We start from the raw sequence: 202,369 nt of genomic DNA on the forward strand, positions 1-202,369 counted from the left end.
AAAGGGCGTGCATGTGTTCTGTGAAAAGCCGCCGGGCCGAACGGTCGCCGACATCCGCCGCGTGATCGAGGCCGAGGCAAAAAATCCGAAGCAGGTTCTGAAATACGGGTTCAATCACCGCTATCATGAATCCGTCCGCGAGGCCCTCGCCATCGCGCGCAGCGGCGACCTGGGCCGCATCATCAACCTGCGCGGCGTATACGGAAAATCACAGTTCATCAGTTACGGCCAGCATTCCGACTGGCGCACGGAGCGTGCCATCGCCGGCGGCGGCATCCTCCTTGACCAGGGCATACACATGGTCGATCTGATGCGTCTGTTCGCCGGTGAATTCACCCAGGTCCACAGTTTCGTCTCCAACGACTACTGGCGCCACGATGTGGAAGACAACGCCTATGCCCTGATGCGCACCGACGCCGGCGTTGTCGGCATGCTACATTCCAGCGCCACGCAATGGCGCCACCGGTTCTCGCTCGACATCACGTTGGAGAAGGGGGCGCTGATCCTCAGCGGCATCCTGTCCGGATCGAAAAGCTACGGCGCCGAGACCCTGACCGTGGTTCGTGCCGGCGATGACGACCTCGGCGATCCCATGGAACAGGTGACCCGCTACAATACGGATCCTTCCTGGGCTGACGAGATCGCCGACTTTGTCGATGCGATCACGACAGGCCGCGAAATTACCGACGGGTCGTCCGACGATGCCCTGCGCACCATGGATCTCGTCTACCGCATCTATGCCGCCGATCCCGAATGGCGGGAACGCTGGAACCTGGACTGACGCCGTTGACCAACATCCATTATCAAACGCCCCACTTGGCCGCGTACTTTGCGGCCCACCGGCGCTGCTGGGATGAATTTTATCCGTCCGAGCGCTGGGTGTTCGAACGCATCGGCGCCGCGCCCGGCGGGTTCGGCCGCCTGCTCGACGTCGGTTGCGCGGTCGGCGGCCTGGGCCGCGCCCTTGAAGAGAAATTTCCGCTCACCTCTTATGCCGGGCTCGACATCAACGCCGCCGCCATTGATGCGGCGAAAGAGTTACCGGCGCTGACCGCGCCAGCGCGCTTTGAGTGCGGCGACATCGTCACCGCCGAAGAGATCGCCGACAACGCATTCGACACCGTTGCCTCTCTGTCCGTCGCCGACTGGAACGTGGAGACCGACGCCATCATCGCCGCCTGCTGGCGCAAGGTCGCACCGGGCGGACGGTTGGTGATCTCCTTGCGCCTGACCGACCGTGCCGGCACCCGTGACCCAAACGTCAGTTTTCAGCCGATCGTCCCATCCGAAGATTTCGATCTTCCGGACGGGGGCGCGGTCGAAACCGCGCCTTATGTCGTGCTCAACGGATCGGAAGCCCTCGGCATGTTTCTCAGCCTGGATCCCGCGCCGGCCGACATCCTGGCCTACGGTTATTGGGGGGTGCCGTCAAAAACGGCAACAACCCCCTACGACCGTCTGGCCTTTGCCGTGCTGTCCGTCAGCCGTGGCAAGCATGACGGTGCCCAGCGAGACACGCGGCTGGAGTGCCATCTGCCCGCGGCCGTGTTCGCCGGGCTGTCGATGAAAGGTGACGTGACCAGATGACCGCCTCTTTCCCCACCCCCCGCGTCGGCGTACGCGATGACGCTTTGGTGCGCCCCGATTGGTCGACCCAGACCACCCGGCCCGATGGCACGCTATGGCTTGATCGCAACGAAAACATCGACCCAGTATTAGCCGAGGTCACGAAGAGCGTGTTGCGCGATCTCGACGCGACCGCGCTTTATACTTACCCGGACCTGGGTGGGCTTTATGCCAAGCTTGCCCGCACGCTCGACACCGGCGGCGCCGACCAGCACGTTCTTGCCGCGGGCTCCGATGGTGCCATCCGCGCAACCTTCGAAGCCTTCGTGTCACCCGGCGACGTCGTCATTCACACGGCCCCGACCTTCGCCATGTATTCCGTTTATGCGCGCATGTACGCCGCCGATGCGCACCCCGCATTGTATGAAACCTCATCCACCGGACCGGTGCTCGACACGGAACGCCTGATCCACACGATCGAAACCACATCGCCGCGTCTCGTCTGCCTGCCCAACCCGGATAGCCCGACGGGCACCGTGCTGGACGCCGCCACCCTAAAGCGCGTGATTAATGCCGCCGGCGCAGCCGGCGCGGTGATGCTGATCGACGAAGCCTATTTTCCGTTCCACCCGGAAACGGCCGTGCCCTGGGTGACCGAGCACCCGCATCTGATCGTTACCCGCTCCTTCGGCAAGGCCTGGGGCCTGGCCGGCTGCCGGGTCGGTCTGGCGATCGCCCATCCGGACATGGCGCGCATCCTGCACAAGGTCCGCCCCATGTATGAAATCGGCGCACTGTCGGCCAACGTGCTGGAGAATATGCTCGACCACGCGGACGCCGTGCAGGCGAGCGTCGCCCGGATCCTTGGTGGGAAGGATTGGTTCATTGGCGAACTGCGCGCCATGGGCTATGAGGTTCTGGCTGGACACGGCAATTTCATGCATGTCGCCTTCGGTGAGGACGGTCCGGCGATCCATGCCGCGTTGGCCGACCGGGTGCTCTACCGGCAGGACTTTCCCAATTCGGTGCTGGCCGGTTACAGCCGGTTTTCCACGGCACCCAAGGAGATCATGGAACAGGTGGCGGGACCGATCCGTGCCGCCATCGAACAACGGGAACATAAATAACGATGAGCGATCAGACCTACACTATCGCCCTGGTCGGATGCGGCCGTATCGCCGGACACCACTGCCGGGCCATCCGGGCAACACCGGGTCTGCGCCTGGCCGCCCTCTGCGACCTCAAGCCCGAAGCCGCCGAACAGTGGATCGAAGGCGACGACATTCCCGTGTTCACCAATTATCATGAGATGCTGACCACCCTGCCGGAGATCGACATCGTCGCAGTGATCACGCCTTCGGGCATGCACGCGGAACACGGTGCGGAGATTATCGAGGGATATGGCAAGCATCTGATTCTGGAAAAACCGACGGTCCTGCGCTTTTCCGACCTGCGCCGCCTGGACGAGATGGCGCGCGCAAAGGGACGCCGTGTGTTTCCGGTCTATCAGAACCGCTACAACAAGGCCGTCGTCCGCACCCGCCAGGCGATCGAGGCGGGCGAGCTGGGTGATCCACGGGTCATTACCGTGCGCGTGCGCTGGTGCCGCCCGCAACGTTATTACGATCTGGCGCCGTGGCGGGGCACTTATGCGCTCGACGGCGGGGCGCTGACCAATCAGGGCATCCACCATATGGATTTGCTGCGCCACCTGGGCGGTGAAGTGAAAAGGGTCAATGCGCAGATGCGCACATTGGGCGCCGACATCGAGGTCGAGGACACCGTGACCGCCGTCATCGAATTTGAATCCGGCGCCGTCGGCACGGTCGAGGTCACGACCGCGGCTCGGCCCATTGATTACGAGGCGTCGATTTCCGTCCTGGGCAGCGAGGGCTGCGCCCAGATCGGCGGCATCGCGGTCAACGAACTGCAAATCTTCACGCCGGCCCCCGACGCCTGCACCGAACACAGCGAGGATTTCTCCGACTGTGTCTATGGCAACGGGCACTACCGGCTTTACGAAGACATGGTGACCGACCTGAACGGCGGCGCGCCGTATCCCATGGGCGCGGAAGAGACCGCGAAGACACTAGCACTACTGCACGCTTTCTACGTGTCGGATGAAAAGGGTGACTGGGTGGCGCCGGGTGAGGAATCCGTCCGCCTGGGCCGCACCGGCGATCCGGTGGCGGACCTGTACCGCACCCCTGCACCCGACGCAGAATAAAGAAACGCATCGACGTAAACGGAGACATTCATGCCAAAGATCATCGGCATCGTACCCGCGCGCATGAAGGCGTCGCGGTTTCCCGGAAAACCCTTGTTCAAGATTCTGGGCCGCCCCCTGGTAGAGCACGTTTATCAGCGCGCCAAGAAATTCGACAAGTTCGACGGCCTGTTCCTGGCCACCTGCGATCAGGAAATCGCCGATGCCGCCAAGGATTTTGACGCGCCCGTCATCATGACCGCCGACACCCATACCCGCGCGCTCGACCGCGTGGCAGAGGCGGCCGCGAACTGTGGCATCGACCTGGCGCCCGACGACATCGTCATCAACGTTCAGGGCGATGAGCCGATGATGCAGCCTGACATGATCGAAGCATCCTACCGGCCGCTGCTGGACGACCCCAAGGCTGATTGCACCCTGCTGGCGATGGCGATCCGGGACGAAGAAACCTATCGCGATCCGAACGCGCTGAAGGTCGTGTGGAACCTGCGTGGCGATGTGCTCTACACCTCACGCACGCCGATCCCCTATTGCAAGGAATTCTCGCCGGAACTGGGGGCCGTGCGCATCTACGGCATCTTCGCCTTCCGCTGGCACTTCCTGCAGACCTTCACGAACCTGCCGGAATCTCCGCTCGAACTGGTCGAGGCCTGTGACAGCAACCGCATCATGGACAACGGCTACATCCAGAAGGTCGCCCATTATCCGTGGCGCAAATCCTATTCCGTCGACTCGCGCGAAGACGCCGCCCGCGTCGAAGCGGCGATGAAGGAAGACCCGTTGTGGGGCACCTATTGATCCGCATGGAAGGAGCCTGAACGTGGCCCAACCCCTTGCCGGCCGCAAGGCCCTGGTCACCGGCGGCACGCGCGGCATCGGCCGTGCCATCGCCGAACGCCTTGCCGCCGACGGCGCGGATGTGACCGTGACCGGAACCAAACCCGGCGGCACGCCGCCGCCGGGCACGGCCTATCTGGCTTGCGATTTCCTGGACGCCGCGGCGACGGCGGCTTTCGCGGACACGGCCGGGGCGCTGGGCATCGACATCCTGGTCAACAACGCCGGTATCAACAAGATCGCCCCCTTCGCCGAGATCGACCCCGCCGACTTCGCCGCCATCCAGCAGGTCAACGTGACAGCGCCGATGATGCTGTGCCGGGCCGTCATCCCCGGCATGCGCACACGGGGCGGCGGCCGCATCGTCAATATCGCCTCGATCTGGGGCGCGATTTCGAAGGCACAGCGTGCATCCTATTCGGCAAGCAAATTCGCGATCGACGGCATGACCAAGGCGCTGGCGGCGGAAGTCGCGGCCGACGGCATCCTCGCCAACTGCGTCGCGCCCGGCTTCATCGACACGGAGATGACGCGCACCGTTCTGGGTGAACAGGGGATGGCGGATCTTGCCGCCCAGGTGCCCATGAAGCGCGTCGGAAAGCCTGAGGAAATCGCCGCCCTGGTCGCCTGGCTGGCCGGACCGGACAACACCTATATAAGTGGTCAATCCATCATCATCGACGGCGGCTTCACCAATGTCTGACACCCTTACGATCCAATCCCACAAGGGCCCTTACGACGTTCTGTTGGGGGATGATGCCCGCAGCGGGCTGGCCGCCCTTGCGGCGGGCGACCGGCCGCTGCATGTGATCGTCGACGAACGGGTCGCGGCGCTGCACACAGGCCGGCTGGCGCCGCTTCTGGCCGGGCCGTCGGTCCTGCGCCTGGAAGCCACCGAAACCAACAAGTCGCTGGAAAAGTTTCCTGCCTACGTCGACCACCTGGTCGGCAAGGGCATCCGGCGCGACCATCTGCTGGTCGCCATCGGCGGCGGGATCATTCAGGACACGACCTGCTTTCTCGCCGCGACCATGCTGCGCGGTGTCGACTGGGCGTTCTGCCCGACGACGCTGCTGGCCCAGGCCGACAGCTGCATCGGGTCGAAAAGCTCGATCAATTCGGCATCGGCCAAGAACATCCTCGGCACCTTCACCCCGCCCCGAACGATCTATCTCGACGTGGCGTTTCAGGACACGCTCGACCCGCGCGACGTGCGCTCCGGCGTCGGCGAGATATTGAAGGTGCACGCCATCGACGGGCCCGACAGTTTCGCCGCCCTGGCCGCCGATTACGACCGCCTGTTCAATGAACCGGACCTGATGTTGCGCTACGTCCGCCGGGCGTTGGAAATCAAGAAAGCCTACATCGAAGACGACGAATTCGATCGCGGTCCCCGCAACATCTTCAATTACGGCCATACCTTCGGTCACGCCATCGAGGCAGCGACGGATTTCGCCATCCCCCACGGCATCGCCGTGACCATCGGCATGGACATGGCGAATTTCGTGTCATTGCGCATCGGCGACGGCACGGAGGATCACTTCCGCCGCCTGCACCCGACCCTGGTTTCGAACTATGACGGATTCGAATCCCATCCGGTGCCGTTCGATCGCTTCCTGGCGGCGATCCTGAAGGACAAGAAAAATACCGGAACCGGATCGGTGACCATGATCCTGCCCGGCGCCGACGGCCGCCTGGCCAAGGTGACGCATACCGCCGACGACGGTTTCACGTCCGCCTGCAACACGTTCCTGGACGAAGTCCGCTCCCAGTGACCACCAAGACAATAACGCCAAAGACCACGGCCGTCGCGGTCACCTCGCGGTCGTTCTCCAAGCATCCCGCGTTGCGGCGGGAGCTGTTGGCGCGCTATCCGAACACGACCTTCAACGACGCGGGCGAGAGTCTGCGCGGCGAGACCCTGATCGACTTTCTGAAGGGCCATGAGAAGGCGATCACGGCGTTGGAGCCGCTCGACGCCGCCCTGTTCGACGCCGTGCCCGAGCTGCGCATCATCGGCAAATACGGGGTCGGGCTCGACATGATCGACCTTACCGCCATGCAGACCCGCGGGGTAAAGCTGGGATGGACCGCGGGCGTCAACCGCCGTGCCGTCGCCGAACTGGCGCTCGGCTTCGCGCTCAGCCTGATTCGCCGCGTACCGGAATCCCTCAGCCTCGTCACCGATGGCGGGTGGCGGCAGGTGTCCGGTCGGCAGCTCAGCGGGCGCATGGTGGGCATCATCGGACTCGGCCATGTCGGCAAGGATCTTGCGACGTTGCTTCGCGCCTTCGACTGCCCGGTCCTGGCGCACGACATCGTCACCGACAAGGATTTCTGCGCACGGGTCGGTGTCGAGATGACGAGCCTCGAAGACCTTTTGGACAGAAGCGCCGTCGTTTCCATCCACCTGCCGCTCGACGACAGCACACGCGGCCTGATCGGCGCCGCCCAATTGGCCCGCATGCCGGCGGGCGCGATCCTGATCAACACCGCACGCGGGTCGATCGTCGACGAAGCGGCGCTGGCGTCGGAGCTTCGGACCGGTCGTCTCGGCGCCGGCGCTTTCGACGTGTTCGCCGCCGAACCGCCGACGGACAATCCGCTGATCGGCCTCGGCAACTTCCTCGCCACACCGCACATCGGTGGCAGCACGGAAGAAGCCATCCTGGCCATGGGCATGGCCGCCATCGACGGGCTGGACAACGCGGGCGACCCGGTCGCGGTCGCGCGGGGGCAGAAGCCATAAGCGCGCAGATCATCATTGCCGACGCCCGGCGGCTTGCCGATAACCCGTCCGCAGTCGGCGATATTTCGACGGCAACCGCATGGTATTTCGGCGACGATCACGCGTGCTACTGCGCGCTGCGTGACCGCCTGCCCGCGACAGTCGTCTGGGGAAACACCGGGCAGCGCCTGAACGAAATCGCCGAGCGCAACACCGATACCTTCGTGAATCTTGCCGACCAGTTCCGCATCGAAGACTGGGACTGGTGGGAGAACCGAAACCTGGCGGAACGAGGTCCCCTGTCATCAACCTTCACCGCCGAGTGCTGCCGCATGGTGCTGTTCGGCGAATGCCTGGAAGACGGCGGCACCCATCTTTTCGTGGTCGAGGCACGCGACCTCGCCCGTCTGCTGGTTGACGAAAGCACGCGCCGGGGTGCGGCCGTTTCCTGGATCGGACCGGGGGTCCTGTCGCGAGGCATCGGGCGTATCTGCCGCCAAGGCATCGCTGCCCTTCGGTTTGCCCGGACCGCTTTGCGTCGGGCCGGGCGGCTGCGCCGGCTGCAGGCCCTCAGGCGACGTCATCCGCTCGACCTGCAAAAACTTGCCGGCTGCGACGTGCTGTTGGCCGCATGGACCGCGCCCGGCGATTTTCCGCCACAGGGTACGCGGGACACCGCCCATTACATGGGCGCACTCCCCCGCCTGCTTCGTGACGCAGGGCTGAAAGTTGGTTACGTGGCGCTGCCGCTCGATTGGATTTATGACGGGGATGCCATTCAAATTGACGTCGCCGCCTGCAACGAGGCCGCGATGCTGGCCGACGATGCCGTGTCCTTGGGCGCGCTTTGGCGTGCCGCTGCTGCGGGAATGCGATTGCGCGCCCGCGCCAAACCGGACATGGCCATCACCGGACAGAGGCTTGCCGCGGTCGCCGACATGGTGCTGGACCGCGAACGATTCGATTGGCGTGCCGTGAATGCGCGGCTGTTGGCCGAGGTCGGCCCGTTCCTCGCGCGGCACGGTTGTCATCCGCAAGCGATCTGCCATGTGTATGAGAACCAGACCTGGGAAAAGGGGCTTCGCACCGGGTTGCGCCGCGCCCTGCCCCGGACGCGGATCGCCGGTTTCCACCAATCGCCGTTTTCCAAGATGTATCTCAACATGCTGCCATCACGGGCAGAGATTGCGAACGACCGTTGGCCCGACATCGTTTTCACCCACGGTGCGCGCAGCCGTCGGCAACTGACATCGACGGGCGCGCCGCAAACGCGTGTCCTTAATGCGGGCCTGTTCCGTGAGGGCTCGTTCATTCTTCAGCGCGTGGCGGGGGCGGGATCGCACGGAAAACTGATCGCCGCGACCGGCGCGGATTTTCAGGAATGCTGCGAACTAGTCGCCAAGGCGGCCGCAGCGACAGCCGGCGGTTCATGGTCATTGCAGGTCAATTTTCATCCGGCGACCCCGCCGTCGTTCCGTGAAGGCATACGGCGGTTTATCGACATGCGCGGCCTGGCCGGCGCGCATGTGGTCTTTACGGAACAGTCCATCGCAGAACTGCTCAAGAATGGCGCCGACGCGATCCTCTACGCTGATACCAATGCGGCATTCGAAGCGGTATCCAGCGGGGCACGGGCAATCAATGTTGAGCGCGACCACGCCTTGTCCTTCGACAAGCTACCCGATGGATTGTCGCGGCAGCTCTATACGGTTACGGAAATCCGCGCCGCGCTGGACGACCTCGCGGACGAAACCGGGTGGCCGGCCGCGAATGTGGTCGACGCCGCATTGGCGGACGGCTTTAGTTCGCCCGATATTTCCGAGGTTCTTTCAGCTCTGCAACTGGGCGCCGCGCGCGGCCCTCTTGCACCTTCCGCAACAGACAAGGTGATGGAACGATGAAAGTCGTAGTTCTCTGCGGCGGCAAGGGCACCCGCATCCGCGGCGTGGCCGACGACCTGCCCAAACCCATGATCCCCATCGGCCCTTACCCGATCCTGTGGCACATCATGCGGGGATACGCCGCCGCCGGACACAAGGACTTCGTGCTCTGCCTCGGTCATAAAAGCGGTGCGATCAAGGATTTCTTCCTCAATTACCGGACCCGCGTCGCTGACTTCACCATCGACTTCGCGCGCGAACGGGCCTTGGAATTTCACGGCGCCGAGAACGCCATCGACTGGCGTGTGACCATGGCGGAGACCGGTGAGGAAACCCTGACCGGATCACGGGTCAAGCGCATCGAACGCTATATCGGCGACGACGAGACCTTCATGTTGACCTACGGCGACGGGGTCTCGGATGTCGACATCTCCGAACTGGCGGCCTTTCACAAATCCCATGGCAAGGTAATGACCGTATGCGGCGTGCGCCCGCCGGGCCGCTTCGGCGAGATGGAACACGACGACACGGGCGCCGTCGTCGAATTCAACGAAAAGCCGCAAGCCACCGGCGGGCGGATTTCCGGCGGGTTTTTCGTGTGCGACCGCCGCCTGTTCGATTATCTCGACGGCGGCCGTGACGACGTAGTTTTGGAAACCGAACCCATGCGGCGGCTCGCCGCCGAGGGCGAGATGATGATGTACCGCCACGACGGTTTCTGGCAATGCATGGACACCTTCCGCGACTACGCGCTGCTCAATGACCTGTATGAAACAGGAAAAGCGCCGTGGCTGAACGGCGCCTGATCCGATGACAGATTTCTCCGTTTTCAAGAACCGCCGGATCCTGATCACCGGCTCGACCGGGTTCAAGGGCAGCTGGCTTTCCGCCTGGCTGGCCGACCTTGGAGCCTGCGTCACGGGCCTCGCCTTGCCACCGGCATCGGATGCGCCGCTGTTCGAGCAGCTCCGTCTGGCTGAGCGCATTGATCAGCATTTCATCGACATCCGGAATTTTGATCCCGTCGCCGAACTGTTGGATCAATCCAAGCCTGAGATCATCATCCACCTTGCCGCCCAGGCACTGGTGCGACGGAGCTATGCGGAACCGCTCGAGACGTTCCAGACCAACGTTACGGGCGGCATCAATCTGCTGGAGGCCGTGCGCCACACACCTTCCGTGCGCGCCCTCGTCTTCATCACTTCCGACAAATGTTACCGCAACATGGAATGGGAGCGCGGCTATCACGAAGACGACCTTCTGGGCGGACCCGATCCCTATTCCGCTTCCAAGGGGGCCGTCGAATTGGTCTTCACCGGTTATCAGGAATCCTTTTTCCGCGCACGGCCCGATCTGATCGCCGCAACGGCACGCGCCGGCAACGTGATCGGCGGTGGCGACATGTCGATGGACCGCATTGTTCCCGACTGCATTCGTGCCCTTCGTGCCGGTGATCCGGTGGTCCTGCGCAATCCCATGGCGACGCGGCCGTGGCAGCATGTTCTGGAACCCCTGTCCGGATATCTCGCCCTTGCCGCGCGGCAGTTCAGCGGCGACGACGCAGCCGCGGGGGCCTGGAACTTCGGCCCCGACGCCGAGAACGTACGCCCTGTCCAGGACTTGGCCGAAACCGCCGTCGGTGTCTGGGGGTCGGGCGAGGTCCGCGTCGAACAGGACCCGAACGCGCCGCACGAGGCGACCCTGCTGATGCTCGACAGCACCAAGGCAAAGGACGGGCTCAACTGGCATCCGCGCTGGGATTTTGCAACCGGCATCACACGCACGGTGGAATGGTACAAGGCCGTGGACGACGGCGCCGACCCGATCGAGATCACCCGGGCACAGACAGCCGAATACGAAAAGATCAGCGGATGAGTGGCGCTTCTATCGACGACGTCATGGTGACGCCACTGAAGATCATCGCCGATGCGCGGGGGGCGGTGATGCACATGCTGCGCGCCGACGCACCGCACTTTGCCGGTTTCGGCGAGATCTATTTTTCCATCGTCAATCCGGGGGCCGTGAAAGCCTGGAAACGGCACCGGGACATGACCCTGAATCTGTGCTGCGTTTCCGGAGCCATCCGCTTGGTCGTCGCGGACACGGACGCCGGTACCGTCCATGAAATAAATATCAGCCCTGACAACCCCGAAACCTATGCCCTGGTCACCGTGCCGCCGGGCTTATGGACCGGGTTCACCTGCACGGGCGCGGCACCGGCAACCCTGGCCAACTGCGCCAGCATCCCCCACGACCCGGCCGAGGCGGACACCCTGCCCACCGACACGGACCGCATCCCCTATTCCTGGCCCTGACCCCGTAATGACCCAAACCGCCATCGTCACCGGCACGTCCAGCTTCGTCGGCGCGCATTTGGCGCGCGCCTTCGCCGACGCGGGTTATGCGGTGACGGCAACTCACAGTAGACCGCGCGATGGCTATGACGGTATCCGCGCTCAACGCCTGGATTTCGCGGCCCAGAGCGCGCACTTGGCGCAACTTGACGTGACCGATGAAACCGCCGTCAAGGCGCTCGCACGCCAGGTGCGTCCGACAGTCTGGATCCACCACGCGGGGCACGCCGCCGATTATGCCTCGCCCGATTATGATGCCGCGATGGGCCGGGCCGTGAACGTTCAGCCGCTGGATGCCATCTTCGCCGCCTTGTCGGACAGCGGCGGCGGCGTGATCATTACCGGATCATCGGCCGAATACCCGTCAAGCGACGACGCCAACCACGAGGACGACACCGGCCAACCGGAAACACCTTATGGCCTTTCCAAACGGGCCGAGACGGAACGGGCCCGCACCCTTGCCGCACGGACCGGCGTGCCCACACGGGTCGGTCGGCTCTACATCCCGTTCGGCATTCTCGATCATCCGGCCAAGCTGCTGGCCCAGGTGATCAGCGGGCTTCGGGCCGGCACGTCGGTCGACCTTTCGTCCTGTACCCAGCGGCGTGATTTCATCGGTGTCGGCGACGTTACGGATGCCTGGCTGAAGATGGCGCGTGACCTTACACGCGGCGGCTTTGACATCTTCAACATTTGTTCGGGCGAAGCGACCGAACTGCGCGCCTTGCTGCTGGCCGTCGCCGATGCCTTGGGGGCGGATGATCGCTTGCTCCGGTTCGGGGCGCGGCCCATGCGGCCGGGCGAACCGCCGGTGTCGTTCGGCGCCAACGCGAAGGCTGGACGCATGCTCGATTGGACGCCGCGCGCCTTAGACGTGGCGCTCCGCGAAGACTTGATCCAACCCTTGATGGCCGGCGCCCTGTCATGACCCAGCCGAAAGTGACGGTCCTGATGTCGGTTCTCAACGGTGAGGACTATCTACGCGAAGCGATCGACAGCATCCTCGAACAGACATTCACGGACTTTGAATTCCTGATCATCGACAATGCTTCGACCGACGGCACCACAGCCATCATTGCGTCCTATGATGACGCCCGGATCCGCTGCATCCGAAACGACGAAGTCCTGACACTGACCCAATCCCTGAACAAAGGGTTGGAGGCCGCACGCGGTGAGTACATTGCGCGCCTGGATGCTGATGACATCGCTTTTGCCAACCGCCTGGACAAACAGGTACGGCACCTCGACGACCATCCTGATGTCGCCTTGGTCGCCTCTGTCGCCACCGATTTCGGCAACGGCACACCGCTGCCGGGCATCCCCGGCCCGACACCGCCGGATAACCATGATGACCTGTTGGTCGCCCTTGCGCGTGATAGCATCATCGCGCATTCGTCGATCATGTTCCGCCATCAAGATGTGATGAAGATAGGCGGCTACCCTGGGGAATATGCCTATTGCATGGACTATCTGCTTTATTTCCGTCTGGCCCGGCATCATCGGCTGGGATGCTTGCCCGAGCCGCTTGTGGCGATCCGGAGTCATCCCTCTCAGATCACGTCTTTACCGGCCTGGGGACTGCGCCGGGAGACGGAGGCCGCTGCTGCTTTTCAGGAAATTCTGACCTATCCTGACCTGCCTGCCGCCGTGCGCCGGGGATTGCTCCGCTACAGGGCATTGACATCGTTGCGCTTGGCCGCTCTGTACGCGCGCGCGCATGCGCCAATGAAAGCCTTCGCCTGGATCATCCGCGCCTTCGTCCAGGCCCCCTGCACGTTCTCCCGCCTTGTCTGGACCATCGCGGCGAAGCGGGCGGGACAGTCGTGACTGCTTGCCGGAAAACACAAGGACGACACCGACCGTGCATCCACAACACCTAAGCCTGTTACGCTGCCCCGCCACGGGCGCGCCGCTTGAATTATCGGATGCCGTTTTGGAAGACGGTCGTATCCGCTCCGGGCGGCTTGTGCCCGCGGGCGGCGACGAAAGCCTTTCATACCCCATCGTGAATTTTATTCCGCGCTTCGTTTCGTCAGACAACTACGCGCAAAATTTCGGCTTCGAATGGAACCTGCACGCGCGCACTCAATACGATTCCGAATCCGGACATAACGTGTCAGAGGAACGCCTCTCCCGCTTCACCGGATGGCCAGATGAACTGCAAGGGGAGCTGGTGCTGGAGGCAGGATCGGGATCGGGCCGCTTCACGGAACCGCTTCTGCGTGCGGGCGCGACGGTGATCTCGTTCGATTATTCAGATGCGGTCGAGGCAAACGAGAAATCGAACGGCAAGAACCCGAACCTGCTACTGGTGCAGGCAGACATCTACACAATGCCGTTCCCCGAGCAGCTGTTCGACAGAGTGCTCTGTTACGGCGTGCTACAGCATACGCCGGACCCGGAAAGAGCGTTTAAGGCTCTCGTCCCCATGCTGAAGCCGGGCGGCCATCTGGCGACAGACATCTACTTGAAATCTTTGACTTATTATTGGCTTAACACGCGCTACTGGGTGCGCCCCCTGACCCGCGGCATGGATTCCGAACGCCTGTACCGCTGGTGCAAGGGTTATGTTTCCTTGATGTGGCCGCTGGTTCGCCTGCTGCGTCGTCTGCCTTATGGGCAGGCCATCATCTGGCGCCTGCTGGTCGCCGACCCGATCGACGACATGCCTTCTGCCGACGACGCGACCTTGCGTGAATGGGCGATCCTCGACACCTTCGACATGCTGTCGCCCAGTTTCGACCTGCCGCAAACCCCGGCCATCTTCGAACGCTGGCATCGGGAGTGCGATCTGGATCATATTGACGTTCGCCTCGGCTCCAACGGCGTCGCCGGCACGGCACGGCGCCGAGCGATCGACCAGAACGTCATCGGGAAGGAAGCCGTGAACACATGATCGCCATCGTAGACATCGGCATCGGCAACCTGGGCGCCATCAAGAACATGCTGCGCAAGGTCGGCGCCCAGGCGGAAATCACCGACAGCGCGGATGCGATTAAAGCCGCTGACAAGATCGTTCTGCCCGGCGTCGGCGCGTTTGACCACGGCATGGGTGCTCTGGCGGCAAGCGGCCTGATGGATACCTTGAACGAACAGGCACTCGACGCGGGGAAACCCATCCTGGGAATCTGCCTCGGCGCGCAAATGCTGGGCCGGCGCAGTGAGGAGGGATCCCTGCCCGGGCTGGGGTGGATCGACATGGACATCGTGCGCTTTCCCCGTGACGCCGGCCTCAAGATTCCGCACATGGGCTGGAACACGGTTGCGCCGACGATGCCGGGCGGAAGGACACACCCGCTGTTTGCCGGCGGTGAAGACGCGCCCCGATTCTATTTCGTACATTCCTTCCATTTCGAATGTGACCGGCCCGAAGACGTCACGGCAACCTGCGTATACGGCAAGCCGTTCGCCGCTGCGGTGGCACGTGGAAACATCTGGGGGGTACAGTTCCATCCGGAAAAAAGCCATCGCTTCGGCGCGGCGCTGCTGCGTAATTTCGCGGAACATCCCTGATGAATTTTCCCCGGGTCATTCCGATTTTACTTCTGCGGGGGCGCGGCCTGTACAAGACCGTCAAGTTCAAAGACCCCGTCTATGTCGGGGATCCGATGAACACGGTTCGGCTGTTCAATGAAAAGGAAGCCAACGAAATCGTGGTCCTGGACATCGGTGCTACCGCCGAGAACCGCGGCCCCAATTTCGATTTTTTGGAAGACCTGGCATCTGAATGCTTCATGCCTTTTGCCTATGGCGGCGGCATCACGACCGTGGACCAGATCAAGAAGTTGTTTTTTCTCGGCGCGGAAAAGGCCGTGATCAACGCCGCGGCCTTCGACCAGCCTGGCCTGATCGAGGACGCCGCCCGACAATTCGGCGCCCAAAGCATCGTCGCGTCCATCGACGTCAAGAAGAAGATGCTCGGCGGATACGATGTTTTCACCCACAACGGCACCAAAGGCCGAGGGCGGAAGCCGGTAGAACTTGCACGGGAATTGGAAAGTCGAGGCGTCGGCGAAATCCTTATCAACGCCATCGACCGTGACGGCACGATGAGCGGTTACGACCTGGACCTCATCGGCGACGTTGCCGCTGCCGTTTCCGTGCCGGTCGTCGCCTGCGGCGGCGCGAGCGGACCGACTGATTTTCGCGCAGCCATCAACACCGGCGCCGCCGCCGTTTCAGCCGGCGCATACTTCGTTTTTCAAGGGAAGCACCGTGCGGTGCTGATCAGCTATCCCAGCGAAGATGAGCTGAACACCATCTTCACACCGGAAGAATAAATGAACGATATCGAATACCAAGTCTGCACGCGTTGTGTGATGGACACCACGGACCCGGACATCACTTTCGACGATCAGGGCGTATGCAACCATTGTCGCTCGTTCGACCAAATCGCCGGTACGGACTGGCTTCCGGGTCAGGCGGGAAAACCGCATCTGGATGCCTTGCTCGCGGAGATCAAGGCTTGGGGTAAGGGTCGCGAATACGATTGCACGATCGGGCTGTCGGGCGGGGCGGATTCATCCTATCTGGCCTATCTCGCCGCAAAAGAGTGGGGCCTGCGGCCGCTCGCCGTCCATGTCGATACCGGTTGGAATTCGCCCTTCGCCGTACGTAACATCGAAAATCTGGTCAAGAAACTGAACATTGACCTCTATACCTTCGTTATCGATTGGGAAGAAATGCGCGATCTTCAGGTCGCGTTCCTGAAATCGGGCGTCGCCAACCAGGATACGCCGCAGGATCATGCCATCTTCGCCAAACTTTTCAGCTTCACCGCCGAGAACAAGATTCGCTACGTCCTGTCGGGCCACAACATCGCGACCGAAAGCGTCCTTCCCGAATCCTGGGAGTACACCGCCCGCGATGACAAGCACATTCGCGCCATCCATCGCCGGTTCGGGACCCGCCCCCTGAAGACGCTGCCGATCATGTCCGTCTTCCGCAGTTTTCTGTATGCCCGGCTGGCACCGATCAAATTCCTGCCCGGCATGAAAATCGTCAACCCGCTGGACTTCGTCGACTACACGAAAGATCAAGCCAAGGAAAACCTGTCCAAAGAAGTCGGCTGGCAGGAGTACGGCGCCAAGCACTTCGAATCCCGCTTCACAAAGTTCTTTCAGGCTTACTGGCTACCCAAACGGTTCGGATACGACAAACGCCGCGCGCATCTGTCCTCACTTGTTCTCTCCGGCCAAATCAGCCGGGACCATGCGCTGGCCGAACTGGATAAACCCATGTACCCGCTCGAAGAGTTGGCGGAAGACATGGAGTTCGTCCGCAAGAAGCTGGAGTTGAGCGAAAGCGAATTCGAGGAGATTTTATCCGCGCCAACCCGTCATCATTCGGAGTATCCCTCCTATGCGCCGCTGGGACGCATTTGGCGGCGGGTGCAAAAAAGCCTGCAAGCGCTGCGCCGCAGTCTGACGCCCAAGGCCCGTGCCTTGGCTCCCTTGGGGAAGCTGAACATCTGCATTCTCGGCTCCGCCAGCGACACCCATGTCGTAACCCGTGCCCGCGCCATCGCGCGCCAAGGCCATATGGTGACGATGATTTCGCGCGTTCCCGGATCGACGAACGAGATTCCCATCCTGGTCCCGAAAGGCTTCAATACGCCCTTCAATGTCGTCAACAAGGCACTGATCGTGTTTCCCCTCGCCTGGATGATCTGGCGGCAGCGCGCGGACGTGTTTTATGCCCATTATGCGGCCGAGTACGAATGTTGGCTTGCGGCCCTGCTGCGCCGTCGGCCCTTTGCCATTAATGCCATGGGGTCGGATATCCTGATCGAAGCAACAGGACGTCGTGGCCCCTTGCGCGCCTGGTTGACCCGTTTCGCGTTGAAAACGGCCAAAGCCGTCACGGTGAAATCTCCGTATCTGGCACAGACGGTTCTCGACCTTGGGATCGATCCTGGGCGCGTTTCAGAAGTGATCTGGGGGATTGATCCAAAAAATTATCACCGCGATATGGATAAGCGGCGCGAATGGCGGGCCCGCTGGGGAGTTGATGAGGATACCCTGGTCATCCTCAGCCCGCGCCCTTTTGAAAAGCTCTATCGTCAGCATCTGGCAATCCAGGCGCTCCCCAAGGTCCTGGAGAAACACCCGAACGCGATTCTCGCATTATCCGAATTCAAACAGGACCTAAGCTACCGCCGTGAACTGGAAACGCTGGCCCGCAACCTCGGCATCAGCGCCCATGTCGTCTATGTCGCCCCGCAAACCGAGGAGCACATGCCGGGCCTTTTATCGGCTGCCGATGTCATCGTTAGTCTCGCCTACACAGACGGAACTCCGCAAACGGTCTTGGAAGCCCAAGCCTGCGACACACCGGTGTTGATTGCCGACATTCCCGATATCCGGCACGTTTTCACGGATCGAAAGAATTGTCTTTTTTCGACCGATGACCCCAAGTCGATTGCCGATGGCTTGGACCTTATTGCGTCGGACGAAACGCTGCGCAATTCGATCATTGCCGGCGGCAGGCAATTGGTCTCGGAAAAGGCCAACCTTCCCCGGGAACTGGAACGCGTCGAAGCAATCCTGCGTGACGTCGTTTCCGGTTGATCCTGACATTTGTACAAAAACCGATCTTGATCTGATGCCATGTGCGGCCTGACCGGCATTTTCGATCCGCGCGGCCGTGCACCGTTGGCAACGGCGGTGCGCGGCATGACGGACCGTCTTGTCCATCGCGGCCCCGATGCAGACGGCGTGTGGACCGATGATGCCGCCGGGGTCGCGCTGGGTCATCGACGCTTGTCGATCATCGACTTGAGCCCGGCCGGCGCACAGCCCATGACCTCAGCCTGCGGGCGTTACACCATCGTCTACAACGGTGAAGTCTATAACGCCGAGGATCTGCGACGCGACCTGGCGACGGCCGGTGCGACGCCGGAGTACCGCGGGCATTCGGACACGGAAGTGATTCTTGCCGCTTTCACCTGCTGGGGCGTGCGCGCGGCCGTCGAAAAGCTGATCGGCATGTTCGCCTTCGCGCTTTGGGACCGCGAGGAACGCTGCCTGGTATTGGCCCGCGACCGCCTGGGCATCAAGCCGCTGTATTGGGGCGACGCGAACGGTTTGTTCCTGTTCGCGTCGGAACTGAAATCGTTCCATGCCCATCCTGCCTTTCGGCCCGAGGTCGACCCGGCGGCCCTCGCCGCCTACATGCGCTACAACTACGTGCCGGCCCCTGCATCCATATATAAAGACGTCTTCAAGTTGGAGCCGGGTTGCCTGCTGTTCAAGCACGCCGATCAGCCCGCCCGCGTTGAACGCTATTGGGACCTGCGGCGCATCGCCCATGATGGGCAGTCCGCGCCGCGTGGCCTGAGCGATCAGGATGCCGTCGACCAAGCCGACGCCCTGATCGGCGACGCGGTCAAACGGCGCATGGTGGCGGATGTGCCGCTCGGGGCGTTCCTGTCGGGCGGCATCGATTCCTCGACCGTCGCGGCTCTGATGCAGGCGCAAAGCAACGTGCCCGTGAAAACCTTTTCCATCGGCTTTGACGCAGACGGATATGATGAAGCCCCCCATGCCGCCGCCGTCGCCCGGCACCTGGGCACCGACCACACGGAACTTTACGTCGACCCGGGCCAAGCGCTCGACGTCATTCCCCGCCTGCCCGACTTCTATGACGAGCCCTTCGCCGACTCATCCCAGATCCCGACCTATCTGGTGTCCGCCCTCACCCGCCAACACGTCACCGTGGCACTTTCCGGTGACGGCGGCGACGAAGTCTTCGCCGGTTACACCCGCTATACCTGGGGTGATCTGCTGCGCCGACGCACGGGCCGCATTCCTCGCCCGCTGCGCGCCGGCACGGCGCGGATGCTTCATTGCCTCAGCGAAGACAGCTGGGACCGGCTGCTGAAGCATCTGCCCCTGGCCAAACGCCTCAGCCACCCCGGCCAGAAAGTTCACAAGCTGGCCGATGTTCTGGCGCAGCCCGATGACATGGCGCTTTTCCGGCGTCTGATTACGGCCTGGCGCGATCCGGCCGCCGTGGTCCCCGGGGCGGTGGAAACACCGACCGTCGCCTGGGACGACAGCGTGCGGGGAGACGTGCCCCAGTTCATGGAACGCATGCAGTTGCTGGACAGCCTGATGTACCTGCCCGACGACATCCTGACCAAGGTCGACCGCGCCTCCATGGCCGTCAGCCTGGAAGCCCGCGTGCCACTGCTCGATCACCGTGTCGTAGAATTCGCCTGGTCCCTGCCGCGCCACATGCGCGTGCGCGACGGCCAGGGAAAATGGATATTGCGTCAGGTGCTCGACCGCTATGTTCCGCGCCAGCTTACCGAGCGCCCGAAGATGGGGTTCGGCATTCCCGTCGACCGTTGGATCAAGGGCCCGCTGCGCGACTGGGCAGAAGATCTGTTGTCGCCGACGGCGCTGACCGAGGGCGGCCTGCTTGACCCGGTGCCGATCCGCCATGCCTGGGACGAACACCTGTCCGGCACCCGCAACCGCACGACCGAATTGTGGAGCGTGCTGATGTTTCAGGCCTGGCGCCGCCGTTGGGGAGGTGCCTGAGCATGTGCGGGATCGCGGGCATCCTCGCCGGACCGAATCGCACCGTGGACGTGGGAGAATTGGCGCGCCTGTCCGCCGCCGTCGCCCATCGCGGCCCCGACGACCAGGGGGCCTGTACCTGGACCGCCGAAGGGGGCATCAACGCCGCACCCGATTGCGCGGCGCTGGCCCCCGGGGCCAGGGTCGGGTTGGCCCACCGCCGCCTGTCGATCATCGACACGGGGCCGGGCGGCCACCAACCGATGATCACGTCCGACGGCCGCCATGTCCTGATCACCAACGGCGAGATCTACAACTACCTTGAGCTGCGGCGGGAACTGGAAGCCGAGGGTGCCACGTTCCGCAGCCAATCGGATACGGAAGTCCTGTTGATCGCCCTGGCCCGCTGGGGCGTGGCGCGGACCCTGCCCCGCCTGACCGGGATGTTTGCCTTCGCCTTCGTCGATACAGCGGCCCGGACGCTGACCTTGGGCCGCGACCCCTTCGGCATCAAGCCGCTGGTCTGGACGCTGCGTGGCGGCGACCTGGCCTTCGCGTCGGAACCGGGGGCGTTGTTGGAACTGACGGGGCTGTCCCGCGCCGTCGATCCGCAGGCGCTGTACGATTACCTGCGGTTCGGGCTGACCGACCAGGGAACGGACAGCCTGTTCCGCGAGATACATCATTTGCCGCCGGCGTCCTTCGCGACGATCGACCTGGACCGTGTCGCGGCCCCCGCGCCCGAAACCTATTGGCGGCCACGCACCGAACAAACATCCGACCTGAGTTTCGATGAGGCGGCGACCGAACTGGGCCGCCTGTTCCGCCGTTCCGTCGGGCTGCATCTGCGGGCCGACGTGCCGGTCGGCGCGGCCCTGTCGGGCGGGATCGATTCCACCGCCGTGGTCTGCGCCATGCGCGAGATCGAAGGCAACAACCTGGACCTGCACACCTTTTCCTTCGTCGCCCCCGGCAGCCGCCACGACGAAGAGCACTGGGCCGACATTGCCGGTCAAGCCGCGCGGGCGACCATGCATAAGACGACTTCGGATGGGGCGTCCCTGGCTGGCGGGCTGGATGGCCTGATCCGAACCCAGGGCGAACCCTTCGGATCGACCAGCATCTACGCCCAGAACCGGGTTTACGCCCTGGTCCGAAGCCAAGGCATCAAGGTCACTCTCGACGGCCAGGGGGCCGACGAAATCCTGGCCGGATATGTTCCCTTCCTGGCCGCGCGCCTGGTCAGCATGCTGCGGCGTGGAAATGCACTGAGCGCCCTGCGATTGCTGAACGCAAGCCGGGGGCAGGCCGGTCCCGCCGGGATGCTGGCACGGGCGGCGCGGTTCATTCTGCCCGGTGGGATGCAGAGCGCGGCCCGGCGTTTGATCGGCGAAGACCTTGTTCCCGATTGGATGAACGGCGACTGGCTTGCCGCCAACGGCGTCAATACGCGCGCACCGCAACACCCCCGCAAGGGTCGTGTGCTGATGGGAGAATTGGCGGAAAGCCTGTCGAGCCGCGTCCTGCCGGCGCTGCTTCGTTATCAGGACCGCAATTCCATGTCCTACACCGTCGAAAGCCGAGTGCCGTTCCTCAACAAGGAAATCGTCGATTTCGTCTATGGCCTGCCCGAAGAATTTCTCGTCTCCGACCGGGGTGAGACCAAATCCGTGTTCCGCGCCGCCATGCGGGGCTTGGTGCCCGACGCCATTTTGAACCGTCGCGACAAGATCGGCTTCATCACACCACAGGACCAATGGCTGCGCGACGCGGGCGGATGGCTTGAAACCATGATCGACAGCAACGCGGCACGCGCCGTCCCGGCGCTCAACCACCCCGCCCTGGCAAAACGGATCAAGGGGCTGACCCGCAGCGGCGGGCCGCTCCCGCAACAGGTCTGGCTGGTCGCGAACCTGATCCGCTGGGCGGAAATTCACGAGGTCGATTTCGCAGCATGACGACGGCTTCGCGCGACAATCCGTTGAAGATCGCCGATCTGCTGGAGAACGGCGGCACCTTGCGCCTGGATGGCGAGGGCAGCCCCGATTGGCGACAGGTTACGGAAGCCTCTCTTGCGGAATACCGCGCCCACCATCAGGCGGAAGAATACCCGCAGGCGACCCTGGGCGTAATGGCCATGTTCGAAGGCTTCATCGCTAAATGGGCGTCGGTCTGGGGTGCGGAGACGATGATCGACCTAGGGTGCGGCATCGGATCAGCGCGCCCCCCTTATGTGCGCGGGCTTGCCCCGATCCTGAAATACGCCGGCCTGGACCCCCTGGACGAAACCCCAAGCCGGGAATATCCCTTTATCTGCGGGCGACTCGAGGACCTGGCGGCCCACACGCTCGATAAAAAATTCGACTTGGCGTTGTTTGTAACCTCGCTCGATCACTTCGAGGATGCTAGGAACGCCTTGACGCTGGCCGGAAAGATCACCGGCGGAGGCCATGCGGTCATTTGGTGCGGCCTGCACGATGCACCTCTGATCGCGCAAAACGATTTGTCTATCCGGATTTCCGATCTATGCCGAACCAACCGGACTTTGCTGACCCGCATTCTCGCGTTCACCGGCCTCGCGCTGTTTACCTGGCCGCGCGTGGCTTGGGCATTGGCGCGTCGGGAACGCGATCTCGCTGCGGGACGGCCGCTGGACGGACTCCACTTCCACTATTTCACCGAAGCCCGCCTGCGCGCCCTGCTCAACGATGCGGGCACCGTCCACGAACTCACCCATTGCCCCGGCACCAACAGCGTTTTTGCCGCTGTCACGCTTTCCTCCGAAACCGAATGATTGATCCCGCATGACCTCCGCCGCGAATAACCCGCCCAAGGTTGCCGTCATCGGCTGCGGCCATTGGGGCAAGAACCATGTGCGCAATTTCCATGCGCTTGGGGCGCTGGCCGCTGTGGCCGACGCCAACCCGGAATTGGCCGCCTCGATGTCGGAAACCTACGACGTTCCGGTCATGGACTATGCCGCCATCCTGGCCGATCCTGCCATTTCGGGCGTCGTCATCGCCGCCCCGGCCGAGGCCCATGCCGCCCTTGCCATCCAAGCCCTGGAGGCCGGCAAGCATGTGTTCGTGGAAAAGCCCCTGGCGCTGACCGTCGCCGAGGCCGAGGGCGTGCTGGCCGCCGCCGAGACGGCTGGGCGCATTCTCATGGTCGGCCATCTGCTGCAGTACCATCCGGCCTTCATCAAGCTGACCGAAATGGTCCGCGCGGGGGAATTGGGCAAGCTGCAGTACCTCTATTCCAACCGACTGAACCTGGGCAAAATCCGGCGCGAGGAAAACGCCCTGTGGTCCTTCGCGCCGCACGACATTTCCATGATCCTGGCCCTGGTCGGCGATGAGCCGACGACCGTGCGCGCCGAGGGCGGCAGCTATCTGCACGACGTCATCGCCGACGTGACAACCACGCATCTGACCTTTCTCGGCGGGGTGCAGGCCCATGTCTTCGTATCCTGGCTGCATCCCTTCAAGGAACAGAAGCTGGTCGTGGTCGGTGACAAGGCCATGGCCGTGTTCAACGACGGTGAGCCGTGGGAGCGCAAGCTGCTGCTCTATCCTCACCGCATCGACTGGCGCGACGGCGTGCCGACCCCGGAAAAGGCCGAAGCCATGCCCGTCGCCCTGGACGAGGGCGAACCCTTAGCGATGGAGTGCGGCCATTTCCTGGACTGCGTCGCGACGGGCGAAACGCCCCGCACGGACGGTGCCGAGGGCATGCGGGTATTGAGCATATTGGAACGGGCGGAGACGGACATGAGCGCGACACGCGATGCAATCGGCACGGGCCGGTTTCCCGGCGCCAAAGTTCACCAGACGGCAGTCGTCGACGACGGCGTGGCCATCGGCAGCGGCACCAAGATCTGGCATTTCTCACATGTGCTGCCGGGCACGACGATCGGCACCGGCGTGGTGGTCGGACAGAACGCCTCGATCGGGCCGGACGTGACCATCGGCGACAACTGCAAGATTCAGAACAACGTCAGCGTCTACAAGGGCGTGACCTTGGGGCGGGGCGTGTTCTGCGGGCCGAGCTGTGTGTTCACCAACGTGCTGACCCCGCGCGCCGAGGTCGACCGCAAGGACGACTTCCGGGAAACCCCGGTCGGCGAGGGGGCGACCATCGGCGCCAACGCGACCATCGTCTGCGGCCATGCGCTGGGCGATTACTGCATGATCGCGGCGGGTGCGGTGGTGACCTCCGACGTGCCGGCCCATGCCCTGATGGCCGGTGTGCCCGCGCGGCACATCGGCTGGGTCAGTCATGCGGGTGAACGCCTGGGCGACGATCTGGTCTGTCCGCGCGAAGGCCGCAAATATAAAGTCACCGATACCGGCACATTGAAAGAAATCACCTCATGACCGCCTCTCCCATCGCTTTCATCGACCTTCAGGCTCAGCGCGCACGCCTCGGCGACGCGGTGGACCAGGCCATCGCCAAAGTCCTCGACCACGGCCGCTTCATCATGGGGCCCGAGGTCGCCGAGTTGGAAAAACGCCTGGCCGACATGGGCGGCGCCGCCCATTGCGTGAGCTGTTCCAGCGGCACGGACTCGCTTCTGCTGGTGCTCATGGCCTGGGGCATTGGTCCCGGCGACGCGGTCATCGTGCCGGCCATGACCTTCGCCTCGACCGCCGAAGTGGTCGCGTTGACCGGCGCAACGCCGGTGTTCTGCGATGTCCTGCCGGATACCTTCAACATGGACACGGCGTCCCTTGAAAGCGCCGTCGCCACGGCCAAGGACGCGGGCCTGAACCTGAAGGCCGTGATCCCCGTCGACCTGTTCGGGCAGCCCGCCGATTATCCGGCGATCCAGAAAATCGCCGACGCCCACGGCCTGAAGGTGATGGCGGATTCCGCGCAAAGCTACGGCGGGGCGCTCGGCGGCAAGCCGGTCGGGTCCTGGGGCGACGCGACATCCGTCAGCTTTTTTCCCGCCAAGCCGCTCGGTTGTTACGGCGACGGCGGCGCGGTGCTGACCAACGACGCCGACCTGGCGGCCCGCATGCGAAGCCTGCGCGTACACGGCCAGGGCACCAACAAATACGACAACGTGGCGGTCGGGCTGAACGCGCGGTTGGACACCATTCAGGCCGCCGTGCTGCTGGCCAAGCTCGACATTTTCGCGGACGAGATCGAAAAGCGTCAGGCCGTCGCCGCCCGCTATGCCGAGGGGCTCGCCGAGGTCGCGACACCGCCCGCCGTGATCGACGGCGCGGTCAGCGCCTGGGCCCAATACACGATCCGCGTGGCCGACCGCGACGCCGTCGCCGCGGCGCTGAAGGAACAGGGCGTGCCCACGGCGGTTTATTACCCGGTCGCGCTATCGGATCAGCCGGCCTATGCCCATTATCCCCGTGCCGGCAACGGCACGCCGGTATCACAGGCCCTGGCCCATGACGTGTTGAGCCTGCCCATGCACCCCTATCTGGACGCCGCGACCCAGGATCGCATCCTGGCCGCATTGAAAGAAGCGGTCGGCGCGTGACGCGTATTGCAACCGTCGTCGGCGCCCGCCCCCAGTTCATCAAGGCGGGACCCGTGTCGCGCGCCTTCCGGGACGCGGGCATCGATGAGGTGCTGATCCACACGGGCCAGCATTTCGACGACGGCATGTCCGACGTGTTCTTCCGCGAGCTTGGCCTGTCGACGCCCGACCACAACCTGGGCATCAGCGGCGGCGGCCACGGCGACATGACCGGACGCATGCTGATCGCGTTGGAACCGGTGCTGACCGCCGACCGGCCCGACGGTCTTCTTATTTACGGCGACACCAATTCAACCCTGGCGGCCGCATTGGTCGCGGCCAAACTGGACATTCCCGTGTTCCATGTCGAAGCCGGCCTGCGGTCGTTCCGCCGCGCCCAGCCGGAAGAGATCAACCGCCGCGTCGCCGATCATCTGTCGGCACTGCTGTTCTGCCCAACACCGTTGGCGGTCTCCCACCTGGCCAAGGAGGGCATCTCCGCCGGCGTGATGCTGGTCGGCGACGTGATGTTCGACGCGGCCCTGGCCGCCGCCGAACGGCCGGAAGGTTCGGACGTCGTTCAGCGCCTCGGCCTGACCCCCGGTGAATACGAGGTCGCGACCGTGCACCGGGCCGAGAACACGGACGACGACAAGCAGCTGGCCAGGGTTATCGAATTCCTCAAGGCGCGGCCGGGCACGGTCGTCCTGCCCCTGCACCCCCGGACAAAGGCGGCCCTCCAGCGGGCCGGCCTGACCCTCGACGGCATGACCGTGACGGACCCGCTCGGCTACCTCGAGATGACCCATCTGGTGAAGGCGAGTGCGGGCGTGCTGACCGATTCCGGCGGCCTGCAGAAGGAAGCCTATTTCCATCGCGTGCCCTGCATCACGCTGCGCGACGAAACGGAATGGACCGAGACGGTCGACGCCGGGTGGAACCGCCTGTGGCAATCCCCCGACGCGAACATCCCGCGCCGTGACATTGATGCCTACGGCGACGGCAACGCGGCAACGCGCATCGCCCAGGCGATCGCCGCCTATCTGGCCAAGGACGGCGGCACGGCGTGAACGCGCGCAAGCATCTTCTCTATCTCGCCCTGGAAGCCCCCCGCGAGGGGCAGGCCTCCTATGCCCATATCCACGAGATCGTGGGCGGGCTGCAGCGCCGGGGCTGGACCGTCGATCTGTTCGTACCGTCCTATTCCGGTCACTGGAAGCGGCCCGGCCTGGCGCGGCGGATGATGGAATATCTCTGCCTGCAATGGCGGGTGATGCGCGCCTTCGAAGACGGGCAAGCGGTCTACGTACGATCTCACTTCCTGGCCTTTCCGGCATCGCTTTGGGCGCGGCTGCGGGGTGCGCCCATCGTGCACGAAATCAACGGCCCTTATGAAGACGTCGCCATTGCCTATGCCTGGGCACGGCCGCTTGCCGGCATCATCAAATGGATGTGGCGCAAGCAGTTCCAATGGGCCGACCGCCTGATCACGGTAACGCCGCAGCTTGCCGACTGGGTCCGCGACCAAGGTGTGGCGACGCCCGTTGATGTGGTGCCCAACGGCGCCAATACGGACCTGTTTCATCCGGACGCCCCCTGTGACGTCGACCTGCCGGAACGCTACGCCGTGTTCTTCGGCGGGCTCGCCCGCTGGCAGGGCATTCCCACACTGCTTGCCGCCAAACAATCCTCGGCCTGGCCTTCGGGTGTCGATCTGGTGATCGTCGGCGACGGGCCCGAACGCCCGGCGGTCGAAGCCGCGGCGGCGCAGGACCCCGGCATCCGCGATCTCGGCCGCCAGCCCTATCGCGTGTTGCCGGGCATCGTCGCCAAAAGCATCTGCGGCCTGGTGCCGAAGAACAATCTGGGCGACCGCACGGGTACGGGGCTTTATCCGCTCAAGGTGTTCGAAACCCTGTCCTGCGGTGTGCCGGCCGTGGTCTCTGACTTTCCGGGTCAGGCCGATCTGGTGCGTGACAACGATTGCGGCCTGGCCGTGCCGGCCGAAAACCCGGACGCGCTCGCCCGTGCCGTCGCCGATCTGGCTGCGGATCCGGCCCGCGTCAAGGCCATGGGGGCCCGAGGCCGCGCCGCCATCGTCGCCGCCCATTCCTGGGACATCCGCGCGGGCGGGACCCAGGATGTCTTGACCCATCTGGCGAACCGAGACACCGGAAACTGATGCGCCTTGCCCCGGCAGTCCGCGCCCTGACGAGCGACCTTCTGTTCGTCGACGGCGCGAAAATTCTCGTCGTCAATGTGGCGGGGGCCGGCCTGGCCTTTGTTTCACATGTTCTGTTCGCCCGTTGGCTCGGCGTCGCATCCTACGGCACTTACGTCTTCGCCCTGTCCTGGCTGAGCATCCTGTTCATCCTCATCCAGGCGGGTATGAACCTGTCCATGGTCCGCTTCATCGCCGAGTACCGGGCGCAGGGCAACCGCGCGGCCATGACGGCGGTCGTCGGTTTCTCCAACCGGGTCGTTCTGATTTTAGGGGCATGTATCGTGGCCATCGGATGGGCAGCCGTTACCTGGATGCTGCCGCAATCGGCTGAAGAAATGCGCGGCACCCTGTACGGTGCCTTGGCGTTGACGGTGGTGATGGCCTTGATCCAGCAACGGGCGGCCGTCTTGCAAGGCCTTGAGCGCGTGGTTCAATCGACTCTGGTGTTCGAGATTGCCCGCCCTCTCGCTTTACTGGCGGCCGTTTTTGCCCTTGCACAATTCGCGGTCCTCGACGCGGCCCTAGTGATGGTCGTGAACCTGGGCGTTAGTTTGGGTGTGCTGATCCTGCTCATGGCCTATGCGCGGTCCAGTATCCTCGCCGAGCCGGCAACCGATGACCGCCCCGCGCCATCATGGCGGGACTGGTTAAAGGTCAGCCTTCCATATGTCGCGGTCACCGGCCTGACCATCCTGCTGACGCAAATGGATATCCTGATGATCGGCCATATCCTGGGCACGGAACAGGCGGGGTTGTATGCACCCGCCGCCAAGGTCGCGCTGCTGGCGATTTTTCCGGTGGTCGCCGTGCGCGCCCGGTTCGGTCCAATGGCCGCCAAGCTGTTCGCCGAGGGCAAGACCGCCGAGCTTCAGAGCCGCATGAACGTGGCGACGTTGCTGTCAATCGCGGCCTGTACCGCAATGCTGGTGGTGATTCTGCCCGGACGCCCCCTGATCCTTGGGCTGTTCGGTCCGGACTTCCTTCCGGGCGGCGAGGTCGTTGCAATTCTCACCCTGGCGTACTTTGTCTATTCCCTGATGGGCGCCGTTGAAATGTTCTTTCTTGTCGGTCCTTTTGAGCGCATGAACGCCGTGGTGTCCGCGCTGACGTTGGGGGTCAATCTGATCCTCAACCTGATCCTGATCCCGCGTTTCGGGATTGAGGGTGCTGCGATGGCGACCGGGGCCGCGATGGTCATCCGCGCCGGCCTTTCAAGCGCCATTATTTACCGACACACGGGACTGCTGCCCTGGGCCCGCGCCGCCGGCACGCACGGAGCGCAACAATGACACCCGCCCTGATCCTGAGCGGCGGCCTGATGGTCTTGATGGCCGTTGTTGAGGGCCTGAATTTCTGGCGGACGCGACGCATCACCTTCCTGACCGCCGCACATGCGCTGATCGCGGCCGCCTATTGTCTGCCGCCGTTCCTGGTTGCCTTTCTGCCCGGCACCCCTTGGGCGACGGGCCCGCGCGGCGCAGTGGACCCCAACCCATGGGGGATTCGGCTTTATCTCCTCGATCTCGCCGACCACCTTAGATTGCCGGAAGGGGCCTATATCACCACGGGGGTTATTCTGATCGGTGCTTACGTGGCACTTCTTGCCGGTTACGGTGCGGCACGCGCCTTTCCCCTGCGCGCCTTTTCCAGCAACGGCGTATCAACCGGCCTTTTGGCGATCTCCGGCGTCGTATTGGGGGCGATCGCCCTTATGGCCATGACGATTTACACTTCCCAGTACACTGGAATCCGTCAACTCATCGACATGGGCATTCATGTCCGGACGGGCACTTTTCCCGCGAAATGGGGATACCTGCAGGTCCTGTCGCAGATTGCCTTTCCCGCTTTCCTGATTTTGATCGGCGCGGCCATTCGAATGCGGGGCGGCATGCGTATTCTCGTTCTGTTGTTGGCTGCTGCTGTTTGGTATGCGGGCTTTCTCCGCGTATTTCATGTCGGCGGACGGCTTGAACTCTGCGCTTTTCTGATCACACCGTTTCTCGCGGCGATGTTCCTCATGCGCTCGAAGACCGCTGCGATCCTGATCATGCTATGCATCGCGGTGGTCGGTCTTTTCGTCGCCAACCTGCCCCATACTTTCTCGCGCGACCCCTTGGGCATCGGCATGGCGACGATCCATCAGATGGGCACCGATCTCATCAACCATATCCTGTTCATCATCGCGGATTTCGGTTTTCCCCATATTGCCGCCGCCCACACCGTTACCGCCACGCCCGACCCGATCCCGTTTCGCTACTTCATCGACCTTCCCCTGGGCCTGGCCTACATGCTGCCCAACTTCTCAGGCGTCGAAACCCTGCCGCCGATGATCCTGAGCCTGCATGTGAAGATGCTCCCGTGGATCCCGGTCGACCTATTCTCGTTCGGTTATTACAGCCTGGGGACCGCAGGCGTGCTGATTACCTTCGCCGCCTTCGGCGCGGTGCTGGCCCTATTCGATGGATGGCTGACGGAGAGCGCCGATTGGTTGGGCCAGGCCTTGCGCGCGGCTTGGCTGTTCTATCTGCCGTTCCGCCTGCTCTACGCGGACCCTTATGCCGTCCTGCAATCCGGCTTCGGGCTGATCACCGGAACAATCCTTGTCGCAACGCTGGTCTTGTGGACCGCGTGGCGGCGGCGCGGGGCTTAACCTGCCGGCGCGATCAGCGGCGCCGCATCCGGATACTTCAAGCCGGTGGAAATGGTCCCGCCGCCCAATTTGGCGATATCGAACACCCGGTTCTGAACGCCGTCGCCCGCCAGGTGAACGATGCCGAGCGGCTGATGCGGCGCATGCGGTTCGACAAATAGGCGACGCGCGGGATCGAATTTCAACGTGCCATGGCCGCATAGCCAATTGCAGTAGGCAGGCAGGAAGGTCGCCGGCGCCTTGTCGCCGAACACCACATAGTTAAGCGCCGTCTGCTCCGATATCCGGCCATAGAGATCCCGAATGCCGGGCCGAAGGCGCCAGCGGCACAACGCGGCCTTGAGCGCCGCCTGCCACAACTGCCAATGGGGTGCGTCGCCGCGCAACGCGAAGGCGCCGGAATTTAGGATCGGGTTGCGGCCTAGACGGTCCGCCACCTTCCATCCATAGGCCCAGCGGTACATGCGGTGGCTGGGCCGCCGCCAATAGGCCCGGGGACGCTTGTAATGGGCGGTATATCCGCGGTCGATTTCCGGAACAATGGCGAGGGCGCCGCCTGCCGCCGCATCCAGAAATAAGGATATGACCGACGCATCCTGCACCCAGGCGTCGGAATCGATCCACATGTAGGTTTCGTAACCGGGGAAATGGGTCGGCAGATAGGGCCTGGACACCATCGCCTTGAAATATCCCGGCGTGAGGTCGCGGCCGGGAAAGTCCAAATCCCAGCCGGCGGTCACCACCGAAGCCGCCACACCCTTCAGAACCGCAACCTGATCCGCCGTCAGTCCGACGTCGAGAATACAGAGATCGGCATTCAATTCCGGCGCCCGTTCCCGCAGGGAACGCACGGTTCCCATGAGAAGATCGAAATAATTGGCGTCCGAAGAGATGACAATCGCGGTCTTGGAACCATTGGGCATATTCAAGGTCCGGTCGTTCGTGGTCGGGCGGTTGACGGTGCGCGGCGATCTTATGCGCTGATGCGCCAATGCGGAACCTAGTTGTTTCAATGGCGCGAAGAGGTTAAGAGCCTGAATATGACGAAACGCAGCATTTCCGTAATCGGTCTGGGATACGTCGGCCTTCCCGTCGCCGTGGCGTTCGGGCGCGCCGGGTTTTCCGTCGTCGCCTTCGACATCTCGACTGCGCGGCTGGATGAACTCCGCGCCGGCCACGACCGCACCCACGAGGTCGAGGCCGCCGACCTGGCCGCAGCAAACCTGACCTTCACCGACAACCCGGCGGATCTGGCCAAGGCCGATTTTCACATCGTCACCGTGCCGACGCCGATTGACGGCCTGCGGCGGCCGGACCTGGGGCCGCTGACGGCCGCAACGGAAACACTCGGCGCCATCCTCAAGAAGGGCGACATCGTCGTCTATGAATCGACCGTCTATCCCGGGGCGACGGAAGAGGAATGTGTGCCGATCCTGGCGGAACGCTCAGGCCTGGCCTACGGCCGCGATTTCTTCGTGGGCTATTCGCCGGAACGCATCAACCCCGGCGACCGGGAACATCGGTTCGAGACCATCAAGAAGGTCGTGTCGGGCTGCGATGCGGAAACCGCCGGCATCGTCGCCGACACCTACGGCGCCGTCGTCACGGCGGGCGTACACATGGCGCCGACCATCAAGACCGCCGAGGCCGCAAAGGTGATCGAGAACACCCAACGCGACCTGAACATCGCGCTGATGAACGAACTGGCCCTGATCTTTGATCGACTGGACATCGACACCTCCGATGTCCTTGCCGCCGCCGGCACGAAGTGGAATTTCCTGCCGTTCACGCCAGGTCTGGTCGGCGGGCACTGCATCGGGGTTGATCCCTATTATCTGACCCATCGCGCCGAAATGGCCGGCTACCGACCCGAGGTCATTCTGGCCGGGCGCCGCATCAATGACGAGATGGGCCCCTTCATCGCCCGCGAAACCATGCGCCGCCTGTCCAAGAGGGGCGGCATCAAATCGTTTCGCGTGACCATCCTGGGTCTGACGTTCAAAGAGAACGTGCCCGACGTGCGCAATACCAAGGTGATCGACATCGCGCACGAGTTGGAACGCTTCGGCGCCGACGTGACGCTGCACGATCCGATGGCCGACCGGGCGGAAGTCAAACACGAATTCGGCGTGGAATTGGCGGCGGATGACGCCCTTGGCCAAGCGGACGCGGTGATTCTGGCCGTCCCGCATGAGGCCTATCTGGCCCGCGGCTGGGATTGGATCGCCGGGCTTCTCGCCGCCGACGACGGCCTGGTGGTCGACGTCCGCGCACGGCTGGCGCGTGACGGCCGACCGTCCATGGTCGAGCTGTGGCGACTGTGACGGCGGGCGGGGCCGGCTGATCGCCATGCCGGACATGCGGCCCCAGCGCCCGCGGCTACTGTTCATCGTGACCGAGGACTGGGCGTTTCTGCGCCATCGCCTGCCCATGGCACGGGCCGCCTTGGACATGGGATTCGATGTCGCCGTCGCGACACGCGTGTCTGAACATACCGACGCCATCCAGGCCCTCGGTTTCACGGTGTTTCATACGCCGGTCGAGCGCGCGGGCCTGTCGCCCATCGGCGATCTGCGCTACCTGGCCCGGCTGATCTGCACCCTGCGCCGCTTTCGCCCCCAATTGATCCACAACGTCGCCGCCAAGCCGGTACTTTACGGCACCCTGGCGGCACGGCTTTGCGCACGCGGCGCCAGGGTCATCAACGCCTTCACCGGGCTCGGCATTCTGTTCACCGACGATGGAGCAAAGCGATCCCTGAAAAGCCGCCTGTTGGGCGGGCTGTTGATGGGAATGCTCCGCCGCCTGTGCGGAAATAAACAAGTTCACATGCTGGTGCAGAACGATGACGACCTTAGCTTCCTCGCGGCGCGCGGCATCGGCCGGGCCGGCCACCTGCATCTCATTCCCGGCTCGGGGGTCGACCTTGCGGCGTTTCCAGTAACACCTGAGCCCCCCACACCGCCTGTGCGTGCCGTTCTGGTCGGCCGGCTGCTGAAAACCAAGGGGGTCGAGGAATTCGTCCAGGCTGCCGGGATATTGAAGGATCGCGGACGCGACATCCATATGGTCCTGGTCGGCGCCCCGGACCCCGGAAACCCGACGACTATAACCCGGGAGCAGATCGATGCCTGGGTCGCGGAAGGCCTGGTCGAGTGGACCGGCGAACGGAACGACATCGCCGCCATCTGGGCATCGGCCCATATCGCCGTGCTGCCGTCCTACCGCGAGGGCCTGCCGAAAAGCCTGCTGGAGGCCGCCGCCTCGGCCCGGCCTTTGATTGCGACTGATGTGCCCGGCTGCCGTGCCCTGGTCCGCGACGGCGAGAACGGTCTGCTGGTGCCGGCCCGGAACGCGGCGGCGCTGGCCGATGCCATCGACCGCCTGGCCGCCGACGGTGATTTGCGCCGCGCCTACGGGGCGGCCGCACGGGCGGATGTCGAGGCCCGGCTGTCGCAGGCGAAAATCGGGGCCGCCATACAGACCCTCTACAGTCAGGTGCTGGATGCCTCCGCCCTTTCGTCCGCACCGGGCCGAAGCTAAAGTCCGCCATGACCTTGACCATCGATACGATCCTGGCCGCCGCCCTGGTCTTCGGCGGCGTCGCCCTGGGGACGGGGCCGCTGATTTCCTTGCTGCGGCGGTTCCAGGTGCTCGACCATCCCAACGAACGCAGCAGCCATCAGCGCCCGACACCCGTGGGCGGCGGCGTGCTGATCGTCGCGACGCTGGTCCCGGCCTGGCAGTGGCTGGAGGGGACGGCGCTTTGGCCTCTGGCTCTGGCCGCCCTTGGGCTGGCGGGCCTGTCATTGGTCGACGATTTCCGCCGCGTGCCGACGGGGGTTCGATTCATCTGCCATATCATCGCCGTTGCCGCGGTTTTGTCTCTGAACCCGGGGTTGGCCGGCTGGCTGCCGGACGCCATCCCACGGACCGTGGCGCTGATCGGCGTCGGACTGGGCTGGGTCTGGTTCATCAATCTGTTCAATTTCATGGACGGCATCGACGGTATCAGCGGCGTCGAATGCCTGGGCATCGGGCTGGGCGTTGCCGTGATTGCCGCCCTGGGCGCAGTGCCGCCAGCCCATGGCAGTCTGGGCATCTGCCTGGCCGCCGCCGCCGCCGGTTTTCTGATCTGGAACTGGCATCCGGCCAAGGTCTTCATGGGCGATGTCGGCAGCGTGCCGCTCGGCTTTCTCATCGGCTGGCTGTTGCTGGAAATGGCGGCTGCCGGGGCCTGGGCGCCGGCCGTGATCCTGCCGCTCTATTATCTGGCCGATGCGACGATCACGCTGCTGCGGCGGCTGTTGCGGGGGGAAGCGCCCTGGCAGGCCCATCGCGACCATTTCTACCAGCAAGCCACCCGGGCCGGACGCAGTCACGCCCGAGTAGCCTGCCAGATTTTGGCGCTCAATGCCGTGCTGATTGCCCTGGCCGCGCTTGTTCCCTGGCTGGGGACCTGGCCCGCCCTGGCTGCCGCCGCCGTCGCAACGGGCTGTTTATTGGCCCTGTTCCGTCACCGCGACAGCGCGGCGACCCCTTGAGGTTCCGGACAGTGGTGGTAAAAGCAGGGGCGAAACGCTTCACGCCGGACCGCACCACGCCCCGGCGTCACCACAAGCAATGGATTTAGGCTTGTTCAAGTTACCAAACCGCCGCATTCCGCCGAGAGGATGGATCGCCTACGGCCATGACATCTTCATGGCCGGACTGTCTTTCCCATTGGCCCTCTATCTGCGCCTGGGCGATGACATATGGGCACAGCCGGCGGACATTATGCTTATTGCCGGGGTGTTTTTCACGGCCGCCGCGGCGGCGGTTTTCTATGTCGCCGGCCTGTACCGGGGCGTGTGGCGCTATGCGTCCATCAATGATCTGCTGTCGATCACCAAGGCCGTCAGCCTCGCGGTCCTGATCTTCCTGCTGGCCATGTTCATCTGGGTCCGCCTGGAGGATTTTCCCCGTTCGGTATTCGCCATCCAGTGGATTTTGCTGATCGGTTTGCTGGGCGGGCCGCGGTTCGTCTATCGCATTCTCAAGGACCGGTCCGCGTCGTCGCCGTTCCAGGCCGACAACGGCGAACGCATTCCCGTACTGCTGGCCGGGGCCGGGGACGAGGCCGAGCTGTTCATCCGCTCTCTCGCCGCGACGGATCATCCCGAATACCGGGTCGTCGGCCTGCTGTCCGAACGCCCGGGCCGGGTCGGCCAATACATTCGCGGCATCGAGATCGTCGGCACCGTGCATGACTTGGCCACCGCCGCCGCCCGGTTCACCGGCACGCCGGACCAGCCGCGCCGGGTCGTGCTGACCCGCCCGTCCATGGATGGCGAGATCGTGCGCGGCCTGCTATCGGAAGCCGAGCGCCTGGGCCTGAATCTGGCCCGCCTGCCCCAGATGACCGATTTCAAGGACGGCATCACCGACAAGCTGGACCTGCGCCCGGTCGCGGTCGAGGACTTGCTCGGCCGCCCGCAGACGCCGCTCGACCGGGACGCCATGGCAGCGCTGATCGAAGACAAACGCGTCCTGATCACTGGTGCCGGCGGCTCCATCGGCTCCGAACTGGCGCGCCAGGTCTGCCAACTGAAGCCGAAGAGCATTGTGCTGCTGGATCTGTCGGAATTCGCGCTTTACGAAATCGATATGGAGCTTTCGCGCAGCTTCCCCGCCATTCCGCGCCATGCGGTGATGGCCGACGTGCGCAATACCGACCACATGGCCCGTGTCTTCGCTGACCACCAACCTCAGCTGGTGTTCCACGCGGCGGCACGCAAGCATGTGCCGCTGGTCGAAGACAACATGGCCGAAGGCTTGGACACCAACGCCATCGGCACGCTGTGCGTTGCCCGCGCGGCGCGCGACGCCGGGGCCGCCGCCATGGTGATGATCTCCACGGACAAGGCCGTCAATCCGACCAGCGTCATGGGCGTCAGTAAGCGGCTGGCGGAAATCGTCTGTCAGGCCATGGATGTGGAAAGCCGCCGCAACAGCCGGGGAACCCGCTTCGTCACCGTGCGCTTCGGCAACGTACTGGGCTCCACGGGCTCTGTCGTCCCGCTGTTCCAGAAGCAGCTTGCTGCGGGCGGGCCCCTGACCGTGACCGACCCGGAGATGACCCGCTATTTCATGACCATCCGCGAGGCGGTGGAACTGGTCCTGTCCGCCTCGGCGCTGGGCGTGAAAAGCGACGCCGACGGGCGCATCTTCGTGCTCGATATGGGCAAGCCGGTGAAGATTGTCGATCTGGCGCGCCAGATGGTCCGCCTGGCCGGGCTGGTTCCCGACCAGGACGTAAAGATCGAATTCACCGGCATCCGCCCCGGCGAGAAATTGTTCGAGGAAATCTTCCACGGCGACGAAGCGCCGGTGCCGACGGTGCAACCGGGCGTGCTGCTGGCGACGCCCCGCCTGGTCACCCTGGCCGAAGTCGAGACCGCTTTTCGTCGCCTGTCGGACGCCTGCCACAAGGGCGACCTTGCCGCCGCCGCCGCCGTTGTCGATGCGTTGGTTCCCGAATTCAGCGGAACCATTGCCGCCCCCCCCCCCCCCCCCCAGGAAAAGAGAGTCGAACAAGCATGACCGAGCCGATCCGCCGCGCCCTGATATCCGTCTCCGATAAAACCGGCCTGGCCGAGCTGGGCGCCTTCCTGGCCGCCCAAGGGGTCGAGATTCTGTCCACGGGCGGGTCCGCCAAACTGCTGCAGGACGCGGGCGTGCCGGTCATCGAGGTATCCGACTTCACCGGCTTTCCCGAAATCATGGACGGTCGGGTCAAGACCCTGCAACCCATGATCCACGGCGGTCTGTTGGCCGTGCGCGCCAACGCGGAACATCAGCAGGCCATGAAAACCCATGGCATCAAGCCGATCGACCTGTTGGTCGTGAACCTGTATCCGTTCGAGGCGACGGTGGCCAAGGGTGCTGAATTCGACGACTGCATCGAAAACATCGACATCGGCGGACCGGCCCTGATCCGCGCCGCCGCCAAGAATCACGGTGACGTCACCGTGGTGGTCGATGCCGGCGACTACGCCAAGCTGATGGACGAGATGAGCGCCAACAAGGGGGCGACCACGCCGCAATTCCGCAAACAACTGGCGGCCACGGCCTACGCCCGCACGGCGGCCTATGACGCGGCCATTTCCGGCTGGTTCGCGGGTCAATTGGGCGACACCTTCCCGACCCGCCTGACCTTCGCCGGCGAACGGCGCCAGATTTTGCGCTACGGCGAGAACCCCCACCAGACGGCGGCGTTCTATGCCGGCGGCCCGACCCGGCCCGGCATCGCCACGGCGGAGCAGCTGCAGGGCAAGGAGCTCAGCTTCAACAACCTGAACGACACGGACGCGGCCTTCGAATTGGTCGCCGAGTTTGCCGATCAGCCCGCCTGCGTCATCGTCAAGCACGCCAACCCCTGCGGCGTGGCCTTGGGCGATGATCTGTTCGACGCCTATCAACGGGCGCTGGCCTGCGACACGGAAAGCGCCTTCGGCGGCATCATCGCCGTCAACCGGCCGCTCGACGCCAAGACCGCCGAGGCCGTGGCCGACCTGTTCGCCGAGGTCGTCATCGCGCCGGCCATCGACGGCGGCGCCAAGGCCGTGCTGGCCGCCAAGAAGAACCTGCGCGTGCTGGTCACCGGCGCGCTGCCCGACCCCGCCGCATCCGGCATGACCGTGCGCTCCCTGGCCGGGGGCTATCTGCTGCAGGGCCGGGACGCGGGATTGGTCGGCGATCTCAAAGTCGTCACCAAGCGGGCCCCCAGTACCGCGGAAATGGCCGACCTGACCTTCGCCTTCACCGTCGCCAAGCATGTGAAGTCCAACGCCATCGTCTATGCCAAAGGCGGAGCCACCGTGGGTGTGGGTGCCGGGCAGATGAGCCGCGTCAATTCATCGCGCATCGCCGCCTGGAAGGCGCAGGACGCGGCCCGGGTCGCCGGTGACGCCGACAGCTGGGCGATCGGCTCCGTCGTCGCCTCGGATGCCTTCTTCCCCTTTGCCGATGGCCTGATGGCCGCGGCGGACGCGGGGGCCACGGCGATCATCCAGCCCGGCGGCAGCGTGCGCGATGACGAGGTTATCGCCGCCGCCGACGAACGCGGCCTGGCCATGGTGTTCACGGGGATGCGCCACTTCCGGCACTAATCCCCACCATCCCATTCCGAAATGATTAAGGGCCGCGAAAGCGGCCCTTTTCTTTTGCCCCAAGGGCTTGGCGTCAGAACTTGCGGTCTTTGATGAGGTCCGCGGTCATGTGATCCTGGCGGATGAATTGGGCCAGGATATGCATGAGCGCCTGATGGGTGTCCTCGACGATGCCGTAATTGTCGCCGGTCACATGCAGGTTGACGTCCGCAAGCCCTTGCGTGCGCCCGCCCGCGAACCCGGTCATGGCGATCACCGCAAGGTCGTTGGTCTTGGCCCATGCGCAGGCCCGCACGACGTTTTCCGAATCGCCCGAGGATGAGACCGAAATCAACACATCGCCCGGATCGGCCAGGGTCCGCAGTTGATAGACGAAGACCTCGTCGTAGGAGATGTCGTTGGCGACGGCGGTAATGGTTTCGATGGTCGCCGACAAGGAGACAACCCGGGGGCGCAGGTCCGTGTCCGTCTGGATGCATTTCAGATGGTCGCAGACCAGATGGTTGGAGATCGCCGCCGACCCGCCGTTGCCGCAGACATAGATGGTCTTGCGCGCCGCATAAGCCCCGGCCAGCAGGGCCCCGGCCTTGGCCAGCGCGACACGGTCGATAGAGGCCTGGGCAACCTGGGAAGCCTGAAAATAGGCCTCGGCGAAGGCGCCGATATCGGTGAACTTTTCGTCGGGGAAGGTCATGCGGGACTGTCCCCTAATAAGGGCGGAATTTCAACGACGAAAACGCCCGAATATCGCCTCGACATAAGATCAGGCAAGAGAACTTGATTCGTATTACCCCGGTAATTCGCCGCGAATGCTATGCCTGGGCATCCGCCAGGGCACGCAATTGGCGCGAGGCGACGGCGACCATGCTGAGGTCGTTGACCTCGGTCGTCCACAGCTCGTTCAACAGCACCTCGGTCTGATCGACGGCGGCCTGGTTGCGCACGACCCAGGCGGCGATCGCCTTGTCCGTGTCCTTGCCCGCCTTGCCGAGATGGTCGAGGGCGTTGGACGCCAGCGCCAGTTGGTGCGCGTAGACTTCCTCGACCAGGGCGGCGACGGCCAACTGCTGCCAGTGATCTTCCGATTCCAGGTTTGACGCGGCCGCGCGCAGGCGGCCCAGGCGGAACCGGGTGCCGAGCGCGAAATAGACCTTGGCGACCTCGCGCACGTCCATCTTGCGCCGATTGGCCAGGCCCACGATATCCGGCGCCGAATACAAGTTCACCAGATGGGCAACCTTATGCGCCAGGGCCGTCGGCACGCCGTCATCAAGGTACGGCTTGGCACGGTTTTTCATGTCGTCGATGTAGTGCTTGGGCACCACGGCGGAAATGTGATCGGCCAGTTCCGCCATGCCGGCGCCGAATTCAGCAACATGAGCACCGATGTCGAGGCCCTTTTTACCGTTACGCAGGAACCACAGGGTCACCCATTCCAAGAGCCGGTTGAGATCGGCGAGCATGGAGGTCTGGGCGCGGGTCGGCACCTTGTTGTCGAGGGCCTCGATCTCGGCCCAGATCAGGCGCGTGCGCAGGACTTCGCGGGCGATGGTATAGGCGCGGGCGATTTCCGCCGGCTGGCGGCCCGTCTTTTCCATGAATTCGGTGACGAAGGTATCACCGACCCGGTTGACCATGGAATTGGTGACCCGGGTGGCGATGATTTCGCGTTTGAGCCGATGGGTCTTCATCTCGGGCAGATATTTCTGACGCAGATCCGAGGGGAAATACTGCACGATTTCGTCGAGCAGGAAGGGATCGTCCGGCAGATCGCTTTTCAGCAACTCGTCATACAGCCAGTTCTTGGCATAGGCGATCAGCACCGAGAGTTCCGGGCGGGTCAGGCCCTTGTGCTGGGCGGCGCGCTCGGACAGTTGCTCGTCATCGGGCAGGAATTCGACAGCGCGCTCCAACAGGCCGCGCTTTTCCAGAAGCCGCATGAGCCGGATCTGATTGTCGAGGGTGTGGGCCCCCTTGGCCTGGATCGAGGAGATCGCCTGGGTCTGGTTGTAGTTGTGCTTGAGCACCAGTTCGCCGACCTCGTCGGTCATGCGGGCCAAAAGCTTGTTGCGCTGGGCTTCGGTCAGCCCGCCCTTGGCGACGACGGCGCCGAGCAGGACCTTGATGTTGACCTCGTGGTCCGAACAGTCGACGCCGGCGGAATTGTCGATGGAATCCGTGTTCAGCCGGCCGCCCTTCATGGCGTATTCGATGCGGCCCTTTTGCGTGCAACCCAGGTTCGCACCCTCGCCGACGACTTGGGCCTGAACCTCCGTGCCGTTGATGCGGATGGCGTCGTTGGCGCGGTCGCCCACGTCGGCGCTGGATTCCGCCTGACCCTTGATGTAGGTGCCGATGCCGCCGAACCACAGCAGATCGACCGGCGCGCGCAGCATGGCCTGGATCAGTTCGTTGGGCGAAACGGTGTCCTTGGTCAGGCCGAAACACGCGCGCGCTTCCGGCGACAGCTTGATGGCCTTGGCGCTGCGTTCATAAATGCCGCCGCCCTTGGACATTTTCTTGGTGTCGTAATCGGACCAGCTTGAGCGCCCCAGGTTGAACAGACGCACCCGTTCGGCATGGGTCTTGGCCGGGTCCGGATCGGGGTCGACGAAGATGTGCATGTGGTTGAACGCACCCTGCAGCTTGATGTGCTTGGACAGCATCATGCCGTTACCGAACACGTCGCCCGACATGTCGCCGACGCCGACCACGGTGAAGTCTTCGTTCTGGATGTCCGTGCCGATTTCGCGGAAGTGGCGCTTGACCGATTCCCAAGCCCCCTTGGCGGTGCTGCCCATACCTTTGTGGTCGTAGCCGACCGAGCCGCCGGAGGCGAAGGCATCGCCCAACCAATGGCCGTAATCCATCGACACACCGTTGGCGATGTCGGAAAACGTCGCCGTGCCCTTGTCCGCCGCGACCACCAGATAGGGATCGTCGTCGTCCCAGCGATAGACGCTTTTCGGCGGCACCACGCGCGTCCCCTTCAGGTTGTCGGTGACGTCCAGCAACCCGCGGATCAGCGTCTTGTAGCATTCGATGCCTTCGGCCATGAAGGCGTCGCGCCCGCCGTCCGTGGGCGGGCGCTTGACCACGAAACCACCCTTGGAGCCGACCGGCACGATAACCGCGTTCTTGACCTGCTGCGCCTTGACCAATCCCAGGATTTCCGTGCGGAAATCTTCCGGCCGGTCGGACCAGCGCAGACCGCCGCGGGCGACGAAGCCGAACCGCAGGTGCACACCCTCGACCCGCGGGCTGTAGACGAAAATCTCGCGCAGCGGCCGGGGCTTGGGCAGGTCGTCGATCAAGCGCGAATTGAACTTGAACGAGACATAGGGCTTGTAGCCGCCGTCGGCGGCGGGTTGGAAGAAGTTGGTGCGCAGGGTGGCATCGACCAAATTGATGAAGCGGGTCAGGATGCGGTCTTCGTCGGCGCTGGTCACGGCCTCGAGCGCGTCGCGCATCTTGCCGTGCAGGGCGGCCGCCTGCTTGTCCCGTTCCGCCGCCGACTGCTTCGTGACCGCCATGCGCACCATGAACAGCTGCACGATCATGTTGGCCAGGCCCAGGTGCTTGGCCAGGGTCTGTTCCATATAGGTCTGGGAATAGGGGATGCCCATCTGGCGCAGGCAGCGGCAATAGGCGCGCAGGATCAGGACCTCGCGCCAGTCCAGGCCGCCGCGGGCAACCAGGGCGTTGAAGCCGTCGCTTTCGATCTCGCCGCGCCACACGCGGGCGAAAGCGTCTTCGAATTTGTCCTTGATGGCCGGGATGTCGACGTCGCCGTTGTCGCGGGTTTCCAGGCCGAAGTCATGGATCATCAGGGTCTTCACGCCGCCGCCGTTGCCGTCGTCGCAGGAAACCTCGTGCGGGTTCTCATCGATGACCCGGAACCCCATGTGTTCGAACACGGGCAGGGCGTCCGACAGGGGCACTGCCGTGTCCGGATGATAAACCTTGAAGCGCACCTGATTGCCGGGCGCCCCTTCGGGCCGGTACAGGTGCAGGCCGATCCGCTCGGCGGTCAGCGATTCCTCGATCACCTCGATATCGGTGACCGCGTCCTCGGCGCTGTATTGGGCCGTATAGCCCGGGCCGAAGGCATTCTGGAAACGGCGGGTCAGGCGCAGGCCTTCCGTTTCACCGGCGGCCTTGGTGAGCGCCTCCGCCAGGTCATCGGCCCAGGTCCGGGCGGCCCGTGTCAGCTTGTTTTCCAGGCCCTTGGCGTAATAGGCCGGAAGCTTGCCCGGTTCCGTCGCGATGATCAGATAGACCCGCGCCAGCGGCGCGTCGCCCAAGGTGGTCGAGAAGTTGGAGACCCGGCCGTTCAGCGCCTCGCACAGGATGTCCTGCATGCGTTCGCGCATGTTCATGGTGTAGCGGTCGCGCGGCACGTAGATCATGCAAGATACGAAGCGCCCGAAATTATCCTGGCGCATGAACAGGGCCACGCGCTGACGGTCCTGCAGATGCAGGATGCCCATGGCCGTTTCCAATAGCTGTTCCTCGGAAATCTGGAACAGCTCATCCCGTGGATAGGTCTCCAGGATGTTGGTCATGGCCTTGCCGTCGTGGCTGCCGGGCTGCAGGCCGGCACGGTCCAGCACCTGCTGCAGGCGGCGGCGCAGCAGCGGGATGTCGCGCGGGCTGCGGTTGTAGGCGGCGGAGGTGAACAGGCCGACAAAGATGCGCAGCCCCGTGACCTTGCCGTCCTTGTCGAAGCTCTTGATGCCGATGGCGTCCATATGCACGGGCCGGTGCACGGTGGACCGCTGGTTCGATTTGGTAACGACGATCAGGCCCGGGTCGGAGATGAAGGCGCGCACTTCGGGCGGAATCTTGGAACTGTCCGCCGCATAGGTCAGCACCGACATATCGAGGTCGCGCCGGATGCCGAGCGCCGATTTCTTATCAACGGCGACCGAGGTCTTGGGGCCAGAACCGGAAATCTTGTAATCGCGGGAGCCCAGGAAGGTGAAGTTGTTATCGTGGATCCAGCGCAGGAACTCGCGCACCTCGTTGGCTTCCTCAAGCGGCGCCGGGCCCGAGGTATGGCGGAAATCGTCGATGATCCGCGCCATGCGTTCGCGCATGGGCCGCCAGTCCTGAACCGACAGGCGCACGTCGTCGAGAACCTTGAGCACGGATTTTTCGATGTCGCGCTGGCCGTCGGGCGTTTCCTCGTCGACCTCGATATGCATCCAGGATTCCAGGCGCGCGCCGTCCTCGGGCTCGCCGGGATCGAGGATCCGCTGCAGGCGGCCCAAGGCGTCGCGCTTGACCTTGAGGATCGGATGCACCACCAGATGCACGGTCAGGCCGCGGCGGTTCATTTCCGACGACACAGAATCGACCAGGAACGGCATGTCCTCGGTAACGATGTCGACGACCGTGCGGTTGGCGGTCCAGCCGTCCTTCTTGGCATCGGGCTTGTAGGCGCGGACAGAGGGCTTGCCCTGCTTGTGTTGGGCCGCGGTCTTCCAATGGCTTTTGGCGATCCCCGCCAGGGTTTCCGCGTCGCGGGCGTGGATGTCCATGGGCGGCATATGGGCGAAATACTGGTCGGCGTAATGGACCAGGGTCGTCGCCTTGGCACCCTTGGCGCTGCCCCGCATCAGCTTCGACACCTGCTTCAGCAGCGCATCGGTTTTCAAATCCCGTTTGATTGGCATAGACCCCTCCCAGAAAGCGCGGCCCCCGATTTTTTTGAGGGGGCGGCGCGGTGACCTGCCGTGGTCGCCGACCCGCCCGCAGCCGCATGTCCGCCGGGTAAATTGGATCAGCCGATAACAGCCTATAAACAAAGGTTTGTTATGAAAAGCTAAAGTTTCATGGCCGGTTTGGCGGGCATGGGCCGCCACTTGGCCTTTTCGGGTGGCGGAAAATCGCCCATAAGGTCGCTCAGGCCCATGGCGTCCGCGCCACGGCCGACGGACCGGGGGGGGCCAATGACAGCCGCAACACAAACCAGGGCCCTATGGGCGATGCTTGTCATACTGGCCGCCGTGAAGGCGGGCTTCCTCGCCGTCCTGGGCCCGGTTTTTCTGCCAGACAGTGACGACTACGTGCTGTTCGCCAACGCCGTCCTGACCGGGGGTGATTGGCTCCGGTCGCTTGACCTGCATGCCGAGCTGTTTCCCCTGACGGCATTTCGGGTCATCGGGTATCCGGCCTTGATCGCCCTGTTCAAGGTGCTGTTCGGCGGCGCCTGGGATTGGTTTTTGATCGCTCTGCAGATGATCCTGTCGCTCGGCGCGACGGCCATGATCTGGCGCCTGACGCTGCGCCTGACGGGACGCATATGGCCCGCCGCCGTGGCTGCGGCAGCCCAGGGCCTGGGCCTCGCCTTTGTTCTCGACCAATGCGTTCTGACCGACAGCCTGCACGCGGCCTTGCTGACCTTCCTGGCCGCGCATATGGCGCTCGGCCTGCTCGACAGGCGGGCGCCGGGCATGGTTGAGGCATTGGGTCTCGGCCTGATTCTGCTCGCCGCCTTCCTGCTGCGCGAGGCGGGGGCGGTCATGCATCTGGCGCTTTGGCCGCTGATCCTGACCTGGGCCCTGAAGACGGGCGGCGGCCTGCGCCGCACGGTCACCGTGTTCGTCCTCTTTCTGTTGCCGCTTATGCTCGGCATCCAGGCCTACAAGTCATGGAACCAGATGCGCAGCGGCGAACGCTTCGTCACCACCGTCGCGCAGACGGCGATGTACCATCCGGTGCTCGACCTGGCCCGGCGCGGCCAGCCGGTGTTCGCCGAAGACCCCTTGCTGGCCGACGGCCTCGGTCTGCTGCCGCTTCATCCGATTCCCGGAGTCACCTTCACGGCCATCAACCGCCACCTGAAGACGGCACACGGCATGAGCGCCCTGGCCGTCGCACGCCACGCCGAAACCCTGTTCTACGACCATTGGCGGCGCTATCCCCTGGAGCGCGCGTCCATCTACCTGGGACGCATGGACCCTCGTTACGCCTACCTTGCGTTCATGCCGCTGAGCGGACCGGAACGGCTCAGCCTATGGGCGGGCGGAACCACTCCCTTTCCCGGACCGGGTGAAATCCGGCGCAACCTGCTTGAGCACGGCCGCATTGATCAAGCCCTGCTGCTTGCCGCCAGGACCCTGGCACGTCTGATTTCCACCGTGCTGACGGCCGCCTTCCTGATCGGTGTTCCGATCATGGTGATTCGATCTCTTGCCCGTGGTGCCTGGCGGCCATCGGCCCTGGAGACGCGCCCACTGGCGTTCGCGGCCCTTTGGCTGTTCGCATTGGCCTGGCCCGCGGTTTATGCCCTGGTCTATCTCGAAGACCGCTATCTCGCCGTTATGACGCCCTTCGTCGCGGTGATCGGTCTGGCCTTCGTCGCCCCCTGGGCCGAGCGCGCCGTAACATGGCTGCGCACGCGGATATCCCCCCGTACAGGGTAGGTCCCCGACGGCATTGGCCGATATTGTCTTCGGTGGGATGGGAAGAGAAATTGGAGCGGGCGATGAGATTCGAACTCACGACTTCAACCTTGGCAAGGTTGCGCTCTACCCCTGAGCTACGCCCGCGTCGCTATAAGCGAGGGAGGGATATATACGGGAAGGCAGGGCGAATGCAAGGCCCTAAAATAAACTAATGTCCGTTCGGGCCGCCCCTTGGTACTCCCTGGCCGCAGCCGTCCGGCATCGGAAACCACATCAGGCCGCCTAATCCGCCCGCAAGCCTTGCAGCGGGCGGGACAAACAGCCATCTTTGGGACAGATTGCGGTCCCTGCAGGCGGCCGGACACCCTTAACAGAAACACGACGGAACTTCGGCATGGCTTTCATTCTCAATCCCGACGGCACGACCACCCCCAAACCCGACGGCCCGGCCCCCACCGGCGGCGCCACGCCGCCCGCGGGCGCGGACGGGGCATTGATCAAGGATTCGGACATCCGCACCTTCGTGCAGGATGTGATCGAGGCCTCCAAAGACGTGCCCGTCCTGGTCGATTTCTGGGCCTCCTGGTGCGGGCCCTGCAAACAGCTGACCCCTGTGTTGGAAAAATTGGTCCTGCAGGCCGGCGGCCTGATCAAGCTGGTCAAGGTCAACGCCGACGAAAACCAGGATTTGTGCCAGCAGCTGCGCGTGCAGTCCCTGCCCACGGTCTATGCCTTCAAGAACGGCCAGCCGGTTGACGCCTTCATGGGGGCGCTGCCGGAAAGCCAGGTCAAGGCCTTCATCGAAAAGCTGACGGACGGCGCCAAGGCGCCGCTCGACCAGGCATTGGAACAGGGGCAGGCGGCACTCGCCGCCGGCGAGAACGATCTGGCGCTTGAGATCTTCAAGGAAATCCAGGCCCAGGACCCGGCCAACGAGGCCGCCATTTCCGGCATCCTGCGCGCCCAGGTCGCCCTCGGCATGCTGGCCGAGGCAGAGGAAATCCTGACGTCCCTGCCGGCCAATCTGCGCGTAAAGGCCGATATCGAGGCCGCCGCCTCGGCCCTGGAACTGGCCAAGGAGATCGGCCAGACCGGCGACCCGGCGGAACTGCGCGCCCGGCTTGACGCCAATCCCAAGGATAACCAGGCGCGCTTCGACCTGGCGTTGGCGCTGTTCGCGCGCAGCGACGCCGAAGGGGCGATCGATGAACTGCTGGAACTGGTCCGCCGCGACCGGGCATGGAACGACGAGGCCGCGCGCAAGCAATTGGTCAAGGTGTTCGACACCCTGGGCGGCGCCCATGAGCTGACCGTTGCCGGGCGACGGCGCCTGTCGTCGGTTCTGTTCTCTTAAAAAGGAACCGCCATGGCCTACGGCGCCCATTATCCGGACACGGGAAAGCTGCCGGACATGCTGCCCATCTTCCCGCTGCCGGGGGCGTTGCTGTTGCCGGGCGGGCAGTTGCCGCTGAACATTTTCGAACCGCGCTACCTGAACATGATCCTCGACGCCATGGCGGCCGGCCGCGTGATCGGCATGATTCAACCCGCCCCGGTTCAGGGCGAGGCCCCCCGCGACCCGGATCTGCGCGATGACGCCGCGATCTATCCCGTGGGCTGCCTGGGCCGCATCGTCAGCTTTTCCGAAACCGGCGACGGGCGGTTTCTGATCACTCTGCTGGGCCAGACCCGATTCCGCGTTGCCGAGGAACTGACGCCTCGCAATGGCTATCGCCTAGTGCGCCCGGATTTCGGCGAATTCACGGGCGATCTCGATGAAAACGCCGAGCCGGCCTATGACCGGGACCGTTTGGTCGCGGCGGCGGCCGGGTTTTTCGACGCGCGCGGGCTCGATGCCGATTGGTCGTCCATCGAGGATGCGCCCGACACCCTTCTGGTGACGTCGCTGGCCATGGTCTGCCCGTTCGACCTGCGCGAGAAACAGGCGCTTTTGGAATGCGACGGCCCGACGGCGCGGGCCGCGCTGTTGATCGACCTACTGGAGATGTCGGCCCGGGGCATGGCGCCCGACCCGGGCGCCGCATCCCACTGACGGAACGCCCGCCCGGGGGTAAGCACCGGGACAACTCAAGGAGACGGCATTGATGAACAACGCCCAAGTGGACCCGAAACTGCTGGAAATTCTGGTCTGTCCCGTAACCAAGGGGCCGCTGGATTATGATGCGGCCAAGGGCGAATTGATCAGCCGCCAGGCGGGCCTGGCCTATCCCATCCGGGACGGCATCCCCATCATGCTGCCGGACGAGGCGCGCCAGATCAAAGCCGACGGCGGGAGCGCCCAACCATGACGACCGGAAAGACCTTTCAGTCGCAGACCGCAAGCGGCAACCACGGCAGCCGCCACACGCCGGTGGAGTTGCGCATCAAGAAACACGACAAGGTCCTGGAAATCGATTTCGACGACGGCGCCAAGTTCCGCATCCCGGCGGAACTGCTGCGCGTGGAAAGCCCCTCGGCCGAAGTCCAGGGCCACGGCCCCGGGCAGAAGACCGTGATCGCCGGCCGCCGCCATGTGAACATTATCGGTGCCGAGCCCGTGGGCAACTACGCCGTGCGCCTGAAATTCGACGACCTGCACGACACCGGCATCTTTTCGTGGGAATTCCTCTACGACATGGGGACGCGGCAGGACGAACTGTGGTCGCGGTATCTGGAGGCCTTGGAAGCCAAAGGCCTGAAACGCGACCCCTAGGTGCCGGCAGGCGGTTCACGCCTGGAACAAGTGGCGCAGATAATCCCGGTACAGCAGAATCTGGCGGGCCAGGAGCGACGTTTCGCCGACAGCCTTCGACAGAATGATGCCGCCGTCGGCGACCACCAACAGCATGTCTGCCACATCGTCCAAGTCCACATCTGCGCGCAGCGGATAGCGCGCGGCGATCCGGTCGAGCCGGTCCCGGAACCGCCGGCGCCACCCCAAGGTCGCCCGGGTGTTGAGCTCGCGCACCTCCCGGTCGAACAGGCGATCCTGATAGCAATAGGCGGCGATCAGGCAGCCGGGATGCCCCGTGGGCAGGTCCGCCAACAGTTCCGACAGCATCCTGAGGCCGACCAGGAAGCCGTGCAGGGGGTCCTCGTTCAGTTCGTCCGCGCGGCTGAACAGATCGTCAAACAGAGCGTCCTCACGCGCGATGTAGCGTTCAAGCAACGCCTTCGCTAGCGCGCCCTTGTCCTTGAAATGATAAAAAAAGCCGCTTTTGGTGATCCCGACGGCGGCGATCAGCTCGTCAATCGACGTGCCGGCGAAGCCCTTTGCCAGGACCGCCGTTTCCGCGGCGTCGAGAATTTGATCCCGCGTCGTCGCACCTTTGCGTGATGCGGGCGTGTTCATGCCTGAGACCATCCGCCATACCCTTCGAAGCTGTACCGTAGGTACAGTTTTTTCGCGATGATTGACAAGGGCTTCTCACGGCTCGTCAGAAACCGCGTTCACCCCGCTGATATTAAAGACAAAAAGAAAACCCCCCCGGCAGGACCACAGGTCGCCTGTCGCGGGCCGGACCCAGCCGGTATCCATGCCGCCCTTCATTTAATCCGACCGACAATCATTGAAAAGGATACAAACCATGGCGACATACCGCAGCCGACTGCCGCAGCTGGACGGCAGGCTCTTTCTCACCGACGGCGGTCTGGAAACCTATCTCTGCTTTCAGCGGGGCATCGACCTGCCGGAATTCGCATCTTTCCCCTTGCTCGACGACGACACCGGTCGGGCCGAGATCACCAGCTACATGACGCCCTTTATCCTCGCCGCTCTGGCCCAGCAGGCCGGCTTCATCCTGGAAACGCCGACCTGGCGGGCCCATGCGGACTGGGGGGCGAAACTGGGTTATGGACGCACGGACCTGGCCCGCGTCAACGTCGAGGCCGTGGCCCTGATGGCCGACATCCGCGCCCGTCACGAAACCCCGCAAAACCCCATGGTGATCAGCGGCAACATCGGCCCGCGCGGCGACGGCTATAACCCGGCGGAACTGCTGACCCCCAATGCGGCCGAGGCCTATCACACGGCCCAGATCGCAACCTTCGCCGAAACCGATGCCGACCTGGTGACAGCCATGACCATCACTCATGTGGGTGAGGCGACGGGCATTGTCCGCGCCGCCGAAAAGGCCGCCCTGCCCGTGGTTATTTCCTTCACCACGGAAACCGACGGCCGCCTGCCCGAAGGGCGGACCCTGGCCGACGCCGTCAAGGCCGTCGACGACGCGACCGGCGGCGCCGTCGCCTATTACATGATCAACTGCGCCCATCCGACCCATTTCCAGGACGCCCTTGAACCGGGGGCCGATTGGGTCAGGCGCATCCGGGGCATTCGCGCCAATGCCTCCGTCAAAAGCCATGCGGAACTGGACAACTCGGTGGAACTGGACGAAGGCAATCCCCAGGAACTGGGCGGCCAGTACCGCGTCCTGCTGGCGGCGTTTCCGCATATCACGGTGCTGGGCGGCTGCTGCGGCACGGACCACCGCCATATCGCCTGCATCGGCCACGCCTGCCGCGACGCCGCCTGATCCACGCGAGGGGCAGGATGTCAGCTGGCGGAAGCCCCGTCACCGGGCACCCTGTCCCCGGCAGCGGCCAGCAGTTCGCCGACGACCCCACCCTTGAGGTCGATGCCGACGCCGCATTTGCAGCCTTTGCAGCCGACGCAGGCGTCGAGGCCCAGGTCGATCGCCGCATCCAGCGCCGCCTGCCGCCCGTCCTCGCTCACGCAGGGGTCGAGGCGCAGGCGCTGCAGCTTCAACAGCGAAAACGGATTGCCCCAGCGATAGCCCGTCGCCGCGTCGGGCGCGGCCGCATCGGCGGCATCGTCCCCGAAATTTCGGGCATGCATGGGACAGCCGTCCAGGCAGGCATAGCATTCGATGCAGGCAGTCAGGTCGTGATAGGCCTCGGGTGCTTCGGCGTTGACGTCCGGGTCGCGGTGGTCCGGCGTCGTGCGGCCCTGTAACTGGCGGGCGATGCCGTCACGACGCACCACCAGATCGGCCAGCACGGGCAGGGTCGCCATGGGCTCGATGCGGTCGCCCGCGCGCACACGGGCGCGGCAGGCGATGCGCGGGCGACCGTTGACGTCGACCGTACAGACCCCGCAATTGCGCGCCCGGCAGCCGTAGCGGAAGGCGAGATCCGGCAGGGCCGTCGCCTGGGCCTGCAACAGGACGTCGAGGATCATCGGCCGTTCGCCCTCCTGACGGGGGCGGTAATCATAGGCGACGGTTTCGCGGACGCCGTTGCGGGTGGTGACGATATCAATCTTCATGGGCTGGGCTTTCTTATTCGGCGGCATCGGCAACGGCGGCGGCGGGTCCACCGGGTGAAACGGCCGGGGCGGCGTCACCCGGGCCCAGGATGGCCCGGTAACGGCGGTCGAGGATGGGGTCGAGCAGGGCAGGCGGCAGCAGGCAGAGAACCTTCGCCTGGACCTTGCGCCAGGCATCTTTCAAGCGCATCGCAAGCAAACGCATTGCCGGCGTACGCGGTCGGCGGGCGCGGTTCGCGTGAAAGCGCAACACACCATCATTCGCGGCCTGACCGCGCACCACGGTCGAATAGGGCTGCGCCAGGATCGATACCTGGGGCCGGTCCAGGCGCACATGGCCGCCGACGCTGGCGTCCCGTTCGCGGGCGGCCGCGGTCACCGCGCGGGCGACGTCGAGCAGGCTGCGCAATTCCACCCATTCGATGAAAGCCTGATTCCACAGGGCGTAATCGGGCACCGCCGCACGCCCGGCGCGGTCGGCCAGATCGTCGATCACGGCGTCCATGCGGTTCAGGCTGTCGGCCGTGCGCGCCGGGCCGATACAGTCCCAGGCCGCGCGTTGTAATTCGAGCTTGAGGTGCGCCGGGGCCTGGTCGCCACTTTGCCCGAATTGGGCCACGGCGGCGGCGATCAGCGAACGGAAGGCATCGTCGCCGGTGGCGCGGGAGTGGGTCCGGGCGTGATCCGCCGCACCGCGCCCGGCCCGCAGGCCGAACACGACGTTTTCCGTGAGCGCGGTCGAGCCCAGGCGGTTGGCGCCGAACACCCCGCCCATGGCCTGACCGGCGGCGAACAACCCGGACAATCCGGCAGCAGCCGTACCGTCGTCCGCGCCGCCGACCGACGCACCGGTGGCATCGACGCGGATACCGCCCATGGTGTAATGGGCGGCGGGACGGACTTCCCAGGATTCTTCGCAGCGCACTGCCGGCTTGCTGAGGGCTTGGCGGGCCGTGCGGTAGGCCGAGGGCATGGAGGTTTCCAGATAGCGCATGAAGCCCTTGCCGGAACGGGGCAGGCGGGCGTTCGCCGTGAGGTCCAGATAAGCGCCACCATCATCCGTGCCGCGGCCGTCGGCGACGGCGCGCATGATGGCCGCGGAACATTCCGCACGGGTGCGCAGATAAACGCCGTCCAGAATAACCTTGCCGTGACGGTCGCGCAGCACGCCGAGGAAACTGGCCGTCGACGGCTCACCCACCAACAGCCCTTCGTAGGACGCGGGTGCCGTCAGGCAGAATGGCAGGAACTGCACCTGTTCCATATCAACCAAATCGGCCCCGGCGCGGGCGGCGGCGGCATAGCCGTCGCCCGTGTTGCCCCGCATGGTGTCCGTTTTGGGAAAATAGAGAGTATTGAGCCCGCCGGACGCCATAACCACGGCGGGCGCCCGCACGGCGACCAGCGTCCCCGACGCGGCATGATAGACCAGCCCACCTGCGACGCGGCCCGGAGCGCCGTTTTCGGCCCCCTCCACGGCAAGGTCGAGGAACCAGGCATCTTCCAGGTAGTCGATATGCGCACCTTCGACCACGGCGTCCCAGGCGGCATGGCTGAAGGCGACCCCGGCGTTCTTATGCCCGACGGAGCGCGCCACCGTATGCCCGCCCTTGGCCAGGGGCCGGGCAAAGGGGCCCTTGCGATCCTGGTTGATCTTGGGCCGCAGGCCGTGAGCCCGGTACCAGTCATAGGCGGGACGGCTGTCCTTGGCATAGGCGTCGGTCAGGGCCGGCAGCGGCAGGTCCGCACCGGATACGCGCAGGTTGTCGGACAGAACCTGTTCCGTGTCCGCGTCGCTGACCGTGCCGCGCACGGTCGCGTTGCCTTCGGAAATTTTGGTGTCGGAGCAGGCGATGGGATCCTTGGACACAACCAGCACGCGGGCGCCCTCGGCCGCCGCCGCATCCGCCGCGGCACTGCCGGCCCCGCCCGAACCAACCACGATCACATCGTAGTCACGCCATTCAACCTCAATCGTCACCGACCTTGCCTCCCAGCCATGCGTCGCGTCATTCGGGGGTCATTTCAACGCGATCAGGGGCGGTGATGGCAAGGAAATTCACCCCGCCGCACGCAGAAGACTGGCCGCAGGGCGCTGACCTGGGCGCTCAGCCGCAGGTCAGGGCGGCATCGACCGTTTGGCCGCGGAAATACCAGGAGGGGTCGACGAACACGCCGTAGCGCCCGGTTACGCCCGGCCGCCCCTTGACCGTAAAGGATGATACCTGTTTGGCGCCAAGCTGCACACGCCGGGTCTTCACGACCTGATTGTCCGCATCCAAGCGAAACACGGTGATGTTGCCGGGCGCCGGGAAGGGTGCTCCCAAGTTGGCGACCTTGATTTGTGCCTCGGCCCCGGCACAGGACGTCATGATGACCAGATCGTGCGGCGGCCTCGGTGGGCTGGCGACCAGGCTGCGGAGTTGCAGGCGGGCCTGCTGCGGCGCCGGGGGTGTTTCGGGAACCTTGGTTTTGTCGGCGCTGGCGGCCTTCGGCACCACCGCAACCTGGGTCCCGCCGGCCGCCGTCGCGAAATCGTTCAGATTTTCGGCCGAGGCCTCGATAACCGTTTCCGGCCGGCGGCTGAGGCAGCGCAGTACCCGCAGGCGTTTGCGCGCCATGGCGATATAGTGGTTCAGATCGCTTCCCGTGAGGTCGACCCGGCCGCCGTCGTGCCGTACCGGCAGCGCCTTGCCCGCCCGGGCCAGGGCGTCGATCCGGCGGATGCGTTCAGCCTGCAGCTCGATATAGCGCGACCAGTCCCCGGCGAACTTACGGTCGACATAGTCGATGACCCGCTCATGGCTGACGGCGCCGACGTAGGGATCATTGGGGAAGGGGTCGCAGGCGTCCGCAGCAGCCGGCGCGGCGGCGGCCATCATCAGCGCGCCACACGCCGCCGGAGCCAGCCAACGGCGGCACAGGGATAATACAATGATATTCTTCCGAGCAGGCAACAGGCGAACACCCTTAATCCGAGTTCGCCTGTCTTATGGGGAACGAACCTGACATCTGCCTGACGGCGGCGGATTTTATGCCGGGGCGCTGCGCCCGCCGGTCCCTAGACCGGTTGACCCGGAAAGGCCAGTTCGTGGGTATTGTTCCAGTCGTCGCCGACATAATTAACGATCAAGGTCCGGCGCACGCCGGTGATCGGCTTGCGGCGGAAGCCGTGCCAAGTGTCAGCCCCCGGCACGAACACCAGGGCGCGGTTCTGGCGGTGCGGGGTCGGGCCGAAATAGTCTTCTTCCTTGGGCCCCGCATAGATATCGGTGCCCCAGTCTTCGCCGTCCGGCGCCTGAGACAGATAAACCAGCAAGCTCAGTTTCTTGACCGAGATGTCCTTGTGCGGGTGCAGCCAGAATCCATCGCGGTCCTGCGCGTATTCCAGGCGCAGGAAACTGCCCGCGAGGTCGATGCCGCACATCTTTTCGATGCGCTTGACCGTGGCCGGGTCCTGAAACCCCTGGGCGATGTCTTCGCAGACGGTGAATTCGGCGCGGCGGCCCGGATCGAAATAACTGCGGCTGTCGTTGTTGGCGGCACGGGCCCCCTTTGTATATTCGACCCGGGGTGCGTCGAACGGCAGGGCGCGGAGGTCTTCCACCACCTCATCCGTGAACACGTCGTCAAGCAGCCAGTGGGAAAACGGCTCCCGCCGTGTTTCGCAACTGTCCAGGCTGGCCTGAAGCCGCGCCGTATTGGCGGAGGGAGATGTCATGGTGCCGTCCATTTTCGTCTAGCGCAGCCCCGCTGCGGGCCGGGCTCTTCTGTTAAATGCTTCCGCAGGGTCCGTCAAACGTTGCGTCCGGGCCGGCGGGCAGCCCTTTGATAGGCCTTCTGCCGTGCTGGCGCGGTGATCTGAATCAACCGGCGCCTACAGCGTTTCGCCCCGCATCAGGCGCGGCAGGTCACCGACCTCGCCCATGGCATGGCGCATGAACAGCTTTTTCAGCTCGGGCAGGGCATTGACCGTGCCCAGGCCCAAATCCCGGGCCAGGCGCAAGGGCGGCACGGCGTTGGAGAATAGGCGATTGAGGGCGTCGGTCATCCCCAGCATCAGGGAATTGTCGAAACGGCGGCCGCGCTCATAATCTTCAAGCACGGCGGGCGAGCCCAGATCGAGGCCCAGACCCTTGGCGTCGGCCAGGACTTCGGCCAGGACAGCGACATCGCGCAGGCCCATGTTCAAGCCCTGACCGGCGATCGGGTGCATGCCGTGCAGCGCGTCGCCCGCCAGGGCGAAGCGCGGTGCCGTGGCGCGCTCGGCAACCAGCAGGGACAGCGGGTAGCTCCAGCGCGGGCCGACCAGTGCCAGGGAGCCCAGGAAGTCACCAAAGCGGAGCGCCAGTTCGGCCAGGAAATCATCGTCGGGAAGGGCCATGAGGGCCGGGGCCAGGGCGTCCCGTTCCGTCCACACCAGGGACGACTGGTGTTGCTCGCGGCCTGTTTCCCCCTTGATCGGCAGGATGGCGAAGGGCCCGGCGGCCAGGAAATGTTCATGGGCGACGAACCCATGGGGCCGTTCGTGGTCGACCGTGCAGACGATGCCCGTCTGGCCGTAATCCCATCCCGTGGTACGGATGCCGGCCCAGGTCCGGGTCCGCGAGCCGCGGCCGTCGGCGCCGACGATCAGGCGGGCCCCCAGGGTCCGCCCGTCGGCAAGCGTCAACCGGGCCCCGGCGGAATCCAGGTCCATGGCCGCAATCCCGGCGGGGGCCACGACGGTCAGGTTGCGGGCCGTGCGCTGCGCGTCATAAAGGGCGCGCCGCAGATGACGATTTTCGATCATGTAGCCGAAGGGGGCGTCGCCGACCAGGCTGTGGTCGTAATGCAGGAACAGCAGGGAGCCCGCATCGGCGACCCGGATGTCCTGGATCGGCGACGACCGGGGGCCCAGATGGTCCCACAAGCCCGCCGCCACCAGCACCCGGTGGGTCGCCAGCGCGATGGCCGAGGCACGGCCGTCGAAACCGGCGTCGAGCCCGACCGCCGGATCGGCGCGGTCGACCAGGGTGACGGAAAATCCGGCGTTCGCCAGCAACACCGCGAGGGTGCCGCCGACCAGACCGCCACCGACAATCGCCACATCCGCCAAGACGTCGGTCGTTCCGCCGTCCATCGCCCTGTCGGTCGTCACCTGCCCATTGCGGGTCATGAAATCCGCCTTTGCCGCTGCCGTTGGGCGCCGGAAAGTGCCCGCCCGCCTTACGGCCAAGAATCACCCCGTCAGAACGGAATGTCCAGATGCCGAAATTGGCTAATAAATAAGCAAATAAGGTTTTTTGAACAAATAATATGCACGATTAGTCATCATTCCCGCACCCCTGAACTCCTTAAAGGACTGATATAAAACAATAAATCAACTTGTATGGATTCCGGCACGGTTCTTGAAATTGTGCGCTGCGAAATCGGGCCATGGGGTCCGGCACATAACCATCGACGGGCGCTGGAGTTTTCGGTCGCCCGTCCGGGACGTGGCCAAAAAGCGGAAAGGATTACCGAAATGAAGCTGATCATGGCCGTTATCAAGCCGTTTAAGTTGGAGGAGGTTCGAGAGGCCCTGACGCCCTTAGGCGTCGAAGGTATGACCGTCAGCGAGGTCAAGGGCTTCGGACGCCAGAAGGGGCAAGCGGAAATCTACCGCGGCGCCGAATACATGGTGAACTTCCTGCCGAAAGTGAAGCTTGAGATCGCCGTAAAGGACGACCTCGTCGCTTCCATCGTCGAAACCATTCAGAAAACCGCCCAAACCGGCAAGATCGGCGACGGCAAGGTTTTCGTCTACTCGCTTGAACAGGCCGTGCGGATCCGCACGGGCGAATCCGGCGCGGATGCCCTTTAGGAGGTTTTCCAAATGCTTATTGAAAATCTGAAACATACGCTTTCGAAAGGCGTCGCGCGGTTGGCCGGCGTGGTCGGAGCGGCGATGCTGCTGCTGGTTATGTCCGGCGCGGCACATGCCGAGGTTCCCGGTGAATCTCAGTTCGTCTTCAACACCTTCTCGTTCCTCGTGCACGGTTTCCTGGTCATGTGGATGGCCGCGGGATTCTCCATGCTCGAAGCCGGCTTGGTGCGGACCAAGAACACCGCCATGCAGTGCCTGAAGAACGTCGCTTTGTTCTCCATCGCCTCGATCATGTACTACCTGATCGGCTACAACCTGATGTATTCGGGTGTGGACGGCGGCTTCATGGGCTCCTTCGCCCTGTGGGGTCAGGACGACAGCGCGGCCGCCGCCGGCAAATTCGTCGGTGACGGTGCCGTGGGCTATTCCGCGGCGTCCGACTTCTTCTTCCAGTTGGTGTTCGTCGCGACCGCGGCCTCGATCGTTTCCGGGACCGTGGCCGAACGCGTCAAGCTGTGGGCCTTCCTGGCCTTCACCGTCGTCCTGACGGGCATCATCTACCCGATCCAGGGTTCCTGGCAGTGGGGCGGCGGCTGGCTGTCCGAAATGGGCTTCGCCGATTTCGCCGGCTCCACCCTGGTCCACTCCGTGGGCGGCTGGGCAGCCTTGACCGGCGCCATCATCATCGGGGGCCGCAAGGGCAAGTACGGCGCCGACGGCACCGTGCGGCCGATGCCGGGCGCCAATCTGCCGCTCGCCACGCTGGGTACCTTCATCCTGTGGCTCGGCTGGTTCGGGTTCAACGGCGGCTCGCAGCTCGCCATGGGCTCGGCGGCTGATGCCATCGCGATCTCCAACATCTACATCAACACCAACATCGCCGCTGCCGGCGGGGTTCTGGCCGCCATCGTCCTGACCCAGCTGATCTACAAGAAGGTCGATCTGACCATGGCGCTGAACGGCGCCCTGGCCGGTCTGGTGTCGATCACCGCCGGTCCGGACACGCCCTCCCTGGGCCTGGCCGCGATCATCGGTGCCGTTGGTGGCGTGTTGGTGGTGGTCTTCGTGCCGCTGCTCGACAAGCTGAAGATCGACGACGTCGTGGGCGCCATTCCGGTCCACCTGGTGGCCGGCATCTGGGGCACCATGGCGGTGCCGCTGTCCAACGCCGACGCGTCCTTCTACACGCAGGCCGTGGGTGTCGTTTCCATCGGCATCTTCGTGATCATCACCTCCGCCATTCTCTGGTTCGTCCTGAAGATGGTCATGGGTGGGGTCCGGGTGTCGCCGGAAGAAGAGGAACAGGGTCTCGACATGGCCGAATGCGGTCTCGAGGCTTATCCCGAATTCCGCGGATCACAGACCATCTAATCTCTCCTCCACAACTCTCCTACGGGGCCGGAAGACTCATGTCTTCCGGCCCTTCTTTTTTTGTCCATTCCCCCCTCAGCGGCCTTTGCCCGCACGGGGCCGGGATATAGACTCAACGCCATGCTGAACCCACGATACGACATGCTGCCGGTCTATCCCTTCGACCGCCTGCGCAACCTTCTAGACGCCCACGCCCCGGCCCCGAGGCTGGATCCGATTTCTCTCGCCGTCGGCGATCCGACCTTCGATCCACCCCCCGCCATCGCCGAGACCATGGCCGACAAGGCCGCGCTTTGGGGCCGCTATCCGCAGACCGACGGGATCCCGGATTTCCGCAAGGCCGTTGCCGGATTCCTCGGCCGCCGCTATGGCCTGGGCCCCGACGTGTTGGACCCGGAGCGCCACGTGCTGCCCGTGGTCGGGACCCGCGAGGGCCTGGCCCTGGTCGCCAATCTGGTCGTGCCGCCGCAAAAGGCCGGCCAGACCCCCCTGGTGGTCATGCCCAATCCCTGTTTCCACACCTATATGGCCGCCGCCGTGTTTTCCGGCGCGGAACGCCGCCACCTGCCGGCGACCGCCGAAACCGGCTTCATGCCCGACCTGACCCAGATGACCGAGGCTGATTGGGCGCGCACGGCGCTGTTCTATCTGTGCTCGCCAGGCAATCCGCAGGGCGGCGTGGCGTCCATGAGCCTGTTGATGGACGTCATCATCCTGGCCCGGCGTCATGATTTCGTGGTGGTCGTCGACGAATGTTACGCGGAAATCTATGACGCCTTTCCGCCGGCGGGCGCGCTGGAAGCTTCGGCCGGCCTGGACGGCAAATTCACCAACGTGCTGGTGTTTCATTCCCTGTCCAAGCGCTCGTCCGCACCCGGCATGCGGTCGGGCTTCGTCGCCGGGGACCCGGACCTGATCAAGCGCTATCACATGCTGCGCAACTATCTGGGCGCGCAGATGCCGCACCCCGCCCTCTATGCCTCGGCCCGGCTGTGGTCCGACGATTCGGACGCTTTTCGCTATCGCACGGCCTATCAGGGCCTGATCAACACGGCGGCGGAGATCATCGGCGACCGTTTCGAATTCCGCCGCCCGGCCGGCGGTTTTTTCCTTTGGCTGGATGTGGGAAATGGTGAAGAAGCGGCGCTAAAGCTTTGGAAAGACGCGGCAATCCGTGTTTTGCCGGGGGCCTATATGAGCGCGGCCCTGGCCGACGGCAGCAACCCCGGGCAGGCCTTTATTCGGGTTGCTCTGGTCCATCAGCAAAAAACCATAGAGACTGCCTTAAGACGTCTTGTTAAGGTCTTGTAAACCTTAATAACTTAGAAGCCGCTTATGGCAGCGTCACAACATACCTCCGGCTTGGTCAACCTGTTCCCGCAAGGGACCGGGGCGTTCGTGCGCCGCCGCCTGGCCGAGGTCACCGGCATGATCCTGATCGCCGCCGGTGCGGCCGCGGGTGTCGCGCTGTTCACCTTTCATGCGGGCGATCCGTCCCTGAACACGGCCACGGGGGCCGCGGTCCAGAATCTGCTGGGCCGCCCCGGCGCCGTTACCGCCGACCTGGGCTTGCAGGTCTTCGGCGTGGTTGCCGGGCTGCTGCCGCTGGTCGCCCTGGCTTGGGGCTGGACCCTGCTGCGTCAGCGCGCGCTTTCGGGCCTGGCCCTGCGCCTGCTGTTTCTTCTGATCGCCCTGGTCACCCTGACCCTGGCCATGGCGCCCCTCGACCGGCCAGACACCTGGCCGCTTGCCACGGGGTTGGGCGGGATCGTCGGCGGCCTGGCCTTCGACGGCTTGGCCCGGCTGCTGGTCCAGGTGCCCGTCGCCCTGCCCGGCGAATGGCTGGGCAGCGCCGCCGCCGTCATCGGCACCTTGTCCTTCATCTGCGCCCTGGGCTTTTCCCGGCGCGACTGGTTGACCGGGCTGCGCGCCCTGGCCGGCGCCGTTATCGGCACCTTCCTGGGGCTGCGTGCCGGCGTGCTTTGGACCACCGACACATTCCGCCGGGTGCGCAGCGCCGACCCCCTCGACCTGGACGGGCCGATCGCCGCCGACGTCCTGGATGACATTGATCCCATCGCGCCGGCCGAAATGCCCGCCCGGCGCGAACGCGCCTCGGTCGACAGCACCACCAAGGACAGCAAGAAGAGCCTGATCGCCCGCGCCCGCGACCGCAAGGCCGCGAAATCGAAGAAGGCGCTGATCGAACCGCCCGCCGCCAAGCCCAAGGAATCCAAGGCCGCCAACCGCCAGCGTTCCCTCGATCTCGGCGGCGACGGCACCTACCGGACGCCGACCCTGGACCTTTTGGGCGGACCCGACGTGATCCAGGGCCCGGCCCATGATCCGGACAAGCTGGCCCAGAACGCGCAGTATCTGGCCTCGGTCCTCGACGATTTCGGCGTCAAGGGCGAGATCGTCAAGGTCCGCCCCGGCCCCGTGGTCACCCTGTACGAGCTGGAGCCCGCCCCCGGCACCAAAACATCGCGCGTGGTCGGCCTGTCCGACGACATCGCGCGCTCCATGTCGGCGATCAGCGTGCGCATCGCCGTGGTTCCGGGGCGCAGCGTGATCGGCATCGAACTGCCCAACGCCGACCGGGAATCGGTTTACCTGCGCGAACTTCTCGCCTCGCAGACCTTCGAGAGGACCAAGGCCAAACTGCCGCTGACGCTTGGCAAGGACATCGGCGGTGGGCCGATCATCGCCGACCTTGCGACCATGCCGCACCTGTTGATCGCGGGCACCACCGGATCGGGCAAATCCGTCGGCATGAACGCCATGGTCCTGTCGCTGCTATACCGCCTGTCGCCCGAACAATGCCGCTTCATCATGATCGACCCCAAGATGCTGGAACTGTCGGTCTACGAAGGCATTCCGCACCTGTTGACCCCGGTCGTTACGGACCCGAAAAAAGCCGTCGTGGCCCTTAAATGGACCGTGCGCGAGATGGAAGAACGCTATCGCGCCATGTCGCAACTGGGTGTGCGCAACATCGAGGGCTATAATGCGCGGCTTCTGGAGGCCAAGAAAAAGGGAGAAGTGCTGTCGCGCCGGGTGCAGACCGGGTTCGACGCCGAAGGCCGGCCCGTGTTCGAGGACCAGGCGCTGGGCACCGACCCCCTGCCCTTCATCGTCGTCGTGGTCGACGAAATGGCCGACCTGATGCTGGTTGCCGGCAAGGACGTCGAGGCCTCGATCCAGCGCCTGGCGCAGATGGCGCGGGCCGCCGGCATCCACATCATGATGGCGACCCAGCGCCCGTCCGTCGATGTCATCACCGGCACCATCAAGGCCAACTTCCCGACCCGCATTTCCTTCCAGGTCACGTCGAAGATCGACAGCCGCACCATCCTGGGCGAACAGGGGGCTGAACAACTGCTTGGCCGTGGCGATATGCTGTACATGGCCGGCGGCGGGCGCATCACCCGCGTGCACGGACCCTTCGTGTCCGATGAAGAGGTCGAACAGGTCGTCAGCCACCTGAAATCCCAGGGCACGCCCGAATATATCGAGGACGTCACCCGTGACGATGAGAACAGCACCTTCGGCGACAGCGGCGGCGGGAATGATTCCGGCGACGCGCTGTACGATCAGGCCGTCGCCCTCGTGGCCCGCGAAGGCAAGGCGTCGACCAGCTTCGTGCAGCGCCATCTTCAGATCGGCTACAACCGCGCGGCCCGCCTGATCGAACGCATGGAGGAACAGGGCGTCGTCAGCCCCGCCGACCGCGTCGGCCGCCGCGAGGTTCTGGTCGGGAATCATTAAACCGTCGTCATGGCGCTTTACCCCGCCCGTCCCCCAGCCTACATAACCCCCATGATCATCCGTTTCACCCGTGCCGTTGCAGCGGCGGCGTTCGCCCTGGTTCTGTGTCTTGCCCCTGATTCCGCCGGGGCGGTCGAGGGCGATCCCCGCGAAATCACCCTGAACGCCAAGCAGCAAAGCCTGGTGCGCCGGATCGAGAGCTATCTCAACGGCATCACCACCCTGCAATCGACGTTCTTTCAACAGGCTTCGACCAACGAGTTCGCGGAAGGCCAGATCTTCCTGTCCCGGCCGGGCAAGATGCGGATCGAGTACAAGGCGCCCAATCCGATACTCATCGTCGCCACCGGCGAGTTTCTCAGTTACATCGACAAGGAACTGAAGAACGTCACCCATATCCCCGTCGAGGACACCCCGGCGGCCTTCCTGTTGAACGGAAACATCCGCTTCGATCCCAAACGCGTCGCCTTTTACGAAGCCGCGGAAGAAGACGGCGCCGTGTTCCTGACCGTGGGCGAGCGCGCCGACCCCTTCGCCGGGCGCCTGACGCTGATCTTCCGCACCAATCCGATGTCTTTGCGTAAATGGTCCGTGGTCGATACCCAGGGCACGATTACCGACATCGTGTTGACCGACCCTTTCTACGGCGGCCAGATCGACCCCAAGCTGTTCACCGTGCCCGAGTTCGAGCAGACCCGCAGCGGCGATTAGCAAGGGTCCGCGCCAGATATGCGCAAAATGCATATCTGATGGCAAAAAAATGCCCCTGGTACGCAGCGCCATTCCGTCCCATATGGAGTCATACAGCGCGGCCAATGATGCCGCGCCGTCGGGTGGCGCGCCCCCCTCGCCAGCCCGACAGCTCCCTAAGATGGAGTTGAAGCGCCCGGCCCCTCCCCCGCCGGGCGCTTCTCTTTTGCGCAGACCGATGAATGGGGAGGGGCCTTCTTTCATTTGCTAAAGTAAATCCCATGGGATTTGCGGCCCTCCCCCGCCGGGCGCTTCTCTTTTGGGCAGACCGATGAATGGGGAGGGGCCTTCTTTCATTTGCTAAAGCAAATCCCATGGGATTTGCGGCCCCTCCCCCGCCGGGCGCTTCTCTTTTGCGCATAAAGCCCGCGCCCCTTGCCCCTCCGTCTGATCCCCGCTACCAGGGGCCATGCCTTTCACCGTCGCCACCTGGAACGTGAATTCCGTGCGCAAGCGCCTGGACCAGGTCGCGCGCCTGGCCGCCGACACGGCGATCGATGTGCTGTGCCTGCAGGAAACCAAGGTCGTCAACGAGCTGTTTCCCGTGGACGCCATCACCGACATGGGCTTTCCCCATCAGGCCATCGCCGGCATGAAGGGCTATAACGGCGTCGCCATCCTGTCGCGCCGTCCCTTGAGCGACGTGCGCATCGAACCCTGGTTGGGCCGCGACGATTGCCGACATATCCATGCCAAGGTCGAAACCGGCGTCGGGCCGGTCGAGGTCCACAGCCTTTATGTCCCCGCCGGCGGCGACGATCCGGACCCGGAGGCCAACCCCAAATTCGCGCATAAGCTGGCGTTCCTCGACGCGCTCGCCCCTTTTCTTGCGGAGCGCGCGGCAGCCAGCCGGCCCGTGGTGCTGACCGGCGATTTCAACGTGGCACCCTTGGAAACGGACGTGTGGTCGCACGATCAGCTAAAACGGGTGATCACCCACACCCCCATTGAACGCGATAAACTGATGGGCATGTTGGAGGGCGGCGCGAAAAGCGTCGAGGGCTGGACCGACGCCCTGCGCCGTTTCGTGCCCGCGGACGAGAAGGTCTTCACCTGGTGGAGCTACCGTGCCGCCGATTGGCGCGCCGCCGACAAAGGCCGGCGCCTCGACCATATCTGGGTCAACGCGGCCCTGGCCCCGGCGCTCAGCTTCGCCGCCGTGCACGACACGGCCCGCGATTGGCCGGAACCATCGGACCATGCCCCCGTGCGCGTGGTGTTCGAGATCCCCTGAGAGGGCTCCGGATCAGCACGATCCTCACGAGACTATGGACAGAGGTGCCTGTCGTGCCTTTAATAATTCACGGATAAAAACCAACCCGCCACCGGGGGGCAGCGGGGACCAGCCATTGGATCGGGCAGCGTCGCCAGGGATTCAACGGCCAATATCTGGAGACGACGCTGCTGCCCCCCGTCCGCATAACAATCATCTACATCCTGTTCGGATCCTTATGGATCCTGTTTTCGGACGCCACCCTGCACGCCCTGGTCAACGACCCGGAGGTGGCAAGCCGACTGCAGACAGTGAAGGGCTGGTTCTATGTGCTGGTGACGGGGGCACTGGTGTTCTGGCTGACCCGCGTCCTGTCCGCATCGCTTGAGACGGAAAACCGAGAACGACGGCGGGCCGAGGCCGAATTACGGGAAGCCCTGGAAGGGGCGGAGCAGGCAAGCCGGGCGAAAACCGAGTTCCTGGCGACCATGAGCCACGAGTTCCGCACCCCGCTGAACGCCATTCTCGGGTTTTCCGATATCCTGCGGGCCCAGTATATGGGGCCGCTCGGGTCACCCAAGTACACGGAATACGTCAACGACATCTATCAAAGCGGCGCCATCATGCTGGCCCTCGTCAACGACATCCTGGACATCGCCGAGATCGAGGCCGGTAAACGGCCGATTCACCGCATCGAGATCGCCCTGAAGCCGTTGGCCGACATTTGCCTGAAATCCTTCCAGCCGCAGGCGGAAGAGAAAGCCATCACGCTCACCCTCGACATTACCGACGACGCCTTGCGTCTTTATGCCGACCAAATCTGCGCCATTCAGATCATCTCCAATCTGGTGGCCAACGCCATCAAGTACACGGCCAAGGGCGGGACGGTCTCTCTCTTCGCGGCACCGGCACCTGACGGCGGCACGACCTTCACCGTGCGCGACAACGGCATCGGCATTCCTCCGGATAAGCTACCGACAATCGCCGAACCCTTTTCCCAAGTGGTCGCCAATCCCCATCACGCCCGTGACGGCAAGGGGCTGGGCCTGGGCATCGTCAAGTCCCTGGTCGATGCGCATGGCGGTGAACTCGACATCGACAGCGCCGTCGATATCGGCACAACTGTGACGGTGCACTTCCCGCCGCCCTTGGAGTCACTGAAAAACTAGTCCTTGGTCGATTTCCCAATCTCTGGAATGATCGTCAGTGGTGGGGGCCTGTTGACCGGCGAAGGTAGAAACATGGCCCAGGACTTTACAAGTCGCGAAGTGTCGATCCGTGATGTGCTGGAAACCGGCTGCGGCCTGATTTACCGCTACTGGGATGGCCGACGCGGCGGCCGCTTCGCCCCGACCTGGGGTGATTTCCGCCTCATCGACCTGGCCGGCCATATCATTCCCTACATACGCGTCGCCGACGTCATCGACGGCGGCCGCGACTTCAAGTATCGGTTCTGGGGAACGGGCTTGGGCGCCGTGCGCGCCCTCGACCGCACGGGCGTGCACCTATCCGAGGTCGACAGCCCCCGCACGAAGACGGCGCTTGCCGAATTCCGGCGCATCGTTTCGGAAAAAGCCTGCCTTGCCTTCGTTTATCAGGCCCAAGGCGGCATAATAGACCGGCGCAGCCTGCACGCGCCCAGCATCCGCCTGCCCCTGTCGTCCGACGGCCAGGCCGTGGACAAGATCGTCTGCTATACGGATTTCGATATCGATGCCCACGCGTGGCGCCGCTTCTTCGAGAAAAGCGCCGAGAGCCCCCGCGATCGATAAATTGTTGTTTTGTTACGATTACGGAACAAGACGATAGCCGCCTGGTTCGGTGACCAACAGGCGGGCGTTCGACGGATCGCTTTCGATCTTCTGGCGCAGGCGATAAACGTGGGTTTCCAGGGTGTGGGTCGTAACCCCGGCGTTATAGCCCCAGACCTCGCCCAGCAGGATATCGCGGCCCACAACCTTGTCACCGGCCCGGTAGAGATACTTCAGGATCGCCGTTTCCTTATCGGTCAGGCGCACTTTCTTATCCGTGGCCGTTTCCACCAGCATTTTGTTCGCGGGTTGGAACGAATATTGCCCGATGGCGAACACGGCGTCGTCCGACCGTTCGTGCTGGCGGATATGGGCGCGCAGACGGGCCAGCAGGACACCCAACCGGAACGGCTTGGTAACATAATCGTTGGCGCCGGCGTCCAGGCCCAGAATGGTGTCGGCATCCGTGTCGGCACCCGTCAACATGATGATCGGCGAGGTTACGCCGTTGCGCCGCATCAGGCGGCAGACCTCACGGCCATCCATGTCAGGCAGCCCAACGTCCAGAATGATGACGTCAAAGCGGTCTTCCTTGGCCGTTTTCAGGGCCTCGGCCCCGCTGGTGCAGGTCACGCTTTTGAATTCCTCATGAAGCTGCAGCTGTTCGCACAGCGTTTCCAGGAATTCAGCGTCGTCATCGACGATCAGAATTTGCTTGCCGTTGGTCATGGCGATAATCGATCCCCCCTTTGAATTCGGGAATTTCCGGCGATTTTCCTTGCCCGCGTCATCCGGTCAATGACAAGGAACGGAAAATTCACCATATTGGGTCCACAATATTGTGCGCCTGAGTGCCCGGCAACCGCGGCGTAATTATGGCACGAACTCATGTAACGACGGCCGCTTAAGACATGACCGAGCGAAATTCACCCCCCGCGCCTTCGCGCACCCTGGACCTGGACCGCCGCGACGCACCTGCGACGCGGGAGCCGCGCGCCCAGAAAGCGGTCGACCGGGCCGCCGGCGAACTGCGCCGCGGCCGCCCCGTGGTCACCGGCGACGGCGACGGACGCCGGCTGGTGCTGCTGGGCGCGGAACATGTGGATGCCCGCCGCCTTGCCGACATGAAGGCCCTGATCGGCGCCGAGCCCGAGCTGGCGGTGACCGCCAGGCGTGCCGCCGTGCTGGGCCTGCCGGCGCCGCCAAGCAACGTCGTCGTGCTGTCCCGCGCGGGCGGCCTGGACCCGGACTTGGTGACGCGGCTGGCCGACCCCTTGTTCGACGGCGGCACGGGCGGCCCCCTGCCCGATCTCGCCCCCCGCGCGGCGGAACGTTTCGATGCCTGGTCGGCGGCGGTCACCCTGACCAAAATCGCGCGGCTGTTGCCGGCGGCCCTGACCGGGGTCATCTCATTCGACGGCGACCTGGAAAACTGGGCCAAGCGCCACGACCTGATGTTCGTCGACGCCGGCGACGTGTTCCGCCAACGCCTGGACGAAGCCCGCACGTTGACCGAGGTCGGCGCCGCGCGTATCCCCCTTGCCGTCGCCCAGGAACCGGGCGTCGAGGCCAAGGTCCATGCCTTCCGCCCCGCCGACGGGGCGCTGGAGCACCTGGCCATCGTCATCGGCGACCCCAAACCGGGGATGCCCGTGCTGACCCGGGTGCATTCCGAATGCTTCACCGGCGACCTGCTGGGCAGTCTGCGTTGCGATTGCGGCGACCAGCTGAAGGGCGCCATCGCCGAGATCGCCGCCGCCGGCAGCGGTATTCTGTTGTATCTGGCGCAGGAAGGCCGCGGCATCGGTCTCGTCAACAAACTGCGCGCTTACGAGCTGCAGGACCGCGGGTTCGACACCATTGACGCCAACGAGCAGCTCGGTTTCGACGCGGACGAGCGGGTGTATCTGCCGGCGGCGCAGATGTTGCGCCTGCTGGGCTTCGGCGCGGTGCGGCTGTTGACCAACAACCCGGAAAAGGTCGCGGCCCTGGAACGCGGCGGCATCACCGTCGCCGAGCGTGTCCCCCACGCCTTTCCGTCCAATGAACACAACGAAAGCTACCTGCGCACCAAGGCCAGCCGCGCCGGGCATTTGTTTTAAGCCCCCCGTTGCGCCAGGCGCAGCTGCGCCTGTGCTCAGATGGTCCTGTGCTCAAATGGGCCCGTGCTCAGATGGGAACGGCTAACGGCGTTTGTTTTCATGTCCCCGCTGCGCCAGGCGCAGATGCGCCTGTGCTCACATAGGAACGGCTCAAGGCTGCTGTTCTGATCTCTCCCACGCCACCACCCGCCATTAACCATTGAATACCAGGAATGCCGGAGTCCGCCGCCGCCCGGCAGCATTTGCCGCCCCGGGCATTTTGTACCCAGAGCAGACGAGTCAAAATCGTTTAAAATCAACGGCTTGATTCTGGCCCGAGTCTTGCGACACCCGTTCCATAAAATTAACGCCCGAAAACAGGGCGCGAAGAGAACGGGAAAAAATCGATGACACTGCCCTCCGAAGGGATCAATCCCTGGCGCGTGGCCCCTGCCCCTGGCGGGACCGGCGCCCTTCCAGCCAAACACACCCCCGCCAAATTGCCGGACCTCAAGCTTGGCAATGGCGATGCCCTCGACACGCCGGACACGACCGCGAACGCCGGCGCAACCGGCGGCAAGGAATTCAAGGCATTCGGCGACGACGGGCTCACGTTCTGGGACCTGGTCGACGTGGTCAATCCGCTGCAGCACATCCCCGTGGTTTCCACCCTCTACCGCGACCTGACCGACGATACCCTGGACCCGGCCCCGCGGATCATGGGGGGCACCCTGTTCATGGGCCCGATCGGCTTGGTCGCCTCGGCCGCCAACGTGATGATCGAGCACAACACGGGCAAGGACATGGGCGGCCACGTGCTGGCCTATTTCCGCGATGACGCACAGCCGCTGTCAACCACCACCGCTGCGGCATCTCCGGCGGCCGCGGGCACGGACGGCGCCGACCCGGTCACCCAATGGGCCGCCGAGCAAACGGCATTCTACCAAAGCGGCGCGGATGCCGCCGACCCGGTCAGCCGTTGGGCCGCCAACCAGCAGGCCTTCTACCAGGGGCGGGACGGCAAGAATGCTGCCACGACCGCGACGGCCTCTGCTGATCCGGTCGGCCAATGGGCCGCCGAACAGCATGCTTTCTATCGGAATGCCGCGACGGCGGGCGACACCCAGATGGCCGCCGCAACCCCGGAAGCCGCACCCGTGGCCGCCGGTACGGACGGCGTCGACGTCACTGCCTGGGCCGCCCAACAAACCGCTTATTACAAAGGCAACACAGACCCCACCCCAGACACAGCCGGCACCGATGGCCGGGACGTGAGCGCCTGGGCGGCGCAGCAGGTCGCCTATTATCAGGGCGGCGAAGCCCAGCCCGTAACCGGGGCCGATCCCGTCGCCGCCTGGGCCCAACGGCAGACCGCCTATTACCGTGCCGGTGCGGAAACGGGCCCCGCCCGACCGGCCACGCCACGGACACAGGCCATCCAGACCGCGCAGGAAGCACCCGGCGAGATTAATCGTGCAGGTATCAACGGCGACGTTTCGACTTGGGCCCGCGACCAACTGGCCTGGGTCATGGGCGACCGCGCCAAGGAAGTCGCCGCCCTGCCCGGGGCCCAGCCGCGTGACCGCGCCGACCCGCGCCACGAGGACAACCGGCGCGACGATCAGGATGCGTCCGGCGCCATTGCCGAGGGCGGTGGCTGGTTCCGTGACAACATGGTCGACGGCTGGACCCGCTATCAGGCCGCCCAGCGCCTGGCCGAACCCGGTTTTCGCCCGGATCTGACCGTGGCGGCGGGCAATCGTTGATCGCCGCCGGCGCGGAATGATCTCGTTCCGCGAAAAGGGCTAAACTGATGGCCATGGACATTCTGGTTGAACCGACGGATGACCACACCCGCGGGCGACTGACCTGGGGCCGCACTCAGGTTCCCTGCGCGCTTGGCCGCGCGGGCATCGCCCCCGTCAAAAAGGAAGGCGACGGCGCGACACCGGTGGGCCGGTTCGCCCTGCGCCGCCTGTTCTACCGCGCCGACCGGCGGACCCGGCCGGAAACGACCCTACCGACAACCCCCATCACCCCCAACCTGGGCTGGTGCGACGACCCCATAAGCCCCGCCTACAACCGGCTGGTCCGCCTGCCCTGCCCGTGGCGCCACGAGAAACTGGCCCGCACGGACGGTGTCTATGATCTGGTCGTCGTCCTGGGCCATAACGACGCGCCGCCGCAACCGGGCGCCGGCAGCGCCATCTTTCTGCATCTGGCAACACCTGACTTCGCACCGACCGAGGGCTGCGTCGCCCTGGCCGAGGCGGACCTGGTCGCCCTGTTGCGGGCCGCTTCACCCGACGACGTGATAACCGTCAGGGGTTGAGCGGCCACCCTTAGGCAGGTTTTGGACGGGTTCCGAAAATGGCCGAGCCGACGCGCACATGGGTCGCCCCGAAGGCAACCGCAATCTCGTAATCGGCGCTCATTCCCATGCTCAGTTGGGCGAGGCCGTTGCGCTTGGCGATTTCCGCCAACAGTTGGAAATGCAGGGACGGCTCCTCGTCCACGGGCGGGATGCACATCAAGCCCGTGACCGGCAGGGCAAAATCGTCGCGGCATTGAGCGATGAAGGCGTCGGCATCTTGCGGCAAGACACCCGCCTTCTGGTCCTCAGCCCCCGTGTTGACCTGGATGAAGCAGTCGGGACGGCGGCCCGTTTCCGCCATGACGTTGGCAAGCGCACGGGCCAGCTTCGGGCGATCGACGGTTTCGATGACATCGAAGACGTCAACGGCCTTGCGCACCTTGTTCGATTGCAAAGGGCCGATCAGGTGCAGGCGGAGATCGGGAAAGCGGTCGCGCAGGGCGGGCCATTTTTCTTCCGCTTCCTGCACCCGGTTTTCCCCGAAAGCGCGCTGGCCGGCGTTCAGCGCGGGTAACATATGGTTGGCGGGAAAAGTCTTGCCGACGGCGACCAGGGTAACGGCGGCGGGGTCACGGCCGGCGGCCCGGGCGGCCTCGGCAACCTTGGCCTGGACCTCGGCAAGGTTTGCGGCAATATCGGGGGCCGCGCTATGAGGGGCGGTGTTGGATGGAATCATCGGTGGATCGGGACCAGGAATGAGGAAACGAGGGGCCGCAACCCTAACATGGGGCGGGCGCGGGAAAAAGACGCGCCGACGCGGCCTGCCGCTGTTTGCTTTCATGACCGATGCCGAGCGCACGCCCGATCCGGCCCGCGCGCTTCGCCAACTGACACCGGGCACGGTTGTGATCTTTCGCCATTACGAGGCACCTGATCGGGCCGCGTTGGGCCGCCGCTTGGCAACCCTGGCCCGTCGCTTGGGCCTGATCTTCGTGGTCGCCGCCGACCGGCGGCTGGCCCATCGCCTGCGCGCCGACGGCCTGCACCTGCCGGACGGCATGGTACGGCGGCGCGGCCGGTTCGCGCCGCATGGCGACCGCTGGCCCATTTCCGCCGCCGCCCATGACGGGCCCGGCCTCAGGCGGGCGGTGCGGGCCGGCGTCGACCTGGTCCTGCTGTCGCCCGTGTTTCCCACGGCCAGCCATCCTGGGCGCCCGACCCTGGGCGTGCGGCGGTTGGCCGCATTGTGCCATGGCGTCAGCGTACCGGTGTTGGCGCTTGGCGGAGTTACACCGGCGACCCTCAGCCGGGTGCGGGACGCCGGGGCCGCGGGGGTTGCGGGAATCGGCGCCCTGCCCCATCTTTGCCGCGATCCCTTCGGCCTGCGGGCGGCAAGCCTGCGCAGCACGCGGTCACGGCGCTTGGCGCATGGCCGCGATATGGTTTAAGAAGGGGCGTCATTCACCGGCGACGGCGGAAAAAAGGAAGCGGCAGCAATGAGTCTTGGCAGCGGAAAACGGATACTGACGCTGATGGGCACGGTGGTCCTGGTTGCCGGCATGGCGGCCTGCGCCGATTTTTCCCCCGCCGACATCGAAGCCACGACCCACGACCAAACCGATGACGGAACCAAGCGGGACACCATCTGGGGTGCGGGCGGTGTCAGCCTGTGGGGCGACGGGGACAATAACGACAGCGGCGGCGGTGCCCTTGGCGTCAACAGCTTCCTATGGCGCGCAACCTTGGACACGATCGCCTTCATGCCCGTGTCCACGGCGGACCCGTTCGGCGGCGTGATCCTGACCGATTGGCATTCGACTGAAGAAGCCCCCAACGAGCGCTTCAAATTGAACGTCTACATCCTGGGCCGTACGTTGCGCGCCGACGGGATCCGGGTCGCCGTGTTCAGCCAGACCAAGGACCAGGGCGGCCAGTGGCGCGATACGGCGGTGCCGGAACAGACCGGCACCAAGATCGAGGACGCGATCCTGACACGCGCCCGCCAGCTCCGCCGGCAGACGATCAGTACCAAGTAGGCGGCCCGGCGCAACAGAGCGGAGCCCCATAGACCTCTTCGCCCTGCCGGAACCTTCCCGGCTTCGGCATTCCATCCACCCTCGCGCGGGCGCTTCGCCCGGCGACATCTTTCCGCCCAAACCTTCTGGGGACTTGAATGGCGCGCTACAACGTCAAGGAAAACGAACAGAAATGGCAGGCCGCCTGGGACGACAAAGGTTGTTTCCAGGTCCGTGAGGACAATGATCGGCCGAAGTACTACGTGCTCGAGATGTTTCCCTATCCGTCGGGGCGCATCCACATGGGCCACGTCCGCAACTACACCCTGGGCGACGTCGTCGCGCGCTATAAGAAAGCCCGTGGCTTTAACGTCTTGCACCCCATGGGCTGGGACGCCTTCGGCCTGCCGGCGGAAAATGCCGCGATCGAGAACAAGGTGCCGCCGGCCCAATGGACCCGCGAAAACATCGCGACCATGCGCCGCCAATTGAAAACCATGGGCCTGTCCTATGACTGGGACCGGGAACTGGCAACGTGTGAGCCTGACTACTATCGCCACGAACAGAAGATGTTTCTCGACTTCCTGGCCGGCGGCCTGGTCTACCGCAAGGAATCCTGGGTCAATTGGGACCCCGTGGAAAACACGGTACTGGCCAACGAACAGGTCATCGACGGCCGCGGCTGGCGGTCCGGCGCCCTGGTCGAAAAACGACAACTGAGTCAGTGGTTCCTCAAGATCACCGATTATGCGGAAGAGCTTCTCAAGGGGCTCGAAACCTTGGACCGCTGGCCGGACCGGGTCCGCCTGATGCAGGAAAACTGGATCGGCCGGTCCGAAGGCGCGCATGTGCGGTTTGGGTTCGACGGCCGCGACGGCCAACTCGACATCTACACCACCCGCCCCGACACCCTGTTTGGCGCGTCGTTCTGCGCCGTCGCCGCCAATCATCCCCTGGCCCAGGAACTGGCCCAGGGAAACCCGGACTTGGCCGCCTTCATCGCCGAATGCAACCGCCTGGGCACCAGCGAGGCGGCCATCGAAACGGCCGAGAAAATGGGCTTCGACACGGGCGTGAAGGTCCTGCACCCGTTCATCGAAGGCCATACCCTGCCCGTCTATGTCGCCAATTTCGTGCTCATGGATTACGGCACGGGGGCGATCTTCGGTTGCCCCGCCCACGATCAGCGCGATTTGGACTTCGCCCGCAAGTACGGCCTGCCGGTGCTGCCGGTTGTCGCACCCAAGGGCACGGATACGGCGGCCTTTACGGTCGGCGACGAAGCCTTCACGGACGACGGCCTGCTGATCAATTCCGATTTCCTCGACGGCCTTACGGTGCCCGACGCCAAATCCAAGATCATCGACCGTCTGGAAGACATGGGCATCGGCACACGGGCCGTGAACTATCGGCTGCGGGACTGGGGCGTGTCGCGCCAGCGTTATTGGGGCTGCCCGATCCCGATCATCCATTGTGGCGACTGCGGTATCGTGCCGGTGCCGGAGGCGGACCTTCCCGTCGAATTGCCCGCCGACGTGGACTTCTCCGGAACCGGAAACCCCCTGGCCCGCCATCCCAGCTGGAAGCACGTGGCCTGCCCGACCTGTGGCAAGCCGGCGGAGCGCGAGACCGACACCTTCGATACCTTCTTCGAATCCTCCTGGTACTTCGCCCGGTTCTGTAACCCGGCCTCTGACGCCCCGCTTGATCGTGCCGCCGTCGATTACTGGCTGCCCGTGGATCAATACATCGGCGGCATCGAACATGCGGTACTGCACTTGTTGTACAGTCGCTTCTTCACCCGGGCATTGAAGAAATGTGGCTATCTGTCTGTGGGGGAACCCTTTGCCGGGCTTCTGACCCAAGGCATGGTGTGCCATCAAACCTTCAAGGATGCGGCCGGGAAGTGGCTGCTGCCGTCTCAGGTGGTGTTTGACGGCGACGCCACCAAACATGCCGAAACGGGCCAGCCGGTGACCCTCGGGCGGTCCGAAAAGATGAGCAAGTCCAAGAAGAACGTGGTCGATCCCGAAGCCATCATCGGCGCTTACGGGGCGGACACGGCGCGGCTGTTCATGCTGTCCGACAGCCCGCCCGACCGCGACCTGGAATGGACCGACGCCGGTGTCGACGGGGCTTGGCGTTACCTCAACCGGCTGTGGCGCCTGGTCACCGAGAACCCAGCCCCCCTGGCCACCGCCGATGCCGCGCAGCCCGAAACGATGGATGCGACCGCGGAAGAGGTCCTTAAGGCCACGCATAAGACCATCGACGGTGTTTCCACGGATCTGGAGAAGTTCCACTTCAACAAGGCCGTGGCCCGCATCCGCGAACTGACCAATGCCGTCGAAGGCCTGAAAGACACCGCACCGGATGCAAACTGGGTGCGCCGTTTCGCGCTTGAAACCCTGAGTCTTCTCATTGCCCCCATGACACCGCACCTCGCCGAGGCTCTATGGCTTGAGCTGGGCCACGAGGATACGCTGGTTGCCGACACGGCTTGGCCCGTGGCCGACCCCGCCTATCTTGTCGACGACCTGGTGACCATCGCGGTCCAAGTCAACGGCAAGCTGCGCGGCACCATCGAGCTGCCCAAGGATTGCGCCAAGGATGCCGCGGAGGATGCGGCCCTGGCCCTGGATAAGGTACAATCCGTGTTGGAAGGCAAACCGCCCCGAAAGGTCATCGTCGTGCCGAACAGGATCGTCAATGTGGTCGCGTAGAAACCTGCTTACCGGCATCGCTGGTGCCTTGGCCACCGGAGCCCTCGGCGGCTGCGGCTTCCGGCCGCTTTACGGCCGGTCTGGGGTCGGCGCCGATCTAAGCGACACTCTGTCCCAAGTTGAAATCGGGCCGGTCCGCAACACCACCACGGACGGTCGTGATCTTGCCCGCCTCGGCCAGCAACTGCACAATGCCCTGCTGGATGGACTTTCCCCTCGGGGACCGCGCGGCGAACAGATCTATCGCCTGGACGTTACGCTGAACGAAGGCATTGCCTCCCTGGCCGTACAAAAAAGCGCCGACGCCACCCGTGCCGATTTGTCTCTGACCAGTACATTTACCCTGCTGGATCTGCGTACCGGACAGCATCTATACACGGGCAACAGCCGGGCCGTTTCCAGCTTCAACATCCTCAATTCCGAGTTTGCCACCCTGATGGCTGAAAAAGGCGCCCGCGACCGGGCCATCCGCCAATTGGGCGACGACATCCGCCTCAAGGTCGCGATCTTCCTGAAAACCAACCCCGACAAGCGGTGATCCCGGCCCCGGCACGATCGCGGACACCCAAGGTCTCGTCATGAAACTCTCCGGCCGCCAGATCGACAGCTTCCTCGACGATCCCGGGAATGCGGTCGCCGCGGTGTTGATCTATGGTCCCGACCAAGGACTGGTCCGCGAACGCGCCGACCGTATCATGCGCGCCGTCGCCGGATCGACCGACGACCCCTTTCGCACTGCCACCGTCAACGAACAAGACGTAGCCGATGACGCCGAACGGCTGGCCGCCGAACGATCCGCCATGGCCTTCGGCGGCGGTCGGCGCGCGGTCCGCGCCGATGGCGGCGACCGGCTGGCGCCGGCAGTCGAACGCGCCCTCGCGGCCGAAGGCGATGGGCTGGTGATCATCGTTGCCGGCGACCTCACTCCCCGGGCAAAGCTGCGCAAGATCTGTGAAACGGCCCCGAACGCCGCCGCCATCCCCTGCTACGCCGATGACGCCCGCGCCATGGAACAGGTCATCCGCGATACCCTGTCCTCCGCCGGCCTGACCATCGGGCGGGAAGCTCAGGCCCATCTTGCCGCCAATCTGGGGAACGACCGGCTGATTTCCCGACGGGAGCTGGAAAAGCTGGTGCTCTACATGCAAGGCGCCGGACCGGAAGTGACCTTGGCCGACGCCCAGGCCTGCGTCGGGGACAATGCCGGGCGCGGCACTGAAGCGGTAACCCGGGCCTTGGCCAGTGGCGACGTTGCGGGTTTGCTTAGTGCCTATGCCAGCGCCCGTGACCTGGGGGAAACCGCTGTCGGTATGCTGCGCGCGGCCCAGCGCATGTTTCAGCGCCTGCACCTTGCGGCCGGGGACGTGGCACGCGGCACCCGCCCCGAACAGGCTGTCGACAACCTGCGTCCACCGGTTTTCTTCAAGGAAAAGCCATTATTTATAAATGCATTACGTTCGTGGGCGCCAGGCCGACTGGGCACCGCGCTGGATGTCCTGACCGAGGCTGAACGGGCCTGCAAAAGCGGGCTGGGCCCCGATGAGGTGATCTGTGAGCGGGCCTTCATCCGTCTGGCCCGCCTCACCCGCTAGGCCGAAACCTTCGAGCGAATCGCCGGGTTTATCCCCAGCTGATATTTAGCTTCATCAAGCTGACCCAAAATCGGGCCTCTGCCCGGTCCCTATTCGCCTGCGGCTTGGCCGCTTAGACGCTGCAACAGCCCGTCGAGCTGATCGAGGGATTTGTAATAGACGGTGACCGAACCCTCCCGACCCTTGGGCGCGATCGCAACACGCAAGCCGAGCAGATCGGACAAATCCGTTTCCAAGGCGCGGGTATCTGCGTCCTTTTCCTTGGGCCCCCGCCGCGCACCACTGCTTTTCGCCGTCGCCGCCCGCTGCACGAGCTGTTCCGTCTGGCGGACGCTAAGGCCCTGCTCAACGACCTGGCGGGCCAAAACTTCGGGTGCCGTCGCCGACAGCAGGGCCCGGGCATGTCCGGCGCTCAGGTCACCCTTGTCGACCATGGCCTTGACCGCGTCGGGCAGGCCCAGCAGGCGCAGCATGTTCGCGACATGAGGGCGGCTTTTGCCGACGGCCTTGGCCAGGGCATCCTGGGTATGGCCGAATTCGTCCATCAGGCGTTGCAGGCCGACGGCCTCTTCCAGAGGCGACAGATCCTCGCGCTGCAGGTTTTCGACCAGAGCAACCTCGAGGGTTTCCTTGTTCGACAGCACTTTGATCAGGACCGGCACCTCGTGGAGCTGCGCCAATTGCGCGGCCCGCCAACGCCGTTCCCCGGCGATGATCTCATAATCGCCCGGGCGGTCGGGATGTTCGCGCACCAGGATCGGCTGCAACACGCCAAGCTCGCGGATCGACTGAGCAAGGTCCTGCAATTCTTCTTGGTCCATGGTGCGCCGCGGCTGGTAGCGCCCAGGATGAAGCTTTTCGATGGCGATCTGCTGCGCCCCGGCGGCTGGCGCCGGCGACTTGTCCTCACCCAGAAGGGCAGACAGGCCGCGCCCCAGGTTTCTGCGTTTTTCCGCCATCATGATGCCCCCATCGGCTGGCCGCCGCCCTGGCGCGCCAGGGCCTGGCGATGTTGCGTCTGGCGTTCGCGGCTGATGACCTCGCTGGCCAGGTTGAGATAGGCCCGCGACCCAGCGCAGGCAGTGTCATAGATCAGCACCGGGCGGCCGTGGGACGGGGCCTCGGAAATCCGCACGTTGCGGGGGATGACGGTCTCATAGACCTTGTCACCGAAATGGTCTCGAACATCCGTTTCGACCATACCCGACAGGTTGTTGCGTTGATCGAACATGGTCAGGACGATGCCCTGGATTTCCAGATCCGCATTGAAGGCGGCGCGCACGCGCTCGATGGTCTGCATCAACTGGCTGACACCCTCCAGCGCAAAGAATTCGCACTGCAGCGGCACCAGGACCGCCTGCGCGGCGACCAGGGAATTGACGGTCAGCAGGCCGAGCGCCGGCGGACAGTCGATCAACACGAAATCATAGGCCGGACCGGCGGCGGACACGGCCGCCTCCAGGCTCTGCTTCAGGAAATACTCGCGACCGTCCTCGTCGACCAATTCGACCTCAATCCCCGACAGGTCGATGCCCGAGGGCACGATGTCGAGATTGGGAATTTCCGTCGCCAAGGTCGCCGCCGCCAGGGGTTCCGCATGAATCAGCAGGTGATAGGAATTCACCGTCCGCTGCGCCCGGGCGATGCCCAGGCCCGTCGAGGCGTTGCCCTGAGGGTCAAGGTCGATGATCAGGACCCGATTGCCGACGGCGGCCAGCGCCGTACCCAGATTGATGGCGGTCGTCGTCTTACCGACCCCGCCCTTCTGATTGGCAACCGCGATAATGCGCGGCAAGGCCGGGATATCCGGCACCGCGGGGCCGTTCAGGCCGTCGTAAAGGGGATCAGCCATGGCGTCGTTCAAGGTCCTTGATCAGGAGAATAACGCCCTCGGAATCACTCGCGCTGGGCATTTTCGTTGCGCGCATCTTCCAGGCTTTTTCCGATTCGGTCAATTCCGCATCACCGGTCTTTCCTTTTAAAAACAAAAGTTTTCCACCGGTTTTCAACAGGTTGTTCGACATTTCCAACAATTTGGGCAAAGGTGCCAGGGCCCGCGCGGTGATGACGTCATAACCTTCCGCCCCGGTTTCCGCCATTTCCTCGATACGCCGGTTCTCGATCCGTGCATGGATGCCCATCAGTCGGTTAGCCTCGCGCAAGAACGCCGCCTTGCGGCTGTCGCTTTCGACCAGGTCGAGACAACCGCCCTCCCCCGCGCCAATGTCCAGCGCCGCCAGCACCAGGCCCGGCAGGCCCGCCCCCGATCCCAGATCGCAAATCCGCAAGGGTTCCGCCGAAATCAAGGACGCCAACTGGCCGCAATCGAGGATATGCCGGTGCCAGATATCCGCCACCGTGGCCGGGCCGATCAGGTTGATGCGGCGCTGCCATTTGACCAAGGCCGCAACATAGGTCTCAAGACGCGCCCGGCGTCCGGCCCCGTCGGCGCCGTCGAGACCGAGGATGCGGGCGACGTCCTCGGGCATTTGGGACGCGGGGTCGGGGCTCGATTGTTTCACGTGAAACAGTCTCTGTTCGGTTGGGGCCTATTCGGCCGATCGGATGGTTTGGTCAGGCGCTGAGACGGGCGTCCCGGCGTTTTACATGGGCAAGCAGGATGGTCAGGGCTGCCGGAGTCACGCCGGGCAGACGCGCCGCCGCCCCCAGGGTTGCCGGGCGGGCCTGCTTGAGCTTCTCACGGACCTCGTTGGACAGGCCGGAGATGGCATCATAATCCAGGGCGCCCGGCAGGGTCAGGCCCTCATCGCGACGGAAAGCACGGATGTCGGCGTCCTGGCGCATCAAGTACTGGCTGTAGCCCGCCTCGATGGTCAACTGGTCGAGGATTTCCGGGCGAAGTTCGGCAACCTCCGGCCAATGGGCCGCAATGGTCTCCGCCGTTACCCCCGGATAGGACAAAAGCGTCCAGGCGCTGCGCCGGGCGCCGTCCTGGTTGACCGCGAAACCGGCCTTGGCCAGCGTATTGGGGCTGGCCTCCAGGCGCTCCAGCATTCGGCGGCCCAGGGTCAAGGCCGTCTGCTTGCGGGCGAAGGCGCGCGCCCGGCCAGCATCCACGCAACCGATGCCCATGCCGAGCGGGGTCAGCCGCTGATCCGCATTGTCGGCCCGCAACTTCAGGCGGTATTCGGCACGCGAGGTGAACATCCGGTAGGGCTCACGGGTGCCGAGAGTCACCAGATCATCGATCATCACGCCGATATAAGCATCGGCGCGGTCGAGCACGAAATCCCGGACGGGCCCTGCCCCGCCGCCGGCCCCCGCGCGGATCGCCGCGTTGATCCCGGCGATCAGGCCCTGGGCCCCCGCCTCTTCATATCCGGTGGTCCCGTTGATCTGACCGGCCAGGAACAGGCCCGGCACCCGATGGGTTTCCAGGGTCGGCGTCAACTGCCGCGGATCGACGAAATCATACTCGATGGCATAACCCGGGCGGATCATTTCGGCCTTTTCCAGGCCCGGGATGGTTTTCAGCATTGCGAGCTGCACGTCTTTCGGCAGCGAGGTCGAAATGCCGTTCGGGTAGACCGTGGGATCATCCAGGCCCTCGGGCTCGAGGAAAATCTGATGGCGTTCGCGATCGGCAAAGCGCACGACCTTGTCCTCGATGGACGGGCAATAGCGGGGGCCTTTGCTTTCGATCTGTCCCGAATACATGGGCGACCGGTGGATGTTGTCACGGATCAGGGCATGGGTCGCCGGGGTCGTTTCGGTGATGCCGCAGGCGATCTGCGGCGTGGTGATGGCCTCCGTCAGATAGGAAAAGGGCACCGGTGGCGTATCGCCCAACTGTTTGTCCAAACCCGCCCAGTCAATGGTGCGCCCGTCCAAGCGGGCCGGCGTGCCGGTCTTGAGGCGGCCAAGGTCGAAGCCCAGACGCCGGAAGGTATAGCTGAGGCCGATCGCCGGCTTGTCCCCCACCCGCCCGGCGGGAATGCGTGTTTCACCGATGTGGATCAGACCGCGCAGAAAGGTGCCCGTGGTGATGATCACGGCGGCGGCGGCGAATTCCCGCCCGTCCTCGGCCCGCACCCCGGTCAAGTCGCCGTCGGCGCCGAACATCAAGTCGTCGGCCCCGGCCTCGATAATCGTCAGATTCTCGGTTTCCGCCAGGATGTCCTGCACGGCCAGGCGGTACAGTTTACGGTCGGCCTGGGCCCGGGGGCCCCAGACCGCCGGGCCCTTAGACTTGTTGAGCATACGGAACTGAATGCCGCCCCGGTCGATGGCGCGGCCCATGACGCCGTCAAGGGCATCGATCTCGCGCACCAGCTGGCCCTTGGCCAGCCCCCCGATCGCCGGATTGCAGGACATTTCCCCGATGGTCGCGGCCTTATGAGTCAGCAGCAGCGTCGCGGCCCCCTGGCGCGCCGACGCCGCGGCCGCCTCGGTTCCGGCGTGCCCACCGCCCACCACAATGACATCGAAAGTCCGGTCCATGGACCGCCTGCCTGACCTGTTCCGGGAAATCCCACTTCCGCCCCGCCCATGGCGCGGAAACACAGGCCGGAATGTAGGAACCCCGCTGATCCAAGTCAAATACCTTCGCGGGACGCCTAAACGGGGCGCAGCGATGCCTTGACGCCCCGCCCAAGAACCATTTCACCGGCGAAGACCGGCTTACAGGCACTCAAACAAACCCTCGGAGAGCGGAATGTTTCACGTGAAACATTCTGTCTGGGTTGGGGCCTCAGGTGGGCAAACGAGATGCCAAACACGGGAGTCCAGCGAAATAGGAAATTCAATTAATGCATTTTGAAAATATCAAGTCAGCTTCATGGTATAGCTGTGTGATCAATTCACGCAATATATAGTGGGTAATAAGTTAGATATCTTAAGTTGATCATTTACCGATACAGAAGTCGGCGAAGATCACATCGAGCAAATCCTCCACATCAACCCGCCCTGTGATCCGGCCGATCGCCCGCGCGGCAAGCCGCAGGTCCTCGGCCACCAGCTCCGGCCCCCGCGCCGACCAACCGTCCAGGGCTTGGGCCAGGGCAGTCCCCGCTTCTTCCAAGGCATGGCGGTGACGCGCCCGCGTCGGGCCCGGCGAAGACCCCGTTCCGGCCACGGCAAGGCTCCGGACTGCCTCCGTCAAGCGGGCGATGAAGTCGTCCACCCCCGCCCCGGTGCGGGCCGAGAGGACGACCACGGGCGCCCCATCCAGATCCCCCGCATCACCGACCGGCGCCAGATCCGCCTTGTTGACCAGGACCAATGCCCGGCCGTCCGCCGCCAGGGCGCGCAGATCATCCGGTACGTTCGGCCAGTCGGCGCGGTCGAGAACGATCAGTTTAAGGTCCGCCCTGTCGGCCCGCGCCGCCGCCCGGCGCACACCCTCACGCTCGACCGCGTCCGTGCTGTCACGCAGGCCCGCCGTATCGGCAACGATGACCGGCACCCCGCCGAGGTCGAGATGCACCTCGATCACGTCCCGGGTCGTACCCGCGGTTTCCGACACAATGGCCGCGTCCCGCCCGGCCAGCAGGTTCAGCAAGGTCGATTTGCCCGCGTTGGGCCGGCCGAGCAGGGCCAGATGCACCCCGGCGCGGAGCCGCTCCCCCCCCCGTCCATCGTCGAGATGGGCCGCAATCTCGCCCGCCAGCACCACCAGGGCATCCCGGGCGGCGCGGTCGATGTCTTCCGGCAGGTCCTCATCGGCGAAATCGATCCCGGCCTCGACATGCGCGATGGCGGCGATCAGCCGTGTCCGCCAGCCTTCGTAGATCTGTCCAAGCGCCCCCGCCGCCTGATCCAGGGCCTGGCGCCGCTGTTCCGAGGTTTCCGCCGCGACCAGGTCGGCGATGGCTTCCGCCTGGGTCAGGTCCAGCCGACCGTTGAGGAAGGCGCGGCGTGTGAACTCCCCGGCCTCCGCCGGGCGCAGGCCCGGTATGCGGCCAAGCACCGACAACACCCCCTCAACCACAGCCGGCCCCCCATGCAGGTGGAACTCCACGACATCTTCCCCGGTAAAGCTCCCGGGGCCGGGAAAGCTTAGGACCAGAGCCTGGTCGAGGGTTTCGCCGCTGTCCGGATCGTGAAGATCGCGCAGGGATGCCATGCGGGGCGCGGGCATATGCCTGCCCGGCGTCAGCGCCGCCAGGGTGTCTCCCGCCCCGGGACCGGACAGGCGAACGACCGCGACGCCCGCCCGGGCGCCGCCGCTTGCCAATGCAAAAATGGTATGGTCGCTCACCGGCCCCCCTCGGCTGCTCGGCCGGGGTCCCCTACTTGGCTTTTTCCGGATCGTCCCCGGGGCGCAGCATCAAATCCGGCACCCGGCCGCCGTCCCGCACATGGGCCTCCAAAACTCGATCCACGTCTTCCCGCGTGGCGCAGCGGTACCACACACCCTCGGGATAAATCACCAGGGTCGGGCCCAGTTCGCAACGATCGAGACAGCCCGCCGAATTCACCCGCACCCCCTTGATGCCCAACTCCTTGGCGCGCGCTTTCATGTAATCGCGCAGCTTCACCGATCCCTTTGCGGCGCAGCTTCCCCGGGGATGGCCTTCCGGGCGTTCATTGGTGCAGAAGAAAACATGGCGGTCGTAGAACAGAGGCGGATCTCCTACCTCATCGTGTTGGGCGTCGCTCACTTGGTATCGTCCTTCTTGGTGGTCTTGGCCTGGCCCTCGTCTCCGGACATGGCCGACATCTGATTCCAGAACATCTTCTGAAGCTGTTCGAACCCCTGGACCCCGGCGGGGAACCAGGTATTGAACATGGTTTCCGGATCTAGCGCGGACAGGTTCGCCTTCATCCGCTCCTCCAGGTCCTTCATCAAGGCATCCTGCATGGGCTTCACGTCGGGCAGGCCGAGGAACTTGCGGGCCTCTTCCGGGGTGCAGTCGATGTTCACGGTAATCTTCATGGGTCTCGCCTCTTCCTCGCCCGCGGGCCGCCCGGAGGCGATCCTTTGCAATGGCGAATAACAGCTTGTATGCAGGACACGGCACCCCAACCTAGCCAGGAGACGCGCCCGTGGCAATCGGCCATCAAACGCGCGGCCAAAGCGGAGCATTCATGAGCGACAACCTACTCGGCAAAGAGACCAGCCCCTACCTCCTGCAGCACAAGGACAACCCGGTGCATTGGCGGCCCTGGGGTCCGGAAGCCCTGGCCGAAGCCCGCGACGGCAATAAGCCGATCCTGTTGTCCGTGGGTTACGCCGCCTGCCACTGGTGCCATGTCATGGCCCACGAAAGCTTCGAGAACCCGGCCATCGCCAAGGTCATGAACCGCCACTTCGTGAACATCAAGGTCGACCGCGAAGAACGCCCCGACCTGGACAACATCTACCAGAGCGCGCTTGCCATGATGGGCGAGCACGGCGGCTGGCCGCTGACCATGTTCCTGACCCCGGACCTGGAGCCGTTCTGGGGCGGCACCTATTTCCCGCCGGAACCGCGGTATGGCCGTCCCGGGTTCCCGCAGGTTCTGGAAAGCCTGGCCGCCACCTACCGGGACGAGCCCGCCAAGATCGCCGACAACGCAAAGCGCATGCGCGATGCCTTGTCCTCCCTCGCCAGGCCAAAGGGCGGCGGGACCATGACCCTGGCCGCGCTTGACGACGTCGCCCTGCAGATGCTGCGTTTCGTCGACCCCGTCAACGGCGGCACCCATGGCGCGCCCAAGTTTCCCCAGCCCAATTTCTTCCAGGCCCTATGGCGGGCCTTTATCCGCACCCGCGGCCCGATGTACCGCGAGGCCGTGACCGCGACCCTGGCCAACATCTGTCAGGGCGGGATCTATGATCACCTGGGCGGCGGCTTCGCCCGCTATTCCGTGGATGCGGAATGGCTGGTCCCGCATTTCGAGAAGATGCTCTACGATAATGCCCTTTTGGTCGAGCTGATGTCAGAGGTCTGGCCCTTGCTCGACCCCGGCCCCAAGGCCGATCTGTTCCGCCTGCGCACGGCAGAAACCATTGACTGGATGCTGGCCGACATGCGCTCCGCCGATGATCCCGCCGCCCCCTTCGCCTTTGTTTCCGCCTACGACGCGGATTCGGAAGGGGTCGAAGGCAAATACTATGTCTGGACCGAGGCCGAGATCGACGCCCTTCTGGGTCACGACGCGGCGACATTCAAACAAGCCTATGACGTTACCTCCGGAGGAAACTGGGAAGGCAACACCATCCTCAACCGTTCCGCCGATGCCGATTTCGGAAACCCGGAACGGGAAGCCATGCTGGAAAGATGCCGCACGATCCTGCTGCCCGAGCGGTCAAAGCGCGTGCCGCCCATGCGCGACGACAAGGTATTGGTTGATTGGAACGGCCTGGCCGTCGCCTCCTTGACCAAGGCCGCCGCCGTGTTCGGCCGACCCGATTGGCTGGCCACGGCCGCAGGGGTCTTCGCCTTCATCCGGGAAAACCTCATGGACGGCGACCGCCTGTTCCATACCTGGTGCGCCGACAAGGCCGCCCATCCAGGCGTACTGGAAGATTACGCCAATTTGGCCCGCGCGGCCCTGGCCCTGCATCAAGCCACCGGCGACACAACCTACCTAGCCCATGCGAAATCCCTGACCGCCGTGCTCGACCTGCACTTCTGGGATGCGGACAACGGCGGCTACTTCATGGCCGCCGACGACACGGCGGACCTCCTGACCCGATCCAAGCCCGTCCACGACAACGCCGTGCCCTGCGGCAACGGCACCATGGTCGAGGTCCTGGCCCGCCTGTATCACCTGACGGGCGACCCCGCCTATCGTGACCGCGCCGACGCCCTGATCACCGCCCTCGCCCCGGAAGAGGTCAACAACCTCGCCCATCAAACCACCTTCCAGACCGGGTTCGAGATTCTCGAGAACGCCGTGCAGGTCACCGTCGCCGGATCTGGGGACGCCGCGTCCACCCTCGCCACCGCCGCCCTAGCCTCGGGCCACCCGCGCCTGGTGCTGCTGCGCACGGTTGACGGTACTGACCTGCCGTCCGGCCATCCCGCCGCCGGTAAAGGGCCGGTCGACGGCACCGCCGCCGCCTATCTTTGCAAGGGTGCGACCTGTTCCCTGCCGATGACCGATCCAGGGGCCCTGTCCCAGGCCCTCGCCACCAAGACATGAGCGATTTCTACACCTCCATGAACTCCCCGGTCGGGCCCTTGACCCTGTTCGAGGACCAGGGGGCGCTCACGGCTCTTGAATGGGGCCGCGCCCCGGCATCCCGCTCGACCCCCTTGCTGAACGAAGCGACGCGTCAGCTGACGGCCTATTTCGACGGCAGCCTCAAGGATTTCGATCTGCCCCTCGCCCCCGTCGGCGGGACGGCGTTTCAACACCGCGTATGGCAGGCCATGCTGGACATCCCCTATGGCCGGACCGAAACCTACGGCGAGATGGCCGACCGCATCGGCGGCGTGGCCCGGGCGGTCGGTGGCGCCTGCGGCGCAAATCCCCTGCCCATCCTAATTCCCTGCCATCGGGTCACCGGCGCCGGCGGGCGCATGACCGGCTATTCCGCCGGGGAAGGCGTCGAGACCAAACGCGCCTTATTGCAGCTTGAAGGGGCGACCCTGATTTAGCGCCGACAAATCCCGTCAACGGGCTTGCACCGGACCCCGCCCGTAACCAAGATACCGCCACATACCGAAAAAACACCCAGGGCGACCAACCGCCCGGGACCACCATCAAGGAGGAGTTTTCCCATGACCAAGGCCATCCGCATTCATGAAACCGGCGGCCCCGAAGTCCTCAAATACGAGGACGTGGACGTCGGCGATCCCGGTAAGGGCGAGATCCGCATCCGCCAGACCGCCTGCGGCCTCAACTTCATCGACATCTACCTGCGCACGGGCCTGTACCCGCTCGACAACTTCCCGGAAATCATCGGGATGGAAGCCGCCGGCGTGGTCGAATCCGTGGGCGAAGGCGTGACCGACAAGAAGGTCGGTGACCGCGTCGCCTATCCGATGCTGAAGGGCGGCTATACCCAGGCGCGCAACATTCCCTCCTGGAAGGCCGTGCACCTGCCCGACGCGATCGACGACCAGACCGCCGCCGCGATGATGCTGAAAGGCATGACCGCTCATTACCTGCTGCATCGCACCTATCCGGTGAAACCGGGCGACGCCGTCCTGGTTTATGCCGCCGCCGGCGGGGTCGGCCAGATCCTCTGCCAATGGGGCAAGGCGCTGGGCGCCACCGTGATCGGCTGCGTCGGATCCGAAGAAAAGGCCGAAATCGCCAAGGCCGCGGGCGCTGCCCATACCATCAACTATTCGACCGAGAACATCGCCGAGAAGGCCAAGGAATACACCGGCGGCGAAGGCGTCGCCGCGGCCTATGACAGTATCGGCAAGGCGACCTTCATGGCCTCGCTCGATTCCCTGCGCCCGTTCGGCGTGCTGGCGACCTACGGCAATGCGTCCGGTCCGGTCGATCCGATCAGCCCGGCCATCCTCGGGCCCAAGGGATCGCTCTACCTGACCCGCCCGACGCTCGCGACCCATACCCGCAACCCGGAAGTCCTGGCCGAAGGGGCCAATGCCCTGTTCGACGCCGTGACCTCCGGCAAGGTCAAGATCAACATCAACCAGACCTATCCGCTGGCCGACGTGGCCAAGGCGCATACGGACCTGGAAGCCCGCAAGACCACGGGCTCGAGCGTGCTGATCCCCTGATCGGGCTCACCGCCTGAAAACAGAAACGCCGGCGAGGGAAACCCCGCCGGCGTTTTTGATTCGATCTATTGGCCGGGATCAGCTGTTCATGGAATCGAAGAAGTCGCTGTTGACCTTGGATTCCTTCAGCTTGCCCAGCAGGAACTCCATGGCGTCCGTGACGCCCATGGGCATGAGAATCCGGCGCAGCACCCACATCTTCGCCAGGGTGCCCTTTTCGACCAGCAGTTCTTCCTTGCGCGTACCCGACTTGGTGATGTCGATGGTCGGCCACACGCGCTTGTCGGACAGCTTGCGGTCAAGGATGATTTCCGAGTTACCGGTGCCCTTGAATTCTTCGAAGATGACTTCGTCCATGCGCGAGCCGGTGTCGATCAGCGCGGTCGAGATGATGGTCAGCGACCCGCCTTCCTCGATATTCCGCGCGGCGCCAAAGAAACGCTTGGGTCGCTGCAGGGCGTTGGCGTCGACACCGCCGGTCAAAACCTTGCCCGACGACGGCACCACCGTGTTGTAGGCACGGGCCAGGCGGGTGATGGAATCCAGCAGGATGACCACGTCCTTCTTGTGCTCGACCAGACGCTTGGCCTTTTCCAGCACCATTTCCGTAACCTGGACGTGGCGGGTCGCCGGCTCGTCGAAGGTCGAGGAAATCACCTCGCCCTTCACCGAACGGTCCATGTCCGTGACTTCCTCCGGCCGCTCGTCGATCAGCAGCACGATCAGGTAGCACTCGGGATGATTCTCGGCGATGGAATGGGCGATGTTCTGCAGCATCACCGTCTTACCGGTGCGCGGCGGCGCCACGATCAGGGCGCGCTGACCCTTGCCGATCGGGCAGATCAGGTCGAGAACGCGGGACGTCGGGTCCTTGTGCTCGGGATTTTCGATTTCCATGATCAGCCGCTCGTCCGGATACAGCGGCGTCAGGTTGTCGAAGTTGATGCGATGGCGGACCGCCTGCGGATCGGTAAAGTTGATCTGATTAACCTTCAGCAGGGCGAAATAGCGCTCGCCATCCTTAGGTGCGCGGATCTCACCTTCCACCGTGTCACCCGTGCGCAGGCCGAAGCGGCGCACCTGGCTGGGCGATACGTAGATATCGTCCGGGCCCGGAAGATAGTTCGCTTCCGGAGAGCGCAGAAAGCCGAAGCCGTCCTGCAGCACCTCAAGGACCCCGTCGCCGTAAATCGCGACATCGTTGTCCGCAAGCTGCTTCAGGATGGCGAACATCATGTCCTGTTTGCGCAGCGAGCTGGCGTTTTCGATCTCCAACTCTTCGGCATAGGCAAGAAGGTCGGCGGGCGATTTCTGCTTCAGTTCCTTGAGATTCATGTGAGGCCTGATTGATGTGTGGGGGGAAACCGGAAGGAATTAAGGGCCGGAAAAGGCGTCGGTCGGACGATCCGTCTTGGCCGCGGCGATGCGCGGGTCTGCTGGACGGCCTCTCCGCCCCTGCTGGGCCGGTTGAAACCGTTGCGAGACATCGGACGCGCCCGGGCCGGGTTGGTCGATGGAAAAAGGATTGGGCGGGACCTTTGGTAGACCAGGCCCGAAAGAGGCGGGATGCCGTCCGCGTCGGCACATGGGATGATTAACGAATGCGGAAAATCAAGTCAATTGAACTTTTTGTGCCAAAGGCTTCACATCTGCTGCCAACGCAGCAACAACCTAACCCGGCTGCACGATCACCATGATGACGATGATGACCATCAGCACCGCCGGCACCTCGTTCATGAAGCGATAGAACCGTCCTGAATGCTGGTTCTTGTCCTCGGCGAAAGCACGCCGCCATTTGCCGCAGTACACATGCATCACCATCATCACCAGAATGCACCCGGCCTTTACGGGAAACCAGACCGTCTGCCAGATCGCCACCCCCGACGCCGCCATCAGGATCAGGCCAAACACCACGGACGCCATCATTGCCGGGTTCATGATCCCTCGCATCAGACGGCGTTCCATGATCTTGAAGGTTTCCGACTTGTCGGACCCGACTTCGGCATCGACGTGATAGACGTACAGCCGCGGCAGGTACAGCAACCCGGCCATCCACGCAATCACGCTCATCACATGCAGAGCCTTGATCCAGGCGTAAGCGGCGGCACTCAGTTCCATGATCCGTTCTCGCTACGCCACGCAGGGACAGGCGGACCATTCGCCGGGACAGATCCGCGCCCCCGACGGATGACAGGTCCGGCCCCCCGGGCCTGAAGCAGTCTCAACGATTTCCGCCAAGGCCGCGATAAAGCTCTGTGCCGTGCCAACGGTCCGCACCCGGTGATAGGCCGGCACGCCCGCATGATCCGCGACTTCCCTGTACTCGATATCGAGTTCGACCAAAGTTTCCGAATGTTCCGACACGAAAGCGATGGGCACCACGACCAGCGGCACCTTGTCCGCCCCCGCGCGCTTGATTTCGTCCTCCGTCGCCGGGCCGATCCATTCCAGAGGGCCGACCTGACTTTGGTAACAGACGATCGGATCGAAGCCATCAATCCCCCGTGCGCGAAGGTTATCCATCACCGCCGCTGCCGTCTGCTCGACCTGCCATTGATAGGGATCCCCCTTGGCAATGACCTTCTTCGGCAGGCCGTGGGCGGAAAACAGAACGCGCGGCATCCCGGTTTCCTTAGCCGCCGTAATCCCTTCGGCGACCAGATCGGCCTGGGCCGCGATGAACCCTGCCGCCGTGGGGTAACAGCAGGCTGCCCGCGCCGGGCCCGTCACCCCGGCCGCCTTCGCTGCTTGGCGCCAATCCTTCAAGGAGGATCCCGAGGTCGTCGTCGAATACTGCGGATAAAGCGGCAGTTCGATTACCTCATCTGGGCCGAACGCAGCCACCGCCTTGGCCGTCTCCGCACTCATCGGATGCCAATAGCGCATGCAGATGAAAACTTTTGTCTCCGGCTTGCCCGGCCCGTTCAACACACCCTCAAGCGCCCGCGCCTGCGCCTGAGTTTCCTCAAGCAACGGTGATTTGCCACCGATGTTTGCGTAAATCTCCCGCGCGATCGGGGCGCGACGGCGGCTGATCATCTTGGCGATGAACCAACGAAACGGATTGGGCAGGGAAATGATCGCGGGGTCGATGAACAAATTGAACAGGAACGGCTCGACCGCGTCCGGCCCGTTCGGCCCGCCCAGGTTGAACAACACAACCGCGCGTTTTCCCGCCATGACCCCTATCCCTCAGCCTTGCCGCGCAGCACGTCCAGCACCCGGCCGACATGTTCCGGCGGCGTCGGGGGCAAAATACCATGCCCCAGATTGAACACGAAGGGATGACCCTGCATGTCGCCGACGATGCGTTCGACCGCCCGGTCCATCTCCTCCCCGCCGGTGACCAGCAGCTGGTTGTCCAGATTTCCCTGAAGAACGAAATTCCCGGCAACGTTCTTGCGCGCCCAGGAAAGCGGGATCTGGCTGTCCACGGACATCCCGTCAACCCCCGTTTCGGCGGCATAGGTCGCCACCATGGGCCCCGCCCCCCGGGGAAAGCCGATGATCGGCACCGTCGGGTGGGCTTCCTTGATGCGCGCAACGATGCGCGCTGTCGGTTCGATGATCCAACGTTTGAACAAGGTTTCGTCGGCAATGCCGGACCAGCTGTCGAACAACTGCAAGACCTCGGCCCCGGCCTCGATCTGGCGGCACAAATAGGCGACCAGAGCCTCCTCCAGAACCGTCATCAAGGCTTGAAAATCGTCCGGCTGCCCATAGGCCATGCGCTTCAGCTTGCCGCCGTCGACACCGCCCCGCCCCTCGATCATGTAGAACGCCAGGGTCCAGGGGGCGCCGGCAAAGCCGATCAACGCCGTCTCGTCCGGCAGTTCTCGGCGCAATCGGGTCAGGGTTTCGAACACTGGCGCCAGGTGGTCAAGCACACCACCCGTCTTCAGGGCCGAAATTCCCGCCCGGTCAGTGATGGGATCCAGCAACGGGCCGACCCCTTCCTCGAACCGCACGTTCTGACCCAAGGCATCCGGGATCACCAGGATGTCGGAAAACATGATCGCCGCGTCGAAGCCATAACGCCGGATCGGCTGCAATGTCGCTTCCACGGTCAGATCCGGTGAATAACAGAAGCTCAGGAAGTTCGGCGCGGTTTTGCGCAGGTCTCGATATTCCGAGAGATAGCGCCCGGCCTGGCGCATGAACCAGACCGGCGGCCGGGCCGGGATGATACCGTGAAAGGGTTCAAGAAAAGCACGCAAGGGATCGGGTCTCCGACAGTTCGTTCATGGGCCCTCAAGACCCGTCCGGCACCATAGACGGGTGCCCCCCCTATTCAAATAAACAAGTATTTATAAAGATTATTGATGTTGTAGTAGGGGGGTGGAATGACGGGGATCAAATCCGTCAACAGGTTATCCCGATTCCATAACGCAGAGATCGTTTCACCCCCGCAAAGCTGTGTACAGTCATCGGCGAGGTTTTAGCAGTCGATTGAATCACGGACATTTTCTGGTCCTGCGAGAAACGGGAAAAGCCGGGATGAAATCGGATCGATATCTAAGTTGTTACCGCTCCCTCGATGGCTGAATTGTGTTTTACAGCCGCATTTTGCCTGTGTATCCATAAACGGTCAGCGCGTGGGAAACGGGGCTTTGTGAAAACGTCCCAGTTGTCCACAGTCCATCCCGATTTCATACCGCCCTTGTGCCGGAGTTTTCCCGCCCGTGAAGGAATTCCATCTGCATCTTGTTTCGGACAGCACGGGGGAAACCGTGTCCATGGTTGCGCGCGCCTGCCTGGCGCAGTTCGACAGCGTCCAGGCGCAGGAGCATATGTGGAGCATGGTTCGTTCGCCGGAACAAATCGACCAGCTTCTCGGCGTTGTCCACGATCAGCCCGGGATGGTGCTTTATACCCTGGTTCACGAAGACTTGCGCAGGCATCTGGAAGACGGCTGCCGCCGCCTGATGGTGCCGCATATTCATGTCCTCGACCCCGTGCTGAACGCCATGGGCAATTATTTCAACGCCAAGGTGCGGGGCCGGGCCGGTCGCCAGCACGTCATGGACGCGGAATATTTCGACCGTATCGAGGCCATGCATTTCGCCCTCAGCCACGATGACGGACAATCGACCTGGGATCTGGATGATGCCGACGTCGTCCTTGTCGGTGTATCACGGACATCGAAAACGCCGACCAGCGTGTATCTCGCCAACCGAGGGCTTAAGACCGCTAACGTGCCTTTCGTGCCGGGTGTGCCGCTGCCGGAGGATCTATTCAAGCTGACCCATCCGCTGGTCGTCGGCTTGACCAAGGACCCGCGCCGGCTGGTGGAAATCCGCCGCCAGCGTCTGCGCCTGCTGGATCAGGATGAAAACACCGATTATGTCGACCTGGACATGGTGTCGAAGGAAATTACCGAGGCCCGGCGCGTGTTCTCCAAATACGACTGGCCGGTCATCAACGTGACCCGCAAATCCATCGAGGAAACGGCAGCCAACGTGATCCAGCTGTTGAGCCGCCGCCGCGGGGAAGCCCCCGGTCCCCTGACGTGACGATGGGATCCGGGACCCATCTGGTCCTGGCTTCGGGCAGCCGCGTGCGCGCCGACATGCTGCGTGCGGCCGGTCTCGACATTGCCGTCGATCCGGCCAACGTGGACGAACCTAAAATCGAGGCGGACTGCCGCGCGGCCGGGATGAACACCCCCGATGTCGCCCTAGCCCTGGCCGCCGCCAAGGCGTCCTTGGTTGCCGGTCGTCATCCGGGCGTCCTGGTGATCGGTGCCGATCAGATGCTGGATATGGGCGGCGATAGCCTGCGTAAGCCTGAAAATTTGGAAGGTGCGGCCAGGACTCTCGAACGCCTCGCGGGCCGTGACCACACACTTGTTTCCGCCGTCGTCCTGGCGCGCGGGGAACAAATCTTGTGGCGCCACCATGCGGTGGCGCACCTTACCATGCGGCCGCTCGACCGCACCGACATCGCGGACTATCTGGACCGTGCCGGCGCGGCGGTCCTGACCTCGGTCGGGGCTTATCAACTGGAAGGTCTGGGTGCGCAGTTGTTCGAACGCATCGAAGGCGACTATTTTACCATCCTGGGCCTGCCATTGCTGGCCTTGCTCGGCGAACTGCGCCGGCGGGGCGTAGCGGCGGCGGGGCTTCTCGGCTGACGACGGAACGGACCGAAGACGATGACCATGACCGGGCGGGCGAAACTGGCAGGCGTGATGGGATGGCCCGTAAGCCATTCCCTGTCGCCGGTGCTGCACGGCCATTGGCTGGACAGCCTGGGCATCGACGGTGCTTATGTGCCGCTGCCGGTCGCACCTGAAAACTTCGCCGAGGCGTTGAAGGCCCTGGCCAAGATGGGTTTTCGTGGTGTCAACGTAACCGTGCCCCATAAAGAAGCCGCGTTGGCGGCGGTCGATGACGTGGATGCCTTGGCGCGGCGCATCGGTGCCGTGAACACGGTGATCGTCGGGGACGACGGCAAATTGACCGGCACCAATACGGACGGTTTCGGATTTCTGGAAAATTTAAAAGAAGGCGCCGCCGGCTGGAACGCCGCCGCCGGTCCCGCCGTGGTGCTGGGCGCCGGGGGTGCGGCGCGGGCCGTGATCGTCGCGCTGATCGACGCCGGTGCGCCGGAAATCAAATTGGTCAACCGCACCCGCGCGCGGGCGACCCGCCTTGCCGAAGATCTGGGCGGGTGCGTCATCGTGCATGACTGGGATGATCGGGCGGCAATCCTCGCGGGCGCCAATCTGCTGGTCAACACGACGACTCTCGGCATGACCGGGAAAGACCCGCTCGAGATTACCCTCGACGCCTTGCCGACGGCAGCACTGGTCAACGACATCGTCTACGCGCCTTTGGAAACGGGGCTGCTGGCCGCCGCCCGGGCGCGCGGTAATCCGGCGGTCGATGGCCTTGGCATGTTGCTGCATCAGGCGCGGCCGGGGTTCGAGGCCTGGTTCGGCACCGCCCCTCAAGTCACACCGGATCTGCGTGCGCATATCCTTGCCCATCTGGGCCAGGGCTGAGCAGGCCGGGCAGCTATGTTCATCCTCGGACTGACCGGCTCCATCGGCATGGGCAAGTCCACGGCGGCGGCGCAGTTACGCCGCCTGGGCTTGCCGGTTCACGATGCGGATGCCGCCGTCCACGCCCTGTTGGGCCCGGGCGGGGCCGCGGTCGCGGCGGTCGACGCGGCCTTTCCCGGCGTGGTCAAGAACGGTGCCGTCGACCGGCAGGCCCTGGGGGCACGGGTGTTCGACGACGACGCGGCGCTCAAACGTCTGGAGGGTATTCTCCACCCTTTGGTCCGGCGCTCGGAAAAACAATTTCTTGCCGCCTGTGCCCGGCGTGGGGTTCCGCTCGTCGTGCTCGACATTCCCTTGTTGTTTGAAACCGGCGGCGACGCGCGCTGCGACGCGGTCCTGGTGGTGCATTGCCGCCCGGCTCTGCAGCGCCGCCGCGTGCTGGCCCGCCCCGGCATGACCGAGGAAAAATTCCAGGCCATCCTGGCCCGCCAGGTGCCCGTGCGGGAAAAAATCTGGCTCGCCGATTTCACCGTCAATACGGGCATCGGCCGACATGCGGCCTTGATGGATCTCCGGCGGGCCGTCAAACTGCTGCGGACATGCAAGGGACGGGTCTGGGCGCCTTCTTCCTTTTGGTAAATGGCCGGGTATTGGTAGGAACGATCAACCATGCGGGAAGTGGTACTGGATACGGAAACGACGGGGCTTGATCCCTTGAACGGGCACCGCATCGTCGAAATCGGCTGCGTCGAACTGGTCAATCATGTCGCCACCGGCAACACCTATCATCAATACGTTAATCCCGACCGCGACATGCCGATCGAGGCCTTCAACGTGCATGGCCTGTCGGTCGAATTTCTGTCGGGACACCCCTTGTTCGCGGAAATCGCGGACGCCTTCCTGGACTTCGTCGGCGACGCGCCGCTGGTGATTCACAACGCGTCCTTCGACATGGGCTTCATCAATGCGGAACTGGCGCGGCTGAAACGGCCGTCGATTCCGCTGGCCCAGGCCGTCGATACGGTCGCCATGGCGCGCAAGAAATTCCCCGGGGCGGGGGCCAGCCTCGATGCCCTGTGCCGGCGGTTCCAGATCGACAACACGCACCGCGATTTGCACGGCGCCTTGTTGGACGCCCGCCTGCTGGCCGAGGTTTATCTGGAATTGATCGGCGGCCGTCAGCCGGATTTGGAACTTGCCGCCGAAGCCGGGGCCCAGGGCGTCACCGTGGAGCGGGTCGCCCGGCCGCCACGCGCGCATGCGCCGCTTCCGGAAGAAGAAGCGGCGCATCGAGCCTTTCTGGAAAAATTGAAAGACCCCGTTTGGGTTACGTGATCGCAGCCCGCCCGCGGAGGATTAAGACTTAGGCGTCGCTTTTAACCTGGGTCTGCAGCTTGTCGACGTTCTGCTGATAAAGCGCAGCAAAATCGATCGGGCTGAGCACCAACGGCTGGAATCCGCCGTCGCGGCTGATGTCTGCCATGATGGCGCGGGCGAAGGGGAACATCAGGCGCGGGCATTCCACGAACAGGACCGACGCCCGATGCTGTTCCGGTACACGCAAGGTGAACAGACCGGCGTACTTCAGCTCCAGAATATAAGTGACCTTATCAGCGATCCTGCTTTCCGCCTTGATGTCGAGAATGACCTCGAACACGTCTTCGGCAAGACCCTCGACCTGGACGTCCAGGTTCAGATTCAACTCGGGCTGACCCTTGGGGGCGTCGAGGAAAATCTGCGGCGCGCCGGGAATTTCGAAGGACAGGTCCTTGATGTACTGGCCGTGGATCATCAGGGGCACCTGATCGCCCTCTTTGACCCCGTTTGCTGCGGCTGCGTCTGTCTCGGGCGTCGTGTCGTCGCTCATGATCGTCTCCGTATTTAAGGCGGATAGCTGGCTACCATGGATCAGGTTCGGGAACAACCGCCAAGGCAGTCCAGCGGGGGTTCCGGTTAGCGGTTTTCGGGTGGTTTGCCGGGGGCCTTTGGGGGGCCGTGATCGTCGAGTGCCGATGTCTCCGGCGCGACTTCTTCAAAGTCGCCGTCGATGACTGGCCCACCGCCGCCCCGGCGGCGGGGGTCCGGCCCGTGACCCGGCCCCATGGTCGCGGTGTGCACATGAACGCGGCCGTGGCTCAGCACATAGCGTCCGATCGCCTGCGCGGCGGCGGCGCGGAAGGGCGGCACGAATAAAAGAAAGCCGAAGGCATCTGTCATGAAGCCGGGCGTCAGCAGCAGCGCCCCCGCCATCAACAGGCAAAGTCCGTCGAACATTTCGGCCACGGGCAGGCGGTCCTGGGCCAGGCTGTCCTGCACCCGGCGCAGCGTGTCGAGCCCCTGATGGCGCAGCAGCGCCGTACCCAACACGGCGGTCAGGATCACCACGGCCAGGGTCGGCCACAGGCCGATCATGCCGCCGACCTGCACGAACAGGCCGATCTCGATGACAGGGACAGCGATGAACAGGATCAGGATGAATAGGGCCACGGGTTGTAGTTATCCTGTATTACGACTATCTCAAGGGTCAGGCCAAAGGCTTGGCGGATAATCTTTCGGCGGCTTGAGTTTAGCAGCCCGGGCCGATGGGGTCGCTACTGTTACGGTGCCCGCCCGCCCGCAGCTTTGCTGGACCTGGGCACGGGGGTCCGCTAACCTTGGCGCACAAGGACGCGTTCGAACTTAAACCACGGGTGCCGGCGGCGGGTCCAGCCGCCTTGGCGCCAAAGCCCCCATCGTCGGGGGCGAAAACAAAAAGGTCCGAATTCACAAATGGGCGGCGGATTCCAGTTTATCGACATCATTCTCATCGCCATGGTCGCGGCGTTCTTCGTGCTGCGCCTGCGCAGCGTACTCGGCCGTCGTGACGGCAACGACGGCAGCGGCCATCGCGACCCGTTCAAACCGGTCCCGCCCGAAGAAGCGCCCGACGGCAAGGTCATCGCCCTGCCCGAGCGCAAGGTCGATGATTCGCCGCAATCGAAATCCGATCCTGGCGACTTCGCCGCAGAAGGCACGATCGATAACGGCCTGGTGCAAATCAGGGTCGCCGATCCCGATTTCGCGCCCGATGAATTCCTGACCGGTGCGCGCGTCGCCTTCGAGATGATTCTGGATGCCTTCGCCGCCGGAGACGTGAAAACCCTGAAGACCTTGTTGGACCCGGGCGTGTTCGCCGATTTCGAGGCGGCGATCCGCGACCGCGAGGAACACGGTCATACGGTTGAGGATACGCTGGTCGGCTTCAAGTCGGTGGATATCGTCGAGGCCTATATGGAAGGCCGCATCGCCAACATCACCATCAAGTTCGTGACCGAACAGGTCAACGTGACCCGCGACGCCGAAGGCCAGGTCGCCGAAGGCAACCCGAATGAGGTCATCACGGTCACCGATTTCTGGACCTTCGCCCGCGACACCAAGGCCCGCGACCCCAACTGGGCCCTGGTCGCAACCCATAGTGCCGACTAGGCAGGCGATGGGGGGCTCACCCGTCCGCCGCCGCTGGCAGCCCGGGGCGCTTGCCCTGGCTATTTTCGTTTCCGCGCTTGTTTCAGGCTGCGGTGCGATCCAGAAGATCGTGCCCGCCGGTGACTATCAGGCTCCGGAAGAGGTGCCGCCCCAACTGATCCTGGAGCCCGCCGAATTCAAGACCCTGCCCGGCTGGCGCGCGGACGTGCTGTCCGACGCTTTGGCTGCGTTTCTTGCTTCTTGTCCGGTGATCGCAAAACGCCCGGCGGATCAGCCGCTCGGCTATCTGCCCGAACACGGCACCATGGGCGATCTTGCGAAAATCTGCGCCGAAGCCCGAACCCTCAACACCAAAAGCACGGCCCAGCTGCAGTTCTTCATCGAACGCAGCTTCCGTCCCTTCCATGTCCGTGACGGCCAGAAACGAAACGGCAAGTTCACCGGCTATTACGAACCCCTGCTGCGCGGCAGCTTTCAGCCCAACGCCCGTTACCGTTATCCGGTCTATGCCCGGCCACGCGATATCGTGGTGGTCGAACTCGGCATGTTCGACCCGGACCGCAAGGGCGAACAGCTGGCTGGCCGGCTGGTCGATGACCGCCTGCTGCCCTATTTCGACCGCCGTGAAATTCTCGCAGGCGCCCTGCAGGGCCGGCAGCTCGAACTGCTCTGGGTCGACAGCGCCATCGATCTGTTCTTCCTGCATGTTCAGGGCTCGGGCCGCATTCTGCTGCCCGACGGCAGTCATGTGCGCCTGGCCTTTTCCGGGCGCAACGGCCATCGCTATTCCTCCATCGGCCGCGAACTGGTGGCCCAGGGCGTGATGAAGGTCGAAGACGTGACCATGCCCAGCCTGCGCGCCTGGATGACGGCCAATCCGCTGGCCGCCGAACAGCTGATGGTGAAAAACCGATCCTTCATCTTTTTCCGCGTGGAAAAGGACGAGGTCGTGAAGGGCGCCATGGGCGTGCCGCTGACGGCCGGCCGCTCCCTCGCCGTCGATCCCAAATATGTGCCGTTGGGCCTGCCGCTCTGGCTGGTGACCACGGACCCGCTTGATCCAAAGAACGAAAAACCGCTGACCCGCATGGTGGTCGCCCAGGATACGGGCTCGGCCATCAAGGGCGTCGTGCGCGGCGACCTGTTCTGGGGCTTCGGCGCCGAGGCCGAGGCCCGGGCCGGGCTGATGAACGAAGGCGGCGTGTACTACCTGCTGCTGCCGCGCAAGTAGGCGGGCGGCGCCACCCGGGGCACCTGCCGTTCGGTCTTGTCAATCGGCGGCCAAGCCCGCATTCTGCCTCCCACCATGACCGAATATGCACCCGCCCTGAAAAACCCGCCGACCTCGCCCGAGGTCGGCCTGTTCGCGACCTGCCTCGTCGACCTGATGCGGCCCAGCGTCGGCTTCGCCACGGTGAAGCTGCTGGAGGACGCGGGCTGCCGTGTTTCCGTGCCCGAGGCCCAGACCTGCTGCGGCCAGCCGGCCTATAATTCCGGCGACAGCGCGGATGCGCGGGACATCGCGAAAAACGTGATCGCCGTGTTCGAGGGCTTCGATTACGTGGTCGCTCCCTCCGGGTCCTGCGCCGGGATGATTTCCCACCACTATCCGCACCTGTTGAAGGACGATGCGGCCTGGAAGGCGCGGGCCGAGGCGTTGGCCGCCAAGACGTTCGAACTGGTCGCCTTCCTCGCCGACGTCATGCAGGCGGACATCTCGCCGCCCGATCTGGGCGTCACGGCGACCTATCACGATTCATGTTCGGGCCTGCGTGAACTCGGCATCAAGGCGCAGCCCAGGGCATTGCTCGGCAAGGTCGGCGGCCTGACCCTGGTCGAAGGCGACATTCCGGAAACCTGCTGCGGCTTCGGCGGATTGTTCTGCGTCAAGTATCCGGACATTTCGGAAAAGATGGTCGATGCCAAGGCCGATGACATTTTGGCCACGGGCGCGGACCTGCTGCTGGCCGGCGACCTGGGCTGTCTGATGAATATGGCCGGGCGGCTGAAAGGCCGGGGGGCGTCCGTTCAGGCCCGCCACGTCGCCGAGGTTCTGGCCGGAATGACCGACCAGCCCGCCATCGGCGAAGCGGACGAGGACACGGCCTGATGGAAACCCAGACCCGCCGGTTCAAGCAGAACGCCCGCGAGGCCATGGCCGACGGCCAGCTGGCCCAGGCCCTGACCCGCCTGGGCGAAGGCTTTCCCCTCCGCCGGGCCGAAGCCATCGACCGCCTGCCGGAATTCGATCAACTGCGCGACGCCGCCAAGGCGATCAAGGATCACACCCTGGCGCATCTGGATCTGTACCTGGAACAGTACGAATCCAAGGTCAAGGAAGCGGGCGGGCATGTCCATTGGTGCCGCACGGGCCAGGACGCGCGGGAAAAAATCCTGGAAATCTGCCGCAGCGTCAACGCCAAGACGGTGACCAAATCGAAATCCATGATCGGCGAGGAAATCGCCATCAACGATTTCCTGGAAGAAAACGGCGTCGCCCCCATCGAAACGGACCTGGGCGAATACATCATCCAGCTGCGCAAGGAGCCGCCGTCGCACATCATCGCGCCGGCCGTGCATCTGAACAAAGGCCAGGTCGAGGACACGTTCCGCAAGGCCCACACCAACCTGGACCCGGCGCGCAATCTGGACGATCCCAAATCCCTGCTGGAAGAAGCGCGGGTTGAGCTGCGCGACAAGTTCCTCAACGCCGACGTCGGCCTGACCGGGGCCAACTTCCTGATCGCCGAAACGGGGACCAATGTGCTGGTCACCAACGAAGGCAACGCGGACCTGACCTATTCCCTGCCCCGCGTGCATATCGTCATCGCCAGTTTGGAAAAGGTCATCCCCACGCTGGAAGACACGGCGACGGTGCTGCGAGTGCTGGCGCGCTCCGGCACGGGGCAGGACATCACCGTCTACACCACCTTCTGCACCGGCCCGAAACGGCCCGACGATCTGGACGGGCCCGACGAATACCATGTCATCCTACTGGACAACGGGCGGACGGAACTGGTCGGCACGGAATTTCAGGAAATGCTGCGCTGCATCCGCTGCGGATCCTGCCTCAACCACTGCCCCGTCTATCACGCCATCGGTGGCCATGCGTACGGCTGGGTCTATTCCGGGCCCATGGGGGCGGTGCTGATCCCGGGCCTGATCGGCATTCACGAAGCGGGCGATCTGCCCAATGCGTCGACCCTCTGCGGCAAGTGCGAAACCGTCTGTCCCATGCGCATCCCCCTGCCCAAGATGCTGCGCGCCTGGCGCGAACGGCAGTATCAGCGCAAGGGCAATTCGGCGGCCGCGCGCTGGGCGCTCGGGCTCTGGGCGGCGCTTGCCAAGCGGCCCAAGCTTTACCGCGCCGTGACCGGGCCGCTGATGACGGCGCTGGCGATTTTGGGCCGCAAACGCGGGCGGTTCAAATGGCTGCCGCTGGCCGGCGGCTGGACCGGTCCCCGCGACCTGCCCGCCCCGCAAGGCGACAGCTTCATCGCGCAATATCACAAGGGCCCGGTCGGCGCCGTGGTGCGGAGCAAGGGACAATGAGCGGGCGCGAACAAATCCTGGGCGACCTGCGCGCCGCCCTGACCCAATCCAATGACGGGGCGCGCCGCGCCGCCGTGGCCCAGCGCCTGATGGCCAAGGCGCGCCATGTCATCCCGGTGCGGGGCAAGGACACCGGGGCCGACGCCACCGACCGCTTCCAGGCCGAGGCCGAACGGGTTCAGGCCACGGTCGCCCGCGTCAATTCCCTGGACGACCTGCCGGGGGCGATCGCCGATTACCTGGCGGCGCAGAACCTGCCCGCCGCCGTGCGCATGACGCCCGACCCGCGCCTTCAGGCCGCCCCCTGGGACAAGACCGCGATCACCATTTCCGAAGGCCCGGCCCAGGGCGAGGACACGGCGGGCGTCAGCCACGCCTTCGGCGCCGTCGCGGAAACGGGATCGCTGGTGTTCCTGTCCGGCCCGAAAAGCCCGACCACGGTCAACTTCCTGCCGCCGGTGCATATCGCGGTGTTGCGCGCGTCCGATATCTCCGGCTGTTTCGAAGACATCTGGACGCGGCTTCGCGCCGACCGCCAGAATGCCGAGGGCGCCGGCCGCTTCATGCCGCGCACGGTCAACTGGATCACCGGCCCGTCGCGCACGGCGGATATCGAACTGGTCCTGTTCCTGGGCATCCATGGGCCGAAGCACCTGCACATCGTAATCGTGGACGATGGGGACGATGGCGGACAAACGGGTTAAGGGACCGGGCGCCGCGCCGGAAGACGACGCCCTCTGGGCAATGGTCACCCGCGACGTCAAACCCCTTCCCGTCCGCGAAGCCCGCATCGACCATCCGGTCCCCGACCCGGCCGCCCTGCCGCCGAAGGCCAAGCCCGCGCCGCGTTCTTACAAAACAACCCCCCTGCCCGCCGCCGCCACGACCCCATCATCGCCCGCCCGCGAACTCAGCCACGGGGCGGCCCCCGGGCTCGACCGCCGCACCCAGACCAACATGCGGCGCGGCAAGATGGCGGTCGAAGGCCGCCTCGACCTGCACGGCATGACGCAATCGGTCGCCCATAATGAGCTGATCGGCTTCATCACCCGCGCCTATGGTCAAGGCAAGCGCTGCGTGCTGGTCATCACCGGCAAGGGCACGCGCGACACGGGCGAAATCGGCGTCCTGCGCCAGGCCGTGCCCGGCTGGCTCAACGCGCCGCCCTTGAAGGGCCTGATCCACGCCTTCGATCACGCCGCCCGCCCGCACGGGGGCCAGGGCGCGCTCTACATTCTGCTCAAACGCAACAAGGGGGCCCAATGACATGAAGATTTCATCATGACACCCTTCGGCCAGAAGGTGCGCCGCCTGCGCAAGGTGCACAAAATCACGCTCAAGCAGTTCGCCCAGGAAATGGGCGTGTCCTCGGCCTATTTCTCGGCGCTCGAACATGGCTATCGGGGCCGTCCCGGCCCGGGCCTGGTGCAGCAGATCGCGGGTTACTTTAATTTAGGGATGGAGGAAACGGACGAGCTCAAACGCATGGCCGCCTTGTCCCATCCCCGCATCACCGTCGACACGGCGGGCCTCAACCCCAAGGCTACGGAACTGGCCAACCTGCTGGCCGAACTGATCCACGAACTGGACGAAGACACCATCGACTGGATCATCGCCGAAATCCGCGGCCGCCGCGCGGCAAGGACACGCGGCGGGCCGACGCACTAAATCACGATTTTAGGCGGGCGAGTATTAAGCCATTGAAATTAGATTCTTTTAACGCGTTGAATCATAATGGATAATTTGGTATCATATTAATGAAATCTGAAATTAGGCATAACCTAAGAGTAGGATTTCCCCGGCGGGCAACTTCGGTTGCCCGCCCTAATTTTTAAATCTCCACAATTCCTAGCGGATTAAATCGACTAGCACGGGTATTCAAAACCGGTGTTAGTCGGTCAAAATATCGCGTAGCTCTTTTTTTGCGGATATAAGCATTTGGTGAATAGCGCTGATAAAGGAAGTAGGCCGCGACGTCACACATCTGGATTGGGTAGGTTTCAGCCGAGTCTTTCATATGCGGATCTTCAATAATCCGCTGGATCGGAATGTTTCTAGACCCGCCACCGTATCGCTGATCGTTGGGAATATAGTTATAGACTGCCATCCGTCGAACTAAACGGAGCAGTTTTGTGCCTGCTGTGGCGTCAGTCAGGAGGATTCCATGGTCGCGACTATGCTTCCCGGGGAAATTTCCGTGGAGAAGCGTATTTTCGAACCTCTGAAATAACGTACCCCAGGCAGAATGGAAGACATCATAGTCTTGTGGCTTCCCTGCTTTTGTAACCACAACATTGGTAATTGAAATGAAATCGATTTTCGCCATTTCATCTAAGCAGTTGCGTAGAATTGCGAGGCGATCGTGTTTTTCGATGTTGAATGGTCGGCTGTTAATGAATTCAGATGAATGAATTTCACCGCGGACAGGAAGGCCGTAGACGCTTCTCAGCGTCTTTCGTAATGCGATTAGGGCACCAATAAAATCACGCCACCGGGATTCGTGTACGACAATTCCAGACAATACAAAATGGGTGGTTTGGGTGTTCCCTAATCCCGTGTCACCGCTTTCATCTACGTACATAATATACATGCACGTAATAATTGCTCAAAAGTGACTATTTGGCAACGAACACGACATTAAAAATGTCTTGCGATAATTAGAGAATGAACTTCGACAGATCAGCGTTCTTGGCCAGCGGCGCGACCTGCTCGTCCACGTATTTGGCGTCGATGGTCACCGTTTCGCCGGAGCGGTCGGAGGCAGTGTAGCTGATCTCCTCGACCAGCTTTTCCAGGACCGTATGCAGGCGGCGAGCGCCGATGTTCTCGACGCCCTCGTTGATGTCGACGGCGAGGCCGGCGATGGCGTCGACGGCGTCGTCGGTGAAGATCAGCTCCAGCTCTTCCGTCTTCATCAAGGCGACGTACTGTTTCAGCAGCGACGCCTCGGTCTCCGTCAGGATGCGTTTGAAATCGTCCTTGGTGAGCGCCCGCAGGTTGACCCGGATGGGCAGGCGGCCCTGAAGTTCGGGCAGCATGTCCGACGGTTTGGAAACATGGAACGCGCCCGAGGCGATGAACAGGATATGGTCCGTGTTCACGGGCCCATGCTTGGTCGCGACGGTGGTGCCTTCGATCAGCGGCAAGAGGTCGCGCTGCACGCCTTCGCGGCTGACGTCGCCGCCCTTCACGTCGGTGCGCTGGGAAATCTTGTCGATCTCATCCAGGAACACGATGCCGTTGTTTTCCACCGCGTGGATGGCGTCCTTGGTCACCCGGTCGTCGTCGAGCAGCTTGTCGCCTTCCTCGGCGAGCAGCACGCCGTAGCTTTCTTCCACCGTCAGGCGCTTGGGTTTCTGCTGCTGGCCGAAGGCCTTGCCCAGCATGTCGTTCAGGTTGAGCATGCCCATCTGCGCGCCCGGCATGCCGGGGATGTCGAAGGTCGGCATGCCCAGGTTGGGCGCGTCGGTGACGGTGATCTCGACCTCGCGGTCGTTGAGCTCGTTGTTGCGCAGCTTGCGCCGGAAGGTTTCGCGGGTTTCCTTGGAGGCGTTGTCGCCGACCAGGGCGTCGAGCACCCGTTCCTCGGCCCGGGCCTCGGCCTTGGCCTGAACCTGCTTGCGCAGGCGTTCGCGGGTCATGTGAATGGCGGTCTCGACCAGGTCGCGGACGATCTGCTCGACATCCCGGCCGACATAGCCGACTTCCGTGAACTTGGTCGCCTCGACCTTGATGAAGGGGGCCTGGGCCAGCTTGGCCAGCCTGCGCGCGATCTCGGTCTTGCCGACGCCGGTCGGCCCGATCATCAGGATGTTCTTGGGCAGGACCTCTTCCTTCAGGTCGTCGTCCAGCTGCTGCCGCCGCCAGCGGTTGCGGAGTGCGATGGCGACCGCGCGCTTGGCGTCCTTCTGGCCGATGATGTGGCGGTCCAGCTCGGAGACGATCTCGCGGGGCGTGAAGCTCGACGTGCCGGCGGCGAGCGTGTCGTCCAGGCTGCGCGGGGCGGAGGTCGTGTCGGCGGTCTCGGTCATAAGGCCTCGATGGTCAGGTTGGAGTTGGTGTAAACGCAGATCCCGGCGGCCACACCCATGGCCTTTTCGGCGATCTGGCGGGCGTCCAGGCCGTCCTGGTCGATCAGGGCGCGGGCGGCGGCCAGCGCGTAATTGCCGCCGGAGCCGATGCCGATCAGCCCGTCCTCGGGCTCCAGCACGTCGCCGGTGCCGGTCAGGACCAGGGAAACCTCCTTGTCCGCCACGGCCATCATGGCTTCCAGCCGGCGCAGGTATCGGTCCGTGCGCCAGTCCTTGGCCAGCTCGACACAGGCGCGGGTCAGCTGCGTGGGATATTGTTCCAGCTTGGCTTCCAGGCGCTCAAACAAGGTGAAGGCATCGGCCGTGGCGCCTGCGAAACCGCCGATCACGTTGCCGTCGCCCAGGCGGCGGACCTTCCGCGCATTGGCCTTGATCACCGTGTCGCCAAGCGACACTTGGCCGTCGCCGGCAAGCACCACGTCCGATCCCTTGCGCACGCAAAGGATGGTGGTGCCGTGCCAAAGGGGGGTGTCGCTTGCCATATGATCGGTTCCTTGGAATGTGGCCTTGGAATGTGGGTCTGCCGGGAAAAGAGAAGCCGGGATGATAGGGAACCATGTGGTCGGGTCAACGGTCCATATCAAGGCGGGGCCATGCGACCAGACGGCGACCAGACGGCGGCCGGGTGGCGGGCGGCGGCCGGGCGTACTATTTTTTTGGTAAAAGAGGGGCCGCCTGATAAAAGACCGCATCCACAGTTTCGGAAGGAAATCGGCCATGCGCACGGCCAGCGTCGAACGCAACACCAAGGAAACGCAGATCAAGGTCAGCGTCAACCTGGACGGCACGGGGGAATATTCCGTGTCCACCGGGGTCGGCTTTCTCGACCACATGCTGGAACAGCTGTCGCGCCATTCGCTCATGGACCTGACGGTCGAGGCCCAGGGCGATACCCATATCGATTTCCACCACACCACCGAGGACACGGGCATCGCCATCGGCGAAGCGGTGAACAAGGCGCTGGGCGACCGCCGTGGCATCACGCGCTACGGCTCGGCCCTGGTGCCTATGGACGAAACCCTGTCGCGCATCGCCATCGACCTCAGCAACCGGCCCTATCTGATCTGGCGGGTGAATTTCTCCAAGCCCAAGCTGGGTGACATGGACACGGAACTGTTCAAGGAATGGTTCCAGGCCTTTGCCCAGGCCGCGGGGGCGACCCTGCACGTGGAAAACCTCTATGGTGAGAACAACCACCATATCGTCGAGTCCTGCTACAAGGGCCTGGCGCGGAGCCTGCGCGACGCCGCCACCATCGACCCGCGCAAGGCCGACGCCGTGCCCTCGACCAAGGGAACCCTGGGCGGCTCGCTCTAGGCCGTCCCGCCTCCGCCCACCCCGGGCGACCGACTTCTAACGAGCATCTGGACCCATGCGCGTCTTCACCGTTCACCTTCGCCGCCACGGCCTGGACCCGGACAAGGATGTCCGTCTGGTCAAGGAGGGCTTTAACTGGCCGGCCTTTCTGTTCTCGTTCCTCTGGGCGCTGTGGCACCGCATGTGGTGGACGGCCTTGGGCCTGTTCGTGATCATCACGGGCGCGGGGTTCGCGGTCGAGGTTCTGCTACCCGATCCCATCGCCGGAACGGTGGTGATGCTGGCCCTTTACGCGGCCGTCGGCTTCGTCGCCAACGACCTCAGGCGCCGCCATCTGGCGGCCCAGGGTTTCGCCGAAACCGGCCCGGTCTGCGGCCAGGACCGGGACGATGCCCTCTACCGTTTCCTCGATGCCGACCCGGCGCTGGCCCGCGACCTCGCGGCCGCCCGGGTTTGAGGGGCCTTCCATGACCGTCGCCCTTATCGATTACGGTTCCGGCAACCTGCGCTCCGCCGCCAAGGCGGTCGAGCGGGTGATGCGCGACCTGGGCCGGTCCGACACGGTCACCGTGACCGCCGACCCGGACGCGGTCGCCAAGGCGGATCGCGTGGTCCTGCCGGGTGTGGGCGCCTTCGCCGACTGCCGGGCCGGGATCGCCGCCATTGACGGCATGATGGAGGCCCTGAACGAGGCCGTGATCACCCGCGCCCAGCCCTTCCTGGGCATCTGCGTCGGCATGCAGTTGATGGCGACCACGGGCTTCGAATTCGGCGAAACCCCCGGGTTCGGCTGGATTCCGGGGTCGGTCAAGGCGCTCGATCCCGCCGATACGGCGCTGAAGATTCCCCACATGGGCTGGAACGAGCTGTTTTGGGTCGGCTACCGGGAACATCCCGTGCTCAAGGATCTGGCCAACGGACAGCACGCCTATTTCGTCCATTCCTATCAGATGCTGCCGGAAATCTCGGAACATCTGTTGGCCGTGACCGATTACGGCGGCCCGGTGACCGCCGCCGTGGGCCGCGACAATCTGGTCGGCACGCAATTTCACCCTGAGAAAAGCCAGGCCGTTGGCCTTAAGCTTATCGAAAACTTCTTGAAATGGACGCCATGACAACCCCAAACCAACGGAGTTGGTTATGATTTTCTTTCCCGCCATCGACCTCAAGGACGGCAACTGCGTGCGCCTGTATCAGGGCGACATGGACCAGGCGACGGTGTTTTCCGACGACCCGGCGGCCCAGGCTCGGGCGTTCCAGGATGCCGGATGCGAATGGGTTCATTTGGTTGATTTAAATGGCGCGTTCGAAGGAAAGCCGGTGAACGCCGCCGCCGTCACCGGGATTCTGGCGGCCCTCGACATCCCCGTGCAGCTGGGCGGCGGCATCCGGACCATGGCGACGATCGACGATTGGCTGGCCCGCGGTGTGCGCCGGGTGATCCTGGGCACGGTCGCGTTGACCGACCCGGATCTGGTCAAGGCCGCCTGCAAGGCCCATCCGGGCCGGGTCGCCGTCGGCATCGATGCCCGCGACGGCCTGGTCGCCGTCGAAGGCTGGGCCGAGGTTTCGGAATTGACGGCGCTGGAGCTTGCCAAACGGTTCGAGGACGCGGGCGTCGCCGCCATCATCTTCACCGACATCGGCCGCGACGGCGTCATGCAGGGCCCGAACCTGCAGGCGACGCTTGATCTCGCCCGCGCCGTCTCCATCCCCGTGATCGCGTCCGGCGGCGTGTCGTCCATGGCCGACCTGGAAGATTTGAAGGCCCAGGGCGGCGGCCTGCTCGAAGGCGTGATTTCGGGCCGCGCCGTCTATGACGGCAAGATCGACCTGCCCGCCGCCGTCAAACTGCTGAAGGACGCGGCCTGATGCTGAAGGCGCGCGTCATTCCCTGTCTCGACGTCAACGAAGGGCGCGTGGTCAAGGGCGTCAACTTCGTCGACCTGATTGACGCCGGTGATCCGGTCGAACAGGCGCAAATCTATGACGCCGCCGGGGCGGACGAACTGTGTTTCCTCGACATCACCGCCAGCCATGAAAACCGCGACACCATCTTCGACGTGGTGGCGCGTACGGCCGAACATTGCTTCATGCCGCTGACCGTGGGCGGCGGCGTGCGCACCACGGACGATATCCGCAAGCTTCTGTTGGCCGGGGCCGACAAGGTCTCGATCAACACCGCCGCCGTGCACAACCCGGACTTCGTTCGCGAAGCCTCGGAAAAATTCGGCGCGCAATGCATCGTCGTCGCGGTCGACGCCAAGCGGGTCGACGCGAAAACGCGCGAACCCTCGCCCGACGGCACCCGGTTCGAAATCTTCACCCACGGCGGGCGCAAGGCCACGGGCATCGAATGCATTTCCTGGGCGGAAAAGATGGCCGATTTCGGGGCTGGGGAAATTCTCCTCACCTCCATGGACCGGGACGGCACCAAGAACGGATTTGATTTGGCCCTGACCCGCGCCGTCGCCGACGCCGTGCCCGTGCCGGTGATCGCCTCCGGCGGGGTCGGCACTCTGGACCATCTGGTCGACGGCATCACGGAAGGCCACGCCTCGGCCGTGCTTGCCGCCTCGATCTTTCATTTCGGCACCTATTCCATTCAACAGGCCAAGGCGCATATGCTGGCGGCCGGTGCGCCGGTGCGCATGGATGAAACCGCCGCCTGAGATTTTCACGTTAGGACCCCGGCCATGACCCATATCCTGGACGCGCTGTTCACGACCATCGAAAGCCGAAAAGCAGCTTTTGAAAATGGGGGTGCGGACCCGGCGTCGAGCTATACGGCCAAGCTGTTCGCCGGCGGCACGCCCCTGATCGCGCGCAAGATCGGCGAGGAAGCGGTCGAGACCGCCGTCGCCGCCCTGACCGAAGACAACGCCGCCGTGACAAAGGAAAGTGCTGACGTGCTCTATCATCTGCTCGCCTTGTGGGCGCAGCTGGGCCTCGACCCCGCCGACGTTTGGGCCGAGTTGGAGCGCCGAACGGGGCAGTCGGGCATCGCGGAAAAAGCAAGCCGCCCGAAGTAAGGGCAGGAGAATTCAGATGGCTTACGACGAGAACAACATCTTCGCGCGCATCATCCGGGGCGAAATTCCTTGTTCAACCGTATACGAGGATGATCATGTCCTGGCTTTCAAGGACATTCAGCCGCAGCGCCGGGTCCATGTCCTGATCATTCCCAAGGGTCACTACGTCGATATGAGCGATTTTTCAGAAAACGCCAGCGACGCGGAAATCCTCGCTTATACCCGGGCCATCAAGAAGGTCGCCGACACGCTGGGCGTGACCGAAGAGGGCTACCGGCTGATCGCCAACACAGGCACGAACGGTCATCAGGACGTGCCCCACCTGCATCTCCACATCGTCGGCGGCGAACCCGTCGGCCCGATGCTCAAGCGGCCCTGACCGCGCTCCGGCCGGATCTCATAACGGTCTGAATCACATACCGTTTTTCGGTTCTCTTAGCAGAATCCAGATGCCAAAATTTCGTATGAATTCATCGACCATGAATAACCGGGGGATTATGCATGGATACGGATTTCGAATTCGATATGAGGTTGGACGATAACGGCGTTCTGCTGTTCAGGTTCGGCGGCGTTTTCGACGTTGAACAATGGGTCGATCGGCAGCGCGCCGCCACGGCGCGGCTGTTTGCCAACGGCATCGACCCCAGGCTGCCGGCCGTCGTGGACCTGCGCGGCTTCATCCCGCCGCAGGGTGACTGGAACAAGATCGCAAAGCTTGTATTTGCCCGCTCGCAAACCATGGGCGAAACGCGGCAGCGCTGCGCCTTGATCACGGGCGGCAACGTCTGCATCGAACTCGCCTGCCGGTTTTACATCACGTCCAAGGCGATCATGTCCCGCACCAAATGCGAAACCCGGACCTTCTGTACCTTCGAAGAAGGTTATGCCTGGGCCGCCGAAAACCTCGTCACCCCCGTGCCGTCCCGCCTCCACTAACGGCGTCGCGCCCCGGCGCAAGGCGCCAGACACAGAAACCCGGTTGTCCTTCGTCGGCGCATTAGATTTTGATAATTTATTAGCTTGCGGCCGCGTTCTTTGCTGGCACAATCAAGTATTGATGGAGAATTGTTGCTGGGGGCTCGGGCCATGGCAGGTGATACGGATCAAGACTTTAAAGAGCTTGCTGAACTCGAAATTCCGGCCCGGCGGGCCGCCTTTAGCGATCGCACGGCTTATCTCATGGCCGTTTTGGCGGAAATCGCCTATACGCCTCTGGACGAAGAAACGCCCGATCAAATTTTGGCTCTCGCCGGGGAACTGGCGGGGATCACCGATGCTACGCAGATCGCGGACCGCTTGAAAGAGGTGCAGAAAGTGCTGGCGGGCCTCAATCCCCCACCAGCCTCAGAAGACGACAGCAACGCTGTCCTCAAGGCCATGCTAGGCGCGGGCGGGTTCAACCTAGTAGGTGTGCTGCACAACGTCGCGACAGATACCCAGGGCTACGTTGCCGTGAAGATGCCTGACCCAAACTCTGCAGGGGATTATACGGCGAATCAGGGGCTCCTCGTTCTTGCCTTCCGCGGCACAAAGCAACCGAAGGATTGGATGACCAATCTCGATGTCCGCCCGGAACCGGTTCGTTTACACGGCAAGGGGGCGATCCGAGGTAATCTGCACAAAGGCTTCCACGACGCATACAAATCCGTCGAGGTGCAGGTCGGCGTTCTGCTGGCCAAACATCCAGACGTACCGCTCTACATCACAGGTCATTCCTTGGGCGGTGCCTTGGCGGTGACGGCGACCTGGTTCCAGCTCTGCCGGTCACTTGCTGCTTGTTATACCTTTGGTGCCCCCCGTGTTTGCGATCAAGACCTGATGGACGAGTTCAAGACCCCCATCTATCGGATCGTCAATGGGCCGGATCCGGTGCCTTTCGTGCCGCCGTCGGGGGCGGCTATTAATTTCTTCAAGGGGCTGACCCGGCTGATGGCCGCATTACTCCCGTTCTTCGGCTTTTTCGACAAGCTGACGGACCTTCTGATCAAACAGCAAAAATTCCGCCACGCGGGAAATATGCGCTACCTCACTGTCTGTGCGCCGGGCCCGAATGGCGACTATCCCGACCTGCGCTTGGAATATGGTCTGTCGACCCTCGGGCGTCTGGGCCGATACTTCAATCTCATCCGGTCGGGCGAAGCGAACAGAATTGACCGCTATCACGATATGAAGCAGTACAAGGACAAGCTGGCTGCATTCGCCCGGTGCCGGAACCGGCGGGAATCCTAAAAACTGGTGACGGCGCCGCGACCCGGCGCCAGGCGCCGGAACGACAGCGCTTCGGCGACATGCAGGCGCGCCACGCCGTCGGACCGGTCCATGTCGGCCAGGGTGCGGGCGACGCGCAGCACCCGGTGATAGCCCCGGGCGCTGAGACCCAGGCGCGCCGCCGCGTCCACCAGCAGTTTGCGGCCCGCGTCATCCGGTCTGGCGACCCGGTCGAGCAACTCGCCATCGGCCTGGGCGTTGGTGCGGATTCCCGTGGCCTTTTCCCGTTTGTAACGGTCGGCCTGAATCTCGCGGGCCTGGGCGACCCGGGCCGCGACTTGGGCGCTGCCCTCGCCGGGCGGCGGCAGGTCGAGGTCGAGCGGGCTGACCGCCGGCACGTCCAAGTGAATGTCGATGCGGTCGAACAGGGGGCCGGAAATGCGGCCTTGATAATCTTCCGCGCATTTTGGGGCTTTTGAACAGGCCTGCGCCGCGTCGCCGAGATAGCCGCAGCGGCAGGGGTTCATGGCGGCGATCAATTGGAACCGTGCCGGATAGGTGACATGGGCATTGGCCCGGGCCACGGCGGCGCGCCCGGTTTCCAGCGGCTGGCGCAGGCTTTCCAGGGTGGGGCGCTGGAATTCCGGCAGTTCGTCCAGGAACAGCACGCCCTGATGGGCGAGCGAGACCTCGCCGGGCCGAACCCGCATGCCGCCGCCGATCAGGGCCGGCAGGGACGCCGAATGGTGCGGATCGCGGAACGGCCGCTGGCGGGACAGGCCGCCGCCGGTCAACTCTCCGGCCAGGCTCTGGACCATGGAGACCTCGAGAATTTCTTCAGGCGCCAGCGGCGGCAGCAGCCCGGGCAGGCGCTGCGCCAACATGGATTTCCCGGCCCCCGGCGGGCCGACCATCAGCAGGTTATGGCCGCCGCTGGCCGCGATCTCCAATCCCCGCTTGGCCGTTTCCTGGCCCTTGATGTCGGCCAGGTCCGGATATTGTGCTGGTTCCCCGGCCTCGGGCCGGGCCGGCGGGGCCAGTACCTGGCTGCCCTTGAAGTGATTGACGAGCGCGAGAAGATTGGGCGCGGCCAGGATGTCGGTCCCGCCGGCCCAGGCGGCTTCGCCGCCCTGCGCCGCCGGGCAGATCAAGCCTAAGTCCCTGGCGTTGGCATGGACGGCGGCCGGCAATACCCCGGCGACCGGGGCCAGCGCCCCGTCGAGCGCCAGTTCGCCCAGGGCCAGATAGCGCGCCATGTCGTCGGCGGGCAGTACGTCCATGGCGGTCAGCAGGGCAAGCGCGATGGGCAGATCGAAATGGCTGCCTTCCTTGGCCAGGTCGGCGGGCGCCAGGTTGACGGTGATGCGCTTGGGCGGCAGGGCCAGGCCCATGGCGTGGAGGGCGGCGCGCACACGCTCCCGGCTTTCCGCGACCGCCTTGTCCGGCAGGCCGACCACGGAAAAGGCGGGCAGGCCGCCGGTCATCTGCACCTGGACGTCGACGTCCAGAACGTCGATGCCCTGAAAGGCGGCGGTGGCGATGCGTGCGACCATCGTCGGCCCCTTCTTCTCAACCCCTGTTGGTTGGAAGATAAGATACCTTTTCGCGAAAGAGGAAAACCCCCCACGCGGCAAAGAGGCGTGATTTTGCCTAAGCCAGATCCCGGGGCCGCACGAACCTTTGCAGCACGCCGGACCCTTCGCTGATTTTGGTCCAGCTGTCCCGCGCGAAGCGGATTTCGGCGAGGGCGGCGGTCGGGTACTTTTCCGCCAGATTTGCCAGGGCCTTGGCCTTGCCGGTTCCGGCCAGGCGATGGGCCAGGTCCTCGATCTCCGGGTTATGGCCGATCAGCAGCAGGCGGTCGCAGTCGTCGGGCACGCGGCGCAGCGCCGCCAGGAGGGCGGCCGAGGACACGGCGTAAAGCCCCTTGCTGATGCGCACGGGAATCTCTTGGCCCAGTTCGGGCGCGATCAGATCCCAGGTTTCCTGGGCACGCCGCGCCGTGGAGCACAGCACCAGATCGGGGGTCAGGCCCTCCGCCAAAAGATAGCGGCCCATGCGGGGGGCGGCGTCGTGTCCGCGCGGGGCGAGCGGACGGTCGATGTCGTCAAGCCCGGACGCGGCCCAGTCGGATTTGGCGTGGCGCAGCAGAAGAAGTGTTTTCACGATGCTATTTGCGCTTCGCCGGGGCGGCTTTTTTCAGGTTGCGGTCCCACAGGGCGAACAGCTTGTCCCAGGCGGCCTCCGCCTGTACCGGCGTATAGACCAGGCGTTCGGCGAACTGGAAGCCGTGCTGCGTGCCCTTGAGTTGCAGGACGGTCGCCTTCACGCCGGTCTTCTTGATCGCCTTCTTCAGGGCCTCGACCGTTGCCTGCGGCACGTGGGCGTCCGTCTCGGCGAAGATGAACAGCAATTCGCCCTGGACCTGATCCAACAGCAGATGCGGCGAATCTTCCTTGTCCGTGACGATGCCGACCCCGTACATGCTGGCCGCCGCCTTGATGCGCGTCGGGAAGCGCCCGGCGACGGTGGTGACGTAACGTCCGCTCATGCAATAGCCGACACAGCCGACCGGCCCGGCGGCGACGTCGGCTTGGGCGTCAAGGAAGGCGAGAATGCCCGCGGTGTCGTCGGTTACGTCGGCATTGGTCAGGGAATTCATCGCTTCCCGCCAGACGTTGGTCATGGCGTCCGTGCGCCGGGTGTTGTCGAGGCGCAGGGTGCCGAGCCGGTAATACATGTCCGGCAGGATGCAGTAGTAACCTGCTTTCGCTATTCTTCGGGCCATGTTGCAGAGTTCCTCGCGGAAGCCCGGCGCGTCCATGTAGAAGATGATCGCCGGAAACGGCCCACCCGCGTCGGGCCGCGCGACGAAGGACGGCATGCGCCCGTACTTGGTCGGCACCTCGACCATTCCTTCAATAAGCGCCATTGCGTTTCTCCCTTTGCGTTTCTTGTCGCGGCTTAAAGCCGTGCCTCGATGGCGTCCCAGATGTCGCTTTCCAGGCTGACGCCGTCGAAGCGGTTGATTTCCTGCAAGCCCGTCGGCGAGGTCACGTTGATTTCCGTGAGATAGCCGCCAATGACATCAATACCAACGAAGATCAGGCCACGGGCCTTCAGCTCGGGCGCCAGGGCGGCGCAGATTTCGCGTTCGCGCGCGGTCAGTTCGGACTTCAGCGGCTTGCCGCCGACATGCATGTTGGATCGGCTTTCGCCCGCTGCCGGCACGCGGTTGACGGCACCCGCGACCTCGCCATCGATCAGGATGATGCGCTTGTCGCCCTGGCGCACGTCCTTCAGATAGGCCTGGACGATGACCGGCTCGCGGAACATCTCGGTGAACATTTCCAGCAGCGAATTCAGGTTCTCGTCCCCAGGCGTGATGTGGAACACGCCGGCCCCGCCGTTGCCGTAGAGCGGCTTGACGATGATGTCCTTGTGCTCTTCCCGGAAGGCCAGGATGTCTTGGCGGTTGGTCGCGATCAGGGTCGGCGGCATGAACTGGGCGAAGCGGGTGACGAACAATTTCTCCGGCGCGTTGCGCACCTCGGCCGGGTTGTTCACCACCAGGGTCTTGGGGTGGACCATCTCCAGAAGATGGGTCGCCGTGATATAGGCCATGTCGAAGGGCGGGTCCTGGCGCATCAGGACCACGTCCGTGTCGGCCAGATCGATGCGCGATTTCTCGCCCAGGGTGAAATGGTTGCCCGCCTCGCGCCGCACCTCCATGGGTTCGGCCCAGGCGGTCACCCGGCCGTGATGGTAGGCAAGGTCGCCCGGCAGATAGTGCAGCAGCTTGTGCCCGCGGCGCTGGGCTTCCAGGGCCAGGACGAAGGTGCTGTCGCCGGTGATGTCGATGGACGACACATGGTCCATCTGAATGGCCACGGTAAGCGCCATGGGAAAATCCTTATCCTTCGGCCGATTGGGGGAGCGTGGGGCAGGGGCCGGCCGGCTAATTTAACTTGGCCCGCAATTCCTGCAACAGCAAGGACGCCTCATATCCGTTTTCCTCGCCGGGGGCGCGCTTTAGGTATTCCTCCAGCGCCTCGACGGCGCGGGCGACGCGGTCAAGCCGCGCGTTGACGATCCCGGCTTCGCGCCACAGATGCCCGGTATCGGGGGCGATCGACAGCATCAGGGAAATCGTGTCGGCGGCGTCGGCCAATTCGCCCCGCTGCATCTGGCGCACGCGGATATTGTCCTCCAGGCGCAGCACGACCTGCCGTGCCGTCATTTCCGAGAGATAGCGCGGATGCAGTTCGGCATCGGACCCGGCCATGGTCTTCAGCATGCCGCGCAGGTCCGGCGGCGTCAGTTCGCGCCCGCCTTCGAACAGGTCGAGGATCATGCGCCCGCCGGCATCCTCCAGGCGGACCAGGAAGCGGCCCGGAAAATCCAGGCCGACCAGGGACCAGCCCAGGCGGTTGCAGACTTCCATGTAGACAATGCCGAGGGCCACCGGCAAGCCGCGCCGCGTGTCGATGACGCGGGCCAGGTTGGCGGCGTCCAGATCCTCGAACACGCTTTCGTTGCCGCCGTATCCGTAGCGCCGATCGATGACCTGGATCAGGGCCTCGTACTGGTCCGCCAGGGTCGGCATGCCGGGGCCGGCGTAATCGGCGACCTCCTTGGTCAGGCGCGCAAAATGACGTTCATAAGGCCCCAGGTTGAGACCCGGCAGGCGTGCCGCCGCCAGATGCAGGGCGGCGTCGGCGATGGGAAAGTCGGCATCGTCCCGGCGGCCGATCTCGCCGAGCGCGCGCCGAACGTCGTCGGCCAGGATGCCGGGATTGCCGGCCATTGCTCAGGACGCCTTCTTCGGTTGATCGGCGGCGGGGGCGTCAGGGGCTTTGATGCGGACATGGCTGATCACGTCGCGGACCCGGGAAATGCCCCGGGCATGGCCCAGCACGCGGTCGAGCTCGGCCTGGCTTTGCGCGGCACCCAGCAGGTAGACCACGGCGTTTTCCGTCTCGATGATGTAGTTGATGGCCTGGACGTCCTTGTCGAAGGTCAATTTGGTCGTCAACTGGGCCGAAATCCAACTGTCGATCGCCGAATCAGACAGCGACGTGTCGCCGACGGCCAGTTCGTTGATGACTTCCTCGATGCCCTCGACCTCCCAGGTCAGGCGCACGGCCTTGGCGCGGATGTCCTCGGTCTTGACCGTGCCGGTCAACATGGCGCGGCGGTTGTAGACCTTGACGCTGCCGTCGACGGCGAGCGTGTCGCCGGTTTCCAGGTCGTAGTTCAACCATTTGCCGCGCACCCGCGTGGCCAGGCCGGCGTCGCGGGCCACACCCTGCACTCCCCGGTCGTCCATGGCGGCGACGCCCACGGTCGCCCCCGCGCCGACGGCGGCGCCGACACAGCCGTTCAACCCGGTCGCGGCGCCCAGCAACAGCAGGGCGGCAAACACGCGGGGCAGGGCAGGGGTGGTGTGGGGTTTTGCTCGGGACGGTCGAATTGGTGCGGCCATGGTGCTTGATATCTCCTGCATTGGACGGTCCCCGGTCGGCGGGCATTCTAGCGCCGGTCCGGGCCGGCGACAAATTCTCCGGCGCGGGCTTCCGGGGATAAAGACACAGGATACAGGATGGAATATGCGGTTTTCATGGCACTGGGGTCAGCCCAGGCCGGGCCGCCAGGCGTCCTTCAGGTGTTTCAGCCGCCAGCCCCCGGCGACCACGATCAGATCGAATCGCCAATCCAGTCCGGCCAGGTCGGGGCGCGTGCGCATGAAGGCCTCGGCGGCGCGCAGGATGCGGTCCCGCTGGCGGGGGGCCAGGGCCTCCGTGCCGATCTCCAGGCTGGCCCGCGCCTTGATCTCGGCGAACACCAGGACCCGTCCTCGTCGCGCGATCAGGTCGATCTCGCCCGCGGGCGTGCGCGCCCGGCGGGCCAGGATGCGATGGCCCTTCAGGATCAGCAGCAAGGCGGCCAGCGCCTCCGCCCCGCGGCCGCGTCTTTCGGCGCGGCGGCGGCTGTCCGTGCCGGGCGCCGCTCGGGTCATCCTTGTTTGTGCGCCGGGGCGCGGGCCCGTTTCAGCTCCAGCGCCCGGGCATAGACGGCTTTGCGCGGTTGGCCGGTGCGCGCCGCGACCTCGGCCGCGGCGTCCTTGACCGACCCCTTGGCCAGGGCCTCGGCCAGCAAGGCGTCGATGTCCGCCGCCGTCGCCGCCGCCTCGGCGCCGGGCGGGCCGGTAACGACGCAGATTTCGCCCCGGGGCGGGCCGGCCTCGGCATAATGGGCGGCCAGTTCGTCCAACGTGCCGCGTCGAACTTCTTCGAATTTCTTGGTCAGCTCACGGGCCACGGCGGCCGGGCGGGGGCCCAGGACCTGGGCCATGTCGGCCAGGGATGCGGCCAGGCGCGGCCCCGATTCCATGAACATCAGGGTCGCCGGTACGGTGGCGATTTCCGCCAGGGCCGTGCGCCGGGCCGCCCCCTTGGCGGGCAGGAAGCCCTGAAAGAAGAAGCGGTCCGTCGGCAGTCCCGACAGGGTCAGCGCCATCAGCGGCGCCGACGGTCCCGGCATGGCGGTCACGGAAACGCCCTCTTCGACGCAGGCGGCGACCAGCTTGTAACCCGGGTCGGAGACCAGGGGCGTGCCGGCGTCCGACACCAACGCCACGCTGCCGCCGCTTTTAATGCGTTCCATGATCTGCGGCCGGCGGTGGGCCGCGTTGTGGTCGTGATAGGCAAGCAGGCGGCCGTTGTCGCCGCGCTTGATGCCCAGGATCATCAGCAGCTTGCCGGTCACCCGGGTGTCCTCGCAGGCGATCAGATCGGCGCGGGCGAGAACCTCGCGCGCCCGGGCGCTGATGTCTCCGGCGTTGCCGATGGGTGTCGAGACCAGATACAGTGCGGCCTCCAACGGGGCGCCGTCCGGCGCCCGCACGTCCTTGGCAGAAATTTCCGGCGGATCATCGGATGAACAGGTCATATTCGCAAAACGCCCTTTCGCGCCCGGTCGTGGCCGTGATCGCCCTGGCCGTGATGGTGCTGCCGTTGTTGGCCGCGTGCCAATCTTCGTCATTCGGCGGGTTAATTCAAGGCGGCAAGTCCAAGTCGGAGACGCCGTCGCGGCCCATCGTCTCGGGTCCGCGCACACCGCCGCCGCCGACCTATGCGGTGACGCCGGTGCCGCGCCCGCCCCCGCCGCCCCTGACGCAAGCCGCCCCGGCGGAACCGGCCCAGGCCCAGACCACGACCATCACGGCACCCGACGACGGCGCGGTCCGGGTCGCCCTGCTGCTGCCGCTGTCGGGGCAGAACGCGGGCGTCGGCCAGGCGTTATTGAACGCGGCGCAGATGGCGCTGTTTTCCTTCGCCGACGACAAGTTCAAGCTTTTGACCCATGACACCCGGGGCACGCCCGAAGGGGCGGCCGAGGCGGTGCAGCTCGCCATCGGCGACGGGGCGCGGTTGATCCTGGGCCCGCTGCTGTCGGCCAACGTGCGTGGGGCCGCCTCCGTCGCGCGCCAGGCCGGGGTGCCGGTGATGGCCTTTTCCTCGGACCGTTCGGTCGCCGGTGACGGGGTTTTTACCCTCGGCTTTCTGCCCCGCGCCCAGGTTGAGCGGGTGATCTCCTTTGCCCGTGAACGGGGGGTCGTGCGGTTCGCCGCCATGGCGCCGGACAATGCCTATGGCCGCACGGTGCTGGATGCCTTCAAGGCCGCCGTCGGCCGCGCCGGCGGCGAGATCGCGCGGCTTGAGGTCTATAACCCCGACGCCGACGATTTCTCCGCCGTGGTCCGCGACATGGCCGATTACGAATTCCGCCGCCAGACCCTGCTCAATCAGAAGAAAGAGCTGGAGGGTAAGGAGGACGAAGTCTCCAAGGCCGCCTTGGCGCGCCTGGAGAATTTACAGACCATGGGCGACCTGCCCTATGACGCACTTCTGGTCGCCGATGGCGGCAAGCGCCTGCAGGCGATCGCGGCCTTGCTGCCGTTCTACGACATCGACCCCAACAAGGTGCGGATGCTGGGCACCGGACAATGGGACGAGCCGGGCATCGGCGCCGAGCCGGCCCTGGTTGGCGGCTGGTACGCGGCGCCGCCGCCGGGCCCGCGCGCCGGGTTCGAAAAGGAATATCAGGACGTTTACGGTGAAGCGCCGCCGCGGCTTGCGACCATCGCCTATGACGCGGCGGCGCTTGCCGCCGTGCTGGCCCAATTGCCCGGGCCCGACCGCTTCACGGCCAAACTGATCGCCAATCCCAACGGCTTCGCCGGCCGCGACGGCATCTTCCGCTTCCTGCCGGACGGCACGTCGGAACGGGGCCTTGCCATCCTTCAGGTCCGCCAGCGCGGCGCCGTGGTCATCGACAAGGCGCCGGCGACCTTCCAGGCGAACACGAATTAATTTAAGAGACCAGCCCGCCCGGTCAGCCGGCCAGTAATGACGCCAGCAGGCTGTTGAGCCGAAGCCGCCCCTCGGCGGTGGCGGCGATGCGCGTTTTGTCCAGTTCCACGTAACCGGCACCGACCGCGTAGGCGAGCTTCGACGGGTTGATCAGGGTCAGCACGTCGCGCCCGGCCTGGGCTTGAAAGCGGGCGCGGTCGATGCCCTCGGTCAGGCGCAGGCCCATGATAACGCGCTCTTCCGCGCGGTCGCCGTCGTCCAGAAGCCGTCTTTTGGCCGTGCCGTGGCCCTTGGATTCGACAAGGTTCAGCCAGCGTTCGGGATTATGGACCTGATGGGTGCCCCAGTCCCGGGCTCCGCCGTCGCCCTTCAGGGCCAGGCGGCCGTGCGCCCCGGGCCCGACGCCGACATAATCCCAGCCGCGCCAGATGTTCAGGTTGTGGCGGCATTCGTGACCCGGGAGGGCATGGTTGGAAATCTCATAGGCCGGCAGGCCCGCTTCGCCCAGAACCTCCTGCGTGATGTCGAACAGGGCCGCGCCCAATTCACCCTCGGCGGCCTTCACGCCATCCTTATGGAAGGGCGTGCCGGATTCGATGGTCAATTGATAGAACGACAGGTGCGGCCCGGCGAAGGTCAGGGCCTCCCGCAGTTCCTGACGCCATTTATCCTTTGTCTGTTCAGGTCTTGCGTAAATAAGATCAAATGAAAACTCTTCAAAATGGTCGCGCGCCCCGGCCAGGGCCCTGCGCGCCGCCTGGGCATCGTGGCGGCGGCCGAGGGCGGAAAGCGCCGCATCGTCGAAGGATTGCACGCCGACGGACAGCCGCGTCACCCCGGCGGCCCTGAGGTCGGGAAAGGCCGCGATTTCCGCACTCGACGGATTGGCTTCCAGGCTGACTTCCATATCCTCGGCACAGGGCCACAAATCCCGGATGCCCTGGATCACGGCGGCCACGGTTTCCGCTTTCATCAGGGACGGTGTGCCGCCGCCGAAAAACACGGTGGTCACGTTGCGGTCTTGGGTATCCGCCGCGTAATGGGCCAGGTCGGCGATCAGGGCCTTGGCCCAGCGCGCTTGGTCAACCGCGTCCTGAACGTGGCTGTTGAAGTCGCAATAGGGGCATTTGGATTCGCAGAACGGCCAATGCACGTAGACGCCGAAGGGGGTCATCGCGGCAGGGTCAGCCCCGGCCTTTGAAACAGGCCGCGACCAGTTGTTCGAAGGCATGGGCACGGTGGCTGATGTGGTGCTTGGCGGCGGGTTCCATCTCGGCGAAGGTGATGAAATAGCCCTCGGGCTGGAAGATCGGATCGTAGCCGAAGCCCTTGTCGCCCGTGGGCGGCCAGATGATGTCGCCGTCGACCCGGCCTTCGAATACTTCCGACGTCCCGTCGGGCCAGGCCAGGGCCAGGGCGCAGACGAAATGCGCCCGCCGGTCCTCGGATTCTAGGACCAGTTCCCAAACCCGCGCCATGGCCTCGCCGAAATCCTTTTCAGGCCCGGCCCAGCGCGCGGAATGGATGCCGGGGGCCCCGCCCAGGGCATCGACGGCAAGGCCTGAATCATCGGCCAGGGCCGGCAGGCCGGAGGCATCGGCCGCCGCCCGCGCCTTGATCAGGGCGTTGGCTTTGAAGCTGTCGCCGTCTTCGACGGGTTCCGGCAGGCCCAAATCGCCTGCCGAGGTCACGGCGACCCCGAAAGGCGTCAGCAGATCGCTGATTTCGCGCAATTTGCCCGGGTTGTGTGTGGCGATGACCAGTTGGTCTTCCGTGAACGCCCGGGCCATGACGCTATTCCAATCCGATGGCCCGGCGTTGCGCCTGGCACAATTCGTCGACGCCCTTGCGGGCTAGGGCCATCAGGTCGTCGAACTGGGCCGGGGAAAACGGTGCGTCTTCGGCCGTGCCCTGGATTTCCACGATACCGCCGCGCCCGGTGAACACGAAGTTGGCGTCGGCCTGGGCCGAGGAATCCTCGGCGTAATCGAGATCGAGAACCTGAGTGTCCTTGAAGATGCCGCAGGACACGGCGGCGACCTGATCGGTCAGCGGAATGGCTTTCATCAGGCCGAGGTCGACGCAGCGCTGAAACGCCAGGTGCAGCGCCACGTAGGACCCGGTGATGGCCGCCGTGCGGGTGCCGCCGTCGGCCTGGATCACGTCGCAGTCCAGGCGGACCTGAATTTCGCCCATCGCCTTCAGATCGGCGATCGCGCGCAAGCTGCGGCCGATCAGGCGCTGAATTTCCTGGGTCCGGCCCGATTGCCCGCCGCGCGCGGCCTCGCGGTTGGTGCGGCTGTGGGTCGAACGCGGCAGCATGCCGTATTCCGCCGTGACCCAACCCTTGCCGGAATCGCGCATCCAGCCGGGCACCCGTTCCTCCACCGTGGCGGCGCAGAGCACATGGGTTTCGCCGAACCGTGCCATGCACGATCCCTCGGCATACTTGGCGTATCCCGGCTCCAGCACGATGTCGCGCAACTGATCGGCGGCGCGGCCCGATGGTCTCATATATAAATTCCCCCCGAAGATGGTCTGTTCGGCCAGACCCTAGCCCCGCCCGGCGGTTCGGTAAACCCGGCAATTGGTCGAGGGTCCCCGGCCGGGTCCGGGAAAGATACCCGGCCCGGCAGCCATTGCGCTTCGGCGACCTGACGACTAAATTCCGCGCAAGCCCGAATTTCATTGAAACCTCATGTCCGCGACCCTGATCCGACCGCAGACCGAAACTTGGCCATGATCGAAGAACTGAACGACCGTTCACGCCAGATCTTCCGGGAAATCGTCGAAAGCTTCGTCGAGACCGGCGAGCCCGTGGGTTCGCGCACCCTGGCGCGCCGCCTGCCGGTGAGCCTGTCACCGGCGACGGTGCGCAACGTCATGGCCGATCTCGAGGACATGGGCCTTCTGTTCTCGCCCCATACCTCGGCCGGGCGTCTGCCGACGGAAACGGGCTTGCGCCTTTATGTCGACGGCCTGCTTGAGGTCGGCAATCTGACCGAGACCGAGCGCGCCTCGATCAAAAGCCAATGCGCCGGCACCGCCAATTCGGTCGAGGGGCTGCTGGCGCAGGCGACGCAGACGCTTTCGGGTTTGGCCCATTGCGCGTCCCTGGTGCTGGCGCCCAAGACGGAAAGCCCGCTCAAACATATTGAATTCGTGCACCTCAGCCCGGGCCGGGCCCTCGTCATCCTGGTCACGGAATCGGGCGTGGTTGAAAACCGCATCATGGAAATCCCCATGGACCTGCCGGCCTCGGCCCTGGTCCAGGCGACCAATTATCTGTCGGCCAAACTGGTCGGGCGCAGCATTTCCGACGCCTACGACGGCATCATGTCCGAGCTGGAAAACCAGCGGGCGCAGCTTGACGAACTGACGGCGAAGCTGGTCGAAGGCGGTCTCGCGACCTGGGCCGGCGGCGATACCGGGCCGGGCGGATCGCTCATCGTGCGCGGCCAGGCCCATTTGCTGGAAGACGTCACCCTGGTCACCGATCTGGAACGCATCCGGGGTCTGTTCTCGGCGCTCGAGACCAAGGAGCAGATGCTCAAAATCCTGTCCATGGCCGACCGCGCCGACGGGGTGCAGATCTTCATCGGCGCCGACAACACCCTGTTCAACGTGTCCGGCTGCGCCATGGTCGTGCGCAGTTATCGCAACGAACAACAACAGATCATCGGCGCCGTCGGCGTGATCGGCCCGACCCGCATGAACTATTCCCGCATCATCCCCATGGTCGATTACACCGCCGATCTGATCGGCGGCTATATCGGCGCCGGGCGCCGCGGCTGACCCCAGGCCGCCCGGGCCCAGACCCCAACCGCAAGGAACACCCTGAAGGAATAAAGATGTCCGAGACCACACCCGAGCAAACCCCAGACAGCGCGCCCGAGGATACGGCTGCCGCCGCCGACGCGGCCCAGCCCGAAGCCCCGGCGTCCGACGCCGCGCCGGAAGGCGAGCCGCCGATCCCGTCGATGACGGCTGACGCGGGCGAAGCCGACCCGGCCCAGCGCGTCGCCGCGCTGGAGGCCCAGCTTGCCGAAGCCAACGACCGTACGCTGCGCGCCTTGGCCGAGGCTGAAAACGTGCGCCGCCGGGCCGAACGCGACAAGCAGGACGCATCCAGGTACGCCATCGCAAACTTCGCCCGCGAAATTCTGACCGTGGGCGACAACCTGCGCCGGGCGCTCGACAGCGTCGATGCCGAGGCGCGCAAATCATCGGAAGTGGTCGAAACCCTGATGACCGGGGTCGAGATGACGGAACGCGCCCTTTTGTCCGTGCTGGAACGCAGCGGGATCAAGCGCCTCGACCCGTTGGGCGAGCGCTTTGATTCCAACGCCCATGAGGCGCTGTTCGAAGTCCCCGACCCGTCGCAGCCCCAGGGCACGGTGGCCCAGGTGATCGAAGCGGGTTATACGCTGAACGACCGCCTGCTGCGCCCGGCCAAGGTCGGCGTGACCAAGGGCGGTCCCAAGCCGGAACCCGTGGCCGCGGCCGCGGAAGAGGCGGCCCCGGCCGCCACTGAGGGCAAGGACGGCAACAAGGCCTATGAGAAGGATGCCGGCGGCGCCGGCGGCCGGGTCGACGAGAAGCTGTAGAAAATGCCTGGAAAGCCCGGCGTTGCGGCGATTTTTTGCCGTAAGGCCGGGTTGCGGGGCGGATCACTCCCGCTTATATAACCCCCGAACCGCAATGGGTTTAAAAGCGGTTTTGGCAGGAGCCTGTTAACCCTGGGCCTTATAGACTGGTGTCGAAGATTATCGGATGCGAACTTTTCATCCGGCCGGGCATGGGTTAAGCAGCACCTGAAACAACGATGGAAGCCGCAGACGGGCGCCGCAATCGGGCCCTGGGACGGTTGGCCTTAAGGAAAGGACTGAACACATGAGTAAGGTTATCGGTATCGACTTGGGCACCACGAACTCCTGCGTCGCCGTGATGGACGGCAAGGATGTGAAGGTGATCGAGAACGCGGAAGGGGTCCGCACCACACCCTCCATGGTCGCCTTCACGGACGCGGGCGAACGCCTGACGGGCCTGCCCGCCAAGCGCCAGGCGGTGACCAATCCGGAAAACACCCTGTTCGCCATCAAGCGCCTGATCGGGCGCCGTTACGACGACAAGATGGTGGCCAAGGACAAGAAGCTCGTCCCCTACAAGATTACCAAGGGCGACAACGGCGATGCCTGGGTCGAAATCGACGACTCGAAATACAGCCCCAGTCAGATTTCCGCCTTCATTCTGCAGAAGATGAAGGAAACGGCGGAAAGCTATCTGGGGGAGCCGGTTTCCCAGGCCGTCATCACCGTGCCCGCCTACTTCAACGATTCCCAGCGCCAGGCCACGAAGGACGCCGGTAAGATCGCCGGGCTTGAGGTGCTGCGCATCATCAACGAACCGACGGCGGCCGCCCTCGCCTATGGGCTTGAGAAAAAGGAAAACGGCGTCATCGCGGTCTATGACCTTGGCGGCGGCACCTTCGACGTCTCGGTTCTGGAAATCGGCGACGGCGTGTTCGAGGTCAAGTCGACCAACGGCGACACCTTCCTGGGCGGTGAAGACTTCGACCACCGCATCGTCGACTACCTTGCCGACGAGTTCAAAAAGGAAAACGGCATCGACCTGCGCGAGGATCGTCTCGCCCTGCAGCGTCTGAAGGAAGCCGGCGAAAAGGCCAAGATCGAGCTGTCGTCGACGACCCAGACGGAAGTCAACCTGCCGTTCATCACCGCCGATGCGTCGGGGCCCAAGCACCTGAACATCAAGCTGACCCGCGCCAAGCTGGAAACCCTGGTCGAAGATCTGGTGGAACGCACCGTCGAGCCCTGCAAGAAGGCGCTCAAGGATGCGGGTCTCAAGGCGTCCGAGATCGACGAGGTCATCCTGGTCGGCGGCATGACGCGCATGCCCCTGGTCAACAAGATCGTGAAGGAATTCTTCGGTCGCGAACCCCATAAGGGCGTCAACCCGGACGAAGTGGTCGCCATCGGCGCCGCCATCCAGGGCGGTGTGCTGAAGGGTGACGTGAAGGACGTGCTGCTGCTCGACGTGACGCCGCTGTCGCTCGGCATCGAAACGCTGGGCGGCGTGTTCACGCGCCTGATCGACCGCAACACCACGATCCCGACCCGCAAAAGCCAGACCTTCTCGACCGCCGAGGACAACCAGGGGGCCGTGACCATCCGGGTGTTCCAGGGTGAACGGGAAATGGCCGCCGACAACAAGTTGCTCGGCCAGTTCGACCTGATGGGCATCCCGCCGGCCCCGCGTGGTCTGCCGCAGATCGAGGTCACCTTCGACATCGACGCCAACGGCATCGTCAACGTGTCGGCCAAGGACAAGGCGACCAACAAGGAACAGCAGATCCGCATCCAGGCCAGTGGCGGCCTTTCCGATGACGACATCGAACGCATGGTCCAGGAAGCCGAGGCCCATGCCGACGACGACAAGCAGCGCCGCGCCCTGGTCGAAGCCAAGAACACGGCCGACACCCTGATCCATTCGGCGGAAAAGAACCTCAAGGAATACGGCGACAAGATCGGCGCGGACGACAAGTCGGCCATCGAAGCCGCCGTTGAGGAGCTGAAGGAAGCCAAGGAAGGCGACGACGCCGAGGCCATCAACGCCAAGTGCGAAGCGCTCAGCCAGGCTTCCATGAAACTGGGCGAAGCCATGTACAAGGCGGCCCAGGAAGAAAGCCCGGATGACGCGGCGGCAACCGACGGCGATGCCGGCGGCGACGCCAAGTCCGAAGACGCAACCGTGGTTGACGCCGACTTCGAGGAAGTCAATCCGGATGCCGACGACGCCCCCAAGGGCAAGAAGGGCGGCAAGGACGACTGATCCGGTGGGCCGGGGGCTTCGGCCCCCGGCACCATTTCGGATCGTCGCCCGTAACGTCCTGATGTCCGGGAGGGCTCTCGATCATGGCTGACAAGCGCGATTACTATGACATTCTCGGCGTCAAGAAGGGCGCCGATGACGGTGAGCTGAAATCGGCCTACCGCAAGCTCGCCATGCAGTTCCATCCGGACCGCAATCCCGACGACAAGGAAGCGGAAAAGAAGTTCAAGGAACTGAACGAGGCCTACGAAGTCCTCAAGGACGCGGAAAAGCGCGCCGCCTATGACCGCTTCGGTCATGCCGCCTTCGAGGCGGGCGGTGGCGGCGGCGGCGGATTCGATCCGGGCGGCCAGGGCTTTTCCGGCTTCGGCGACATCTTCGAGGAAATGTTCGGCGAATTCATGGGCGGCGGTCGCGGTGGGCGCGGCGGCCATGCGGGCGGCCACGGCGCCGATCTGCGCTACAACATGGAACTGTCCCTGGAAGACGCGTTCAGCGGCAAGAAGGCGGAAATTCGCGTGCCGACTTCCGTCGGCTGCGAACCCTGCAAGGGCACGGGCGCCGAGGATGCGGCGGCCCCCATCACCTGCACGACCTGCGGGGGGGCTGGGCGCGTGCGCTCGCAATCGGGTTTCTTCACGGTGGAACGCACCTGTCCGGCCTGTCAGGGCCGGGGCACGGTGATCAAGGACCCCTGCCGGACCTGCGGCGGCGCCGGACGCGTGCACAAGGAAAAGACCCTTTCCGTCACCATCCCCGCTGGGGTCGAGGACGGCACCCGCATCCGCCTGGCCGGCGAGGGCGAGGCCGGCCTGCGCGGCGCGCCGCCGGGTGATCTCTATCTGTTCCTGGGCATCCGCCCGCACCGGTTCTTCCACCGCGACGGCGCCGACATCCATTGCCGGGTGCCCATCCCCATGACCACGGCGGCCTTGGGCGGCCAGGTCGAGGTGCCGACCATCGAAGGTAAGCGCGCGCGGGTGACGATCCCCGCCGGTACGCCGACGGGTCATCAATTGCGCCTCGCGGGCAAGGGCATGTCGGTCATGCGCACCAAGTCGCGCGGCGACATGTTCGTTCAGGTCACGGTGGAAACGCCCCAGAACCTGACGGAAAAGCAGAAAGAGCTTCTCAAGGAGTTCGACGCCGCCGGCGACGCCAAGACCCAGAACCCGCAATCAACGGGCTTCTTCGACAAGGTCAAGGAAATCTGGGAAGACCTGAAGGACTGATTGTCGTTAAATAGGCTGGCCAAATGACAGTCAACGTGGGTCGAGTCTTACCGAGAAAGTGCCACCGCCATACATAGAAACAATTGCTCCCGGAAGAAGCGGAAATCGCATTTCGTACTCAGTCTGAAATTGCCCGACGAACGAATCATCAGCGATATAACCGATAGCTTGCCCTCGCAAATTCATTGCTGTCGCTATGCCAGCCTCTTTGCTCTCCCATCGTAAAATATCAAAAAGACGCTCGCCTTGGTCGATTGTAATCTGTGCTACTACGTCGAACGTAGTTGGTGCCTGAGGGTTCGTTGATATATCCGAATCCAACGAAATATATTCAAAATTTTCGATCTGTTTGTCTTTTGCAAACTGGAGGATGGCGTTGTTCGGGTATGCCCAATCCAGCTTTCCAACAATTCGCGATTCCTTGTCTCTGGCGACATAACCTCCGGTGATATCTGATCTCATGTCCGCGAGGACGCGGCAGGTTTCATCCATTTGGCCACTATTGGGGAGATGAAAATTGCTTTCCCATTCATAAAACGCGTGTGTGATATTTCCTCCCGTTACCGCAGCTTTAGACCGAAATCCTTCAGCAAGTGGAAGCCCCAGGTCTACGGCAGGGGGTGTACAATCCCGACGAATATCGGCGGGGCTGAGAACGCCGCGCAACGCGCGTGCAAGCTGATCGACAGATTCAACCGCAATGTCCAATTGCGGCGGGTCGTCTGATTTCTGAGTGGCGTGGAATAATTGGAACCGGCGACCGTTTAAGATTGCCGCATAACTACCTGCGACTTCGGGATGTCTCGCATATGAAATTGCCTGTTCAATCACATCCTGAGTGATGTCCTCGTACGGGCCCTTCACTTCCAAAACCCATCTTCCAGCGCCAAGGACCGCAAGAACATAGTCAGCTCTGCCCCTGAGAGGAGGATCATTGCTCTTCTTTCGACCCAGAAAGGAGTGGCCGTACTTTAACGTGAGCTCGCGCAAGATATCGTTTGAAGAGCCGCGCTCATACCCGAGCGCTGCTAACAGCGGTGCTGCAACCTCTTCTCTGACATCAGTTTCGTTTGCACCTTCGAGATTCATAAAGCCCTCTAGAACGATGACTATCAGGACATAACAATACATGATTTTTCCATTGCTAGTGTTTCTATAACCTCGGCGTTTGCCTAAGGGGAACGAGTACACGAGCCTGGTTCACCGTATTCAGCGGGCGCTTTTTAATTTCAGGTTTCCTTATTGGTCTCAGACTCATAGATTCCCCGGCAACGAGGAACAGGGCAGGGGACAACCCCATGAACATCGGAATTGTCGGTTGCGGCGGGCGCATGGGGCGAATGCTGATCGAGACCGTGATGGCGACGGAGGGTGCGGCGCTGGCCGGCGGCACCGAACAGCCGGGCAGCCCCTTCATCGGCCAGGACCTGGGCTTGCTGGTCGGCTCGAAGACCGTGGGTGCGGTGGTGGTCGACGACGCGCGGGCGCTGTTCGAGGGCGCGGACGTGGTCATCGACTTTTCCGTGCCGGTGGCGACGGCGGCACATGCGGCGCTTGCGTTCGATACGCGGACGGCGATGGTCATCGGCACCACGGGGCTTTCGCCGGAACAGCAATCGGCCGTGCAGGGGGCTTCGGAACAGGCCGCCATCGTGCAGGCGGGCAACATGTCCCTGGGCGTTAACCTGCTGGTCGGTCTGGCCCGGCAGGCGGCTGAATTGCTCGGCCCCGATTACGACATCGAAGTCGTCGAGATGCACCACAAGCATAAGATCGACGCGCCCTCGGGCACGGCGCTCATGTTGGGGAAGGCCGCTGCCGAAGGACGCGGCATCGACCACGATGCGAACGCGGTGCTGTCACGCGAAGGCCACACGGGCGCGCGCCCGGATCAGGCCATCGGCTACGCCACCTTGCGCGGCGGCGATGTGGTCGGGGATCATACGGTGATCTTCGCGGGACCGTCGGAACGGATCGAGCTGACCCACCGGGCGTCCTCCCGCGAGATTTTCGCCCGCGGCGCCGTGCGCGCCGCTATGTGGTGCGAAGGCAAGGCACCGGGCCTGTATTCCATGCGCGACGTGCTGGGCCTGGCCTGAACCCGGGTTAAACCGTCAACATCGACACGGCGGCGATCATCCAGCCCGGAACCAGGGCCGGATTGCGCAGATCGGCCAGCACCTGTTTCAGGCGGTTGGCGACGCCGGTTTTTTCCTCCAGCGTCAGAAACCGGCCGATGGCGAGCGAACGCCCGTGCGAGCGCAACAGCAATCGCGCCCCCCGGCCCCGGGTTTCGTCGACCAGCACCTGCAGCCATTGCGGCTGGAAGGTCCAGCGATGATGGCGTCCCCAATGGGTGACGCGCTCGACGCTCAGCTCCCGCGCTGTGACGGCGATGGTCTCGACCTCGGTCCCGCGCCGGAGGTTCAGGCGCAGCAGGGCATAGAGCAGGATCATCTCCACCCCCATGAAGGGGAACACCGGCCAGGCGCCGATCACGACGAACAGCACGGACAAGGGCACCCAGAACACGGCCAGCACCCACATGAACACATGCGTGCCCTTCAGGGTGCTTGATCGATGGGGTCTCAATTCCGTGCGGAACAGGCAGGCGTCGGGATCATGGGTGACATCGGGGGCGCTCATGCGGATCATGATCGCGTCCCCGCTTTACTTGGACAAGAAATTTCCTACTCTGGGCGGATCATGAAAAAAGCAGACGTCGAAGAATTCTACAGCCGGTTGCAGGCCCAGAACCCTGAACCCAAGGGCGAATTGGATTGGGTCAACCCGTTCACCCTGCTGGTCGCGGTGGTGCTGTCGGCCCAGGCCACGGACGTCGGCGTCAACAAGGCGACGGGACCGCTGTTCAAGGTCGCCGACACGCCGGAAAAGATGGCGGCCCTGGGCGAGGCGAAAATCCGCGATTACGTGAAGACCATTGGCCTGTATCGGACCAAGGCGGCCAACGTGTTCAAGCTGTGCAACATCCTGATCGAACGCCACGGCTCCGTCGTGCCCAACGACCAGGAGGCCCTGGAAGCCCTGCCGGGCGTCGGGCGCAAGACGGCCAACGTGGTGCGCAACATCGCTTTCGGCGAACCGACCATCGCCGTCGATACCCATATCTTCCGCATCGGCAACCGCACGGGCATCGCCCCGGGCAAGACACCGCTCGCGGTCGAGAAGAAATTGCTGAAGGTCACGCCCGCCCCCTACATGCGCCACGCCCATCATTGGCTGATCCTGCATGGGCGTTACGTGTGCAAGGCGCGCAAGCCGGACTGCGCGGTCTGCGTTGTTGCCGACCTGTGCCGGTTCAAGGGCAAGACAATCTAGGAAGGGACGCGCCTATCCGCGCAGGCGCGGCGTGGCGTTGATGCAGGACTGGCGGTCCGTCGCCTTGCCGGCCTCGTCGCGGGCCTCGACATGGGCGACCCGGGCGGCGGCGTCCTTGGCGTCCTTGTACAGGAACACGTCGAGCACGCAGCCCTCACCCCGGAAGCGCAGGATTTCCGCCCCCTTGTCGATGCGGCTGAAGGCCGGCGCGCCGAACGCGGCGACCAGGTCCGGGCGGGAATATCCGAGAACCGCCTGGGCGGCGATGCGGGGCAGGGGGGGCGGGCCAGCGGCTTCGGGCGCGGTTTCCGGTGCGGCGGCAGGTGTCGCCGTTTCCGGCGGGGCCATGCCGTCACCGGCGCAGCCGGCCAGCGCAAGGCCGAAGATCAGGGGAACAAGAAGGCGGTGGCGGCGCGGGGCAGACACCGGGTTCAGTCGCCCTCGTCGAGGGTCTGCATGTCGCCGGAAATTTCGCCGCCCTGTTCGATAACGATCCGGCCATAGCGGATCTTGCCTTGAACGCGGCCGCCGGCACGGACGATAAGACGCCCCCGGGCGATCAATTCGCCTTCGAAACGGCCGGAAATATCGGCCTCCTCGACGTCGGCGTTGCCTTTGAACACGCCCGTCGGCGCGACCTCGATCAGGCGCGCGGTAGGCAGGGTGACTTCGACCTGGCCTTCGACGACCAGACGGTCGCAGGAGGTGATTTCACCAGTCAGGGAAATATCGCGGCCGACGATCAGGCGCTTTTGGTCCGACGTGGTGTCGAGCGAGCGCGCGCGGTCGATGCGCCGCGCCGTGGTCGATACCTCCGGCGGGCGGCGGTGCATCTCTGACGCCATGCCGGACGACGTGGGCGGCTTGGGCGCGTGGGAACCCTTGCGGGAAAATGGTTTCAAAGGCGGTGCAGAGAGATCCCCGCCGTTGTCTTTTGTTTCGTCGCTCACGTCAGTTTCCTTCTGGGCGGCCGGTGCCGGTGCGGTCGGGCCGTCCTTTTTCTTCCCAAACATAACCAATTACTTACGCCTTGGGCCCTGATCCGTCCAGCACGGAATTGGCGCCCGGACGGGCCAGATGCGTGCCCTGCGAAGGGCCGTTCTGCGTCCCTCCCGATTGTCCCGGGGTTCCGCGCCGCCGCCATTTTTCGAACTGATGGACCATGGCCGCGGTGGCGATCACCGGGGTCAGGAGGTTGACCACGGGAATTGTCAAAAGAAAGGCGATGGCGACCCCGGTCAGGAACATCCGGCCGCCGTGGGCCTGGCGCAGACGGACCGTGCCCGCCAGGTCGATGCGCCGGGCGGCGACCATCTCGAAATATTCACGGCCCAGAAGATAGCCGTTCACGCAATAAAACAGCACCGGATAGACCGGCCCCAGCAGCATGGTCGGCAGGATCAGCAGGTTGAGGCTGACCATGACGCCGAGAAAGCGCAAGGCCGCCACCACCTGCTCGCCCACGGGCTGGCCCTTGGCCGGGCCCAGGTCGGGATAATGCCGGGCTTCGACCGATTCGGCGATCTGGTCCAGGAACAGGGCGACCACGGCCGAGACAACGCCGGGAAACAGAACCCAGGTCAGCACCAGCACCAAGGCCCAGCCGAGCCCGTCCGCGATGGTCTCAAGCCAGCCGAGTTCGAAGATCGCCGTGTACTTGATGAGCGCGCCCGAGCCCGTCCACAGCACGGCGAACACGCCCAAGGCCACGGCGATGGAAATCCACAGGGGTTTCTGGGTTTTCTTGTCGCCCAGTTGCTGGACGCCTTTGACGAGGGCATCGATCATGAGGAAGAGGTGTCCTGTTCTGCGTCGAAATCAAGCGCGAAGGCGGCGGTTCTCGGTTTTACGCCGCCCGGACCCGTGGCCGCAAGGGCCGCCACCATACTTGAGGCTGGGGTGGACGTCGTGACCTCCATCGCTATACTCCGCGCCCAACCAACGCCCGGAACGACGCGGCGCCGAGCAGGCGGCATCGGGGCGGAATTAAGTTAAAGAGGCTTTCATGACCAATCCCCGTTTCGATGTCGCCGGCATCGGCAATGCCATCGTCGACGTTCTGACCCAGACCGATGACGCGTTTTTGGAACGCGAAGGCCTGGCCAAGGGCGCCATGACCCTGGTCGACGAAGCGCAGGCCGCCGCGGTCTATGACAAGGCCGGTCCGGCCATGGAATGTTCGGGCGGGTCCGCCGCCAATACCATCGCGGTGATGGCGCGCCTGGGCGCCAAATGCGCCTTCATGGGGAAGGTTAAGGACGATGCGTTTGGGCGCATCTTCGGCCATGACATTCGGTCGCTCGGCGTGCATTTCGATACCGCCGCCGCGACGGACGGCCCGGCCACGGCCAATTGCCTGGTTCTGGTCACGCCGGATGCCCAGCGCACCATGCTGACCTATCTGGGGGCCAGCATTCATCTGAAGCCCGCCGACGTGGACCTGGACGTCATCAAGGACGCCCGTGTGACCTATCTCGAAGGCTATCTGTGGGATCCGGAAGACGCCAAGCAGGCCTTCCGCACGGCCGCCGCCGCCGCGCGTGACGCCGGGCGCGAGGTTGCGCTGTCGCTCTCGGATCCGTTCTGCGTCGACCGTCACCGCGCCGATTTCCTCGATCTGATCGAAGGTCATGTCGACATCCTGTTCGCCAACGAGGCGGAAATCCTGTCGCTCTATCAGGTTGATGACTTCGACGCCGCCGTCGACAAGGTCAAGGGTCATTGCAAGATCGCGGCCCTGACCCGTTCGGAAAAGGGTTCGGTCGTGGTCAGCGGCGACGACGTAACGGCGGTCGCCGCCACCCCGGTCGATAAGGTGATCGACACCACCGGCGCCGGCGACGCCTATGCGGCCGGCTTCCTCTACGGCTATACCCGGGACGAGGATCTGGCGGTCTGTGCCCGCATGGGCGGTGTCGCCGCCGCCGAGGTCATCGCCCAGATCGGCGCCCGCCCGGAAACCGATATCAAGGCCGCCATGACGCTCAAGCTGCGGAACTGACGCGCGGCCGATTAAGACCGCAGTGCAGCATTTTCTGGCGTATTGAGCCCGCTGGCCTTATATAGCGGCCAGCGCGACGCTGCGTATCCCTCTCCTTTATTTAGAAGCGACCTGATCTCATGACCCGGACCCTGCTCCGAAACATCGCCATCATCGCCCACGTCGACCATGGCAAAACCACCCTCGTTGACGGGCTTTTGCGCCAGTCCGGCGCCTTCCGCGCCAATCAGGCGGTGGCCGAACGCGCCCTTGATTCCGGCGATCTGGAACGGGAACGCGGCATCACCATTCTGGCGAAATGCACCTCCGTGGAATGGGAAGATTACCGCATCAACATCGTCGACACCCCCGGCCACGCCGATTTCGGCGGCGAGGTGGAACGCATCCTCGGCATGGTCGACGGCGTGGTGCTGCTGGTCGATGCGGCCGAAGGCCCGATGCCGCAGACCAAGTTCGTGCTCGGCAAGGCGTTGAAACTGGGTCTACGCCCGATCGTCGTCATCAACAAGGTCGACCGCCCCGACGCCCGCATCGACGAAGTGCATGAAGAGGTCTTTGATTTGTTCGCCGCGCTGGAGGCCAATGACGCACAGCTTGATTTCCCGCTGCTCTATGCCTCGGGCCGCAACGGTTGGGCCGGGCTCAGCCCCGATGCCCGCGACGACGGCCTGATGCCCCTGTTCAAGATGATTACCGACCATGTGCCCTCTCCCGACGTGGGCCCGGTCGACGCCCCCTTCACGATCCTGGCGACGACCCTGGAGGCCGACCCCTACCTGGGCCGCATCCTGACCGGGCGCATTCAGTCCGGCGTGATCGAAGCCAACATGCCGATCAAGGCGCTCAACCGTCACGGCAAGCTGGTCGAACAGGGCCGGGTGTCCAAGATTCTGGTGTTCCGCGACCTCAAGCGTCAGCCCGTGGACCGCGCCGAAGCGGGCGACATCGTCGCCATCGCCGGCCTGGCCAAGGCGACCGTTGCCGACACGCTGTGCGATCCGCAGGTGACGGAACCGCTGGCAGCGCAGCCGGTCGATCCGCCGACCTTGTCGGTCACGTTCTCGATCAACGATTCCCCGCTTGCCGGCAAGGACGGCGACAAGGTGCAGTCGCGGGTGATCCGTAACCGCCTGGACCGTGAGGCCGAAGGCAACGTCGCCATCCGCATCACCGAAACGCCCGACGACAACGCCTTCGACGTGGCCGGGCGCGGCGAACTGCAGCTTGGCGTGCTGATCGAACAGATGCGCCGCGAAGGGTTCGAATTATCGATCTCGCGGCCGCGCGTGCTTTACCGCAACAACCCGGAAACGGGCCAGCGCGAAGAGCCGATCGAGGAAGTGGTCATCGACGTGGACGAGGAATATTCCGGCACCGTCGTGGAATCCCTAAGCCTGCGCAAAGGCGAGCTTCTGGCCATGCGGCCCTCTGGCGGCGGCAAGGTGCGCCTTGAATTCCATGTCCCGACCCGGGGCCCGATCGGTTATCACGGCGACTTCATGACGGAAACCCGCGGCACCGGCGTGATGAGCCGCCTGTTCCATGCCTACGGTGCGTTCCGCGGCAACGTGCCGGGACGGCGCAGCGGCGTGCTGATCTCCAACGCCGGCGGGCAGAGCGTGGCCTTCGCCCTGGCCAACCTGGAAGAACGCGGCTTCATGTTCATCGGCGCCGGCGAAGCCGTCTACGAAGGCATGATCATCGGTGAAAACGCGCGGCCCAACGACCTTGAAGTCAACCCGATGAAAGCCAAGCAGTTGACCAACATGCGGGCCTCCGGCAAGGACGACGCGATCCGCCTGACGCCGCCCCGAAGGTTGACCTTGGAGCAAGCCATCAGCTACATCGACGATGACGAACGGGTCGAGGTGACGCCAAAGTCCATCCGCCTGCGCAAGGCGATCCTCGATCCCAACGAACGCAAGAAGGCGGAACGACGCCGCGAGGCTGAATCCGCCTAAGGGTAGCAAGGACCCCTTCGCAGATGACGACCGCCGTAGAAAAACTTCTCGATGGGTACCGCCGGTTTCGCACCGGGGCCTTTCAGGATTCCAAACCCCTGATCCAGGAACTGGTGGCCCAGGGCCAACGGCCCCAGGTCGCGGTCATCGCGTGTTCGGATTCCCGGGTCGAACCCGCGACCCTGTTCCAGACCGATCCGGGCGATCTGTTCATGATTCGCAACGTCGCCAATCTGGTGCCGCCGTTGGAAGAAGACGGCAAATTTCACGGCACCTCGGCGGCCCTTGAGTTCGCCGTGCTGGGCCTGAACGTGAAGCATGTTATCGTGCTGGGCCATGCCCACTGCGGCGGGGTCAAGGCGATGATGAACGCCGACACGGACGATGGGCAGTTCACCTTCGTCACCCATTGGGTCTCCATGCTGGCCGCCGCCCACCGCCGCGTCCTGGCGACCATGGCCGGCGCCGACGACGCCACCCGCACCCGGGTGTGCGAGCAGAACGCGGTGCTGGTCTCGCTCGAAAACCTGACGACCTTTCCCTGGGTCCGCGAACGGGTCGAGTCCGGCGAACTGCAGCTTCACGGTTGGTACATCGACATCGCCGAGGCGAAGCTGTCCGTTTACGACGGCGCCCAAGGCAAGTTCGAGCCCGTCGGCTGAGCGCCGCCGCGTGCGGGGGGGGGGAATAAGACCATGAACCGGGCCCTGCGTCCCGGCTGGGCCGATGCCCTTCGGGGCCATGTCCACCGCCCGGCGCTGATCCAGCTGTTCCTGGGGTTTTCTAGCGGCCTGCCCTATCTCCTGGTGTTTTCCACGCTGTCGGCCTGGCTGCGGGAATCGGGGCTCAGCGTCGCCGCCATCGGCTGGTTCGCGCTGGCCGGCTCCGCCTATGTGTTCAAGCCCGTCTGGGCGCCCGTGGTCAACCAGGCGCCGATCCCCTATCTCACCCGCCGCTTCGGGCAGCGCCGGTCCTGGCTGTTGCTGTCGCAAGGTGCGGTGGCGCTGGCGATCCTATTCCTCGGCACTTCCGACCCGGCGGCCAACCTGGCCCTGACGGCATTCTGGGCCGTGGTTCTGGCGGCGGCGTCCGCGACCCAGGACATCGTCGCCGATGCCTACCGCATCGACTCGCTCGACCGCGCCCTGGAAGGCCCCGGCACGGCCAACTTCGTTAACGGCTATCGCGTCGGCGTGCTGGCGTCGGGGCCGGGGGCGCTGTTGATCGCCGATCAATGGGGTTGGCAGGCGGCCTATTGCGTGATGGCGGCACTGATGGCCGTGGGCGTCGCGGCGACGCTGACCAGCCCCGAACCCAAGCGCCCGCCCGCGCGCACGGACCAACCCTTCCGCGCCGCCCTGGTCGAGCCGTTTCTGGATTTCATGACCCGGCGCAACTGGGCCATGGTTCTGGTCTTCATCACCTTGTTTCAATACGGCGAGGGCTTGCTCGGCGTGATGGCCAATCCGTTCTATCTGGATATCGGCTTCACCAAGACCGAAATCGCCCTGGTGACCAAGGCCTGGGGCTTCGCCATGAGCATCGCCGGTGCGATCATCGGCGGCATCCTGGTTGCCCGCTTCGGGCTGTTGCGGGCCTTGTTCACCTGCGGTGTCATGCAGGCCGCGGCCAATCTGGCCTTTGCCTGGCTGGCCGGTCAGGGGCCGTCGATCCCGGCGCTGACCGTGACCATCGCGCTGGAAAACCTGACCTCGGCCATGGCGACGGCGGCCTTCGTCGCCTATCTGTCTGGGTTCTGCGACCGCGCCTACAGCGCCACACAATACGCCCTGTTGTCGGCCTTCGCGGCCTTGGGGCGAAAGATCTTCGTCGCCGGCGGCGGCGAGGCGGCGCAGGTCTTGGGCTGGAAACTCTATTTCGTCGGCACCACCATGGCGGCGATCCCGGCCCTTTTGGTTTTGCTCTGGCTCATGAACCGGGACCGGCATTTCCGCTAATCGATCATCCCGCGCGGGTCATTTTGTATACAAAGTGCGGGACTCTTTTTGCAAAAGCGGCCAAAATCCGGGCAATCAAAAACGCTAACCCAACTCTATCCCGGAGGATCCATCTCTTGCGCGCCACCACTCAGCTTCGCCAGCTTCTCAAATCCAAGGAAACCTTGGTCGTTCCCGGCTGCTACGACGCCATGTCCGCGAAGGTCATGGAACTGGTCGGTTTTTCCGCCGTCTACATGACCGGCTACGGCACCTCGCTGGCCCTGCTCGGCATGCCCGACGCAGGCCTGGCGACGATGACGGAAATGCATCTCAATGCGCGCTACATGGCGAACGCGGTCAAGGTGCCGTTGATCGCCGACGCCGACAACGGCTACGGCAACGCCATCAACGTGATCCGCTGCGTGCGCGAATACATTCAAACGGGGGCGGCGGCGATCCATATCGAGGATCAGGCCATTCCCAAGCGCTGCGGCCATGTCGCCGGGCGGCGCGTGATCCCCATGGCGGAAGCGGTCGGCAAGTACCGCGCGGCGGCCGACGTCCGCGACGAACTTGATCCCGATTTCGTGCTGATCGCGCGCACCGACGCCCGGGGTGCCCACGGCGGCAATCTGGACATCGCCATCGAACGCGCCAACGCCTATCTGGAAGCCGGTGCGGACATCGCCTTCGTCGAAGGCCCGACCACGCGGGACGAGGTCGAGCGCATCTGCAAGGAAGTGAACGGCCCGATCCTCTACAATCAGACCGGCGTGTCGCCGCGCTTTACCTCCGACGAGATGACGGCGCTCGGCATCGCCCTGACCATTCTGCCGGGGGCGGCCCATCGGGCGACCCTGAAGGCCCTCTATTCCTTCGCCGCCGACATGAAGGAACGCGGCCCCATGGTCGAAGCCGAACTGTTCGATTCCCTGAAGGGTCACCCGGTCGGCGACTTCCACACCTTCGCCGGCTTCGATCAGATCATGAAATGGGAAGAGGCCTATATGGACGAAGCGGAACTGGAGAAATACCAGGACTCCGTGGGCTTTCAGCCGGGCAGCAAAACCTGAGCACCGGGCATCCGGCGCGAAAGCCGTATTGCGCATAAACGCGATAGTTAGTCCGCGGCGGCCGCGGCCGTCTCGCCGCGCACCTTGGCAAGCGCCGCGTCGATGGTTGTCTCGAAGGTGACCAGGGGCGGCGTGATTTCGTGATTGCTCAGGTCGCGGCGCACGCTGTCCGACACGCCGGTCAGGATCACGGCGACGCCTTGGCGCTGCGCCTTCTTGGCCAGGCCGTCGATGGTGTTGGCGGCCGTCGAATCCAGGAACGGCACGGCGGCGAGATCGATGATCAGTGCCTTATGGGTGTCGGAAATGCGCTCCAGCACCGAGCCGATGGACGCCGCCGCCCCGAAGAAGAAGGCGCCGACGATGCGGTAGACGACGACGTCAGGGTCGGCGGCATCGTCCTCGTCATAGGGTTTGCGGCCCCCGTTGGCGTCGTCGGCCTTGTCTTCGGCGACGAAGGGCTGGTGGGTCTCGACCGCCGTGGTCTTGGACATGCGGTGGATGAACAGCACCGATCCCAGCGCGAAGCCGACGACGATGGCTTCCGTGAGGTCGCGGAAGATGGTCAGGCCCAGGGTCGCGAGCAGCACCAGGGCGTCGCCGCGTGACGCGCGGATCAGGGTCGCGAAGGCGTGCTTCTCAATCATCTTCCAGGCGACGATGGCAAGCACCCCGGCCAGGCTGGCGAGCGGGATATAGGCGGCAAGTGGTGCGGCCACCAGAATGAAGCCCAGCAGGAACAGGGAATGCATGATCCCGGCGACGGGGCCGTGGGCGCCGGCGCGCACGTTGGTCGCCGTGCGCGCGATGGTGCCGGTGACACAAATGCCGCCGAACAGCCCGGATCCGACGTTGGCGATGCCTTGCGCCACCAGTTCGCAGTTGGAGCGGTGCCGCCGCCCGGTCATGCCGTCGGCGACCACGGCCGAGAGCAGGGATTCGATGGCGCCCAGAAGCGCGAAGGCGACCGCATTGGGGAGTACGGCCTGAACCTTGATCCAGGTCACCTCGGGCAGGGCCGGCAGGGGCACGCCCTGGGGGATGCCGCCGAAGCGGGTGCCGATGGTTTCAACCGGCAGGTTGAGAACGCCGGTTGCCAGGGCGGCGCCTGCGACCGCGATCAACATGCCGGGCCAGCGCGGCAGAAACCGCGACATCCCGGCGATGATCAGCACCGTGCCGGCGGACAGCGCGAGCGCGGCGCCGTTGACGCTTGGCAGCCCCCGCCACAGCACGGGCAGCTTGTCCAGCAAGGGGCCCGGTTCGGGCACGGCAAGCGTCAGGCCCAACAGGTCCCGGACCTGGCTGGCGAAGATGATGACGGCGATCCCGGCCGTGAACCCCACGGTCACCGGATAGGGAATGAACTTGATATAGGTGCCGAGTCTGAGAACCCCCACGCCGGTCAGGATCACGCCCGCCAGAAGGGTCGCCAGGATCAGGCCGTCCATGCCGTGTTGATGCACCGTGCCCGCGACCAGCACGATGAAGGCGCCGGCCGGACCGCCGATCTGGAACCGGCTGCCGCCCAGCAGCGAGACGAAAAAACCGCCGATGATGGCGGTGTAAAGGCCCTGCGCCGGGGTCGCGCCCGAGGCGATGGCGATGGCCATGGACAGGGGCAGGGCGACGATGGCGACGGTCAGACCCGCGACCGCATCGGCGCGCAGGTTGGCGAGGCTGTAGCCCTCGCGCAGCACCGTCACCAGCTTGGGCGTGAACAGGTCGGCGGCGGAGGCGGGGGCCGCCGACCCGGCGGATTTCAGGGGCATGGAGGTACGGCAATCTTTTGTGCAAAGGCAGTAAAGCACAGTTTTTTGCAGTAAAATACCCGGCGGGTCAAGGGGGCCTTAGAAACTGCGCCCGGCGTTGGCGGTGTAGAAGCTCCGCATCAGGTCGAAGGCGACATTGCCGGCGGTGGCCAGGGCGTCGAGATCGTCCGCGTTGCGGATGTCGTGAAACCCGGGTTCGTCCCGCAGGTCATCGACGGCAAAGGCCCGGTACCCCATGGACCAGTCGGGAAAGGCGCGGGCCGGGACGTCGCGGCTGAACAGGATGGAAAACGACGTGTTGCGGCCGTCTGCGAGGATGTTGTCGACCAATTGTCCGATGTCCGCCTGCGCGCCTTCGATGCACTGTATGAAGTGCCGTTCGATATAAAACAGCAGCCCGGTCACGCTGTGCTTCTGGTTCAGGTCGCGGGCCTCGGCAAGGAGATCACGCAAATCCTTGGCGCTCATCTCGCGGGTGGCGCGGCTGTGGTACAGAACCTGTCGGAACATTCGGCTGAACCCTCTCGAACAGTCTCAACGGAACGTAACACCAACCAGACCCTCGGCCAAATTCATCCTCATTTTGGCCTTTCAAGGTGGTGCGCGGGCGGTAACCAGGGGTTTGCCTTTTGTTGCACTGCAACATATACTCCGGCCCCTCTTGAACGGCGCGACCTGGCCAAGGAAGGGCAACGCGATGAACATGGACAAAATCCCGGTCGGTGAAAATCCGCCCTACGACGTCAACGTCATCATCGAAATCCCCATGGGGGGCAATCCGGTGAAGTACGAGCTGGATAAGGAATCGGGGGCGATGTACGTCGACCGCTTCCTGCATACGGCCATGTACTATCCGTCCAACTACGGCTTTATCCCCCATACCCTGTCCGATGACGGCGACCCCACGGACGCCATGGTCCTGGGTCAGGTGCCGGTGCAGCCGGGGGTCATCATCCGCTCGCGGCCCATCGGTGTGCTGATGATGGAAGACGAAGGCGGCCTGGATGAAAAGATCCTCTGCGTGCCCGTCGACGACCTGCATCCCTATTACGGCAACGTCGGCAGCTACCGCGACCTGCGCCCGGTGATGCTCGACCAGATCGCCCATTTCTTCGAACACTACAAGGATCTGGAACGCGGCAAATGGGCCAAGATCAAGGGCTGGGGCGAAGCCGAACAGGCCATGGACCTGATCCGCGAAGCCATGGACCGCGCCAAGGCCAAGGGCTGACCGTCATCTAGGCTCAGGTCGCCTGCCCTGGTAGGCTGGCGCCATGCCCTCGCACGACCGCTTGTCCGTGGTCGAGGCCGACATCACGACCCTCGACCTGGACGCCATCGTCAACGCGGCCAACGAACAGTTGGCGCCGGGCGGCGGCGTGTGCGGCGCCATTCACCGCGCCGCCGGCCCGGCCTTGGCGCGGGACTGCCGGGCGCTCGGCGGCTGTCCCACGGGCCAGGCACGGATCACCCGGGGACATGGCCTTGCGGCCCGCTTCGTGATCCACGCCGTCGGCCCCGTGTGGCACGGCGGGGGTGCGGGCGAGGACGGCCTGCTGGCCGCCGCCTACCAACACTCCCTTGCCCTCGCCCGCGACAATGACCTCGCGTCTATCGCCTTTCCCGCCCTCTCCACCGGCATCTTCGGCTTTCCGGCCGACCGCGCCGCGGCCATCGCCGTGGCGGCCTGCTGCGAATTCCTTGACGCCGACGCCCTGCCGGAACGGGTGGTGTTCTGCTGCTTTGGGGCCGAAAGCGCGGCCCTGCATCGCCAAGCTTTGGCGGACATGCATCCGGGATAAAAAGAAGGCGGGCCTAAGGGCGCCGCCTTCAAGGAAGAAGCCGCTGAAAAAACCCAGCGGCGGGGGTGTGGCGGCGCGGAAGCGCGCATCCGGATGACCGGATGCTAGGGCGCGGCCGTGACCGGCTCGTGACGCCTCCGTGAATCCTTTATGGAAAGGAGATCAGCCGACGTTGGCCTGATGCGCCGTCAGCACCGCCATGGTCGAGATATCCGATGCCGAGGCATCCATCTGCACCACCTGGGCGGGCTTGGCAAAGCCCAGCAGGATCGGCCCCAGCACCGTTGCCCCGCCGACCGCCGACAGCAGGCGGGCAGAAATGCGTGACGAATGCAGGCCCGGCATGACCAGAACGTTGGCCGGCCCGGACAGGCGGCAGAACGGATAGTTGGCCATCAGGTCCGGGTTCAGTGCCACCCCCGCACTCATTTCCCCGTCGTATTCGAAAGACACGTCGCGGCGGTCGAGCACGCCGACGGCGTCGCGCATGGTTTCCGCATGGGGCAGGTCCGGGTTGCCGAAATTGGCGAAGGAGATCATGGCGACACGCGGTTCATGCCCCATGGCCCGGGCGACCATGGCCCCCCCTTCGGCGAAATCGGCGAGCCGGTCCGGCGAAGGCGCGACGTTGACCGCCGTGTCGGTGATGAACAGCGCCCGCCCGTCCTTGGTCAGCACGATGGACACGCCGAACACCGGCTTGCCGCCGCCGACCTCGAGCACCCGCGAGATGTCCTTCAACGACACCATGTAATGGCGCGTCAGGCCGGTGACCATGCCGTCGGCGTCGCCGGCTTCGACCATGCAGGCGGCGAACACGTTGCGGTTGTTGTTGACCCGGCGTTGGGCGTCGCGGCGCAACGCCCCCCGGCGCTGCTCCTTGCGGTAGAGGGTTTCCGTATAGGCTTCGTTCTTGGCCGACAGCTTCGCGTTGGCGATTTCGATGCCGTCGGGGGCGGGCAGGCCCAGGTCGGCGATCTTGGCCTTGATGGCGTCCTCGCGGCCGACCAGGATCGGCGTGCCGTAGCCCTGGTTGAAGAACGAATAGGCGGCGCGGATGACTTTCTCTTCCTCGCCCTCGGCGAACACGATGCGTTTGGGCTGGGCCTTGACCTTGTCGAAGATGGCCTGCAGCGACCCCGCCGTGGGGTCGAGCCGCGCCGCCAGTTCGCCCGCATAGGCATCCATGTCGGCGATCGGCTTTTGCGCGACGCCTGAATCCATGGCCGCCTGGGCCACGGCCTTGGGCACGGCCCAGATCAGGCGCGGATCGAAGGGGGTCGGGATCAGATAGTCGCGGCCGTAACTGAGGCGCGATCCCGAATAGGCGGCATCGACCTCGTCCGGCACGTCCTGGCGGGCGAGGTCAGCCAGCGCCTTGGCGGCCGCGATCTTCATCTCTTCGTTGATGGTGCTGGCGCGCACGTCCAAGGCCCCCCGGAAGATATAGGGGAAGCCCAGCACGTTGTTGATCTGGTTGGGGTAATCGGACCGTCCCGTGGCGATGATCGCGTCGTCGCGGACTTCCCGCACCTCCTCGGGCCAGATTTCCGGCACCGGGTTGGCCATGGCGAAAATCAGGGGATTGGGTGCCATGGCCGCGATCATTTCCTTCTTCACCGTGTCGGGGCCGGACAGGCCGACGAACACGTCGGCCCCCTTCAGGGCGTCGGCCAGGGTGCGGGCGTCGGTCTTCACCGCATGCTTGGACTTCCACTGGTTCATGCCCTCGGTGCGGCCCTCGTAAATCACGCCCTTGGAATCACACAGGATCACCTGGCTGGCCGGCAACCCCATGGATTGAAACAACTCAACACAGGCGATGGAGGCGGCCCCCGCGCCGTTGACCACCATGTGCACGTCCTTGATGTCGCGCCCGGTCAGGTGCAGGCCGTTGATCAGCCCCGCCGCCGTGATGATCGCCGTGCCGTGCTGGTCGTCGTGGAACACGGGAATGTCCAACAGTTCCTTCAGGCGCTCCTCGATGATGAAGCATTCGGGGGCCTTGATGTCTTCCAGGTTGATGCCGCCGAAGGCCTTGCCCAGATAGCGCACGCAGTTGACGAACTCGTCCACGTCCTCGGTGTTGAGTTCAAGATCGATGCCGTCGATATCGGCGAAACGCTTGAACAGGACCGCCTTGCCCTCCATCACCGGGGTCGCCGCCGCCGCCCCGATATTGCCGAGCCCCAGCACCGCCGTGCCGTTGGAAATGATGGCGACCTTGTTGCCGCGCGCCGTGAATTCGTAGCCCTTGGTTTCGTCCTTCTGGATTTCCAGGCAGGGGGCCGCGACGCCCGGCGAATAGGCCAGGGTCAGGTCGCGCTGGGTGGTCAACGGCTTGGTCGCCGATATCTCCATCTTGCCCGGGCGGCCCCGCGCATGCATGCGCAGCGCGTCCTGGTACATCATGTCGTCGGCTTGTTTTTTCATGGTGATGGTGTCTCTTCCCAATTGGTCGTGCCGCCGCGTTCATCCGGCGTGCGTCGGGCCCTGACGCCGACCCCACGGGGACGGCGGCCGAGGGCCGGTTCGGTTTCGTTTGGACGGTGGCGGCGGCCCAAGTTCCGCCGCGGTTACCCAGAGTGCTCCTTGGTCGTGTGGTCTTCGTTCGGTTTATGCGAAACTAAATTACATTTGCAAGACGAAATTTGAAAGTATCGTATTTATTTGATCCTGCAAAGCCAAGATTACCCGGTCGGTTTTCGCCAGATTTCCACAAGCCACCCCCTGCCTTCCCTTGCGTCCGCCGGTGCCAAATGTGGTAGGCTCAGCCATCCTGGGCGCTGTAGTGAACATAATTAAATCAGGCGAGTTATGCCTCCCGACGACATCGCGCCCCTATCCGACGACGACGATCTGACGCCAGCCGAAAGCGACACCGGCGGCCAGGGCGGACCTGCGTCCGGGGATGTCGCCGTCACCCCGATGATGGCCCAATTCCTGGAGATCAAGGCGGCCCATCCGGGCGCCTTGCTGTTCTACCGCATGGGCGATTTCTACGAGATGTTCTTCGACGACGCCGTCAAGGCGGCGCAGACCCTGGACATCGCGCTGACCAAGCGCGGCAAGCATCTGGGCGACGACATCCCCATGTGCGGCGTGCCCGTGCATTCCCACGAAAGCTATCTGACGCGCCTGATCCGGGCCGGCCACAAGGTCGCGATCTGCGAGCAGATCGAAGACCCGGCCGAAGCCAAGAAGCGGGGGTCGAAATCCGTCGTCAAACGCGCGGTGCAGCGCATCGTCACTCCGGGCACGATCACCGAGGACACGCTGCTGGACGCGCGGTCCCACAACTATCTTTGCGCCGTGGCGGCCGCGCAATCGGATCTGGGCTTGGCCTGGATCGACATGTCGACGGGAGATTTCCTGACCCAGCCGGTTTCCGCCGCCACCCTGGGGGCGGCGTTGGCGCGTATCGACGCGGGCGAATTGCTCTGCGCCGACCGGATTTTGGAAATGCCCGATCTGTTTGAGACCTTCGCCGATTGGAAAGACCGCCTGACGCCCCTGCCCGCCGCCCGCTTCGACAGCGCCAACGGCGAAAAGCGTCTGAAGGACCTGTTCCATGTCGGCACGCTGGCGGGCTTCGGCGCGTTCTCCCGGGCGGAACTCGCCGCTGCCGGGGCGCTCGTCGACTATGTGGAACTGACCCAGAAGGGCAAGGTGCCGCGCCTGGCCCCGCCGCGCCAATTGTCCGCGGGTGCTGTCATGGGCATCGATGCGGCCACCCGGCGCAATCTGGAACTGACCCGCACCATGACCGGCGAACGCCGGGGATCGCTGCTTGACGTCATCGACCGCACCATGACGGGGGCGGGGGCCAGGCTTCTGGCGGCCCGGCTGTCGGCCCCGCTGACCGACCCGGCCGCCATTGCCGAACGGCTCGACGCCGTCGAATTCTTCTTTGACGACGCGCGGCTTTCCGACGACCTGCGCGCCGCCTTGTCGCAGGTGCCGGATGTCGCCCGCGCCCTGTCGCGCATTTCGCTGGGCAGGGGCGGGCCGCGGGATCTTGCCGCCGTCCGGGACGGGCTGATCCAGGCCTCGGCCCTTCGGGGGTTGTTGCAGGGGGCCCGGGGTCTGGTGCCCAAGGCCGTGGCCGAGGCCATGACCGACCTGGGCGAACACGGGCAATTGACCGACCGGCTGGGCCGGGCGCTTGCCGACGACCTGCCGCTCCTGGCCCGCGACGGCGGCTTCATCCGCCAGGGCTATGCCCCGGCGTTGGACGAACACCGCCAACTGCGCGACGACAGCCGCAAACTGATCGCGGGCTTGCAGGCCCGCTATGCCGAGGAAACGGGCATTCCGGCGCTCAAGATCAAGCACAACAACGTGCTGGGCTATTTCATCGAGGTCGCGGCCAAGCAGGCCGACCGCATCAAGACCGGCAAGACGGAGGACGGCGACAGCCCCTTCATCCACCGCCAGAGCATGGCGAATGCGATGCGGTTTTCCACGGTCGAACTGGCCGATCTGGAATCGCGCATCGCCAAGGCCGCCGATCGAGCCCTGGCGCTGGAACTGGAACTGTTCACCGATCTGGTCAACGAGGTCACGGGCCGGGCCCGGGAAATCGCGCTCGCTGCCGACGCCCTGGCACGTCTCGACGTTGCGTCGGCCCTGGGTGCCTTGGCGCTGGAGCGGCGTTATGTGCGGCCCCTGGTCGACGGCTCGAAAACCTTCCGCATCGAAGGCGGCCGTCATCCGGTGGTCGAGGCGGCGCTGTCGCGTCAGGGTGATGGTGCTTTCGTCGCCAACGATTGCGACCTGACTCCGGCGGACGAGCAGGGCGGCGGCGGGGACGGCCCCGGCGGGCGGCTCTGGGTTTTGACCGGCCCCAACATGGCCGGTAAATCGACTTTCCTGCGCCAGAACGCGCTGATCGCCGTGCTGGCGCAGATGGGCGCCTTCGTGCCGGCGGCCTCGGCGCATATCGGCGCGGTCGATCAATTGTTCTCCCGCGTCGGTGCCGCCGACGATCTGGCGCGCGGGCGGTCCACCTTCATGGTCGAGATGGTCGAAACGGCGGCGATCCTCAACCAGGCCGGGCCCAAGGCCCTGGTCATTCTGGACGAAATCGGGCGCGGCACGGCGACCTACGATGGCCTGTCCATCGCCTGGGCGGTGGTCGAACACCTGCACGACGTCAACGCCTGCCGGGGTCTGTTCGCGACCCACTATCACGAACTGACGCAACTGTCGGGCCGCCTCGCCGAACTGGCGCCCCATTCCATGCGCGTGAAGGAATGGCAGGGCGACGTGGTGTTCCTGCACGAGGTCGCCCCCGGCACCGCCGACCGGTCCTACGGTATCCATGTCGGCCAGCTGGCGGGCCTGCCCGCCGCCGTCACGGCGCGCGCCGAACAGGTTCTGGAAAAGTTGGAGGCCGGCGACGGCTCCCCCCGCGCGGCGGACCTCGCCGACGACCTGCCGCTGTTTTCCGCGACGCCGCCGCGTGGGCCGGGCAGCAAGGCGTCGACGCGCGGCCCATCGCCCGTGGACGACGCGGTCAGCACCCTGAATCCGGATGAAATGACGCCTAAACAGGCGCTCGACTTCCTGTATAATCTGAAAAATCTGGCGCCCGGCACCGACTGACGGCCGCCCGCATCCCTTGCAAACACCCCAACGGCGTGGGTGTTTCACCTTCCTGCGTGCTATGAAGGGCGCCATGAGCCGTACCACGATCAAAGACCCCCGCGCGATCATCGACCGCAAGGCGCTGACCAAGAAGCTGGACGATCTCGCCGGCTGGTCCGGCTATACGCCCAAGAGTCAGGGCGAGGTGCTGGCCGTCTTCAAGGATGCCCATGCCCAGGGCTGGGAAGAGGTCAAACGCCGTTTCGAAGCCGGCAAGCTGACCGGCCCGGAAGCGACCCGCGCCCATGCCCATCTGATGGATCAGATTATCCGCACGGTCCACGACTTTGCCGATAAATGGGTCTATCCCTCGGCCAATCCGACCACAGGCGAGACGCTGACCATTATCGCCACGGGCGGCTACGGGCGGGGCGAACTGGCGCCGTTTTCCGACATCGATCTGATGTTCCTGCTGCCCTACAAGATGACGCCGCGCACGGAACAGATCGTCGAATTCACGCTTTATATGTTGTGGGATCTGGGGCTCAAGGTCGGCCATGCCACGCGCTCGGTCGACGAGGCCGTGCGCCTGGCCAAGGAAGACCTGACCATCCGCACATCGTTGCTGGAGGCGCGCTGGCTGTGGGGTGACGAAACCCTGTTCGACAAATTCCGCCAGGCCTTCTGGGACGAGGTCGCCGAGGGTTCGGGCATGGCCTATGTCGAACAGAAGCTGGCCGAGCGCGACAACCGCCACGACAAGATGGGCGACACGCGTTACGTGCTGGAGCCCAACATCAAGGAAGGCAAGGGCGGGCTGCGCGATTTGCAGACCCTGATCTGGATCGCCAAGTACCTGTACCGCGTCAACAACATGAATGACCTGGTCGGCGAGGGGGTGTTCACCAAGGACGATCTCAAGCTGTTTGAAAAAGCCGAGAACTTCCTGTGGACCGTGCGCTGCCATCTGCACTTCCTGGCGGGCCGGCCGGAAGAACGCCTGAGCTTCTCCGTGCAGAAGGAAATCGCTCAGCGCTTGGGCTACCGCGACCACGCCGGAACCAACGGCGTCGAGCGCTTCATGAAGCATTACTTCCTGATCGCCAAGGACGTGGGCGACATTACGCGCATCCTCTGCGCGGTTCTGGAACATCAGCACAAGAAGGCGGCCAAGCGGTTCCGCCTGCCGTTCTTCCGTTTTTCCGAACCGGACGTGCCGGGCTTCAAGATCGACGGCGGCCGCCTGACCGTGGAAAACAAGAAGGCCTTCGCCGACGACCCGATAAAGTTGGTCGGCCTGTTCCACGCGGCGCAGAAGCACGGCCTGGATGTCCACCCGGAAGCGCTTCGCCTGGTCACCCAGAACCTGAAGCTGGTCGACGCCAAGCTGCGCCGTAACAAGGAGGCCAACCGCCTGTTCCTTGAAATGCTGACGGGGAAGGATCCGGTCACCACCCTGATGCGGTTCAACGAAGCGGGTGTGTTCGGGCGTTTCGTTCCCGACTTCGGGCGGGTCGTGGCGCAGATGCAATACGACATGTATCACGTCTATACGGTCGACGAGCACACCATCCGCGCCATCGGCCTTCTGGAAGGGATCGAGACGGGACGCCTGAAGGAAGACCATCCGGTCAGCTGCGAGGTGATCTCGGAAATCCAATCGCGGGAAGCGCTCTACGTTTCGGTCCTGCTGCACGACATCGCCAAGGGCCGGGGCGGCGACCATTCGGAACTGGGGGCCGAGGTCGCGATGAAGCTCTGCCCCCGGTTCGGCCTCAACGCCTGGGAGACGGAGACCGTGTCCTGGCTGGTGCGCCACCATCTGCTGATGTCGGCGACCGCGTTCAAGCGCGATCTGGACGACCCCAAGACGATCCAGGATTTCTGTGACCTGGTGCAGTCGCCGGAACGCCTGCGCTTGCTCTTGTGCCTGACCGTGGTCGACATCCGCGCCGTCGGCCCCAACGTTTGGAACAACTGGAAGGCGGGCCTGCTGCGCGAACTGTATTGGCAGGCCAAGGCCGTCCTGACCGGTGACGCGCCGGGCGAACGGCGCAAGACCCGGGTCGCCCGGGCCAAGGCGGCGCTGGAACAGGCGCTTGCCAAATGGCCTGCGAAGGACCGGGAGGAGCACCTTGCCCGTGGCACGGATACCTATTGGCTGGCCGCCGACACGGCGACCCAGGTGCGCCATGCCGAATTGGTGCGCAAGGCGGAAAAGGACAAGGCCGACCTGACCATCGCCATGACCGTGGATAAGACCCGCGCCGCCAACGAGATCATCGTTTATACGGCCGACCATCCGGGCCTGTTCGCCAATATCGCGGGCGCCCTGTCGCTGGCCGGGGTGTCGGTGCTGGACGCCAAGATCGCGACCCTGACCAACGGCATGGCGCTGGATACCTTTTGGGTTCACGACGCGGCCGGCATGGCGATCGACGAGAAAGGCCAGATGGGCCGCATGACCCAGCGCATCGAGGATGCCTTGCGCGGTAAACGCGACCCGGCCCGCGAATTGAAGAAGGAACCGGACGCGGTGTTCCCGGACAAGTCCCGCGCTTTCGCCATCTCGCCTCGCGTGATCATGGATAACCAAGCGTCCAACACCCATACGGTCATCGAAATCAACGGCCATGATCGGCCGGGCTTTCTTTACGACGTGACCTCGGTGCTGACCCAGGAAGGCCTGCAGATCGCCTCGGCCCAGATCACCACCTACGGCGAGCGGGTGGTCGACGTGTTCTATGTGAAGGACATCTTCGGTCTCAAGATCCGTCATGCGGACAAGCTGAAATCGATCGAGACGCGCCTGCTGGAACGCATCGGCGGCAAGAAAGCCGTGAAGGCGGCGGCCAAGGCCGACAAGGCGAACAAGGCGGAAGCCCCGGCCAAGGGGTCGGCAAAAGCCTCTGCCAAGACGCCGTCCAAGCCCTCCGCCAAATCCGCCGCCAAGGGTGCGAAGGATGCCAAGCCCGCCCCGGCGGTCAAGGCCAAGACGGCCGCGAAAGCCCCGGCCAAGACCGCGACGAAGCCTGCCGCCAAAGCCTCCGCCAAGGACAAGCCCGCCGCGAAGACGAAGCCCGGCGGCAAGGCGTCCGGTAATTCGGTGGAAGCGGCCGAATAAGGGGCGGCCCGCCCGGTTCGCCTAAAGCCTTGTCATCGCCCCAATCCCGGCGTACCAGCGTGCCATGAACCTGTTGAAGGCCATCACGACCGTCGGCGGCTTCACGATGCTGAGCCGCGTATTCGGCTTCGTCCGCGACATGCTGATCGCCAATTTCCTGGGCGCCGGCATGGTCGCCGATGCCTTTGTCGTCGCCTTCCGCCTGCCCAACCTGTTCCGCCGCCTGTTCGCCGAAGGGGCCTTCGCGGCTGCTTTCGTGCCGCTGTTCGCGCGCGAGCTGGAGGCGGGCGACGGCGCCGGGGCTGAAGCGCGGGCGGCGGCCCGGGCCCGGGCCCGTGCCTTCGCCGACGAGGCCATGACCCTGCTGGCTCTGGTGCTGGTCGCCTTCGTCGCGGTGATGGAACTGATCATGCCCTGGGCCATGGTCGTGCTCGCGGGCGGGTTCGACGCCGTGCCCGGCAAGATGGAGATGGCGACGGAACTGTCGCGCATCGCCTTTCCCTATCTGCTGTTCATCTCTCTGGTGTCGCTGCAATCGGGGGTTCTCAATTCGCTTGGTCAATTCGCCGCCGCGGCGGCAGCACCCGTGCTGTTGAACCTTTGCCTGATCGCGGCTTTGCTGGGCCTGACGGGCCATGTGGAAACGCCGGGCCATGCGTTGGCCTGGGGCGTGTTCGCGGCCGGGGTGGCGCAATTCGCCTGGCTTGCCTGGTTCTGCCGCCGACAGGGATTTCCGCTCCGTCTGGTACGGCCCCGCTGGACGGAAAAGGTCGCGTTGCTGATCAAGCGCATCCTGCCCGTGGTATTCGGCGCCTCGCTCTATCAGGTCAACCTGCTGATCGGCACCATCCTCGCGACCTATGTTTCCGACGGGGCCGTGTCCTACCTTTATTATGCCGACCGGGTGACGCAACTGCCCTTGGGCGTGGTCGGCGTTGCCGTGGGCACGGCGCTGCTGCCGCTTCTGGCGCGTCAGTTGAAGGCCGGGGACGACGCGGCCGCCCAGAACAGCCAGAACCGGGGCCTGGAATTCGCGCTACTGCTGACCCTGCCGGCCGCTGCCGCCTGCCTGGTTATTCCCGACGAGATCATCCGCGTGCTGTTCGAACGAGGGGCTTTCGGCGCCGAGGCCACGGCGGCGACGGCATCGGCGCTGTTCGCCTATGCCACGGGGCTGCCGGCCTATGTGCTGATCCGCGTGCTGGCCCCGGGGTTCTACGCGCGTGAAGATACGTCGACGCCTGTGCGCATCGCCATCGCGGCCATGGTCGTCAACATTGTGCTCATGCTGGTGCTGATGAAGCCGATGGGTCATGTCGGCATCGCGCTCGCGGCCTCGGCCTCGGCCTGGCTCAACACCCTGTTGCTCGCCATCGTGCTGGTGAAGCGGGGGCACTTCGCCCTCGACGCCCGCCTGCGGGGCCGCCTGCCCCGTATCCTGCTGGCGACGGCGGGCATGGTCGGGGTGCTTGAGATTGCGCGCCAGAATTTGGGCTTCATGATGACCGGCGCCACGGCGCAGCAGATCTTGGGCCTGGTCCTGCTGGTTGTCCTGGGCCTGATCGCCTTTGCGGTCTTCGCGCTGGCGCTGCGGGCGGCGGGCCTGAAGGATGCCAAGTCCATGTTGCGGGCGAAGGACCTGTAACGCCCCACCTCCCCAAAGCCCAAGGCTTGACCAATTCAGGCCCAACGGCGATAACCGGCGCGCGTTTTCGACCATTCATTTCAAGGACCAGCCACATGCGGCGCATCTTTTCCGGCGTTCAGCCGACAGGGAACCTTCACCTGGGCAACTACCTGGGCGCCATCCGCAACTGGGTGCATTTGCAGCAGGATTACGAGGACTGTCTGTTCTGCGTCGTCGACCTGCACGCCATCACCGTGTGGCAGGACCCGGCGCAGCTGCGCAGCAGCACCCGCGAGGTCGCCGCCGCCATGATCGCCGCCGGCATCGACGCCGAGAAATCCGTGATCTTCAACCAGTCCCAGGTGCCCGCCCATGCGGAACTGGCCTGGGTCTTCAATTGCGTGGCGCGCATGGGCTGGCTCAACCGCATGACCCAGTTCAAGGAAAAGGCCGGCAAGAACAAGGAAAATGCCTCCGTCGGGCTGTTCGCCTACCCCAACCTGATGGCCGCGGACATCCTGGCCTACAAGGGAACGCACGTGCCCGTCGGCGACGACCAGAAACAGCATCTGGAATTGGCCCGCGACATCGCCCAGAAATTCAACAACGATTTCGGCGTGGATTTCTTCCCCGTGGTCGAACCCCTGATCTTCGGCGAGGCGACGCGGGTCATGTCGCTGCGCGACGGGTCCAAGAAGATGAGCAAGTCCGACCCCTCGGATCAGTCGCGCATCACCCTGACCGACGACGCCGACGCCATCGCCAAAAAGGTGCGCAAGGCCAAGACCGACCCGGATGCCCTGCCGACGTCAAAGGACGGGTTCGACGGCCGGCCCGAGGCCGCCAACCTGATGGGCATCTACGCCGCCCTGTCCGGTCAGGACCTGGCCCAGGTCATCCAGGACCACGGCGGCCACCAGTTTTCCCAGTTCAAGCAGGATCTGGCCGACCTGATGGTCGATAAGCTGCAACCCATCACGGCGGAGATGCGCCGATTGGCCGATGATCCCGGCTATATCGATGGCGTGCTGAAGCAGGGCGCCGAAAAGGCGCGGGCCCTGTCCGAGCCGGTCATGGCCGAAGTCCACGACATCGTCGGCTTCCTGCGCCCGTGAGCAATAATCCCTGATATACTTGACCCCGTTTGTCGGACTTGATTGCGGACGGCATCGGTCCCATGTTAGGGCCAAGCACCGCCGGAACATGTCCGGCAACGAATGACGGCCGAACGGCCGATAACGCGGAGACCAAGACCCATGTTCATCCAAACGGAAACCACCCCGAATCCGGCGACCCTGAAGTTCCTGCCCGGCTGCACGGTGATGGCGGAAGGCACCGCCAACTTCGCCGAGGCGGCCTCCGTCGGGCGCTCGCCGCTGGCCCAGACGCTGTTCGCGGTCGAGGGCGTGACCGGCGTGTTCTTCGGCCATGACTTCATCACCGTGACCAAGGCCGAAGACAAGGAATGGGATACCCTGAAGCCGCGCATCCTGGGCGGTATCATGGAACATTTCACCAAAGGCCTGCCGGTGATTACCGAGGGCGCGGAAGACGCGGCCGAATCGACCGCCGATGACACGGAAATCGTGACCCAGATCAAGGAGTTGCTGGAAACCCGGGTGCGCCCTGCGGTGGCCCAGGACGGCGGCGACATCATCTACCACGGGTTCGAGGACGGCATCGTCTACCTGCAGATGCAGGGGGCCTGCTCGGGCTGTCCGTCGTCGACGGCGACCCTGAAGCACGGCATCGAAAACATGCTGCGCTACTACGTGCCCGAGGTGAAGGAAGTCCAGGCCGTCATGTAAGACCGGCCTTTCGGGGGCGCCGTAACGGGGCCCCCGATCGGTGGATAAAAATTCCTTGCCGCGACTTATGACTTTGGTGATATAAGGCGCGCCGTTAACTATAATACGAGGAAGCGGTGTACAGCCCATCCCGGAGCAAACCGGCGCACTGACGACCGGACCGGGCTTTGTCGAATCCTTGAGGGAGAATTTGACAATCGGACCAGGGGCGGCCTTCGCAATCAGGTCTCCTTCTCTACCTTCAGAAACGTTCTTCCATCCAAGCACCCTGGGCATTGCTGTGAAATAGGTGCGGAAGACGGCCTTGGCCGATTCGAAGATCACATGAACACGTTTTTTGAACGCACGGTGATGACGGTTGTGCTTACGACCGCGGTCACCGCCGGCTACCTTGCCATTGAACGGGCCCCCCAGGCGTCCGTCCCGCCGACGACGGCGGCCGCCGTCGCTGCCGGTCAGGCGAATGCCCACGCGCGTGCCGACGGATCGGAGCAGGATACCGGCGCCGATCTTCAGATGATGGCGACGGGGGCGGGCGGCAATCTCGTGATTCCGCCCCGTCGGCCCGAATTCAAGCGCCAGCCTAAGGATTCGGTGACGGCGCTGCATGACTGGTTCGCCGAACTGAACTACGACCTCGAACATATTCAAAACGGCAATGCCCATGTCCCGCCGGCTTTCCTGGCGTCGCTGCCGCCGGACCTTGGCAACGTGCCGGAAACGGCCATGCGCAAGCGTCTGTTCTTTCAGGCCGTGTTGCCGCTGATCCTGCGCGCCAACCAGGAAATCCTGACCGACCGCAAGCGCCTGTGGCAGTTGCACGCCGACCAGCGCCTGGGCCGCCATATCGCCCCGTCCGACCGTTTGTGGCTGAAGGCGATGGCCGAACGCTATAAGGTGCCGGCGGACAATCTGTCTCTCTTGATCCGTCGCATCGACGTGATCCCGCCGTCCATGGCGCTTGCCCAGGCGGCCGAGGAAAGCGGCTGGGGCACTTCGCGCTTCGCCCGTCAGGGCAACGCCATCTTCGGCCAATGGACGACGGCCGACGGTCCCGGTCTGGTGCCGCTTGAGCGTGACGGCGACAAGGACCACAAGGTGCGGGCGTTCAACAAGCTGATCGATTCCGTGCGCGCTTACATGCTCAATCTGAATACCCACCGGGCCTACCGCGAATTGCGCCGTGCGCGCGCCGCGCTGCGCCGCTCCGGTGAGCCGCTCAACGGTCACACGTTGGCACGTTTCCTGTTCCGTTATTCGGAGCGCGGCGACGACTATGTGAGCGCCATCCGCGCGATGATCGACAGCAACGGTCTTGATCGTCTGGACGATGCGCGCCTGCTGAAGGTCCAGCGCCCGGAAGCCTGAGCCCCCGGTTCTCCCCTTCCTCGGATGTCGCCTACTTCGTGATGAAGAACTGGCGGCCCAGCCAGTACCAGCGCCCGTCGGGCCCCGGCACGGTGCAGTTGATGCGCCCGCGGCCCGCCGGGAACGGCTGATTGACCCGCACCTCGATCCGCAGCTCGCCTAAGCGTTCCAGCCGCGCACGCCCTTCGTGGGACGCGAAACAGGCCAGCCGGTCGATCCCCTTGGGGGCCGGCGGCACCAGGGTAAAGCCCATGGCCGGCGGGTTGCCGTCGGTGATCAATTGGTCCGCCGGCGTCAGGTCGGTCACCGGCATGGCCAGCGCATTGACCGCCAGGCGGAACCGCCCGATGCCGCCGAAGCTCTCGTTCATGGCGAAGCGCGGCAGGTAAAAGTAGCCGAGAGAGGGATGGGCGACGCCCGAATGCTGGCCGAAGGCGGCCTCGAAGCCCTGCTCGCGGGCCATGGTCTCCAGTTCCTGCGACGCTTCGCCGTAGGGATAGGCGAAGATCTTGGGCACGCTGCCCAGTTCGGCTTTGAGCCGTTTGCTGGCTTCGGTGAACTCGGTCAGATTCTTGTCCCGTGCCGCCCCGGCCATATGTGCGTGGCTCACCGTGTGGTGGCCGATGGTCGCCCCCTGGTCCCTGATCTCGCGGATCTGGTCCCAGGTCATGATGCCGCCCAGTTTGCGGTCCACCGGGTCCGTCGCGACGAACAGGGTGAACGGCAGCCCGGCCTTCTTCAGGCGCGGCCAGGCATGTTCGTAGACCGAGGCATAGGCGTCATCGACCGTGATGCCGACCGTGCGATCGGGCAGCGGTGTGCCGGCCTTCATGGCGGCGATGATGTCGGGCAGGGACATCACCGTGTATTTGCCGGATGTCAGTTCCGCCAGATGTTCGTCGAACTGATCCAGGCGGATGTTGGTGGTCGGATAATCCTGCTCGTCGAACCGGTGATACATGATGATCACGGCCTGGTCGGCGGCGCGCGCCACGTCCGGCCAAAGTATGAGCAGTCCCAACATGGCAAGCGCCACCGCCCACGGCCATCGGCCCCGGCGGCGGTCACGGACCCCGGCGGGGCATGGCCCGCCGGTCATGATCGTTCGTCTTTCATTCACCTCACCCCATACTTATATGGTTGTCCCATATTATGACGTGATTTTTCCCTCTTCCGCGCTGCAGCACAAGTGTCCTAGGGTCGGACCCCCGCATTTCATTCCGCAATCGAACGAAAGGTCCCCTTTGATGTCGGACAAAATCGCCGAATCGGCCCTCGACCAATTGTTCCGCGACGCCCGGACGCACAACGGCTGGACCGGTGAGCCGGTGGGCGAAGATCTGCTGCGCCAGCTCTGGGATCTGGTCAAAATGGCGCCGACCAGCGCCAATTGCTCGCCCGCGCGGCTGGTCTTCGTGACCTCCGACGCGGCCAAGGAAAAGCTCAAGCCCTGTTTGATGGAGGGGAACGTTGCCAAGACCATGGCGGCCCCGGTCACGGTGATCATCGGTCAGGACATGGAATTCTATGAAAAACTGCCCGAACTTTTCCCCCATACGGACGCCAAGGCATGGTTCGCCGGCAACGATGACCTGATCGCATCGACCGCCTTCCGCAACGCGACGCTGCAGGGCGGCTACCTGATCATGGCGGCGCGGGCACTGGGGCTCGACTGCGGGCCGATGTCCGGATTCGATCAGGCCAAGGTCGACGCGGCCTTCTTCGCGGGCACCAAGGTGACGGCCAATTTCCTCTGCAACATCGGTCATGGCACGACGGAGGATCTGTTTCCGCGCTCACCCCGCCTGGCCTTCGACGACGCCTGCCGCGTCGTCTGACGCGGCCTGCGGCCCGTCATGCCCGATATCGACCTCGCCACGCCGCCGCCTGGCCAAGCCGCGGACGATCCGCCGCCGCGCCCGTCGCTCTCGGCATGGATCTATCTCGGCCTCTGTGCCGTCGCGATCCTGCAGGTCTTTTGGCAGCCTGACGGCTGGCAGATCGTTGCCGTGGTCCTGGGGGTCAGTTATCTGGCGCTGGAATTCACCCGCACCTCGGGCGTGCAGCGGCTGGTCGGTTACGGCCTGGCCTTCGGGGGCCTCGCACTCGGCCTGCGGGCGGGACAAGGGGGTGCTGTGTTGCTCGACGGCATGGCGTCGGCGCTCAAGTTTCAGCTCGTGTTCTTCGCCGTTGCCTGGATGCAGATTCCGGCCAAGACCAGCCCGACCCTGATGGCGGCGCGGCAGTTCGTGCTCGACCAGCCGGCCGGCCGCCGCTTTCTGATCCTGGCCTATGCGGCGCATTTCCTGGGTGCCTTCCTCAACCTGGCGGCGTTGACCTTGCTGTCGGACATGGTCGCCCGGCCCAAGGACCGCCAGTTGAAGGACCGTCTGGCCGTGGCGCTGATGGTCGGGTTCACCTCCGCGTCCTGCTGGTCGCCGTTCTATATCAGCGTCACCGTGGTGCTGGCGGCGTTGCCCGGGCTTAAATGGGTCGATATCGCCGTGCCCGGCCTGATCATGGGCATGTTGGTCGTCGCCGTGACGGCGCTGATCGACCGCGTGTTCGTGCGGGGCTCCCGCCCGCGCGGCGCCCCCGGGCCCAAGGTCGAGGACGCCAACTGGCGCAAGCTGTCGCTGTTGCTGGGGGCGTTGATGATTTCGGTCGTGACCCTGGAATCGCAGCTCCATCTGTCGATCCCCGTGGTGCTGGCGATGCTCGCCCCGCCTTTCGCGGTGATCTGGCTGTTCATTTCCAAGGGGCGTCAGCACGAGGCGACGGGCCTGCCGCGCCGCGTCGTCGCCTCCCTGCCGGGGTTGCGAGGCGAAGCGCTGATCTTCATCGGCGCCAATCTGTTTGGCACCGGCGTTGCCAGGGTGCTCGACCCGGCGGCGGTGGCGGGCCTGCTCAACATCGGCGCCTGGCCCGACGTCGCCAAGCCGCTGGCGCTGGCCGCCTTCATCATCCTGGCCGGCGGTATCGGCCTGCATCCGGTGGTCTTGGTCATTCTGGTCGGCTCGGTCCTGCCGCCGGAAGTGTTCGGCATGCCGCCCATGGTCATGGCGCTGGTCATGCTGGGGACCTGGGGCTTGTCGACGACGTCGTCGCCGGTGTCCGGCACGACTTTGGTGATCGGGCGTCTGACCGGGGAAAGCAGCTTCCGCCTCGCCTGGCGGCGCGCCCCCTTGTATACCCTGTCGGGTGCCCTGGTCGTGGCGATGGTCGCCATGGCCTATTGGAAGCTGATCGACCCGCACTGAGGGGCCCGCATGTCATGAAGCTACTCGCCTTCGACACGGCGACGACCGGCTGTTCGGCGGCCCTGTTCCTGGACGGCCGCATGGCGGCCCATCGCGCCGCCGCCATGGCGCGCGGCCAGTCGGAAGCCCTGATGCCGATGATCGCAGAGGTCCTGGCCGAGGGCGGATGTGCTTATGGAAATTTGGACGCCCTGGCCGTAACGGTCGGCCCCGGCGCCTTCACGGGCCTGCGCATCGGTCTGTCGGCGGCGCGCGGCCTGGCGCTGGCGTTGGCCGTTCCCTGTGCCGGGGTGACGACGCTGGAGGCCGTGGCCCACGCGATTCCCGAAACGGTGCGGGCCGGTGGGCGGGTTCTGGTCGCCCTCGATTCCAAGCGCGCGGATTTATATGTCCAGATGTTCGATGGTGACCTGGCACCGCTCACGGAACCGGCGGCCATGATGGCGGACGGGCTGGCGGACCTGGCGGCCGGCGGGCCATTGATTGTCGCAGGCGACGCCGCCGCACGCGCCATCGAGGCCCTTGCCGATGCCGGCATCGCCGCCGGCGCGGCCGATGTGCCGGGCGTGCCGGATGCAATCATGGTCGGCGAAATTGCCCTGGCCCGCGCCTTGCCGCCTGCGGGTCAGGCCCCCGGCCCCATCTATCTGCGCCCGCCTGACGCGGTCCGGCCTAAGGACGGCGGCCGATTGCGCCCATAGATTTCAGGCGTCTTGTCAGGCGGTTTTGCGGATCACCAACCGGTGGGGGGCGTCAGTCTCCGGGCGGGCCGGGTCTTCCGGCGCCAGGGACAAAATTTCATGGCCGTGGTCGCGCACGGAGCGCGGTACGTTGTTCAGCGGCTCCGGTCCTTTCAAGCGCACGTCAAGTACCGCACCGGCATCCAAGCGTTCCAGGAAAAGCTTGGTTTTAACGAACGTCATCGGGCAAATGTCGTTCGAAATATCCAAAAAATGCGCAATTTCAGGCGAGTCGGCCATTTCTTCCGGTTTTCCCATCGTATACTCTTGTGTACAATACACGCCTACTTTATATAGGCGCCGCCGGGTCAAATAAAATGTTTTGACCGATGTTTTCTGATCAAGGCGTCAGGAAAACTTCCCAACATCTCGGCAGTGTTCCCGCATCGGGACTCTGTTCTGTCGATGGCGCCCAGCAGACACGCTTTTAAAGGACAAGGCGAAAGAATGACTGAAAAACCGAATGCCTCCGACCTGATCGAGCTGACGACGGAAATCGTCGCGGCCCATGTCGGCAACAATACAATCGCGCCCAGCGATATTCCCGCCCTCATCAATGAGGTCTATACCGCCCTTTCCAACGTCGGCACGGTTCCGGCGCAGGCGCAGCGCCCCAAGCCCGCCGTGCCGCCGAAGAAATCCGTGTTCCCGGATTACATCGTCTGCCTCGAAGACGGCAAAAAGCTGAAGATGCTGAAACGGCATTTGAAGACGGCCTATAACCTGACGCCGGAAGAGTATCGCGAGCGCTGGGGCCTGCCTGTCGACTATCCGATGGTTGCGCCGAACTACGCCAAGCACCGCTCGAATCTGGCCAAGAAGATCGGCCTTGGGACGAAACCCCGGCGCAAACGCTAAAGCTTTCCCGCGGGTTGATCCTCAGGCTTTGGCACCTGCCCTGTTCGGGGTATAGTAATTAGGCGAATCCAGGCGCCTGCTGGCAATCCGTGGGGAGATGATGTCGGAATCACGTATCGAGCAGCTTTGTATCGACAAAGGCATGAAAATGACGGACCAGCGCCGCATCATTGCGCGCGTGCTGTCCGAATCGGAAGATCATCCCGATGTCGAGGAAGTGCATCGCCGATCGTCCGAGATCGACAATCGCATTTCCATCGCCACGGTCTATCGGACCGTGCGCCTGTTCGAGGAAGCGGGCATCATCGAGCGTCATGATTTCGGCGACGGCCGCGCGCGTTACGAAGAAGTGACCGAGGAACACCACGATCACCTGATCAACGTGCAGTCGGGCGCGGTCATCGAATTCCAGAACACGGAAATCGAACGCCTGCAGGAGATCATTGCCCGCGACCACGGCATGCGTCTGGTCGGGCACAAGCTGGAATTGTACGGCGTGCCTCTGAAGAAAGGTGCGGGCAAATAGGAATGATCCGACCCGACATTTTCCTGAACCCCGTGTTCGGGGCCGGCGACAAGCGGGCGCGAGGTAACCGGTGACGGACGCGACGCCCAAAAAACTCCATATCAAGACCTATGGCTGCCAGATGAACGTCTACGATTCCGATCGTATGGCGGGCCTTCTGGCGCCCCTGGGCTATGCCCTGACGGATGTGGTCGACGATGCCGACATGGTGTTGCTGAACACTTGTCATATCCGCGAAAAGGCGGCGGAAAAGGTCTATTCCGAGCTCGGCCGGATCAACAAGATGAAGCAGGCGCGTCAAGCCGACGGTGGGGCCATGATCCTCGGCGTCGCCGGCTGTGTCGCCCAGGCCGAGGGCGAGGAAGTTTTGAAGCGCGCGCCCTATGTCGACATGGTGTTCGGGCCGCAGACCTATCATCGCCTGCCGGAAATGGTCGCCCGCCTGCACCGCGAGAAGGGGGCTCAGCTCGACACCGACTTTCCCGAGGAATCCAAGTTCGATCACCTGACGGCCCCGGCCCGGGTCGAAGGCCGCGCCGCCTTTCTGACCGTGCAGGAAGGCTGCGACAAGTTCTGCACCTTCTGTGTCGTGCCCTATACGCGGGGCGCGGAATTCTCGCGCCCGGTCGATCAGGTGCTGACCGAGGCCCGCCAGCTTGTCGCCCAGGGTGCCGTCGAGATTACGTTGCTTGGCCAGAACGTGAACGCCTATCACGGCACCGACGCCGACGGGGCAGAGCTTGGCCTGGGCGGGCTGATCCGTCGATTGGCCGAAATCGACGGGATCGCGCGCCTGCGTTACACCACATCCTATCCGGCCGAGGTCGATGACGCGCTGATCGCCGCCCATCGTGACGTGCCCGAACTGATGCCCTATCTGCACCTGCCCGTGCAATCGGGGGCGGACCGGGTGCTGAAGGCCATGAACCGCCGCCACGGCCGTGACTTCTACATCGATCTGGTCGCGCGTCTGCGCGCCGCGCGCCCCGACCTGGGCCTGTCGTCGGATTTCATTGTCGGCTTCCCTGGCGAAACCGACGCCGATTTTCAGGACACGCTGTCTCTCGTGCGCGAGGTCGGCTACGTCCAGGCTTATTCGTTCAAGTATTCGCCGCGACCCGGCACCCCGGCGGCCGCCATGGAACTGCAGGTGCCCGAAGACGTGAAGGACGCACGCTTGAAAGAGCTCCAGGATCTTCTCAACACGCAGCAGCTTGCCTTCAACCAAAGCTGTGTCGGACGCACCCTGCCGGTGCTGCTCGACCGGCCCGGCCGCCATGCGGGCCAATTGCTGGGCCGCAGCCCCTACATGCAGGCGGTTCACGTCGATGCCCCGGCCGATTGGCTGGGCCGCGTCGCCGATTTGAAGGTCGTTTCGGCCGGGGGCAACAGCCTGGGGGCGGTCCTCGCGGACGCGCCGGAACAACCCGACGTCAGGAGATCCGCATGAGCCGCGGGCGCTCCCGTCGGCAGACGCGCGGCGGCGTCGAGGCCGTGATCCCCATGGCCCCGTCCACCGGGGGTGGCCCCGCCGCGGCCATGGTGACGGAACAGATGACCTTCGCCAACAATGGGCTCGCAGCGGCGCTGTTCGGCTCCCACCACGCCCATCTGGCGCAGATCGAACAGGGCCTGGGCGTGACCATCCATGCCCGCGGCAACGAAGTCGCGATCACCGGCGACGGGTCCGCGGTGGATCGCACGGCGGCGATCCTGGCCGCTCTTTACGACCGCCTGAAACACGGCCACAGCGTTGACGCGCCGGAAGTCGACGCCATGCTGCGCATGTCCAATGGTGCCCGCGGCGGTGACGGCGACCCCAAGGAAGGGCTGAAGGATGCCGGCGTCGCGGTGCATACCCGTAACAAGGTGATCACCGCCCGGACCTCGACCCAGGCCGATTATCTGGGCGCCATCGACGAATGCCCCCTGGTGTTCGGCCAGGGCCCGGCGGGGACGGGTAAGACCTATCTGGCCGTGGCCAAGGCGGTCGAACGTCTGGTCCAGGGCCGGGTCGACCGCATCATCCTGTCGCGCCCGGCGGTCGAGGCCGGCGAGCAGCTTGGCTTTCTGCCCGGCGACATGCGCGAAAAGGTCGATCCCTACCTGCGCCCGCTGTACGACGCGCTGTATGACATGCTGCCGCAGCAGCAGGTGGAAAAGCGTCTGGAAAGCGGCGAAATCGAAGTCGCGCCGCTCGCCTTCATGCGCGGCCGCACGTTGTCCAACGCGTTTGTCATCCTGGACGAGGCGCAGAACACCACGCCCGTGCAGATGAAGATGTTCCTGACCCGGCTGGGCGAAAATTCCTGCATGGTGGTGACCGGCGATCTCAGCCAGGTCGATCTGCCGCGGGGCATCCGGTCGGGTCTGCGCGACGCCCAGGAAGTGCTGATCGGCACCAAGGGCATCCGCTTTGTCGAATTCACGGAACAGGACGTTGTCCGCCACCCGCTGGTGTCGCGCATCGTCCATGCCTATCAGAACGTGGAAACCTCGCGCCGCGCTGGCGCGCGATATGAGCATTATGAAAGCGAACGCGAACAGAGCGACGAATGACGGCGCGGGCGTGATGCCCGAACCGGCATTGGAGATCGCAGTCGACATCGCGTCCCCCGAATGGGCGGTGCTCGGCGATGCCGAGACGATTGCCGAACGCGCCCTGGCCGCCGCCTATGGGGCGCTGGACCATGGGGCGGATGTCGGCCCGGCCGAAGTCTCATTGGTGCTGGCCGATGACGACATGGTGGCGACGCTCAACCACGATTACCGGGGCAAGGACGGGCCGACCAACGTGTTGTCGTTTCCGCAACAGGACGGCGATGCCTCGCCCGCGGGGGGGCTGCCCGGCATGCCCGCGATGCTGGGCGATGTGGTCATCGCCTTCGGCGTCACGGCAGCCGAGGCGCGGGACCAGGGCATTCCCCTGGCTGACCACTTATCGCATCTTTGTGTCCATGGTATGCTGCACCTTCTGGGTTTTGACCATATCGACGCGGACGAAGCCGACAGGATGGAACGGCTGGAAACGGATATCCTCGGGGGCCTCGGCGTCCCCGATCCATATGGAAAGGAGCGGTGACCGCCCGTTCGCAAGGGCATCTATCCTGGTAACATGAACGATCAATCATCGAGTCCCCAGCCCCGGGAATCCGGGGCGACCCCCCATTCCTCTTCGCAGGAATCCCAGACCCCGCAGGCTGAGGCGCGCGGCCCCTCCCTGTGGCAGCGCCTGACCCGTCGGCTCCGCGGCGGCGGGCAGAACGGATCCGTCCGCGAAGCGCTTGAGGAAATCATCGAGGAACGGGCCGAGCCCGCCGCCCCCATCGGCGACGACGAACGGGCACTTCTGTCCAACATCCTCAACCTGCGCGGCCTCACCGTCGAGGACGTCATGGTGCCGCGCGCCGACATCGTTGCGGTCGAGGCGGATACCCCGCTTAGCGAGATCGTGCGCATCATCGGCGAACAGGGCCATTCACGCCTGCCGGTCTATCGGGGCACCTTGGATGACGTCATCGGCATGGCCCATATCAAGGACCTGTTCCTTTGGGAAGGCCATGAAAAGGACTTCAAGTTGTCCGAACATCTGCGCCGCATCCTGTTCGTGGCGCCCTCCATGGAGGTTCTCGAACTGCTGCTGGAAATGCGCGCCCGGCGCTCGCACATGGCGTTGGTGGTTGATGAATACGGCGGCGTCGACGGCCTGGTGACCATTGAGGATCTGGTCGAGGAAATCATCGGCGAGATCGAGGACGAACACGACCGCACGTCCGAACCGGTGCTCAAGGAAAACCCCGACGGTTCCTACACCGCAGACGCCCGGGTCGAGATCGAGGCCCTGGAGGAAAAGGTCGGCGCCTTCGCCACGGACGAGGAGCGGGAATACATCGACACCCTGGGTGGACTGGTCTTCGCCCTGGCCGGCCGCGTGCCGATCCGCAGCGAACTGGTTACCCATCCCTCGGGCTACGAGTTCGAGATTCTTCAGGCCGATCCCCGGCGGGTGCACCGCCTGCGGGTGCGCCGCCGCGCCGCGGACGACAAGGACACGAAAACCGAATGACCGTGGCCCTGACGGGGGTCCGGCGCCTGCATGACCTTGTCGTGGCCTTGACGGGTTGGCGGCGGCGGGGCTTCGCCGCAGTACTCGGTGTGTTGGCGGCGGGGGCGCTGCCGCCGCTTCATCTGGTCTTCCTTTTGGTGCCTGCCTTCGTCGGCCTGATCTGGCTGGTCGCGTCGCGTCGACATTTCCGGGGGGCGCTCGCCGACGGCTGGTGGTTCGGCGCCGGTCATGCGGCGGCCGGCACGTTCTGGGTTTCTCATTCCCTGACCATCGACCTTGCCCGCCACGGCTGGCTGATCCCCATTGCCGTGCTTGGTTTCGCGGCCGTGCTTGGTCTGTTTCCGGCCCTGGCGGCGGGGCTTCTGCACCGGCTGCGCCGTACGGGCGCGGCCCCCGGCGGCGGCGACGCGCTGATCCTGGCCGGGGTCTGGACGGGTACGGAATGGCTGCGCGGCTGGTTGTTCACGGGCTTTCCCTGGAACCTCATGGGCACGGTATGGACTTTCGCCGACGCGATGATCCAGCCGGCGTCGATGTTCGGCGTGTTCGGTCTCAGCCTGATCACGGTCTGGGCCGCGGCGACCCCGGCGTCCCTTGCCGGGCCGAGGCGGCGGCCGTGGCTGGCGACCGCCTTCGCGGCGGCTTTCCTGGCGGGTGTGTGGGGCGGCGGTCTGTGGCGTCTCGCCGGGGCGGAGACGGCGTTCGCTCCGGGTGTTCATCTGCGTCTGGTGCAGCCCAACATCGCCCAGGCGGACAAATGGCGGCCGGGCCTGCGGGCAGGCCATGTCACCCGGCAGATTGAATTGAGCCTCAACCCCAAGGGCCTGAACGGCGACCCGGCGGCGCTGCAGGACCGGGAACCGACACCTGAGCCCACCCATGTCATTTGGGCCGAAACGGCGGTGCCCTACGTGCTGGGGCGCGAACCGGTGCTGCTGCGCGCGTTGTCCCATGCCACGCCCATCGCCGGCGCCTTGATGACCGGCTCATTGCGTATCGAGGACGCGCCCGGCGGCCCGCCCCGGGTTTACAACAGCCTTTATGTGATGGAGGCGTCGGGCCGCGTCGCTCTGACCTATGACAAGCACCACCTGGTGCCGTTCGGCGAGTACGTGCCGTTTCAGGACTGGCTGGGCTTCCTCAAGATCACGCAGGGACGGGGCAATTTTACGCCCGGCCCGGGCCCCCGGGTGCTCGAGGTCAAGGGCCTGCCGCCGTTTTCGCCGCTCATCTGTTACGAGGTGATCTTCCCCCATGCCGTGTTGCCGCCTGCCGGCGAAAACGTCGATGGTCCCCGCGCGCGCTGGCTGTTGAACATCACCAACGACGCCTGGTTCGGGGTCTCGCCCGGCCCCTATCAGCATCTCGCCGCCGCCCGCCTGCGCAGCGTCGAGGAAGGCCTGCCACTGGTCCGCGTGGCCAACACGGGGATTTCGGCCGTCATCGATCCCTGGGGCCGCACGGTCGTCGCTCTGGGGCTTGGCCAGGTCGGTGCGATCGACGCCGGCCTGCCCGAACCGATCGAGGCCCGAACCCTATTTTCCCGGGTCGGAAACGCCCTGGCGCTGGTTCTGGCGGGCCTGTTCGCGGCCCTTGGATATCTGGCTCAACGCCGGGCTGATGCGGGTGAATCCCCCTCCGCAGCCTAGGGTTTCCGCCAATATCACCTTGACGCGGACCGGCAAGGCTGGCACAAACGGCGGCCCGGGCACACGCGGTCCGGGCGTGGCGTATTTGGACCGTTTGCCGCCACGAAAAACAACGCGCTAAGCGGACGAGCGTCGCCCCCGCACGTTTCGTCCTCATAGTCCTACATCTGTAAACGACGTTACCGGAGGCTACACCCGTGACTCTATCCAACTATCTGTTTACGTCCGAATCCGTTTCAGAAGGCCACCCCGATAAGGTGTCCGACCGCATTTCCGATGCGGTGCTCGACGAATTCATCCGCCGCGACCCCCTGAACTGCCGTCTCGGCTGCGAGACCTTCACCACGACCAACCGCATCATCGTCGGCGGCGAAGGCCGCTGCGGCGACGACGGGCGTGGCCCGATGTTCGACGCCGACGGCGACGCCGACGCCGCGCTGATCGAAAAGATCGCGCGCGACTGCGTGAAGGACATCGGCTACGAACAGGAAGGCTTCCACTGGGAGAGCGCGAAGGTTCAGGTCTATCTGCACGGCCAGTCCGCGGACATCGCCCAGGGCGTCGATTCCGCCGGCAACAAGGACGAAGGTGCCGGCGACCAGGGCATCATGTTCGGCTTCGCCTGCACGGAAACCGAAGAACTGATGCCGGCGCCCATCCATTTCTCGCACCAGATCCTGAAGAAAATGGCCGACGCGCGCCATGCCGGCAAGACGCCGGGTCTGCTGCCCGATTCCAAAAGCCAGGTCACCCTGCAGTACGAGAACGGCAAGCCCGTGCGCGCGACCTCGGTCGTCGTCTCGACCCAGCACACGGACAACCTGTCCACGGACGAGGTCCGCGAAATGGTCCGCCCGTTCGTGGAAAGCGTCCTGCCCGAGGGCTGGATGTGTGATGACGAGGAACTGTACGTCAACCCGACGGGCCGTTTCGTCATCGGTGGGCCCGACGGTGACGTCGGCCTGACCGGCCGTAAGATCATCGTCGATACCTACGGCGGGGCGGCGCCCCACGGCGGTGGCGCCTTCTCCGGCAAGGATCCGACGAAGGTCGACCGCTCGGCCGCCTACGGGGCGCGCTATCTGGCGAAGAACGTGGTCGCCGCCGGCCTTGCTGACAAATGCGTTATTCAGCTGGCCTACGCCATCGGCGTGTCCAAGCCGCTGTCGGTCTATGTCGATACGCAGGGGACGGGCCGCGTCGCCGAGGAGCAGATTTCCGCCAAGCTGCAGGAAATGGTCAACCTCAGCCCGCGCGGCATCCGCGAGCATCTGGAACTGAACAAGCCGATCTACGCCCGCACCGCGGCCTACGGTCACTTCGGCCGCAAGCCGGATGCCGACGGCGGCTTTTCCTGGGAAAAGACCGACCTGGTCGACGGCCTGAAGGCGGCCTTCGGGGCCTAAGTTCAGGGCGACTGCCGTCGCCGGGCACGGCCTTTCGGGGGCGACGGATATGAATCCTGAGGAACAACCACGGTTTTACGGCCGGCGGCGGGGCAAGCGCCTCCGCCCCGGCCGTAGCGCCCTGGTCGCCAACCTGCTGCCGACCCTGCGCGTGCCGTCCGGGGGCGGGCCGCTTGATCCGGCCGGCCTGTTCGACGGTGAAAAATCCGCCTATTGGATGGAAATCGGCTTCGGCGCCGGCGAACACCTGGCCGATCAGGCCCAGGCCCATCCCGACATCGGCTTCATCGGTTGTGAGCCTTTCGTCAACGGCGTGGCGACCCTCCTCGCCCAGATCACCGACCGGTCGCTGGACAATATCCGCCTGCATGATGACGACGCGCGCCAATTGCTGCCGCGCCTAACGCCGGGGTCGATCGATCGCGTTTATCTGCTTTATTCCGACCCCTGGCCCAAGAAACGCCATTGGAACCGCCGGTTCGTGCAGCGGGAAACCCTGGATCAATTGGCCCGCATCCTGGCGCCCGGCGGCCTGTTCCGCTTCGCGACCGACCATATGGGCCATGCCCGCTGGGCCCTGGGCCTGGCGGCCAACCATCCGGAATTCGAATGGACGGCGCGGGGGCCGGAGGATTGGCGCACCCGCTGGGCCGACGGATATCCCACCCGCTACGAGGAAAAGGGTCTGGCCGGCCCGCACCGGGTCTATCTGGAGTTCCGTCGTCGGGGCGGGTAAGGCGCGGAAAATCACGGGGAGGCTTGTCTTGCGGACGATTTGGGACTATATAGGCCCCGCATTTCACGTTTAAGGAAATGCGCTTCGTTAAGTCCGATAACGGAATTGATGGGGCGGGCCGGTGGCCCGCCTTTTGTGTTTTTGTACCAGGTGCTTCGCGGTCGCCGACCGGGCCGCGGACGATAGGAACCCCGACCACGTGACCTTGGAACAACGCATCGCCGAGATCATCCGCCCGGCCATCGAGGATTTGGGCTTCGAGCTTGTCCGCGTCCTGGTGTCCGGCCAGCGCAACAAGAAGCTGCAGGTCATGGCCGAACCCAAGGACGGATCGGCCATGAACGTCGATCATTGCGCGGTCATCTCGCGCACCGTGTCGGCGCTTTTGGATGTGGAAGATCCGATCGACGACGCCTATGTGCTTGAGGTCTCATCGCCCGGCATCGACCGGCCGCTGGTCAAGCTGGCCGATTTCGCCCGTTACGCCGGGTTCGATGCGCGCGTTGAAATGGACGTCCCCGTCGAAGGCCGGCGCCGGTTTTCCGGCCGCCTTCTCGGTGTCGACGGCACGGACGTGGTGATGGACGTGACGGAAGGCGAGGTTCGCCTGCCCTTCGCCGACATTCAGAAATCAAAACTGCTGATGACCGATGAATTGATCGCGGCCCATCAGCAGGCGGACGGATAGGCCGTCCCGCCGGAAACCGACTTTTTTGTGAGTTTGAAGGAACATCGGAAATGAGCGACGTCATGCAAAACGAAGCCGTCCACGCCCGCCCGGAACTGCTAGCCGCCGCCGATCAGGCCGCCCGTGACAAGGGCATCGAGCGGGACGAGGTCCTGGAAGCCATGGAACAGGCGATCCAGAAGGCCGGGCGCTCCAAATACGGGCATGAACACGACATCCGCGCGGTCATCGACCGCGTGTCGGGCGCGATCACCCTGGCCCGTTTCCTGGAGGTCGTCGAAAATGCCGAGGCCGTCGAGAACGAAATCACCCAGCTGACCCTGGAACAGGCCAAGCAGCGCAAGGCCGATGCGGTGGTCGGCGAATTCCTGATCGATCCCCTGCCGCCCATCGACTTCGGGCGCATCGCCGCCCAGACCGCCAAGCAGGTCATCGTCCAGAAGGTCCGGGAGGCCGAGCGCAAGCGCCAGTACGAAGAATACCAGGACCGCATCGGCGAGGTCGTCAACGGCCTGGTCAAGCGCATCGAATACGGCAACGTGATCGTCGACCTGGGCCGCGCCGAGGCGCTGCTGCGCCGGGATGAATCGATCCCGCGCGAGCATTTCTCCAACGGCGACCGGGTGCGTGCCTATATCATGGACGTGCGTGAGGAAACCCGCGGACCGCAGATCTTCCTGTCGCGTACGCATCCGCAGTTCATGGCGGCCCTGTTCAAGCAGGAAGTGCCGGAAATCTACGACGGCATCATCGAAATCAAATCCGTGGCCCGCGATCCGGGTTCGCGCGCCAAGATCGCCGTGCAGTCGCATGACAGCTCCATCGATCCCGTCGGCCCCTGCATCGGCATGCGCGGTTCGCGCGTGCAGGCCGTGGTCGGCGAATTGCAGGGTGAAAAGATCGACATCATCCAGTGGTCGCCGGACGAGGCCGCCTTCATCGTCAATGCCCTGGCCCCGGCCGAAGTATCCAAGGTCGTCATGGATCAGGACGCCCACCGCATCGAAGTCGTGGTGCCCGACGATCAGCTGTCGCTGGCCATCGGCCGGCGCGGCCAGAACGTGCGCCTGGCCTCGCAGCTGTCGGGCTGGGACATCGACATCTTCACCGAGGCCGAGGAATCGGAACGCCGCAACGAGGAATTCCGCGCCCGTTCCGCCCTGTTCGTGGAGGCCCTCGACGTCGACGACGTGATCGCCCACCTGCTGGTCACCGAAGGCTTTTCCAAGGTCGAGGAAGTGGCCTTCGTGCAGATCGAGGACCTGACCGACATCGAAGGTTTCGATGAGGACGTGGCCAGCGAACTGCAGACCCGTGCCCAGACCTATCTGGAAACCCGCGATGCCGAGTTCGATGCCAAGCGCCGTGAACTGGGCGTCGAGGACGATCTTGCCGAAATCGAAGGCATCACCAACGAACTGATGGTGGCGCTGGGCGAGAACGGCGTGAAAAGCCGCGACGATCTGGGCGACCTGGCCGGTGACGAGCTTCTGGAAATCGCCCCCCAGGGCACGATGACGCTTGATGCCGCCAACCAGATCATCATGGCCGCCCGCGCCCATTGGTTCGCCGACGAAGAGGCGGCTGAGGGCGATGCAGGTGCGGAAGCCGCCGCGGACGAAAGCGGCGACGCGCCGCAGGCGCCCTAAGGGCCGATTGCGGTGCACGGCGAGATGGCACGATGAGTTAGAACCGGAGACAGGCATGACCGGTGGAGGGCAAACCCACGCGGAAGACGACATGGCCCCGGCGTCAGATGAGGACGGCGGGCCCGTCCGCCGGTGCGCCGTCACCGGGGAAAAAAAGCCTGTCTCGGAACTCATCCGTTTCGTCGTCGGCCCCGACGATTGCATCGTTCCAGACCTGGCCGGCAACCTGCCCGGGCGGGGAATATGGTTGAGTGCCCGCCGCGATGTGGTAAATACAGCCAGCGAAAAGAACCATTTCGCCAAGGCGGCCAAGCGCAAGGTCACCGTTCCGCCCCGGTTGGCGGACGATATCGAGGCGCAGATGGTCCGCCGCTGCATGGATGCGCTGGGTTTGGCGCGCCGGGCGGGCCGGGTTGTCGCCGGGTTTGAAAAGACCGACGCCTGGCTGAGGACAGCCAAACGCGGTCTGTTGGTTGCGGCCCGGGACGGCAGCGAGGACGGAAAGTCCAAGCTGCGGGCCCTGGCGCCGGGACTGACGCAATTCACGGTCCTGGACGCAGCCGAATTGGGCCGCGCGCTGGGCCGGGACCATGTGGTCCACGCGGCGGTCGCGTCCGGTGGCTTGGCGGATCGCCTGGTCTTCGAACAAACCCGGCTTTTGGGGTTTCGCGAGGGCGCCCCGGTCGGAAAGACTTCTCCGTCGCAGGAATAGGCCGGGTTCATCGGAGCCCGAAAATCCGGGGCTCCGGACTGTGCCGATCGGAAGGTATTGATGGCTGAGACGACTGAAAAAGACAAGGCGGACAAGGGCGGCAGCGGCAAGCTGGGCCTGGGCGGCGGCGGCGGAAAGCTGACGCTGAACAAGACCGTGGAAAAGCGCCAGACGCGCCAGAACTTCTCCCACGGGCGGTCCAAGATGGTCACCGTCGAGGTCAAGAAGAGCCGCACCATCGCGACGGCCAAGGACGACGCGCGCCCGGCGGGCGCCGGCGACGCCCAGCACGATGACGACGGCGACGCGTCGGTCCGCGATCTTACGGATCAGGAACTCCAGGCCCGTCAGAAGGCCCTGGAAACAGCACAGCAGACCAAGGACGAGGCTCCCGAAGCCGCGCCGGCCCGTCCGCTCGGCCCGACGCCGGTCGTCCGCGCCGAACCGGAACCGGAACCGGAGCCGGTCGAAGAGCCCGCGGCCGAACCCGCCAAGTCCGCCGCCCCGGCACCGGCCCCCGCGCCGGCCGATGTGGCGCCGGCGCCGGTTCCCGGCGAGGATGGGCGTCCCGCCCGCCCGCGCCCGGCGGCCCCCCGCCAAGAGGACGACGACGACGGCCCCCGCAGCAAGAGCCGCGGCAAGAAGGGCCCGGCCGAAGTTCGCCGCGCCGCACCCACGCGGGGCTACAACGAACGCCGCCGCGGCAAGCTGACGATCTCCGACGCGCTTGAGGGCGAGGAAGAGCGCCAGCGCTCCATCGCCTCGGTCCGGCGCGCCCGCGAACGTGAAAAACAAAAGCAGCGTGAGCTGCTGCAGGAAGGTGCCAAGGTCGTGCGTGAAGTCGTTGTTCCCGAAGCCATTACCGTTCAGGAACTGGCCAACCGCATGGCCGAACGGGGTGCCGACGTGGTCAAGGCGCTCATGAAGATGGGCGTCATGGCCACCATCACCCAGACGATCGACGCCGATACGGCGGAACTGGTGGTCGAGGAATTTGGTCACCGCATCCGCCGCGTCTCCGAATCCGACGTGGAACAAGGCCTGCGCCGCGACCAGGACGATCCCAACGATCTGACGTCCCGCGCCCCGGTGGTCACCGTCATGGGCCATGTCGATCACGGCAAGACCTCGTTGCTCGACGCGCTGCGCGCGACCGATGTGGCCGGCGGCGAAGCCGGCGGCATCACACAGCATATCGGCGCCTATCAGGTGACGACCCCGTCGGGGGGGAAGATTTCGTTCATCGACACCCCGGGTCACGCCGCCTTCACCGAAATGCGTGCGCGCGGTGCGCAGGTCACGGATATCGTGGTGCTTTGCGTTGCCGCCGATGACGGCGTCATGCCGCAGACGATCGAGGCCATCCACCACGCGAAGGCCGCCGGCGTGCAGATCATCGTCGCCATCAACAAGATCGATGTGGCCGGTGCGGACCCCAGCCGGGTGCGCACGGAACTGCTGCAGCACAACGTTCAGGTCGAGGAAATGGGTGGCGACGTGCTGTCTATCGAGGTCTCGGCCCTGAAGAAGACCAACCTGGACAAGCTGGAAGAGGCGATCGTCCTGCAGGCCGAACTGCTCGACCTCAAGGCCAACCCGAACCATGCCGCCGAAGGCGTGATCGTCGAGGCCCGCATGGAACAGGGCAAGGGCTCGGTCGCCACGGTGCTGATCCAGCGCGGCACGCTCAAGGTCGGTGAAATCTTCATCGCCGGCTCCGAATGGGGCCGGGTGCGCGCCATGTCCAATGCCCATGGCGAACAGCTTGACGAAGCCGGACCTTCCGTGCCGGTCGAAATCCTGGGCCTCAACGGCACGCCGCAGGCGGGCGACGATTTCGTCGTCGTCGATTCCGAATCCCGCGCCCGCGAGGTCACGGAATTCCGTCAGCGCCAGGAACGCAACAAGCAGGCGGCGGCCGGTGGCCGCGGTACCCTGGAGCAGATGTTCGAGAAAATTCAGGAAGGCGAAGCCCAGACCGTGCCGCTGGTCATCAAGGCGGACGTGCACGGTTCGGCCGAAGCAATCGTGGGTGCCCTGGAGAAGCTTTCGACCGACGAAGTTCGGGTGCAGGTCCTGCATTCGGGCGTCGGCGGCATAAACGAAAGCGACGTGACGCTGGCCCGTGCTTCCAACGCGGTGATCGTCGGCTTCAACGTGCGCGCCAACCCGCAGGCCCGTGATCTGGCCAAACGCGACGGGCTGGATATCCGCTATTATTCGGTGATCTACAACCTGACCGACGACATCAAGGCCCTGCTGTCGGGCCTGTTGGCGCCGACCATCCGCGAAAACTTCCTGGGCTACGCCGAAGTGCGCGAAGTCTTCAACGTGTCCAAGGTCGGCAAGGTCGCTGGCTGCATGATCACCGAAGGCACCGTCAAGCGCGGCGCCAAGGTGCGCCTGCTGCGCGACGACACGGTGATCCACGAGGGCGACCTGAGCCAGCTGAAGCGGTTCAAGGACGACGCCAAGGAGGTCCAGTCGGGGACGGAATGCGGCATGGCGCTGGCCAATTACCAGGATATCCAGGTCGGCGACGTCATCGAATGCTTCGAAACCGAGGAAGTGGCCCGGGAACTCTAGGGTTCCGGGCGCACGACCGCCGATCCGCCCGGACCCGGGCGGGGCCAGCGGGCCCCGCCGGCCGGCCAATGGTAGCGCATCGCCATGTCAGAAAAATCCCGTAAACGGCAGGCCGGGGCCAAGCCGCCCTCGCAGCGCCAGCTTCGCGTCGGCGAGGAACTGCGCCACGTTCTGGTGCGTATCCTGGAACGCCGCGATTTCCGCGACCCGCTTTTGGCCGAGGCCAATCTCACGGTGACCGGCGTCGACGCCAGCCCGGACCTGCGCCGGGCCACGGTGTTCGTGGTGCCGCTCGGCGGCAGCGTGATGAGCGACATCGACACGGATGCGGTCCTTAAGGCGCTCAACCACGCCACGCCCTATATCCGCCGCCAGGTCGCCCGCGAGATCAGCCTCAAGTTCCTGCCCCAGTTCTCCTTCCGCTTGGATCACAGCTTCGAGCATGCCGGGCGCATCGGCGCCATTCTGCATGACCCCCGCGTGCGCCGCGACCTGGAAGCCCCGGGCGACCCGGCGGACGACGAGTAGGCCCGGCGCAGGATGGGCCGTCGCCGCAAGGGTCTCGCCATTCACGGCTGGATCAATCTCGACAAACCGTTGGGCGTGACCTCGACCCAGGCCGTGGGCCGGGTCAAACGCCTGTTCAATGCGGCCAAGGTCGGCCATGGCGGGACCCTCGATCCGCTGGCCACGGGCATTCTGCCGATCGCGCTGGGTGAGGCGACCAAGACCGTGGCCTATGCCATGGACGGGGAAAAGGAATACGTATTCACAATCCGTTTCGGAATCGAGACGGAGACCGGAGACGGCGAGGGTGCCGTGTCGGCGGAAAGCGATGAGCGGCCCTCGGATGCCGAGATCACGGCCGCCCTGCCGGCCTTCATCGGCGAGATCGACCAGGTGCCGCCGCGCTATTCGGCGATCAAGGTTGATGGCGCCAGGGCCTATGATCTGGCCCGCGGCGGCGAGGATTTCGAGATGAAATCGCGCCGCGTGACGGTTCTCGGCCTGACCCTCGACAGCCGCCCCGATGCCGACCATGCGGTGATCCGCTGCCGCTCGGGCAAGGGGGTTTATGTGCGCTCCCTGGCCCGCGATCTGGCGCGGGCTCTCGGCACCGTCGGGCATGTTTCCGTGCTGCGCCGGACGGCGGTCGGACCGTTCACGGAGAAGGGGTCGATTTCGCTAGATAATCTGGAGGCTCTGGGGCATAGTGCGCGCGATTCCGGGCACCTCCTGCCCGTCGAGACCGCGCTGGACGACATCCCGGCGCTGGCCCTGACGGAAGCCGAGGCCCGGCGGCTGGCCCAAGGACAGGCCATTGCGGCCCTTCCCGTCGCCAGCCGTTCGCCGTTCAAGAACATCCGCCAAGGCGACATGGTTTCGGCCATGCTCAACGATCGGCTGGTGGCTCTGGCGGAGATCAAGGGCGGTGAAATCCGTCCTGTACGGGTTCTGAACCTGGATGGTTCCGAAACCTGATCTTCAACAATCAAGAACAGGAGTATGACGATGTCGATTACCGCTGAGCGGAAGCAGGAACTTATTGGTGAGTTCCAATCGGGCAACGGCGACACCGGATCGCCCGAAGTTCAGGTCGCCATTCTGACCGAACGGATCGCCAATCTCACCGAACACATGAAAACCCACAAGAAGGATTTCCATTCCCGGCGTGGTCTTCTCATGATGGTCGGCCAGCGCCGGCGCCTGTTGGACTATCTGAAAAAGAAGAACGACGGCCGCTACGACGCGCTGGTCAAGCGCCTGGGTATTCGGCGCTAATTTGCAGGAATGGGCGTGCATCCGTCATCTGACGGAATGTTCTCCGTGGGCGGCCAGGGTACGGATGCCGCCTTTTGCCCCGCCGTTTTCCGCGCCCCGGGCAGCAATGCCCGGGCGACGGCGACGGAAAACGCTTCGGGGTCGGGCCGCCGGCAGGGTGCCGGAGACCCAACGGGCAGGGGTCCGCGATTGGCGCGGGCTTCCGGTCCCACGTACGTTTGTAGGAAGAGTAGAAAATGATGTTTCAAGAGTTTCGTAAGGAAATTGACTGGGGTGGGCGCAAGCTGATCCTAGAGACCGGTAAGGTCGCGCGGCAAGCCGACGGCGCCGTGATTGCCACCTATGGCGACACCAAGGTGCTGTGCACCGTGGTCGCGGAAAAGACGCCCCGTCCGGGCATCGATTTTTTCCCGCTGGCCGTCCATTACGTCGAAAAGGCCTATGCCGCCGGTAAGATTCCGGGTGGCTTTTTCAAGCGCGAAGGCCGCCCCGGCGAAAAGGAAATTCTCACCTCGCGTCTGATCGACCGGCCCATCCGGCCGCTGTTCGCGCCGGGTTACAAGAACGAAGTGCAGGTCATCTGCACGGTCCTGACCCACGATCTGGAAAACGATCCGGACGTGCCGGCCATGATCGGCACCTCGGCCGCTCTCTGCATCTCGGGTGCCCCCTTCATGGGCCCCATCTCGGGCTGCCGCGTCGGCCTGATCGACGGTGCGTTCGTGCTCAACCCGACCTGTGACCAGATGGCCGAAACCAAGCTGGACCTGTTCGTCGCCGGCACCCAGGAAGGCGTGCTGATGGTCGAATCGGAAGCCCACGAATTGTCGGAAGACGACATGCTGGGCGCGGTGATGTTCGGCCACAAGGCCAACCAGGACGTTATCAAGGGCATCATCGAGCTGGCCTCGGCCTGCGCCAAGGACCCGGTCGATCTGCCGGCCGAACCGGAAGGCAAGAAGGCCCTGGCCGACAAGGTCAAGGCGCTCGCCGAAGACGGCCTGCGCGACGCCTACAAGGAAACCGTCAAGCAGTTGCGTCAGGAAAAGATCTCGGCCGTGAAGGCCAAGGTCGCGGAAGACCTGGCGGCTGACGACAGCATCGACCAGGACCTGGTCGGCGCGGCCCTCGGCGGCATCCTGAAGAAACTGGAAAGCGACATCGTGCGTCGCGACATCCTGGACACCGGCAAGCGCATCGACGGCCGTGACACCAAGACCGTGCGGCCGATCGCCGCGGAAGTCGGTGTTCTGCCCCGGACCCACGGGTCGTCCCTGTTCACCCGCGGGGAAACCCAGGCCCTGGTGGTTGCCACGCTCGGCACCGGTCAGGACGAACAGATCATCGACGATCTGGCCAACGATCACCGCCGTACCTTCATGCTGCACTATAACTTCCCGCCGTTCTCGGTTGGTGAAGCGGGCCGTTTCGGCTTTACCGGGCGGCGTGAAATCGGCCACGGCAAGCTGGCTTGGCGGGCGCTTAACCCGCTGATGCCGTCGAAGGACGAATTCCCCTACACGATCCGCGTGGTGTCGGAAATCACCGAATCCAACGGCTCGTCCTCGATGGCCACGGTCTGCGGCACCTCGCTGTCGCTGATGGATGCGGGCGTTCCGCTGCCGCGTCCGGTGGCGGGTATCGCCATGGGCCTGATCAAGGAAGGCGATGAATTCGCGGTCCTGTCGGACATCCTGGGTGACGAAGATCACCTGGGCGACATGGACTTCAAGGTCGCCGGTTCGTCCGAGGGCATCACCTCCCTGCAGATGGACATCAAGATCACCTCGATCACCGAGGAAATCATGAAGATCGCCCTGGGCCAGGCCAAGGAAGGCCGCCTGCACATCCTGGGCGAAATGTCCAAGGGTCTGACCTCGGCCCGTGAAGGGGTTGCGGATACCGCACCCCGGATCACCCAGTTCACCATCAACAAGGATAAGATCCGCGAAGTCATCGGCCCGGGTGGCAAGATGATCCGCGAAATCTGCGAGGTGACGGGTGCCAAGATCGACATCGAAGACGACGGCACCGTGCGTGTCGCCGCCGTTGATGCGGCCGCCGGCGAAGCCGCCATCGACTGGATCAAGTCGATCACGCAGGAACCGGAAATCGGCGCCATCTACAACGGCAAGGTCGTGAAGGTCGTCGATTTCGGCGCTTTCGTGAACTTCATGGGCGCCAAGGACGGTCTGGTCCACATCTCGGAGCTGGCCAACGAACGGGTCGGCCAGGTCACCGACGTCGTCAACGAAGGCGACCAGGTGAAGGTCAAGTTGATCGGCATCGATGACCGCGGCAAGGTCAAGCTCTCCATGCGGGTCGTCGACCAGGAAACCGGCACGGACATCACCGACCAGGTCGGTGAACGGTCCGGCGGCGGTGGCCGGGGCGGCAAGCCGCGTGAGACGCAGGACGCCTAAGCGGCATCCGGTCTACATACGAAGTGCCTCAGAGGGCGGTACCGGAAGCGGTGCCGCCCTTTGTCATCGGGCTGTTCGCCACGGTTGCCTTGGGGCGGATTCTCTGGCTATTGTGCGGCTTAGATCAAGGTCAAGAATCCGGTTCCAAGCGGCCCGGGAAAACAGAAACGTAAAGCCGTGTTGCCGGGGAATGCCCGCATTCAAGACGGCTTGCCCAAGGGAGGCGGGCAGGAATGGCCGCAAGCGTGTGAGCAAGAAAAACGCCTATTCCTATGAAGATTTGATCGCCTGCGGGAAGGGCGAATTGTTCGGTCCCGGCAACGCGCAGCTGCCGCTGCCGCCGATGCTGATGTTCGACCGAATCACGGGGATTTCCGATGAGGGCGGCGCCAACGGCAAGGGTTATGCCGAGGCGGAATTCGACATCAATCCGGACCTGTGGTTCTTCAAATGCCATTTCCAGGGCGACCCGGTGATGCCCGGATGCCTGGGCCTCGATGCCCTGTGGCAGCTGCTGGGTTTTTACCTGGGTTGGACGGGCGCACCCGGCCGCGGTCGGGCCTTGGGCGTCGGCTCGGTCAAGTTCACGGGCCAGGTTCAGCCGGATGCCAAATTGGTCCAGTACCGCATTGATATCCGGCGTGTCATGGCGCGCCAGATCACCCTCGGCATCGCCAACGGCGTGATGCTCGTGGACGGCAAGATCGCCTACGAAACCGAGGATTTACGCGTAACCTTGTTTACCGCCCCCGAAGGGTAGTAAGAGAAGCCCATGAGACGAGTGGTCGTTACCGGAATGGGAATCGTGTCACCGATCGGCAGCAACGTTGCCGAGGTGACGGACAGCCTGCGCGCAGGGCGCTCGGGCATCGTTTTTTGCCCGGAGTATGCGGAGCGCGGGTTCCGCTCGCACCTGCATGGTGCTCCGACGATCGATATGGACGACAAGATCGACCGAAAGCTGCGCCGCTTCATGGGCGACGGGGCGGCCTATGCCTATGTCGCCATGCAGGAAGCCATGGCCGACGCCGGGCTTTCCGAAGCCGACGTGTCCGATGAGCGCACGGGTCTCGTCATGGGCTCGGGCGGGCCGTCGACCTCGGCCCTGATCGATGCCGCCGACACGGCCCGCGATAAGGGCGCCAAACGCATCGGCCCCTATGCGGTGCCCAAGGCCATGTGTTCCACCGTGTCGGCCAACATGGCCACGGCCTACCACATGCGCGGTCTCAGCTATTCCATCTCGTCGGCCTGTTCGACCTCGGCCCATTGCATCGGCAACGGGGCGGAGCTGATCCAATGGGGCAAGCAGGACGTGGTCTTCGCCGGCGGCGGCGAGGAACTGCATTGGTCCCTGACCGTGCTGTTCGACGCCATGGGGGCGCTGTCCTCCAAATATAACGACACGCCCGAACGCGCATCGCGTCCCTTCGACGCCGACCGCGACGGCTTCGTGATCGCCGGCGGTGCCGGTGTGGTGGTGCTTGAGGAGCTGGAGCGCGCCCAAGCCCGGGGTGCGAAGATCTACGGCGAAGTGGTCGGCTACGGTGCCACTTCCGACGGCGTTGACATGGTCGCCCCCTCGGGCGAAGGGGCCATGCGTTGCATGCGCTTGGCGACGGCGGGCCTCGGCAATACCAAGGTCGATTACATCAACGCGCACGGGACCTCGACCCCGGCCGGGGACATGACCGAACTCAAGGCGATTCAAGAAGTGTTCGGCGCGCATAAGCCGAAGATTTCCTCGACCAAGTCGCTGACCGGCCATTCCCAGGGGGCCACGGGCGCGCACGAGGCGATCTATTCCTTGATCATGCTGAACAACGATTTCATCGCCGCCTCCGCCAACGTGGAAAACCTCGACCCGGAAGCGGGCGATGCGGAAATCGTGACCAAGCGGATCGACGGCGCGGGCCTGAACTGCGTGCTGTCCAATTCCTTCGGCTTTGGCGGGACCAACGCCACGCTGGCATTCAAGCGGCTTGAAGCTTAATCGACGGGCCATCGCCGGCCCCGCAGGAGAAGACCCATGAACGGCCCCGTTGACGGATCTGGCGTGCCCCCGCAGGACACACCCGATGCGCCCGCCCTGCGCTCCAACATCATGGCCGGCCGTCGGGGCCTGGTGCTGGGTGTCGCCAACGATCATTCCATCGCCTGGGGGATCGCCCGGACCCTGAGCCAACACGGCGCGGACATCGCCTTTACCTATCAGAACGATGCCATCGCCAAGCGGGTGACTCCGTTGGCGGCGTCTCTCGGGTCGACCCTGGTCTTGCCCTGCGAGGTCGAAGACCAGGCCTCCATCGACAGCGTGTTTCAGCGCCTCAAGGCGGAATGGGGCGGGCTCGACTTCGTGGTCCATGCCGTCGCCTATTCCGACAAGGACGAGCTCAAGGGCAAATACCTGAACACGTCGCGCGACAACTTCCTGCGCACCATGGACGTCAGCTGCTATTCCTTCACGGCCCTGGCCCGTGCCGCCGCCGACATGATGGGCGAGGGCGGCTCGCTGATTACCCTGACCTACACGGGCTCGACCCGCGTGATGCCCAATTACAACGTCATGGGCGTGGCCAAGGCGGCGTTGGAAGCCAGCGTGCGTTATCTCGCCGCCAACCTGGGTCCCCAGGGCATCCGGGTCAACGCGATTTCGGCCGGTCCCATGCGCACACTTGCCGGCAGCGCCATCGGCGGCGCGCGCCATGTCTACAAGTGGAATCAGCGCCACGCGCCGCTGAAGCGCACGGTGCGGCTGGAGGATGTCGGGGGGGCGGCGCTCTACCTGCTGTCCGATCTGTCGGCCGGCGTCACCGGCGAGGTTCACCACGTCGATTCCGGCTACAACATCATCGGCCTGCCGAACCCGGAAGATATGGTCGACGATTGAGGTTTCGGGCGGCTTGGCCGCCGGGCAGGGCTTAACAATTAAGCCTGGAATAAACCTTAGACATCTTTATATAATCATTCTAATTCTGAAAACGGCGCCCGGAGCGCCGCACAGTAGAGGTGCGCGACCGAATGATGAAGATGCACATCCCCCACGACACGCCGTCCCACGACGCCCGGCCCTTCAGCCAGATTTTGGACCGGCTGCGCGGCGCCGGCCTGCGTCCGACGCGCCAGCGCATGGCGCTCGCCAAGCTGCTGTTCGAAGGCGGCGATCGCCATTTGACGGCGGAAATGCTGCACGCGGACGCCCAGTCGGCCAACGTGCGGGTGTCGCTGGCCACCGTCTACAACACGCTGCACCAGTTCCACCGCGCGGGCCTGCTGCGTGAGATTGTCGTTGATTCCCAACGCACCTACTTCGACACCAACATGTCGGACCATCATCATTTCTATTTCGATCAGTCGGGCGAACTGGCCGACATTCCGGGCGACCAGGTCGAAGTCGCGGCCCTGCCGGCCGCGCCGGACGGCATGGAAGTGTCGCGCGTCGACGTCGTCGTGCGGGTGCGCCCCCAAGGCGCCTGACGAGGGCGCCTGCCGGCCGCGCAAGGCCGCGGTCTTTATGACATCTGATCTTCTGCGACGCGGCCCTTTTCAGGGCGTGCGGAAGTATGTCTTCATAAGATTATATTAATTCTAAACTTGACAGCAACCCACTGTCATCGCATAACCTTTGTGTCTAAAAATCTTGTCCACCAAACATACCTAGGGAGTCATGCAATGAGCCTCAAAGGCAGCCAGACCGAAGAAAACCTGAAAGCCGCGTTCGCCGGGGAATCCCAGGCCAACCGCCGCTATCTCTATTTCGCCCAGAAGGCCGACGTCGAGGGCTACAACGACGTCGCCGCCGTGTTCCGGTCGACGGCCGAAGGCGAAACCGGCCATGCCCACGGCCACCTGGAATTCCTCGAAGAAACCGGTGACCCGGCCACGGGCGAGCCGATCGGCCCGACGGGCGACAACCTGAAGGCCGCCATCGCCGGTGAAACCCACGAATACACCGACATGTATCCCGGGATGGCCAAGACGGCCCGTGACGAAGGCTTCGACGAAATCGCCGATTGGTTCGAAACCCTCGCCAAGGCTGAAAAGTCCCACGCCGGCCGCTTCCAGAAAGCGCTCGACAGCCTGGACTAATCCGCCAGGATTAAATCCGCATGATCCGGTTGCGGCGCGGGCGGTCATACCGTCCGCGCCGGCCGGATGAAAACCGCAATGCGCCGTGCGGCCAACGTGCGGTGCGTTCGCGGTAATTCGATAGCTTTATATCCGGTCAGACCGCTTTCGGGGGAGGAAGCGCGTCCCTGTCGATCCGCCGCCCGGGTTTCCCCGGCCGCATGAAAAGGACATGACATGAGCGAAGGCAGCCTGGAAGCCCCGATCCGCCACGTGATTCCCTGGCAGGACCCCGATTTCTACGATGAGGAAAAGCTCGACGCGGAACTGCGCCGGGTGTTCGATATCTGTCACGGATGCCGGCGTTGCTTCAATCTGTGCGACAGCTTCCCGCGCCTGTTTGACCTGATCGACGAGTCCGAATCCGGCGAGCTCGACACCGTCGACAGCGCAGATTTCAAGCCGGTCGTGGATGCCTGCACGCTCTGCGACATGTGCTTCCTGACCAAATGTCCTTACGTGCCGCCCCATGAATTCAACCTGGATTTCCCGCATCTGATGCTGCGCGCCCGCGCCATCGACCAGAAGAAGGGCAAGGTTCCCTTCGCCGCCCGGGAAATGACCAAGACGGACCGCAACGGCAAGCTGGCCTCCGCCGTGGCGCCGGCCGTCAACTGGGCCTGCAAGTGCGACAACGGCCTGACCCGCCCGGCCATGGAAAGCCTGGCCGGCATCCACCGCGACGCTAAACTGCCGGAATTCCACGCCAAGACCTTCCAGGACCTGGCCAAGACGCCGCCCGCCGTGGATCCGGCCGGCCCGGCCCACGGCCGCAAGGCCGTGCTGTACGCGACCTGTTTCGCCAACTTCAATAATCCCGGCATCGGCACCTCGGCCCAGGCCGTGTTGGCCAAGAACGGGGTCGAGACGGAGGTCGTCTATCCCCGCTGCTGCGGCATGCCGCAGTTGGAACAGGGCGACATCGCCGCCGTTGCCGAAGCCGCGCGCGAGGTTTCGGCCGAACTCTGCCAATGGATCGACAAGGGTTATGAGATCATCGGCTTGGTGCCGTCCTGCGCCCTGATGATGAAATTCGAATGGCCGCTGATCCTGCCCGACGACGAAAATGTGAAAAAGCTAGCGGCCCATACCTCGGACATTACCGAATACGTCGTCGCCATTGCCAAAAAGGAAGGCCTGGCCGACGGCATGACACCCTTGGCCGGCGGCGTCACGGCGCATATCGCCTGCCACGCCCGGGCCCAGAACATGGGCCAGAAAGGGGCGGAAATGCTGCGCCTGGTGCCCGACACGGACGTCAAGGTGATCGAGCGCTGTTCCGGCCACGGCGGATCCTGGGGCGTGACCAAGGAATTCTTCGAGGTCGGACTCAAGGTCGGCAAGCCCGCCGCCCGTCAGGCGGCCAAGAACGAAACGCCCTTCGTGGTCTCCGAATGTCCGTTGGCCCGCGACCACATCATCCAGGGGATGGAGCGCCTCGACGCGGACGTCAGCGGCATCAACCATGCCCAACACCCCATCGAACTGATGGCCATCGCCTACGGCCTGAAAGATTAATTCCATGCCCAACAAGCACGAGATCACCACCGCCGATATCCTGCCGATGGACGTTTACGGCCGTGAACGGGCCGAGCGGCGCAAGCGCATGACCGAAATCAAGCGCAACCGCCGTGTCGCCGTCGGCCCCGACGCTACGTTCTATTTCGAAAGCTTCGACACCATGTTTCATCAGGTGCACGAAATGCTGTTCATCGAAAAAGGCGGGGCGGATCAGGTGCCCGACGAATTGGCCGCCTACAACCCCCTGATCCCCAAGGGCCGGGAACTTGTCGCCACCTTGATGTTCGAAATCGACGATCCCGTGCGCCGCGCGCAGTTCCTGGACGGTCTTGGCGGGGTCGAGGAAACGGTGACCTTCGAATTCGCCGGGGAAAGTGTCGCAGGCGTGCCGGAAGCCGACATCGACCGCACCACCGCCGACGGCAAGGCGTCGAGCGTGCAGTTCCTGCACTTTCCCTTCACCGACGCCCAGGCCGCCAAGTTCAAGGACGCCGGCACCCAGGTGCAGTTGCAGATCGCCCATGAAAAATACGGCCATATCGCGATTCTGCCCGCCCCGGTGAAGGACGCCCTGGCCGGCGATTTCGATTAAGCGAACGTTCGAGGGTGAAGAGACGGCGCGGCGGGCCATGGGCCCGCCGTTTCGTTATTCGACCGCCTCGTCCTTGCGCACGCCCCACAGCTCGACCCGGCGGATCCAGCCTTCGAAGCCGGCGGCGCGGACCCGGCACCAGCCGCTGTCCTTGGGGCAGACGGCGATGCGGACGATGACGTCGGGCTCCAGCCGGGCAAGCGCCCGCGCGTCGCTGCTGGCCTCGGCGCGCAGGGTGCGCGTACGGCCCAGTACGATGGACGTGCGTTCGCCGTCCAGCATGGTCTGATGGACCCAGCCCTGGGTGCCCTGGTGGTCGCGCACCTTGCGCCAGGTCTGGAACTCGGCGATCACCTCGATGGGCAGATGGCGGCGGCGGTAGACCCAGTCGACGGGATACTGCACGCCGGGGCCGGAACGCATGTTGACCTCACCGGCGCGCAAAGACACGAAACGCGGCAGCGGCTGCCCTGAAGGGGTGTTGGATGTGGTTCCGGAAGCCTGCCCCGGCCCCTGCGCCCGGACGGCCTGAGGCAGCAGGGCGACGGTCAGCATGATGACGGCCAGCACCACAGCCCGGGACCAGATGGTGATGGGGCGTGCGGTTTGGCTGCGGCGGGCGAATAGCCGGTTCATGCGGGTCCTCGGGTCCTGGGGCGCTGGGGGGAATCAGCGTATGCGCCCAAGCCGGTCCTTGGCGTCGGTCTTGAGGGACTTATCGCCATCACGGCGCGGGCCGTCAAGGCCCTTGCCCGGTGAAGACGGGTCCCGGTCCCGGGCGTTTCATGATGCTATAGACACGGGCTATGATAAGTTGCTATGGCCCCGATGAACGGAGACCGACCGACCATGTCCAATAAAAAGCCCCGCGTCGTCGTCACGCGCAAACTGCCCGACGCCATCGAAACCCGCATGATGGAACTGTTCGATGTGCAGTTGAACCTGGATGACAAGGCGATGACCAAGGCGCAGCTGATCGCCGCCGTCGCCAATGCGGACGTTCTGGTGCCGACGGTCACCGACCGCATCGACGCCGCCATTCTGGCCCAGACCGGTGATCGCCTGCGCCTGATCGCCAATTACGGCACGGGTGTCGACCATATAGATCTGGCCACCGCACGTCAGCGCGGCATCACCGTCACCAACACCCCCGACGTGTTGACCGAGGACACGGCCGACATGACCATGGCGCTGTTCCTTGCCGTGTCGCGGCGCATCGCCGAGGGTGAGCGCGTGATGCGCACGGGCGAATGGCAGGGCTGGTCCCCGACCTGGATGCTCGGCCACCGCATCAACGGCAAACGTCTCGGCATCATCGGCATGGGCCGCATCGGCCGCGCTGTTGCGCGCCGTGCGCGCGGTTTCAACATGGCGGTCCACTATCACAATCGCAAACGCGTGCATGAGTCCGTGGAGAACGAGCTGGAAGCCACCTATTGGGAAAGCCTGGATCAGATGCTGGCCCGGGTCGATTTGGTCTCCGTCAACTGCCCGCATACGCCGGCAACCTACCATCTTCTGTCGGCGCGGCGCCTGCAGCTGCTGCAGCCCCACTGCATCATCGTCAACACGGCACGCGGTGAAGTGATCGACGAAAACGCCCTGACCCGCATGCTCGAAGCCGGCGACATCGCCGGGGCGGGTCTTGACGTGTTCGAACACGAACCCGCCGTGAATCCCAAATTGCTTGCCCTCGACAACACGGTCCTGCTGCCCCATTTGGGCAGTGCCACGGTCGAAGGCCGCGTCGACATGGGCGAAAAGGTGCTGATCAACATCAAGACCTTCGTCGACGGGCACAAGCCGCCGGACCGCGTGCTGGGCGACGCCTTCTGATCCCGCCCGGCCCGCTCTGGGCCGGAACGCAACAGGGAATGCGCCGCGCCGCGGCGCCGATACCGTCATGCATATCGCCCAACCCCTCCACGTGCAGCCGATCCCCTTCGTGGATCCCGTGGACGCCTTCGAGGCCTTCGCCGATGATCCCGTCGCGGCCCTGCTCGACAGCGCCGACGCGGTCGGCGGGCGCGGGCGCTATGCCTTCCTGGCGGGCGATCCCTATCACGTGCTGGAGGCCGGTGCTGAGGACGACCCCTTTGGCCAGTTGGCCCATGAATTGGCCCGTGTGCGCACGGAATCCGTGCCCGGCCTGCCACCGTTTCAGACCGGGGCCGTCGGCGTGCTGGGTTACGAGTTGGGCAGTGCGCTGGAGCGCCTGCCCGACCGCAAACCGGGCGGCCTGAATTTCCCTGACATGGTCATGGGCTTCTACGACACGGTCGCCGTATTCGACATGAAGCTGCGCAAGGCCTGGGTTCTGGCCAGCGACGTCAGCCGCCGCACGGGCGGACCGCGCCGCCCCGGCCGCGAGGCCCGGGCCAAGACCATGGCGGCCCGGATCCGGGACGTGCAGCCGGTGGCCGAGCCGCCGGGCCTGGACCTGACCTGGCGCGCCGATCAGACCCGGGCCGAGGTCGAGGCCCGCATCGCCCGCGCCATCGACTACATCCACCTGGGCGACATCTTCCAGGCCAATATCGCGCAGCGTTTCCTCACCGATCTGCCGACGGAAACCCGGCCCTATGACGTCTACCGGCGGCTCAGGCGCATTTCCTCCGCCCCCTTCGCGGCGTTCCTCAATTGCGGCAAGGGCCGGGCGGTGATTTCCGCCTCGCCGGAACGGTTCCTGTCGCTGGGCCCCGGCGGGGTTATCGAAACCCGCCCCATCAAGGGCACGCGGCCACGCGGCGTGACCACGGACGAGGACCGGGCCCTGGCCGCCGCCCTGATCGCCTCGGAAAAGGACCGGGCGGAAAATCTGATGATCGTCGACCTGTTGCGCAACGACCTGTCGCGGGTCGCGCGGATCGGTTCCGTGCGGGTGTCCAAGCTGTTCGAGCTGGAAACCTTCGCCCGGGTCCATCATCTGGTGTCGGAGGTTCAGGCCGACATCGCCGAAGGGCTGGACGCGGTCGATCTGTTGCGCGCGACCTTCCCCGGCGGATCGATCACCGGGGCGCCGAAGATCCGCGCCATGGAAATCATTCACGAACTGGAGCCCGTCCCGCGCGGGCCCTACTGCGGGGCGGTGGCCTGGCTTGGGTTCGACGGGGCCATGGATTCCGCCATCGCCATCCGCACCATGACCTATGCGGACGGCGTGGTCGCCGCCCAGGCCGGGGGCGGCATCGTCGCCGACAGCGATCCGGCGGATGAATTCGAGGAAAGCATGACCAAGATCAAACCGCTGCTGGCCGCCCTCGACGGCCGGGTGGCGCTGCCGTGAAGGGCACCGGGACATGATCATCGATCTCAACGGCAACCTGGTCGCGGCGGCGGATGCGCGCCTTGATCCCTTCGACCGAGGCTTCACCCTGGGCGACGCCATATTCGAAAGCCTGCGGGTGCGGGACGGGGCACCGGAATTCGCGGCCGAACATCTGGCCCGCCTGGCCCAGGCGTCTGACGTCACAGGCATTCCCCTGCCCTTTACCCAAGATCAGGCGCTGGACCGCATGGCGCGGCTGATCGACGCCAACAAGATGACCGACGCGGCGCTGCGCCTTACGGTCAGCCGGGGCGCCGCCGCCCGCGGTGTCGCCGCACCCAAGGCCGAGGACTGCCGGCCCACGGTGGTGATCTCCGTCCACCCCCTGCCGCCGACGCGGGGTGCTGTGGTCGGCATGATCACGGCGACGGTGACCCGGCGTAACGAGCACTCGCCCTTTTCCCGCGTCAAGGCGACGCCCTACCTGGACAGCATCATCGCCCTGGAAGAAGCCCGCGCCGAGGGCGCCCAGGACGCGGTGCTGCTGAACACGGCGGGCCGCGTGGCCTCGGCCTGTTACGCCAACCTGTTCGCGGTGATCGACGGGCGCCTGGTCACGCCGCCCTTGGCCGATGGGCCGCTGCCGGGGGTGACACGGGGCCGCGTGCTGGCGGCGCTGGGCGGGGCGGAACAAAGCCTGACGCCCGAAGACCTGGCCCGCGCAGATGAAATCTTTCTGACCAACAGCTTCGGCGTGCGCCCCGTGGGCGTACTCGATGGCCGCCTGCTTGCCCCCATGCCGGGCGCGATGACGCAGAAGGCGCAGGCCTTCGTCGGCTGAACCCCGCCTATCAAATAAACAGGGTCGCAAAACCCTCGCGCCCCATGGGGCGCGTGCCGGTTGTTTTGCGTATCGTTCAGATAAAAATGATGGCTCCGTCTTTGGAGGCATCATTGAGAAAGGTCACCAGCCCGCCCGGCTGCACCGGTACATCTTCGCGGAGCGGCATGGCTTCCAGCCCGCGGGCGCGCAGGCCCATTTCGCAGACCATGAAGGTCACGCCCATCTCGACACAGGCGCTGAGCAGGACCTCGAACGTGGCGACGCCCTGGGCCTCATAGCGATCATCGAGGGTGCCGCCCGGTTGCACGTGGGATTGGCCGCCCAGGCCCTGGCCCACGGGCAGGTCGCGCCAGGCGGCGTCGTCACCCAGCGCCTTACAGGCGTCCATGGTGAAAAACAACGTCACAGCCCGGTCGACGGCGGCGGCGGCCGCCGCCGTCGCCAGGGCGTAATGGATCTTGTCGTACTCGCCCGCATAGACGATGACCGACAGCTTGTCAGGCGGCGTGGTGTCAGCCGGCGGCGCAGGTTCGGCCATCTGCGGCCCCCTCATGGCTGGAGAGATCGGTGATCGTCGGATTGTCGCCGCACAACGGGCAGCCAGGATCGGCCTTGACCTTGATCTTGCGGAAATTGGCGGCAAGCCCTTCGTAGACCATCAGATGGCCCGACAGGCTGTCACCGATGCCGAGCAGTTCCTTGAGGATTTCCGTCGCCTGCAATGATCCCATGGTGCCGCAGAGCGCGCCCAGCACCCCGGCCTCGGCGCAGGACGGAATCTGGCCCGGCGGTGGGGCTTCGCGGAAGATGCAGCGATAGCAGGGGCCGTGATGACCGTCGCCGTCGGTTTCATGGGCCTTGAAGGTCGCCAATTGGCCGTCGAAACGCAGGATGGCCGCGGTGACCAGGGGCTTTTTCGCGAAATAGGCGGCGTCGTTGATCAGGAAGCGGGTTTCGAAATTGTCGGAGCCGTCGGCGACCAGATCGTATTGCGCCATCAGATCGAGGGCGTTGTCCGGCGTGATGCGTTCGAAATGGGGGACCAGGGTGACGTCCGGGTTGATGGCGGCCAGGGTCGCCTTGGCACTTTCCACCTTGGGCATGCCGACCGACGCCGTCTGATGGACGATCTGGCGCTGCAGGTTGGATAGGTCCACCGTATCGTCGTCGATCACGCCGATGGTGCCGACCCCGGCGGCGGCCAGATACAGCAGCACGGGCGATCCCAGCCCCCCGGCACCGATGACCAGAACCCGGCTCGACAGCAGCTTGGCCTGGCCGATGCCGCCGACCTCTTTCAGCAGGATGTGCCGGGCGTAGCGGTTGACCTGGTCCTCGGAAAAGTCGGTGAAGTCCATATTCTTGCCTATTCGCCCAGGCCCGCGAACAGATCGGTCGACAGGTAGCGTTCGGCGAAGCTGGGCAGGATCACGACGATGCGGGCGTCGGTCAGATTGTCGCGGGCCGCCAGTTCCAGGGCCGCCGCCACGGCGGCACCCGACGAAATGCCGCAGGGCAGGCCTTCCAGCCTTGCGATCTTGCGCGCCGTCTCGATGGCGCGGTCGTTGCCGATCTGCAGCACTTCGTCGATTTCCTTGGTGTCCAGGTTCGCCGGCACGAAACCGGCGCCGATGCCCTGAATCTTGTGCGGCCCCGGCAGGCCGCCGGACAGGATGGCTGAGTCCTCGGGCTCGACCGCGACGACCTTGAGCTTCGGGTTGTACTTGCGCAGAACCTGAGCGCAGCCGGTCAGCGTGCCGCCCGTGCCGACGCCGGAGATCAGCACGTCGACCTTGCCGCCCGTGTCCTTCCAGATTTCCTCGGCCGTGGTGTTGCGGTGGATTTCCGGATTGGCCGGGTTTTCGAACTGCTGCAGCATGACCGCACCCGGCGTGCTGTCGACGATTTCCTTGGCGCGCTCGATCGCACCCCGCATGCCGAGGGGCGCCGGGGTCAGTTCCAGTTCCGCCCCCAGAAGGTAGAGCATCTTGCGCCGCTCCAGCGACATGCTTTCCGGCATGGTCAGGATCAGCCGGTAGCCCTTGGCGGCGGCGACGAAGGCGAGCGCGATGCCCGTGTTGCCCGAGGTCGGCTCGACCAACGTGGCGCCGGCCTTGAGGCGGCCGTCCCGTTCGGCGGCTTCGATCATGTTCAGGCCGATGCGGTCCTTGACCGACGACAGGGGATTGAAGAACTCGCACTTGCCGACGATATCGGCGGTCACGCCGGTGTCCTCGGTCATGCGCTTCAGGCGGATCAGGGGCGTGGCGCCCACCGTGTCGATGATGCTGTCGTAGATGCGACCCCGGAATTCACCCTGCGCGCGGGCACCCTTTGCCGTGTCCATGGAACTCGTCTCCTCCGAATGGGTTTCCTCTTAGATGAGGATGCTAGATCGTGAAATCCAGGTTGGGCCGGCCTTCGCTGTCGACCCCGGCCTGATGGGCCTTGAGGCACAATTCGTCGATCGACGTGGCATCCAGGCGGACCATGGCGGCTTCGCGCAGTTCCGCCCACAGGGGCCGCACGACCTTGAGCCCCAGGTCCGAACCGTCGGCGTCTTCCAGAATATCATCGGCACCGTCGGCGCCGGCGATCACACGCACGATGTCGCCCACGGAAATGCGCCGGCGCTCGCGGGCCAGGCGGTAGCCGCCCTTGGGCCCCCGCACGCCGACCAGGATGTCCGCCTTCACCAATTGCTGCAGGGCCTGTTCCAGATAGCGCCGGGGAATGCCCTGGCGGCGCGTGATGTCGCGGCTCTGCACGGGCTGGGCGCCCATGTGATAGGCCACGTCCAGCACCGCCTCGATGGCGTAAAGCGTCTTTTTCGATAGTCGCAGCATGTGGTCAGGCCCCCCCCGTACCGGTCGATCCGAAGCCGCCCGTGCCTCGGGTTGTGCTCTCCAGGTCCGCCCGCTCATCCCAGGCGATTTGCGTGACCGGCGCGATGACCATTTGGGCGATGCGCATGCCGGGTTCAATTTCAAAGGCCTCGGAATTTAGGTTTATCAGAATGACTTTGATCTCGCCGCGGTAGTCGGCGTCGATGGTGCCCGGGCTGTTGAGCACCGTAATCCCGTGCTTGGCGGCCAGGCCGGAGCGCGGCCGCACCTGCGCCTCATACCCCTGGGGCAGGGCGATGGCGATGCCCGTGGGCACCAGGGCGCGGGCCATGGGATCAAGCATCATGGATTGATCCAAAGCCGCCAAAAGGTCCAATCCCGCCGCATCCGCCGTGGCATAGGCCGGCAGCGCCAGGGCCGCGCCATGGGGCAGGCGTTGAACGGGAACGGTCAGGGCGGTCATTCGGCGTCCGCGCCCGTCGCGGCGGCGGCCGCCGTGACATGATCGGCGATGCGTTGGGCCAACCGCTCGCCGACCTGGGTCTTGGTCTGCGGCGGCCAATCCTCGACCCCCGATCCGGTGACCAGATGCACCCGGTTCATGTCGCCGCCGAAGGTGCCCGTTTCCGGCGACACGTCGTTGGCGCAGATCCAGTCGCAGCCCTTGCGGTTCCGCTTGGCCACGGCATGGCCGACCACGTTTTCCGTCTCGGCGGCGAAGCCGACGACCAGGGCCGGGCGGTTCTTTCCGGGGGCCGACAGGGTCGCCAGGATGTCCGGGTTTTCGGCCAAGGCCAGGGCCGGCAGGCTTTTGCCGTCCTTCTTCATCTTTTCCGGGGCCTGGTCGGCGGTCCGCCAATCGGCCACGGCGGCGGCGCAGACGGCGATATCGGCGGGCAGGGCCTCGGCGCAGGCGGCCAGCATGTCGCGGGCCGTCTCCACATGCACGGTGGCGACGCCGACCGGATCCTTCAAGGTGACCGGCCCGGTGACCAGGGTCACGCGGGCTCCTAAGGCCGCCAGCGCCGATGCGATGGCATGGCCCTGCTTGCCGGACGACCGGTTGGCGATATAGCGCACAGGGTCGATGGGCTCATGGGTCGGCCCGCTGGTGACCAGGGCGTGCTTGCCCCGAAGGGGCTGGCCGCCGTGAAAGAAATCGATCAGGGCCTGGGCGATGTCCAAGGGTTCGGTCATGCGCCCGGGGCCGAACTCGCCGCAGGCCATGTCGCCGTCTTCCGGGCCGATCACGGTGACGCCGCGCGATTTCAATGTGTCGATATTGGCCTGGGTCGCCGCGTGCTCCCACATGCGCACGTTCATGGCGGGGGCGACGATCACCGGCTTGTCCGTCGCCAGCAGCGCCGTGGTCGCCAAATCCGTGGCCAGCCCTTGCGCCATCTTGGTCAGCACGTCGGCCGAGGCCGGGGCGACCAGGATCACGTCGGCGTCGCGGGACAATTGGATATGGCCCATTTCCTGCTCGTCCGTCAGGTCGAACAGGTCCTGATAGACCTTGTCGCCGGTGACAGCACCCAGCGCCAAGGGGGTCACGAACTGCGCCCCGCCCGCCGTCAGCACGCAGCGCACCTGGGCTCCCCGCTCCTTCAGGCGGCGGACCAGATCGGGCGTCTTATAGGCGGCGATCCCGCCCGTGACGATCAACAGGATGCGTTTTCCGGAAAGCATGTCTTTGGGCTGTCCCTTGCTGGCCGATCATTCCCGGCCCTATAAATACGCAAAGAACAGTGTACTTAAAGTAAATATTACCCCCCGGCAAGATTAAGGGAGCGGGTGGCCATTCCGGGGACGGCGTTCCTCTAGCCGCGTGATCCTTAGGTGACGGGTATATCCGGCGGTTGTAATATTCCGGCCATGGTCAAGAAACCCGCGAAACCCAAATCCTTCCGCGACCCCGTCGAACCCGAGACACGGGCGGAACGGCTGCTCGCGGACTGCGTCCTGAGCGGCGAAATCGCCGACGTCTCCGATTTCAAGGACGATGCGGAGAAGGTGGTGCGGGCGGCATTACTGCGCGACCTTTGCCTGAATGCAGAAAACCGGGACATTGACCCCCATGGCATTTGGTTAAAGGGCGCGAAGGTAACTGGCGCCCTCGAAATGGGAGGGGCGACCCTGGATCGAGCTCTTTCGTTCGTCGGTTGTATCTTCACGGACCGGCCGGTCTTTAGTGATGCCAAGGGCAAGCTGCTTGGGTTTTTTAAATGTACCTTGCCGGGGATTGCGGCAGACCGGCTTTCGCTTGAGGGGAGCCTGTCCTTACAGGGTGCCACGGTGACCGGCGAAATGCGCCTTCCAGGTGCCAAGATCGGTGCACAGGTTGATTGTTCCGGGGCGTCCCTCTCCAACGAAAATGGTAGGGCTTTCTTTGCGGATGGTCTTGAAGTCATGGGGGATTTGTTCTTTCCGGGCGTAACAGTGACCGGTGAAATACGCCTTCTGGGGGCCAAAGTAGGCGAACAAATTGCTTGCTTTGGGGCGATTTTCGGCAACGGAAACGGCGTAGCCTTTCATGCAGACCACCTTGAGGTTGGGGGCAGTTTGGTTTTTCAGAACGCGAAAGTAACCGGCGAAGTGCGCCTTGTGGGCGCCAAGGTGGGTGGGCAGGTCAATTGCGTCGAAGCGGTCTTCACTAACAAAGGTGGCGACGCTTTATCTGCGGATAACCTTGAAGTTCAGGCCTCCTTTTTCTTCACGGATTTGATGGCGCCAGTTATTGGTAAAATGAGTCTCATCCATGCCTCTGTCGAGACATTGTACGCAGACGGTAGCGGTTGGCCTGAGGAGGGCAACCTAAATCTTGATGGATTTCGCTATCGAACACTGGGCATTTACCAGCCGTGGGCAATCCTCCTGGGATGGATCGAACGGCAGCCTCCGGAGCAGTTCACGCCGCAGCCCTATGAACAAGCAATCAAGGTATATCGCGAGGCGGGGCATCTGGCCGATGCGCGCGAAATGGGTATCGCCAAGGAAGAAGCCTACCGAAAGCAGGGCGGGCTCGGTTGGAAGCATCGGGCGTGGTTATTGTTCGCCAAGTGGACCATTGCTTATGGCTACAAACCCTGGCGGGCTGGCGTGTGGATACTCTTCGCGGTCATGTTCGCCTGGATGGTCTTCAACAGCGCCTATCACCAGGGGTACATGCGTCCCGCGAAAGAACGCGTGTTCGTCCACCAATGCTTCAATGGCCCAGCCAAATCAGGTCAATGTTCCGCTTGGGTTGAGCGGAAACTGGACTGGCGGGCGGAACCTTTGCGCGTTCCCCAGGATTATCCGGCGTTCAATGGGTTGATGTATTCCCTGGACACGTTCTTTCCCTTCGTCGACTTCCATCAGGAAGCCTATTGGCTTCCCTTCGCGGGGGATCGCTTTGGCTGGTTCTTCCGGCTGTGGCTTTGGGTGCACATCATCGCCGGCTGGGTGCTCTCGACCATGGCGGTCGCCGGCCTGACGGGCCTGATCAAGAAAGACTAGGCAGGCCGGGGCCCGCCGTCTAATTCATCACGTTATAGGTAAAAATCACCGCCAGGATCACGACGATGATCCAGAGCAGGACCGGGGTGCGGGGTTTGTCCTCGCCGTCGCGCAGCAGGCGTACGGTTTCCGGGTCCAGGGTCAGGCGGCCTTCGGCCAGTCTGCGGGCGCCGATTTCCAAATCTTCCATGACGCGCGGCAGGCGTTCCGCGACTTCGGCAAGGCCCTGGAAGGTGTCCATGATCTTGGCCTCGGGCCCCAGGTTGGCGCGCATCCAGTCTTCGATCAGCGGCCTTGCCAGCACCCACATGTTGGTGTCGGGGTAGAGTTTGCGGCTTACCCCCTCGGCGGTCAGCATGGTTTTCTGCAGCAGCAGCAATTGCGGCTGGGTTTCCATGGCGAAGGTTTCCGTGACCTGGAACAGCTGGCCCAGCAGGCGGCCGATGGAAATCTCGTGCTGGGGCTTGTCCAGGATCGGCTCGGCGATGGAGCGGCAGGCCTGGGTGAAGGCGTCGACGGATTTGTCGCGGGGCACCCATCCGGCCTCGAAATGCACTTCGGCCGCGCGGCGGTAATCGCGGGTGAGGAAGCCCAGCAGCATTTCACCCAGGTTGCGCCGGGTCTTCTTATCGACCCGGCCCATGATGCCGAAGTCGACGGCGCCGATCGCCCCGTCCGCCATCACGAACAGATTGCCCGGGTGCAGGTCGGCATGGAAGAAGCCGTCGCGGAACACCTGGTTGAAGAAGGCGCGGGCCGCGTTTTCGACCACCGTCTTGGGATCGATCCCGGCGGCGGCGATGGCGTCCACGTCGTTGATGGGAAAGCCGTCGATGCGTTCCGTCGTCAGCACCCGCGATCCCGTGCGCGCCCAATCGACGGCGGGGATGACGAAGGTGTCGTCGCCGTCGAAATTGTCGGCCATTTCGGCGGCGGCGGCGGCTTCGAACCGCAGGTCCATTTCCAGTTCCACCGACTGGGCGATGGTTTCCACCACCTCGCGGGGTTTCAGGCGCTTCAAGTCCGGGCGGGCGCGCTCCATGACCCGCGCGGCCCAGCGGAACAGGTCGAGGTCGCGGCGGAACCGGGCCTCGATCCCCGGGCGCAAAATCTTCACCGCGACCTTGTCGCCCTCCGTCGTCTCGGCGAAATGGACCTGGGCGATGGAGGCGGCGGCCACGGGCTCGTCGTCGAAGGAGGCGAACAGGGTTTCCACCGGCACCTGGAATTCCTGCTCGATGGTCTGGCGGGCCAGGTCGGTGGAAAACGGCGGCAGGTCGTCCTGCAACTGCGCCAGGTCCTGGGTGATCTCCTCGCCCAACAGGTCCGGGCGGGTCGACAACGCCTGGCCCAGCTTGATGAAACTGGGCCCGGCTTCGGAAAGGGCATTGGCCAGGCGCTGGCCCGGCCGGCCCGGCACGGAGCGTTTGGACAGCAGCTTGGCCGCCTTGGCGACCGCCGGGGCGACGCCCAGGTCTTCCAGCGGGAACAGGGCATCGTGGCGCGCCAGCAGGCGGGCGATGGCGAACAGGCGCCAGAGATTGGAGAGATGACCGCTCATGCGTTCTGGGTCCCGGGCCGGTCTCAGGTGCGCCAGGCGGAATGGATGGCCGCGATCCCGCCCGTCAGGTTGCGGTATTCGGCGCGGGCCAGGCCGGCGGCGCCGATCATGGCCTTGAACTCTTCCTGGGGCGGAAAGCGGCGGATGCTTTCCGCCAGGTATTGATAGGAATCCCGGTCGCCGGCGATTTTCTCGCCCAGCACGGGCAGCACCTTGAAGGACCAGCGGTCGTAAATCTCGTCCAGCACCGGCAGGGCGACCTTGGAAAATTCCAGGCAGAGGAACCGGCCGCCCGGCTTCAGCACGCGCCGGGCCTCGGCCAGGGCGTTCTGCGGATGGGTCACGTTGCGGATGCAGAAGGCGGTGGTATAGGCGTCGAAGGAATTGTCGGGAAAGGGCAGGTTTTCCGCATCACCGGTGACCCAGTCGATGCCGCCTTGGTCGCGGCCTTTCAGCATGCCTTTATCAATGGCGCGGGCCTTGCCGACCTTCAGCATCTCCGTGTTGATGTCGCAGACCGCGACCGGGCCGCCGCCGCGCTCAAGGAACCGGAAGGCGATGTCGCCTGTGCCGCCGCCGACGTCCAGCAAGGTCATGCCCGGGCGCGGCCGCAGCCAGTCCAGCATGGCCGCTTTCCACAAACGGTGGATGCCGAGCGACATCAGGTCGTTCATGAGATCGTATTTGGAGGCGACGCTATCGAACACGCCCCGCACCAGCCCGGCCTTTTCGTCCTCGGCGACCTGTCGGAAGCCGAAGTGAGTTGTGCCGGCGGCAGCGCCAGGGGACGCGGATGTGTCCGCGTTATCAGGGGTTTCGGGCGTCTCTTTGATCATGGCGATGGAACATAGCGTAACCGGCCGGGACAGGCTACGTTCCTTGGACCTTCCCCGTCGTTTCCTTGCCCGAAGACCCGCCATGCCCGAACTGCCTGAAGTCGAAACCGTCCGCCGGGGGCTGATGCCCGCCATGCAGGGCAAGCGCCTGGACGCGGTGATCCCGCGCCGGCCCAACCTGCGCTTTCCCCTGCCCGACGGTTTCGGCCAGCGGCTCACGGGGCGCACGGTGGTCGATATCCGCCGGCGGGCCAAGTTCCTGATGTTCGATTTGGACAGCCCGGACGTGCTGATCGCCCATCTCGGCATGTCGGGCAGCTTTCGCTTAGGTGCCCATGCCTTCCCGGAAGAAAAGCACGACCATGTGATCTTCAAGATGTCCGGCGGCGGCGAGGTTCATTACAACGACCCGCGCCGCTTCGGCTTCATGGATTTATGGGCCGCCGCCGAGCTGGCGTCCTATCCCATGCTGGCCAAGCTGGGGCCGGAGCCCTTGGACGACGATGCCTTTTCGGGCGCTGTCCTGGCGGCGCGGCTCAAGGGCCGCAAGACGCCGATCAAGGCGGCGCTGCTGGATCAGGGCGTGGTCGCGGGCGTCGGCAATATCTATGCCTGCGAAGCGCTCTACCGGGCGGGCATCTCGCCCAAGCGTCTGGCCCATACGGTGCAGGGGGCCAGGGCCGACAAACTGGCCGATGCGGTGAAGGCGGTGCTGAAGGACGCCATCGCGTCGGGGGGCTCGTCCTTGCGCGATCATATCCGTCCCGATGGCGAACTGGGCTATTTCCAGCATTCCTTTGATGTCTACGGGCGCACGGGCGAAGCCTGCGCCAACGCGGCCTGCGGCCAGCCCATCCGCCAGATCCCCCAGGCCGGGCGATCGACTTTCTACTGTTCCCGTTGCCAGAGGTAGGGTATCACCGCCCCATGACCTTGATAGCCCGCCTGCGTCCCGGTTTCGTCGCCGCCCTTTTGTGGCTGGCGGCGGCGCTGCCCGCGGCCGCGCAGTTCGTCGGCGGCATCGACGACCTGCCGCTGATGCCGGGCCTGACCGACATCCCCGACGCCGGGGTGGTGTTCGAGACTCCGGCCGGGCGCATCGTCGAAGCCCAGGCCCTGACCGGCGGTCAGGATCAGGCCCAGGTGCGGGCGTTCTACGACGCCAGTTTGCCGCAGCTCGGCTGGGAAAAGATCAAAAGCGGCCAGTACCGCCGCGAAGGGGAAACCCTGCACTTGGAATTCCCGGACGGCCCCGTGCCGACCGTGCGGTTCCGCCTGGCGCCGGGTCCCTGACCGGCCCGCGCCGACGACATATCGAGACCCCTCATATTAAGGAACGGAAGCGACCCACATGGCTTACGAAAACATCATCGTTGAAACCCGCGGCGCCGTCGGGCTGATCACCCTCAACCGGCCGAAGGCGCTGAACGCGCTGAACAAGGCCCTGGTCGCCGAGATGCGCGACGCCCTCGACGTGTTCGAGGCCGATGACGCGATCGGCGCAATCGTCGTCACCGGATCGGAAAAAGCCTTCGCCGCTGGCGCCGACATTAAGGAGATGCAGGGCCAAAGCTGGATGGACGCCTATAAAAGCGACTTCATCACCAAGGATTGGGAACGCATCGCCTCCTGCCGCAAGCCGGTGATCGCCGCCGTGGCGGGTTATGCGCTCGGCGGCGGTTGCGAGGTCGCCATGATGTGCGATCTGATCATCGCCGGCGACAATGCGAAATTCGGGCAGCCGGAAATCACCATCGGCACCATTCCAGGCGCCGGCGGCACGCAGCGTCTGACCCGCGCCGTGGGCAAGGCCAAGGCCATGGAAATGTGCCTGACCGGGCGGATGATGGATGCGGAAGAGGCGGAACGGTCGGGGCTGGTCGCGCGCATCGTGCCCGCGGCTGATCTGGTCGAGGACGCGGTCAAGACGGCGCAGGCCATCGCCGGCATGTCGCGGCCGCTTGCCATGCTGGCCAAGGAAGCCGTCAACCGCGCGTTCGAGACGACCCTGTCCGAAGGGGTGCGGTTCGAACGACGCATGTTCCACGCGACCTTCGGGACCGAGGATCAGAAGGAAGGCATGGCCGCCTTCGCCGACAAACGGAAGCCGGAATTCAAGAACCGCTGAGCGGGTGGTGCAGGGCCCCGCGAAACGGCGGAACGGGGCCTTGTTTTCCGGGCTTGACCTGGGTCCGGCCCGCCGATATAACCGCGCCTTCCGAATTCAGACCCAGAGTTAGAAAAGGGTGTCCAGATGGCACATCATGCCTCGGCCAAGAAACGCATTCGTCAAACGGCCCGCCGCACGCAGGTCAACCGCACGCGCCTGAGCGCCGTGCGCACCTCGATCCGCAAGGTCGAAATGGCCATCGCCGGTGGCGACGCCGCCGCCGCCCAGGAAGCCTTCAAGGCGGCGCAGCCGCTCGTCATGCGCGGTGCGCAGAAAGGCATCCTGCACGCCAACATGGCGTCGCGGAAGCTGTCGCGCCTGGTCAAGCAGATCAAGGGCCTGTCCGCCTAAGGACGGCTCTCGACCGCGATTAAATACCGAAAGGGCCGTGCCGAAAGCACGGCCTTTTTCTTTGTCAGAACGGACGCGCAAACCATTGCTGGGACTCGGAAAAACACGCCCGCCGAGGCCCGCCGCGAAGGGGGCCGAGGGGACTCTCAGGGCCATTTTTGTCAAGGGAATTATTTTGCAAATTTGGGGGGCGTTCGCGATTCGTCTCATTGCCATCGACGGATCACGTCCGTAATATCCCCGTCGTCGTTGGGGGCTTCACGCCCACCGACGGACTCACTAAGACGCCGCCCGGCCGACACAAGCTAATAAAGAGAAAGGAGACTTGAGAAAAAGAGAGCCCTTTTTTCTTTTTGGTTTCGCGCGGCTTCAATAACCTTAAATCGAATTACTTATCGTTATTATAAGACCTGAATAATTTGTTATTTAATAATAGGCTAAAAAGCCAAACCTAAGGGGGGTGTGTCGCGGACAAAGTCTAATGTGTTCGCCGCTCATGCGGTGTCGTCTCTCGCGGCTCTAGAGAGGCGGCGGCGTGAAGGAGCCGTATTCCGGTTCCCGACACGGCGGCGGGCATAAATGAAAGACAAGCCGCGACAGCGCCGGCCGGTGGTTGTCCCCACCGGGCCTCATCGCCTCCCAACACCCAGGGAGGGGGAACCTTGGCCGTATGGCCGCCGGTCCCCCCTGATAATGAAAACAAGCACCGTCCGAATGGGCGGGACCGAATGTTGGTGGCAAA

Annotated in this window: 190 protein-coding genes and 1 tRNA gene (1 of these 191 running past the window's edge); 133 read left to right on the forward strand and 58 right to left on the reverse strand. The window is 64.5% G+C overall.

The window, feature by feature from the left end:
• The 27 genes from KFF05_17470 to KFF05_17600 form a co-directional block, all read left to right on the forward strand.
• Positions 1-781, forward strand: the 3' portion of a protein-coding gene (locus KFF05_17470) for a Gfo/Idh/MocA family oxidoreductase (GenBank protein ID UTW51658.1). It extends 260 nt beyond the left edge of the window; only the last 781 of its 1,041 coding nucleotides appear in the window; the start codon falls outside the window, past its left edge; it ends in the stop codon at positions 779-781.
• Between the two features lie 5 nt (positions 782-786).
• Positions 787-1,587 carry a class I SAM-dependent methyltransferase gene (locus KFF05_17475; GenBank protein UTW51659.1) on the forward strand — a complete coding sequence of 267 codons (801 nt, stop codon included), beginning with the start codon at positions 787-789 and terminating at the stop codon, positions 1,585-1,587.
• Positions 1,584-2,693 (forward strand): histidinol-phosphate aminotransferase family protein, encoded by a 1,110-nt coding sequence (locus KFF05_17480; protein ID UTW51660.1) that lies wholly within the window; start codon positions 1,584-1,586, stop codon positions 2,691-2,693. Before KFF05_17475 ends, KFF05_17480 begins: the two co-directional genes overlap by 4 nt.
• A gap of 2 nt (positions 2,694-2,695) precedes the next feature.
• Entirely contained in the window at positions 2,696-3,793 is a 1,098-nt protein-coding gene (locus tag KFF05_17485) for a Gfo/Idh/MocA family oxidoreductase (protein ID UTW51661.1), read from the forward strand.
• A gap of 30 nt (positions 3,794-3,823) precedes the next feature.
• Positions 3,824-4,591 carry a 3-deoxy-manno-octulosonate cytidylyltransferase gene (locus KFF05_17490; protein UTW51662.1) on the forward strand — a complete coding sequence of 256 codons (768 nt, stop codon included), beginning with the start codon at positions 3,824-3,826 and terminating at the stop codon, positions 4,589-4,591.
• Between the two features lie 22 nt (positions 4,592-4,613).
• A complete protein-coding gene (locus KFF05_17495) occupies positions 4,614-5,333 on the forward strand; it encodes an SDR family oxidoreductase (GenBank protein UTW51663.1) in 720 nt (239 codons plus the stop codon).
• Complete coding sequence (locus tag KFF05_17500) at positions 5,326-6,405, forward strand: 3-dehydroquinate synthase (GenBank protein ID UTW51664.1); 1,080 nt, start codon at positions 5,326-5,328, stop codon at positions 6,403-6,405. The genes KFF05_17495 and KFF05_17500 overlap by 8 nt, the downstream gene beginning before the upstream one ends.
• A gap of 11 nt (positions 6,406-6,416) precedes the next feature.
• The gene (locus tag KFF05_17505) at positions 6,417-7,379 is read left to right on the forward strand and encodes a phosphoglycerate dehydrogenase (protein UTW53776.1); all 963 of its coding nucleotides are present in this window, start codon (positions 6,417-6,419) and stop codon (positions 7,377-7,379) included.
• 203 nt (positions 7,380-7,582) lie between these two features.
• Positions 7,583-9,259: a hypothetical protein gene (locus tag KFF05_17510; GenBank protein UTW51665.1), complete on the forward strand. Its 1,677-nt coding sequence runs from the start codon at positions 7,583-7,585 to the stop codon at positions 9,257-9,259.
• On the forward strand, positions 9,256-10,044 hold the full coding sequence (locus tag KFF05_17515) for a glucose-1-phosphate cytidylyltransferase (protein ID UTW51666.1): 789 nt from the start codon (positions 9,256-9,258) through the stop codon (positions 10,042-10,044). Before KFF05_17510 ends, KFF05_17515 begins: the two co-directional genes overlap by 4 nt.
• Positions 10,045-10,048: 4 nt before the next feature.
• Complete coding sequence (rfbG, locus tag KFF05_17520) at positions 10,049-11,113, forward strand: CDP-glucose 4,6-dehydratase (GenBank protein ID UTW51667.1); 1,065 nt, start codon at positions 10,049-10,051, stop codon at positions 11,111-11,113.
• On the forward strand, positions 11,110-11,553 hold the full coding sequence (locus tag KFF05_17525; protein UTW51668.1) for a dTDP-4-dehydrorhamnose 3,5-epimerase family protein: 444 nt from the start codon (positions 11,110-11,112) through the stop codon (positions 11,551-11,553). The genes rfbG and KFF05_17525 overlap by 4 nt, the downstream gene beginning before the upstream one ends.
• Positions 11,554-11,560: 7 nt before the next feature.
• A complete protein-coding gene (locus KFF05_17530; GenBank protein UTW51669.1) occupies positions 11,561-12,520 on the forward strand; it encodes an NAD-dependent epimerase/dehydratase family protein in 960 nt (319 codons plus the stop codon).
• Complete coding sequence (locus tag KFF05_17535; GenBank protein ID UTW51670.1) at positions 12,517-13,419, forward strand: glycosyltransferase; 903 nt, start codon at positions 12,517-12,519, stop codon at positions 13,417-13,419. The genes KFF05_17530 and KFF05_17535 overlap by 4 nt, the downstream gene beginning before the upstream one ends.
• Before the next feature lie 34 nt (positions 13,420-13,453).
• The gene (locus KFF05_17540; GenBank protein ID UTW51671.1) at positions 13,454-14,488 is read left to right on the forward strand and encodes a methyltransferase domain-containing protein; all 1,035 of its coding nucleotides are present in this window, start codon (positions 13,454-13,456) and stop codon (positions 14,486-14,488) included.
• Positions 14,485-15,105, forward strand: coding sequence for an imidazole glycerol phosphate synthase subunit HisH (hisH, locus tag KFF05_17545; GenBank protein UTW51672.1), 621 nt, complete (start codon positions 14,485-14,487; stop codon positions 15,103-15,105). Before KFF05_17540 ends, hisH (KFF05_17545) begins: the two co-directional genes overlap by 4 nt.
• Entirely contained in the window at positions 15,105-15,872 is a 768-nt protein-coding gene (locus KFF05_17550) for an AglZ/HisF2 family acetamidino modification protein (GenBank protein UTW51673.1), read from the forward strand. The genes hisH (KFF05_17545) and KFF05_17550 overlap by 1 nt, the downstream gene beginning before the upstream one ends.
• Positions 15,873-18,161, forward strand: a complete 2,289-nt coding sequence (locus KFF05_17555) for an N-acetyl sugar amidotransferase (protein ID UTW51674.1) — start codon at positions 15,873-15,875, stop codon at positions 18,159-18,161.
• A 39-nt stretch (positions 18,162-18,200) separates the two neighbouring features.
• Positions 18,201-20,138 carry an asparagine synthase (glutamine-hydrolyzing) gene (gene asnB / locus KFF05_17560; GenBank protein ID UTW51675.1) on the forward strand — a complete coding sequence of 646 codons (1,938 nt, stop codon included), beginning with the start codon at positions 18,201-18,203 and terminating at the stop codon, positions 20,136-20,138.
• A gap of 2 nt (positions 20,139-20,140) precedes the next feature.
• Positions 20,141-22,075, forward strand: a complete 1,935-nt coding sequence (asnB, locus tag KFF05_17565; GenBank protein ID UTW51676.1) for an asparagine synthase (glutamine-hydrolyzing) — start codon at positions 20,141-20,143, stop codon at positions 22,073-22,075.
• Positions 22,076-22,098: 23 nt separating this feature from the next.
• Complete coding sequence (locus KFF05_17570) at positions 22,099-22,911, forward strand: hypothetical protein (GenBank protein ID UTW51677.1); 813 nt, start codon at positions 22,099-22,101, stop codon at positions 22,909-22,911.
• Positions 22,912-22,921: 10 nt separating this feature from the next.
• Positions 22,922-24,493, forward strand: coding sequence for a Gfo/Idh/MocA family oxidoreductase (locus KFF05_17575; protein UTW51678.1), 1,572 nt, complete (start codon positions 22,922-22,924; stop codon positions 24,491-24,493).
• Positions 24,490-25,620 carry a DegT/DnrJ/EryC1/StrS aminotransferase family protein gene (locus tag KFF05_17580; GenBank protein ID UTW51679.1) on the forward strand — a complete coding sequence of 377 codons (1,131 nt, stop codon included), beginning with the start codon at positions 24,490-24,492 and terminating at the stop codon, positions 25,618-25,620. Before KFF05_17575 ends, KFF05_17580 begins: the two co-directional genes overlap by 4 nt.
• Positions 25,617-26,669, forward strand: a complete 1,053-nt coding sequence (wecB, locus tag KFF05_17585; GenBank protein ID UTW51680.1) for a UDP-N-acetylglucosamine 2-epimerase (non-hydrolyzing) — start codon at positions 25,617-25,619, stop codon at positions 26,667-26,669. The genes KFF05_17580 and wecB overlap by 4 nt, the downstream gene beginning before the upstream one ends.
• Positions 26,666-27,781 carry a glycosyltransferase family 4 protein gene (locus tag KFF05_17590; protein UTW51681.1) on the forward strand — a complete coding sequence of 372 codons (1,116 nt, stop codon included), beginning with the start codon at positions 26,666-26,668 and terminating at the stop codon, positions 27,779-27,781. The genes wecB and KFF05_17590 overlap by 4 nt, the downstream gene beginning before the upstream one ends.
• Positions 27,781-29,112, forward strand: a complete 1,332-nt coding sequence (locus tag KFF05_17595; protein ID UTW51682.1) for an oligosaccharide flippase family protein — start codon at positions 27,781-27,783, stop codon at positions 29,110-29,112. The genes KFF05_17590 and KFF05_17595 overlap by 1 nt, the downstream gene beginning before the upstream one ends.
• The gene (locus tag KFF05_17600) at positions 29,109-30,473 is read left to right on the forward strand and encodes a hypothetical protein (GenBank protein ID UTW51683.1); all 1,365 of its coding nucleotides are present in this window, start codon (positions 29,109-29,111) and stop codon (positions 30,471-30,473) included. The genes KFF05_17595 and KFF05_17600 overlap by 4 nt, the downstream gene beginning before the upstream one ends.
• Here the strand turns inward: KFF05_17600 and KFF05_17605 are convergent.
• Positions 30,470-31,396 carry a hypothetical protein gene (locus KFF05_17605; protein UTW51684.1) on the reverse strand — a complete coding sequence of 309 codons (927 nt, stop codon included), beginning with the start codon at positions 31,394-31,396 and terminating at the stop codon, positions 30,470-30,472. The two genes, KFF05_17600 and KFF05_17605, sit on opposite strands and share 4 nt — an antisense overlap.
• Positions 31,397-31,513: 117 nt before the next feature.
• On the opposite strand from KFF05_17605, the gene KFF05_17610 reads away from it, so the two are divergent.
• The 5 genes from KFF05_17610 (at position 31,514) to purH (ending at position 38,623) form a co-directional block, all read left to right on the forward strand.
• Positions 31,514-32,797 (forward strand): nucleotide sugar dehydrogenase, encoded by a 1,284-nt coding sequence (locus KFF05_17610; protein UTW51685.1) that lies wholly within the window; start codon positions 31,514-31,516, stop codon positions 32,795-32,797.
• Positions 32,757-34,016: a glycosyltransferase family 4 protein gene (locus tag KFF05_17615; GenBank protein ID UTW51686.1), complete on the forward strand. Its 1,260-nt coding sequence runs from the start codon at positions 32,757-32,759 to the stop codon at positions 34,014-34,016. The genes KFF05_17610 and KFF05_17615 overlap by 41 nt, the downstream gene beginning before the upstream one ends.
• 8 nt (positions 34,017-34,024) lie before the next feature.
• Complete coding sequence (locus KFF05_17620) at positions 34,025-35,017, forward strand: glycosyltransferase family 4 protein (GenBank protein ID UTW51687.1); 993 nt, start codon at positions 34,025-34,027, stop codon at positions 35,015-35,017.
• Between the two features lie 79 nt (positions 35,018-35,096).
• On the forward strand, positions 35,097-37,055 hold the full coding sequence (locus tag KFF05_17625) for a polysaccharide biosynthesis protein (GenBank protein ID UTW51688.1): 1,959 nt from the start codon (positions 35,097-35,099) through the stop codon (positions 37,053-37,055).
• Positions 37,052-38,623 (forward strand): bifunctional phosphoribosylaminoimidazolecarboxamide formyltransferase/IMP cyclohydrolase, encoded by a 1,572-nt coding sequence (purH, locus tag KFF05_17630; protein UTW51689.1) that lies wholly within the window; start codon positions 37,052-37,054, stop codon positions 38,621-38,623. Before KFF05_17625 ends, purH begins: the two co-directional genes overlap by 4 nt.
• Positions 38,624-38,696: 73 nt before the next feature.
• Here the strand turns inward: purH and KFF05_17635 are convergent, their stop codons facing one another.
• Together KFF05_17635 and KFF05_17640 are read right to left on the reverse strand one after the other, a co-directional pair.
• On the reverse strand, positions 38,697-39,317 hold the full coding sequence (locus tag KFF05_17635) for an SIS domain-containing protein (GenBank protein UTW51690.1): 621 nt from the start codon (positions 39,315-39,317) through the stop codon (positions 38,697-38,699).
• 118 nt (positions 39,318-39,435) lie between these two features.
• Complete coding sequence (locus tag KFF05_17640) at positions 39,436-44,301, reverse strand: NAD-glutamate dehydrogenase (protein UTW51691.1); 4,866 nt, start codon at positions 44,299-44,301, stop codon at positions 39,436-39,438.
• Between the two features lie 312 nt (positions 44,302-44,613).
• On the opposite strand from KFF05_17640, the gene KFF05_17645 reads away from it, so the two are divergent.
• On the forward strand, positions 44,614-46,053 hold the full coding sequence (locus KFF05_17645; protein ID UTW51692.1) for a hypothetical protein: 1,440 nt from the start codon (positions 44,614-44,616) through the stop codon (positions 46,051-46,053).
• Positions 46,054-46,104: 51 nt separating this feature from the next.
• Here the strand turns inward: KFF05_17645 and KFF05_17650 are convergent.
• Positions 46,105-46,179, reverse strand: a tRNA-Gly gene (locus tag KFF05_17650).
• Positions 46,180-46,429: 250 nt separating this feature from the next.
• Between KFF05_17650 and trxA the strand changes: the two genes are divergently transcribed.
• From trxA to KFF05_17670, 4 genes are read left to right on the forward strand one after another with little or no spacing between them, the layout of a single operon-like run.
• Positions 46,430-47,389: a thioredoxin gene (trxA, locus tag KFF05_17655; protein ID UTW51693.1), complete on the forward strand. Its 960-nt coding sequence runs from the start codon at positions 46,430-46,432 to the stop codon at positions 47,387-47,389.
• Between the two features lie 12 nt (positions 47,390-47,401).
• Positions 47,402-48,088 (forward strand): LON peptidase substrate-binding domain-containing protein, encoded by a 687-nt coding sequence (locus KFF05_17660; GenBank protein UTW51694.1) that lies wholly within the window; start codon positions 47,402-47,404, stop codon positions 48,086-48,088.
• Between the two features lie 52 nt (positions 48,089-48,140).
• Positions 48,141-48,344 carry a Trm112 family protein gene (locus KFF05_17665; protein UTW51695.1) on the forward strand — a complete coding sequence of 68 codons (204 nt, stop codon included), beginning with the start codon at positions 48,141-48,143 and terminating at the stop codon, positions 48,342-48,344.
• On the forward strand, positions 48,341-48,748 hold the full coding sequence (locus KFF05_17670; protein UTW51696.1) for a DUF971 domain-containing protein: 408 nt from the start codon (positions 48,341-48,343) through the stop codon (positions 48,746-48,748). Before KFF05_17665 ends, KFF05_17670 begins: the two co-directional genes overlap by 4 nt.
• A gap of 15 nt (positions 48,749-48,763) precedes the next feature.
• Here KFF05_17670 and KFF05_17675 read toward each other — a convergent pair whose 3' ends face one another.
• Positions 48,764-49,399 (reverse strand): TetR/AcrR family transcriptional regulator, encoded by a 636-nt coding sequence (locus tag KFF05_17675; protein UTW51697.1) that lies wholly within the window; start codon positions 49,397-49,399, stop codon positions 48,764-48,766.
• A 223-nt stretch (positions 49,400-49,622) separates the two neighbouring features.
• Between KFF05_17675 and KFF05_17680 the strand changes: the two genes are divergently transcribed.
• Positions 49,623-50,570 carry a homocysteine S-methyltransferase family protein gene (locus tag KFF05_17680; protein ID UTW51698.1) on the forward strand — a complete coding sequence of 316 codons (948 nt, stop codon included), beginning with the start codon at positions 49,623-49,625 and terminating at the stop codon, positions 50,568-50,570.
• Between the two features lie 20 nt (positions 50,571-50,590).
• On the opposite strand, the gene KFF05_17685 is transcribed toward KFF05_17680, so the two are convergent.
• From KFF05_17685 to KFF05_17705, 5 genes are all read right to left on the reverse strand, one after another.
• Positions 50,591-51,322, reverse strand: a complete 732-nt coding sequence (locus tag KFF05_17685; protein UTW51699.1) for a 2Fe-2S iron-sulfur cluster binding domain-containing protein — start codon at positions 51,320-51,322, stop codon at positions 50,591-50,593.
• Between the two features lie 13 nt (positions 51,323-51,335).
• A complete protein-coding gene (locus KFF05_17690; GenBank protein UTW51700.1) occupies positions 51,336-53,303 on the reverse strand; it encodes an FAD-binding protein in 1,968 nt (655 codons plus the stop codon).
• Between the two features lie 127 nt (positions 53,304-53,430).
• Positions 53,431-54,204, reverse strand: a complete 774-nt coding sequence (locus KFF05_17695; GenBank protein UTW51701.1) for a hypothetical protein — start codon at positions 54,202-54,204, stop codon at positions 53,431-53,433.
• A gap of 179 nt (positions 54,205-54,383) precedes the next feature.
• Complete coding sequence (locus KFF05_17700) at positions 54,384-55,043, reverse strand: 2OG-Fe(II) oxygenase (GenBank protein ID UTW51702.1); 660 nt, start codon at positions 55,041-55,043, stop codon at positions 54,384-54,386.
• A gap of 156 nt (positions 55,044-55,199) precedes the next feature.
• Positions 55,200-56,444 (reverse strand): UbiH/UbiF/VisC/COQ6 family ubiquinone biosynthesis hydroxylase, encoded by a 1,245-nt coding sequence (locus KFF05_17705; GenBank protein ID UTW53777.1) that lies wholly within the window; start codon positions 56,442-56,444, stop codon positions 55,200-55,202.
• 384 nt (positions 56,445-56,828) lie between these two features.
• Between KFF05_17705 and KFF05_17710 the strand changes: the two genes are divergently transcribed.
• The 8 genes from KFF05_17710 (at position 56,829) to KFF05_17745 (ending at position 66,044) form a co-directional block, all read left to right on the forward strand.
• The gene (locus KFF05_17710; GenBank protein UTW53778.1) at positions 56,829-57,167 is read left to right on the forward strand and encodes a P-II family nitrogen regulator; all 339 of its coding nucleotides are present in this window, start codon (positions 56,829-56,831) and stop codon (positions 57,165-57,167) included.
• 12 nt (positions 57,168-57,179) lie between these two features.
• On the forward strand, positions 57,180-58,541 hold the full coding sequence (locus KFF05_17715) for an ammonium transporter (GenBank protein ID UTW51703.1): 1,362 nt from the start codon (positions 57,180-57,182) through the stop codon (positions 58,539-58,541).
• Between the two features lie 120 nt (positions 58,542-58,661).
• Positions 58,662-59,852, forward strand: a complete 1,191-nt coding sequence (locus KFF05_17720) for an aminotransferase class I/II-fold pyridoxal phosphate-dependent enzyme (protein UTW51704.1) — start codon at positions 58,662-58,664, stop codon at positions 59,850-59,852.
• Positions 59,853-59,876: 24 nt separating this feature from the next.
• Positions 59,877-62,309 carry a DNA translocase FtsK 4TM domain-containing protein gene (locus tag KFF05_17725; GenBank protein UTW51705.1) on the forward strand — a complete coding sequence of 811 codons (2,433 nt, stop codon included), beginning with the start codon at positions 59,877-59,879 and terminating at the stop codon, positions 62,307-62,309.
• A 51-nt stretch (positions 62,310-62,360) separates the two neighbouring features.
• Positions 62,361-63,020 carry an outer membrane lipoprotein carrier protein LolA gene (locus tag KFF05_17730; GenBank protein UTW51706.1) on the forward strand — a complete coding sequence of 220 codons (660 nt, stop codon included), beginning with the start codon at positions 62,361-62,363 and terminating at the stop codon, positions 63,018-63,020.
• A 448-nt stretch (positions 63,021-63,468) separates the two neighbouring features.
• On the forward strand, positions 63,469-64,293 hold the full coding sequence (locus tag KFF05_17735) for an exodeoxyribonuclease III (protein UTW51707.1): 825 nt from the start codon (positions 63,469-63,471) through the stop codon (positions 64,291-64,293).
• 269 nt (positions 64,294-64,562) lie between these two features.
• Positions 64,563-65,441: a HAMP domain-containing histidine kinase gene (locus tag KFF05_17740; protein ID UTW51708.1), complete on the forward strand. Its 879-nt coding sequence runs from the start codon at positions 64,563-64,565 to the stop codon at positions 65,439-65,441.
• 3 nt (positions 65,442-65,444) lie between these two features.
• Positions 65,445-66,044, forward strand: coding sequence for a hypothetical protein (locus KFF05_17745; protein ID UTW51709.1), 600 nt, complete (start codon positions 65,445-65,447; stop codon positions 66,042-66,044).
• Between the two features lie 18 nt (positions 66,045-66,062).
• Here the strand turns inward: KFF05_17745 and KFF05_17750 are convergent, their stop codons facing one another.
• Positions 66,063-66,752: a response regulator transcription factor gene (locus KFF05_17750; protein UTW51710.1), complete on the reverse strand. Its 690-nt coding sequence runs from the start codon at positions 66,750-66,752 to the stop codon at positions 66,063-66,065.
• Positions 66,753-66,934: 182 nt separating this feature from the next.
• On the opposite strand from KFF05_17750, the gene ribA reads away from it, so the two are divergent.
• The 3 genes from ribA to KFF05_17765 all read left to right on the forward strand — a co-directional run bounded on the left by ribA (position 66,935) and on the right by KFF05_17765 (position 70,436).
• Positions 66,935-68,125, forward strand: coding sequence for a GTP cyclohydrolase II (gene ribA / locus KFF05_17755; GenBank protein ID UTW51711.1), 1,191 nt, complete (start codon positions 66,935-66,937; stop codon positions 68,123-68,125).
• A 386-nt stretch (positions 68,126-68,511) separates the two neighbouring features.
• Positions 68,512-69,870, forward strand: coding sequence for a hypothetical protein (locus tag KFF05_17760; protein ID UTW51712.1), 1,359 nt, complete (start codon positions 68,512-68,514; stop codon positions 69,868-69,870).
• A gap of 53 nt (positions 69,871-69,923) precedes the next feature.
• Positions 69,924-70,436, forward strand: coding sequence for a L,D-transpeptidase family protein (locus KFF05_17765; protein ID UTW53779.1), 513 nt, complete (start codon positions 69,924-69,926; stop codon positions 70,434-70,436).
• 10 nt (positions 70,437-70,446) lie between these two features.
• Here the strand turns inward: KFF05_17765 and KFF05_17770 are convergent, their stop codons facing one another.
• Positions 70,447-71,154, reverse strand: a complete 708-nt coding sequence (locus KFF05_17770; protein ID UTW51713.1) for a YggS family pyridoxal phosphate-dependent enzyme — start codon at positions 71,152-71,154, stop codon at positions 70,447-70,449.
• Positions 71,155-71,173: 19 nt separating this feature from the next.
• On the opposite strand from KFF05_17770, the gene KFF05_17775 reads away from it, so the two are divergent.
• The 5 genes from KFF05_17775 (at position 71,174) to KFF05_17795 (ending at position 76,748) form a co-directional block, all read left to right on the forward strand.
• The gene (locus KFF05_17775) at positions 71,174-71,866 is read left to right on the forward strand and encodes a thiamine phosphate synthase (GenBank protein ID UTW51714.1); all 693 of its coding nucleotides are present in this window, start codon (positions 71,174-71,176) and stop codon (positions 71,864-71,866) included.
• 48 nt (positions 71,867-71,914) lie between these two features.
• Entirely contained in the window at positions 71,915-72,454 is a 540-nt protein-coding gene (locus tag KFF05_17780; protein UTW51715.1) for a DUF3576 domain-containing protein, read from the forward strand.
• A gap of 137 nt (positions 72,455-72,591) precedes the next feature.
• Positions 72,592-75,156, forward strand: coding sequence for a leucine--tRNA ligase (leuS, locus tag KFF05_17785; GenBank protein ID UTW51716.1), 2,565 nt, complete (start codon positions 72,592-72,594; stop codon positions 75,154-75,156).
• Entirely contained in the window at positions 75,143-75,694 is a 552-nt protein-coding gene (locus tag KFF05_17790) for a hypothetical protein (protein UTW51717.1), read from the forward strand. Before leuS ends, KFF05_17790 begins: the two co-directional genes overlap by 14 nt.
• A gap of 40 nt (positions 75,695-75,734) precedes the next feature.
• On the forward strand, positions 75,735-76,748 hold the full coding sequence (locus tag KFF05_17795) for a DNA polymerase III subunit delta (protein ID UTW51718.1): 1,014 nt from the start codon (positions 75,735-75,737) through the stop codon (positions 76,746-76,748).
• A gap of 89 nt (positions 76,749-76,837) precedes the next feature.
• Here the strand turns inward: KFF05_17795 and KFF05_17800 are convergent, their stop codons facing one another.
• The 7 genes from KFF05_17800 to KFF05_17830 all read right to left on the reverse strand — a co-directional run bounded on the left by KFF05_17800 (position 76,838) and on the right by KFF05_17830 (position 83,646).
• On the reverse strand, positions 76,838-77,710 hold the full coding sequence (locus tag KFF05_17800; protein ID UTW51719.1) for a ParB/RepB/Spo0J family partition protein: 873 nt from the start codon (positions 77,708-77,710) through the stop codon (positions 76,838-76,840).
• A complete protein-coding gene (locus KFF05_17805; protein ID UTW53780.1) occupies positions 77,707-78,543 on the reverse strand; it encodes a ParA family protein in 837 nt (278 codons plus the stop codon). Before KFF05_17805 ends, KFF05_17800 begins: the two co-directional genes overlap by 4 nt.
• Before the next feature lie 49 nt (positions 78,544-78,592).
• Positions 78,593-79,237: a 16S rRNA (guanine(527)-N(7))-methyltransferase RsmG gene (rsmG, locus tag KFF05_17810; protein ID UTW53781.1), complete on the reverse strand. Its 645-nt coding sequence runs from the start codon at positions 79,235-79,237 to the stop codon at positions 78,593-78,595.
• A gap of 85 nt (positions 79,238-79,322) precedes the next feature.
• Entirely contained in the window at positions 79,323-81,209 is a 1,887-nt protein-coding gene (gene mnmG / locus KFF05_17815) for a tRNA uridine-5-carboxymethylaminomethyl(34) synthesis enzyme MnmG (protein ID UTW51720.1), read from the reverse strand.
• Between the two features lie 403 nt (positions 81,210-81,612).
• Positions 81,613-82,968, reverse strand: coding sequence for a tRNA uridine-5-carboxymethylaminomethyl(34) synthesis GTPase MnmE (gene mnmE / locus KFF05_17820; GenBank protein UTW51721.1), 1,356 nt, complete (start codon positions 82,966-82,968; stop codon positions 81,613-81,615).
• Positions 82,969-82,999: 31 nt separating this feature from the next.
• A complete protein-coding gene (locus tag KFF05_17825; protein UTW51722.1) occupies positions 83,000-83,371 on the reverse strand; it encodes a (2Fe-2S) ferredoxin domain-containing protein in 372 nt (123 codons plus the stop codon).
• Entirely contained in the window at positions 83,368-83,646 is a 279-nt protein-coding gene (locus KFF05_17830) for a hypothetical protein (GenBank protein ID UTW51723.1), read from the reverse strand. The genes KFF05_17825 and KFF05_17830 overlap by 4 nt, the downstream gene beginning before the upstream one ends.
• A 152-nt stretch (positions 83,647-83,798) precedes the next feature.
• Here KFF05_17830 and KFF05_17835 point away from each other — a divergent pair, with 152 nt between their 5' ends.
• From KFF05_17835 to KFF05_17845, 3 genes are all read left to right on the forward strand, one after another.
• A complete protein-coding gene (locus KFF05_17835; protein UTW51724.1) occupies positions 83,799-85,841 on the forward strand; it encodes a thioredoxin domain-containing protein in 2,043 nt (680 codons plus the stop codon).
• Positions 85,838-86,299, forward strand: coding sequence for a methylated-DNA--[protein]-cysteine S-methyltransferase (locus KFF05_17840; protein UTW51725.1), 462 nt, complete (start codon positions 85,838-85,840; stop codon positions 86,297-86,299). The genes KFF05_17835 and KFF05_17840 overlap by 4 nt, the downstream gene beginning before the upstream one ends.
• A gap of 123 nt (positions 86,300-86,422) precedes the next feature.
• Positions 86,423-87,397, forward strand: a complete 975-nt coding sequence (locus KFF05_17845) for a quinone oxidoreductase (protein UTW51726.1) — start codon at positions 86,423-86,425, stop codon at positions 87,395-87,397.
• 78 nt (positions 87,398-87,475) lie between these two features.
• Here the strand turns inward: KFF05_17845 and rho are convergent, their stop codons facing one another.
• The 4 genes from rho to KFF05_17865 form a co-directional block, all read right to left on the reverse strand.
• The gene (rho, locus tag KFF05_17850) at positions 87,476-88,732 is read right to left on the reverse strand and encodes a transcription termination factor Rho (GenBank protein ID UTW51727.1); all 1,257 of its coding nucleotides are present in this window, start codon (positions 88,730-88,732) and stop codon (positions 87,476-87,478) included.
• Positions 88,733-89,068: 336 nt separating this feature from the next.
• Entirely contained in the window at positions 89,069-89,515 is a 447-nt protein-coding gene (hemJ, locus tag KFF05_17855) for a protoporphyrinogen oxidase HemJ (GenBank protein ID UTW51728.1), read from the reverse strand.
• A 12-nt stretch (positions 89,516-89,527) separates the two neighbouring features.
• The gene (gene hemH, locus KFF05_17860; protein UTW51729.1) at positions 89,528-90,577 is read right to left on the reverse strand and encodes a ferrochelatase; all 1,050 of its coding nucleotides are present in this window, start codon (positions 90,575-90,577) and stop codon (positions 89,528-89,530) included.
• Positions 90,578-90,582: 5 nt separating this feature from the next.
• Entirely contained in the window at positions 90,583-91,614 is a 1,032-nt protein-coding gene (locus tag KFF05_17865) for a uroporphyrinogen decarboxylase (GenBank protein UTW51730.1), read from the reverse strand.
• 465 nt (positions 91,615-92,079) lie between these two features.
• Between KFF05_17865 and KFF05_17870 the strand changes: the two genes are divergently transcribed.
• Genes KFF05_17870 through dnaQ form a run of 5 tightly spaced genes read left to right on the forward strand, consistent with a single transcriptional unit; the run spans position 92,080 to position 95,738 of the window.
• Positions 92,080-92,910 (forward strand): kinase/pyrophosphorylase, encoded by an 831-nt coding sequence (locus KFF05_17870; GenBank protein UTW51731.1) that lies wholly within the window; start codon positions 92,080-92,082, stop codon positions 92,908-92,910.
• A 2-nt stretch (positions 92,911-92,912) separates the two neighbouring features.
• Positions 92,913-93,530 carry a Maf family protein gene (locus KFF05_17875; protein ID UTW51732.1) on the forward strand — a complete coding sequence of 206 codons (618 nt, stop codon included), beginning with the start codon at positions 92,913-92,915 and terminating at the stop codon, positions 93,528-93,530.
• A gap of 21 nt (positions 93,531-93,551) precedes the next feature.
• Entirely contained in the window at positions 93,552-94,403 is an 852-nt protein-coding gene (locus tag KFF05_17880) for a shikimate dehydrogenase (GenBank protein ID UTW51733.1), read from the forward strand.
• Between the two features lie 15 nt (positions 94,404-94,418).
• Positions 94,419-95,042 (forward strand): dephospho-CoA kinase, encoded by a 624-nt coding sequence (gene coaE, locus KFF05_17885; GenBank protein ID UTW51734.1) that lies wholly within the window; start codon positions 94,419-94,421, stop codon positions 95,040-95,042.
• Between the two features lie 30 nt (positions 95,043-95,072).
• Positions 95,073-95,738 (forward strand): DNA polymerase III subunit epsilon, encoded by a 666-nt coding sequence (gene dnaQ, locus KFF05_17890; protein ID UTW51735.1) that lies wholly within the window; start codon positions 95,073-95,075, stop codon positions 95,736-95,738.
• Positions 95,739-95,766: 28 nt separating this feature from the next.
• On the opposite strand, the gene secB is transcribed toward dnaQ, so the two are convergent.
• Entirely contained in the window at positions 95,767-96,270 is a 504-nt protein-coding gene (gene secB, locus KFF05_17895) for a protein-export chaperone SecB (GenBank protein UTW51736.1), read from the reverse strand.
• Between the two features lie 86 nt (positions 96,271-96,356).
• Positions 96,357-96,890 carry an FxsA family protein gene (locus KFF05_17900; GenBank protein ID UTW51737.1) on the reverse strand — a complete coding sequence of 178 codons (534 nt, stop codon included), beginning with the start codon at positions 96,888-96,890 and terminating at the stop codon, positions 96,357-96,359.
• A gap of 282 nt (positions 96,891-97,172) precedes the next feature.
• Between KFF05_17900 and KFF05_17905 the strand changes: the two genes are divergently transcribed.
• From KFF05_17905 to KFF05_17935, 7 genes are all read left to right on the forward strand, one after another.
• Entirely contained in the window at positions 97,173-97,868 is a 696-nt protein-coding gene (locus KFF05_17905; protein ID UTW51738.1) for a Tim44 domain-containing protein, read from the forward strand.
• 7 nt (positions 97,869-97,875) lie between these two features.
• Positions 97,876-99,099 carry a murein transglycosylase A gene (locus tag KFF05_17910; GenBank protein ID UTW51739.1) on the forward strand — a complete coding sequence of 408 codons (1,224 nt, stop codon included), beginning with the start codon at positions 97,876-97,878 and terminating at the stop codon, positions 99,097-99,099.
• 75 nt (positions 99,100-99,174) lie between these two features.
• The gene (locus KFF05_17915; protein UTW51740.1) at positions 99,175-99,978 is read left to right on the forward strand and encodes a (Fe-S)-binding protein; all 804 of its coding nucleotides are present in this window, start codon (positions 99,175-99,177) and stop codon (positions 99,976-99,978) included.
• Entirely contained in the window at positions 99,978-101,420 is a 1,443-nt protein-coding gene (locus KFF05_17920) for an iron-sulfur cluster-binding protein (protein ID UTW51741.1), read from the forward strand. Before KFF05_17915 ends, KFF05_17920 begins: the two co-directional genes overlap by 1 nt.
• Positions 101,417-102,124, forward strand: a complete 708-nt coding sequence (locus KFF05_17925) for a lactate utilization protein (GenBank protein UTW51742.1) — start codon at positions 101,417-101,419, stop codon at positions 102,122-102,124. The genes KFF05_17920 and KFF05_17925 overlap by 4 nt, the downstream gene beginning before the upstream one ends.
• Positions 102,105-102,686, forward strand: a complete 582-nt coding sequence (locus KFF05_17930; protein ID UTW51743.1) for a Smr/MutS family protein — start codon at positions 102,105-102,107, stop codon at positions 102,684-102,686. Before KFF05_17925 ends, KFF05_17930 begins: the two co-directional genes overlap by 20 nt.
• A gap of 15 nt (positions 102,687-102,701) precedes the next feature.
• Positions 102,702-103,088, forward strand: coding sequence for a helix-turn-helix transcriptional regulator (locus KFF05_17935; protein UTW51744.1), 387 nt, complete (start codon positions 102,702-102,704; stop codon positions 103,086-103,088).
• Positions 103,089-103,251: 163 nt separating this feature from the next.
• Here KFF05_17935 and KFF05_17940 read toward each other — a convergent pair whose 3' ends face one another.
• The 3 genes from KFF05_17940 to hslV form a co-directional block, all read right to left on the reverse strand.
• Positions 103,252-104,010 (reverse strand): DUF3800 domain-containing protein, encoded by a 759-nt coding sequence (locus tag KFF05_17940; GenBank protein ID UTW51745.1) that lies wholly within the window; start codon positions 104,008-104,010, stop codon positions 103,252-103,254.
• 67 nt (positions 104,011-104,077) lie between these two features.
• Positions 104,078-105,451, reverse strand: coding sequence for an ATP-dependent protease ATPase subunit HslU (hslU, locus tag KFF05_17945; GenBank protein ID UTW51746.1), 1,374 nt, complete (start codon positions 105,449-105,451; stop codon positions 104,078-104,080).
• Entirely contained in the window at positions 105,448-105,993 is a 546-nt protein-coding gene (gene hslV, locus KFF05_17950) for an ATP-dependent protease subunit HslV (protein UTW51747.1), read from the reverse strand. The genes hslU and hslV overlap by 4 nt, the downstream gene beginning before the upstream one ends.
• A gap of 235 nt (positions 105,994-106,228) precedes the next feature.
• Here hslV and hisB point away from each other — a divergent pair, with 235 nt between their 5' ends.
• From hisB to KFF05_17995, 9 genes are all read left to right on the forward strand, one after another.
• Entirely contained in the window at positions 106,229-106,828 is a 600-nt protein-coding gene (hisB, locus tag KFF05_17955) for an imidazoleglycerol-phosphate dehydratase HisB (GenBank protein ID UTW51748.1), read from the forward strand.
• Between the two features lie 55 nt (positions 106,829-106,883).
• On the forward strand, positions 106,884-107,285 hold the full coding sequence (locus KFF05_17960; GenBank protein UTW51749.1) for a DUF2628 domain-containing protein: 402 nt from the start codon (positions 106,884-106,886) through the stop codon (positions 107,283-107,285).
• A gap of 10 nt (positions 107,286-107,295) precedes the next feature.
• Positions 107,296-107,943, forward strand: coding sequence for an imidazole glycerol phosphate synthase subunit HisH (gene hisH, locus KFF05_17965; GenBank protein ID UTW51750.1), 648 nt, complete (start codon positions 107,296-107,298; stop codon positions 107,941-107,943).
• 25 nt (positions 107,944-107,968) lie between these two features.
• Positions 107,969-108,700, forward strand: a complete 732-nt coding sequence (hisA, locus tag KFF05_17970; protein ID UTW51751.1) for a 1-(5-phosphoribosyl)-5-[(5-phosphoribosylamino)methylideneamino]imidazole-4-carboxamide isomerase — start codon at positions 107,969-107,971, stop codon at positions 108,698-108,700.
• Entirely contained in the window at positions 108,700-109,500 is an 801-nt protein-coding gene (hisF, locus tag KFF05_17975; GenBank protein ID UTW51752.1) for an imidazole glycerol phosphate synthase subunit HisF, read from the forward strand. The genes hisA and hisF overlap by 1 nt, the downstream gene beginning before the upstream one ends.
• Positions 109,501-109,524: 24 nt before the next feature.
• Complete coding sequence (locus tag KFF05_17980; protein UTW51753.1) at positions 109,525-109,860, forward strand: phosphoribosyl-ATP diphosphatase; 336 nt, start codon at positions 109,525-109,527, stop codon at positions 109,858-109,860.
• A gap of 16 nt (positions 109,861-109,876) precedes the next feature.
• The gene (locus KFF05_17985) at positions 109,877-110,239 is read left to right on the forward strand and encodes a histidine triad nucleotide-binding protein (protein UTW51754.1); all 363 of its coding nucleotides are present in this window, start codon (positions 109,877-109,879) and stop codon (positions 110,237-110,239) included.
• 122 nt (positions 110,240-110,361) lie between these two features.
• A complete protein-coding gene (locus KFF05_17990; GenBank protein ID UTW51755.1) occupies positions 110,362-110,796 on the forward strand; it encodes a hypothetical protein in 435 nt (144 codons plus the stop codon).
• A gap of 150 nt (positions 110,797-110,946) precedes the next feature.
• Positions 110,947-112,089 carry a lipase family protein gene (locus KFF05_17995; protein ID UTW51756.1) on the forward strand — a complete coding sequence of 381 codons (1,143 nt, stop codon included), beginning with the start codon at positions 110,947-110,949 and terminating at the stop codon, positions 112,087-112,089.
• On the opposite strand, the gene KFF05_18000 is transcribed toward KFF05_17995, so the two are convergent.
• The 8 genes from KFF05_18000 to rsmI form a co-directional block, all read right to left on the reverse strand.
• The gene (locus KFF05_18000; GenBank protein ID UTW51757.1) at positions 112,086-113,621 is read right to left on the reverse strand and encodes a YifB family Mg chelatase-like AAA ATPase; all 1,536 of its coding nucleotides are present in this window, start codon (positions 113,619-113,621) and stop codon (positions 112,086-112,088) included. The genes KFF05_17995 and KFF05_18000 overlap by 4 nt on opposite strands.
• Positions 113,622-113,718: 97 nt before the next feature.
• Positions 113,719-114,237, reverse strand: a complete 519-nt coding sequence (locus KFF05_18005; protein ID UTW53782.1) for a histidine phosphatase family protein — start codon at positions 114,235-114,237, stop codon at positions 113,719-113,721.
• Position 114,238: 1 nt separating this feature from the next.
• Positions 114,239-115,000, reverse strand: a complete 762-nt coding sequence (locus tag KFF05_18010; GenBank protein ID UTW51758.1) for a dienelactone hydrolase family protein — start codon at positions 114,998-115,000, stop codon at positions 114,239-114,241.
• A 32-nt stretch (positions 115,001-115,032) separates the two neighbouring features.
• Positions 115,033-115,971, reverse strand: coding sequence for a glutathione synthase (gshB, locus tag KFF05_18015; protein ID UTW51759.1), 939 nt, complete (start codon positions 115,969-115,971; stop codon positions 115,033-115,035).
• A gap of 55 nt (positions 115,972-116,026) precedes the next feature.
• Complete coding sequence (locus tag KFF05_18020) at positions 116,027-116,875, reverse strand: transglutaminase family protein (GenBank protein ID UTW51760.1); 849 nt, start codon at positions 116,873-116,875, stop codon at positions 116,027-116,029.
• A 3-nt stretch (positions 116,876-116,878) separates the two neighbouring features.
• Positions 116,879-117,553, reverse strand: coding sequence for a BON domain-containing protein (locus tag KFF05_18025; protein UTW51761.1), 675 nt, complete (start codon positions 117,551-117,553; stop codon positions 116,879-116,881).
• A gap of 147 nt (positions 117,554-117,700) precedes the next feature.
• Complete coding sequence (locus KFF05_18030) at positions 117,701-118,087, reverse strand: YraN family protein (GenBank protein ID UTW51762.1); 387 nt, start codon at positions 118,085-118,087, stop codon at positions 117,701-117,703.
• Entirely contained in the window at positions 118,084-119,019 is a 936-nt protein-coding gene (rsmI, locus tag KFF05_18035; protein ID UTW51763.1) for a 16S rRNA (cytidine(1402)-2'-O)-methyltransferase, read from the reverse strand. Before rsmI ends, KFF05_18030 begins: the two co-directional genes overlap by 4 nt.
• On the opposite strand from rsmI, the gene KFF05_18040 reads away from it, so the two are divergent.
• The gene (locus KFF05_18040; protein ID UTW51764.1) at positions 119,007-120,443 is read left to right on the forward strand and encodes a penicillin-binding protein activator; all 1,437 of its coding nucleotides are present in this window, start codon (positions 119,007-119,009) and stop codon (positions 120,441-120,443) included. The genes rsmI and KFF05_18040 overlap by 13 nt on opposite strands.
• A gap of 22 nt (positions 120,444-120,465) precedes the next feature.
• Here the strand turns inward: KFF05_18040 and KFF05_18045 are convergent, their stop codons facing one another.
• The 3 genes from KFF05_18045 to rph are packed head-to-tail and all read right to left on the reverse strand — an operon-like array spanning position 120,466 to position 122,957.
• Positions 120,466-121,617, reverse strand: coding sequence for a coproporphyrinogen III oxidase (locus KFF05_18045; GenBank protein ID UTW51765.1), 1,152 nt, complete (start codon positions 121,615-121,617; stop codon positions 120,466-120,468).
• A gap of 10 nt (positions 121,618-121,627) precedes the next feature.
• Positions 121,628-122,233 carry an RdgB/HAM1 family non-canonical purine NTP pyrophosphatase gene (rdgB, locus tag KFF05_18050; protein ID UTW51766.1) on the reverse strand — a complete coding sequence of 202 codons (606 nt, stop codon included), beginning with the start codon at positions 122,231-122,233 and terminating at the stop codon, positions 121,628-121,630.
• A 4-nt stretch (positions 122,234-122,237) separates the two neighbouring features.
• The gene (gene rph, locus KFF05_18055) at positions 122,238-122,957 is read right to left on the reverse strand and encodes a ribonuclease PH (GenBank protein UTW51767.1); all 720 of its coding nucleotides are present in this window, start codon (positions 122,955-122,957) and stop codon (positions 122,238-122,240) included.
• Between the two features lie 225 nt (positions 122,958-123,182).
• Between rph and hrcA the strand changes: the two genes are divergently transcribed.
• The 4 genes from hrcA to dnaJ all read left to right on the forward strand — a co-directional run bounded on the left by hrcA (position 123,183) and on the right by dnaJ (position 128,527).
• On the forward strand, positions 123,183-124,238 hold the full coding sequence (gene hrcA / locus KFF05_18060; GenBank protein ID UTW51768.1) for a heat-inducible transcriptional repressor HrcA: 1,056 nt from the start codon (positions 123,183-123,185) through the stop codon (positions 124,236-124,238).
• 56 nt (positions 124,239-124,294) lie between these two features.
• Entirely contained in the window at positions 124,295-125,050 is a 756-nt protein-coding gene (grpE, locus tag KFF05_18065; GenBank protein UTW51769.1) for a nucleotide exchange factor GrpE, read from the forward strand.
• 286 nt (positions 125,051-125,336) lie between these two features.
• Positions 125,337-127,295, forward strand: coding sequence for a molecular chaperone DnaK (gene dnaK / locus KFF05_18070; GenBank protein ID UTW51770.1), 1,959 nt, complete (start codon positions 125,337-125,339; stop codon positions 127,293-127,295).
• An 83-nt stretch (positions 127,296-127,378) separates the two neighbouring features.
• The gene (gene dnaJ / locus KFF05_18075; protein UTW51771.1) at positions 127,379-128,527 is read left to right on the forward strand and encodes a molecular chaperone DnaJ; all 1,149 of its coding nucleotides are present in this window, start codon (positions 127,379-127,381) and stop codon (positions 128,525-128,527) included.
• Between the two features lie 30 nt (positions 128,528-128,557).
• On the opposite strand, the gene KFF05_18080 is transcribed toward dnaJ, so the two are convergent.
• Positions 128,558-129,658, reverse strand: coding sequence for a type I restriction enzyme HsdR N-terminal domain-containing protein (locus tag KFF05_18080; protein ID UTW51772.1), 1,101 nt, complete (start codon positions 129,656-129,658; stop codon positions 128,558-128,560).
• A 167-nt stretch (positions 129,659-129,825) separates the two neighbouring features.
• Here KFF05_18080 and KFF05_18085 point away from each other — a divergent pair, with 167 nt between their 5' ends.
• Positions 129,826-130,626: a 4-hydroxy-tetrahydrodipicolinate reductase gene (locus tag KFF05_18085; protein UTW51773.1), complete on the forward strand. Its 801-nt coding sequence runs from the start codon at positions 129,826-129,828 to the stop codon at positions 130,624-130,626.
• Positions 130,627-130,633: 7 nt separating this feature from the next.
• On the opposite strand, the gene KFF05_18090 is transcribed toward KFF05_18085, so the two are convergent.
• Positions 130,634-131,182, reverse strand: coding sequence for a DUF2244 domain-containing protein (locus KFF05_18090; protein ID UTW51774.1), 549 nt, complete (start codon positions 131,180-131,182; stop codon positions 130,634-130,636).
• A 51-nt stretch (positions 131,183-131,233) separates the two neighbouring features.
• Between KFF05_18090 and nth the strand changes: the two genes are divergently transcribed.
• The gene (nth, locus tag KFF05_18095) at positions 131,234-131,866 is read left to right on the forward strand and encodes an endonuclease III (protein ID UTW51775.1); all 633 of its coding nucleotides are present in this window, start codon (positions 131,234-131,236) and stop codon (positions 131,864-131,866) included.
• A 12-nt stretch (positions 131,867-131,878) separates the two neighbouring features.
• Here the strand turns inward: nth and KFF05_18100 are convergent, their stop codons facing one another.
• From KFF05_18100 to KFF05_18110, 3 genes are all read right to left on the reverse strand, one after another.
• Complete coding sequence (locus KFF05_18100) at positions 131,879-132,292, reverse strand: hypothetical protein (protein UTW51776.1); 414 nt, start codon at positions 132,290-132,292, stop codon at positions 131,879-131,881.
• 5 nt (positions 132,293-132,297) lie between these two features.
• Complete coding sequence (locus tag KFF05_18105) at positions 132,298-132,816, reverse strand: polymer-forming cytoskeletal protein (GenBank protein UTW51777.1); 519 nt, start codon at positions 132,814-132,816, stop codon at positions 132,298-132,300.
• A 73-nt stretch (positions 132,817-132,889) separates the two neighbouring features.
• A complete protein-coding gene (locus tag KFF05_18110; protein UTW51778.1) occupies positions 132,890-133,654 on the reverse strand; it encodes an EI24 domain-containing protein in 765 nt (254 codons plus the stop codon).
• Positions 133,655-133,871: 217 nt separating this feature from the next.
• Between KFF05_18110 and KFF05_18115 the strand changes: the two genes are divergently transcribed.
• The 5 genes from KFF05_18115 (at position 133,872) to KFF05_18135 (ending at position 139,841) form a co-directional block, all read left to right on the forward strand.
• Positions 133,872-134,867: an adenosine kinase gene (locus KFF05_18115; protein UTW51779.1), complete on the forward strand. Its 996-nt coding sequence runs from the start codon at positions 133,872-133,874 to the stop codon at positions 134,865-134,867.
• 119 nt (positions 134,868-134,986) lie between these two features.
• Entirely contained in the window at positions 134,987-136,828 is a 1,842-nt protein-coding gene (typA, locus tag KFF05_18120) for a translational GTPase TypA (protein ID UTW51780.1), read from the forward strand.
• 23 nt (positions 136,829-136,851) lie between these two features.
• Positions 136,852-137,490, forward strand: a complete 639-nt coding sequence (locus KFF05_18125; protein ID UTW51781.1) for a carbonic anhydrase — start codon at positions 136,852-136,854, stop codon at positions 137,488-137,490.
• Between the two features lie 33 nt (positions 137,491-137,523).
• Positions 137,524-138,786 (forward strand): AmpG family muropeptide MFS transporter, encoded by a 1,263-nt coding sequence (locus KFF05_18130; protein ID UTW51782.1) that lies wholly within the window; start codon positions 137,524-137,526, stop codon positions 138,784-138,786.
• A gap of 116 nt (positions 138,787-138,902) precedes the next feature.
• The gene (locus KFF05_18135) at positions 138,903-139,841 is read left to right on the forward strand and encodes an isocitrate lyase/PEP mutase family protein (protein UTW51783.1); all 939 of its coding nucleotides are present in this window, start codon (positions 138,903-138,905) and stop codon (positions 139,839-139,841) included.
• 47 nt (positions 139,842-139,888) lie between these two features.
• Here KFF05_18135 and KFF05_18140 read toward each other — a convergent pair whose 3' ends face one another.
• Both KFF05_18140 and KFF05_18145 read right to left on the reverse strand, forming a co-directional pair.
• Positions 139,889-141,613, reverse strand: a complete 1,725-nt coding sequence (locus KFF05_18140) for a SulP family inorganic anion transporter (protein UTW51784.1) — start codon at positions 141,611-141,613, stop codon at positions 139,889-139,891.
• Between the two features lie 78 nt (positions 141,614-141,691).
• The gene (locus KFF05_18145; protein ID UTW51785.1) at positions 141,692-142,123 is read right to left on the reverse strand and encodes a BLUF domain-containing protein; all 432 of its coding nucleotides are present in this window, start codon (positions 142,121-142,123) and stop codon (positions 141,692-141,694) included.
• A 187-nt stretch (positions 142,124-142,310) separates the two neighbouring features.
• On the opposite strand from KFF05_18145, the gene ppa reads away from it, so the two are divergent.
• Positions 142,311-142,844, forward strand: coding sequence for an inorganic diphosphatase (gene ppa / locus KFF05_18150; protein ID UTW51786.1), 534 nt, complete (start codon positions 142,311-142,313; stop codon positions 142,842-142,844).
• A 43-nt stretch (positions 142,845-142,887) separates the two neighbouring features.
• A complete protein-coding gene (locus KFF05_18155; protein ID UTW51787.1) occupies positions 142,888-143,415 on the forward strand; it encodes a macro domain-containing protein in 528 nt (175 codons plus the stop codon).
• A 162-nt stretch (positions 143,416-143,577) separates the two neighbouring features.
• Here the strand turns inward: KFF05_18155 and KFF05_18160 are convergent, their stop codons facing one another.
• Positions 143,578-145,848, reverse strand: coding sequence for an NADP-dependent malic enzyme (locus tag KFF05_18160; GenBank protein ID UTW51788.1), 2,271 nt, complete (start codon positions 145,846-145,848; stop codon positions 143,578-143,580).
• A gap of 495 nt (positions 145,849-146,343) precedes the next feature.
• Between KFF05_18160 and mutS the strand changes: the two genes are divergently transcribed.
• The 6 genes from mutS (at position 146,344) to KFF05_18190 (ending at position 156,931) form a co-directional block, all read left to right on the forward strand.
• Complete coding sequence (gene mutS / locus KFF05_18165; protein ID UTW53783.1) at positions 146,344-149,022, forward strand: DNA mismatch repair protein MutS; 2,679 nt, start codon at positions 146,344-146,346, stop codon at positions 149,020-149,022.
• A gap of 73 nt (positions 149,023-149,095) precedes the next feature.
• On the forward strand, positions 149,096-152,128 hold the full coding sequence (locus KFF05_18170; GenBank protein UTW51789.1) for a [protein-PII] uridylyltransferase: 3,033 nt from the start codon (positions 149,096-149,098) through the stop codon (positions 152,126-152,128).
• Between the two features lie 64 nt (positions 152,129-152,192).
• Entirely contained in the window at positions 152,193-153,773 is a 1,581-nt protein-coding gene (gene murJ / locus KFF05_18175; GenBank protein UTW51790.1) for a murein biosynthesis integral membrane protein MurJ, read from the forward strand.
• A gap of 95 nt (positions 153,774-153,868) precedes the next feature.
• Complete coding sequence (trpS, locus tag KFF05_18180) at positions 153,869-154,870, forward strand: tryptophan--tRNA ligase (GenBank protein ID UTW51791.1); 1,002 nt, start codon at positions 153,869-153,871, stop codon at positions 154,868-154,870.
• A gap of 141 nt (positions 154,871-155,011) precedes the next feature.
• A complete protein-coding gene (locus tag KFF05_18185; protein ID UTW51792.1) occupies positions 155,012-155,563 on the forward strand; it encodes a NifU family protein in 552 nt (183 codons plus the stop codon).
• Between the two features lie 324 nt (positions 155,564-155,887).
• Entirely contained in the window at positions 155,888-156,931 is a 1,044-nt protein-coding gene (locus tag KFF05_18190) for a glucosaminidase domain-containing protein (protein UTW51793.1), read from the forward strand.
• Between the two features lie 31 nt (positions 156,932-156,962).
• On the opposite strand, the gene KFF05_18195 is transcribed toward KFF05_18190, so the two are convergent.
• Positions 156,963-158,030, reverse strand: coding sequence for a polysaccharide deacetylase family protein (locus KFF05_18195; protein ID UTW51794.1), 1,068 nt, complete (start codon positions 158,028-158,030; stop codon positions 156,963-156,965).
• Positions 158,031-158,178: 148 nt separating this feature from the next.
• Here KFF05_18195 and KFF05_18200 point away from each other — a divergent pair, with 148 nt between their 5' ends.
• The 3 genes from KFF05_18200 to tsaB are packed head-to-tail and all read left to right on the forward strand — an operon-like array spanning position 158,179 to position 160,892.
• On the forward strand, positions 158,179-158,769 hold the full coding sequence (locus tag KFF05_18200) for a malonic semialdehyde reductase (GenBank protein UTW51795.1): 591 nt from the start codon (positions 158,179-158,181) through the stop codon (positions 158,767-158,769).
• Between the two features lie 18 nt (positions 158,770-158,787).
• On the forward strand, positions 158,788-160,191 hold the full coding sequence (locus KFF05_18205) for a hypothetical protein (GenBank protein UTW51796.1): 1,404 nt from the start codon (positions 158,788-158,790) through the stop codon (positions 160,189-160,191).
• A 14-nt stretch (positions 160,192-160,205) separates the two neighbouring features.
• Positions 160,206-160,892, forward strand: a complete 687-nt coding sequence (gene tsaB, locus KFF05_18210; protein UTW51797.1) for a tRNA (adenosine(37)-N6)-threonylcarbamoyltransferase complex dimerization subunit type 1 TsaB — start codon at positions 160,206-160,208, stop codon at positions 160,890-160,892.
• Positions 160,893-160,907: 15 nt separating this feature from the next.
• Here tsaB and KFF05_18215 read toward each other — a convergent pair whose 3' ends face one another.
• Positions 160,908-161,171: a sulfurtransferase TusA family protein gene (locus KFF05_18215; GenBank protein ID UTW53784.1), complete on the reverse strand. Its 264-nt coding sequence runs from the start codon at positions 161,169-161,171 to the stop codon at positions 160,908-160,910.
• Positions 161,172-161,378: 207 nt separating this feature from the next.
• Here KFF05_18215 and KFF05_18220 point away from each other — a divergent pair, with 207 nt between their 5' ends.
• The 24 genes from KFF05_18220 to KFF05_18335 all read left to right on the forward strand — a co-directional run bounded on the left by KFF05_18220 (position 161,379) and on the right by KFF05_18335 (position 186,253).
• The gene (locus KFF05_18220; protein UTW51798.1) at positions 161,379-161,789 is read left to right on the forward strand and encodes a MucR family transcriptional regulator; all 411 of its coding nucleotides are present in this window, start codon (positions 161,379-161,381) and stop codon (positions 161,787-161,789) included.
• Positions 161,790-161,886: 97 nt separating this feature from the next.
• Entirely contained in the window at positions 161,887-162,315 is a 429-nt protein-coding gene (locus tag KFF05_18225; GenBank protein UTW51799.1) for a transcriptional repressor, read from the forward strand.
• Between the two features lie 121 nt (positions 162,316-162,436).
• A complete protein-coding gene (gene miaB, locus KFF05_18230) occupies positions 162,437-163,765 on the forward strand; it encodes a tRNA (N6-isopentenyl adenosine(37)-C2)-methylthiotransferase MiaB (protein ID UTW53785.1) in 1,329 nt (442 codons plus the stop codon).
• Positions 163,766-163,818: 53 nt separating this feature from the next.
• Positions 163,819-164,874, forward strand: a complete 1,056-nt coding sequence (locus KFF05_18235; protein UTW53786.1) for a PhoH family protein — start codon at positions 163,819-163,821, stop codon at positions 164,872-164,874.
• 13 nt (positions 164,875-164,887) lie between these two features.
• Complete coding sequence (gene ybeY, locus KFF05_18240) at positions 164,888-165,397, forward strand: rRNA maturation RNase YbeY (GenBank protein UTW51800.1); 510 nt, start codon at positions 164,888-164,890, stop codon at positions 165,395-165,397.
• A 33-nt stretch (positions 165,398-165,430) separates the two neighbouring features.
• Entirely contained in the window at positions 165,431-166,381 is a 951-nt protein-coding gene (locus KFF05_18245) for an HlyC/CorC family transporter (protein ID UTW51801.1), read from the forward strand.
• Entirely contained in the window at positions 166,378-168,030 is a 1,653-nt protein-coding gene (lnt, locus tag KFF05_18250) for an apolipoprotein N-acyltransferase (protein ID UTW51802.1), read from the forward strand. Before KFF05_18245 ends, lnt begins: the two co-directional genes overlap by 4 nt.
• Positions 168,031-168,227: 197 nt before the next feature.
• Positions 168,228-169,436: a methionine adenosyltransferase gene (gene metK / locus KFF05_18255; protein UTW51803.1), complete on the forward strand. Its 1,209-nt coding sequence runs from the start codon at positions 168,228-168,230 to the stop codon at positions 169,434-169,436.
• 49 nt (positions 169,437-169,485) lie between these two features.
• Positions 169,486-170,172 (forward strand): tRNA (guanosine(46)-N7)-methyltransferase TrmB, encoded by a 687-nt coding sequence (gene trmB, locus KFF05_18260; protein UTW51804.1) that lies wholly within the window; start codon positions 169,486-169,488, stop codon positions 170,170-170,172.
• 133 nt (positions 170,173-170,305) lie between these two features.
• Positions 170,306-170,860 carry a ribosome maturation factor RimP gene (rimP, locus tag KFF05_18265; protein ID UTW53787.1) on the forward strand — a complete coding sequence of 185 codons (555 nt, stop codon included), beginning with the start codon at positions 170,306-170,308 and terminating at the stop codon, positions 170,858-170,860.
• A gap of 62 nt (positions 170,861-170,922) precedes the next feature.
• Positions 170,923-172,509 (forward strand): transcription termination/antitermination protein NusA, encoded by a 1,587-nt coding sequence (gene nusA, locus KFF05_18270; protein ID UTW53788.1) that lies wholly within the window; start codon positions 170,923-170,925, stop codon positions 172,507-172,509.
• A 91-nt stretch (positions 172,510-172,600) separates the two neighbouring features.
• Complete coding sequence (locus KFF05_18275; GenBank protein ID UTW53789.1) at positions 172,601-173,221, forward strand: RNA-binding protein; 621 nt, start codon at positions 172,601-172,603, stop codon at positions 173,219-173,221.
• A gap of 60 nt (positions 173,222-173,281) precedes the next feature.
• Positions 173,282-175,807, forward strand: a complete 2,526-nt coding sequence (infB, locus tag KFF05_18280) for a translation initiation factor IF-2 (protein ID UTW51805.1) — start codon at positions 173,282-173,284, stop codon at positions 175,805-175,807.
• An 84-nt stretch (positions 175,808-175,891) separates the two neighbouring features.
• Positions 175,892-176,335, forward strand: a complete 444-nt coding sequence (rbfA, locus tag KFF05_18285) for a 30S ribosome-binding factor RbfA (protein UTW51806.1) — start codon at positions 175,892-175,894, stop codon at positions 176,333-176,335.
• A 12-nt stretch (positions 176,336-176,347) separates the two neighbouring features.
• The gene (gene truB, locus KFF05_18290; GenBank protein ID UTW51807.1) at positions 176,348-177,289 is read left to right on the forward strand and encodes a tRNA pseudouridine(55) synthase TruB; all 942 of its coding nucleotides are present in this window, start codon (positions 176,348-176,350) and stop codon (positions 177,287-177,289) included.
• Between the two features lie 30 nt (positions 177,290-177,319).
• Positions 177,320-177,589, forward strand: coding sequence for a 30S ribosomal protein S15 (rpsO, locus tag KFF05_18295; protein UTW51808.1), 270 nt, complete (start codon positions 177,320-177,322; stop codon positions 177,587-177,589).
• A 236-nt stretch (positions 177,590-177,825) separates the two neighbouring features.
• Positions 177,826-180,012: a polyribonucleotide nucleotidyltransferase gene (pnp, locus tag KFF05_18300; protein ID UTW51809.1), complete on the forward strand. Its 2,187-nt coding sequence runs from the start codon at positions 177,826-177,828 to the stop codon at positions 180,010-180,012.
• A 190-nt stretch (positions 180,013-180,202) separates the two neighbouring features.
• A complete protein-coding gene (gene fabA / locus KFF05_18305; GenBank protein ID UTW51810.1) occupies positions 180,203-180,772 on the forward strand; it encodes a 3-hydroxyacyl-[acyl-carrier-protein] dehydratase FabA in 570 nt (189 codons plus the stop codon).
• A 12-nt stretch (positions 180,773-180,784) separates the two neighbouring features.
• Positions 180,785-182,005, forward strand: coding sequence for a beta-ketoacyl-ACP synthase I (gene fabB / locus KFF05_18310; protein ID UTW51811.1), 1,221 nt, complete (start codon positions 180,785-180,787; stop codon positions 182,003-182,005).
• Between the two features lie 36 nt (positions 182,006-182,041).
• Positions 182,042-182,902 (forward strand): enoyl-ACP reductase FabI, encoded by an 861-nt coding sequence (gene fabI, locus KFF05_18315; protein UTW51812.1) that lies wholly within the window; start codon positions 182,042-182,044, stop codon positions 182,900-182,902.
• 140 nt (positions 182,903-183,042) lie between these two features.
• Positions 183,043-183,489, forward strand: a complete 447-nt coding sequence (locus tag KFF05_18320) for a transcriptional repressor (GenBank protein UTW53790.1) — start codon at positions 183,043-183,045, stop codon at positions 183,487-183,489.
• 195 nt (positions 183,490-183,684) lie between these two features.
• A complete protein-coding gene (locus tag KFF05_18325) occupies positions 183,685-184,101 on the forward strand; it encodes a rubrerythrin family protein (protein UTW51813.1) in 417 nt (138 codons plus the stop codon).
• A gap of 216 nt (positions 184,102-184,317) precedes the next feature.
• Complete coding sequence (locus KFF05_18330) at positions 184,318-185,658, forward strand: glycerol-3-phosphate dehydrogenase (GenBank protein ID UTW51814.1); 1,341 nt, start codon at positions 184,318-184,320, stop codon at positions 185,656-185,658.
• A 4-nt stretch (positions 185,659-185,662) separates the two neighbouring features.
• A complete protein-coding gene (locus KFF05_18335) occupies positions 185,663-186,253 on the forward strand; it encodes a DUF3501 family protein (GenBank protein UTW51815.1) in 591 nt (196 codons plus the stop codon).
• 54 nt (positions 186,254-186,307) lie between these two features.
• On the opposite strand, the gene KFF05_18340 is transcribed toward KFF05_18335, so the two are convergent.
• Positions 186,308-186,808 carry a hypothetical protein gene (locus KFF05_18340; GenBank protein UTW53791.1) on the reverse strand — a complete coding sequence of 167 codons (501 nt, stop codon included), beginning with the start codon at positions 186,806-186,808 and terminating at the stop codon, positions 186,308-186,310.
• A 294-nt stretch (positions 186,809-187,102) separates the two neighbouring features.
• On the opposite strand from KFF05_18340, the gene KFF05_18345 reads away from it, so the two are divergent.
• The 3 genes from KFF05_18345 (at position 187,103) to KFF05_18355 (ending at position 190,362) form a co-directional block, all read left to right on the forward strand.
• On the forward strand, positions 187,103-188,089 hold the full coding sequence (locus KFF05_18345) for a D-glycerate dehydrogenase (GenBank protein UTW51816.1): 987 nt from the start codon (positions 187,103-187,105) through the stop codon (positions 188,087-188,089).
• A 67-nt stretch (positions 188,090-188,156) separates the two neighbouring features.
• Entirely contained in the window at positions 188,157-189,539 is a 1,383-nt protein-coding gene (gene pabB / locus KFF05_18350; GenBank protein ID UTW51817.1) for an aminodeoxychorismate synthase component I, read from the forward strand.
• Between the two features lie 13 nt (positions 189,540-189,552).
• Positions 189,553-190,362 (forward strand): aminotransferase class IV, encoded by an 810-nt coding sequence (locus tag KFF05_18355; protein UTW51818.1) that lies wholly within the window; start codon positions 189,553-189,555, stop codon positions 190,360-190,362.
• A gap of 76 nt (positions 190,363-190,438) precedes the next feature.
• On the opposite strand, the gene KFF05_18360 is transcribed toward KFF05_18355, so the two are convergent.
• Genes KFF05_18360 through coaBC form a run of 6 tightly spaced genes read right to left on the reverse strand, consistent with a single transcriptional unit; the run spans position 190,439 to position 194,900 of the window.
• Positions 190,439-190,903: a DsrE family protein gene (locus tag KFF05_18360; protein ID UTW51819.1), complete on the reverse strand. Its 465-nt coding sequence runs from the start codon at positions 190,901-190,903 to the stop codon at positions 190,439-190,441.
• Entirely contained in the window at positions 190,878-191,723 is an 846-nt protein-coding gene (gene moeB, locus KFF05_18365; GenBank protein ID UTW51820.1) for a molybdopterin-synthase adenylyltransferase MoeB, read from the reverse strand. The genes KFF05_18360 and moeB overlap by 26 nt, the downstream gene beginning before the upstream one ends.
• 8 nt (positions 191,724-191,731) lie before the next feature.
• Positions 191,732-192,712 (reverse strand): cysteine synthase A, encoded by a 981-nt coding sequence (gene cysK, locus KFF05_18370; GenBank protein UTW51821.1) that lies wholly within the window; start codon positions 192,710-192,712, stop codon positions 191,732-191,734.
• 43 nt (positions 192,713-192,755) lie between these two features.
• A complete protein-coding gene (locus KFF05_18375) occupies positions 192,756-193,211 on the reverse strand; it encodes an Rrf2 family transcriptional regulator (protein ID UTW51822.1) in 456 nt (151 codons plus the stop codon).
• 4 nt (positions 193,212-193,215) lie between these two features.
• A complete protein-coding gene (dut, locus tag KFF05_18380; GenBank protein UTW51823.1) occupies positions 193,216-193,674 on the reverse strand; it encodes a dUTP diphosphatase in 459 nt (152 codons plus the stop codon).
• Positions 193,671-194,900, reverse strand: coding sequence for a bifunctional phosphopantothenoylcysteine decarboxylase/phosphopantothenate--cysteine ligase CoaBC (gene coaBC / locus KFF05_18385; protein UTW51824.1), 1,230 nt, complete (start codon positions 194,898-194,900; stop codon positions 193,671-193,673). The genes dut and coaBC overlap by 4 nt, the downstream gene beginning before the upstream one ends.
• A gap of 186 nt (positions 194,901-195,086) precedes the next feature.
• On the opposite strand from coaBC, the gene KFF05_18390 reads away from it, so the two are divergent.
• Positions 195,087-196,709, forward strand: coding sequence for a hypothetical protein (locus KFF05_18390; GenBank protein UTW51825.1), 1,623 nt, complete (start codon positions 195,087-195,089; stop codon positions 196,707-196,709).
• A 19-nt stretch (positions 196,710-196,728) separates the two neighbouring features.
• Here the strand turns inward: KFF05_18390 and ubiB are convergent, their stop codons facing one another.
• Positions 196,729-198,270 (reverse strand): 2-polyprenylphenol 6-hydroxylase, encoded by a 1,542-nt coding sequence (ubiB, locus tag KFF05_18395; protein ID UTW51826.1) that lies wholly within the window; start codon positions 198,268-198,270, stop codon positions 196,729-196,731.
• A 23-nt stretch (positions 198,271-198,293) separates the two neighbouring features.
• Positions 198,294-199,106 (reverse strand): bifunctional demethylmenaquinone methyltransferase/2-methoxy-6-polyprenyl-1,4-benzoquinol methylase UbiE, encoded by an 813-nt coding sequence (ubiE, locus tag KFF05_18400; protein UTW51827.1) that lies wholly within the window; start codon positions 199,104-199,106, stop codon positions 198,294-198,296.
• A gap of 82 nt (positions 199,107-199,188) precedes the next feature.
• Here ubiE and mutM point away from each other — a divergent pair, with 82 nt between their 5' ends.
• The 4 genes from mutM to rpsT all read left to right on the forward strand — a co-directional run bounded on the left by mutM (position 199,189) and on the right by rpsT (position 201,627).
• The gene (gene mutM / locus KFF05_18405) at positions 199,189-200,019 is read left to right on the forward strand and encodes a bifunctional DNA-formamidopyrimidine glycosylase/DNA-(apurinic or apyrimidinic site) lyase (GenBank protein UTW51828.1); all 831 of its coding nucleotides are present in this window, start codon (positions 199,189-199,191) and stop codon (positions 200,017-200,019) included.
• Positions 200,020-200,033: 14 nt separating this feature from the next.
• On the forward strand, positions 200,034-200,399 hold the full coding sequence (locus KFF05_18410) for a hypothetical protein (GenBank protein UTW51829.1): 366 nt from the start codon (positions 200,034-200,036) through the stop codon (positions 200,397-200,399).
• Between the two features lie 58 nt (positions 200,400-200,457).
• Positions 200,458-201,234, forward strand: a complete 777-nt coding sequence (locus KFF05_18415; protein ID UTW51830.1) for an enoyl-CoA hydratase — start codon at positions 200,458-200,460, stop codon at positions 201,232-201,234.
• A 126-nt stretch (positions 201,235-201,360) separates the two neighbouring features.
• Positions 201,361-201,627, forward strand: a complete 267-nt coding sequence (rpsT, locus tag KFF05_18420) for a 30S ribosomal protein S20 (GenBank protein ID UTW51831.1) — start codon at positions 201,361-201,363, stop codon at positions 201,625-201,627.
• Positions 201,628-202,369 lie beyond the last annotated feature (742 nt).

It is taken from the genome of bacterium SCSIO 12827 (assembly GCA_024397995.1).
Classification (GTDB): Bacteria; Pseudomonadota; Alphaproteobacteria; order Rhodospirillales; family Casp-alpha2; genus UBA1479.

Excerpts from the sequence above, each read along its gene's own strand:
- miaB (UTW53785.1), top strand. The coding sequence starts at position 162,437 with ATGAACGTCTACGATTCCGATCGTATGGCGGGCCTTCTGGCGCCCCTG.
- KFF05_18195 (UTW51794.1), bottom strand. The coding sequence starts at position 158,030 with ATGACCGGCGGGCCATGCCCCGCCGGGGTCCGTGACCGCCGCCGGGGC.
- KFF05_17575 (UTW51678.1), top strand. The coding sequence starts at position 22,922 with ATGACCTCCGCCGCGAATAACCCGCCCAAGGTTGCCGTCATCGGCTGC.
- fabI (UTW51812.1), top strand. The coding sequence starts at position 182,042 with ATGAACGGCCCCGTTGACGGATCTGGCGTGCCCCCGCAGGACACACCC.
- KFF05_17480 (UTW51660.1), top strand. The coding sequence starts at position 1,584 with ATGACCGCCTCTTTCCCCACCCCCCGCGTCGGCGTACGCGATGACGCT.
- KFF05_18205 (UTW51796.1), top strand. The coding sequence starts at position 158,788 with ATGCCCGATATCGACCTCGCCACGCCGCCGCCTGGCCAAGCCGCGGAC.
- coaE (UTW51734.1), top strand. The coding sequence starts at position 94,419 with ATGTTCATCCTCGGACTGACCGGCTCCATCGGCATGGGCAAGTCCACG.
- KFF05_18360 (UTW51819.1), bottom strand. The coding sequence starts at position 190,903 with ATGGCCGAACCTGCGCCGCCGGCTGACACCACGCCGCCTGACAAGCTG.
- KFF05_18130 (UTW51782.1), top strand. The coding sequence starts at position 137,524 with ATGAACCGGGCCCTGCGTCCCGGCTGGGCCGATGCCCTTCGGGGCCAT.
- KFF05_17910 (UTW51739.1), top strand. The coding sequence starts at position 97,876 with ATGGGGGGCTCACCCGTCCGCCGCCGCTGGCAGCCCGGGGCGCTTGCC.
- KFF05_17845 (UTW51726.1), top strand. The coding sequence starts at position 86,423 with ATGACCAAGGCCATCCGCATTCATGAAACCGGCGGCCCCGAAGTCCTC.
- pnp (UTW51809.1), top strand. The coding sequence starts at position 177,826 with ATGATGTTTCAAGAGTTTCGTAAGGAAATTGACTGGGGTGGGCGCAAG.
- KFF05_17635 (UTW51690.1), bottom strand. The coding sequence starts at position 39,317 with ATGACCTTCCCCGACGAAAAGTTCACCGATATCGGCGCCTTCGCCGAG.
- KFF05_17840 (UTW51725.1), top strand. The coding sequence starts at position 85,838 with ATGAGCGATTTCTACACCTCCATGAACTCCCCGGTCGGGCCCTTGACC.
- KFF05_17550 (UTW51673.1), top strand. The coding sequence starts at position 15,105 with ATGAATTTTCCCCGGGTCATTCCGATTTTACTTCTGCGGGGGCGCGGC.
- KFF05_18190 (UTW51793.1), top strand. The coding sequence starts at position 155,888 with ATGAACACGTTTTTTGAACGCACGGTGATGACGGTTGTGCTTACGACC.
- KFF05_17795 (UTW51718.1), top strand. The coding sequence starts at position 75,735 with ATGAAACTCTCCGGCCGCCAGATCGACAGCTTCCTCGACGATCCCGGG.
- ubiB (UTW51826.1), bottom strand. The coding sequence starts at position 198,270 with ATGAGCGGTCATCTCTCCAATCTCTGGCGCCTGTTCGCCATCGCCCGC.
- lnt (UTW51802.1), top strand. The coding sequence starts at position 166,378 with ATGACCGTGGCCCTGACGGGGGTCCGGCGCCTGCATGACCTTGTCGTG.
- tsaB (UTW51797.1), top strand. The coding sequence starts at position 160,206 with ATGAAGCTACTCGCCTTCGACACGGCGACGACCGGCTGTTCGGCGGCC.
- rbfA (UTW51806.1), top strand. The coding sequence starts at position 175,892 with ATGTCAGAAAAATCCCGTAAACGGCAGGCCGGGGCCAAGCCGCCCTCG.
- KFF05_18090 (UTW51774.1), bottom strand. The coding sequence starts at position 131,182 with ATGATCCGCATGAGCGCCCCCGATGTCACCCATGATCCCGACGCCTGC.
- KFF05_18345 (UTW51816.1), top strand. The coding sequence starts at position 187,103 with ATGTCCAATAAAAAGCCCCGCGTCGTCGTCACGCGCAAACTGCCCGAC.
- trmB (UTW51804.1), top strand. The coding sequence starts at position 169,486 with ATGAATCCTGAGGAACAACCACGGTTTTACGGCCGGCGGCGGGGCAAG.
- mutS (UTW53783.1), top strand. The coding sequence starts at position 146,344 with ATGATGGCCCAATTCCTGGAGATCAAGGCGGCCCATCCGGGCGCCTTG.
- KFF05_18215 (UTW53784.1), bottom strand. The coding sequence starts at position 161,171 with ATGGCCGACTCGCCTGAAATTGCGCATTTTTTGGATATTTCGAACGAC.
- KFF05_18145 (UTW51785.1), bottom strand. The coding sequence starts at position 142,123 with ATGTTCCGACAGGTTCTGTACCACAGCCGCGCCACCCGCGAGATGAGC.
- dnaQ (UTW51735.1), top strand. The coding sequence starts at position 95,073 with ATGCGGGAAGTGGTACTGGATACGGAAACGACGGGGCTTGATCCCTTG.
- KFF05_17920 (UTW51741.1), top strand. The coding sequence starts at position 99,978 with ATGGAAACCCAGACCCGCCGGTTCAAGCAGAACGCCCGCGAGGCCATG.
- KFF05_17595 (UTW51682.1), top strand. The coding sequence starts at position 27,781 with ATGCGCCTTGCCCCGGCAGTCCGCGCCCTGACGAGCGACCTTCTGTTC.
- KFF05_17725 (UTW51705.1), top strand. The coding sequence starts at position 59,877 with ATGGCAGCGTCACAACATACCTCCGGCTTGGTCAACCTGTTCCCGCAA.
- hslV (UTW51747.1), bottom strand. The coding sequence starts at position 105,993 with ATGGCAAGCGACACCCCCCTTTGGCACGGCACCACCATCCTTTGCGTG.
- KFF05_17750 (UTW51710.1), bottom strand. The coding sequence starts at position 66,752 with ATGACCAACGGCAAGCAAATTCTGATCGTCGATGACGACGCTGAATTC.
- ppa (UTW51786.1), top strand. The coding sequence starts at position 142,311 with ATGAACATGGACAAAATCCCGGTCGGTGAAAATCCGCCCTACGACGTC.
- KFF05_17835 (UTW51724.1), top strand. The coding sequence starts at position 83,799 with ATGAGCGACAACCTACTCGGCAAAGAGACCAGCCCCTACCTCCTGCAG.
- KFF05_17675 (UTW51697.1), bottom strand. The coding sequence starts at position 49,399 with ATGGTCTCAGGCATGAACACGCCCGCATCACGCAAAGGTGCGACGACG.
- mnmG (UTW51720.1), bottom strand. The coding sequence starts at position 81,209 with ATGGACCGGACTTTCGATGTCATTGTGGTGGGCGGTGGGCACGCCGGA.
- KFF05_17935 (UTW51744.1), top strand. The coding sequence starts at position 102,702 with ATGACACCCTTCGGCCAGAAGGTGCGCCGCCTGCGCAAGGTGCACAAA.
- KFF05_17915 (UTW51740.1), top strand. The coding sequence starts at position 99,175 with ATGACCGAATATGCACCCGCCCTGAAAAACCCGCCGACCTCGCCCGAG.
- KFF05_17705 (UTW53777.1), bottom strand. The coding sequence starts at position 56,444 with ATGGACGGCGGAACGACCGACGTCTTGGCGGATGTGGCGATTGTCGGT.
- KFF05_18000 (UTW51757.1), bottom strand. The coding sequence starts at position 113,621 with ATGGTCGCACGCATCGCCACCGCCGCCTTTCAGGGCATCGACGTTCTG.
- KFF05_18040 (UTW51764.1), top strand. The coding sequence starts at position 119,007 with ATGAACAGGTCATATTCGCAAAACGCCCTTTCGCGCCCGGTCGTGGCC.
- KFF05_17780 (UTW51715.1), top strand. The coding sequence starts at position 71,915 with ATGAGTCTTGGCAGCGGAAAACGGATACTGACGCTGATGGGCACGGTG.
- KFF05_17555 (UTW51674.1), top strand. The coding sequence starts at position 15,873 with ATGAACGATATCGAATACCAAGTCTGCACGCGTTGTGTGATGGACACC.
- KFF05_17485 (UTW51661.1), top strand. The coding sequence starts at position 2,696 with ATGAGCGATCAGACCTACACTATCGCCCTGGTCGGATGCGGCCGTATC.
- KFF05_18155 (UTW51787.1), top strand. The coding sequence starts at position 142,888 with ATGCCCTCGCACGACCGCTTGTCCGTGGTCGAGGCCGACATCACGACC.
- fabA (UTW51810.1), top strand. The coding sequence starts at position 180,203 with ATGCCCGCATTCAAGACGGCTTGCCCAAGGGAGGCGGGCAGGAATGGC.
- hisA (UTW51751.1), top strand. The coding sequence starts at position 107,969 with ATGATTTTCTTTCCCGCCATCGACCTCAAGGACGGCAACTGCGTGCGC.
- pabB (UTW51817.1), top strand. The coding sequence starts at position 188,157 with ATGCATATCGCCCAACCCCTCCACGTGCAGCCGATCCCCTTCGTGGAT.
- truB (UTW51807.1), top strand. The coding sequence starts at position 176,348 with ATGGGCCGTCGCCGCAAGGGTCTCGCCATTCACGGCTGGATCAATCTC.
- dut (UTW51823.1), bottom strand. The coding sequence starts at position 193,674 with ATGACCGCCCTGACCGTTCCCGTTCAACGCCTGCCCCATGGCGCGGCC.
- KFF05_18010 (UTW51758.1), bottom strand. The coding sequence starts at position 115,000 with ATGGCGCTTATTGAAGGAATGGTCGAGGTGCCGACCAAGTACGGGCGC.
- ribA (UTW51711.1), top strand. The coding sequence starts at position 66,935 with ATGACCGAGCGAAATTCACCCCCCGCGCCTTCGCGCACCCTGGACCTG.
- mutM (UTW51828.1), top strand. The coding sequence starts at position 199,189 with ATGCCCGAACTGCCTGAAGTCGAAACCGTCCGCCGGGGGCTGATGCCC.
- KFF05_18245 (UTW51801.1), top strand. The coding sequence starts at position 165,431 with ATGAACGATCAATCATCGAGTCCCCAGCCCCGGGAATCCGGGGCGACC.
- KFF05_18330 (UTW51814.1), top strand. The coding sequence starts at position 184,318 with ATGAGCGAAGGCAGCCTGGAAGCCCCGATCCGCCACGTGATTCCCTGG.
- KFF05_18160 (UTW51788.1), bottom strand. The coding sequence starts at position 145,848 with ATGAAAAAACAAGCCGACGACATGATGTACCAGGACGCGCTGCGCATG.
- KFF05_18170 (UTW51789.1), top strand. The coding sequence starts at position 149,096 with ATGAGCCGTACCACGATCAAAGACCCCCGCGCGATCATCGACCGCAAG.
- KFF05_18355 (UTW51818.1), top strand. The coding sequence starts at position 189,553 with ATGATCATCGATCTCAACGGCAACCTGGTCGCGGCGGCGGATGCGCGC.
- nusA (UTW53788.1), top strand. The coding sequence starts at position 170,923 with ATGCAAAACGAAGCCGTCCACGCCCGCCCGGAACTGCTAGCCGCCGCC.
- KFF05_17660 (UTW51694.1), top strand. The coding sequence starts at position 47,402 with ATGGCCTACGGCGCCCATTATCCGGACACGGGAAAGCTGCCGGACATG.
- KFF05_17800 (UTW51719.1), bottom strand. The coding sequence starts at position 77,710 with ATGATGGCGGAAAAACGCAGAAACCTGGGGCGCGGCCTGTCTGCCCTT.
- infB (UTW51805.1), top strand. The coding sequence starts at position 173,282 with ATGGCTGAGACGACTGAAAAAGACAAGGCGGACAAGGGCGGCAGCGGC.
- KFF05_17715 (UTW51703.1), top strand. The coding sequence starts at position 57,180 with ATGCTTATTGAAAATCTGAAACATACGCTTTCGAAAGGCGTCGCGCGG.
- rsmG (UTW53781.1), bottom strand. The coding sequence starts at position 79,237 with ATGCCCGAGGACGTCGCCCGCATCCTCGGTCTCGACGGCGCCGACGGG.
- ubiE (UTW51827.1), bottom strand. The coding sequence starts at position 199,106 with ATGATCAAAGAGACGCCCGAAACCCCTGATAACGCGGACACATCCGCG.
- moeB (UTW51820.1), bottom strand. The coding sequence starts at position 191,723 with ATGGACTTCACCGACTTTTCCGAGGACCAGGTCAACCGCTACGCCCGG.
- KFF05_18185 (UTW51792.1), top strand. The coding sequence starts at position 155,012 with ATGTTCATCCAAACGGAAACCACCCCGAATCCGGCGACCCTGAAGTTC.
- dnaJ (UTW51771.1), top strand. The coding sequence starts at position 127,379 with ATGGCTGACAAGCGCGATTACTATGACATTCTCGGCGTCAAGAAGGGC.
- KFF05_18200 (UTW51795.1), top strand. The coding sequence starts at position 158,179 with ATGTCGGACAAAATCGCCGAATCGGCCCTCGACCAATTGTTCCGCGAC.
- murJ (UTW51790.1), top strand. The coding sequence starts at position 152,193 with ATGAACCTGTTGAAGGCCATCACGACCGTCGGCGGCTTCACGATGCTG.
- rfbG (UTW51667.1), top strand. The coding sequence starts at position 10,049 with ATGACAGATTTCTCCGTTTTCAAGAACCGCCGGATCCTGATCACCGGC.
- KFF05_17830 (UTW51723.1), bottom strand. The coding sequence starts at position 83,646 with ATGAAGATTACCGTGAACATCGACTGCACCCCGGAAGAGGCCCGCAAG.
- typA (UTW51780.1), top strand. The coding sequence starts at position 134,987 with ATGACCCGGACCCTGCTCCGAAACATCGCCATCATCGCCCACGTCGAC.
- KFF05_18220 (UTW51798.1), top strand. The coding sequence starts at position 161,379 with ATGACTGAAAAACCGAATGCCTCCGACCTGATCGAGCTGACGACGGAA.
- KFF05_18320 (UTW53790.1), top strand. The coding sequence starts at position 183,043 with ATGCACATCCCCCACGACACGCCGTCCCACGACGCCCGGCCCTTCAGC.
- KFF05_17995 (UTW51756.1), top strand. The coding sequence starts at position 110,947 with ATGGCAGGTGATACGGATCAAGACTTTAAAGAGCTTGCTGAACTCGAA.
- rho (UTW51727.1), bottom strand. The coding sequence starts at position 88,732 with ATGAATCTCAAGGAACTGAAGCAGAAATCGCCCGCCGACCTTCTTGCC.
- rpsT (UTW51831.1), top strand. The coding sequence starts at position 201,361 with ATGGCACATCATGCCTCGGCCAAGAAACGCATTCGTCAAACGGCCCGC.
- KFF05_18110 (UTW51778.1), bottom strand. The coding sequence starts at position 133,654 with ATGATCGATGCCCTCGTCAAAGGCGTCCAGCAACTGGGCGACAAGAAA.
- hisH (UTW51672.1), top strand. The coding sequence starts at position 14,485 with ATGATCGCCATCGTAGACATCGGCATCGGCAACCTGGGCGCCATCAAG.
- KFF05_17500 (UTW51664.1), top strand. The coding sequence starts at position 5,326 with ATGTCTGACACCCTTACGATCCAATCCCACAAGGGCCCTTACGACGTT.
- dnaK (UTW51770.1), top strand. The coding sequence starts at position 125,337 with ATGAGTAAGGTTATCGGTATCGACTTGGGCACCACGAACTCCTGCGTC.
- hisF (UTW51752.1), top strand. The coding sequence starts at position 108,700 with ATGCTGAAGGCGCGCGTCATTCCCTGTCTCGACGTCAACGAAGGGCGC.
- gshB (UTW51759.1), bottom strand. The coding sequence starts at position 115,971 with ATGGCGCTTACCGTGGCCATTCAGATGGACCATGTGTCGTCCATCGAC.
- KFF05_17605 (UTW51684.1), bottom strand. The coding sequence starts at position 31,396 with ATGCCCAATGGTTCCAAGACCGCGATTGTCATCTCTTCGGACGCCAAT.
- KFF05_18410 (UTW51829.1), top strand. The coding sequence starts at position 200,034 with ATGACCTTGATAGCCCGCCTGCGTCCCGGTTTCGTCGCCGCCCTTTTG.
- KFF05_17760 (UTW51712.1), top strand. The coding sequence starts at position 68,512 with ATGACACTGCCCTCCGAAGGGATCAATCCCTGGCGCGTGGCCCCTGCC.
- asnB (UTW51675.1), top strand. The coding sequence starts at position 18,201 with ATGTGCGGCCTGACCGGCATTTTCGATCCGCGCGGCCGTGCACCGTTG.
- cysK (UTW51821.1), bottom strand. The coding sequence starts at position 192,712 with ATGGACACGGCAAAGGGTGCCCGCGCGCAGGGTGAATTCCGGGGTCGC.
- KFF05_17880 (UTW51733.1), top strand. The coding sequence starts at position 93,552 with ATGACCATGACCGGGCGGGCGAAACTGGCAGGCGTGATGGGATGGCCC.
- coaBC (UTW51824.1), bottom strand. The coding sequence starts at position 194,900 with ATGCTTTCCGGAAAACGCATCCTGTTGATCGTCACGGGCGGGATCGCC.
- KFF05_17930 (UTW51743.1), top strand. The coding sequence starts at position 102,105 with ATGGCGGACAAACGGGTTAAGGGACCGGGCGCCGCGCCGGAAGACGAC.
- KFF05_18390 (UTW51825.1), top strand. The coding sequence starts at position 195,087 with ATGGTCAAGAAACCCGCGAAACCCAAATCCTTCCGCGACCCCGTCGAA.
- KFF05_17685 (UTW51699.1), bottom strand. The coding sequence starts at position 51,322 with ATGAAGATTGATATCGTCACCACCCGCAACGGCGTCCGCGAAACCGTC.
- KFF05_17735 (UTW51707.1), top strand. The coding sequence starts at position 63,469 with ATGCCTTTCACCGTCGCCACCTGGAACGTGAATTCCGTGCGCAAGCGC.
- asnB (UTW51676.1), top strand. The coding sequence starts at position 20,141 with ATGTGCGGGATCGCGGGCATCCTCGCCGGACCGAATCGCACCGTGGAC.
- KFF05_17765 (UTW53779.1), top strand. The coding sequence starts at position 69,924 with ATGGACATTCTGGTTGAACCGACGGATGACCACACCCGCGGGCGACTG.
- KFF05_18275 (UTW53789.1), top strand. The coding sequence starts at position 172,601 with ATGGCCCCGGCGTCAGATGAGGACGGCGGGCCCGTCCGCCGGTGCGCC.
- KFF05_17680 (UTW51698.1), top strand. The coding sequence starts at position 49,623 with ATGGCGACATACCGCAGCCGACTGCCGCAGCTGGACGGCAGGCTCTTT.
- trxA (UTW51693.1), top strand. The coding sequence starts at position 46,430 with ATGGCTTTCATTCTCAATCCCGACGGCACGACCACCCCCAAACCCGAC.
- KFF05_18085 (UTW51773.1), top strand. The coding sequence starts at position 129,826 with ATGAACATCGGAATTGTCGGTTGCGGCGGGCGCATGGGGCGAATGCTG.
- KFF05_18080 (UTW51772.1), bottom strand. The coding sequence starts at position 129,658 with ATGTATTGTTATGTCCTGATAGTCATCGTTCTAGAGGGCTTTATGAAT.
- KFF05_18375 (UTW51822.1), bottom strand. The coding sequence starts at position 193,211 with ATGCTGCGACTATCGAAAAAGACGCTTTACGCCATCGAGGCGGTGCTG.
- KFF05_17620 (UTW51687.1), top strand. The coding sequence starts at position 34,025 with ATGACCTTGACCATCGATACGATCCTGGCCGCCGCCCTGGTCTTCGGC.
- KFF05_17580 (UTW51679.1), top strand. The coding sequence starts at position 24,490 with ATGACCGCCTCTCCCATCGCTTTCATCGACCTTCAGGCTCAGCGCGCA.
- KFF05_18140 (UTW51784.1), bottom strand. The coding sequence starts at position 141,613 with ATGCCCCTGAAATCCGCCGGGTCGGCGGCCCCCGCCTCCGCCGCCGAC.
- fabB (UTW51811.1), top strand. The coding sequence starts at position 180,785 with ATGAGACGAGTGGTCGTTACCGGAATGGGAATCGTGTCACCGATCGGC.
- KFF05_18415 (UTW51830.1), top strand. The coding sequence starts at position 200,458 with ATGGCTTACGAAAACATCATCGTTGAAACCCGCGGCGCCGTCGGGCTG.
- KFF05_18340 (UTW53791.1), bottom strand. The coding sequence starts at position 186,808 with ATGCTGACCGTCGCCCTGCTGCCTCAGGCCGTCCGGGCGCAGGGGCCG.
- KFF05_17515 (UTW51666.1), top strand. The coding sequence starts at position 9,256 with ATGAAAGTCGTAGTTCTCTGCGGCGGCAAGGGCACCCGCATCCGCGGC.
- KFF05_17640 (UTW51691.1), bottom strand. The coding sequence starts at position 44,301 with ATGCCAATCAAACGGGATTTGAAAACCGATGCGCTGCTGAAGCAGGTG.
- rph (UTW51767.1), bottom strand. The coding sequence starts at position 122,957 with ATGAGACCATCGGGCCGCGCCGCCGATCAGTTGCGCGACATCGTGCTG.
- KFF05_17875 (UTW51732.1), top strand. The coding sequence starts at position 92,913 with ATGGGATCCGGGACCCATCTGGTCCTGGCTTCGGGCAGCCGCGTGCGC.
- KFF05_18115 (UTW51779.1), top strand. The coding sequence starts at position 133,872 with ATGACCAATCCCCGTTTCGATGTCGCCGGCATCGGCAATGCCATCGTC.
- KFF05_17905 (UTW51738.1), top strand. The coding sequence starts at position 97,173 with ATGGGCGGCGGATTCCAGTTTATCGACATCATTCTCATCGCCATGGTC.
- KFF05_17770 (UTW51713.1), bottom strand. The coding sequence starts at position 71,154 with ATGATTCCATCCAACACCGCCCCTCATAGCGCGGCCCCCGATATTGCC.
- rdgB (UTW51766.1), bottom strand. The coding sequence starts at position 122,233 with ATGGCCCGGGCGTTCACGGAAGACCAACTGGTCATCGCCACACACAAC.
- KFF05_18235 (UTW53786.1), top strand. The coding sequence starts at position 163,819 with ATGGCCCCGTCCACCGGGGGTGGCCCCGCCGCGGCCATGGTGACGGAA.
- rsmI (UTW51763.1), bottom strand. The coding sequence starts at position 119,019 with ATGACCTGTTCATCCGATGATCCGCCGGAAATTTCTGCCAAGGACGTG.
- KFF05_17535 (UTW51670.1), top strand. The coding sequence starts at position 12,517 with ATGACCCAGCCGAAAGTGACGGTCCTGATGTCGGTTCTCAACGGTGAG.
- KFF05_18030 (UTW51762.1), bottom strand. The coding sequence starts at position 118,087 with ATGACCCGAGCGGCGCCCGGCACGGACAGCCGCCGCCGCGCCGAAAGA.
- KFF05_18225 (UTW51799.1), top strand. The coding sequence starts at position 161,887 with ATGATGTCGGAATCACGTATCGAGCAGCTTTGTATCGACAAAGGCATG.
- KFF05_17625 (UTW51688.1), top strand. The coding sequence starts at position 35,097 with ATGGATTTAGGCTTGTTCAAGTTACCAAACCGCCGCATTCCGCCGAGA.
- KFF05_17985 (UTW51754.1), top strand. The coding sequence starts at position 109,877 with ATGGCTTACGACGAGAACAACATCTTCGCGCGCATCATCCGGGGCGAA.
- KFF05_18125 (UTW51781.1), top strand. The coding sequence starts at position 136,852 with ATGACGACCGCCGTAGAAAAACTTCTCGATGGGTACCGCCGGTTTCGC.
- KFF05_17775 (UTW51714.1), top strand. The coding sequence starts at position 71,174 with ATGAGGAAACGAGGGGCCGCAACCCTAACATGGGGCGGGCGCGGGAAA.
- KFF05_17530 (UTW51669.1), top strand. The coding sequence starts at position 11,561 with ATGACCCAAACCGCCATCGTCACCGGCACGTCCAGCTTCGTCGGCGCG.
- nth (UTW51775.1), top strand. The coding sequence starts at position 131,234 with ATGAAAAAAGCAGACGTCGAAGAATTCTACAGCCGGTTGCAGGCCCAG.
- hisH (UTW51750.1), top strand. The coding sequence starts at position 107,296 with ATGACCGTCGCCCTTATCGATTACGGTTCCGGCAACCTGCGCTCCGCC.
- KFF05_17790 (UTW51717.1), top strand. The coding sequence starts at position 75,143 with ATGTGGTCGCGTAGAAACCTGCTTACCGGCATCGCTGGTGCCTTGGCC.
- hslU (UTW51746.1), bottom strand. The coding sequence starts at position 105,451 with ATGACCGAGACCGCCGACACGACCTCCGCCCCGCGCAGCCTGGACGAC.
- hemH (UTW51729.1), bottom strand. The coding sequence starts at position 90,577 with ATGGCGGGAAAACGCGCGGTTGTGTTGTTCAACCTGGGCGGGCCGAAC.
- rpsO (UTW51808.1), top strand. The coding sequence starts at position 177,320 with ATGTCGATTACCGCTGAGCGGAAGCAGGAACTTATTGGTGAGTTCCAA.
- KFF05_17490 (UTW51662.1), top strand. The coding sequence starts at position 3,824 with ATGCCAAAGATCATCGGCATCGTACCCGCGCGCATGAAGGCGTCGCGG.
- purH (UTW51689.1), top strand. The coding sequence starts at position 37,052 with ATGACCGAGCCGATCCGCCGCGCCCTGATATCCGTCTCCGATAAAACC.
- hisB (UTW51748.1), top strand. The coding sequence starts at position 106,229 with ATGCGCACGGCCAGCGTCGAACGCAACACCAAGGAAACGCAGATCAAG.
- KFF05_17670 (UTW51696.1), top strand. The coding sequence starts at position 48,341 with ATGACGACCGGAAAGACCTTTCAGTCGCAGACCGCAAGCGGCAACCAC.
- trpS (UTW51791.1), top strand. The coding sequence starts at position 153,869 with ATGCGGCGCATCTTTTCCGGCGTTCAGCCGACAGGGAACCTTCACCTG.
- KFF05_17710 (UTW53778.1), top strand. The coding sequence starts at position 56,829 with ATGAAGCTGATCATGGCCGTTATCAAGCCGTTTAAGTTGGAGGAGGTT.
- KFF05_17695 (UTW51701.1), bottom strand. The coding sequence starts at position 54,204 with ATGATGGCCGCCGCCGCGCCGGCTGCTGCGGACGCCTGCGACCCCTTC.
- hemJ (UTW51728.1), bottom strand. The coding sequence starts at position 89,515 with ATGGAACTGAGTGCCGCCGCTTACGCCTGGATCAAGGCTCTGCATGTG.
- secB (UTW51736.1), bottom strand. The coding sequence starts at position 96,270 with ATGAGCGACGACACGACGCCCGAGACAGACGCAGCCGCAGCAAACGGG.
- grpE (UTW51769.1), top strand. The coding sequence starts at position 124,295 with ATGTCCGAGACCACACCCGAGCAAACCCCAGACAGCGCGCCCGAGGAT.
- KFF05_17720 (UTW51704.1), top strand. The coding sequence starts at position 58,662 with ATGCTGAACCCACGATACGACATGCTGCCGGTCTATCCCTTCGACCGC.
- KFF05_17645 (UTW51692.1), top strand. The coding sequence starts at position 44,614 with ATGCTTGTCATACTGGCCGCCGTGAAGGCGGGCTTCCTCGCCGTCCTG.
- KFF05_18025 (UTW51761.1), bottom strand. The coding sequence starts at position 117,553 with ATGGCCGCACCAATTCGACCGTCCCGAGCAAAACCCCACACCACCCCT.
- ybeY (UTW51800.1), top strand. The coding sequence starts at position 164,888 with ATGCCCGAACCGGCATTGGAGATCGCAGTCGACATCGCGTCCCCCGAA.
- KFF05_17665 (UTW51695.1), top strand. The coding sequence starts at position 48,141 with ATGAACAACGCCCAAGTGGACCCGAAACTGCTGGAAATTCTGGTCTGT.
- KFF05_17730 (UTW51706.1), top strand. The coding sequence starts at position 62,361 with ATGATCATCCGTTTCACCCGTGCCGTTGCAGCGGCGGCGTTCGCCCTG.
- KFF05_17940 (UTW51745.1), bottom strand. The coding sequence starts at position 104,010 with ATGTATATTATGTACGTAGATGAAAGCGGTGACACGGGATTAGGGAAC.
- leuS (UTW51716.1), top strand. The coding sequence starts at position 72,592 with ATGGCGCGCTACAACGTCAAGGAAAACGAACAGAAATGGCAGGCCGCC.
- KFF05_18045 (UTW51765.1), bottom strand. The coding sequence starts at position 121,617 with ATGACCCCCTTCGGCGTCTACGTGCATTGGCCGTTCTGCGAATCCAAA.
- KFF05_17960 (UTW51749.1), top strand. The coding sequence starts at position 106,884 with ATGCGCGTCTTCACCGTTCACCTTCGCCGCCACGGCCTGGACCCGGAC.
- KFF05_17525 (UTW51668.1), top strand. The coding sequence starts at position 11,110 with ATGAGTGGCGCTTCTATCGACGACGTCATGGTGACGCCACTGAAGATC.
- KFF05_17925 (UTW51742.1), top strand. The coding sequence starts at position 101,417 with ATGAGCGGGCGCGAACAAATCCTGGGCGACCTGCGCGCCGCCCTGACC.
- KFF05_18020 (UTW51760.1), bottom strand. The coding sequence starts at position 116,875 with ATGGCCGGCAATCCCGGCATCCTGGCCGACGACGTTCGGCGCGCGCTC.
- KFF05_18335 (UTW51815.1), top strand. The coding sequence starts at position 185,663 with ATGCCCAACAAGCACGAGATCACCACCGCCGATATCCTGCCGATGGAC.
- KFF05_17980 (UTW51753.1), top strand. The coding sequence starts at position 109,525 with ATGACCCATATCCTGGACGCGCTGTTCACGACCATCGAAAGCCGAAAA.
- KFF05_18325 (UTW51813.1), top strand. The coding sequence starts at position 183,685 with ATGAGCCTCAAAGGCAGCCAGACCGAAGAAAACCTGAAAGCCGCGTTC.
- KFF05_17700 (UTW51702.1), bottom strand. The coding sequence starts at position 55,043 with ATGACATCTCCCTCCGCCAATACGGCGCGGCTTCAGGCCAGCCTGGAC.
- KFF05_17990 (UTW51755.1), top strand. The coding sequence starts at position 110,362 with ATGGATACGGATTTCGAATTCGATATGAGGTTGGACGATAACGGCGTT.
- KFF05_17600 (UTW51683.1), top strand. The coding sequence starts at position 29,109 with ATGACACCCGCCCTGATCCTGAGCGGCGGCCTGATGGTCTTGATGGCC.
- KFF05_17610 (UTW51685.1), top strand. The coding sequence starts at position 31,514 with ATGACGAAACGCAGCATTTCCGTAATCGGTCTGGGATACGTCGGCCTT.
- hrcA (UTW51768.1), top strand. The coding sequence starts at position 123,183 with ATGATCGAAGAACTGAACGACCGTTCACGCCAGATCTTCCGGGAAATC.